This is a genomic window from Martelella alba (assembly GCF_006516955.1).
Taxonomy (GTDB): Bacteria; Pseudomonadota; Alphaproteobacteria; order Rhizobiales; family Rhizobiaceae; genus Martelella; species Martelella alba.
This window is the reverse complement of the sequence record NZ_VHLG01000007.1, coordinates 57135-222717: the sequence shown is the minus strand read 5'-3', so window position 1 is coordinate 222717 and position 165583 is coordinate 57135. Positions and strand designations below refer to the sequence as shown.

Annotated in this window: 151 protein-coding genes, 4 tRNA genes and 1 other RNA gene (1 of these 156 running past the window's edge); 66 read left to right on the top strand and 90 right to left on the bottom strand. The window is 58.6% G+C overall.

Annotated elements, in window-relative coordinates:
- Positions 1-646 (bottom strand): GTP-binding protein (locus FJU08_RS12680; RefSeq protein WP_141149371.1); only part of this gene is annotated, 646 nt, incomplete at its 3' end.
- Between the two features lie 324 nt (positions 647-970).
- Between FJU08_RS12680 and FJU08_RS12675 the strand changes: the two genes are divergently transcribed.
- Positions 971-1483, top strand: coding sequence for a hypothetical protein (locus FJU08_RS12675; RefSeq protein ID WP_141149370.1), 513 nt, complete (start codon positions 971-973; stop codon positions 1481-1483).
- 5 nt (positions 1484-1488) lie between these two features.
- Here FJU08_RS12675 and FJU08_RS12670 read toward each other — a convergent pair whose 3' ends face one another.
- From FJU08_RS12670 to FJU08_RS12660, 3 genes are all read right to left on the bottom strand, one after another.
- Positions 1489-2667: a GGDEF domain-containing protein gene (locus tag FJU08_RS12670; RefSeq protein ID WP_235890680.1), complete on the bottom strand. Its 1179-nt coding sequence runs from the start codon at positions 2665-2667 to the stop codon at positions 1489-1491.
- A gap of 184 nt (positions 2668-2851) precedes the next feature.
- Positions 2852-2925, bottom strand: a tRNA-Gly gene (locus tag FJU08_RS12665).
- Positions 2926-2946: 21 nt separating this feature from the next.
- A tRNA-Tyr gene (locus FJU08_RS12660) sits at positions 2947-3031 on the bottom strand.
- A 249-nt stretch (positions 3032-3280) separates the two neighbouring features.
- Here FJU08_RS12660 and FJU08_RS12655 point away from each other — a divergent pair.
- From FJU08_RS12655 to FJU08_RS12640, 4 genes are all read left to right on the top strand, one after another.
- Complete coding sequence (locus FJU08_RS12655; RefSeq protein ID WP_141149368.1) at positions 3281-4165, top strand: TrmH family RNA methyltransferase; 885 nt, start codon at positions 3281-3283, stop codon at positions 4163-4165.
- Between the two features lie 108 nt (positions 4166-4273).
- The gene (locus tag FJU08_RS12650; protein WP_141149367.1) at positions 4274-5035 is read left to right on the top strand and encodes an HAD-IIB family hydrolase; all 762 of its coding nucleotides are present in this window, start codon (positions 4274-4276) and stop codon (positions 5033-5035) included.
- 89 nt (positions 5036-5124) lie between these two features.
- The gene (locus tag FJU08_RS12645) at positions 5125-6345 is read left to right on the top strand and encodes a glycosyltransferase family protein (protein WP_141149366.1); all 1221 of its coding nucleotides are present in this window, start codon (positions 5125-5127) and stop codon (positions 6343-6345) included.
- 598 nt (positions 6346-6943) lie between these two features.
- Positions 6944-7411 (top strand): Ros/MucR family transcriptional regulator, encoded by a 468-nt coding sequence (locus FJU08_RS12640; protein WP_141149365.1) that lies wholly within the window; start codon positions 6944-6946, stop codon positions 7409-7411.
- 207 nt (positions 7412-7618) lie between these two features.
- Here the strand turns inward: FJU08_RS12640 and FJU08_RS12635 are convergent, their stop codons facing one another.
- Positions 7619-8233 (bottom strand): TetR/AcrR family transcriptional regulator, encoded by a 615-nt coding sequence (locus FJU08_RS12635; RefSeq protein WP_141149364.1) that lies wholly within the window; start codon positions 8231-8233, stop codon positions 7619-7621.
- 140 nt (positions 8234-8373) lie between these two features.
- Here FJU08_RS12635 and FJU08_RS12630 point away from each other — a divergent pair, with 140 nt between their 5' ends.
- A complete protein-coding gene (locus tag FJU08_RS12630; protein ID WP_210245225.1) occupies positions 8374-9618 on the top strand; it encodes a multidrug effflux MFS transporter in 1245 nt (414 codons plus the stop codon).
- A gap of 87 nt (positions 9619-9705) precedes the next feature.
- Here the strand turns inward: FJU08_RS12630 and FJU08_RS12625 are convergent, their stop codons facing one another.
- The 3 genes from FJU08_RS12625 to FJU08_RS12615 all read right to left on the bottom strand — a co-directional run bounded on the left by FJU08_RS12625 (position 9706) and on the right by FJU08_RS12615 (position 13846).
- Positions 9706-11514: a B12-binding domain-containing radical SAM protein gene (locus tag FJU08_RS12625; RefSeq protein ID WP_235890675.1), complete on the bottom strand. Its 1809-nt coding sequence runs from the start codon at positions 11512-11514 to the stop codon at positions 9706-9708.
- 523 nt (positions 11515-12037) lie between these two features.
- Positions 12038-12114: transfer RNA gene (locus tag FJU08_RS12620), tRNA-Arg, on the bottom strand.
- Between the two features lie 226 nt (positions 12115-12340).
- Positions 12341-13846 carry a sensor histidine kinase gene (locus tag FJU08_RS12615; RefSeq protein WP_407943708.1) on the bottom strand — a complete coding sequence of 502 codons (1506 nt, stop codon included), beginning with the start codon at positions 13844-13846 and terminating at the stop codon, positions 12341-12343.
- Between the two features lie 296 nt (positions 13847-14142).
- Between FJU08_RS12615 and rpmH the strand changes: the two genes are divergently transcribed.
- The 4 genes from rpmH (at position 14143) to yihA (ending at position 17329) form a co-directional block, all read left to right on the top strand.
- Positions 14143-14283, top strand: a complete 141-nt coding sequence (rpmH, locus tag FJU08_RS12610; protein WP_141149362.1) for a 50S ribosomal protein L34 — start codon at positions 14143-14145, stop codon at positions 14281-14283.
- A gap of 16 nt (positions 14284-14299) precedes the next feature.
- Positions 14300-14713, top strand: coding sequence for a ribonuclease P protein component (rnpA, locus tag FJU08_RS12605; protein WP_141149361.1), 414 nt, complete (start codon positions 14300-14302; stop codon positions 14711-14713).
- Positions 14703-16502: a membrane protein insertase YidC gene (yidC, locus tag FJU08_RS12600; protein WP_141149360.1), complete on the top strand. Its 1800-nt coding sequence runs from the start codon at positions 14703-14705 to the stop codon at positions 16500-16502. The genes rnpA and yidC overlap by 11 nt, the downstream gene beginning before the upstream one ends.
- A gap of 167 nt (positions 16503-16669) precedes the next feature.
- Complete coding sequence (gene yihA, locus FJU08_RS12595) at positions 16670-17329, top strand: ribosome biogenesis GTP-binding protein YihA/YsxC (RefSeq protein WP_141149359.1); 660 nt, start codon at positions 16670-16672, stop codon at positions 17327-17329.
- Between the two features lie 306 nt (positions 17330-17635).
- Here the strand turns inward: yihA and FJU08_RS12590 are convergent, their stop codons facing one another.
- Positions 17636-18193 carry a fasciclin domain-containing protein gene (locus tag FJU08_RS12590; protein WP_141149358.1) on the bottom strand — a complete coding sequence of 186 codons (558 nt, stop codon included), beginning with the start codon at positions 18191-18193 and terminating at the stop codon, positions 17636-17638.
- Positions 18194-18488: 295 nt separating this feature from the next.
- Here FJU08_RS12590 and argB point away from each other — a divergent pair, with 295 nt between their 5' ends.
- Positions 18489-19376, top strand: a complete 888-nt coding sequence (gene argB / locus FJU08_RS12585; protein ID WP_141149357.1) for an acetylglutamate kinase — start codon at positions 18489-18491, stop codon at positions 19374-19376.
- A gap of 33 nt (positions 19377-19409) precedes the next feature.
- Here the strand turns inward: argB and FJU08_RS12580 are convergent, their stop codons facing one another.
- From FJU08_RS12580 to FJU08_RS23205, 5 genes are all read right to left on the bottom strand, one after another.
- Positions 19410-20921 (bottom strand): MFS transporter, encoded by a 1512-nt coding sequence (locus tag FJU08_RS12580; protein WP_141149356.1) that lies wholly within the window; start codon positions 20919-20921, stop codon positions 19410-19412.
- Positions 20902-21537: a TetR/AcrR family transcriptional regulator gene (locus FJU08_RS12575; RefSeq protein WP_141149355.1), complete on the bottom strand. Its 636-nt coding sequence runs from the start codon at positions 21535-21537 to the stop codon at positions 20902-20904. Before FJU08_RS12575 ends, FJU08_RS12580 begins: the two co-directional genes overlap by 20 nt.
- A gap of 70 nt (positions 21538-21607) precedes the next feature.
- Positions 21608-23095 carry an MFS transporter gene (locus FJU08_RS12570; protein ID WP_141149354.1) on the bottom strand — a complete coding sequence of 496 codons (1488 nt, stop codon included), beginning with the start codon at positions 23093-23095 and terminating at the stop codon, positions 21608-21610.
- A gap of 116 nt (positions 23096-23211) precedes the next feature.
- A complete protein-coding gene (locus tag FJU08_RS12565; protein WP_141149353.1) occupies positions 23212-24126 on the bottom strand; it encodes a DMT family transporter in 915 nt (304 codons plus the stop codon).
- Positions 24127-24231: 105 nt separating this feature from the next.
- On the bottom strand, positions 24232-24354 hold the full coding sequence (locus FJU08_RS23205) for a hypothetical protein (protein ID WP_268932136.1): 123 nt from the start codon (positions 24352-24354) through the stop codon (positions 24232-24234).
- A 125-nt stretch (positions 24355-24479) separates the two neighbouring features.
- Between FJU08_RS23205 and FJU08_RS12560 the strand changes: the two genes are divergently transcribed.
- From FJU08_RS12560 to FJU08_RS12535, 6 genes are all read left to right on the top strand, one after another.
- The gene (locus tag FJU08_RS12560) at positions 24480-25202 is read left to right on the top strand and encodes a pyrimidine 5'-nucleotidase (RefSeq protein ID WP_141149352.1); all 723 of its coding nucleotides are present in this window, start codon (positions 24480-24482) and stop codon (positions 25200-25202) included.
- Between the two features lie 112 nt (positions 25203-25314).
- Positions 25315-26115, top strand: a complete 801-nt coding sequence (locus FJU08_RS12555) for a hypothetical protein (RefSeq protein ID WP_141149351.1) — start codon at positions 25315-25317, stop codon at positions 26113-26115.
- Between the two features lie 230 nt (positions 26116-26345).
- Complete coding sequence (dapD, locus tag FJU08_RS12550) at positions 26346-27197, top strand: 2,3,4,5-tetrahydropyridine-2,6-dicarboxylate N-succinyltransferase (protein WP_181409839.1); 852 nt, start codon at positions 26346-26348, stop codon at positions 27195-27197.
- 103 nt (positions 27198-27300) lie between these two features.
- On the top strand, positions 27301-28497 hold the full coding sequence (dapE, locus tag FJU08_RS12545) for a succinyl-diaminopimelate desuccinylase (RefSeq protein WP_141149349.1): 1197 nt from the start codon (positions 27301-27303) through the stop codon (positions 28495-28497).
- The gene (locus FJU08_RS12540; protein ID WP_141149348.1) at positions 28481-29065 is read left to right on the top strand and encodes a hypothetical protein; all 585 of its coding nucleotides are present in this window, start codon (positions 28481-28483) and stop codon (positions 29063-29065) included. The genes dapE and FJU08_RS12540 overlap by 17 nt, the downstream gene beginning before the upstream one ends.
- 75 nt (positions 29066-29140) lie before the next feature.
- On the top strand, positions 29141-29608 hold the full coding sequence (locus FJU08_RS12535; RefSeq protein ID WP_141149347.1) for a hypothetical protein: 468 nt from the start codon (positions 29141-29143) through the stop codon (positions 29606-29608).
- Between the two features lie 8 nt (positions 29609-29616).
- Here FJU08_RS12535 and truA read toward each other — a convergent pair whose 3' ends face one another.
- The 3 genes from truA to def all read right to left on the bottom strand — a co-directional run bounded on the left by truA (position 29617) and on the right by def (position 31884).
- A complete protein-coding gene (truA, locus tag FJU08_RS12530) occupies positions 29617-30369 on the bottom strand; it encodes a tRNA pseudouridine(38-40) synthase TruA (protein WP_141149346.1) in 753 nt (250 codons plus the stop codon).
- On the bottom strand, positions 30369-31304 hold the full coding sequence (gene fmt, locus FJU08_RS12525) for a methionyl-tRNA formyltransferase (protein ID WP_235890674.1): 936 nt from the start codon (positions 31302-31304) through the stop codon (positions 30369-30371). Before fmt ends, truA begins: the two co-directional genes overlap by 1 nt.
- 64 nt (positions 31305-31368) lie before the next feature.
- On the bottom strand, positions 31369-31884 hold the full coding sequence (gene def / locus FJU08_RS12520; protein ID WP_141149345.1) for a peptide deformylase: 516 nt from the start codon (positions 31882-31884) through the stop codon (positions 31369-31371).
- Between the two features lie 142 nt (positions 31885-32026).
- Between def and FJU08_RS12515 the strand changes: the two genes are divergently transcribed.
- Positions 32027-33223 carry a DNA recombination protein RmuC gene (locus tag FJU08_RS12515; RefSeq protein WP_141149344.1) on the top strand — a complete coding sequence of 399 codons (1197 nt, stop codon included), beginning with the start codon at positions 32027-32029 and terminating at the stop codon, positions 33221-33223.
- 128 nt (positions 33224-33351) lie between these two features.
- A complete protein-coding gene (locus FJU08_RS12510; RefSeq protein ID WP_141149343.1) occupies positions 33352-34251 on the top strand; it encodes a ribokinase in 900 nt (299 codons plus the stop codon).
- Positions 34252-34639: 388 nt separating this feature from the next.
- On the opposite strand, the gene FJU08_RS12505 is transcribed toward FJU08_RS12510, so the two are convergent.
- Positions 34640-35584 carry a nucleoside hydrolase gene (locus FJU08_RS12505; RefSeq protein WP_141149342.1) on the bottom strand — a complete coding sequence of 315 codons (945 nt, stop codon included), beginning with the start codon at positions 35582-35584 and terminating at the stop codon, positions 34640-34642.
- 169 nt (positions 35585-35753) lie between these two features.
- On the opposite strand from FJU08_RS12505, the gene FJU08_RS12500 reads away from it, so the two are divergent.
- Both FJU08_RS12500 and FJU08_RS12495 read left to right on the top strand, forming a co-directional pair.
- Positions 35754-36158: an Hsp20 family protein gene (locus FJU08_RS12500; RefSeq protein WP_141149390.1), complete on the top strand. Its 405-nt coding sequence runs from the start codon at positions 35754-35756 to the stop codon at positions 36156-36158.
- 39 nt (positions 36159-36197) lie between these two features.
- Positions 36198-36479: a BQ00720 family protein gene (locus FJU08_RS12495; RefSeq protein ID WP_407943710.1), complete on the top strand. Its 282-nt coding sequence runs from the start codon at positions 36198-36200 to the stop codon at positions 36477-36479.
- A 15-nt stretch (positions 36480-36494) separates the two neighbouring features.
- Here FJU08_RS12495 and trmB read toward each other — a convergent pair whose 3' ends face one another.
- The 18 genes from trmB to aspS form a co-directional block, all read right to left on the bottom strand.
- Positions 36495-37199 carry a tRNA (guanine(46)-N(7))-methyltransferase TrmB gene (gene trmB, locus FJU08_RS12490; RefSeq protein ID WP_141149341.1) on the bottom strand — a complete coding sequence of 235 codons (705 nt, stop codon included), beginning with the start codon at positions 37197-37199 and terminating at the stop codon, positions 36495-36497.
- Positions 37200-37211: 12 nt separating this feature from the next.
- The gene (gene metK / locus FJU08_RS12485; protein WP_141149340.1) at positions 37212-38450 is read right to left on the bottom strand and encodes a methionine adenosyltransferase; all 1239 of its coding nucleotides are present in this window, start codon (positions 38448-38450) and stop codon (positions 37212-37214) included.
- 197 nt (positions 38451-38647) lie between these two features.
- A complete protein-coding gene (locus FJU08_RS12480; RefSeq protein ID WP_141149339.1) occupies positions 38648-39061 on the bottom strand; it encodes a helix-turn-helix domain-containing protein in 414 nt (137 codons plus the stop codon).
- A 250-nt stretch (positions 39062-39311) separates the two neighbouring features.
- Positions 39312-40751: an apolipoprotein N-acyltransferase gene (lnt, locus tag FJU08_RS12475; RefSeq protein WP_181409838.1), complete on the bottom strand. Its 1440-nt coding sequence runs from the start codon at positions 40749-40751 to the stop codon at positions 39312-39314.
- 354 nt (positions 40752-41105) lie between these two features.
- Positions 41106-42344, bottom strand: a complete 1239-nt coding sequence (locus tag FJU08_RS12470; protein WP_141149337.1) for a hemolysin family protein — start codon at positions 42342-42344, stop codon at positions 41106-41108.
- A 13-nt stretch (positions 42345-42357) separates the two neighbouring features.
- Positions 42358-42864 (bottom strand): rRNA maturation RNase YbeY, encoded by a 507-nt coding sequence (gene ybeY, locus FJU08_RS12465; protein WP_141149388.1) that lies wholly within the window; start codon positions 42862-42864, stop codon positions 42358-42360.
- Positions 42865-42866: 2 nt separating this feature from the next.
- Complete coding sequence (locus FJU08_RS12460; RefSeq protein WP_141149387.1) at positions 42867-43928, bottom strand: PhoH family protein; 1062 nt, start codon at positions 43926-43928, stop codon at positions 42867-42869.
- A 339-nt stretch (positions 43929-44267) separates the two neighbouring features.
- Positions 44268-45656 (bottom strand): tRNA (N6-isopentenyl adenosine(37)-C2)-methylthiotransferase MiaB, encoded by a 1389-nt coding sequence (gene miaB, locus FJU08_RS12455; protein WP_141149336.1) that lies wholly within the window; start codon positions 45654-45656, stop codon positions 44268-44270.
- A gap of 84 nt (positions 45657-45740) precedes the next feature.
- On the bottom strand, positions 45741-46526 hold the full coding sequence (olsA, locus tag FJU08_RS12450) for a lyso-ornithine lipid O-acyltransferase (RefSeq protein WP_141149386.1): 786 nt from the start codon (positions 46524-46526) through the stop codon (positions 45741-45743).
- Between the two features lie 94 nt (positions 46527-46620).
- Positions 46621-47112: a GNAT family N-acetyltransferase gene (locus FJU08_RS12445; protein ID WP_141149335.1), complete on the bottom strand. Its 492-nt coding sequence runs from the start codon at positions 47110-47112 to the stop codon at positions 46621-46623.
- Positions 47113-47117: 5 nt separating this feature from the next.
- Positions 47118-47771, bottom strand: a complete 654-nt coding sequence (tsaB, locus tag FJU08_RS12440) for a tRNA (adenosine(37)-N6)-threonylcarbamoyltransferase complex dimerization subunit type 1 TsaB (RefSeq protein ID WP_141149334.1) — start codon at positions 47769-47771, stop codon at positions 47118-47120.
- Positions 47772-47792: 21 nt separating this feature from the next.
- Entirely contained in the window at positions 47793-48356 is a 564-nt protein-coding gene (locus FJU08_RS12435; protein WP_141149333.1) for a NifU family protein, read from the bottom strand.
- 142 nt (positions 48357-48498) lie between these two features.
- A complete protein-coding gene (locus tag FJU08_RS12430; protein WP_141149332.1) occupies positions 48499-48990 on the bottom strand; it encodes a universal stress protein in 492 nt (163 codons plus the stop codon).
- 359 nt (positions 48991-49349) lie between these two features.
- On the bottom strand, positions 49350-50411 hold the full coding sequence (gene trpS, locus FJU08_RS12425; RefSeq protein ID WP_141149331.1) for a tryptophan--tRNA ligase: 1062 nt from the start codon (positions 50409-50411) through the stop codon (positions 49350-49352).
- Between the two features lie 98 nt (positions 50412-50509).
- The gene (gene murJ, locus FJU08_RS12420) at positions 50510-52087 is read right to left on the bottom strand and encodes a murein biosynthesis integral membrane protein MurJ (protein WP_141149330.1); all 1578 of its coding nucleotides are present in this window, start codon (positions 52085-52087) and stop codon (positions 50510-50512) included.
- A complete protein-coding gene (locus tag FJU08_RS12415; protein WP_141149329.1) occupies positions 52084-54981 on the bottom strand; it encodes a [protein-PII] uridylyltransferase in 2898 nt (965 codons plus the stop codon). Before FJU08_RS12415 ends, murJ begins: the two co-directional genes overlap by 4 nt.
- Before the next feature lie 55 nt (positions 54982-55036).
- On the bottom strand, positions 55037-57766 hold the full coding sequence (gene mutS / locus FJU08_RS12410) for a DNA mismatch repair protein MutS (protein ID WP_141149328.1): 2730 nt from the start codon (positions 57764-57766) through the stop codon (positions 55037-55039).
- Between the two features lie 273 nt (positions 57767-58039).
- Entirely contained in the window at positions 58040-59827 is a 1788-nt protein-coding gene (gene aspS, locus FJU08_RS12405; RefSeq protein ID WP_141149327.1) for an aspartate--tRNA ligase, read from the bottom strand.
- Between the two features lie 310 nt (positions 59828-60137).
- On the opposite strand from aspS, the gene rnd reads away from it, so the two are divergent.
- Positions 60138-61283 carry a ribonuclease D gene (gene rnd / locus FJU08_RS12400; RefSeq protein WP_141149385.1) on the top strand — a complete coding sequence of 382 codons (1146 nt, stop codon included), beginning with the start codon at positions 60138-60140 and terminating at the stop codon, positions 61281-61283.
- 56 nt (positions 61284-61339) lie between these two features.
- On the opposite strand, the gene FJU08_RS12395 is transcribed toward rnd, so the two are convergent.
- The 4 genes from FJU08_RS12395 to ruvC all read right to left on the bottom strand — a co-directional run bounded on the left by FJU08_RS12395 (position 61340) and on the right by ruvC (position 68260).
- Positions 61340-65302 (bottom strand): hypothetical protein, encoded by a 3963-nt coding sequence (locus FJU08_RS12395; protein ID WP_141149326.1) that lies wholly within the window; start codon positions 65300-65302, stop codon positions 61340-61342.
- A gap of 651 nt (positions 65303-65953) precedes the next feature.
- Positions 65954-66994 carry a Holliday junction branch migration DNA helicase RuvB gene (gene ruvB / locus FJU08_RS12390; RefSeq protein ID WP_141149325.1) on the bottom strand — a complete coding sequence of 347 codons (1041 nt, stop codon included), beginning with the start codon at positions 66992-66994 and terminating at the stop codon, positions 65954-65956.
- A 56-nt stretch (positions 66995-67050) separates the two neighbouring features.
- Positions 67051-67674, bottom strand: a complete 624-nt coding sequence (gene ruvA / locus FJU08_RS12385) for a Holliday junction branch migration protein RuvA (RefSeq protein ID WP_141149324.1) — start codon at positions 67672-67674, stop codon at positions 67051-67053.
- 73 nt (positions 67675-67747) lie between these two features.
- Positions 67748-68260, bottom strand: a complete 513-nt coding sequence (ruvC, locus tag FJU08_RS12380; RefSeq protein ID WP_141149323.1) for a crossover junction endodeoxyribonuclease RuvC — start codon at positions 68258-68260, stop codon at positions 67748-67750.
- Positions 68261-68497: 237 nt separating this feature from the next.
- Between ruvC and FJU08_RS12375 the strand changes: the two genes are divergently transcribed.
- Entirely contained in the window at positions 68498-68809 is a 312-nt protein-coding gene (locus tag FJU08_RS12375; protein ID WP_141149322.1) for a hypothetical protein, read from the top strand.
- Positions 68810-68891: 82 nt separating this feature from the next.
- Here the strand turns inward: FJU08_RS12375 and FJU08_RS12370 are convergent, their stop codons facing one another.
- Entirely contained in the window at positions 68892-69779 is an 888-nt protein-coding gene (locus FJU08_RS12370; RefSeq protein ID WP_141149321.1) for an oxidoreductase, read from the bottom strand.
- Positions 69780-69863: 84 nt separating this feature from the next.
- On the opposite strand from FJU08_RS12370, the gene FJU08_RS12365 reads away from it, so the two are divergent.
- Positions 69864-70787: a LysR family transcriptional regulator gene (locus tag FJU08_RS12365; protein WP_141149320.1), complete on the top strand. Its 924-nt coding sequence runs from the start codon at positions 69864-69866 to the stop codon at positions 70785-70787.
- Positions 70788-70877: 90 nt separating this feature from the next.
- Positions 70878-71879, top strand: a complete 1002-nt coding sequence (locus tag FJU08_RS12360) for an LLM class flavin-dependent oxidoreductase (protein ID WP_141149319.1) — start codon at positions 70878-70880, stop codon at positions 71877-71879.
- Between the two features lie 10 nt (positions 71880-71889).
- Here FJU08_RS12360 and FJU08_RS12355 read toward each other — a convergent pair whose 3' ends face one another.
- From FJU08_RS12355 to FJU08_RS12320, 8 genes are all read right to left on the bottom strand, one after another.
- On the bottom strand, positions 71890-72444 hold the full coding sequence (locus tag FJU08_RS12355; RefSeq protein WP_141149318.1) for an alpha/beta hydrolase: 555 nt from the start codon (positions 72442-72444) through the stop codon (positions 71890-71892).
- A gap of 79 nt (positions 72445-72523) precedes the next feature.
- On the bottom strand, positions 72524-73270 hold the full coding sequence (locus tag FJU08_RS12350; RefSeq protein ID WP_141149317.1) for a YebC/PmpR family DNA-binding transcriptional regulator: 747 nt from the start codon (positions 73268-73270) through the stop codon (positions 72524-72526).
- A gap of 204 nt (positions 73271-73474) precedes the next feature.
- Complete coding sequence (locus FJU08_RS12345; protein ID WP_141149316.1) at positions 73475-74278, bottom strand: MBL fold metallo-hydrolase; 804 nt, start codon at positions 74276-74278, stop codon at positions 73475-73477.
- 117 nt (positions 74279-74395) lie between these two features.
- Entirely contained in the window at positions 74396-75220 is an 825-nt protein-coding gene (locus FJU08_RS12340; protein ID WP_141149315.1) for a TIGR00282 family metallophosphoesterase, read from the bottom strand.
- Positions 75221-75298: 78 nt separating this feature from the next.
- Positions 75299-75883, bottom strand: a complete 585-nt coding sequence (locus tag FJU08_RS12335; protein WP_407943707.1) for a 5-formyltetrahydrofolate cyclo-ligase — start codon at positions 75881-75883, stop codon at positions 75299-75301.
- A gap of 46 nt (positions 75884-75929) precedes the next feature.
- Positions 75930-76090, bottom strand: a non-coding RNA gene (ssrS, locus tag FJU08_RS12330) — 6S RNA.
- A 100-nt stretch (positions 76091-76190) separates the two neighbouring features.
- Positions 76191-76550, bottom strand: coding sequence for a cell division protein ZapA (locus tag FJU08_RS12325; protein ID WP_141149314.1), 360 nt, complete (start codon positions 76548-76550; stop codon positions 76191-76193).
- Positions 76551-76580: 30 nt separating this feature from the next.
- Positions 76581-76862: a DUF4164 domain-containing protein gene (locus FJU08_RS12320; RefSeq protein WP_141149313.1), complete on the bottom strand. Its 282-nt coding sequence runs from the start codon at positions 76860-76862 to the stop codon at positions 76581-76583.
- A gap of 573 nt (positions 76863-77435) precedes the next feature.
- On the opposite strand from FJU08_RS12320, the gene tkt (FJU08_RS12315) reads away from it, so the two are divergent.
- The 4 genes from tkt (FJU08_RS12315) (at position 77436) to FJU08_RS12300 (ending at position 82836) form a co-directional block, all read left to right on the top strand.
- Positions 77436-79418 carry a transketolase gene (tkt, locus tag FJU08_RS12315; protein ID WP_141149312.1) on the top strand — a complete coding sequence of 661 codons (1983 nt, stop codon included), beginning with the start codon at positions 77436-77438 and terminating at the stop codon, positions 79416-79418.
- 249 nt (positions 79419-79667) lie between these two features.
- Positions 79668-80669, top strand: coding sequence for a type I glyceraldehyde-3-phosphate dehydrogenase (gene gap / locus FJU08_RS12310; RefSeq protein WP_141149311.1), 1002 nt, complete (start codon positions 79668-79670; stop codon positions 80667-80669).
- 527 nt (positions 80670-81196) lie between these two features.
- On the top strand, positions 81197-82255 hold the full coding sequence (locus FJU08_RS12305) for a lipase (RefSeq protein ID WP_141149310.1): 1059 nt from the start codon (positions 81197-81199) through the stop codon (positions 82253-82255).
- A complete protein-coding gene (locus tag FJU08_RS12300; protein ID WP_141149309.1) occupies positions 82252-82836 on the top strand; it encodes a protein-S-isoprenylcysteine O-methyltransferase in 585 nt (194 codons plus the stop codon). The genes FJU08_RS12305 and FJU08_RS12300 overlap by 4 nt, the downstream gene beginning before the upstream one ends.
- 66 nt (positions 82837-82902) lie before the next feature.
- On the opposite strand, the gene FJU08_RS12295 is transcribed toward FJU08_RS12300, so the two are convergent.
- Complete coding sequence (locus FJU08_RS12295) at positions 82903-83445, bottom strand: alpha/beta hydrolase family protein (RefSeq protein WP_181409837.1); 543 nt, start codon at positions 83443-83445, stop codon at positions 82903-82905.
- Positions 83446-83863: 418 nt separating this feature from the next.
- Between FJU08_RS12295 and FJU08_RS12290 the strand changes: the two genes are divergently transcribed.
- A complete protein-coding gene (locus tag FJU08_RS12290) occupies positions 83864-84247 on the top strand; it encodes a YybH family protein (protein WP_235890671.1) in 384 nt (127 codons plus the stop codon).
- A gap of 34 nt (positions 84248-84281) precedes the next feature.
- Here the strand turns inward: FJU08_RS12290 and FJU08_RS12285 are convergent, their stop codons facing one another.
- Positions 84282-85103, bottom strand: coding sequence for an AAC(3) family N-acetyltransferase (locus FJU08_RS12285; RefSeq protein WP_141149307.1), 822 nt, complete (start codon positions 85101-85103; stop codon positions 84282-84284).
- A 125-nt stretch (positions 85104-85228) separates the two neighbouring features.
- Between FJU08_RS12285 and FJU08_RS12280 the strand changes: the two genes are divergently transcribed.
- Both FJU08_RS12280 and FJU08_RS12275 read left to right on the top strand, forming a co-directional pair.
- Positions 85229-87043, top strand: a complete 1815-nt coding sequence (locus FJU08_RS12280) for a potassium/proton antiporter (protein WP_141149306.1) — start codon at positions 85229-85231, stop codon at positions 87041-87043.
- A gap of 288 nt (positions 87044-87331) precedes the next feature.
- Positions 87332-88528, top strand: coding sequence for a phosphoglycerate kinase (locus FJU08_RS12275; protein WP_141149305.1), 1197 nt, complete (start codon positions 87332-87334; stop codon positions 88526-88528).
- Between the two features lie 61 nt (positions 88529-88589).
- Here FJU08_RS12275 and FJU08_RS22765 read toward each other — a convergent pair whose 3' ends face one another.
- A complete protein-coding gene (locus FJU08_RS22765; protein WP_181409836.1) occupies positions 88590-88745 on the bottom strand; it encodes a hypothetical protein in 156 nt (51 codons plus the stop codon).
- 392 nt (positions 88746-89137) lie between these two features.
- On the opposite strand from FJU08_RS22765, the gene FJU08_RS12270 reads away from it, so the two are divergent.
- From FJU08_RS12270 to rcdA, 3 genes are all read left to right on the top strand, one after another.
- On the top strand, positions 89138-90436 hold the full coding sequence (locus FJU08_RS12270; protein WP_141149304.1) for an MFS transporter: 1299 nt from the start codon (positions 89138-89140) through the stop codon (positions 90434-90436).
- Complete coding sequence (locus FJU08_RS12265; RefSeq protein WP_141149303.1) at positions 90429-90623, top strand: DUF1192 domain-containing protein; 195 nt, start codon at positions 90429-90431, stop codon at positions 90621-90623. The genes FJU08_RS12270 and FJU08_RS12265 overlap by 8 nt, the downstream gene beginning before the upstream one ends.
- Positions 90624-90882: 259 nt before the next feature.
- Positions 90883-91398 (top strand): protease adaptor protein RcdA, encoded by a 516-nt coding sequence (gene rcdA / locus FJU08_RS12260; RefSeq protein WP_141149302.1) that lies wholly within the window; start codon positions 90883-90885, stop codon positions 91396-91398.
- Between the two features lie 159 nt (positions 91399-91557).
- Here rcdA and rpmE read toward each other — a convergent pair whose 3' ends face one another.
- On the bottom strand, positions 91558-91779 hold the full coding sequence (gene rpmE, locus FJU08_RS12255) for a 50S ribosomal protein L31 (protein ID WP_141149301.1): 222 nt from the start codon (positions 91777-91779) through the stop codon (positions 91558-91560).
- Between the two features lie 175 nt (positions 91780-91954).
- On the opposite strand from rpmE, the gene FJU08_RS12250 reads away from it, so the two are divergent.
- Positions 91955-93772 carry an ABC transporter transmembrane domain-containing protein gene (locus FJU08_RS12250; protein ID WP_407943706.1) on the top strand — a complete coding sequence of 606 codons (1818 nt, stop codon included), beginning with the start codon at positions 91955-91957 and terminating at the stop codon, positions 93770-93772.
- Here the strand turns inward: FJU08_RS12250 and FJU08_RS12245 are convergent.
- From FJU08_RS12245 to FJU08_RS12215, 7 genes are all read right to left on the bottom strand, one after another.
- Positions 93769-94656, bottom strand: a complete 888-nt coding sequence (locus FJU08_RS12245; protein ID WP_181409835.1) for a DMT family transporter — start codon at positions 94654-94656, stop codon at positions 93769-93771. The two genes, FJU08_RS12250 and FJU08_RS12245, sit on opposite strands and share 4 nt — an antisense overlap.
- 201 nt (positions 94657-94857) lie before the next feature.
- On the bottom strand, positions 94858-95889 hold the full coding sequence (locus tag FJU08_RS12240; RefSeq protein ID WP_141149299.1) for a peptidoglycan -binding protein: 1032 nt from the start codon (positions 95887-95889) through the stop codon (positions 94858-94860).
- Positions 95890-95891: 2 nt separating this feature from the next.
- Entirely contained in the window at positions 95892-96920 is a 1029-nt protein-coding gene (locus FJU08_RS12235) for a flagellar motor protein MotA (protein WP_141149298.1), read from the bottom strand.
- A 191-nt stretch (positions 96921-97111) separates the two neighbouring features.
- Positions 97112-97909 carry an inositol monophosphatase family protein gene (locus tag FJU08_RS12230; protein ID WP_141149297.1) on the bottom strand — a complete coding sequence of 266 codons (798 nt, stop codon included), beginning with the start codon at positions 97907-97909 and terminating at the stop codon, positions 97112-97114.
- Positions 97910-98025: 116 nt separating this feature from the next.
- On the bottom strand, positions 98026-99120 hold the full coding sequence (locus FJU08_RS12225) for a GGDEF domain-containing protein (protein ID WP_181409834.1): 1095 nt from the start codon (positions 99118-99120) through the stop codon (positions 98026-98028).
- 118 nt (positions 99121-99238) lie between these two features.
- Entirely contained in the window at positions 99239-100339 is a 1101-nt protein-coding gene (locus FJU08_RS12220; protein ID WP_210245224.1) for a tetratricopeptide repeat protein, read from the bottom strand.
- Positions 100340-100346: 7 nt separating this feature from the next.
- Entirely contained in the window at positions 100347-101000 is a 654-nt protein-coding gene (locus FJU08_RS12215; protein ID WP_141149294.1) for a thiamine phosphate synthase, read from the bottom strand.
- A gap of 154 nt (positions 101001-101154) precedes the next feature.
- Here FJU08_RS12215 and FJU08_RS12210 point away from each other — a divergent pair, with 154 nt between their 5' ends.
- Positions 101155-101913 (top strand): sulfite exporter TauE/SafE family protein, encoded by a 759-nt coding sequence (locus FJU08_RS12210; protein ID WP_141149293.1) that lies wholly within the window; start codon positions 101155-101157, stop codon positions 101911-101913.
- 35 nt (positions 101914-101948) lie between these two features.
- Here the strand turns inward: FJU08_RS12210 and FJU08_RS12205 are convergent, their stop codons facing one another.
- From FJU08_RS12205 to FJU08_RS12195, 3 genes are all read right to left on the bottom strand, one after another.
- Positions 101949-102212: a DUF2312 domain-containing protein gene (locus FJU08_RS12205; protein WP_141149292.1), complete on the bottom strand. Its 264-nt coding sequence runs from the start codon at positions 102210-102212 to the stop codon at positions 101949-101951.
- Between the two features lie 136 nt (positions 102213-102348).
- Positions 102349-102654 (bottom strand): DUF1244 domain-containing protein, encoded by a 306-nt coding sequence (locus FJU08_RS12200; RefSeq protein WP_141149291.1) that lies wholly within the window; start codon positions 102652-102654, stop codon positions 102349-102351.
- A gap of 30 nt (positions 102655-102684) precedes the next feature.
- Positions 102685-103467 carry an N-formylglutamate amidohydrolase gene (locus FJU08_RS12195; protein ID WP_141149290.1) on the bottom strand — a complete coding sequence of 261 codons (783 nt, stop codon included), beginning with the start codon at positions 103465-103467 and terminating at the stop codon, positions 102685-102687.
- Between the two features lie 257 nt (positions 103468-103724).
- Here FJU08_RS12195 and FJU08_RS12190 point away from each other — a divergent pair, with 257 nt between their 5' ends.
- Both FJU08_RS12190 and pyk read left to right on the top strand, forming a co-directional pair.
- Complete coding sequence (locus FJU08_RS12190) at positions 103725-104159, top strand: DUF1036 domain-containing protein (RefSeq protein ID WP_141149381.1); 435 nt, start codon at positions 103725-103727, stop codon at positions 104157-104159.
- On the top strand, positions 104159-105598 hold the full coding sequence (pyk, locus tag FJU08_RS12185; RefSeq protein WP_141149289.1) for a pyruvate kinase: 1440 nt from the start codon (positions 104159-104161) through the stop codon (positions 105596-105598). The genes FJU08_RS12190 and pyk overlap by 1 nt, the downstream gene beginning before the upstream one ends.
- 66 nt (positions 105599-105664) lie before the next feature.
- On the opposite strand, the gene FJU08_RS12180 is transcribed toward pyk, so the two are convergent.
- From FJU08_RS12180 to FJU08_RS12150, 7 genes are all read right to left on the bottom strand, one after another.
- The gene (locus tag FJU08_RS12180; RefSeq protein ID WP_141149288.1) at positions 105665-106321 is read right to left on the bottom strand and encodes a hypothetical protein; all 657 of its coding nucleotides are present in this window, start codon (positions 106319-106321) and stop codon (positions 105665-105667) included.
- A 116-nt stretch (positions 106322-106437) separates the two neighbouring features.
- Positions 106438-107460, bottom strand: a complete 1023-nt coding sequence (locus FJU08_RS12175) for a LacI family DNA-binding transcriptional regulator (protein ID WP_181409832.1) — start codon at positions 107458-107460, stop codon at positions 106438-106440.
- Positions 107461-107502: 42 nt separating this feature from the next.
- Positions 107503-108717, bottom strand: coding sequence for an MFS transporter (locus FJU08_RS12170; protein WP_181409831.1), 1215 nt, complete (start codon positions 108715-108717; stop codon positions 107503-107505).
- Between the two features lie 11 nt (positions 108718-108728).
- Positions 108729-109781 (bottom strand): alanine racemase, encoded by a 1053-nt coding sequence (locus FJU08_RS12165; protein ID WP_141149285.1) that lies wholly within the window; start codon positions 109779-109781, stop codon positions 108729-108731.
- A 13-nt stretch (positions 109782-109794) separates the two neighbouring features.
- Complete coding sequence (locus FJU08_RS12160) at positions 109795-110865, bottom strand: ABC transporter ATP-binding protein (protein ID WP_141149284.1); 1071 nt, start codon at positions 110863-110865, stop codon at positions 109795-109797.
- On the bottom strand, positions 110865-111659 hold the full coding sequence (locus FJU08_RS12155) for an SDR family oxidoreductase (protein ID WP_141149283.1): 795 nt from the start codon (positions 111657-111659) through the stop codon (positions 110865-110867). Before FJU08_RS12155 ends, FJU08_RS12160 begins: the two co-directional genes overlap by 1 nt.
- Before the next feature lie 31 nt (positions 111660-111690).
- Complete coding sequence (locus tag FJU08_RS12150) at positions 111691-112887, bottom strand: hypothetical protein (protein WP_141149282.1); 1197 nt, start codon at positions 112885-112887, stop codon at positions 111691-111693.
- Positions 112888-113063: 176 nt separating this feature from the next.
- On the opposite strand from FJU08_RS12150, the gene FJU08_RS12145 reads away from it, so the two are divergent.
- From FJU08_RS12145 to FJU08_RS12120, 6 genes are all read left to right on the top strand, one after another.
- Entirely contained in the window at positions 113064-114320 is a 1257-nt protein-coding gene (locus tag FJU08_RS12145; RefSeq protein WP_407943705.1) for an ABC transporter substrate-binding protein, read from the top strand.
- 43 nt (positions 114321-114363) lie between these two features.
- Positions 114364-115278: a carbohydrate ABC transporter permease gene (locus FJU08_RS12140; RefSeq protein ID WP_141149379.1), complete on the top strand. Its 915-nt coding sequence runs from the start codon at positions 114364-114366 to the stop codon at positions 115276-115278.
- On the top strand, positions 115271-116101 hold the full coding sequence (locus FJU08_RS12135) for a carbohydrate ABC transporter permease (RefSeq protein ID WP_141149281.1): 831 nt from the start codon (positions 115271-115273) through the stop codon (positions 116099-116101). Before FJU08_RS12140 ends, FJU08_RS12135 begins: the two co-directional genes overlap by 8 nt.
- Before the next feature lie 32 nt (positions 116102-116133).
- Entirely contained in the window at positions 116134-116520 is a 387-nt protein-coding gene (locus FJU08_RS12130) for a RidA family protein (protein ID WP_141149280.1), read from the top strand.
- Between the two features lie 82 nt (positions 116521-116602).
- Entirely contained in the window at positions 116603-117808 is a 1206-nt protein-coding gene (locus FJU08_RS12125; RefSeq protein WP_141149279.1) for an amidohydrolase/deacetylase family metallohydrolase, read from the top strand.
- 8 nt (positions 117809-117816) lie between these two features.
- Entirely contained in the window at positions 117817-118572 is a 756-nt protein-coding gene (locus FJU08_RS12120) for a copper homeostasis protein CutC (protein WP_141149278.1), read from the top strand.
- 8 nt (positions 118573-118580) lie between these two features.
- Here the strand turns inward: FJU08_RS12120 and FJU08_RS12115 are convergent, their stop codons facing one another.
- Positions 118581-119474 carry an AraC family transcriptional regulator gene (locus tag FJU08_RS12115; protein ID WP_141149277.1) on the bottom strand — a complete coding sequence of 298 codons (894 nt, stop codon included), beginning with the start codon at positions 119472-119474 and terminating at the stop codon, positions 118581-118583.
- Positions 119475-119574: 100 nt separating this feature from the next.
- On the opposite strand from FJU08_RS12115, the gene FJU08_RS12110 reads away from it, so the two are divergent.
- On the top strand, positions 119575-120312 hold the full coding sequence (locus tag FJU08_RS12110) for an SDR family oxidoreductase (RefSeq protein ID WP_141149276.1): 738 nt from the start codon (positions 119575-119577) through the stop codon (positions 120310-120312).
- Positions 120313-120508: 196 nt separating this feature from the next.
- Positions 120509-122182, top strand: a complete 1674-nt coding sequence (locus FJU08_RS12105) for an alpha-glucosidase (protein WP_181409830.1) — start codon at positions 120509-120511, stop codon at positions 122180-122182.
- Between the two features lie 73 nt (positions 122183-122255).
- Here FJU08_RS12105 and secA read toward each other — a convergent pair whose 3' ends face one another.
- Complete coding sequence (gene secA, locus FJU08_RS12100) at positions 122256-125066, bottom strand: preprotein translocase subunit SecA (RefSeq protein ID WP_141149274.1); 2811 nt, start codon at positions 125064-125066, stop codon at positions 122256-122258.
- 243 nt (positions 125067-125309) lie between these two features.
- Here secA and FJU08_RS12095 point away from each other — a divergent pair, with 243 nt between their 5' ends.
- The 6 genes from FJU08_RS12095 to FJU08_RS12070 all read left to right on the top strand — a co-directional run bounded on the left by FJU08_RS12095 (position 125310) and on the right by FJU08_RS12070 (position 132791).
- A complete protein-coding gene (locus FJU08_RS12095) occupies positions 125310-126242 on the top strand; it encodes a peptidylprolyl isomerase (protein WP_141149273.1) in 933 nt (310 codons plus the stop codon).
- A 61-nt stretch (positions 126243-126303) separates the two neighbouring features.
- Complete coding sequence (gene argJ, locus FJU08_RS12090; protein WP_141149272.1) at positions 126304-127545, top strand: bifunctional glutamate N-acetyltransferase/amino-acid acetyltransferase ArgJ; 1242 nt, start codon at positions 126304-126306, stop codon at positions 127543-127545.
- A 396-nt stretch (positions 127546-127941) separates the two neighbouring features.
- Positions 127942-130860, top strand: a complete 2919-nt coding sequence (locus tag FJU08_RS12085; RefSeq protein ID WP_141149271.1) for an HD domain-containing phosphohydrolase — start codon at positions 127942-127944, stop codon at positions 130858-130860.
- A gap of 247 nt (positions 130861-131107) precedes the next feature.
- Entirely contained in the window at positions 131108-131869 is a 762-nt protein-coding gene (locus FJU08_RS12080) for a GNAT family N-acetyltransferase (protein ID WP_235890668.1), read from the top strand.
- The gene (gene mutT, locus FJU08_RS12075) at positions 131869-132276 is read left to right on the top strand and encodes an 8-oxo-dGTP diphosphatase MutT (protein ID WP_141149270.1); all 408 of its coding nucleotides are present in this window, start codon (positions 131869-131871) and stop codon (positions 132274-132276) included. Before FJU08_RS12080 ends, mutT begins: the two co-directional genes overlap by 1 nt.
- 11 nt (positions 132277-132287) lie before the next feature.
- A complete protein-coding gene (locus tag FJU08_RS12070; RefSeq protein ID WP_141149269.1) occupies positions 132288-132791 on the top strand; it encodes a GNAT family N-acetyltransferase in 504 nt (167 codons plus the stop codon).
- Between the two features lie 11 nt (positions 132792-132802).
- On the opposite strand, the gene FJU08_RS12065 is transcribed toward FJU08_RS12070, so the two are convergent.
- The gene (locus FJU08_RS12065; protein ID WP_141149268.1) at positions 132803-133687 is read right to left on the bottom strand and encodes a methyltransferase domain-containing protein; all 885 of its coding nucleotides are present in this window, start codon (positions 133685-133687) and stop codon (positions 132803-132805) included.
- Positions 133688-133761: 74 nt separating this feature from the next.
- On the opposite strand from FJU08_RS12065, the gene FJU08_RS12060 reads away from it, so the two are divergent.
- Genes FJU08_RS12060 through FJU08_RS12045 form a run of 4 tightly spaced genes read left to right on the top strand, consistent with a single transcriptional unit; the run spans position 133762 to position 136122 of the window.
- The gene (locus FJU08_RS12060) at positions 133762-134532 is read left to right on the top strand and encodes a ComF family protein (protein ID WP_141149267.1); all 771 of its coding nucleotides are present in this window, start codon (positions 133762-133764) and stop codon (positions 134530-134532) included.
- A 43-nt stretch (positions 134533-134575) separates the two neighbouring features.
- Positions 134576-134848 carry a glutaredoxin 3 gene (grxC, locus tag FJU08_RS12055; protein ID WP_141149266.1) on the top strand — a complete coding sequence of 91 codons (273 nt, stop codon included), beginning with the start codon at positions 134576-134578 and terminating at the stop codon, positions 134846-134848.
- The gene (locus FJU08_RS12050; protein WP_141149265.1) at positions 134845-135678 is read left to right on the top strand and encodes a carbon-nitrogen hydrolase family protein; all 834 of its coding nucleotides are present in this window, start codon (positions 134845-134847) and stop codon (positions 135676-135678) included. The genes grxC and FJU08_RS12050 overlap by 4 nt, the downstream gene beginning before the upstream one ends.
- Positions 135679-135693: 15 nt before the next feature.
- Positions 135694-136122, top strand: a complete 429-nt coding sequence (locus tag FJU08_RS12045; protein WP_141149264.1) for a DUF1178 family protein — start codon at positions 135694-135696, stop codon at positions 136120-136122.
- A 227-nt stretch (positions 136123-136349) separates the two neighbouring features.
- On the opposite strand, the gene FJU08_RS12040 is transcribed toward FJU08_RS12045, so the two are convergent.
- Positions 136350-136425 (bottom strand) — tRNA-Ala (locus tag FJU08_RS12040).
- 362 nt (positions 136426-136787) lie between these two features.
- On the opposite strand from FJU08_RS12040, the gene FJU08_RS12035 reads away from it, so the two are divergent.
- Complete coding sequence (locus tag FJU08_RS12035) at positions 136788-137852, top strand: porin (protein ID WP_181409829.1); 1065 nt, start codon at positions 136788-136790, stop codon at positions 137850-137852.
- Between the two features lie 196 nt (positions 137853-138048).
- Here FJU08_RS12035 and FJU08_RS12030 read toward each other — a convergent pair whose 3' ends face one another.
- The 7 genes from FJU08_RS12030 to FJU08_RS12000 all read right to left on the bottom strand — a co-directional run bounded on the left by FJU08_RS12030 (position 138049) and on the right by FJU08_RS12000 (position 144913).
- Complete coding sequence (locus FJU08_RS12030; RefSeq protein WP_141149262.1) at positions 138049-138936, bottom strand: ABC transporter ATP-binding protein; 888 nt, start codon at positions 138934-138936, stop codon at positions 138049-138051.
- Complete coding sequence (locus FJU08_RS12025; RefSeq protein WP_141149261.1) at positions 138936-139748, bottom strand: ABC transporter ATP-binding protein; 813 nt, start codon at positions 139746-139748, stop codon at positions 138936-138938. Before FJU08_RS12025 ends, FJU08_RS12030 begins: the two co-directional genes overlap by 1 nt.
- Complete coding sequence (locus FJU08_RS12020) at positions 139745-140635, bottom strand: ABC transporter permease (RefSeq protein ID WP_141149260.1); 891 nt, start codon at positions 140633-140635, stop codon at positions 139745-139747. Before FJU08_RS12020 ends, FJU08_RS12025 begins: the two co-directional genes overlap by 4 nt.
- Positions 140636-141616: an ABC transporter permease gene (locus FJU08_RS12015; protein ID WP_141149259.1), complete on the bottom strand. Its 981-nt coding sequence runs from the start codon at positions 141614-141616 to the stop codon at positions 140636-140638.
- Between the two features lie 83 nt (positions 141617-141699).
- On the bottom strand, positions 141700-143358 hold the full coding sequence (locus tag FJU08_RS12010) for an ABC transporter substrate-binding protein (RefSeq protein WP_141149258.1): 1659 nt from the start codon (positions 143356-143358) through the stop codon (positions 141700-141702).
- A 28-nt stretch (positions 143359-143386) separates the two neighbouring features.
- A complete protein-coding gene (locus FJU08_RS12005) occupies positions 143387-144418 on the bottom strand; it encodes a glycoside hydrolase family 3 N-terminal domain-containing protein (protein WP_141149257.1) in 1032 nt (343 codons plus the stop codon).
- A 12-nt stretch (positions 144419-144430) separates the two neighbouring features.
- On the bottom strand, positions 144431-144913 hold the full coding sequence (locus tag FJU08_RS12000) for a GNAT family N-acetyltransferase (RefSeq protein WP_141149377.1): 483 nt from the start codon (positions 144911-144913) through the stop codon (positions 144431-144433).
- A 548-nt stretch (positions 144914-145461) separates the two neighbouring features.
- On the opposite strand from FJU08_RS12000, the gene FJU08_RS11995 reads away from it, so the two are divergent.
- The 8 genes from FJU08_RS11995 (at position 145462) to FJU08_RS11960 (ending at position 156484) form a co-directional block, all read left to right on the top strand.
- A complete protein-coding gene (locus tag FJU08_RS11995) occupies positions 145462-146886 on the top strand; it encodes a sensor domain-containing diguanylate cyclase (protein WP_141149376.1) in 1425 nt (474 codons plus the stop codon).
- Between the two features lie 157 nt (positions 146887-147043).
- Positions 147044-149653, top strand: a complete 2610-nt coding sequence (locus tag FJU08_RS11990; protein WP_141149256.1) for a PAS domain-containing hybrid sensor histidine kinase/response regulator — start codon at positions 147044-147046, stop codon at positions 149651-149653.
- A gap of 245 nt (positions 149654-149898) precedes the next feature.
- Positions 149899-150885: a glycosyltransferase gene (locus FJU08_RS11985; protein WP_141149255.1), complete on the top strand. Its 987-nt coding sequence runs from the start codon at positions 149899-149901 to the stop codon at positions 150883-150885.
- 44 nt (positions 150886-150929) lie between these two features.
- On the top strand, positions 150930-151682 hold the full coding sequence (locus tag FJU08_RS11980; protein ID WP_141149254.1) for a GntR family transcriptional regulator: 753 nt from the start codon (positions 150930-150932) through the stop codon (positions 151680-151682).
- A 58-nt stretch (positions 151683-151740) separates the two neighbouring features.
- Positions 151741-153264, top strand: a complete 1524-nt coding sequence (locus FJU08_RS11975; RefSeq protein WP_141149253.1) for a putative N-acetylmannosamine-6-phosphate 2-epimerase — start codon at positions 151741-151743, stop codon at positions 153262-153264.
- A 66-nt stretch (positions 153265-153330) separates the two neighbouring features.
- Complete coding sequence (locus tag FJU08_RS11970) at positions 153331-154653, top strand: extracellular solute-binding protein (protein WP_141149252.1); 1323 nt, start codon at positions 153331-153333, stop codon at positions 154651-154653.
- 140 nt (positions 154654-154793) lie between these two features.
- The gene (locus FJU08_RS11965; protein WP_141149251.1) at positions 154794-155663 is read left to right on the top strand and encodes a carbohydrate ABC transporter permease; all 870 of its coding nucleotides are present in this window, start codon (positions 154794-154796) and stop codon (positions 155661-155663) included.
- Positions 155663-156484, top strand: a complete 822-nt coding sequence (locus FJU08_RS11960; protein WP_141149250.1) for a carbohydrate ABC transporter permease — start codon at positions 155663-155665, stop codon at positions 156482-156484. The genes FJU08_RS11965 and FJU08_RS11960 overlap by 1 nt, the downstream gene beginning before the upstream one ends.
- Before the next feature lie 9 nt (positions 156485-156493).
- Here FJU08_RS11960 and FJU08_RS11955 read toward each other — a convergent pair whose 3' ends face one another.
- The 9 genes from FJU08_RS11955 to FJU08_RS11915 form a co-directional block, all read right to left on the bottom strand.
- Positions 156494-157168, bottom strand: coding sequence for a YoaK family protein (locus FJU08_RS11955; RefSeq protein WP_141149249.1), 675 nt, complete (start codon positions 157166-157168; stop codon positions 156494-156496).
- Positions 157169-157237: 69 nt separating this feature from the next.
- Positions 157238-158533, bottom strand: a complete 1296-nt coding sequence (locus FJU08_RS11950; RefSeq protein ID WP_181409828.1) for an MFS transporter — start codon at positions 158531-158533, stop codon at positions 157238-157240.
- A gap of 195 nt (positions 158534-158728) precedes the next feature.
- On the bottom strand, positions 158729-159781 hold the full coding sequence (locus FJU08_RS11945; RefSeq protein WP_235890667.1) for an aldose epimerase family protein: 1053 nt from the start codon (positions 159779-159781) through the stop codon (positions 158729-158731).
- A gap of 152 nt (positions 159782-159933) precedes the next feature.
- A complete protein-coding gene (tkt, locus tag FJU08_RS11940; protein WP_141149246.1) occupies positions 159934-161952 on the bottom strand; it encodes a transketolase in 2019 nt (672 codons plus the stop codon).
- 107 nt (positions 161953-162059) lie between these two features.
- Entirely contained in the window at positions 162060-162404 is a 345-nt protein-coding gene (locus FJU08_RS11935; RefSeq protein WP_141149245.1) for a RidA family protein, read from the bottom strand.
- A gap of 82 nt (positions 162405-162486) precedes the next feature.
- Entirely contained in the window at positions 162487-163506 is a 1020-nt protein-coding gene (locus FJU08_RS11930; protein WP_141149244.1) for a Gfo/Idh/MocA family protein, read from the bottom strand.
- The gene (locus tag FJU08_RS11925) at positions 163503-164390 is read right to left on the bottom strand and encodes a sugar phosphate isomerase/epimerase family protein (RefSeq protein ID WP_141149243.1); all 888 of its coding nucleotides are present in this window, start codon (positions 164388-164390) and stop codon (positions 163503-163505) included. The genes FJU08_RS11930 and FJU08_RS11925 overlap by 4 nt, the downstream gene beginning before the upstream one ends.
- A gap of 18 nt (positions 164391-164408) precedes the next feature.
- Entirely contained in the window at positions 164409-165242 is an 834-nt protein-coding gene (locus tag FJU08_RS11920; protein WP_141149242.1) for a carbohydrate ABC transporter permease, read from the bottom strand.
- Positions 165239-165583: the 3' portion of a carbohydrate ABC transporter permease gene (locus FJU08_RS11915; RefSeq protein WP_141149241.1), read on the bottom strand. The gene runs 567 nt beyond the window's last position; 345 of the gene's 912 nt are visible here — the last part of the coding sequence; its start codon lies beyond the right edge, outside the window — the gene reads right to left on this strand; it ends in the stop codon at positions 165239-165241. The genes FJU08_RS11920 and FJU08_RS11915 overlap by 4 nt, the downstream gene beginning before the upstream one ends.

Sequence of the window (165583 nt, the reverse complement as noted above, 5' to 3'; positions counted from 1 at the left end):
AAACGTCTTCGATCGGCATCAGGAAGGGCTGGTCAACCGGACGCTCAGGCGTCGGGATGTAGGCATCAACAGCAGCCATCAGTTCACGAACAGCATCTTCGCCGATCTTCTTGTCGCTGTCTTCAAGAGCGGCAAGAGCCGAACCCTTGATGATCGGGATATCGTCACCCGGGAATTCGTAGGAGGACAGAAGTTCGCGAACTTCCATCTCAACCAGCTCCAGAAGCTCTTCGTCGTCAACCTGGTCAACCTTGTTCAGGAACACGACCAGAGCCGGAACACCAACCTGACGGGCAAGCAGGATGTGCTCGCGGGTCTGCGGCATCGGGCCGTCAGCGGCAGACACAACCAGGATCGCGCCGTCCATCTGGGCAGCACCGGTGATCATGTTCTTGACGTAGTCGGCGTGGCCGGGGCAGTCGACGTGGGCGTAGTGACGGCTTTCCGTCTCATACTCAACGTGAGCCGTCGAAATGGTAATACCACGGGCCTTTTCTTCAGGCGCTGCGTCGATCTGGTCATAGGCGCGGAAATCGCCGAAGAACTTCGTAATCGCAGCTGTCAGCGAAGTCTTGCCGTGGTCAACGTGACCGATCGTACCGATGTTGACGTGCGGCTTCGTGCGCTCAAATTTACTCTTTGCCATTTGAATGCTTCCTGTAACTGGTAACACGGATGACCCGGCGAACCGGTTTAGTGCCGCCGTTTAAGGCTTTCGCGCTGAATAAGCAAGACCAAATCCAAGACTTTTGCCCCTGCCATCGGTCAAACCAACTTCAGTTGCCGCTTCAGATGCATTTCCTTGCACCGTGACAGCGAATTTGCCTCACAAGCCATTGACTTGCCGCTGTCACCCGCGATCGAAAGAATATGCTTATGAGACAGATATTTTCACAGGAATGACGTTGCCCGCCCTAATTTCGGCCCAAGCGCCGATCAGGACAGCCGAGACGAAGAGGGAGAACACCGAATGGAACGTCAGCCGTACGGAGCCGGAAAGGCACCGGCAATGATCCTCGCCGCCGTGGCGGCCATCGCCACCCTTTGCCTGTTTGTTGCAGGCATCTACGCCGACAACTGGTTCCTCGCCTATAATCGCGACGTGCTGCACAATGACACATTTACCTCGCAAAGCGCCGTCACCCATTCGCTGACGTCACACAGCCTGGTGATTGCCGGCTGCCTCATCGCGCTTTTCATCGTCATGACGATCGTCAATATGGCCTGGCAACAGACAAAACTCATGATGCTGTCGACATTTGTTTTCGCCACGACATTTGCAGCGATCCTGTTCCAGAATCGCTATTTCTTCGCCCGCAACGTATTTCGCACCATGACACCAGACCATCAGCTGGAGCTGAACCCGATCGCGATCATGCTCTATCCGATGTTGATTTCCGTCGGCGTCGCGATTGGCCTCACGGGTGCGATCTTCCTGCTGCGCATGGTCAAGCAGTCACTCTCCCCCGACAGAAAGCACTGAAGCGCTCACACAGATTCGCGGGCGCCCTGAAGTCCGAAAACGAATGAGGGCTCCCCCTCGCCCGCCTGCGGCAGCTGTGCGCTGACAACCCTGTCGCGTCCGATACGTTTGGCCTCGTAAAGCGCCTGGTCGGCAAGCCGGTAGAGCGCATCAAAACCAGCATCCGCCTCAAGATCGCCAACGCCGATCGAACAGGAAAGCCTGACACCCGAATCAATGCCGGGCACCACACTTGCGGCAAATTGCCGTCGGATCCGTTCAGCCATGGCCACGGCAGCGCGCGCGTCAAGACCGGGCGCCACAATCGCGAATTCATCACCGCCAAGGCGACCGACAATATCCATGCTCCGCGATTGGCTGGACAGGATGCGCCCGAACAGCCTGAGCACAGCATCGCCCGCCGGGTGTCCACGCGTGTCGTTGATCGCCTTGAAATCATCAAGATCGAGCAGGATCAGCGCTGTCGTCGCCGTATCCGGCTGAGCGAAAAACCGGTGAACGGCCCGCTCAAATCCCGCCCGGTTCAAGACACCTGTCAGGTGATCGCGATCACGCTGGCTGTTTAGGCTGTCGAGCGATTCGACGAAATGCGAGGCCAGCACTTCGAGCGCCAGCACCATGGCGAACAGCAGGATATAGACCTGCATGAACTGCCAGAAGATCGACTGCGGATCGGCAATATCCGGTGTTGCCATCACGCCAAGTGTCCTGACCGAATGCATGACGCCAAGCGCCACCAGCGTCCAGAAGATCAGCTTGTCGTGGATACTGTCATCACGCCTGATCCAGAAACGGAACACCGTCAGCGTCATAAAGGCAAAGAGCCCGGCATTGATGGCAACCGTTCGCGACGTAATAGTTCCGAACAGATAGAAGCCATAATAGAGCGTGCACAGGGCGACGAAGGCTGACAGGTTCAGCAGGATGCCGAATGTCTTGCCGCGACGCTGAAGCAGCGCTTCGCCCAGCAGGATCTGCGTGGCGATGAACATGAAATTGGCCGCTGGCAGAACGACATCATGGGATACGTAATCCCGGAGCAGCATCGTACAAAAGGCGCTGGCGAGAACGATATAGCTGGCGGCCAGGATCAGAAGATAGTTCCGCCTTGCACCGGTGAACCAGGCAACAACAAAACTGCCAGCGAGGATAAGCAACCCACCTGGCACCATAAGCGCTTGCATGTCTATCAATTGTCGCGCGCCTCCGACACCGGCGCTCCCTTTATTGCCCGCCCACCATCGGACACGCGATCATACGCTGCTGCGGTGAAACATCAGTTTACGTTAAGCCCATATGAAGCGTAGCAAATCTATCGGAAAGGGGGAAACGAAAAGATCGTCATGCCGCAAGTTTCCCGAGAGCGACTGGAGCGGGTAGCGGGAATCGAACCCGCGTATTCAGCTTGGAAGGCTGCTGCTCTACCATTGAGCTATACCCGCGGATCAGTCAGTTGCTGGTGGTGGTGGAGGAGGTTGGATTCGAACCAACGTAGACTAAGTCAACGGATTTACAGTCCGTCCGTTTTAACCACTCACGCACTCCTCCAGTACCAGCCTGGATGGCGCTTGCCATCTCTCGACGCTCACTTGGCTTTAACCTTCAGGGGCTTGCCCTGGGGCGACTGCTTCGGTCGCGTCGATCTGCGCCGCGTATATGACCGTCTGATCACGCTCTGTCAACACGCCTTCGCAGAAAAAAATGACGAAAACATAACATTGAAACTGTCCCCTTCATTTGTCGCCCCATAAAGGCCGGGGGACTAGGCGGACGCGAAGCCGCGACGTATAAGGCATTATGAGCAAAAGAGATGACGATACCGGCAGCGCCAAGGATGCGCACTACGCCAAGCTGCGCAGAAACCACCGTGACGCAAAACGTTCGCGTGGCGAATTGCCGTCGCAACCGGCCGCACACCGCAAGGCTGCGAATGCATCGCGCGGCATCACGCCGCCAGCCGACGAGGTCTATCTTTACGGCCTTCATACGGTGCGCGCAGCGATAGACAATCCTGAACGCACGCTTCTTGGCCTGAAAGTGACCCAGAATGCACTCGCGCGCCTGACAGCGGACAAGCCACTGCCGGAGACGCTTGCCGTCGAGACGGTCCGTCCACAGGAAATCGACGCCATTCTTGGCTCGGACGCTATTCATCAGGGCGTTATGCTTGTGACACGCCCCTTGCCAGTGCGCCGGCTCGAAGCGCTCAAGGACAGCCCGCTTCTTCTCGTTCTCGATCAGGTGACAGATCCGCACAATGTCGGCGCGATTCTGCGCTCCGCGGTCGCCTTTTCCGCCGGTGCCGTCATCACCACCATGCGCCATAGCCCAACCGAATCAGGCGTCATGGCAAAATCGGCATCAGGTGCGCTGGAAATGATTCCCTATATCCAGATCACCAATCTGGCGAATGCACTGGAAGAACTGCACGGGCTGGGCTTTTTCAGCGTCGGGCTTGATTCGGAAGGCCCCGCCCCGCTGGAACAGACCATGCGCGGCGGCAAGATCGCACTGGTTCTCGGGGCTGAAGGCAAGGGTCTCAGGCAGAAGACCCGCGAAACGGCAAGCGCGCTTGCGCGGCTCGACATGCCAGGTGAAATCAAATCCCTGAACGTCTCCAATGCGGCGGCCATTTCGCTCTACGCCGCCCGGCAGTTTATCTTCAAAGCATCAGGCGATTGATCAGAATCACCCAAAGCCCTCACGAATTCCCCGGCACCGGCCGGAACCAAAATACCACCGAAGCGTTTTCAAAGCGGTTCCTGATCCTCGCCAGAAAGAGCCTCGACCATGCAACTTGTCTTTTCCGACCTCGACGGAACACTGCTCGACCACGAAACCTATGATTTTGCTCCAGCATTGCCGGCCCTTCAGCGTCTGAAAGAACTGAACATTCCGCTGATCCTCGCCTCCAGCAAGACCGAGGCGGAAATGCGCCCTATCGCCGCAGAACTCGGCCTGGACGAACCGATGATCGTTGAAAACGGCGCCGGCATTGCCGGATCCGATCCGGCGCATGGCACCAGCACCTATGCGCAGCTGCGCCAATGCCTGAACGAGATGCCACCGGAACTGCGCGGCAGGTTTCAGGGTTTTGGAGACTGGAGTGTCGAAGAGGTTGCCAAGCGCACGGGCATGACGCCGGCAAAGGCAGAACTGGCCCGCCGCCGCGCTTTTTCCGAACCCGGATTATGGTCCGGCTCGAACGCGCAAAGGGCTGAATTCGAGGCCTATCTGGCCGAAAGCGGGTTTCAGGCCGTCAGGGGCGGACGTTTCTACACATTGATGCCAAAGACCTCGAAGGCCGAACGCATGGCCGAGATCACGGCTACCTATCAGCGCATGAGTCCGGACCCCGTGAGCACTATCGCACTTGGCGACGCGCCGAATGATCTCGCCATGATCGAAGCGGCCAATCATGGTTTCATCATCGCCAATCCGGCGCATGATCCGCTCCCGGTAACCGAGCGTGAGCGTCAAGGCTTCATCCGCCGCTCCCAAAAGGCCGGGCCGGCTGGCTGGAGCGACATGATATTGCAATTGCTTGGATAGTATAGTTTTCCTGAAGGAGGGCATGGCCCCTTCCGTGCAGCGCCCCTGGCACGCGCTGACACCAAATATAACAACAAGGAGCGCTTGAAATGGCTGATTTTCACCAGAATGGTGTCGTTGCAACACTGCATAATCTGCGAGAGCGTTCGCTGCACCGTGTCGAACGCGAACTGACCAGTTTCAGCGCCACGCGACCGATTACCCTGATCCTGCCATCGCTGTTCTCCGAACTGGAAGCCGATGCGCTGGACAACATCGTCAATCATCTGACGGAAGTGCCCTATATTTCCAACATCGTCATCGGCCTCGATCGTGCCAATGAGGAACAATATCGTTATGCGCTGAATTATTTCAGCCGCCTGCCGCAAAACCATGCGGTTTTGTGGAATGACGGGCCGCGTATGCAGGCGATCCACAATCGCCTTGATGACGCCAATCTGGCCCCGGAAGAGCCCGGCAAGGGCCGCAATGTCTGGTATTGCATCGGCTACGTGCTCGGCGCACGCAATTCATCAGTCGTAGCGCTGCATGACTGCGACATCGTCACCTATTCGCGCGAGATGCTGGCCAGGCTCGTCTACCCCGTGACCAACCCCGCCTTCCCTTATGTTTTCGCAAAGGGCTACTATCCCCGCATTGCTGGCGGTTCGCTGAATGGTCGCGTTACGCGGCTTCTCGTCACGCCACTGTTGCTGGCACTTGAAAAAACCATCGGGCACCAGCCCTATATCGACTATCTGAAAGCTTTCCGCTATCCGCTTGCCGGCGAATTTGCCATGCGCACCCATATCCTGCCCGACATCCGCATCCCCTTCGACTGGGGATTGGAGATCGGCGTGTTGTCAGAGCTGTGGCGCAATTATTCCAACAGCGCCATCTGCCAGGTCGATATTTCCGACGGCTACGACCACAAGCACCAGCCCCTTTCGGCAGAAGATGCCGCCAAGGGCCTGTCGCGAATGTCGACCGATATCTGCAAGGCAGTGTTTCGCAAACTCGCCACAGATGGTGTGACCTTCTCGCAGGAGACACTCAGAACGGTAAAGGCATCCTATTTCCGCACAGCTCTCGACCTTGTGGAGATCTACCACAACGACGCGCGGATGAATGGCCTTTCCACGGACCGACACAAGGAGGAGCAGGCCGTCGAACTGTTCGCCAAAAATCTGATCGAGGCGGGAAACAGCTTTCTCGATGACCCCGATGCCACCACATTGATGCCGCGCTGGAACCGGGTCCTGAGCGCACTGCCGGATATTCTTGATGAAATGCAGGCCGCCGTCGCCGCAGATATGGCGGAAAATCGTTAATCCGACTGCGTCCGCGCCCGTTAAGCGTAAGCATTCACTTTCTGTTTTTGTCCGCCTTCAAATCGTGATGAAGGCGGACAATATAGTTTATTGACCGCTTTATTTTCTGCGACCACAAGCAAATACGCCTTTGTAACCAGACGGAATCCCTTGGAATAAAAAATATATATTTCCAAAATCGTCAAACGTAGTCCACTGGTCAGCATTGCAAAATTTCGCTCACGACTTACTTCACAAGCTATGAATATTTTAGCTTAATTTAGAAAACGTAAGCAAATATTCTTTATTTAAATATGAATAAATTTCATACTACTTATTTTCCTGTAGATTCTCATTTCGAAACCTGATAAATGCAGAAAAACAAGAAAACCGGGGAGAGTGTCTTGAAGCCGAATCTGGGTTAATAAGAAGTAACGATATTTTCTTTTTACAAAACGGCAGTTTTGATGAGCAACATATCGAGAAAATGGCTCTGAAAACTGCAAAAAACTGATTAAACTTATGATACGGACCGTGAGAAACGGTAACCGCGCTCAGGCCGAGTTGCGAATAATTTGTCGCGTCATCAGGTCCATATCGAGCATAGGTAGGCAAATTCATGTATTCCAAAATCCAAGATCCAATGCCGGAGAACATCTCATCACTCACAGCCAACATCGTTACGGCCTATATCAGCAGAAATGACGTCTCGGCAGATGAACTGCCGGCACTTATTGCAAGTGTCCAGCGCGCACTTGGACAGCCCGACCAAGCCGGTCAGAGCTCCCACGGTGAAACCTGGTCGCAGCCCAACAGCGGTCAGACGCCAGCGGTACCCGTCGCGCAGTCGCTTGAGAACGACTACATCATATGCCTGGAAGACGGCCGCCGCTTCCGTTCGCTGAAGCGACATCTCAAGTCACAGTATAATATGACGCCCGATGAATATCGGATCAAATGGGGACTACCGCCTGAATATCCCATGGTGGCGCCATCTTATGCAGCAAGGCGCTCACACATCGCCAAGGATATCGGCCTCGGCGTCACCGTTTCCAAGCGCACGCCAAAATTGGAAGACAAGTCCTAAAGGCAAACGAGGCGGGGATTTTCCCCGCCTCAAGACTGTTGAAAAGTCATTTGCCTGGGCTGGCACAGCCGCCCCCCGCCATCGTCATCCCCGTGCTCGTCGCGGGGATCCAGGCTATTCAAGGCATTGGATTAAAACAGTCTTTCGCCGATCAGAGCACCCTTGCCTCAACGGTGCAAAAACTGGACCACATCTCAGGCGTCGGGTTCACGACACCTGATCCGCCCGCTGCGGCAGGTCGCCGGTTTCGCGAAAGATCTCCGCCGCAATTGTACCGGCAAGTCCGGCCTCAATGCCCCTTCCATTGAGCAGGTTATACCAGAACACGCCATGGATCATCGCTGACAGGAGTGCCGGATCGCGAGCTGGCGATAGCTCGCCTCTTTGCTGCGCATGCCGCAGAAATTCCGTCACGATCGCCTCTCGCGGCTTGACGAAGCGTTCACGGAAAGCCGTTTGGAATCCGTGCGTTTCCTGCGCTGCTGCAATCAGTGCCCGTAATGTGTCACCATCAGCGCGCAGATGCATGAAAACGTCATTCAGATAATGTTCCAATTGCTGCCGCATTGGCAGATCGACCGCTACATCAGGTGAGGAAACCTGACGATTGGCTTCATCGAAGACGGCATCAAGCACGAGATCCGCCTTGGTCTTCCAGCGGTTATAAAGGGTCTGGCGCGCCACACCCGCCTTTTCGGCAATCATGGCAATTGAAACACGGCCATAACCGTGCCCGCGCACCAAAGCCAGCGCAGCATCCTTCAGGGCCTGCCCCGCCTCAAGATCGCGTGGCCGGCCGCTTCGCTTGCCATCGTCATCCATTGATCCCCCTCCCGATAATCCATTCACGGCGCATGCGCCATACCGGATTGATTTTTAGACTATCATCCATTAAATAAATAGACTGCAGTCTAAAAATAATCTCAGCACCATTTGCGATGCCCGCCCAGCAGGACCCATTCATGTCACCGCATCAGGAAATGCGCCGGATTACGCCCGGCCGTGCCAGAGCCATTACCGGCGTTCTTGCGCTTTTGTCGATCTTTCCGCCGCTCGCAACGGATATGTATCTATCCGCGCTTGGTCATCTCGCCCGCGCCCTGAATGCAAGCCCCGAGGAAACCGGCCTTTCATTGTCGCTGTTTTTCTTCGGCCTGTGTATCGGCCAGCTCATCATGGGGCCGCTCATTGACGCTTACGGGCGCAGGGCACCGCTGCTTCTGGGAACATTACTGTTCACGCTAACCTCTGCTGCCCTGTTGATGGTTGATCATATTGCCACGTTCAATCTTCTCCGCCTGTTCCAGGCCATTGGCGCGTGCGCCGGTATGGTGGTCTCGCGCGCCGTGATCAACGATCTTTACGAAGACCGGCAGGCGGCAAAGGCTCTTGGTGTCCTCGTCATGCTTATGACCATCGGCCCGATTATCTCGCCAACGCTCGGCAGCCTGCTTCTGGAAGCCTTTGGCTGGCGCTCGATCTTCGTCGCCATGATACTGGTGGGGATTGTCGCGCTTGTGCTTTCCTATCTGATCATTCCGGAGACATTGCCGCACGCCAAACGCGCTGATGCACCGTTCCGCACGGCCGGACGCAATGCGCGTCACCTCATCACTTTGCCAGGCTTTATCGCACCTGCGCTCGTTGCAGGCCTTGTCCAGGGCGGCATGTTTGCCTTTATTACCGGCTCTTCCGGCGTCTTTCAGGGCGTGTTTGGTTTGAGCAGCCTTGCCTATGGCCTGGTCTTCGCGGCCATCGCCATGGCTCTGGTTCTGTTTACCCAGCTCAACAACAAACTTCTCGATCACTTTACGCCGCAAAGGATCATGGCGGTCGGCCTGCCGGTCTATGTCGCGGTGACCGCCGTCACGGTGATCGTTTCAGCAAGCCCGTCAATCTGGCTCTTCACCGCCCCTTTGTGGGTTGCCATCGGCATGGTCGGCCTGCTGTCAGCCAACGCCATGGCCGTTACCATGGCTGCGGCAAAACAGGGCGCCGGCATCGGCTCGGCCCTTCTCGGCGGTATCCAGTTTGCGCTCGCCTTTGGCGTGTCATCATGCGTTGCACTTGGCGGCAGCGACACACCGCTTCCGATGAGCCTAGGCCTGCTTCTGCCAGCCACCTTCGCCTGCCTGCTCTGGTTCACCAGCCGCCGCAATATTGAAGGCTCCAGCCCAATCCGATCGGAGCAAAGCCAGGGCCGATAAGCGCAGCAGCCAAAAACAACAGGCTAGAGCAGCAAACACAACCTGACAGTTGAATTCTGCTCCGGTGATTTCCGCTTGGCCACCGTCTCAATGGGCAACGGCACTGGTGGCCTCGCGGATGACATCGCCACGCTTCTTGCGGGCCAGAGCAGCCTCGCCACCGCTCGTCGCATGATAGAGTGAAAGCTGTTCGAACTCATCCTCACCCGGTGGCGCAATGGCGATATCGTTGTAGTTGTAGCGCTCTGGATCCGCCATCACTTCATCGTATGTTTTTTTGGCACCGGCATAAAACCGCCAGTATTTCCAAAGTTTCACAGCCGTGCTGCCCCAATATTTCGGATAGAATACAAAGGGTGATTCCAGCCTCATTCCGTGACGGCGATCGCGCCGTGATTTCAGCCGCAGCGCTCCGCCTTCCAACGGATGCACGCCCTCATGATCGATCATCAGCTTGAACCAGAGCATGGTCTTGAAGACCTTTTTGGGTCTGCCATTAGGAATTTGCGCGGCGCGCTTCATCACGGTTCGCATATGATCGGGGCTGTAGAACGTGTCCCAGGCCAGCTTGTAGGCTTCCTCCCATTCCGTGTCGGACATTTTCGAATGGTGCGTCACACGGTGATTGAGGTCATATTTATTGATGTCGCCATCCATCCACTCACCGCGCGCCACCATATTCTTGTGATCTTCCGAGCCGGGGAGTGGCGTCAGGATGAAGAATTCGAGCAGGTCGACAGGCAGTTCGCGTTTGATGATCTCGATGTCTCGAACAATGGTTTCCTTGGTGTCGGCCGGAAATCCAAGGATATAGCCGGCATAGGTGACAGCACCATGAGCGCGCCATTTCTGCAGCATGGCGCGATATTCGGTAATCTTGTTCTGTCGCTTCTTGGCTGCAATCAGGTTGTCGGGATTGACGTTTTCCAGCCCGATAAACACGGTTCTGGCTCCGGCCCGCGTCGTCTTTTCGATGAAATTCGGGATTTTGTGACAGAGCGTGTCGACCTGAATGGTAAAGCCAACCTTGATCCCCTCCTCTTCGCGCAGCTTGATCACGCGATCCATCAGGATTTCCCAATCGCTGTTGCGCGCGAAATTGTCATCGGTGATGAAGAAGCGCTTGATCCCCTGCGCGACATTGACGCGGATGATGTTCTCCAGATCATCCGGCGTGCGGAAACGGCTCTTGCGCCCCTGAACATTGATGATGGTGCAGAAAGAACACTGATAGGGGCAGCCGCGACCAAGGTCGATGCTGGAATAGGTGCCCGATGTGCGCTCCACATGCTTGCGCGGCAGGATGGGTGCCGGCTCTCCATTGAGTGCAGGCAGCTGATTCATGAAATTGTAGAGCGGCTCCAGACGGTCGTGATAGGCATCACGCAGAACCTCATCCAGCCGCCCCTCCTCCGCCTCGCCGGCAAAAAGCGAAATACCAAGCGACTGTGCCTCTTTCAGCTCCGGCGGCATTTCGGGCAGCATGGCGATACAACCGGAAACATGGAAACCACCAATGGCAACCGTCAACCCGGCTTCGCGGAACCGCCGCGCCATATCAAGCGCTCGCGGATATTGATTGGACTGGACGCCGACAATACCGATCAGCGCCTTTCCGCCGCGCCGCTTGAGATCCCGGATGATCCGGGCCGGATAGACGCGGCGGTTGGTCTCGTCATAAGTCTCGATACAGATGTCGACAGCATCACCGAGCACACGCCGTTCGCGTGCATCTTCTGCAAGACCGTTCATGCAGGCCAGCGTATTCGATGGCAGGGCCGAGCGAAACCACTGGATGGGATAGCCATCATCGTCGTAATGCGTCGGTTTCACGAGAACCAGCGTGAACACCTCTCCGCCAGCACCTGATGGAATAGGCCTCTCGGTCACACTCACATTCATAGTTCCTCGCAAGAAAGGCACATCGTGAAAAAGAAGAAAAGCAGCCCCTGGCCAAAGCGCTACGCAGCATTGATTTAACAATGATCATGCCCGGTTAATGGGGCAAGAACAAGCCACGGCAGTGTGAAGTGTTCGTTTCACTAAAAGATTTGCGAAAAAACAGCCTGGGCGCCGTCATCATGGTAAGGCATTACTATTCGTCGCCGCTGACGGCTGCATATCTGCAACGTGCACGTTCAAAGCCACACTCAGTCAGATTGCCTGAGCGGCATTGAGGCCTTGTTTCTCAACGTCATCAGACTTTCAGAGCTTGCCACCCCATTCTGCGATCTGGATACCGCTCCAGACGGCAAGCCGAAGAACAACCAGAGCGGCCAGACTGAAGCGATTTTCAGTCAGGATTGACTGACTAAGAGCGCCAGTCTCGAAGCGACAAACAACCCAGTGCGACGCCAAAAACCGAACAAGCAAGTATCGGCTTCACCCTTCAGAAGATATTGATTTTCATTGGAAATAATGGCGCACCCGAAGAGATTCGAACTCCTGACCCCCAGATTCGTAGTCTGGTGCTCTATCCAGCTGAGCTACGGGTGCTTGCCTTTTTTTGCGACCGCCGCGTCGTCTGCGGGGTGCGAGAGGGCTTCTACGGGTTTCGCATTTGGAATGCAAGAGACTTTGCGAAGTTTTTTGTCATTTTCCCGCAACAAAAGTGAAAATCGACACCAAAGACAGAACTAACCATTTGAATTAAAAGACTTAAAAAAGATAACCTATCATGTAAAGAGCGACAAAGCCCACCGCTGCGCCCCGTGGACGGTGTTCAGCGGAAGCTGCCAGCCGAGGAACTGCGATAGCGCTCCAGCGAAACCGGGCGGTCGGGTATCTCAACCCTAAAAAGCGTCCCCTGCCCGGCCTTTTCGACAAGTGCGATCGTTCCGCCATGAGCCAGCACGATTTCGCGGGCAATGGCCAGTCCAAGCCCCGTTCCGCCTGAACGGGCAGACCCGCGGAAGGCGGCGAAGAGATTCTCTCTGGCCTTTGCCGGCATGCCGGGCCCGGTATCATCCACCGTCAGCGCCACGACAGTTCCGTTGCGCTGCGCCGCGACGACAAGGCAGCAAAGCGCCTCCGGTTCGTCCGCCACCTGCTGGCGAAGCGCCTCGATGGCATTGCGACACAGGTTGAAGATGACGCGGAACAGCTGGTCGGGATCAGCATCAACCTCCAGCTCATCCGGCACCTGATTGATCCAGTCGATTCCCGCATCGCTGCCAATGTCCAGATAGCCATACACATCCTCGACCAGCAGACGAAGACGCAGAGCACTGCGCTTCGGTTCGGCTTCCGAGGCCTGGCCATAAGCCAGCACCGCCCGCGAATAGCCAGCTGCCCGGTCAATGGCGCGCAGCAGCTTCGGCGCGATACGCTTGACCACCGGATCATCTGCATCTGCAAGACGGTCTGACATCAGCTGTGCCGAGGAAAGAATATTGCGCATGTCATGATTGATTTTGGAAACGGCGAGCCCGAGTTCGGCGAGCCGCTTCTGCTGCTTCAGCGTCTTTTGCAGATCGGACTGCATCTCGGCCAGATGCTGTCCGGCAACACCAAGCTCATCCTGCGTCTCCTGCGGACGGAAGACCGATTCGGAAGCCTCGGGCTGTTCGGAAAAAGTCTGCATATTGGCGACAAGCTGTCTCAAGGGACGCACCAGAAGCACATTCAGCCGGAAATAGATCAGCATCGCCGTAACCGAGGCGAGCAGCACTGAAAGCAGGAAAACATTTCGGGCATAATGCAGGAGGGCGGTCCTCAGGCCCGCATCCGACGTCACCAGTTCGATAATCGCATCGCTGTCGCCGACAGGCCCGAAGAAACGGATAGTCCGGTCGCCGCCAAAGAGCAGTTCATCAAAGGCATCCAGCACCGCCTCGAACGGACCGACATCGGCAAGATCATACTGGCGGTCGACGCTGGGGGGCATATCTGCCATGGCAAGAAGCTGCGACATACCGTCCTTGCGCAGCACGATTGCCTTGGTGCCGGTTGCCATCAGCGTCTCGTCCTGCAAGGCGCGCGGCAGGGTCAGCGGCTGAAGACCGTCGATCACCGTCACGGCACCAGCGGCGGAGGCAAGGCGGTCTTCGAGATAGCGAAGCCGCATGCCGGCGACGGAGGGGACAAAGACAATCACGGCCGCCAGCATGATGATGGCGACCGTCAGAACAAGAATCTTGCCCGATAGCCCGGCAAGCAGTCCCGGCATGGCCGGACGACCTGCCTGATGCTTGTCATCTGCTTTCCGATCATCCTGTCGCCAATGCATCGCGCACGCATTCCCGTTCAAAATCACGGCTATTCTAGCCCAAGCGCTTCAAATAGCGAAACAAGGGCAGTTTTTTATCACAGAAATGACGAAAAAGCGGCGACACAGGCGATAGATCAGTGCCGAAGAGATATCGAAGATTGACACTTCGCCACCCCTTCCCTTATAAGCCGCGCAGTTTCAGCGCCCGCTATCAAGCGTTTTCGCATGTGGATGCTGCAAGCCAATCACCAAGTCGCTGACTGCTCCCTTGAAGGAGCACATCAAGAAGGGCCGCACACCGCGGTATTAAACAAATGTCGACGAAGCGTACATACCAACCTTCCAAGCTGGTCCGCAAGCGCCGCCACGGCTTCCGTGCGCGCATGGCAACCAAGGGCGGCCGTGCCGTTCTCGCAGCGCGCCGCACCCGCGGTCGCAAGCGTCTTTCGGCCTGAGGCCTTCTAGGCCGTTATGGCCGGGTCAGACCCGAAAAAGCTGAAGAAACATGCTGTCGGACGGCTGAAAAGCCGTCCGCAGTTTTTGGCTGTTCAAAAGGGCGAGCGCCGCAAAGGGCGTTACTTTCTTGTGGAAGTCCTTGATCGCCATGAACCGGACGGAGAAGCCCGGGTCGGCTTCACCGTCACGAAACGCCAGGGGAATGCCGTCGAGCGCAACCGCATGCGCCGACGCCTGAAAGAAGCCGTGCGTCTGGACGCCGGATTTGCAATGCGCCCCGGTTGCGATTATGTCGTAGTGGCCCGGCGGGACAGCCTCAATGCGCCTTTTGAAAAGCTTTCGGCAGCATTGCGGGAACGTGTCCGTCAGGCGCCGAAAACCGGACAAAGTTCCACGGTGTCTGCACCAGGAAGAGAAGATGGAAAATAACCGCAATTACATCATTGCGATCGCGCTTTCGGTGGTGATCGTGCTGGGCTGGCAGGTCTTCTTCATGGGCCCGCGCGTCGAAGCCCAGAGGCAAGCACAGGAGCAGGCCGCCGCCGAACAGGCCGCCCAGCAGCCGGCGACAACCGACACGACTTCGGGCGACAGCAATTCCGCATCTTCCGGCACCGCAACCGGCGGCGCTACGGGGATCACCAGCACGGCTACCCAGACGGCCAATGCGCCGCGTATCCCGCTGGAAACGCCTTCACTTGAAGGCTCGATCAATCTGGCCGGCGCGCGCGTCGACGACGTCAAGCTCAAGGATTACCACGTCACCGTGGACAAGACGAGCCCGATCGTCACGCTGTTCAGCCCCGCCAACACGCAGGATGGCTATTTCGCCGAACTCGGTTTCGTCCAGGGCGACAATTCCGGCAAGGTCCCGGGTCCCGACACCGTCTGGACGCTGGAAAAGGGCGATAAGCTGACACCGGACACACCGGTCACCATCAGCTACACCAATGATGCCGGCCTTACCTTCCACCGCGAAATCGCCATTGACGACAAGTATATGCTGACCTTCAAGGACAGCATCACCAATGACAGCGGCAAGGATGTCACCATCTCGCCCTATGGCCGCATAACCCGGTTCAACAAGCCGAATGAGCCGAGCGCATGGGTGCTGCATGAAGGCTTTCTCGGCGTCTTCGGCCAGGATGCAGGCGTCACCGAGGACACCTATAAATCCGTCGACAAGAGCAATGAGAGCTATTCCGACGCCACCGGCGGCTGGTTTGGCGTGACCGACAAATATTGGGGCACTGCGATCATTCCGCAGCCCGATGTTGCCTTCGACACGCGTTTCTCGCATTTCAATGATGGCCGCGCACGCTATCAGGCCGATTACAGCGGCGTGAAGCCGATCACGATCGCAGCAGGCAAGACCGGTGAACTGACCACGCGCGTCTTTGCCGGCGCCAAGGAAGTGCCGGTTCTGGACCGCTACCAGAAGAGCTACAACATTCCTCATTTCGACCGCATGATCGACTGGGGCTGGTTCTTCTTCATTACCAAGCCGCTGTTCCAGCTGATGGATTTCATCTATCGCCATGTCGGCAATTTCGGCGTCGCGATCCTGATCACCACGGTCATCATCAAGCTGATCTTCTTCCCGCTGGCCTCGAAGCAGTATGCCTCCATGGCCAATATGAAGCGCGTTCAGCCGAAAATGACCGAGCTGAAGGAACAGTATGGCGATGACCGCATGGGCCTGCAGAAGGCCATGATGGAGCTGTACAAGAAGGAAAAGATCAATCCGGTCGCTGGCTGCTGGCCGGTGCTGTTGCAGATCCCGATCTTCTTCTCGCTCTACAAGGTTCTCTACGTCACCATCGAAATGCGCCATGCGCCGTTCTTCGGCTGGATCCAGGACCTGTCTGCGCCTGACCCGACCACGGTGTTCAACCTGTTCGGCCTCCTGCCCTACAATGTCCCCGCAGCGCTGCATATCGGCGCCTGGCCGCTGATCATGGGCTTCACCATGTTCGTCCAGATGCGCATGAACCCGACGCCGCCGGACAAGACCCAAGCGATGATCTTCAACTGGATGCCGGTCGTGTTCACCTACATGCTGGCCAGCTTCCCGGCTGGTCTGGTGATCTACTATTCGTGGAACAACTCGCTGTCGATCCTGCAGCAGAGCATCATCATGAAGCGCCACGGCGCCAAGATCGAACTGTTCGACAATCTGAAGGGCATCATCAAACGGAAGAAACCAGCTTCCGAATAAGCCTCTGATCCAAGTAAAGCCCCGGCCCCTTGATCAGGACCGGGGCTTTCTTCAATCTGGCGCCCGGAGCATGTCTGTCAAAACGTCATGCTCCGGCGTGTTCTTTTCAGTCATTGCCAATGCAAGGGTGATTGCCACTTGCCGGACTTGCCCGAGGATGAAGCCCGATGACATCACAGACCTCAAACGCAACGGACGCCAAAGGCATGTTCGAACGGCCGTGGATCTTCATCCGGGGCGTGCCCTCGATGAAGTTCCTGCCGCCGGAAGGCCCGCCGGAGATCGCCTTTGCCGGACGTTCCAATGTCGGCAAGTCATCGTTGATCAACGCATTGGTGCGCCAGAAGGGCCTTGCCCGCACCTCCAACACGCCCGGACGAACGCAGGAACTGAACTATTTCGTCCCCGACGGCTATTCCGGCGCAGGCGACGATCTGCCACCCATGGCGCTGGTAGACATGCCGGGCTATGGTTATGCCCAGGCGCCGAAGGAACAGGTCGATGCCTGGACGCGGCTGGTCTTCGATTATCTGCGTGGCCGCGCGACGCTGAAGCGGGTCTATGTGCTGATCGACAGCCGCCATGGCATCAAGTCCAATGACGAGGACGTCCTGTCCCTGCTCGACAAGGCCGCCGTCTCCTATCAGATCGTTCTGACAAAGACCGACAAGATCAAGCCACCGGCCGTCACCAAGCTTCTGGCGGCAACGGCTGAAAAGATCCGCAAGCGTCCAGCCGCCTATCCGGAAATCCTGGCAACTTCATCGGAAAAGAACGACGGGCTCGACACGTTGCGCGAAGCGATTGCGCTCACCATCAGCCTCTGAAAAACCGCACCGACACAGGAAAGGGCCGCTCCGGGGAGCGCCTCAAACTTCTGACAAAGCCATTCATATTGCATGTTTGAGGTGGAATATCCCCTCCCTCCGTGGTCATCCCCGTGCTTGGTCCACGGGGATCCAGGCTCTTCTGGGCATTGGACTATAAGAGTCTTTCGCCGCGCGGACGCGCGTCGGCTGGATGCCTGTGACAAGCACAGGCATGACGTTAGAGAAGTGGCTAGTGTTTGTCAGCAATCTGAGGGCCGCTCCGGGGAGCGGCCCTTTCCGTACCGGCCAATCAGAAGGGGGGGCTTAGCTCGCCGGCAAGAGAACCTTGTCGATGACGTGAATGACGCCGTTGGACTGCTCGACATCGGCAATCGTCACATGCGCCATGCCACCGGCTTCATCCGTCAGCGTGATCGTTCCGTCCATCTCGCTCGCTTTGAGAACGCAACCGCCAACAGTCGGGACATCATGTTCGCCGCCGTCATCGGCGATCATTTTCTCGATCGCGGATGACATCGCATCGGCGGCGACCACATGGCAGGTGAGGATCTTGACCAGCTGATCCTTGTTTTCCGGCTTCAGCAGCGTTTCCACGGTCCCGTCCGGCAGTGCGGCGAACGCCTCATCGGTCGGCGCAAACACCGTGAAAGGACCTGGCCCTTCCAGCGTATCCACCAGACCGGCAGCCTTGACGGCAGCGACAAGCGTGGTGTGGTCGTTCGAATTGACGGCATTTTCGATGATGTTCTTGTCAGGATACATCGCCGCGCCGCCAACCATCGGATTGTCGGCAAATGCTGCTGTCGCACTCATGGCGATGATTGCGGATGCGGCCAGGCTCTTCAGGGTCATCGATCTCATTTCTGCGTCCTCCTTCGACGTCTCTCACTTCCTTCGTCACCCTTGAAAGGCCGTCCGGCCAGATCAAGGACTTGCAAGTGACTACGGCGCTCGGGCCCATGAGGATTGACCAAGGTGCGAACTTTCTTTCCAAGTCGCTGAATTAGCTTGATGATATATTTTATCCTTAGGCCTCGCTGCCCGCATAATCATCCGATTGGGCGGTGCACAGCCACCTGCTGCTGCCTTCGCTATTCACAGAGCGGCTGCTATGGGCTAAGAAACCGCGACCTCCTTAGACAGACAGGGACCACTGATGGAATTGTCGGAAAGCGAAGTTCAGGCGCGGCTTCTGGTGCAGGCCCTGCCCTATATGCAGAAATACGAAAACAAGACGATCGTCGTGAAATATGGCGGCCATGCCATGGGCGACGTCGAGCTTGGCCAGGCCTTTGCCAGCGACATAGCCCTCTTGAAGCAATCGGGCGTCAATCCGATCGTCGTGCATGGCGGCGGCCCGCAGATCGGCAACATGCTGAAGCGTCTTGGCATCGAATCGAAATTCGAGGGCGGTCTGCGCGTCACAGATCAGGCAACCGTCGAGATCGTCGAAATGGTGCTTGCCGGGTCGATCAACAAGGAAATCGTCGCGCTGATCAATCAGACCGGCGAATGGGCGATCGGTCTTTGCGGCAAGGACGGCAACATGGTTTTTGCCGAAAAAGCAAAGAAAACCATGATCGACCCCGATTCCAACATCGAGAAGGTCCTTGATCTCGGCTTTGTCGGCGAGGTCGTCAGTGTCGACACCACGCTGCTCGATCTTCTGGCCAAATCGGAAATGGTTCCGGTTATCGCTCCGGTCGCCCCCGGCAAGGATGGCCATACCTATAACATCAACGCCGACACTTTTGCCGGTGCCGTTGCCGGTGCGTTACGCGCCACGCGCCTGCTGTTTTTGACCGACGTTCCCGGCGTGCTCGACAAGAATGGCGAGCTGATCAAGGAACTGACCGTTGACCAGGCCCGCAAGCTGATTGCTGACGGCACGATTTCCGGTGGCATGATTCCGAAGGTCGAGACCTGTATCGACGCCATCGATGCCGGTGTCGAGGGGGTTGTCATCCTCAACGGCAAGGTCAAGCATTCCGTGCTTCTCGAAATCCTCACCAAGGGCGGCGCGGGCACTTTGATGACCCGCTGACGCCATCGGATCTGGACGAATGTGGGCCGCGTCTCAGTGTAGCTGGGGCGCGGCCTTTTCTGTGTCGGTGACGCGGGTCCTTGCACCATTTCCCGGTGTCCCCTTAAGCAGCAATGCGAGAAGCACAACGGCACAATAGGCGCAAAGGCTGTAGATGATCGCCTGCGCGAAGGCATCGCTATAAGCCAGATGCTGCCCACTGCCCCCAGCCGTCATGGCACCGATCCGCATGAAGAAGATCCCGCTGGAAATGGTGATGCCGAAAGCCCCGCCAAGCTGCTGCACGGCCTGTAGCGCGCCCGAAGCAGCACCCGCATCCTGATGCGGAACACCGGCCAGAATGGTCTGAAAGATCGAGGCGATCGCAACGCCGAGGCCAAATCCGGACACGAAAAGCGGTGCTGCAAGCTGAAGGGCGGGAACGACGTCACCAATCGTCAGCACTTCGCTGCGAACCCAGAATAGCCCGACCGCAAGCACAATGGTTCCGCCGATGACGCGAAGCTTTGAGGGAATGCGCCCGAGCCGGTCCCCCATAAAGGAGGCGATGAAAACGCCGATCGAAAACGGCACCGTGGTCAGGCCGGAATGCAGGGGTGTGAACTCAAAGCCGACCTGGAGGAACAGCGCCATGCAGAAAAAGAAACCCGGAATGGTCGAGAAGAAAAACACAGACATCGCCGCGCCGGCAACGAATTCGCGGCTTTTCATCAACGAAAAGGACAAAAGCTGCGGCCCGTCGGCCCGCGCCTGACGGCGCTGCCAGAGAATGAAGATCACCAGCAGCGGCAGAGCGGCAAACATCATGGCGAAGCACCAGAGCGGCCAGCCGAAGCTGCGGCCTTCCACCAGCGGGAAGATCAGGCAGAACATGGCCAGCGCCACCATAACAATCCCCGGATAGTCATTGCGCATGCCGGGGCGTCTTGGTGCATGCGGGATGAGTCTGCGGCCTGCAATCACCGCGAAAACGCCGATCGGCAGATTGATCAGAAAAATAGAACGCCAGCCGAGCCCAAAGACATCATAGTCAATCAGCAAACCGCCGATCACCGGCCCCAGCACAGTGGCAAGTCCTGCCGTCATGCCAAACATGCCGAAGGCGCGCGGACGCTCATGCGGGGCAAACATGACCGTCGCCAGCGCCAGCACCTGCGGCGTCATGACGGCGGCGGAAAGCCCCTGAAAGAAACGGGCGGCGACCAGAAGATAGGTTGTATGCGAAAGCCCGCAAAGACCGGATGCGATGGTGAAAAGCGACACGCCAACCAGAAAGATCTGGCGACGGCCGATAATGTCACCCAGCCTGCCGAAGGGCAGAAGACCCAGCGCGAAGACCAGCACATATCCGGCAACAATCCATTCAATCGCGCTGTCCGATGCCTTCAGGCCATTCTGGATCGATGGCAGGGCGACATTGACGATTGTCACGTCCAGCAGATTCATGAAGCTTGCACATAAAAGCACGGCCAGCGCTGCCCAGCGCCCCTTCAGCGCGTCCGGCTGAATTTCGTGCTCGGCCCCATCATTCGAAGCAGAGTTCATCGATGTTCTCCCCAGATGACGGTGCCAGAGCCGAGCGAACAAGTTCGGCAAATATGGCCGTCATATTGATTGCGCCGCCAGTCGCGGCGATGTCGGAATCCATGGAAATCAGAACGGAGACTATGATTGCGGCAAAGGCCGGCGCATCGAGATCAGCCCGAAACGTCCCCTCCTCTCGCCCCGCCTCAAGGATCGCCTCGATGCGCGCGCGCCAGCGTATCCGCATCGGCTGCAGAAAGGCCGCCACCTTCTCGTCACGCGCAGCATGGCGGGTCAGTTCCTGAAGCGCTGCAAGCTGTTCCTGACGACCCTGCCGGAGCTGACGATAGGACACAAATTCGCATCTCAACCGTTCCAGAGGTGTCATATCCGTCTTCAGCGTTTGCAGATGGGCCTCGGTGAATTCATCGCGAAGCTGCTCGGTCACAAGCTGCACCAGCCCGTCCTTGGAACTGACATGATAATGCAGCGTCGCGATATTGATGCCAACCCTGTCGGCAACCGCACGGGTTCTCAGTCCCTCAAGGCCCCGTTCGGCAATCAGCGAGCGGGCAGCAAGCGCAATCTCGCGCCGCCGGTCGCTGCCCGTTTCATATCTGGTCGTTTGCTTTTCCATCAATCAATCACTTGATTGGGAATCTCTTACTTGTCAAGACGCAAATCCGGGACACCGATCGCCGCAGATTTCACAGCAGTATGACCTCGGTTTCGCCATCCTCACTGCCCGCATGTTGACCGGGGCGGACCGCCGGAAGGAACCAGGCGGCGAAAAACACCGCTGCCGTGATGACCACCATATAGCTGAGGCAGGCAATAAAACCGGCGACATAGGCAGCCTCGGTTGCGGCACCGGCTGCCTGGCGAGCGGCGATCGTCGCGAAGAAAAGCTGGCTGGCAATGGCAATGCCGAGCGCGCTTCCCGCCTGCTGGATTGCCTGCAATGCCCCCGAGGCGGACCCGGCATCAGGCCCCGGCACCTCGGCCAGCATGGACTGAAACAGCGGCGAGACGGTGAAGCCGAGCGAAAAGCCGCCGATCAGCAAGCCGGGCGCGAAGGAAAAGACACCCGGCGTGCCGGAATGGCGCCAGACCATGAAAAGGATAAGCGCCAGCCCCGATGTCATCAGCGCTGCACCAACCAGGATGCGACCTTTCAGAAAATTGTCCGACAGCCTGCGATTGGTAAAGGCTGCCATGAAAGCACCAATCGGAAAGGGAATGGTCGCCAGCCCCGCCTGAAGCGGCGTGAAGCCGAAACCCTGCTGCAAGAAGATCGCGAAGGTCATAAACAGGCCCGCGGGCGTGGAATAAAACAGAAAGGAGATAATCCCGCCCAGCACATAGGCATGCGTATGCATCAGCGAAACCGGCAGCAGCTGCTCGCGCCCTGCATCGGCCCGCCGCTTTTCCCAAAAGTAGAATCCGGCGAAGAAAGGCAGCGAAGCCAGAAGCATCGCGAAAGTCCAGAGCGGCCAGCCGAAACGGCGCCCTTCGACCAGCGGAAAGATCAGCAACAGGAAGGCGAGCGCAACAATCATGACGCCCGGCTTGTCGAGTTTCAGTCCGCGTTGCGCCGGAAAACGCGGAATCAGCACGCTACCGGCAATGACGGCAATAATGCCCACTGGCACGTTGATGTAGAAGATCGAACGCCAGCCCATGTCGAACAGGTTGACCGCAATCAGCCAGCCGCCGATCAGCGGTCCACTGACAATGGCGATACCGCTGGTGATGCCGAACATCGAAAAGGCGGCCGAACGCTCCTTGGAGACAAACATATCCTGCACCAGTGAGAGAACCTGGGGCGCCATGATGGCAGCACCGAGCCCCTGCATCAGCCGGGCAGCGATCAGAAATCCGATATTGGGTGCGGCACCGGAGAGGGCCGAAGACAGCGTGAAAAAGGCAACGCCACCGAGAAACAGCTGCTTCTTGCCGTAGATGTCGCCGAGCCGTCCGCAGGGCATCAGCGCCAGCGCAAAGACCAGCACGTAGCCCGCGACAATCCATTCAATCGAGCTTGAATGCGCATTCAGGTCCTTCTGGATCACCGGCAGCGCCACATTGACGATCGTCGCATCGAGCAGGTTCATGAAGGTGGCGGCGATCAACACACCCATGGCCACCCATCGCCCCGGATACCCTTGCGTCGATTGGGCTTCAGCTGTCGGCATCTGGCGTTCCCCTCACGCTTTTGCAGCAAACGGCAAGCCAGATTTCGCTTGCCGCTCGTGTTCTTCCCCTTTCTATCCTTTGGAGAGAGTTTTGTCTGAAGTCAACCTTAAGGATATTAGGTGAGAAGCAGGGCCAGGACGCCGGAAACGATCAGCAGGCAACCAAGAAGCTCCGCCCGGGTGATCTTCTCCTTGAAGATGAAGACTGACGTCGCGAAGGTGAACAGCATCTCCACCTGTGCCACCGCCTTGACAATCGCCGCCTGCTGCATTGTCATTGCAGAAAACCAGCCGAAGGAGGCTGTTGCCCCGACAAAACCGACAGCCAGTGCCGGTTTCCATGCCGCAAGAACCCGGACAAGCTCGCCGCGATCAAAGGCCAGCATCCAGGCCAGCATAGCGACCGTCTGAACCACGATGACAATGGCGAGCGTAAAAGAGGCCTGCATGATACTGTCAGGCGCGGGCAGGCTTGGCGCGAGCGATAGCGAGGCGGCGCGATAGGCAACCGCGGAAAGCCCGAACAGCGTGCCCGAAAAGATGCCGATCGCCGCAGTTCTCGAAAAGACCGCCCCGGCAATCGATTTCAGGCTGAGTGCGCTGCGCGAAAGCGAGATCAGTACCACACCGGCGATCGATATCAGGATAGCGATAATCGCCCCGCCGGAAATCCGGTCGCCGAGAAACAGAAAGCCGATCACCGCCGCCTGCGCCGGCTCTGTGCGGGAATAGGCCGTGCCCACCGCGAAATTACGGAATGAGAACATGTAGACAAGCAGAAAGGTCGCGGCGATCTGTGCAAAGGCACCGACAAGCGCCCAGACGGCAAAACTGGCGTTCGGCGATGGTATCGGCCGGGCAAGCGGTCCGGCCAGAACAAAGAGGTAGAGCAGTGCGAAGGGCAGGCCGAAACCGAAACGGGTGAAAGTGGCCCCCAAAGTGGCCATCCGGCCCTTCAGATATTTCTGCAGGGTCGAGCGCATATTCTGCAGAAAGGCGCTGACCAGCGTGATGATAACCCATAATTCCATGGGAGAAGTCCTTGCTATTCCAGCCATCCGGCCCGCAGACAGAGCGGCCGGATCGTGATCGTTGTCGAAGAAAGGATGCCGCGCAACACACGCAGCCATCAACGATCAGAAAAGACGGCCCTGGCTGGAGCCGGTGAAAAAAGCTGAAAAGCGCTGCGGCATGCGTCTGCGGTCGTGCAGGACGACGCAGGTAATTCCGCATTCTGCTGTGCGCGTGAGCTTGGACATGACATCTTTCCTATCAGCTTTTGCCGATCCACAAAAGACTCAAGATGCGGCGCCGTGCCGCAAGGCTGCCCACCGCTGAAAATTGGCATTTTCCAATTCACCGGCCTCTGCCATAACTGACAACCATGACAGATCTTGCAAAAATGCCGGCCAAAGCCGATTTCACCCATATTGAGGACTGGGTCTTCGATCTCGACAACACGCTCTATCCGCACGAGATCAACCTGTTTTCTCAGATTGACCGCAACATGACCGCCTATGTGGCGGCACTGTTGCAACTCGATCCTGTGGCCGCACGCCGGCTGCAGAAGGACTATTACCGCGATCACGGAACGACGCTTCAGGGCCTGATGATCCATCACGGTATTGATCCGGATGATTTCCTCGAAAAGGCCCATGCCATCGACTACTCGGTCGTACCCGCCAATCCGGCGCTGGGTAACGCGATCAAGGCCCTGCCGGGCCGCAAGCACATCTTCACCAATGGTTCCGTTGCCCATGCCGAAAAGACTGCGGCCGCGCTCGGTATTCTCGATCATTTCGACCGTGTTTTCGATATCGCCGCCAGCAATTTCGTTCCGAAACCTGCCGAAGCCGCCTATGCCGCTTTCCTCAGCGATAGCGGCATCGATACGCGCCGCGCCGCCATGTTTGAAGATCTGCCGCGCAATCTCGCTCAGCCCAAGGCACTTGGCATGACCACGGTTCTCGTCGTGCCACAGAACCTCGAATACGGCTCATCCCAGGCCTTTGAGCGAGCGACCGGCGATACAAACCATATCGACTATTTGACCGACAACCTCGCAGGCTTCGTCGGCGCAGTGGCGCAGCTTTTCAGTCATGGTTAAGAATTCGTGAATGAATGAAGCGTAAGCCTACCTTTCCAAAGCTTAATTGGCAGGCCCCGTCTCGCGGTCATAATATCATGATGCCGAGAGGACCCCGAAGAGGAAACAGTCGATGAATGCGAAACGTTTCACCCTCACTGCCTTTCTTGCTACCGCCGCCCTTGGGGCGCTGACCCTGCCGGGCTTTGCCGACCAGGGACCAGAGCACACCATCGGCCCGCAAAGGCAGGGTGAGGCCTTTATCTTTCTCCTGAAAAACGCCGATACCGACAAGAATGGCCAGATCACCAAGGATGAAATGGATGCCTGGCGCGCCGCAACCTTCGCCGCGATCGATGCCAATGGCGATGGCGTGATCACGCCCGGCGAGTTTTCCGACTATCGCAAAGCCAAAAGACAGGCCTTCCGCGATGCCCATCCACAACCGGGGCCGAGCATATCAGATGGCACAGACAAGGCGACAGCAGACGCAGCGCCCTCCGCTGAGGGCACGCCGCCGCCGCCCGCAGCGAACCAGCAGGCTGTGCCACCACCGCCGCCTTCCGGGATGATGGCCAGGCGCAGCGCCGGCCCGGATGGCATGCCGCCGCCCGGCGCCCATATGCCGCACCGCATGATGATGGCCGATGGCGACGAACGCGGATATCCGCAGCGCGGCTGGCATCATGGCGACATGGGCGGCTTCGGTCCGGGCAGCATGCACCCGATGGCACCGGATGATCCGGGCATGATGAGGGACCATCACGGCGCGATGATGGGCCATATCTTCTTTGCCCGTGCCGATGTTGACCGCTCCGGCCAGGTCAGCAAGGATGAGTTCATGGCGCTTGGCGATGCCATGTTCGCCCGTCTCGACACCAATGGCGATCTTGTCATCACCGTTGATGATCTGCCCGACAGGCCCTGGCACTGAACAAGCGCTCTCGGTGCATCTGAAATCAAGAAACCGCGCCTTTCCTGCGAAAGCGCGGTTTTTCCGTGACGCCAGTCAAAAGGATGGGCTTTTTGCAGCCGTCATTTGCGGGCGAAGATTGACGCATCGCCGAGCCTCGCTTAGACCGATTTCAACGGCCGAAGCAGCGACACCGCGCGCTCGGAGCAAATTGTGCTCCAGCCTGCCTGCATGACAACAAAGGAATTGAGATGACCGACCTGACCGCACTTGAACACACGATCGAGGCCGCTTTCGAAAACCGCGCCGACGTGACTATCAGCACCAAGGGCGAAATTCGTGAAGCAGTCGAGGTTTCGCTGAACCTGCTCGATAGCGGCAAGGCCCGTGTGGCCGAAAAGCTTGAAGGCGGCGAATGGAAGGTCAATCAGTGGCTCAAGAAGGCGGTGCTGCTTTCCTTCCGCCTGAACGATATGGACGTCGTCAAGGGCGGACCGGACAATGCCACCTGGTGGGACAAGGTTCCCTCCAAGTTCGAGGGTTGGGGCGAAAACCAGTTTCGCGCCGCCGGCTTCCGCGCCGTGCCGAACGCGGTCGTGCGCCGCTCGGCCTATATCGCGCCCGGCGTCGTGCTGATGCCCTCTTTCGTCAATCTCGGCGCCTATGTCGATGAAGGAACCATGGTCGACACCTGGGCAACCGTCGGCTCCTGCGCCCAGATCGGCAAGCATGTTCACCTTTCCGGCGGCGTCGGCATTGGCGGCGTGCTGGAACCCATGCAGGCCGGCCCGACCATCATTGAAGACAATTGCTTTATCGGCGCCCGTTCCGAAGTGGTTGAAGGCTGCATCGTGCGCGAGGGTTCGGTTCTCGGCATGGGCGTTTTCATCGGCAAGTCGACCAAGATCGTTGACCGCGCCACCGGCGAGATCACCTATGGCGAAGTCCCGCCCTATTCGGTCGTCGTCGCCGGCACCCTGCCGGCCGCCAAGCCGATGGGCAATGGCCAGCCCGGCCCCGGCCTCTATTGCGCCGTGATCGTCAAGCGCGTCGATGAGCGCACCCGCTCCAAGACCGGCATCAACGAATTGCTGCGCGACTAAACCGCAGCCTTTCCGACTTTAGCCCTTTCAGTCCCGGCCAATTCAGGCAGACTGAAAGGGCCATTCAGAACCGCTTCCGCAAGTCAGCTACCAGATTGAACGCATGACCGAGACAAATCCCGTCAAGAATCTCGCCGCTCTGATCCGCTGCCCGTCGGTAACACCGGCCGAAGGCGGCGCACTGACCGCCCTTGAGACAATGCTGAGCCCGCTCGGCTTTGCCGTGACGCGCATGATCGAGACCACACCTGGCACACCGGATGTGGAAAATCTCTATGCCCGGCTTGGTTCTGAGGGCCCGCATCTGATGTTTGCCGGCCACACCGATGTTGTCCCGCCAGGCGCGGAGGCATCCTGGACCCACCCGCCCTTTGCCGCCGAGATTGCCGACGGCAAGCTATATGGCCGTGGTGCGGTCGACATGAAGGGCGGCATTGCCTGTTTCGTCGCAGCGATTGCCCGCGTCATCGACCGTCATGGCCCCCTGCCCGGCTCGGTATCACTGCTGATCACCGGTGATGAGGAAGGTCCCTCGATCAACGGCACCGACAAGCTTTTGCAATGGGCAGCCGCGCGCGGCGAAAAGTGGGATGGCGCCCTTGTCGGCGAGCCGACCAATCCCGATACGCTCGGAGACATGATCAAGATCGGCCGTCGTGGCTCGCTCTCCGGCCGGGTCACCGTCATCGGACAGCAGGGCCATGTCGCCTATCCGCATCTTGCCGACAATCCCCTGCGCGGCATGGCAGCGGTGATGACCGCACTCATGGGCAAGCCCTTTGACGCCGGTAGCGACAATTTCCCGCCCTCCAACCTTGAGATCACCTCGGTCGATACCGGCAACCCGGCAACCAATGTGATTCCGCAGTCCGCAAGCGCGGTCTTCAACATCCGCTTCAACGATCACTGGAGCGAGGACACGCTGAAGGCCGAGATTATCGCCCGTCTCGACGAGGCGCTCGCCAATGCGCCGCTCCGGCCTGAAGCAGGCCGGGCGGCCTATACGATCGAATGGCTTGGCCGCACCAGCCATGTCTTTCTGACCCGCGACAACCGGCTTGCAGGCAGCCTGGCAACCGCCATTGAGGATGTAACCGGCAATGTGCCGAAGCTGTCCACAACCGGCGGCACCTCCGATGCCCGTTTCATCAAGGACTATTGCCCTGTGGTGGAATTCGGCCTTGTCGGCCAGACCATGCACAAGATCGACGAGCATGTCGCTTTGTCTGACCTCGAAACACTGACGCAAATCTACGAGACCTTCATCGACAGGTGGTTTGAGCTTGCCGACAATCGCTGAAATCCGGTTCTATCTGAAAGGCCTGTGGCTGCTCTTCAAGGGCAGTGCCACGGCCTATCACTATCTTGATTTCACGGAACGGGGCTTCAAGCGCTCATTCTGGGCCTTTGTCATCTGCCTGCCCTTCATGGTTCTGTCGAGCCTGTTGAGCCTGACCGACAGCGCCGGAAACGGCGTCGCCTTTACCGGACTTCTCGTCTTCCGCACCATTGTGATCCAGACAGTCAGCTGGATCGTTCCACTGGTCGCCATCGCACTTGTCTGCCACTTTTCCGGTCAGGCGAAATCCTTCTTCCGCATCGTCATCGCCTCCAACTGGCTGAGTGTGCCGGTCAATGTCGTCGCGGCCATGCTCATCATCGCCATCGCGCTGCTGGGCCAGGCTTTCCTCGTTCCGCTGATCATCCTACTCCAGGTGGTTATTTTTGGCGCTTTTCTTTTTGAAATCAGACTGTTCTACGTTTTGCTTGAAGACCGTCCCCTGCCGACCGCCGCGGCAATCCTGGCCTCAGTGGTCACCACACTGGTGATCAGCGATTTCGGCACGCGTTACATGCTTGGCGGCTGAACCGGGCAGTCCGCACCCTTGACACGCAAACCCAAGGCGCTAAACCTCAGCATACCTGTCCTGAGGGGGATCACCATGTCAAAGCCTGTTCTGACGCTTTCTGTCTGCCTGTTGCTTGTTGCCTGTCAGGCTGGCCCGATCAATGTTCTCTACAAGGAAGGCAGCACCCGCGACCAGCGACAGGAAGCCTATGATCAGTGCATGATCGAAGCGCTGAAACAAGTGCCGCAGAACATGGTCACCGAGGTGTCAGGCGGCTATTCCGTACCGGGCTTCATTAGCTGCGAGGACAAGGACGACAAAAGGACCTATTGCACAGAAGTCGGCGGCTATGTCACGCCGGTGACCAGTGAAAGCCATGACACCAATGCGGCCCTTCGCGCCCGCGTGGTTGACCGCTGTCTGGCCGAAAAAGGCTATACGTCCATCGTCCGTCCGATTTGCCCTTCACAGCAGGAACGCAGCATGGCGGCAAGCCAGATAGCCCAGCCGCCGCAAGCAGCCATCAGCTGCGTTGCCGGTCCCTCGGTTTCAACACTCTGACCGAATGGTCAATCCGAAGGATAGTCGACCTTCATGAAATAGAGCCCCTCGGGCGGGGCGACAGGCCCACAGGCCTTGCGATCACGCGCTTCAAGCGCTGCACGCACATCGGCGGCGCTCATCTTGCCGTCGCCGGCCAGTTTCAGCGTGCCGGCAAAGGAGCGGATCTGGTTGTGCAGAAAGCTCTGCGCCGAAGCACGGATCTCGATCACCTCGCCATTGCGCGTGACATCGAGGCGGTCGAGCGTGCGCATGGGTGACTTGGCCTGGCAGTGAACGGAGCGGAAGGTGGTGAAATCGTGGTGGCCGATCAGTTGCTGGGCAGCTTCATGCATCGCCTCGTGATCCAGTGGCTTCGGCACCCACCAGGCCCGCTTTGCCTCGATGGCGGGATGCGCCCGGCGATTGAGGATACGATAGAGATAGTGCCGTTTGATGGCGGAGAAACGCGCATTGAACTCGGGATCGGCTATAAGGACCTCCGTCACCGACACCGTCTCTGCCGCAAGGCGCAGATGGGCATTGAGCGCGTTGAGCAGCTGGAACGGGCTCCAGTCGCGCGATAGATCGAGATGAACGACCTGACCGAGCGCATGAACGCCTGAATCAGTTCGCCCGGCCCCGCGAATGCTGACGGTTTCCCCGGTCAGCGAGAAGACCGCAGCCTCAAGCGCGCCCTGCACCGAACGTCCATTGTCCTGGCGCTGCCAGCCGACATAGGGTGTGCCGTCATATTCGACGGTCATGCGATAGCGTGGCATCAGCCGAGCACCGTGCCCTTTTGCAACGAATGACCGCGCAGAAACGCTTCTGCATCGAGTGCCTTGCCGCCAGCCTTCTGCAACCGGGTCAGCGCAACCGCCCCAGTGCCGCAGGCAACGACGCCGGCATCGGCATCAATCACCGTTCCGGCGGGGCCGCTCCCTTCGGCAAGCCGGGTCTCGATCAGTTTGACACGTTCCGGCTTTCCCTCCGCAAATGACGCTTCGAACCAGGCGCCGGGAAAGGGCGAAAGGCCACGCACATGATTATGCACCATCTGGGCGGAAAGCGAGAAATCGACGCGGGTCTCCCCCTTGTCGATCTTGCGGGCATAGGTCGCTCCCTCTTCCGCCTGCTCGTTCAGCTGAAGCGTGCCGGCCTCAAGCGCGGCCAAGGCTTCGACCATCAGCCGGGCACCGACCTGCATCATCCGGTCGTGCAGTTCTCCCGCCGTCATATCAGGCGTTATCGCCACTTTCTCGGTCAGCGCGACCGGGCCGGTATCAAGCCCCTTGTCCATCTTCATCACCATCATGCCGGTCTCGGCGTCACCAGCCATGATCGCGCGCTGCAGCGGGGCAGCCCCGCGCCAGCGCGGCAGAAGCGAGGCATGGCCATTGAAACAGCCATGTTGCGTGCCGGAAAGAATAGCCTGAGGCAGGAGAAGGCCATAGGCTACCACTACCGCCACATCAGCCTTGAGCGCCGCAAAGGCGATGCGGTCCTCTTCCGCCTTGAAATTGACAGGCGTGCGGACCGGAAGACCGAGCAGTTCGGCTGCCTGATGAACCGGCGTCTTGACTTCGGATAGACCGCGCCTGCCGGCTGCACGCGGCGGCTGGGCATAGACACAGACGATCTCATGTCCTGCATCGACAAGCGCGCGCAATGTCGGCACGGAAAAATCCGGCGACCCCATGAAGATTACTCTCATCGCCTTCAGCTCCTTCTCGCTGAGACCGTCATCAACGGACCGGAAGCCAGCCTCGCCTGCTGGCTCAAAGCTTTTGCTGACGCGCCGACTTGGTAAACTTGCGGATCACCCGGTCACGTTTCAACCGAGACAGATAGTCGATGAACAGGACGCCATCGAGGTGATCCATCTCATGCTGCAGGCAGGTTGCAAGCAGGCCGTCGGCCTCCAGCTGCTGCTCCTTGCCATCAAGATCCGTGTAGCGAACAGCAACTTCAGCCGGCCGCTCGACCTCGGCAAAGAAATCCGGAATCGAAAGGCAGCCTTCCTCGTAGATGGAGCGTTCGTCCGACGCTGAAAGGATCGACGGGTTGATGAAGACCATCGGCTCTTTCTTGTTCTCGTCCTTGCTGACATCGAGAACCAGCATACGCCGCGGCACACCGACCTGTATAGCAGCCAGGCCAATGCCCGGCGCTTCATACATCGTCTCCAGCATATCGCCTGCAAGCTTTTTCAGTTCGTCATCGACCCGCTCCACAGGTGCGGAAACCTTGCGCAATATCGGGTCCGGAAGAATAATCATGGGCTTTGTCGTCATGGCTCCCCCCATAGCGCAAGTTTCGCCCATGTGAAACGAAAAGATGCTGAAGGGTCACAACTGGACCGGCGAAATTGACCTTCCCGTCAATTTGTTCATGATTTGATCTTCACCTTCCGGCAAAATCTGTTAGGCTGACAAAATGGAACAAAGCACAAACACTCTCCTGACCGCACTCACCGGCGCATTTGGCGGCGTCTTGCCGTTTGCCGTCGCGGTCATCGGCGTGCTGACGCTTGCTCTCAGCGTTTTCCTGTTTCTGGCCAGCCGGCGAAACCGGCACGGCCAGGACGACGCGCTTGCCGAGCAGATGAACGGCCTGATGCGCAGCCAGATCGAGATGCAGGGACGCATGGCAACCATGGCCGAGCTCTTCGGCACCCGTCAGGCTGAGCTGAATCAGTCGCTTGGGAACCGGCTCGACGGCCTTTCCCAGAGGCTCGGCACTTCGCTGAACGAGCAGACGCGCGCCACCCATGCCAATCTCGCCCGGCTGCAGGAACGTCTGGCCGTAATCGATGCGGCGCAGAACAATATCCAGTCGCTCGCAAAAGACGTCGTCGGCCTTCAGGCCATTCTTTCCAACAAACAGACGCGGGGCGCCTTCGGCCAATCGCGGATGGAAACCATCATTGCCGATGCCCTGCCTGCCGGCAGCTACCGTTTTCAGGCCGGTCTTTCCAATGGCACCCGTCCCGATTGCCTGATTTCCATGCCCAATGCCATGCCACCGCTGGTGATTGACGCAAAGTTTCCGCTTGAGGCGTGGAACGCCATGAATGGCGCCGAAGACGACATGGTGGCGCGACAGGAAGCGCAACGTTTCCGCCGCGATTTCGAGACCCATATCCGCGACATTGCGCAAAAATACCTGATCCCGGGCGAAACGCAGGACACCGCCTTTTTGTTCATCCCTTCCGAATCGATTTTCGCCGACGTGCATGAACGCTTCGAAAGCCTGGTGCAAAAGGCACATCACGCCCGCATCGTCATCGTCTCGCCGACCCTTCTGCTGCTGTCGATCCAGGTGATCCAGGCTATGCTGAAGGACCAGCGCATGCGCGAACAGGCGCATCTGATTCAGAGCGAGGTTGCACATCTGCTCGGCGATCTCGGACGGCTCAACGACCGCGTCACCAAACTGCAGAGCCACTTTGGTCAGGCGCGGCAGGATATCGAGCAGATCCAGATTTCATCAGCGAAGATCCTGCGCCGCGGCGAGCGAATCGGCGGTCTTGAATTCGAACAGCAACCGGCCGCCGGCGACGAGGCGGCGTCCCCGTCGAACCCGTTGCCGGAACAGGGTAAACTGAAGTTACGCATCGTCGAAGAGGATTGAGCGGACGCAGCAGCATCGCAATCTGGACAGATGTCGACCAATCAGCCATTGATGACCGCATTCCTGCTGCGGCCCGTACCTTGTCAATCAGGCGCCGCGCACAACGACCTTCGATGAAAGGACGCGCGATGATCACCGTCTTCGGCTCCATCAATATGGACCTGATCGCCACGACCGAGAGACTGCCCGAGCCGGGAGAAACAGTGACCGGCAACAATTTCTACACCGCCCAGGGCGGCAAGGGCGCCAATCAGGCTCTGGCCGCAGCCAGGGCCGGTGCAAAGGTCAGGATGGCCGGCGCTGTTGGAACGGATGAATTCGCCGAGGCGGCCACTGCGCTTCTCGCCGAAGCCGGGGTTGATCTTTCGGCAACCAGGCATGTCACCGGCCCCACCGGAACCGCGATGATCCTGGTCGGCGGCGACGGCGAAAATGTCATCGTCATCAACGCGGCCGCCAATGGCACGCTCACGCAAGAGGACGCACGGGCAGCGGTCGACGCCATGGCTCCGGGCGACACGCTTGTCCTGCAGCTGGAAATCCCTGCTGATGCAATCCGCACGGCACTTGCCGCAGCACATGAAAAGGGGATCCGGACGGTACTCAATACCGCGCCGCTGACGGCAGAAGCCGCAGAACTCGGCCGCCTCGCAGATATCGTGATTGCCAATGAAACGGAATTCGAGCTTTTGACCGGCGCAGACGCACTGGGCAGCGAAGGCCGGATCAATGTGCTGAAATCCTATCACGACGAAACCGGGCAGACGGTGGTCATCACCCTCGGTGCCGAAGGCGTCATCGCCATGGAAAACGGTGTGTTTCACCGCATTGACAGCATGAAGATCGACGCAGTCGATACCGTCGGCGCTGGCGATACTTTCTGCGGCTATCTCGCTGCCGGTCTTGATGCCGAGCTCGACTTTGACGCAGCCGCCCACCGCGCCGCCATCGCCGGTGCTCTGGCCTGCCTCAAGCCCGGCGCCCAGCCCTCCATACCGGTCGCGGGCGACGTCGACGCACAGTTCTGAGGCCGCGAGTGCGGTTCGGCGCTCTTGATCAGATCGGCCCCCTGCCCATCTGTCCTGACCGCATGGACTTCTTGAGCCTCGCCTCGCTCCGCCGGACCATGCCCTGGCGCCAATAAAATCGGCGACTTTCGCCGGTTCAGATTGCCTGCTTGGGGTGCCCCTCCGTTGTCATCCCCGTGCTTGTCACGGGGATCCAAATTTGTAAGACATTGAATAGACGGGCTCTTTCGCCGCGCAGACGCGCATTTCCGTCATGCCTGTAACAAATACAGGCATGACGGCAGAAAAAGAGGCGAGCTTTGCCAGCAGTCTGACCGGCGATCTTTCGCCGGTTTCGTTGTCTCGCTCCGCAGCGCATCCGCGCGACTGCGCCACATAAGCGAATGCCCTAGAGCCGCGCCAGACGTTCGGTCAGAAGCGCGAAGAAACCATCGGCATCCGCCTTTCCAATGACCGTGGCATTGGGTTTCCGATCGGTCACTTTCCACCAGTCGACAACCGTTGCCCCAAGCGTGAGCTCGGATTGGGTCTCGATCTCGACATTGCAAAGCCGCCCGGAAAAGAGTTCGGGTTTGATCAGATATGCGATCACCGAAGGATCATGCAGCGGCCCGCCGTCAGAGCCGTATTTCTCGATGTCGAAACGCTCATAGAACAGCAGCATCTCCGCCATTGCCGTTGCTGCCGGTCGGCCGATGGCTGCAATCTTGTCAACGCGCGACTTGAGGCAAAGCAGCTGATGCGTCACGTCAAGCGGCATCATCACCAGCGGAATGCCGGCCGAAAAGACGATATCGGCGGCTTCCGGATCGACATAGATGTTGAACTCGGCGGCCGGCGTGATGTTGCCGCCCTCAAAATAGCCGCCGCCCATCAGGACGATTTCCTGAACACGCTCGACAATGTCAGGCGCCTTCTGAAAGGCAGTCGCGATATTGGTCAGCGGACCAAGCGGGCATAGCGTGACCGTGCCAGACGGTTCATTTCGCAACGTCTCAATGATGAAATCGACCGCATGCTGCGCCTGAAGCGGCATGGTCGGCTCAGCCAGTTCCGGCCCGTCAAGCCCGGTCTTGCCGTGAACATGTTCCGCCGTCACCAGCGGACGGGCGATCGGCCGGTCGCAGCCGGCAAACACGGGCACATCGGCGCGGCCAGCGAGTTCAGCGATGATACGGGCATTGCGCTCGGTCAGACTGAGCGGAACGTTGCCGGCGACGGCGGTAATGCCGAGCACGCAGATTTCCTCGGGGCTGGCCAGCGCCAGAAGAATGGCCGCTGCGTCGTCCTGTCCGGGATCGGTATCGATAATGATATTACGGGCCTTGCTCATGGGTTCCTTCTTTTTCTTGAGGAGCTGCGGCGGATTGCCATTGATCGGAAAACAAGGCTTGGAGCCTGCCACAATTCTTGTCAAGCTGCCTTGGGGCTGCATCCCGTTGGTCAGGGCTTGCGATCAGCGCTCGAAAAAACCATATGGTCGACAGTCAAAGGAAATGAAGATGGCGCGTATAGACCTCAGACTCGACCCGCTGGATATGACCACCGAAATGCTTGCCACGCTATCGCGCGGCAGCGGTGGCTACCCTCCTTTCGATATCGAATATCTGCACGACCGCGACCCCGGCGCCTTCCTGCGCATCACGGTTGCCGTCGCGGGCTTTGAAGCGGAAGAGCTGGATGTCACGACAGAAGGTCATCAGTTGGTGATCCGCGGCAGCCAGGACGAAAAGCAGAATGGCGAGTTTCTTTATCGCGGCATCGCCGGCCGGCAGTTCCGACGGATCTTTCTTTTGACCGACGCCATGGAAGTCACCCGTGCAAACCTGCAAAACGGGCTTCTGGCCATAGAAATCGCGCGCCGCCCCGCAAACGTACGGAAAATTAACATTTCCGTTTCAGATTAAGGTTAATCGCGGCTGCAGCTGGAACCTGCCGTGAAAGACATGACCGAAGCGCCGGAGAATGACATGAGCCTGAAGATTGCCGACTGGTCCCACGATCCCGAGATTTTCGCAGCGCTCGGCAATGGCGAATTATGCTACTTCCGCCAGTTGGGGCGTAGCGAGGCTCTGGCAAGCTTTCCAGAAGCGGTGAACCTGCGCGCCGACGCCACGCTTTGGGGCCTGTTCGCCGCCGATGGCACACCACTGCTTCTTACGGAAAACCGTGCCAGCATTTTCTTCAAGGCGATGGAAGACGACATCCGCACGGTCACACTGCACTGAGCAGTCTTTCGATCCTCAAACCTTCAAAAAGGTCAGATAGGCGCTTTTGCGTCCTTCGCGACGTGCCTTAGCCTCGTAACGCGTCGATGGCCAGTTCTCATAAGGCGCGGTCCAGTCGCTCGCCTCACGCGCCTGCCAGGCAAAACCGCCATGCCGACGGCAATGAAGAAGCGTCCAGTTCACGTAACTATCGATATCTGACGCAAAGCAGAATCGCCCACCGGGCTTCAACACGCGATGGAACCGGTCAAGATTGGCCTGAGAGACAAAGCGGCGCTTCCAGTGCTTTTTCTTCGGCCAGGGATCGGGATAGAGCAGATCGATGTGATCGACGCTTTCAGCCGGCATCCAGTCCAGCACCTCAACCGCATCGTCGTCATGCAGGCGGATATTGGACAGCCCCTTTTCCTCGATCGTGCCAAGCAGCTTGGCCATCGAATTGATGAAGGGTTCGACACCGATAAAGCCGGTCTGCGGGAATTCACCCGCGCGATGGGCAAGATGCTCACCACCACCAAAACCGATCTCAAGCCGGATGGCATCAATGCCTGCCGGAAACAGATCCTCCAGGTCATCCGGCGCATCTGCGGCAAGATCCAGTGCGAAACGCGGCAGCATCTCCTCCAGATTATGCGCCTGCCGGGCGCGCAGGGCTTTCCCCTTGCGCCGCCCGAAAAAGGCTTTGCCCTGGCGGTCACCAAAATCGGCATCGTCGGTCATGATCAGCGTCCGTCAGCTTTTCAGCGCTAGCTTCAGCGGCTTCACCAGATCAAGCTTTTCCCAGGAGAAGGAGCCGTCACGGCCAGCCTTGCGGCCAAAATGGCCATAGGCCGAGGTCTTCGCATAGATCGGCTTGTTCAGCGCCAGATGGCGGCGAATGCCGGAAGGCGACAGATCCATGACCTGGCGGATCGCCTTTTCGACCGCGTCCTCATCCACCTTGCCAGTGCCATGAAGGTCGACATAGACCGACAGCGGCTGTGCCACGCCGATGGCATAGGAAAGCTGAATGGTGCACTTGTCGGCAAGGCCCGCGGCGACGACATTCTTGGCAAGGTAACGCGCCGCATAGGCGGCAGAGCGGTCAACCTTGGTCGTGTCCTTGCCCGAAAAGGCACCGCCGCCATGGGGTGCTGCACCGCCATAAGTGTCAACGATGATCTTGCGGCCGGTCAGACCAGCATCCCCATCAGGGCCGCCGATAACGAATTTGCCGGTCGGATTGACATACCAGGCACAATCATCCGAGATCGGCAGATCGCCGAGCGCTTCGCGGATATAGGGCTCCACAACACTGCGGACCTTGGCTGAATCCCAGCTTTCATCAAGATGCTGGGTGGACAGGACGATGGAAACAACTTCACTCGGCTTGCCATCGACATAGCGAACGGTCACCTGGCTCTTCGCATCAGGACCAAGCTTGGCAACTTCGCCCTCGCCTGCCTTGCGCGCATCGGCAAGCGTCTGCAGAATACGGTGCGAATAATAGATCGGCGCCGGCATCAGTTCCGGCGTTTCGCGGCAGGCAAAGCCAAACATGATGCCCTGGTCGCCAGCGCCTTCATCGCCCTGACGGTCAGACGCATTGTCCACACCCTGCGCGATGTGCGCCGACTGGGCATGCAGCAGCACGTCAATGCGCACATTCTTCCAGTGAAAACCATCCTGCTCATAACCGATATTGCGGATTGCACGCCGCGCCGCCGATTTGAAGCGGGAAGGATTGACAATCTCGTTGCCGTTCTTGTCCTTCTTCATCAGGCTTTCGGGCAGACGAACCTCTCCGGCAATCACAACACGGTTTGTCGTGGCCAGCGTCTCACAGGCAATGCGCACTTTCCAGGGATCGACACCTGTCTTGGTGGCCTCGCGATATACGAGATCGACAATCTCGTCCGAGATACGGTCACAGACCTTGTCAGGATGCCCTTCGGAAACGGATTCACTGGTAAAGAGATAATTGCTGCGCATCGGGATTCCCCACATAGAAATTAGCCTGATTTTGTTAGACACTTCGTCGACAAATGACAAGGACACAACAATATAAATATGTCTTTATGCGGCTAGGCAGCCTTGCTTCGAACGCATGGCTCGCGGCGGGACGAAGAAACCCCGAAACGCAAAAAGGCAGCCGTGAGGCTGCCTTTCCGCGATGATATCCGATTAACTCACTCTGCCTCTGCAGCCAGAGATTTCACGAGGTCGACCAGTCTGCGGCGCACTTTCGGATCATTGATCTTGACGAAGGCGCGGTTCAGCTGAAGCCCCTCGGAGGACGACAGGAAGTCGACCACATAGCTGGAGCTCGATGCTTCCGCCATACCGGTGGCAGAGCCTGCGCGCTCGCCGGGGGCATCTTCGAAGAAGAAGGATACCGGTACGTTGAGGATCGTCGAGATGTTCTGAAGACGGCTGGCGCCAACGCGGTTGGTGCCCTTTTCGTACTTCTGAATCTGCTGAAAGGTAATTCCCAGGCTTTCACCAAGTTTTTCTTGGCTCATGCCCAGCATGGTACGGCGCAACCTGATCCGACTCCCGACATGAATGTCGATCGGGTTCGGCTTCTTTTTGTTTTCTGTCATTTTTGTTCCTATTCTCACTAACCCATCGCCACACCGAACCCGCCGCGTCGTAAAGTGATTATGCAACCACCGGATTTTGGCACTGCAGGCCCGACGAGAATGCCAAGGCAGCCCACTATGCAATTTTAGGGTATAACGGTCAATTGTAGAGGATTTCCAAAACCATTACGTGAATGTAATGTTCACCCTCATGGCGCTTTAGTTCGACCTTTTGCGGGTTATAGAACAGTAATTTCGCCAAAAAAGCAACCTATGGTAACGAAATCGCAACGTCAAGGTAGCCCTTTTCACCGAAGGACAACCGGCCGATGACTCTACCATAGGCATCAACGACCGCCGAAACGCCGTTTTCACCGACGCGAATCAGCGGTTTTCCTACAGCTACAGCCTGTAATCGAGCCTCGGCGAAGTGCTGATAGGGGCCTGGTGTCCCTGAAAACCAGCTGTCAAAACTCACATTGAGAAGCGCATCGGACAATCCCGACTGCGCCCCAACTATGCCGGGAAAAACGGCTTCATAGCAAATAAGCGGGAAAAGCGTCATCCCGTCGGGAAGCAACAGGAGGTTGCGCTCAACCCCGGGCACGTAATTACCCGCAATCGTTGAAATAAAACCAAGCCCAAATGCCTTCAATGTCTTCGCAAACGGCAGATATTCTCCGAAGGGGACGAGGTGGACTTTATCAGCTGCCGAGACAATCTGACCATCATCATTGAGAACAACAATGGAATTGTGAAACTGCGGCATGCCATCATCATCACGGCCGGCAAAGCGAGTTGCCCCGGTGATCAGGGTCTGGCCCGGCTTCAGCATCTCACCGATGGCCGTGCGTGCGTCGGCGCGATCATCGATCAGAAATGGCAGCGCCGTTTCAGGCCAGACGATAATGTCAGGAACCCGGGTCCCCCCATTGGGCGGGGCCGATGACAGGGCCATCAGCGACGCAAAGGCGGCCTCCCGTCCCTCTATGCTGCCCCAGCTCGCAATATCGCTGGCGGGCTGAACCATCCGCACGACGGTTTCATGCGCCGACTGTGCTGCCGGCGCCGTCCCCAGGCGGAAACCGCCATAGCCCAGATCCGCCACAAAAAGCCCAAGCGCCAGGCAGAAAACAAGCAAGCGCCGTTCAAGCCACATCAACGGCGCAGCAAAGACAACAACGCAAAGGCCGCTGAGACCGAAAAGCCCGACCAGCCGCACCGACTGCATGAAGAGCGGCGTGGGTACGGCCGTATAGCCAAGCGCATTCCATGGAAACCCCGTGAAAATATAGCCCCTGAGCCATTCACCAAGCCCGATCGCCAGAGCCACAGCCAGGAAACGCAACCCGCGCCAACGAAAAAACGGGACCGCCAGCGCCAGTGCGAAACCGTAATAGAGCGCAAGATAGGCAGGAAAGCCAAGAACGGCGAAAGGGATGGCCCAGGCGAAATGTACCGCATCCTGTAAAAGCGCGGCGGCCAGCCACCATAGGCCAAAGACAAAATAGCCGAAGCCGAAACACCAGCCCGCGATAAAGCCGCGCCTGACAGCGGCAATGCCGGCACGCTGTCCGACAAAGCCATCGGTCAGCAGAAACAGCGCCGGTACCGTGAGAAACATCACCGGCATCAGGCCGAAAGGCGCAAGCGCAAATGTCGACAACGCCCCGCATGCCATCAACGCAACAGCCTGAGCGCGGCCGCTCATCTGCCGGACCCGTTGCTGAAGCCTCATAAGGAAGGCCGGACCACCGGTGATGGGCTTGTCTTGTATCGGCATCGGCGCGCACTCATTCCATCATGTTTACCGGCAGGCAATCGCCGCCGCCGGTCTTTCCGCCTGGAGCAGGATCCGACCGAAACAAGGGAGGATCGGTAGGGTCATTCTGTCAAAACAACATGTCAAAGCGCCGATTCCGATGCTTCAGACCGGAATAGCTCTAACATATCAGGCAAAAACCGATATCCTCGTTTTCGCCCGATGCGCCAGTGACAACAAAGCCAGCGCCCGACAGATTTGTCCTGCGCTGGCTTCATTCCTGTTGAAAGACGCGGCAGAGACCTACCGCGGCGAACCGTCACCTTCGGCGCCGACGCGCTCGGGACCATCAGCTGCCACACCCGCAATCGCCACGGGCGGCTCCGGCGGAAGTGCTGGCCGGGTCGCATCTTGAGGCTCTGCCTCGTGGCGCAGGGCAGCTGCACGGCGACGCACCGGCGCACGGCGCCTGAGAATGCGGACACGGCGAATGCGACGCGGATCGGCATCGAGAATATGGACTTCGAAGCCTGGCAGAGACTGGATCACCTCACCACGGGCGGGAATACGGCCGATAGCGGAGAAGATCAGACCGCCCAGCGTATCCACGTCCTCGGCATGGTCGGAAATATCAAAATCCGGACCAATCGCCTCGGCGATATCCTCAAGCTCGACACGGGCATCGGCGACGAAAACATCATCGGAAACGCGCGTAAACATCGCCTCTTCGGAATCATGCTCGTCATCAATGTCGCCGATGACCATCTCGACGATATCCTCATGCGAGACAAGTCCGTCCGTGCCGCCATATTCGTCAATCACCAGCGCCATCTGCGTCCGGCTCGCCTGCATGCGCTGCAGCAGATCTGATGCCAGCATGGAGGGCGGCACGAACAGAACAGGGCGGATGATGCCCGCATCGGCGACGCTCTTGTCGAGATTGACACGAGCGAGATCAAGACCGCTGCGATGCGCCCGGCTGGATTTCTCCGCAACCGGGGCCTTGGCCGTGGTCTCGACCCGCCCACCGGCCTGGGCGGCGGTGCGCGTGGGATTGCGACGGCGGCCGCGGGCCTGCTTGGACAGGTAAGCCAGAAGATCGCGAATATGCACCATGCCGCGCGGATCATCGAGCGTTTCAGAAAAGACCGGCATACGCGAATGGCCGCAATTCTCGAAGATCAGCAGAAGCTCGCCAAGCGAAATGCTCTGGTCCACGGCGTCAATATCGGCGCGTGGCACCATAACGTCTTCGACACGAACTTCGCGGAAACGCAAAATATTGTTGAGCATCGCCCGTTCTTCGGGCGAGAAATCACTGCCCCCGGCACCGTCTGCCGACAGTGCATCTTCGAGGTCCTCACGCAGTCTTGAGCCTGCGTGCCCATTGCGCTTCAAGCGCATGAAAAAACCCCTGATGGGAGAACCGTTTTTTTCAGTGTGGCCGTTATGCGGCCCCGTACTGTTGGGTTCGTCGAGTGCAGAGCCGTCTTCGGCATCCTGCCCGCTTTCTCGCAGCGGTACGATCTGTTGCTGGTTCATCTTTCCTTAGGTGTTAAACCGGGTCACTACCCTGATAAGGATCAGATAGGTTAAGTGTGGCCAAAATGCGAGTCTCAAGTCCTTCCATGAGCTCCGCATCGGTGTTTTCTATATGATCATAGCCCAAAAGATGCAGAAATCCATGCACCAGAAGATGGGTCAGGTGTTCCTCGAAGGGCTTTTCCAGCGCCTCCGCCTCGCGTTTGACCGTTTCATAGGCCACCACGATATCGCCGAGCATCGGCCCCGGCATGTCGCCGGGCGCAATCGGAAAGGCCGGAAAGGACAGGACATTCGTTGCCTTGTCCATATCGCGCCATTCCGCGTTGATCGTGCGTATCGTCTTATCATCCGTAAAGACAAGCGACAGCTCCGCCTCCGGCTCGAAGAAGGGCTGCCCCTCCTCTTTCGCGAGCAGATCCGCCGCCGCTCCCACCGCCCTGTAAACCAGGGTTTCGAGGTCAGCGATATTGTCCCACGCGTCGTCCTCGACAGTGATCTGATAATCGAATTCTGCCATCATCAGGCGTCGCTGGCCTCGCTGGCTTCACCGGCGGTGCGGCTCTCGCCGTCATAGGCGGCGACGATGCGCGCCACCAGCGGATGACGCACCACATCCGTATCGGTAAAGCGGATGATCGAAATGCTTTCCACGCCCTTGAGGATCCCGAGCGCCTCGACCAGACCGGATTTGACGCCGCGCGGCAGGTCGATCTGGCTCGGATCGCCCGTAATGATCATCCGCGAATTCTCGCCGAGACGGGTCAGGAACATCTTCATCTGCATCGATGTCGTGTTCTGCGCCTCATCGAGAATGACGGCCGCATTGGCCAGCGTGCGCCCGCGCATGAAGGCGAGCGGTGCAATCTCGATGACACCGGCGGTAATAGCGCGCTCGACCTTGTCGCCCGGCATCATATCATAAAGCGCATCATAAAGCGGACGGAGATAGGGATCGACCTTCTCCTTCATATCACCGGGCAGAAAGCCGAGACGCTCGCCCGCCTCAACCGCCGGACGCGACAGGATGATCTTGTTGACCACGCCGCGCTCCAGCAGCTGCGCCGCATAGGCAACCGCCAGATAGGTTTTACCTGTGCCGGCGGGACCGACGCCAAAGACAAGCTCATTGCGCTCCAGCGCACGAATATAGGCATCCTGTGCCGGCGTGCGGGCCGCAATTGATTTCTTGCGCGTCGAAATCTGCGACATGGACAGCTTCGCCTTGCGCTCCAGCGTCGGCAGGCTCAGCTGATCATCGGCGGCAACAGCCATTCGGATCGCGCCTTCAACATCGGATTTTTCCACATGACCGCCATTCAGAAGCTGGCTGTAAAGAAAATCAAGCGCCCGGCGGGCCTGATAGGTTGCGGCCGTGTCCCCGCTCAGCGCCACGGAATTACCGCGTGGCATGGCTTTGACCTTCAGCCTGTCTTCCAGCATTTTCAGATGTTCATCGAACTGACCGAACAACTCGCTGGCATAGCGGTTGTTCTCAAAAGTAAGGACGAAATGACTCGCCTCTTCCTTGGTGTTGGGACGCGCGCCCTGCGCGGTTTCGGCAACCAGTTCTGTTACGTTCAAGCGGTCAAGCTCCTGAGAAAAGACGACGACACCTTTGATCGACACCGAAGCGTTCATATGCCTCTGCTGGCGAACGAACAGACTTCGCGCTGTTAGGGCGGCACATCACAAGACGGTGCGCAGCAAAATGCCCGTCCGGTCGACATGCATACCGATCCGTTGAAACAACCATATCTGCATGGAACATGCGAAGCCGGTCGGCCCTTGAACATCTTTGCCGCTGAACTGACTGAGTCTCTTTGAGGTCGCCAAGCTTCATGAATAAAGGCTAAACGCGATCCGTCGATTTGTGAAGCGATTTGTCTTTCGCCACACGCTTTTCATCGTGGTGTCACAAAATCAAAGCCGATCAGCGGCAAGGCTGTTCGGGCCGGCAGACGTAATGCGCACCCGCACCATATCGCCGATCGCAGCATCGCCGCCCGCGATCACGACCGATTGCAGCCAGGGCGAGCGGCCGATCAGCTGACCTGCTTCCCGGCCCGGCTTTTCCAGAAGGATATCCATTTCACGGCCGACGCAGGAGGCTGCAAATTCACGCTGATGACGGGTCAGAAGCGCCTGAAGCCGGGCCAGCCGCTCGGTCTTGACGTCTTCGGGCACCTGATCTTCAAGCTCGGCACCCGGCGTTCCCGGGCGCGTGGAATATTTGAACGAGAAGGCCTGCGCATAGCGGAGTTTTTCGACCAGATCGAGCGTTGCCTGGAAATCCTCTTCGGTTTCGCCGGGAAACCCGACGATGAAATCACCCGACATAGCGATATCAGGCCGGACCGCGCGAATGCGGCCGATCAGGGCCAGATATTCCTCCGCCGTATGCTTGCGGTTCATCGCTTTCAGGATGCGGTCGGAGCCGGCCTGAACGGGAAGATGCAGATAGGGCATCAGCTTGGGCAGATCGCGATGAGCAGCCATCAGCCGGTCATCCATGTCGCGCGGATGGCTGGTTGTATAACGCAGCCTCTTGATACCCTCGATATCAGCCAGATGGAACAGGAGATCACCAAGCCCCCAATCGGCGCCATCGGGTCCGCTGCCATGCCATGCATTGACGTTCTGGCCCAGTAGCGTGATTTCGCTGACGCCATTTTCGACCAGCCGGTGCGCTTCATCGACGATCTGGTTGCGCGAACGTGAAACTTCCGCACCCCGCGTATAAGGCACGACGCAGAAGGTGCAGAACTTGTCGCAGCCCTCCTGCACGGTGAGAAAGGCCGAAACATTTTTTGGCCGGTAGCCGCGTTCCTTCTTCGGCAGATAGTCGAACTTGTCCTCGACCGCATAGTCGGTATCAACCACGCGCTCACCGGCCTTGGCCCGCTTCAGCGCCTCGGGAAGCCGGTGATAGGTCTGCGGGCCGATGACCACATTGACATCCGGCACCCGGCGCAGGATCTCCTCGCCTTCCGCCTGGGCAACGCAACCGGCAACGCCGATCAGCATTTCACGGCCTTCTCTGGCACGCTCACGCTTCATGTCACGCAGACGGCCCAAAGCGGAATAGACCTTTTCGGCGGCCTTTTCACGGATATGGCAGGTGTTCAGCAGCACCAGATCGGCATCGTCCATGTTTTCGGTCGGCTGATATCCATCGCTGGCCAGCGCCTCGCCCATCCGCTCGGAATCATAGACATTCATCTGGCAGCCATAGGTCTTGATGAAAACCTTGCGCTGATTGTCCGTTGCCGATGCCGTCATATCTGTCGTTCCAATGGTCTCTTGCCTCATGGCGGGCCTTTTAACCTGCTTTGAAGCGCATGAAAAACGGAAAATGCGCCCATTTGAACGCTTTTATGAGCAAAAATATCCGGTTCAACGCCCGCGAAGCTGCTCAGAAAGCAAAGCGCGCATACGTGCCTCGACCTCGGCAGCGGCCTGCTTGCGCTTTGTCTCTGCGCTAAACTCCACGCTTTCTCCGAAACAGACATCAATGTCGAAATTACCGGCCCGGATGACACCGGCAAGCGAAGGCAGCATCTCGACATCGCCTGGCCAGGCAATCACCGGCCTGAGAGCGCGGCCCATGGGCAGACCGCCTATGCCGGTATAGGCAACAGCGACCGGCTGCACATAGACGCTGCCCGAAGGCGAAAAGGGTACCGCGGACGAAGCCGCGCCGAACAGCGAATATTTCAGCGGCAACAGCCGGTTGCCATCCGAGGTCGTGCCTTCGGGAAACAGTACGATGATCTCACCGCCGACAAGCCGTTCTGCAATGGTGTTGACCTGATCGCCCGTTCCGCGCCGGTCGGCACGTTCGATAAAAACCGAATTCTGCAGCCGGGCAAACAGGCCGAAGACCGGCCAGTCGCGCACTTCCGACTTGGCGATGAAGGCAAGATCGGCGACCCGGCCCAGCACGACGATATCAAGCCAGGAGGTGTGGTTGGACGATAGCAGCAGCGGGCGGCGCTTATCCGGCGCACCATGCACATGAATGCGGATACCAAGCACGAAACAGGCGACCATGTGCCAGTAGCGCGGCAGCTTGCGCGCCAGAGGCCAGCCACGCCAGAGACAGAGGAGCTGCACGGGAGCCAACAGGATGGTGGCGAGAAACAGCGCAAGCGTGACATAGCTGTAGCGAAGATATTTCATCGGCTTTACATTTCCAAAGCCCTGCACCGGCAGTGGAGCCGCCCGGCGCATCGCGCTTTCGCGAAATCCGGTGTCCACGTTTTCGCCCGATGCTCTAGCCCAGTTCCCGCCGCATAACAAGCGCACTCGACCGGCTGCCATCCTCATGGGCATAATAGGCCTTGCGCCGCCCGACCTCAACAAAACCAAGCTTGCGGTAAAGGCCGATCGCCGGCTGGTTGATCGCGTCCACTTCCAGCAGCATGAATTCAGCGCCTCTCACCCCCGCTTCCTGCAGGGCCGCAACCATCAGCCGCCAGCCGATCCCCGCGCGCGAAAACCCCTCGGCCACACAAATTGTCAGGATTTCGGCCTCATCCGCCACGGCACGCGCCAGCACGAAGCCTGCCAGCGGCGAACCGATCCAGGCATTGGTCTGGTGCATGACAAAGCCGAAGACGGGAGCCTGGCTCAAAAGATTGTGGATCTCGTCAGCGCTCCAGGGATGGAAGAAGCGAGCGTGATGCAGATCGGCTGCCGCTTCCAGTTCGTCACCCGTCAGCGCAGACACCTCGAATTCAGGGTTACGCCGGAAAAACCCTGCCATGCCAGTCACGCCCGCGCCACCTTGAAACCACCCTGCGGCTTGGCATCAGGCGCGCGCAGATAAAGCGGCGACACCGCGTTACCGGCAGCCATTTCCGCAGCCAGCGCAGCAATGGTTTCGACCCGGACGCCAGCAAGCGGCACAATATGATCAAGCCCCGCTGCTATCCCGCCGGACCCGGCAATCACCGCGTCATGCTCACCGGCAAGCCCCGCCAGCGCGTCATAGGCATAAGCGGCAGGTGCAAGACGCAAATGCCCCTTGCCATCATAAAGCGCACAATAGGCTTCACCGCGTTTGGCATCCATCGTGATCAAAACATTGCGGCCCGCCGTCTGGCTGTGAGACTGCCGCGCGAAAACATCAAGCGTCGTCACACCGACGCATTCAACGTCAAGCGCCAGCGCCAGCGCCCGCGCGGTCGCCACGCCGACACGGATGCCGGTAAAGGAACCGGGACCAATATTAACAGCAATTCTGTTAACCGCCGACAAAGGCAGGCCGCTGGCTTGCACCACCTCGTCGATCATCGTCATCAGCCTTTCGGCGTGACCCTTGCCGATGGTTTCGCTCACGGCTGCCAGAAGGCGCTCGCCATTGCTGTCAAAAAGGCAGGCGGCACAATCAGCGCCCGCCGTTTCGATGGCCAGAATGATCATATGCGGCGCCCTGTCATCAGGTCATACGGCCTCGACATGCTCAACCTCGGGCACAAAATGATGCAGCAGGTTCTGCACGCCATGCTTCAGCGTCGCGGTGGAGGACGGGCAGCCGGAGCATGCGCCCTTCATGTTGAGAAACACCGTGCCCTCGCGATAGCCGCGGAAGGTGATATCGCCGCCATCCTGCGCCACGGCCGGGCGAACGCGGGTTTCCAGCAGTTCCTTGATGGTGGCGACAATGGTCTCGTCGCCGGCATCGAAAAATTCCTCGCCGGTATCGAGATCCTCATGCGAGGCTTCGCCTGCCATGGTTGGCGCACCGGACATGAAATGCTCCATGATCGCGCCGAGAATGGCGGGCTTCAGATGCTGCCATTCCTGATCACCGCGGGTTACGGAAACGAAATCATAGCCGAACATCACCCCTTCAACACCGGGAACGGCAAAAAGCCTAGTCGCCAGCGGCGAGATAATCGCATCATCTGCCGAGCGGAATTCGGCATTGCCGCGTTCCAGCACGATTTTGCCCGGAAGAAATTTCAGGGTCGCGGGATTTGGCGTGGTTTCGGTCTGGATGAACATGTTCGTCTCCATCGTCGCCCCGGTCGGGCGCAAGGCCACGGGATAAGGGCTGTTTCGCTGAGGCACGGTTCAAGGTCGTGCCGCGGTGAATCATTCTATTGCGAGAAGCTAGGCGTCAGCGCTTTGGCTTTCAAGAGAGCGCTTAACAAAGCGCATCAATATCGGCCACGCTCAACCCGTCCGGCAGCACTGTGACCGGGATCGAGAAAGCCTTGCCGCGACCGGCAAGAAGCGAAACCAGCGGTCCCGGCCCTTCCTTGGCTGAACCGGCAGCCAGAACGAGAATGGCAATGTCGCGGTCATCTTCGATCACGGCATTGATTTCCTCGGCAACACTGCCCTCACGCACCACGATTTCTGCTTCAATGCCGATACTCGCCCGCACATCTTCTGCCGCCTTGGAGACGGTGAGTTCAGCCTCCTCACGGGCCTCGGCGCGCATATATTCCTGCACACCGATCCATTGCTGCATCTCATGTTGCGGAATAACGAACAGCAGCACCAGGCCGCCATTGGAATTCTTCGCCCGCCTGGCAGCATAGCGAACAGCCAGATTGCATTCGGGCGTGCCATCGACGATCGCAACGAATTTTCGTCGGTGACCGGCCTCGCCGGAAAGACGCTTGGAAACCATTCTCAAAATCTCCATCTGCCGGAAATGAAATGAACCCAACCGGCCAACCACGCGCAACATAGCACGGCTTGGCAGACCAGAACCATTCCACGCCCGCAGCAATAAAGAAGGGCGGCGGACACCGTCTCAGATTGCTGACAAACCCTATCCCCTTCTCTAGCGTCAAGCCTGTGCTTGGTCCACAGGCATCCAGCCGACGCGTGTCCGCACGGCGAAGGACTTAACTTAATAAAATCCTTAAGAATATGGATCCCCGTGACAAGCACGGGGATGACGATGGAGAGGTGGTTACCCCCAAAACAGACAAGCTGAATGACCTTGCCAACAGTCTGAGGCGGCTGACACCGCCTTTCCCCGTCCTAAAGAAGGCCGACGATCTCGTGAACGTCCTTCATGGTACGCTCGGCAATCGCGCGGGCACGGCCTGCTCCGTCCTTCAGGACGGCATCAATATGGGCCGGATCGTCAAGCAGGCGGCGCATCTCTGCATTGATCGGCGACAGGACCTCCACGGCGAGCTCGGCCAGAGCTGGCTTGAAGACCGAGAACTGCTGACCGCCGAATTCCGCCAGAACATCCGCTTTGGTGCGATCAGCAAGGGCTGCATAGATACCGACGAGATTATCGGCTTCCGGCCGACCCTTCAGACCATCAGTTTCGCTCGGCAACGCATCAGGGTCGGTCTTGGCCTTGCGGATCTTGCGAGCCACCGTCTCGGCATCATCGGTCAGGTTGATGCGCGACAGATCGGACGGGTCCGATTTCGACATCTTCTTCGAACCATCTTTCAGGCTCATCACACGCGGCGCCGGGCCATCAATGATCGGCTCGACCATCGGGAAATAGGCATGCACCGGCTCATCACCGACGGTGGTATCGATGCCCTTTCCGGCGTCACGGATTTTTTCGGCGAAGTCCATGTTGAACTTCATCGCGATATCGCGGGTCAGTTCCAAATGCTGACGCTGATCATCCCCGACCGGCACATGGGTGGCGCGGTAGACCAGAATATCGGCAGCCATCAGCGAGGGATAGGCATAGAGCCCGAGCGAAGCCGCCTCACGATCCTTGCCGGCCTTGTCCTTGAACTGGGTCATCCGGTTCATCCAGCCGATGCGCGCGACGCAGTTGAAGATCCAGGCAAGCTCGGCATGCTGCGGCACGGCCGACTGGTTGAACACGATATGTTTCTCAGGATCGATGCCAGAGGCAAGATAGGCCGCCGTGATGGAGCGCGTCTGGGCCTTCAGGTCCTCATGTACGAGTTGAGCGGTAATCGCGTGCATATCGACCACGCAGTAGATGCAGTCCATCTGGTCCTGCAGTGCAACAAATTTGCGCAATGCGCCGAGATAGTTGCCAAGGTGAAGATTTCCGGTGGGCTGAACACCGGAAAAAATAAGCGGCTTGAATTCGCTCATGTTTTTTCTCTTTCGGACGGGTGGAAGGCCCGGCATTGACGGTTAAAACAAACGAGAGCGCTTATGCACGGAACATGCACGCTCGTCAAACCGAACTGTTAGTTCTGTGGTTTCTTCGTCTTGCGCTCGACCACACGCATCAGCAGCGCCCGGTTGACGCCGCCAGTTGCCAGAACCAAGCCGAAATAGACGATACTTGCCGCAAGAAGGAGAAGCATCAGCCCGCCAAGCTGGGTGAGGAAGGGCGTCTGCGGCTGGAACCAGTCAGCGAAATAATCGGCCAGAAACCAGATCGTGCCCGCCATGGCAAGCGCACTGACAATGATCAGCGGCCCGCGCCGCATCAGCGTTGCGTCAACGCGCAGATGGCCGCTGATGATGAGCGTCCCTGAAAGCAGCACGACATTGGTCCAGCCGGAGACCACCTCGGCAAGGGCGATGCCGCGTTCGGCAAGGATCGGAAACAGCGAGATGGCGAGCGCGGAATTGATCACCACGGCAATCAGCGTGAAGCGCATCGGCAATTTGGTGTTCTCGCGCGCATAAAAGGCCGGTTGCAGCGCCTTGGTCAGCGCGAAAGCCGGCAGACCGAAGGCATAGACCGTCATGATCGAAGCGACCAGCGCCGTGGTCTGAGGTCCGAAAGCGCCGCGCTCGTAAAGCACGCGTGTGATTTCCGGCGCAATCACCATCAGCCCAAGGGCAGCCGGAAGCGTCAGGAACAGCACGAATTCGATCGTGCGGTTCTGCACATAGGAGGCTTCCTTGTCATTGCCGGCCTTCAGCGCGCGGGACAGTTCCGGCAGCAGCACGACACCGCCAGCCACACCGACCACGCCCAGCGGCAACTGATAGAGCCGGTCGGAATATTGCAGCGCTGCAATCGCCCCACCCTTGCCGGAAGCGACAGCCTGACCGATGATCTGATTGATCTGGATGACGCCGCCGGTCACCGCTGCGGGCACGGCAAGCGCCAGCAGGCGTTTGATCTTCGGCGTCATCTTCGGCAGCATGAAGCCGAAACGGATACCGGCGCGCCGTACATCAACATAGACGACGAGAAGCTGGAGCAGCCCGGCGACAAGCACGCCCCAGGCGAGAAGACTGGCCATTTCTGCCGGCATCGAGCCGCGCCACAGCCCGATAGCGAGAACGCCGATCAACACGACATTGAGGAAGATCGGCGCAATCGCTGCGGCAAAATAGCGATGCATGGAGTTCAGCATGCCGCTCATCATCGCCAGCAGCGACATGCAGATCAGATAGGGGAACATGATCGCCGACAGGCGAACCGCCATGTCAAACTTCATGTCGTCGCCGACGAAGCCCGGTGCAATGATGAAGCGCACCAGAAGCGGCATGGCCAGTTCCATCACCAGCGTGATCAGAAACAGCGCCGAAAACAGCACGCCGAACACCTGTTCGGCAAAGCGCTTGGCGCCCTCCATGCCGTTTTCCTCAATCTCCTTGGAAAACAGCGGTACGAAGGCTGCGTTGAACGCACCTTCGGCAAACAGGCGGCGGAACAGGTTGGGGAAGCGGAAGGCGGCGTAGAACACATCCGCCATCGGCCCGGCGCCAAGCGCGGCGGCCATCAGCGTTTCGCGGGCAAAGCCGAAAAGCCGACTGGCGAAGGTGGCGCCGCCGACTGTTGCAAACTTCCCGACAAGGCTCATTGCGCGGCACCGCCGGCATTGCGGTCAGGGCCAGCAGAGGATGGCTTGAGCATGCCCTGCGGCATGCCCTCGCGGATCGCCTCGCCCTTTTCCTCAAGCACCGCCTTCAACCGTTTGACGATGGTTGCCAGCCGGTTGTCGCTGGTGATCTTGGTTCCGAGAAGATCGGTGACATAGAAACTGTCGATAACCTTCTCACCAAAGGTGGTGATGCGCGCGGTCTGGATATCAAGCGACAATTCCGACAGTGTCTGGGTGATATCGGCCAGAAGTCCGGTGCGATCGAGGCATTCCACCTCAATGACCGTGAAGACATTGGAAAGCTTGTTGGTGACCGAGACATGCGGCTCGATGGCGAAGGCCTTGTTCTTGCGCCGCTCGCGCGAGCGCGTTGCAATCACCTCGGGCAGCGTTTTCACGCCGGACAGCACATCCTCGATCAGCCGGCCGATGGTCTTTGCCCGGCGCAATTCATCCTCATCGCCATCAAAGGCGCGGTTGAGCAGGATCGTATCGAGCGCCCGGCCATCCGTGGTGGTGAAGATCTGCGCGTCGGCGATATTGGCACCGGTGGCAGCGCAGGCACCGGCAATGATCGACAGGAGACGCGGATGGTCCGGCGCCAGAAGCGTGATTTCGGTGATTTCGTGGAACCCGTTGGTGCGCACCATGGTGGAGAACAGTTTGCCGGAACGGTCAGCCTGCCGGATGAAGCGCGCATGGCGGATCTGATCTTCCAGCGGCACGGTGAGCAGATAGTTCTGATATTGCAGCCCGACATATTTGTCGCGCTCCTTGTCACTCCAGTCGTCAAGGGCCTCGGTCAGCGCCTGCACGGCGCGCGCGGCGCGCTCCTTGCGCGATACGGCAGAAAAGCCGCCGGACAGCAACAGCTCGGTTTCATAATAGAGCGTACGCAGCAGCTGGCCTTTCCAGCCGTTCCAGACATCCGGGCCGACAGCGCGAATATCGCAGACCGTCAGAATCAGAAGCAGATTCAGATATTCCAGTGACTGCACCCGGTCGGCAAAGTCCAGAACCGTCTTGCGGTCATTGAGATCGCGGGTCTGCGACACCATCGACATCAAGAGGTGGTTTTCGATCAGCCAGGACACGGTCTCCGTCTGCTTCGGCGTCAGGCCGAAACGCGGGCAGAGCTTGCGGGCCACCCGTGCACCGGCAATCGAGTGATCTTCCTGCCGCCCCTTGGCGATATCGTGGATCAGAACGGCCACATAGAGTGCCGTGCGGTCCTCGACATTCTTGACCAATTCGCTCGCCAACGGGTGGACGCTTTCCGCACCGCCCTTCTCAATCTCGGACAAAACCGCGACAGCCCGGATCAAATGCTCATCAACGGTGAAGTGGTGATACATGTTGAACTGCATCAGCGCGACGATGCGGCCAAATTCCGGAATGAAACGCCCAAGCACGCCGGCCTCATTCATCCGCCGGAGATAGAGTGCCGGATCCTTGCGCGACGTCAGGATCGAGAGAAACAGCCGGTTGGCCTCTTCATTTTCACGGATTTCGCGATTGATCAGTGACAGCGACCGCGTCACCAGTTTCAGCGCATCGGGATGAAATTCGAGATCGTTGATCTCTGCCACATAGAAGAAGCGGATCAGCGCCACCGGATCCTTCTTGAACACGTCTGGAGCGGCAAGGGCGATGCGGCCGCGATCGGCGACGAATTCCAACGAACCGGGAATTTTGCGGCGGCGCTTCGAAAACTTGTTCAAGACCCGGCCAATCACCGGTGCAGCCTTGGCCTGCTGTTCTTCCAGATCGGCGCAGAAAATGCGGGTCAGATCGCCGACATCCTTGGCGACCAGGAAATAATGCTTCATGAAGCGTTCAACGGCGGAAAGGCCGGGGCGATCCTGATAGCCAAGCGCCTCGGCAATCTCGCGTTGGATCTCGAAGGAAAGCCGCTCTTCGGCCTTGCCGGTCAGGAAATGCAGGTGGCAGCGCACCGCCCAGAGGAAATCCTCGGCGCGCGAAAAAAGCGTCAGTTCCTGGCGTGACAGCACGCCGAGCCGCACCAGCTCAGAGGTCTCCCGCACGCGGTAGAAATATTTGGCAATCCAGAACAGCGTATTGAGATCGCGAAGGCCACCCTTGCCCTCCTTGACATTGGGAACCACCAGATAGCGCGTATCGAAGGATTTGCGATGACGCTCATCGCGCTCGGCAAGTTTGGCGGCGATGAATTCCGGCCCGCTATTGGCGACGACTTCCTCGTCAAAACGATGCTGCAGCGTTTCGCACAGCTGCTCCACACCGGCGATATAGCGCAGTTCGAGGATCGAGGTGCGGATCGTCATATCGGCCTTGGAAAGCCTGATGCAATCGGCGATCGAACGTGTGGCGTGACCGACCTTCTGGCCCAGATCCCAAAGCATGTAGAGAATATATTCAATCGCCTTATGGGTCTCTTCCGTCTCCGATCCCTTGATCAGGAACAGAAGATCGATATCGGAACCCGGCGCCAGCGTTCCGCGCCCGTAACCGCCGACAGATGCGATCGCGAATTTCTGCCGTGCGGAAGGAAAGAGAACCGTCGTAACCAGATCGTGAAGCGCGATCAGCATCTGGTCCTCAAGCCAGCATATCCGCCGCGCGCATGTCAGTCCGCCGCCATCCTCCTGCAACAGCCGATGCGCCTCTTCGCGCCCCGCCCTGTTGATCTCTTTCAGCCGCGCCAGCAGCTCGGAACGCAATTTTTCCGGCTTGCCGGCATGTTTTTTCGCCAGCACCGTCAGCTCGTCCGTCAGCCCTGCCGGCTTCAGCAGGTCCGGCATTGCCAGCGGCGTTGTCGCTTCGCCAGCGTTTGACTGCTGTTTTTTTTGCCGTGTCTTTGCTGTGGCGTTATCGGGCCTGATCTGCTGCATTCTATCGCCTTTTCGTCGGGACCCTGAAGCGGTACTGACGTTGTTTTAATCCATTTCACTCACCGACGGAAATGGTCTCCTGCAATTTCGCTTTCAATGCGTAAAGCGCATCAAGCGCTTCACGCGGGCTCATCTCGTCGGGATTGATCGTCTCCAGCAGTGCCTCCACCTGAGATGGTTCCGGCTCGGCCGGTGCAGCCCGCATGGCCACCTGAAACAGCGGCAGATCATCGATCAGCGAGGCAGCCGGGTTCTTGCGGTCTGCATCTTCCAGCCGGGTCAGCACATCCTTTGCCCGCTTGACCACCTTGGCCGGCAGGCCTGCAAGCCGCGCAACCTGAATGCCGTAGGAACGATCTGCGGCACCGGGACCCACCTCATGCAGGAAGACGACATCGCCTTTCCATTCTTTCACCCGCATGGTGGCATTGGCAAGCCGCGGCAGCTTTTCGGGTAGAACGGTCAATTCATGAAAATGCGTGGCAAACAGCGCCCGGCAGCGATTGACGTCATGCAGATGCTCGACCGTCGCCCAGGCGATCGACAGGCCATCAAAGGTTGCCGTTCCGCGACCGATCTCGTCAAGAATCACCAGTGCATGCGGTCCGGCCTGATTGAGGATTGCGGCGGTTTCGATCATCTCCACCATGAAGGTTGAGCGACCGCGGGCCAGGTCATCCGACGCTCCGACGCGGGAGAACAGTCGGTCGACAATACCGATATGAGCGCTTTCAGCCGGGACATGGCTGCCGATCTGCGCCATGACGGCAATCAGCGCATTCTGGCGCAGGAAGGTCGATTTACCGCCCATATTCGGTCCGGTCAGCAGCCAAAGCTGTCCATGCTCGCCGCCCTTTGGCGACAGCACGCAATCATTGGCGACAAAGGGCCCGGCCGATTGTTTCCTCAGCGCCTGTTCGACGACAGGATGACGCCCGCCGGCAATGTCGAAGGCGGTCGTTTCGTCGACCTGCGGCCGGCAATAGGCCTCGGCTTCCGACAAAACGGCAAGTCCGGCAGAAACATCGAGAACGGCCAGCGCATGGGCGCCCTTCTTCAGCGCCTCGGCCGCGCCGGTGACGGCAGAGCGCATGTCTTCAAATGCGGATAGTTCCAGCGCCAGCGCTTCGCCCGCGGCATTGGCGATCCGGCTTTCCAGATCGGCAAGCTCGGCCGTGGTGAAGCGCATGGCATTCGCCATGGTCTGGCGATGGATAAAGCGCGCCTTCAGTTCATCCGTACCGGTCAGCGCCGCCTGGTTGAGGTTGGTCACTTCAATGAAATAGCCAAGCACATTATTGTGCTTGATCTTCAAACCCTTGACGCCAGTTTCTTCAGCATATTGCGCCTGCAGGCCGGCAATCACCCGCCGCGAGGTGTCACGTAGGCCACGGGCCTCATCAAGTGCTGCAATCGCGCCTTCGCGGATAAAGCCGCCATCGCGCTTCAACAGCGGCAGCTCATCATCCAGCATCTGCGCCAGCGCCACCTCAACGCTTTCCGGCAGGTCCTGCAGCGCTTCAAGCGCGCCTGTCAGTTCCTCCGGCATTTCGTTCATCGCCAGCATGGCGACAATTTCACGCGCAGCGGCAAGGCCGGACAGGATGGCCCCGAGATCACGCGGGCCACCGCGATCAAGCGAAAGCCGCGACAGCGCGCGCGGCATGTCCGGCACCTGTTTCAGGCAGTCGCGGATGCCGAACGACAGTGCCGGTGCTTCAAGAAAGAAATCGACCGAATCAAGACGCGTGCGGATCGGCTCGGGATGGGTCAGCGGCGACATCAGCCGCTCGGCCAGAAGCCGCGCCCCACCGCCCGTCACCGTACGGTCGATGGCCTTCAAAAGCGTGCCATTGCGCTCACCGGTCAGCGTGCGCACCAGTTCCAGATTGGCCCGTGTCGCCGGATCGATGAACATGGCGCCAGCCTCGCCGTCATGTTCGGGGATGCCAAGCGGCGGACGATTGTTGATCTGGGTCTTTTCGACATAGGCAATCGCTGCCGCTGCCGCTGACATTTCCGCCCGCGAAAAACGCCCGAAGCCGTCCAGTGTCGAAACATCGAAATAGCGGGCGATCCGGTCTTTTGCCGTCGCACTGTCAAACATCACCGCAGGCTGAGGCGAAACGACACGCCCGAGAAAATCAAAGACCGGCTTCAGCTTTTCCTCGGCAAACAGCGTGTCGGCGACGATCAGCTCACGCGGTTCGATACGAGCAATATCAGCGGCAAGCCGTGTTTCGTCCGTCGAATAAAGCCGGAACACACCGGTGGAAATATCGATCCAGGCAAGGCCGTAACTGCCTTCGCCCTCGCTCTTCACCCGTGACAAGGCCATCAGGAAGCTGCTTTCGCCCGGCTGCAGCAACTTGTCCTCGGTCACCGTGCCGGCCGTCACCAGCCGGATCACATCGCGTTTGACCACCGACTTGGTGCCGCGTTTCTTGGCCTCGGCCGGGTCCTCGACCTGCTCACAGACGGCAACCCGGTAGCCAAGCGCAATCAGGCGCTGCAGATAATCGTCGGAGGCATGAACCGGAACGCCACACATGGGAATGTCGCGGCCCAGATGCTGACCGCGCTTCGTCAGCGTGATCGATAGCGCCCGCGAAGCTTCAACCGCATCATCGAAGAACAATTCGTAGAAATCGCCCATGCGGTAGAAGAGCAGAAGATCCGGGTTATTGGCCTTGATCTCGATATATTGCTCCATCATCGGCGTGGCCGTCGCGCGGCTTTCCTCGGAGATGAGTTCTTCGGTTGTAAAGGCTTTATCCTGGGTCACGGGCGTCCGTCACGATGATTGAGGAGCGGTGGCGAGCCCTTTAAGGACGCCAGCCCGATCCAGTGTTTTCAACGCTTGTACGGGACCAAAACATACAGCCCCGGGAAAGCAGATCGTCCAATCATGTGTCACACATCCGGGGCAACCGAAAGGGCGAAGCGTGATAAAGCTGGGCAAAAACAAAACCGGCCTTCAGGCAAGGGAAGCTGTCAGCAACCTCAGTCCGGCGGAACGGTCCGCCGGGCTTTTCTTTTGAATGAATGGAAGGACCGATCAGTCCTTCTTCTGCGGAATAATCCTCAGCGCCAGTTCGCGCAGCTGCGTCGGGCTGGCCTCGGCAGGCGCGCCCATCAGCAGGTCTTGCGCCTGCTGGTTCATCGGGAACAGCGTGATTTCGCGCAGGTTCTTTGCGCCGACCAGCAGCATGACGATACGGTCGATACCGAACGCGCAGCCACCATGCGGCGGCGCGCCATACTGGAAGGCGCGATACATGCCGCCGAAACGTTCCTCGACATCAGCCTTGGACAGACCGACCAGCTCGAACGCCTTGACCATGGTGTCCGGCGACTGGTTACGGATCGAGCCCGAGGCGATTTCGAAGCCGTTGCAGACAGCATCATACTGGAAGGCCTTGATCGTCAGAGGATCCTGGTTTTCCAGCGCATCGAGACCACCCTGCGGCATGGAGAAGGGGTTATGCGAGAAGTCAATCTTCTTCTCGTCCTCGTTCCATTCGTAGAAGGGGAAATCGACGATCCAGCACAATTCGTAACGATCGCGGTCAACGAGGTTCAGCTCCTCACCGGCACGGGTGCGGGCTTCACCGGCAAACTTGACGAATTTCTCCGGCAGGCCGGCAACGAAGAAGCAGGCATCGCCGTCTTCAAGGCCAAGCTGGGTGCGGATCGCATCGGTGCGCTCCGGGCCGATATTCTTGGCCAGCGGACCGGCGCCGACGATTTCTTCGCCTTCTTTGCGCCAGAAGATATAGCCAAGGCCGGGCTGGCCGGAGGACTGCGCCCAGGAGTTCATCCGGTCGCAGAAGGCGCGGCTGCCGCCGGTCTTGGCCGGGATCGCCCAGACTTCGACCTTCGGATCCTTTTCGATCATGCCGGCAAAGACCTTGAAGCCGGAACCGGCGAAATGCTCGGTGACCGCTTCCATCTCGATCGGGTTTCTGAGATCCGGCTTGTCGGTGCCGTACTTGCGCATCGCCGTGTCGTAGGGAATACGCGGCCATTCCTTGGTCACCGGCTTGCCTTCGGCGAACTTTTCGAACACCGAGGTCATGACGGGCTCCATCGTTTCCCAGACATCTTCCTGGGTCACGAAGCTCATCTCGACGTCAAGCTGGTAGAACTCGCCCGGCAGACGGTCAGCGCGCGGGTCTTCATCGCGGAAGCAGGGCGCGATCTGGAAGTAGCGGTCGAAACCGGCCACCATCAAAAGCTGCTTGTACTGCTGCGGTGCCTGGGGCAGTGCGAAGAACTTGCCCTGATGGATACGGCTCGGCACGAGAAAGTCGCGCGCGCCTTCCGGCGACGAGGCCGTCAGGATCGGCGTGGTATATTCGCCAAAACCGGCATCGGTCATCAGGCCGCGCATTTCCGTGATGATCTTGGTGCGCTTGACAATATTGGCATGCAGCGTCTCGCGACGCAGATCAAGAAAGCGATATTTCAGGCGAACATCTTCAGGATAATCCGGCTCGCCGAAGACCGGCAGCGGCAGTTCCTTGGCAGTGGAGAGGATCTCGATCTCTTCGGCATAGAGTTCGATCTCGCCCGTGGCCATATTTGCGTTCACAGTATCCTCTGTGCGGGCGCGCACCTTGCCGTCAACGCGAATCACCCATTCGCCGCGCACTTTCTCGGCGGTGGCGAAAGCTTTCGAATCCGGATCAACCACGACCTGCGTCATGCCGTAATGGTCGCGCAAATCGATAAAGAGGAGGCCACCATGGTCGCGGACACGATGCACCCAGCCGGACAGGCGGGCGATGGTACCGACATCGGACTTCTTAAGGGCGGCACAGCTGTGACTGCGATAGCGATGCATAATGTAATCCTGAGTGCGTTCATGAGGCGGTCTGCCGCTTCGATCAAGCGGACGCCCCGAAAGAAAATCTGGCGGAAAAACGCATGGTGGGACCGGTTTGTCAAGGTAATCCGGCCAGTTTGGGGCAATGGGACGAAATTCCCTGCGGGAAGACGGCCGGGCACCACCCGTTGAAGTGTCACCGGAACGCACCAGCGGCAAGGCGTCCACACGCCAAAAGCGCCGTAGCGCGCTCCATTTGAGCGCAGCGCTTGACATAAGCCGCTCAAAGGCAAAGGAAAGAATGAACACACGAAACCAATTGATGATGATGATCGAAACAACCGCTGCGCTTACCGAGGCCTGCCAGACGCTGGCCCAATCCGACTTTGTCACCGTAGATACGGAGTTTCTCCGTGAAAGCACGTTCTGGCCGGAACTCTGCCTGATACAGATGGCAAGCCCGGAGCTGGAAGTTCTGGTTGATCCCCTGGCCAAGGGCATCGATCTTGCGCCTTTTTTCGAACTGATGGCCAATCCGAACGTAACCAAGGTGTTTCATGCCGCGCGCCAGGATCTCGAGATCGTCTATCACCTTGGAAACATGCTGCCCGCCCCCCTGTTCGACACGCAGGTCGCCGCCATGGTCTGCGGATATGGCGACAGCATCTCCTATGATCAGCTCGTTGCCCGCACTACCGGCGTCACGCTGGACAAGTCATCGCGCTTTACCGACTGGCGCCACCGGCCGCTCAATGAAAAGCAGCTGACCTATGCGCTGGCCGATGTGACGCATCTGCGCGACGTCTACAAAAAGCTGATCCAGCAGCTGGAGCGCGAAGGCCGCACCGCCTGGCTGACCGAGGAAATGGCAGTGCTGGAATCGCCAGCTACCTATGACCTGCCGCCGGGCGAAGCCTGGACGCGGCTGAAAATGCGGGTCAAAAAACCGATCGAATTTGCCGTCATGAAAGCCGTCGCCGAATGGCGCGAAAACGAGGCGCGCAACCGCAATGTTCCACGCGGCCGAGTCTTGAAGGATGATGCGATCTACGAGATTGCCCAGCAACAGCCGCAGGCGCCGGAAGCGCTCGCGCGCCTGCGCATGATCCCGAAGGGCTGGGAACGCTCATCTTCGGCCCATGGACTGATAGAAGCCGTCAAATCCGCCTTCATGATCCCCAAGGCCGACCTGCCGCGGGTTCCCCGTCCCGCCCAGCTGCCGGAAGGCGCGGCAGCGGCAGCCGAACTGCTCAAGGTTCTTCTGAAGATCGTCGCCGACCAGCAGCAGGTCGCCGCCCGCGTTATCGCCTCTTCCGACGATCTCGACCAGATCGCCGCCCATGGCGAGGCAGCAGAGGTTGCGGCCATGTCCGGTTGGCGCCGGGAACTATTCGGCACGCCGGCGCTGAAGCTGATCAATGGCGAGATGGCGCTGCGCTTCGTTGACAAGAAGGTGCAGATCGTAACACTTTGAGGCAGATTGGCTTTCGGGGCGGCAGATGCCGCCCCTTGCCTGGCCCGGATCGCTGATCACTCTTGAATGGCTTTTCTGTCTGGCATGCCACCAAACCTGTTGACTTGCAGCGCCCCTTTCGTGTGATCGTAAATGGCCGAGGGAATGTGGCTCTGGTCATCGGGATATTCAAAACGCAGACTTCCAAGCGGCTGTCTCTGAACGAGACTTCTATTTTTTTTCGCACCGCCCAACGACAGGGTGCTAAACAGACCAGCTTGCCGGCCACTCAGCACTGAATTGCCACTAAAACGAACTTCGACCAATTGATAGCGGTCGCGGTCTTTCCCCTGTTGACCGCTTAATATCTTCCGGCTCTTTTTCAGAATGCCAGACATCCCCTTTTCCTTGGGGTCTGAAACCGAGCCATCGGCGTTCGAAGCGCCTTCGCTATTGGCAATCGTCAATGCCGCGTTCAACGTTTCGGCAAGCTCCAGCACCTGCGACAGTGGCAGCCTGTAAACCGCTTCGGTCGCTACTACGGATTGCTTGTTGAAGCGTTCGCCCCGGGTCATGCCATCAGATGAATCCGCAATTCTTTTGAGTGTTGGCTTCAATTGCTTGTCACCGGCTTTGGGCCATTCTGCAAGCCGTTGGGCCGCATCGCGAAGCGTAAAGTTATACGTCTTGTCTTTGGCGTAATCTCTAAACTGCCCCAGCTTGCCCGTCAGCGCCTCCATGCTGGTTGAAGGGTTGCCCTGCGGTGGTGGCCCCAGGCGATCCTTCAGCTCTCGTTCAATCTTTGTGTAATTCTGACTGGCCAGAACGATACTGCCAACCTCCTTGCCGAGGCCGGCAACCCCGATCTCGTGTTTCCCCTTATCCAGGGCTTCAACGACCATCATGGCCTGCTGCTTTACCTCTTCCAACGTCGCTCCGCGCATGATTGCTTTGCCGTCGGCTTGCTGCGCACGCGTTTCAAGCTTCTCAACCTGTGACAATATGCCTGCCATCAAGTCCTTGCGCTGCTTCAGCGTTGCAAGCTCGCCGGCACCCTCAGCAGAATTCTGTTTGGCCTGCCTGGCTTCCATCGCCTCGATCTTGCTGTCCAGCGTATTGGCATTGTCGAGAGTTTGGCCCGTACGCAGCATCGCTTTGGCCCCTATCTCACAACCGACAGCCATCGTCGTTGGCACGGGTAACGTTTCTTCATCATGGGCAAGAGTTATCGGAAGAACGAGTTTGATATCTTCGCCGACTTCCAGAGAATTGCTCCATATGAACTTCTTTTCATCGTAAACCTTGCCTTCGATGAACCCCCCGCGTTCTTTAGTAGCCGTATTGCTTTTCTCCGGTCCGTAGTTGAAATTGCGTTCACCCCGCCAACGATATCCTGCTTCGGCTTCGACCCCGATGGCGCGCCTGCCAGCAACAAATGCTCCATAACGACTATCGTCGCCAGAGATCTCCTCCCCAACCGTCGTGCGAATATCTGCGTTAACCTTGACGCCCACCTTGTGTTCATGTTTCTCTTTGTGAGAATACTGAACTTCAGGCGCTAGCTTGGCATTATCCGAATGGGCACCGACGCCGGATTCCTCGGAGTTGTCCTTTCCTCGCCCAGTGAATAATTCCATAAACTGTTGCAGTTTATCACCGAGTTCTTCCGCCTTGACGTTGAAGGCGAGACCGCGCGCAAGCGTTTTTGAATAATTGTAACTGACCGAGATGTCTGCCGGCAACACGCTGCCAGACAAAGGCCCTACCCCGATACTGGGTCCGAATTCCTCTAACGTTTCGCCAGTTCCGGCGAACAACTTGGCAGACAGACCATCCTTGTTGACCAAAGAGATCTCGATCATGTCGTCCGCTTTTCTGGTGAGGCAGAGCTCGTTATTCTTGGAAGCCCCGACGGCGCAGCCGCCTACGCCACCGGGGAAATTGCCTTTCCCAAATGTCACGGAAAATCCAGCGGTACTTCCTATTCCGAGCGACAGGGATGTGCCCTTGCTGACACCCTGCATATGATTTGCGATTTGATCAAGTACGGGCATCGCCTTGATATGTGAAGTCTTTTCGATAACGCCCGTGGCTTCGCTTGCTTCGCTGGCCTCCGATCGCTCGGAAGCAGATGCCCCCGAAAGGCTGCTGCCTGTTCCGATCGCCTCCGACGACTTGTCATCATTTGCCACCTGCGGGGCGCTGGCAGATCGTGGCCCAATCACAGACGAAATGTCCTTGGTGAATCGACTGTTCTGGTCAGACAGTTGCTCAACCAGCGTTTCAACCGCTTTCGTTTGGGCTTGCAGCGCGTTTCGGCCCAGGATCGAATTATCATGTGCGGCGGACAAATCAGGAAAAGCAGCTCTTTGCTCTTTCTGTGCCGGCAGGTCGTCCCAGGTATTTTCATTGCCGTATAGCCGGTCGCAGAGCCGGTTCGCATTTGCAGCCCCGAGCGCGAGGCGGGGAAGCACGAGAGAAATAGCCGGATCATTGATATTGCCCTTCTTTATCCCGGCACCCAGGGCTTCGCTGGATTTTTTCAACCCATCAACGAGGCTTTGCAAATGCCCCTCATCCACGGTGCTGGCCGCTGACTGCCCCTGTTTACCGCCCGTGTGAAGCTGTCCTAGAAGGACATCCAGCCTGCTGGCTGTCTGGTCACAGACATTTTTGACCCTTTGAGCCCATCCTGCCTGCCCGCCAACAAACTTTTTGAATTTGGCGCCATCCAAATAGGCTGTTTTGGCCATGTCAGCACATTGCCCGATCTCACCGTCGAGCGCTGAAAGCTCCTGATCCAGCGCATGATCCGCAAGTTTTGCTTTGATGTTATCCGCCTCCGGAGGCCGAAGCGCTGTCACGGCCGACGCTGAATTGCCGAACTGGCTGCGAATATTGGGACGATTGTAGAAATCCTTGATCGTCTTGATTTCATCATCAACGGGAATCGAAGCCGACGATCTGGTTTTAACGGTGTGCTGCCAGCCCTTGGCGATGCCTCGAACCCCAAGCACATCCGCACCAATCCGTGCAGTACGAACGACCGCCTTTGCATGATCTCCTTGACGATACTTCTCAGCGACCGAAGCACCGCCGTGCCGTGCCGTGTCCGCAACCGCTATAGCGCTGCCGAAGCGACCCCACGACAGCCCCTTGTCCAGTTTTCTGCTCTGTAGACGCGCCTTTGATCTGAAATGGTTGATATTCGCCTGAGCTGAATATAGAGGCTTCCGGTCATTCTTATCCGTAAACAATTTTGAAAGCTCAGTCGCTTCCGGGTTGAAATAGCGAATATGCGTATTGTTCTTACTATCGGTGGAAACCACACGGAGCAATCCACCACAAGTGGTGAGCGTGTTGGGCACCTCGTTCTTCAAGAATGGCACCGTTTCCGTCTGTACTTGCCCTTTATCCTTTGTCAGAGTGAATTTTATCTGCCCGTTTCCATCGCATTTTAGCGATCCGAGCGAACCGCCAATCCTGACCTGCGGCTCGAGGGGATCTTCCGGCGCATGACATGGCTCCAGCCACATCGTACCGATCAGTTCACTCTTGTCCGATGCCGGTGCCGCTGGGTTTGACGAGGTCTGGGCAGCATCTTGCCCATTCGCGCCGCCACTGCTGGATTGCGGGGTCGACGCAGGAACAGGCAATGACAAAGCCACCCGACCGCTCACCTCCACATCAAGCGAGACTGCTACGGTCTGGCCATTTGTAAGCCGGCCGCGAATTTCGCCATTCTCGGCTGTCCAGAGCCGATCAAAGTCAGGCCCGTCATGTCCGAAAGCGGCCATGCGAACCGTTCGGTCATTTGTTTTTGCGTCGTTTCCGGCTCCGACCAGCCAGCTGTGTTGTGCCAGATGCACTTGAAGCTTACCGTCTTTGTCGAGCGACAAGGCACAGCGCTGGTCATTCACCGTTGAAACCGTCTGCAGGTCGATGGTGTTTCCGTCTTCACGAAAATCCCTTGGCGATACGGTAACCAGAGGCGCTTTTATTTCGATCGGCGTTCTTGCCGTCACAGGAACGGGCGCCATCGGTTTCCCGGCAGAGGACATGCATGATGACAGCGACACGCCAGAGGAAGCCGAGCCTGAGCTGCTGGCATGCGAACGCGTGCTTTCTGAACTGCCCCGCTCATTGACAGGGGGTTCTGGCGCTTTCGCTTTCCGCCCTGTCCGGCTTGTCCGTCCGCGGGCTGATGGCGCAGTAACGCCAGGGGTGGGGGCAGCATTAACAGTACGAAATTTGTGATCAGTCTCTATGGGCATATCAAGCACCTCCGATCACAAATACAAAATACTATTTTAAGTTATAAAGAATTCAAAAATAAACTATATTACCAGTAACATTAAGTTAGCAATTTGTGTCATATCTTAAATTTTATCATTTAAATTCAATGATTTAAATTATTGCACGCTTACAAAACCGCGAACACTTACAATATTTTAATACTTAAAGAGTGGTAGATTACCTATTATTAATGAAATTTTTCGACATGAAACATTACAAAATAACAGTAATTATTTAAATTTCGGAAGAAGAAAATAGATCCAGAATTGGCGTTACCCAAAGGCAAGCCCGCCAGGAACGCTGCGATACAGCGCTGTTCAACCACTGAAGTGCTGGCCGATGGGCACAGATCCTGTTCGGCCTATTGCCGGATTGCCCATATGGCCGCCGGAGTTTTACGCATCGTCGTCGAAGAGACGAAATTGCGTCAGATCTGCATCCTTGGGCGGATTGAGACCGAGATGTTTCCAGGCCGTGGCCGTCAGCACCCGACCGCGCGGCGTGCGCTGGATGAAGCCCTGCTGGATCATATAGGGTTCGATAATGTCCTCGATCGCATCGCGCGGCTCTGACAGACCCGCTGCAATCGTCTCGATGCCGACAGGACCACCGCCAAAATGGCGGGCGATCATGTTGAGGTAGCGCCGGTCAAGCTGATCGAGCCCCATATTATCAACCTCGAGCCGGGTCAGCGCCTCGTCAGCAATCACGCGCGACACCTCGCTGGCGCCGGCAACATCGGCAAAATCGCGCACGCGGCGCAGCAGCCGACCGGCAATACGCGGCGTACCTCTCGCTCGCCTGGCAATTTCGCGCGCACCCTCCTCGGCCATGCCCAGCCCCATCAGCCGCGCACCGCGACGGATGATCAGCTCCAGCTCCTCGACGGTATAGAAGTTCAGCCGCACCGGAATGCCGAAACGGTCCCTGAGCGGCGTGGTCAAAAGCCCGAGCCGGGTGGTGGCCGCGACAAGGGTGAACTTTGCCAGATCGATCTTGACTGATCGGGCAGCCGGCCCCTCGCCAATGATGAGGTCGAGCTGAAAATCCTCCATCGCCGGATAGAGTATCTCCTCAACCGCAGGATTGAGCCGATGGATTTCGTCAATGAAAAGAACATCACGTTCTTCGAGATTGGTCAAAAGCGCGGCCAGGTCCCCCGCCTTGGCAATCACCGGACCGGAGGTGGCGCGAAAATTGACGCCCAGCTCCTTGGCCATGATCTGCGCCAGCGTGGTCTTGCCAAGCCCCGGCGGCCCGACAAACAGCACATGATCCAGCGCCTCGCCGCGCTTTTTCGCCGCCTCGATGAAGATCTTCAGATTGGCACGTGCTTCCGCCTGGCCGGTGAAATCATCCAGCGTTTGCGGGCGCATCGCGGCATCAAGATCTTCGCCGCGCTTTTCTGGCGTTATCAGCCGGGCTTCATCACTCATGGTTCAGTCGATATCCATTGATTGCAGGGACGCAGCACCGTGACCATAAAGAAAGATCAGTGCTGCGCCAATTCCTTCAGGCCGAGACGGATGAGGGTCGCGCTTTCGGCCCCCTCGCCCGCATTTTTCAACGCCGCAGCCACGGCACCAGCCGCCTGATCGCGCGAATAGCCGAGATTGGCAAGCGCTGATATTGCATCAGCCACAGGTGCTGCAACCGCTCCCTCACCGACATCCTTGCGGAAGGAGATGGCCTCGCTGTCGCCAGCCGAAAGCCCGGCAGGCACCTTGTTCTTCAGCTCGGTGACGATGCGGGTTGCCACTTTCGGCCCCACCCCTTGCGCCCGGGAGATCACCGTCTTGTCGCCAAGGGCGATCGCATTGGCGATCTCACCGGTGGCAAGTGTCGATAAAATGGCGAGCGCCACGCGTGCCCCAACGCCTTGAACACTTTGCAGAAGATTGAACCAGCCCCGCTCTTCGCTGCTGCGGAAACCATAAAGGCGGATCATGTCTTCGCGCACAAAGGTCTCGATCACCAGGGTTACCGCCTCGCCGACCGAGCCGATCCGCGACAAGGTCCGGGCCGAACAATAGGCAACATAGCACACGCCATGCACGTCGATGAGCACATGGTCATCACCGATTTCGTCAATCACGCCCTTGAGTTTGCCGATCATATCATCCCCTCGAGCATCAAGGCGAAAAACTGGAAACCGGTTCTTCGATAATCCGATGCATCAAAACAAAGCATTAGCCGGCCAGCGCGGCCTTGAGCAGGCGGTTTCCGCCACGATTATGCGCATGACAGACGGCAATCGCCAGCGCATCCGCCGCATCACTGCCCTTGAACTGAACCCGCGGCATCAGAACCTTGATCATCATGTGGATCTGTTCCTTTTCACCATGGCCAACGCCGATAACCGCCTTTTTCACCGCATTGGGGGCATATTCAGCCACCCGAAGCCCGGCAAGAGACGGCACCAGCAGCGCAATACCGCGGGCCTGGCCGAGCTTCAGCGTTGCAACAGCATCCTTGTTGACGAAGGTCTGTTCAACCGCCGCCTCATCCGGGCGATAGCTGTGCACGACCTCCGACAATCCATCATGTAATTGCCGTAACCTGGAGGGCAGATCCAGCTGAGCGTCACTCGTCACCGTGCCGGAGGCGACGAAACGCAGCGAATTGCCAAGCGTTTCGATGACACCCCAGCCTGTCCGCCTCAACCCAGGGTCTATCCCCAAAATCCGAATCGTCTTTTCCATATGCAAACCTTACCGATCACGGACGCAGGCTTCCACAGAAAAGTGAACAAAACAAAAACATTACAGCATCTCATTGCTTTCGCACAATAAAGAGGCAGACCTCAGCGATTGAAGAATAAAGCAATTATGCTCGCAAGACCGATCCCCTCACGTGCATGTTCCGCATTGCGGGACCAAATCCGGGGACCAGGGTTTCGGAAACAGGATCTCGCACCGACCCCAACCAAGGAAACATCGATGACGAAACTCTTGATGACCACCGTTGCTCTCGGCCTGCTCGCAGGAGCGCCTGCCTTTGCCGAAGAGGCTGCCGATGCGACAGCCGATTCCGCGATCAGTGCTGCAGCGCAGCCGCAGGGCGTGGAATTTTCGGCGGACACGATCCAGAAGGTCGATGACACGACCGTCGCCCTGAAGGGCAATGTGGTTATTGGTGCAAACGGCGCGCTGATCACCACGGATACGGCGATCCTGACGATTACAGATGAGACGCATTTCCGCATCGAAGGCGGATCCTTCGACATCGAGCTGCCAGAGGACGCCAAGTAGCACACGGAGCCGGGACTCCAGACAGCAAAGGGAGCGGCGATGCATCGCCGCTCCCTCCCTGAATGAAACGTGGATGCCCAGCCTATTTCATCGTAACAATGGCGTTCAAACGCGCCAGATGTGCCGCATCAAGCTTGAGCGCGGCAGCGGCAATATTGTCCTTCAGATGCGCCCGCTTCGACGTCCCCGGAATGACCAGCATGTTCGGGCTGCGCTGCAACAGCCAGGCCAGCGCCACCTGCTGCGCCGATGCGTTCAGCTCGGCGGCGACACTGTCGAGCTCTTCTGACTGATACGGCATGAAGCCGCCAAGCGGGAAATAGGGCACATAGGCGATCCCCTGCTCGGCGAGGCTGTCAATCATTGCATCATCATCGCGATGAACCAGATTATAGTGGTTCTGAATGCAGACGATCGGGGCGATATCCTGTGCGATGCGTATCTGTGTCTCCGTTACGGTCGAAAGCCCTATATGGCCGATCAGCCCCTCCTCCTGAAGCTGGCGCATGGTCTGCATCGGTACGGCCAGTTCGGCATCATCACTGAAACCGGCAACACTGCCCATTCGCAGATTGACGATCGGAACCTGATCGATCTTCAGCCGCTCCAGATTATCCTCGACGGATTTGCGCAGGAAATCAGGGGAATGGTTCATGTTCCAGCCGCCCTGATCATCTCGCCAGCCGCCGATCTTGGAAACCAGAACCAGATTGTCCGCATAGGGATGGAGTGTTTCGGCGATCAGCCGGTTGGTGACATAGGGGCCGTAAAAATCACTGGTATCGATATGGTCAATGCCGAGCGCAAGCGCCTCTTTCAGAACGGCACGGCATTCCTCCGGATCTTTCGGCTCGCCGAAGACATGCGGCCCGGCCAGCTGCATGGCGCCGAAACCCATGCGGTTGACGGAAAGATCACTTCCGGGAAAGGTGAAGCGACCGGCAGCAGATGCGAGCGTTGAATGGGTCATGATACTCTCCTTCATTGGCTGTCAGGGATATAGGCCTCACCCTGCCGATTGATAATCCGCACAAATTCGAATAGACTGATCGCCATGCCGAACAATCGAATTCTGCCCCCGCTTGATGGCCTATTCACCTTCCTGGCCGTATCCCGTGCCGGTGGCTTTCGCGCTGCCGCCAACCGGCTCGGCGTCTCTCCCTCCACCGTCAGTGAGACCATTGCAAGACTGGAGACGGAGCTTGGCGTGCCGCTGATTATCCGCACCACCCGCAGCATCAATCTGACGGAAGCGGGCCGCGTCCTTGCTGCACGGCTGGAACCGGTCATCGCAGAAACGCGCTCGGCCATTGCCGAAGCCACCAGTATGGATGGCGTTGTGCGCGGCCGGCTGAAATTGCAGGTTCCCGGCGCCGTGATGAAGGATATATTGCCACCGCTGATCGACGGTTTCCTGAAGAAAAATCCTGAAGTTCAGATCGAGATCATCGTCGACGACCAGCTCACCGACATGGTGACAAAAGGCTGCGATGCCGGGATCCGCTATGGCGAGCATCTGGCGCAGGACATGATCGCCATTCCCATCGGCCCGCGCCGACAATGGGGTGCGCTTGCCGCCTCCCCCGCCTATCTGGAACGGCAAGGCACGCCTGCCAACCCGCGTGCCGTCCTCGACCATGACTGTATCCGCCTGCGCTTTGCCAGCGGCGCCTTAACGGAATGGGAATTCGAAAAGGATGGCGAGACGATCGCCATCGATCCGCCGGGACGTATGATCATCGGAACAACCGGCTGGCTCGGTGCCCTTCACCTTGCCATTGCCGGTCACGGACTGATCATGACCTTCAGAAACTGGCTTGAACCCCATTTCGAAAGCGGCCAACTGGTTCCCGTGCTGGAAGATTGGTGGGTGCCGTTCGAGGGACCTTTTCTCTATTATTCCAGCCGGTTGACGCCACGCCCCTTACGCGCCTTCATCGATCACATCACCGCCGAACGCAAAGCCGTACCGGAATGACGCCCGGCATCCTCGCTTAAATTTTTTGCAAATCATCTGATTAATTCCTAAGTGACAGGTAAACCGTTCCGAACGAGACAGGATTTTCCGATGACTGCATTTTCGATACTCGACCTCTGCCCCGTTGTTGAGGGCGGCACGGTCGGTGAGGCACTGGATGCGACCCGGCAAATGGCGAAAGCGGCCGAGGCTGCGGGTTACACCCGCTTCTGGCTCGCAGAGCATCACGGCATGATCGGTATTGCCAGCGCGGCAACCTCGATCGTGATCTCGGAGGCGGCACGCGCCACCGAAACCCTGCGCGTCGGCGCCGGTGGCGTGATGCTTCCGAACCATTCACCGCTGGTGATCGCCGAACAGTTCGGCACGCTGGCAGCACTCTATCCGGGCCGCATCGATCTCGGCCTTGGCCGCGCGCCGGGCACCGACATGCTGACCGCGCGTGCGCTGCGGCGTAATCTCGAAGCGGGCGCAGAAAGCTTCCCCAAAGACATCCTCGAATTGCAGGCCTATCTCGGTGACGCCAGCGAAGGACAGAAGCCGATAGCCACGCCGGGTGCCGGCACCCATGTGCCGCTTTATCTGCTCGGCTCCAGCCTCTACAGCGCCCATCTGGCCGCAGCCCTTGGCCTGCCTTACGCCTTTGCCTCGCATTTCGCGCCCGAGATGCTGTTTCAGGCACTTGATATCTACCGCCGCAACTTCAAACCCTCGCCAGAACTTGAAAAGCCTTATGTGATTGCCGGCGTTCAGGGGGCGATGGCCGAAACCGATGAAGAGGCAGACTACCTCTTCACCTCAGGACTGCAGAGTTTCGTGGCACTCAGACGCAATGCCCGTGGCAAGATGCCGCCGCCGGTCAAATCCATGGACGGGATCTGGAGCGAAATGGAGAAGCTATCGCTGGAACATACCTTCCAGTTCGCCGTTGTCGGCGGACCGGACAAGGCCAGGACCAAAATGGCGAAATTCGTCGCCGATACCGGCGCCGATGAGGTGATCATCTCCATGCCGATCCACTCGGTGGAAGCACGGCTGAAATCAGTAGCCTTGTTCGGGGATATGCGCCACGCCCTGAAGCAGGCGGCCTGAACGTCGTCCCTTAACCGAAATGGCGCCTGAGCCATTCCCGGGCGAGGCTGGTATCCTCGCCCGCCGGCGCCCAGCCATGGCCGCTGTCGAGCCACATCAGATCAACACCGGCACCGGCATTGCCAAGCGCTGCTGCAAGCCGTTCGGCATCTTCAAGCCTGCGCCGGGTGTCCTCCCGCCCCGCCAGAAGCAGAACCGGCATCATCTCAAGGCGGGGGAAGCGATCCGTCAGCGGCTCCGGCCGTAGCAGGATTGCACCGGAAAACCGTTCCGGTGCCACAGACAGAAGCGCTTGCGCCATCACCGCACCACGCGAATAACCAACAAGAATCGAAGGCCCTGTGCCTTGCGCCGGCAATTCCGTGAGAAGGTCTCTTGCACGGCTCGCGGCCAGATCCGGGTCAAAGCCGCGTCCGCCTTCCCGCTTTTCCAGAAAGGTGAACCCTGCGCCGTCGACCAGCGCACCAACCGGCAGAATATGCCGGGCATCCGGTGCAATCGCTTCGGCAAAACGGCCCCAATCCGCCGGGCCACCAGCGCTCCCATGCAGCAGGATCAGTTCCATCACGCGCCTCCCCGCAAATGAAAACCGCCCGACCATGACAGGTCAGGCGGCTCCATAAAGTCACGAATTCAGCGAAATGTCAGGCCGAAAGCTTGGCCATTGTCTCGTCATCAACTTCGAAATTGGAATAGACATTCTGCACGTCGTCATCATCTTCCAGATTTTCGATCAGCCGCATCAGCGAAGTCGCCTTTTCCTCGTCCACCGGAATGGTGTTCTGCGGCTTCCAGATCGCCTTGACGCTTTCGGCTTCACCAAGCGCGTCTTCCAGCGCCTTGGAAACCTCGTTGATGGCTTCGAAAGCGCAATAGATGGTGTGGCCGTCTTCGTCGCTTTCAACATCGTCAGCGCCAGCTTCGATGGCAGCTTCCATCACGGCATCGGCATCGCCAGCCTCAACCTTGTAGACGACTTCTCCGACATGATCGAAAGAGAAAGAGACCGAGCCGGTTTCGCCCAGCGCTCCACCGGCTTTGGTGAAGATCGAACGGACGTTCGAAGCAGTGCGGTTGCGGTTGTCAGTCAGTGCCTCGACGATGATCGCGACGCCGCCAGTGCCGTAACCCTCGTAGCGAACTTCGTCATAATTCTCGGCGTCGCCACCAGCGGCCTTCTTGATCGCGCGCTCGATATTATCCTTCGGCATGGACTGTGCCTTGGCGTTCTGGATGGCCAGACGCAGGCGCGGGTTCATGTCCGGATCAGGCATGCCCGTCTTGGCGGCGACGGTGATTTCGCGCGCCAGCTTGGAAAACATTTTCGAGCGCACCGCGTCCTGACGGCCCTTGCGGTGCATGATATTCTTAAACTGTGAATGGCCAGCCATGTGCTCCGCCCCTTGAATGCTTTTGAACGCGAGCACCCGGCATCCCGAAGGGCGACGAAATAGTGCTCTACCTGTTAAGAACCGCGCATCACATCCGCCAGGACCTGTCTCCGGCCCTGAGCCCGGATGCGCTGGATTGGGCGCCTTATACGGGTGCGGGCGCTCGCGTTCAAGAGCTTCAAGTGTTTTCCGCGGTGCGAATGGCTACCAGACGCCCTTCAAAAGCAGGATTTCCGGTGTCTTCGGCAGGGTTTTGAGCGAAACCCTCAGCGTCGGCTGCTCGGAGTAGACGACTTCATATTGCCCCTGAAACAACCCGGCAAAGGCACGAACCTGCGCGCCGGTGCGATGCATGGGCAGCACGATGGAGGAATGCAGCCGCTCAATCACGTTGGACATGCTTTGCGGGCCGAGCGTCAATCCGCCATCGACCGGCACCATGACCACGTCGAGTCGGCCAATCCGGGCGATATGCCCATCGGTCAGTTCGTGATGCAGATGGCCGAGATGGCCAATGCAAAGCCCAGCCACCTCGAAGATGAAGATGGAATTGCCATCCGCTTCGAAACTGCCGAAGGCACGGATATCGGTCGTGACATTGCGGATCAGCACGTCATCGACGAAGAGATTATGCTCCGCCGGAAGGCCGGGCGCATCGCCCCAGCCATGCAGAACATAATCGATCGCCGGATCCGGCAGCATGGTAAAATGGCTCTCATGCGCCTTGTTCATGGTGGCGACATAGGGCGGCCCGCCGGGGATCACCGCACCGGCATAATCGGTTGCGATCCGCACACCGCCCGGTGTTTCGATCAAAAAGGTCGAATGGCCGACAAAGGTGATGGCAACCTCCGGCGCCTGATAGGCAACCGGAGCAAAACTGGCAAAGGTGACATGCGGCAGCGCCTCGGCAATCGCCTGGCACTGGCTGACCGGCGCACGCTCCTGCGCCTGCCCTACAAGTGGCACAAACACAACAACGATGAGAGCAGCAATGCGCAGCAAGATCGTGATCCGGTGACGGTTTGGCTGATCCGCACATCGTGACCAAAAGGTGAGAGATCGTCCAGTCGCATGACTGCGTCAGGGATCACGCTTTCGTGTTGATGCGGACACCCCGCACGATCAGTTCCAGAATGGCGGCACCGTTTCCTCAAGCCTTGGGCCAAGGCGCAAGGGGGCGATCTTTTCGGCAAGGCCGGTGGCATCGGAAATCTCGACGCCGACGCCGCAGATCGTCGCCGGGCCACTGGCTGCCTCGAAGCGGTTCTTGTTCATCTTCGAGACGAAACGGTTGAGCGGCTCTTCCTTGTCCATGCCAAGCGAGGAATCATAATCGCCGCACATGCCGGCATCCGACATATAGGCCGTGCCGCCGTTGAGAATCTGGCAATCGGCGGTCGGCACATGGGTATGGGTGCCGACGACAAAACTGGCACGGCCATCGACGAAATGGCCGAAGGACTGCTTTTCGCTGGTCGCTTCAGCATGAAAATCGAAGATGATCGCATCGACCTGCTCCTTCAAAGGGCAGGCTTCGAGTATGGTCTCGCCCGCCTTGAAGGGATCGTCGAGCTCGGGATGCATGAAGACGCGCCCCATGATGTTGGCGACGAGCACGCGCGCGCCATTGCGGGCATAAAATATGCCCGAGCCGCGGCCCGGCGTTCCGGCGGGATAATTCGCCGGGCGCAAAAACTGCTCATGCCGGTCGGCAAAGATCACCGCATCGCGCTGGTCCCAGACATGGTTTCCGGTCGTTACCACATCGGCGCCGGCGTTGACGGTTTCCTGAAAAATCGCCTCGGTAATGCCGAAACCGCCCGCCGCATTCTCGCCATTGACGACGACGAAATCGAGTTGCAGATCGCTGATCAGACCCGGAAGCCGGTCCCAGACGGCCTTGCGCCCGGTGCGCCCGACCATATCCCCCAAAAACAGAAGCCGCATAATTCCCTTTCCAAGCCCCGCCGGACGGCTATCCGCGGAACCGAACATCTATAGTCGTGACCGGCATCGGGCCGGCCTTCACGCGCCGCAGCGGCGGAAACCGCTTTCCGTCAGCACCGCATCAAGCGGCACATCATGCGCCTCGGCAGCCACAAATGGCACTTCTTGGAGATCAAAGGCAATACCGATCATCATCGGACGGTGATTGGCGGCGATCAAACGTGCAATCGCGCGGTCATAATGTCCCGCGCCATAACCGATCCTGTTACCCGAAAGATCAAAGCCCGCAAGTGGCATCAACAGGATATCCGGATCAACGGTTTCAGCATCGCCGCCCGGCGCCATGGTGCCGAAACCACCGGCAACCAGCATATTGCCCGTCCTATGATGACGGAAAATGATGGTCTCGCGATCCAGAACGACCGGCAGCGCGATTTTTGCGCCGACATCCTCCAGCGTCTCCAGCAGCGGCCGGACATCAACCTCGGAACGGATCGGGAAGTAGCCGGCAACAATCCTGCCCGCGACATCACCGGCAAGGGCTGCGGTGCCGGATGCGGCGATAGCAAGGCTCTTTTGTGCACGTTCTTCAGGGGAAAGGCTGTCGCGCCGGGCAAGGCAATCCTTGCGCATCGCGTCTTTTCTGGCGCGTTGTTCTTCCACCGACACTCTCCGGGAAAAGCGGCCTGACGCCGATAGCAAAGAAAATGTGCGATCCACAACAACCGGTGGAGTTTTTAGATCCTGGGCGCCTACATAAGTAGGTGGGTGCCATATATCCCAGCCCACGGGCCAGGTCAGGGACAGCTCCCTTAGGATCGAGTAAGGCCCCGAGGATTCAGTGTTTCCTGCCGAGAGGCGCAGACCGCAACACGTATATAAAGCGGAAAGGCCGCACCTTAAAGAGCCGTCAGCGACGTTGCAGTACGATTTTTCAAATTGCCGGTGAAAGCGCAGTGGATAACCCGGCTCAACCAGCCGTGATTTTTGCCGAAATTGCTGAAATTCTGGAAGAAAGTGCATCCAGCGCCGCAGCGATCTCTGCCTCGCGCTGACCGGTCGCAGCACCTGCCGTTTCCTTCTCGCCGCGCAGCGCCTGCAGCTCGGCAAGATTGCTCTCCAGCTGGGCACGCGTATCGCTCAGTTCGTCGGTGATCATAATTCCGGCCATGACCGTCAAGCGAAGGTCGCCAATCTCACCAAACTGACCGCGCAGATTCGAGACATAGCCGTCAAAACGGGCGGCGAGTTCATGCAGATGATCCTCCTGCCCCGCCTCGCAGGCCATGCGATAGGCCTTGCCGTCAATGGTAACCGTTACCTGCGCCATATCAGGCCTCCTGCGGCAGCGATTTTCAGCTCACTTTTCATGGTCAAGCACTGCACGAATGGTCTCCATCGCCGTGACGAGCCTGCGCGAAACCTCGCGATTGACCTCCTCAAGACGATTGGCCTTGAACTGAACCTGGTCGAGTTCGCGCGCAAGTCCTGCCCGGTCAGCATGAACGATGCGAACCTCATTCTCCAGATTCTCACGGTCCTTGAGCGCCTCAAGCCGGGCATCAACCGCTTCTTCAAGGCCGGAAAGCGCCTTGTCGATTGCCTGAAGGGCCTGATTGAGATTGCCCGCTGCTGCCGCCATCATCACCTCTTGCCGTGACTGCCGCCCGCCGAAACCTGGACGCCCGCATGACTTGTATAGAACAGCCACGCCACCGGAACGCGTCGAGAATCGACAAACTCGCCATTGTTTTCAAAGCGATCTTATGGAAGCTTTAGAGCCCGCGTCAACAAAACCCTGTGGATGCAGCGACTTCAAGCCCTACACATCTGTGGACGATGTGAACCCGGCAGGTCGGCCATGGTTCCATTTCAAAACGGAACCATCAAATATTAATCGTTTGAATTGTCTTATCGCAAGGCAAGTGACATAAAGAGGGTCTAGAAGGCTTTGAACCGCAGGGGCCTCCGAAGCGTTTTGAATGCCGGGTTGGCGATGCCTGAATATGCGGTAGATGACTGTCAGGAAATGGTGTAGGGTCCGTGCGTCTTCAGGTTTGCAGTGGGAAAAAGTCATTTTTTTCTGCCCCGCACGACCGGCCAACACCGGACCTGGGCCCATGCAAACGGCATTTTAGCCTGCTGGCGGGATCTCCCATCCTGGCAGCAGAATCTGAGATTTATTGTTTCCCGAATCAAGAAAAGCGAAAGACCCATGACTTCTCGTGACAAACACAATCGGATGGCAAATGCGATCCGTTTCCTGTCGATGGATGCCGTGCAGAAGGCCAACTCGGGGCACCCCGGGCTGCCGATGGGTGCCGCCGACGTTGCGACGGTTCTGTTCACCCAGTTTCTGACCTTCGATCCGAAGAACCCGCGCTGGCCGAACCGTGACCGGTTTGTGCTGTCGGCGGGCCATGGCTCCATGCTGCTCTACTCCCTCTTCTATCTTCTCGGTTATGAAGATGTGACGCTTGAGGATCTGAAGCAGTTCCGCCAGCTTGGTTCGAAGACCGCCGGCCACCCTGAATATGGCCATGTCGCCGGCGTCGAAACCACCACCGGCCCGCTTGGCCAGGGCGTTGCCAATGCCGTTGGCATGGCGATTGCCGAGCGCAAGCTTGCCGATGAATTCGGCGCCGAGCTGATGGACCACTACACCTATGCATTGTGCGGCGATGGCTGCCTGATGGAAGGCATCAGCCAGGAAGCCATTGCGCTGGCTGGCCATCTGAAGCTGAACAAGCTGATCCTGCTCTGGGACAATAACAGCATCACCATTGACGGCGCCGTTTCGCTGGCCGACTCGACTGACCAGCATGCCCGCTTCCGCGCCTGCAACTGGAACACCATCGCCGTTGACGGCCACAATCCGGATGAGATCGCCGCCGCCATTGCCGAGGCCAAAACATCCGACAAGCCGACCATGATCGCCTGCAAGACGACCATCGGTTACGGTGCGCCGAAGAAGGCTGGCACCAACAAGGCCCATGGTTCGCCGCTCGGCGACGAGGAAATTGCAGCCACGCGCGCAGCGCTCGGCTGGGAATACCCGCCCTTCGACGTGCCGGAAGACATTCTTGATGCCTGGCGCGTTGCTGGCCTGCGGGCAACCAAGATCCGCGTCGAATGGGAAGAACGTCTGGATGCCGCCAAGGCGGAAACCAAGGCCGAATTCAACCGCCGCTTCGCCGGTGACCTGCCCGGCGCTTTTGAGCCGGCCATGCAGGCCTACAAGAAGAAGCTGGCTGATGAAAAGCCGAAGCTTGCCTCACGCAAATCCTCGCAAAATGCACTGGAAGTCATCAATGGCGTTGTTCCGGAAACCATCGGCGGCTCCGCCGACCTGACCGGTTCCAACAACACCGATACCAGCCAGACCGCCGGCATCACACCCGATGATTTCTCCGGTCGCTTCCTGCACTGGGGCATCCGCGAGCATGCCATGGCTGCGGCCATGAACGGTATCGCGCTGCATGGCGGCCTGATCCCCTATTCCGGCGGCTTCCTGATCTTCTCCGATTATTGCCGCACCTCGGTGCGTCTGGCAGCCCTGATGGGCATCCGTGTGATCCATGTCTGGACGCATGATTCCATCGGCGTCGGTGAAGACGGCCCAACCCATGAGCCGGTCGAGCAGATGGCATCGCTGCGCGCGATCCCGAATCTTCTGATGTTCCGCCCGGCCGACGCCACGGAAACGGCAGAATGCTGGCAGCTGGCGCTTGAAAATAAGGATCGTCCCTCCGGCCTGGCGCTGACCCGCCAGAACCTGCCGCCCGTGCGCACCGAATATACCGAAAAGAACCTCTGCGGCGCCGGTGCCTATGATCTGGTCCCCGCCGATGCGGCCGAAGTCACCATCTTCGCCAGCGGCTCGGAAATCGGCGTTGCCGTCGATGCCCAGAAGGCGCTTGATGCCAAGGGCATTTCGACCCGCGTCGTCTCGGTTCCCTGCATGGAACTGTTCTTCGAGCAGTCGGAAGACTACCAGAAGGCCGTGATTGGCAATTCGCCGATCAAGGTCGGCATTGAAGCAGCCATCCGCATGAGCTGGGATGCCTTCATCGGCTCGGACGGCATCTTCATCGGCATGACCGGTTACGGCGCCTCGGGCAAGGGCGAAGAGCTGTTCAAGCATTTCGGCATCACGCCGGAGGCCGTTGTCGCCGCCGTTGAAGCCAAGCGCGGCTGATTCGTCGCTTTGTACAAGAAATGCGCCTGGCCTTTTCTATAATGGCCAGGCGTGCCCGCCCCCTCTGGCCGCGTTTCGGTTTGACCCGGATCACGGCATGCGCATTTCAACCGGTTAAGCTGCCGCTCGCGCCGCAGGCTTGCCACATTTCCGCGATGGCTTCTTTTCCGGCGATTGCGAAGCGTATAAGAGAGATACCGGTTGCTCTGCGATGATTGATCAATACTCGCTGAAATGGGAGTTCATAAAATGACTGTAAAAGTTGCCATCAACGGCTTTGGTCGTATCGGCCGCAATGTTCTGCGTGCCATTCTTGAAAGCGGTCGCAAGGACATTGAAGTCGTTGCGATCAACGACCTGGGTCCGGTTGAGACCAATGCTCACCTGCTGCGCTATGATTCCGTTCATGGCCGTTTCCCGCACGACGTCAAGGTTGACGGGGACACCATCGACGCCGGTCTCGGCCCGATGCGCGTGACCGCGATCCGCGATCCGAAGGAACTGCCCTGGAGCGATGTTGATATCGCGCTGGAATGCACCGGCATCTTCACCGCCCGCGAAAAGGCCGCCATGCTGCTGGAAAGCGGCGCAAAGCGCGTTCTGGTTTCCGCCCCGTCCAAGGGTGCCGACAAGACCATCGTCTACGGCGTCAACCACAACACGCTGACCAAGGACGACCTGATCGTCTCCAACGGTTCGTGCACCACCAACTGCCTGGCACCGGTTGCCTATGTCCTGAACAAGGCTTTCGGCATTGAACGTGGCTACATGACCACGATCCACTCCTATACGGGTGACCAGCCGACGCTCGACACCATGCACAAGGACCTCTACCGCGCCCGTGCAGCTGCCCTGTCGATCATCCCGACCTCGACGGGTGCCGCCAAGGCTGTCGGTCTCGTTCTGCCGGAACTGAACGGCAAGCTCGACGGTTCCTCGATCCGTGTGCCGACCCCGAATGTCTCGGTTGTTGACCTGAAGTTCGTTCCGAGCAAGGAATGCACGGCCGAAGAAGTCAATGCCGCCGTCAAGGCTGCGGCCGAAGGCGAACTCAAGGGCGTTCTCGGCTATACCGACGAGCCGCTCGTATCGCGTGACTTCAACCACGACCCGCATTCCTCGATCTTCGCTGACGCCCAGACCAAGGTACTGGAAGGCAAGCTCGTGCGCGTGCTGTCCTGGTACGACAATGAATGGGGCTTCTCCAACCGCATGGCCGACGTTGCTGTCGCCATGGGCAAGCTGCTCTGATTTTGAAAAACCAAATTTGACCCGCTTTCGGGTCCCCAGGACAGGCCGGTTTTCCGGCCTGTTTTTTTATGCCCGCATCGTCGCCACCTGCTCGCAACCCGGCATGATGTGCCGGTGACATCGTTTTTTAAAATCAAATTGATGTATTTTACAGCTAGGTTCCAGTTTTCCCGAGCCCATGCAGCGCTTGCAATTGTAGTCGCACAAAAACAATAGGTTAGACAGGATCTCTGCTGCAAAGATTTTGGCAGTTCAAATGTATATGGGGATGAACATACACCCATATTGCCGCTCAAATTTCTGCATGCTAATTTTATTTCACCATAGGCAATACATTCTGCATTCGTCCACGACATAAGCTTTAGATTCGTGCGGTCATGACTTTGCAGACTCCAGAAGTAGAATTCATGCACCGGCGTATCGTGTTTCACATCGGAGGATATGAGCGGAATAATCCGGAACGTTTCTTCCGACGATTCGCACGCGGACTTTCGCGCTTTGAAACCTGCTGGTCGCTGAAAGCCGAGATGGGTACACCCTGCCGGGAAGACGAATACCATGTTGCGGCAGCAAGGATCTGTTGTCAGGACGGTGATCGGGAAAGCCTGACAGATTTTTGTTTTCTCGACTTCGACGACATTGTCGCGAGAGATGTCAAAAAACCGTTCCCGCTTCGTCTAGCGAAATATGGTGCGGCGATTGCCGATTATGTTTTCAGTGGCACCTTATGGCGCTTCTTCCGGGCCAACTGGCGCTTTGCGCTTTATTTTCTCTTTCCGATCGGGGCCATGGCGCTTTTTCTTCTGGCCGGTCTCGTGGTGTTCCTCGCCATCGGCACGCTCGAACCGTTTCCAGGACAATTCGTCATCGCCCTTGGCGCCGGCGCCGCCACGACGCTTGTGCTGGGCAATTTTCCTGGACGGCGTTATCTCGTCTACCATTTGATGGATCTATGGTCCTTCAGCAGCCGGCACCTGCGCGCCATGCGCCCAGATATGGATCAACGCTTTTTACTGTGGTCGGATTTCGCCATGGCAAAGCTTGCCGCGGGCAACTACGACGAGGTGCTTCTTGTCGGTCATTCCACCGGCGGCGCCCTCGTTCTGGACTTCGCCCACATCCTGTCGCAACAGCTCCGGCAAAAGGGTGCGGATGCGGCTTTCACCATCGTGACCGTCGGTTCGACCGCCCTGAAAATTTCCCTTCATCCGGCGGCAAAACGTGCGCGCGACCGGCTTGAAGCGCTGGCCGGGCAGCACGGCATCACCTGGTATGATTTCCAGTCGCTGACCGACATCATCAATTTCTACAAGTGCGATCCCTATGCGCTGGCCGGGCTGCGCCATACCCGCAATGACAGCTTTCCGCTTCTCTATCGCGTCCGCTTCCGTCACACGCTGGACAAGGCGAGATATAGCCGCCTCAAACGCAACTTCTTTCGGGTCCATTATCAGTTCATATCGGCAAACACGCGCCGCTATTTCTACGACTATTTCATGATGACATGCGGCACGCGCTCGCTCAGTGATCAGCTTGAGGCCATGGCCGCCAAGCCTGCACCGTCAGCAGGCAAGGAGGTCGCATGATGGCTTCGCTTTCCTTCTGGTGCTGGCTTGTCATCACCCTTGCCTGGTGCGGGCTGCGCTATCCGGCCGTGCGTCGCGCATTGCGGACCCGTATCCGCGAAAGGCGCGCAGACCCGCTGGATATCGGCCTGCTGGCGTTGTGCGGCATGACCCTCTTTGCCGGGCCGATTGCCTGGTTTGCCGCCGATCTCCTGCCGCATTTCAACCGCCCGCAGACAGTCGTTCCGCTCATCCTCGGCCTTGTCACGGGGATTGCCTTCCTCTGGCTTTTCCGGCGCAGCCACAAGGATCTCGGCAAGAACTGGTCGGTTACCCTGACACTGCGCGAGGAGCACAGGCTCATCACCCAGGGCGTCTATGCCCATATCCGCCACCCGATGTATGCCTCTTTCATGTTGTGGGGGATCTCCCAGGCGCTGCTGATCTCCAACTGGATTATTGGCCTTGCCGGTCTTGTGGCTGTCATCCTGCTCTATGCCATCCGCCTCAAACGCGAAGAAGCGATGATGAATGCCGCCTTTGGTGCACAATATGCCGAATATTCAGCGCGGACAAAGCGCCTGATCCCCGGCATATTCTGAAACGCGGCCTCCCTTTCGCGCAAGCGTGGCCGGGGCTCGGCGTTTTCCAGGCCCCGCGTCAGCCGGTCACCGCGGATAGTCAGCCAGTGTCTTGCTGATCAGCGCGATGATAGCATCGTGGATCACGGGTTTATCTTCCATATCGATATGGTTCATGCTGCGCTGACCGCCGTATTCGGGCGTGCGAACGTCAATATTCTCCAGCGTTCCGGTAAAGCCCGGGCCAGGGGAGATTTTCCGCCACAGCACTTTGCCATCGGTGAAGAAGTTCACTGCCCTGGTGACATTGGCCGGGATCAGGGGATTTCGATCGGTGGTATCAAGTGTGATCGTCAGTGCAACGGGAATGCCGAGCGCATCAAGATCCTCGGCAACGCTGATCACCGCATTGGCACCAAGAGAATGCCCCACGAGAATGATCGGACGGTTATCGGGAGATGCCCGATAATTGCGCGCAATTTCGCGCGCCAGCCACTTGTCATCGGCCACGGTAAAAACTGTAGCATCAATGCCTTGCGCAGCGAGCTTCTTGTTGAGCGGGAAAAAACCGCGCGAGAAGAATTCCAGACCGCGAAACAGATAAATCTGGCCACTGACTGTTTTTGCCATACTGGCTGCGGGCAAAGTTCCGGCCACGGTGAGCGTTCCAAGTGCAAGCATAAACTGGCGGCGTTCGATCAATGTTGCATACCCCATATCAACAAAATCAAACTCGGTTGGGCGAGCGTGATAATTTCAGAAACAAAAAATATAGTACCAAAACCATGCTGATCTTCACCAGATCGCTGCGACACTAAAGCATCGGCAGGCCGTATCTTTCAAGCGCATATCTTCATCCTCAAATTGTGGAATACAGCAGGCAAAACCGCGGCCCCGCCAATGATGGAGCGTGAGACGATGCACAGGTAAGATACATTCCCGCTGCGATAGCGCAGATCTTTTCGCGGTGATCGCAATTTGCCATGATTTTCGACTTATCATCTGCCAATCATACGTGCAGCAACGTTCCGGTTGAAAGGACGGCAACTTGAAACATGAACAGCACGACCCGGAGGAAGTGATGGTCGCCTATGGTCGCGACATCAATCTTCATGATTTCGACCGGATCGCCGGTCTGATTTCAGCCGATGCGACCTTCTGGTTTACCGACGGCACGCATCATGGTCTCCACGATATCCGTGCCGCCTTTGAAACCAACTGGCGCCAGCTTGAAAAGGAAATCTACGGCCTGCAGGACCTTGCCTGGGTTGCCCGAGGGCGATTTTCGGCCTGCTGCACCTATCGGTTTTTCTGGACTGCCGAAATCAACGGCAACAAAATCGCCGGTGGCGGGCTTGGCACCACCGTCTTGCGCCGGGAGGATGATGGTCTCTGGCGCATTATCCATGAACATCTGAGCAAAGCCCCCTGAGGCGCAGGCCTAGCGGCCCGGACCGGCAGGCCGTTCAGCCCTGCGCCCAGTCGGTAGCACGCCAGGCAGCGGCTGCCCGATCAACGGCAGCGCGCGCGGGAACAATGATCCCGTACCCGGCTCCGATGGCAAAGCGGCGTGCCGTGCCGTCGGCAACAAGATCCGCACCGACAGCGACAAACCGCTCTGAATTCATGTTTTCGCTGATGCTGTAGCGCTTCCAGACCCGTTGCCCATTCTCCGTCACGGCCGAGGCCTGGCGCATTTTCGGGCGCCGAGGAAAGGCATGATCCTCGGCAAGATGCATCATGGTGCAGCGATCAAAGCCAACACCGAGCAGAAGCACCACAGCGCCTTCGTGGTAAAGTTCGGCAAGCGGAGAGCCTTCACCGAGCGGGCTTTCAAGATCATGCCGGCGCATCAGGGCAGCGGCCCTTTCCCCTCTGGCGGCAAAAGAGGTCATCGGGTGATTGCTGCGCAGCGTTCCCGGCCATGTGCGAAACAGTTCCGCCGTCTGCCCCATGCCCCGGCTCGGCGTTGTCGCCGGATCGAAAGCAGGCATTTCCGCCTCGATCACTGCATGCCATGCTTGCGGTACGGCCGGGTGCTGCCAATTGGCGGGATCGGTCATTTGCGGAGAATGGGCCGGCATGATGATCGTGCCATTGTCACCAACGACATCAATCAGCGCTTCGATCAGCGCCACCGGACCACCCGCAATCCAGCCCAGCGCCTTCAGCGATGTATGGACGATGACCGTGCTGGCCGCCTCAAGCCCGGCACGTTGAAGCTCCCGCCCCAGACTGCCGCGTGTGGCTGGCACCGCTGTTCGCGTCACAAGCGCCGCTTCGCTCATTGAGCCTTATCCTTTCCTTGATATTGCCCCAAGGGACCTGGGGACTCCCCAATTCCGGCCTATATCCCCCCTATAATTGCGAAATATAGACAATGCGACGACTACAGGGCCGAAGGATGATCTGATTGACGATATTTTATGTAGCCGTTCTGGTCTGTGCCTGCATGATCCTGCTGGCGGCCCTTTCAAGCACACTCGCCTATCGCTTCGGTGCGCCCCTTCTGGTTCTCTTTCTCGGCGTCGGGCTGCTTGCCGGCACAGATGGGCTGGGCATCGAATTCGATAACACGGCGCTGACCTATTATGTCGGCTCGCTGGCGCTTGCCATCATTCTGTTTGATTCCGGTTTCGGCACGGCGGCAAAGACCCTGCGCAAGGCGGCAGCGCCAGCTCTGCTTCTGGCAACCGTCGGTGTTGCGCTGACGGCGTTTCTGGTGGCTGTGGCTGCGCATTTCATTTTTGATTTCAGCCTAGCCCAGGGCTTGCTGCTTGGCTCCATCGTCGCCTCGACGGATGCGGCGGCCGTGTTTTTCCTGATGCGCATCGGCGGCATCCATGTGGTCGAGCGCGTCTCCGCAACGCTGGAGCTGGAATCGGGCATCAATGACCCGATGGCGATTTTTCTGACGCTCACCATCGTCACCCTGCTTGCACCGCAGGGGCAAGAAGGCTTTGCCGTCGTCCCTCTTGTCTTGAGCTTTCTCCAGCAACTCGGCTTCGGCCTTGTGCTCGGCCTCATCGGCGGCGCCATAATCGTGTTCATTGTCAACCGCTTCGGGCTCAACCGCGGGCTTACGCCGATCCTTGTTCTGGCGCTGGCGCTGATCGTTTTCTCGCTTACGGGGGCTCTCGACGGGAGCGGCTATCTCGCTGTCTATGTTGCCGGTCTTTATGCCGGCAACAAAAATATCCGCTATTCCGGCTCCATCCGCCATTTCCAGGAAGGCATGACCTGGCTTGCGCAGATCATCATGTTCGTGCTGCTCGGGCTTCTCGCCACACCGCGCCATTTCGATGCGATCATCATTCCGGCCCTGGCCATGAGCCTGTTCCTGGTTTTCATCGCCCGACCGCTTGCCGTCTGGCTCTGCCTTCTGCCCTTCGACTATCGCCCGCGCGAGACGAAATTCATCTCCCTGATAGGATTGAGAGGGGCTGTCTCGATCCTGCTGGCGTTGCTGCCGATCCTCTACGGCCTGCCGATGGCGAACGATTATTTCAACATCGTCTTCGTTATGGTGCTGACCTCGCTTGTGCTGCAGGGCTGGTCGCTGGCGCCGCTTGCAAAACGCTGGAAGCTCGTGACCCCGGTGCCCGCCGGGCCGATCGAGCATGTCGAAATCGACCTGCCGGGCAATGCCAATCACGAGCTCGTCGTTTACGCCCTGCGCGAAGACTGTCCCATTTTGACGGGCACCCCGATCCCGCGCTGGGCCGTCCCCTCGCTGGTGATCCGAAACGGTGAGTCGACACGCTTCTTTTATGCCGGCGAATTGCAGGCCGGTGACTATCTCTATCTCTTCATCGAACCGGGCCGCTCCCCCCTGCTCGACCGTCTGTTTTCAGTCTCAAAGCCGCTCGCGCCTGAAAGTGATCCGGAGATGTTCGGTTCACACTCGATGCTGCCGACCCGGCCGGCATCCGATCTTGAAGCGCTTGATAGCCGGGTAACGATCAGCGAAGCCGATCGCGCGCTGCCGATTGCCGCCTTCATGAGCCGCAAGCTGGGTGCCAGGCCCGCCATTGCAGACCGGGTGGAAATCGGCCCGCTTACGCTGATCGTGCGGGAAATCAATGCCGAAAGTGAGATTGCAGCCATTGGCGTCTGGCTTGAAAGCGAAGCGCCGCCTGCCCTGCCGATCTTCATGAACTTTCGCGAAATCATGCGGCTTTTGACCCGCCGCCGCGCAAAAGCACGCAACGGAAGGAACGCGCACTGACTGCCCCTCTGGCATCTGTCAAAGCATGGCTGACAATTGCAAATTCGGCGACGTGACGTGGCACGGATTGTTGCATCAAGGCGCGGAAATTTGATCTGAGATCATTGCCGAGGGCGTTGGTTTTGACTAGGAATCGAACGGCTTGAAAGAGATTTCGCCGGTTGGGGTACGTGATTGAGGTTCAGGGTCGAGACGGCCCGGCGGTCGCGGCGGCCCTGATCCGGTTTGATGGACCCTCGGCGCCGGCTGATCCCGCCGGCCCGCCAACATAGTCAGAGGAAGACCACCATGCCCGCCTTCAAAACCCTCGATGACCTTACCGATATCGCCGGAAAGCGCGTCCTCCTGCGCGTGGATCTCAATGTCCCGGTCTCAGACGGCAAGGTCACCGACACGACGCGTATCGAACGCGTTGCACCAACCATTCTCGAACTCTCGGAAAAGGGGGCCAAGGTCATCCTGATGGCCCATTTCGGCCGTCCCAAGGGCGCAGTCGTGCCCGACATGTCGCTGAAGCTGATCATCCCTTCCGTTGAGGAAGTGCTGGATCATTCCGTTTCATTTGCCGAGGACTGCATTGGCGCGCCGGCACAAAAGGCCATCGCAGCCATGGAAAATGGCGACATTCTGCTCTTGGAAAACACCCGTTTCCACAAGGGTGAAGAAAAGAACGAGCCGGACTTCGTTGCAGCACTTGCCGAAAACGGCGACATCTACGTCAACGATGCTTTTTCTGCAGCCCACCGCGCGCACGCATCCACGGAAGGCCTCGGCCACCATATGCCGGCCTATGCCGGCCGCACCATGCAGGCAGAGCTTGAAGCCCTGGAAAAGGGCCTCGGCGTTCCGGTCCGCCCGGTTGTTGCCATCGTCGGCGGCGCCAAGGTTTCCACCAAGATCGACCTTTTGCAGAACCTGATCGAAAAGGTCGACGCACTGGTGATCGGCGGCGGCATGGCCAATACCTTCATCGCCGCCAAGGGCATCGATGTCGGCAAGTCGCTTTGCGAGCATGATCTGGCTGATACCGCCCGCGCCATCATGGCCAAGGCCGAAACCACCAATTGCGCCATCGTGCTGCCGGTCGACGGCGTTGTCGCGCGTGAATTCAAGGCCAATGCCGAAAACGAAACCGTCGCCATTGATGCCATCCCGGCCGATGCGATGATGCTTGATGTCGGCCCGGCCTCGGTTACGCTCGTCAATGAGTGGATCGCCAAGGCCGCAACGCTGGTCTGGAATGGTCCGCTCGGTGCTTTCGAGATCGAGCCCTTCGATGCTGCGACCGTTTCAGCCGCGAAATTTGCCGCAGAACAGACCAAGGCCGGCAAGCTGATTTCGGTCGCCGGTGGCGGTGACACGGTTTCGGCACTGAACCATGCCGGTGTGGCCGGGGACTTCTCCTATGTTTCCACCGCTGGCGGCGCATTCCTGGAATGGATGGAAGGCAAGGCCCTGCCGGGCGTTGAAATCCTGAAAAAGTAAAGCTCTCAAGAGCCGTTCCAACACAAGACACCGGTGCGGCGACGCATCGGTGTTTTCATATTTACGGCCGGATCAGCAGAACAATGCTGAACAGGACAAAGGCGAAGACAGCAATCTTCCAGAAGTCCATCCGCTTTCTCAAACCCGGAACGCCGAATGGCCTGATGATATGCGCCACCATGGCGGCAATCAGAAGCAGGGCGATCAGCTTGGTCATCGGGTTCCTTTCTCGGCGGCCTGAAAGCGGGCAGCGGCGAAGTGGCCACTCTTGCCGCCGGGATCTGCGAAAATCTTTTGCAGAGCCCCTTTTTGACCGGAATTCGTCTGGATTTCAGTCTATTGAGCGATAATTATTAAGATTGAACGCTATAATTGGACGTGACAACGCCGCCGGATGCGTTTTTCATAGCAAATTATGGCTGAGTGACGTCAATCATTCTGCTGGCCTCAAAGGGGGACAGGGTCTGGCGGAATTTGTGCCGGCAGAAAATGCAAAGTGTGCATTTATCGGCCGTCCAAGCTGCCAATCCCCTGGAACTGCCGGACAAGCTGGGCGTTAGCTCTTTGACGTCCTTCTTTTCTAAACCCAACCGATCAGAGCCTACTCGCATGAAACGCAACCTACTTCCGGTTTTTGCCCTTCTTCTCGGTACTCTCTTCCTGTTCCTCGGCAATGGCTTGCACGGGCTGCTATTGCCGCTTCGCGGTGCAGCGGAAGGCTATAGCGACACCTCGCTCGGCTTTCTCGGCACCTCCTGGGCGTCGGGCTATGTGATTGGCTGTATTCTGGCGCCGAAACTGATCATGCGGATCGGCCATGTCCGCGCCTTTTCCGGTTTCATCGCCATCATCTGTATCGTTGCCCTTTCCACCGGCATCCTGATCAATGACATCGCCTGGATTGCGCTCAGGGCAGCAACTGGCTTTGCCACCGCCGGAACGCAGATGATCATCGAGAGCTGGCTGAATGAGCGTGTCGACAACAAAAGCCGTGGCGTCGTGTTCACATTCTACACTGGCATCACCCTGTTCGGCGTCGTCGGCGGCCAGATGATTGTCGGCTTCGGCAATCCGCAAACGCCGATCCTGTTCATGGTTGCCGGCATTTTGTACTGCATCGCCATGTTGCCAACCACGGTCTCCAACGCCGCCTCGCCGAAACCGCTCAGGGCAGTGAGGATCGATCTCAAACTGCTCTACCGCAATTCGCCCGTCGCCTTTTTCGGCGTTTTGCTGATCGGGATCGCCAATGGCGCCTTTGGTACACTCGGGGCTGTTTTCGGTGCCCGCGCCGGACTTCACGACAGCCATATCGCCTTTTTCATGATCATCGCCATCCTCGCCGGGGCGCTGGCTCAGGTTCCGATCGGACGGATATCAGACCTGATGGACCGGCGCTATGTGATTGCCGGGCTTGCCGGCGTCGGCGCGACGGCCGCCCTGCTGATCGTGCTGTTCAAGCCGGAGAGCACCTTCCTCTTCGTGCTGATTGCTTTTTATGGCGCAACCGCCAACGTGCTCTATCCGATCACAGCGTCACATGCCAATGACTTTGCCAGCGCCGAGGATTTCGTCAAGATCGCCAGCGGCCTGCTGTTCCTGTTCGGCATCGGCACCATTATCGGCCCGACCGTCGGCGGACCGATAATGTCTGCATTCGGGCCCTATGCGCTGTTTTTGATCACGGCAACGGCGCATATTCTAATTATGGCCTATGCCATCATCCGCTCGCGCATCCGTGCGGCGATCCCCGTCGAGGATCGAGACTTCCCGTTCAGTCCGATGCCAGACGCTGCCGTTCCGGTTTCGACCCCGGAAGGCATTCACCTGCAGACGCGCCCGCCCCTGGAAGAAGCCCCTGCAGAAGAACAGCCAGCAGAAAAAGAAAAGGAAGCCGCCAATGCGTGAAGACGAGGACGCAGAAAAAAAACCACCGAAAGGCCAATATATCATTGGTGCCGATCTGGAGGTTCACTCCGTCGAAGCGCTTGAAGCGCTGGTCAACGAACTGAAGGGCGAAATCGAGCGGATCGAAAAGGCAATTGTCAAGAAATCAGCCGGGCGACAGGCAGCGGAAAGCCTGTTTCGCAAGTAGCCCCGGCCGTTTACCATTTATTAACCTTTCCAGATGATTATCGTCATCATCGGGAGATCTGTCTTTCATTCCGATATCACCTAAAACTCCGAGCCGTCATGACGGCTCTTTTTTTGTGCGCAACATCATCGCAGATGTGGGTATTAACCCTTCGTTAAGATACTGCTTGCGGAATTCCGCTACAGGATTAATGGTGCAGTCATTCAAAGAAAGGCCGCTTTCCTGCGGTTTTAGTGTGTGGCGTAACCAGGGAATACCAATGACAAAGCGGGAAGCGACAACGATCAGCTTCGCGGGCCGTGCGGCCTCATCGCCGCAGTTCGATATGCTCTATCGTGAAGGAATGGCGCTCGTGGAAACCACAGCTGCCTATCTCGACGGTGTCGGTCGCGCTGCATCGAAAATGCTGCCCCGGCAGGCTGCAACACTTTATTCCGCCGAATCGATGCGTCTGACGACCAGGCTGATGCAGCTTGCCTCCTGGCTGCTGCTGCAGCGCTCTCTCAACAGTGGCGAAATGACGCGGGATCAGGTGCTGAGCGAAAGGCGCAAGCTGCGCCTCGGCAAGGACCACATTGACCGCACGGCGCCAGGCTGGATCGACCTGCCCCCCGGCTTCCGCGATCTCATCGAGCAATCGCTCAGGCTGGAATCCCGCATCAGCCTTCTGGATGACAACCTGCTCAGCACCGAGACCGCGCTGCCCGAAAGCGGCAACGAAAACAATGTCATTGCCCAGATAGACCTGCTCAGGACGGCATTTGGCTCACGCTGAGACCATTTTCACGACATGCGAAGATATCCAAGGCCCGTTCATCCGGGCCTTTTGTCATTGATGCCGCCCCGTTAAGGCCGCAATTCCCACCCAGAAATCAGACAACAAAAAACCCGGCCAAAGCCGGGTTTTTCGGAAATTTCGCGTTCAAGACTGCGATCAGAGGCCGAGGCCACCGAAACGCTTGTTGAACTTCGAAACGCGGCCGCCACGGTCGAGCAGGTTCTGCTGACCACCGGTCCAGGCCGGGTGAGAGGTCGGATCGATGTCGAGATTCATGACATCGCCTTCCTTGCCCCAAGTCGAGCGGGTTTCGAATTCAGTACCGTTGGTCATGACAACCTTGATGGTGTGATAATCGGGATGAATATCAGCCTTCATAACATTCTTCCTGCAAGCTGGATCCATGCAAGGCAGTCATTGCACCAGCTGGACCGATTGAATAAACAAAGCCGTGAGACCGTCCTAGACGCCACGGCTTTCCGATTAGGTTGCGCTGGCTATACAGGAACGCAAAGCGAATAACAAGGGCCGCCGCGGTCAATATGACGGCTTGTTGACATCAAAGGAAGTGAATTTGACCCGCAAAGACAACGGCTCCCGGCGCCGCACTGATCTGAAGCCCCTCACCCGCCTGTTCCCCTATCTGATGCGCTATCGCGGCCTCGTCACCGGCGCGCTGGTCTTTTTGATGATGGCAGCCGTCGTCACGCTGATTCTGCCCGTCGCCGTCCGGCGGGTGATTGACCACGGCTTCACCGCCGCCAATCCCGGCGTGATCAACACCTATTTTCTTGGCCTTGGCGTGATGGCGCTATTGCTCGGCCTATCCTCGGCGCTGCGCTATTTCTTCGTCATGTCACTGGGAGAACGAATTGTCGCTGATCTCAGGCGGGATGTCTTTTCCAATGTCATCCGCCTGTCGCCTGCCTTTTTCGACACCAACCAGTCCGGCGAGATCGTCTCGCGGCTGACCGCCGATACGGTTCAGGTGAAATCCGCCTTCGGCTCCTCCGCCTCGATTGCGCTGCGCAACGTTATTATGGGCATTGGCGGCCTCGGCATGATGATCTGGACCTCGCCACGGCTCTCGATTCTCGTCATCATCGTCATCCCGCTGATTGTCATCCCGTTGATCGCTTTCGGACGCAGTGTGCGCGGTCGCTCACGCACCGCTCAGGATGAGCTGGCTGCCGCCGCCGCATTTGCCGGTGAAACCATCGCCGCCACGCGCACCGTGCAGTCCTTCAACGGCGAAGACATGGCCGCACGCCAATATGCCGGCGCAGTTGAAACGGCCTTCAATGCCGCAAGAACCGCACTCAGGGCCCGTGCCGTCCTGACCGCAATTGCCATCAGCATCGTCTTCTGTTCCATCACCGCCATTTTATGGTATGGCGCTCACAGTGTTCTTTCCGGCACCATGAGCGGTGGCACGCTCGGCCAGTTCCTGCTTTACGCGGTGCTTTCCGGCAGTGCGCTCGGCCAGCTCTCGGAAGTCTGGGGCGAGGTCTCGCTTGCAGCAGGCGCCGCCGACCGCCTCAGCGAGCTCCTGTCGGAACCCTCCGCCATTTCTGCGCCAGCCAACCCCATCGCCCTGCCGGAGCCTGCCTCGGGCGCAATCAGCATCGCCAATGTCGCATTCCACTATCCGACCAGCAATGCCGAACATGGCGCTCTTAAGGGCATGTCACTCGCTGTCAGCCCAAGTGAAACCGTTGCCATTGTCGGCCCGTCAGGTGCCGGCAAAAGCACATTGTTCTCACTGCTCTTGCGCTATTACGACCCGGTCGCCGGTTCGATCCGCCTTGATGGCGTCGATCTGCGCGAGGCACGCCCGGAAGATGTGCGCGCCCGCTTCGCCCTCGTGCCGCAGGATGTGGCAATCTTCGCTGCCAGCATTTTCGACAATATCGCCCTTGGCCGTCCAGGAGCCAGCGCCGAGGATGTCTATGCCGCCGCCCGGGCCGCACAGGCCCATGGTTTCATCGAAAAGCTCGAACACGGCTATGACACCATGGCAGGCGAACGCGGTGTGATGCTTTCCGGCGGTCAACGCCAGCGCATCGCCATTGCCCGCGCCATCCTGCGTGATGCGCCGGTGCTGCTTCTGGACGAGGCAACCTCGGCGCTCGATGCCGAAAGCGAAACACTGGTGCAGCAGGCGCTTGCCGGATTGATGAAGGGCCGCACCACGCTGGTGATTGCCCACAGGCTGGCAACCGTGCTCAATGCCGACCGCATCATCGTCATGGATGGCGGCCAAATCGTCGAGCAGGGCACGCATGATACGCTTGTCGCCAAGGGCGGGCTCTATGCCCGCCTGGCAAGGCTGCAATTCGATGTTGAAACGCGAACAGGAACCGAGGGTTAACCCTCGGTCCTCTTGCCGCTGGGCATGAAGGTCGCCATGGCGATCAGCACGATGCCGACCCAGACCAGCGGCGACGGCCATTCACCGAAGACCACGACACCAACCATGACCGCCATGGGAAGGGCCGAATGGATCACCGGCGCCAGCACCACGGCATCGGCCATGGAATAGGCCTTCAGCATACCGAAATTGCAGCCATTCATCAAAATCGCCGCCACGATGATAAAGCCCCAATCCGCAAGGCTAACCGAAGACCAGTGCGTGATTGCCGGCCCGGCCATGATGATGGCGGTAACCACATACATCCAGAACAATGCCGGCACGATCTGCTCATTCATCGCCAGGAATTTCAGCACGATATCCTTGGCAGCCAGCGCAAGCGCTGCGGCAATGGCGATCAGTCCCGCCATCTGAAACGTGCCGCCGCCCGGCTGCAGAATGAACAGCGCGCCGGAAATGCCAAGCCCAACCGCCAGAAAACGCCGCCAGTCCGGCCGCTCCTTCAAGAAGATCATCGCCAGCGGAATGATGAAGAACGTCTCCAGCTGCAGAAGCGAAGTCGCTACGGTGAAGGGCAGAAGCTTCAGCGATGTATAGATCAGGAAGGAGACGAGCGCGCCCAGGACGCCACGCAGCAGAAGCAGGCGCGGTGACTGGATACGGAAGCCGGATGCCCCCTTGCGCAGCGCCAGCGGCAGAATGACCAGCGCTGCAGCCACATTTTGCACAAAGATCAGCACCGACGGGTCATGCCGCGCCGTCAGCGTCTTGGTCAGTGTATCGATCGTAGTAAAGGCGGCCACCGAACCGATCATCAGCATGATCGCGATGGTTTTCTTGTCGAAACGCATTCGACCCGAAACCGCCATGGTTTCGTCCGTCATGTAAAGCTTCTCCCGCAGGAAGTCCGATTGTCGTTGATGCTTCCTGGAGAAACCTCGTCCGCTTGTCAGGAAGAACAGCGCAGGAAAAGCGCGGCACTGGCACTTCATGGCCATGCCCTTGCGGAGCCCACAAACTAGAAAAAAAACTTGAGATTTTCAAGCCCTGAGAAAAACCCCGGCCAGAAGGCCGGGGCTTGGAACTTACTTCTCTGTCAGCTTGAACTCGATGCGCCGGTTCTGCGCCCGCGCCTCAGGCGTTTCGCCTTCGGCAATCGGTTCGAATTCGGCAAAGCCTGCCGCCACCAGACGATCGGGCGACACGCCCTGCGAGATCAGGTAACGCACCACGGACGCCGCACGGGCGCTCGACAGTTCCCAGTTATCGGTGAACTTGCCGCCCGGCTTGATCGGCACATCATCCGTATGGCCGTCAACGCGCAGAACCCAGTCAATATCGTCCGGAATTTCCTTGGAAATCTCCAGAAGCGCCGAGGCAAGTTTGGCAAGCTCCTGACGGCCGGCATCATTCAGCTCATCGGAACCGGAGGGAAACAGCACTTCCGACTGGAATACGAAACGGTCGCCGACAACCCGGATATTGTCGCGATCCGAGAGGATTTCCCTGAGGCGTCCGAAGAAATCGGAGCGATAGCGGTTCAGCTCCTGCACCTTCTGCGCCAGTGCCACATTCAGGCGGCGGCCAAGATCGGCGATGCGCGCCTGCGAGTCCTTGTCCTTGGCCTCGGAGACCTGCAGCGCCTCTTCGACGGCGGCAAGCTGCGCACGAAGGGCAGCAATCTGCTGGTTCAAGAGCGCCAGCTGATTCTGCGCCTTGGCCGAAATCTGCTTCTCCGCTTCAAGATCAGAGGACAGGCCTGCAATCCTCGCATTGGCAGCATCAGACACGCCGGAGCCCTGATCGAGCAGCGCCTGCAGGCGAGACTTGTCGCTTTCAGCAGCGGCAAGCGAAGCCTGCAGCGTGGCGATCATGTCATTGGCATCCTGATTATTGCTTTTCTCCAGCGCCAAAAGCTGGGTCAGTTCGGCGATCTGGCTGTTGAGCCGGTTCAGCACCTCATCCTTGCCGGAAATTTCGCGCGTCAGGATAAACTGACCAATCACGAAAACCGTCAGCATGAACATGATGGCCAGAAGCAGCGTCGACAGGGCATCGACAAAGCCCGGCCAGTAATCGACACTGCGGCCGGAACGTCGGTTTCGGGCGAGCGCCATGATCACCGCCCCTCGAGCTTGTCGGCAAGTCGCTGCAGCGTGTGCCTGAGTTCGCGCGATTCTTCCTGCTGCGCCTCAATCCAGTCGCGCAGCATCTGCTGCTCGTTGCGCATGTTCTTGACCACACCCTGAATGCCCTCGGCAAGCTGCGCCATGGCGGGAACCGCGCTCTGCCCAAGACCGCCGCTTTCGGCAATCCGGTGCAGTTCGGCAGCCAAAACCTCGAACTGTTCGCTGGAGCCGGAGGCAACGCCTTCCAGTGCCGGAGCCAGATCGGAAGTCACGTCGGTCATGGTCGACAGCCAGTTTTCCAGTTCCATATAGAAGCGGTTCTGCGCACGGCCGGCCTGCAGATCGAGAAAGCCAAGCACCAGCGAACCGGAAAGACCGAGCAGCGACGACGAGAATGCCGTGCCCATGCCGGACAACGGACCGGACAGTCCTTCCTTCAGCGCGTTCAGCACATCGGCGCTGTCGCCGGAATTGGGATCAAGGCCCTGAATGATCGAACCGATCGAACCGATCGTGTTCAACAGGCCCCAGAAGGTGCCGAGCAGGCCAAGAAACACCAAAAGTCCGACGAGATAGCGCGTGGTATCGCGCTGTTCGTCCAACCGGGTGGCGATGGAATCGAGAATGGAGCGCAGCGAGGACGTCGACAATGCCATGGTTTGGCGCGAGCCGATCAAAGCGCGCATCGGCGCCAGAAGCTTGGGATCGCGGCCGACGCGATCCGCACTGCCAGCAGCGCGGAAGGAATTGAGCCAGCCGACCTCGCGGCGGAGCGCCAGAACCTGGCTGAAGACCATCAGCACGCCGATAATGGCAACGCCGAGGATCAACCCGTTCAGACCCGGATTGGTCATAAAGGCGTTGTGGGCCTGACGATAGAGGATCGCGATGCAAAATCCGACCAGAATCAGAAAGATGACCATGGTCCAGAAGAAGGTCATCGGGCTCGACATCTTCTGAGCGAACCCGCGTCGCGAGGTTTCGCGCACATCATACTGCTCGAGTTCGACATCCGACATAGGGCCTCACCTCCGGCAAACCTGATTTCGAAACACCCCCGGGACCATTCAGGCTTTGAAATGAGGGGCGCGCATGAAATGACCGGAACATTGCCTGTTCCGGCCCTCATCAAGCTCTATTCGAAAATGGTGACGAATTGAAGGGCGAAGCCCAGAAATTGCCGTCCTGAACACAATTGTCCAATGGCGGATTATTTTTCCAGACGGCGCTGTATCTGATCCATCAGCGCGATGCGGATCATCTCATTGCCGGCGATCACGCCGCCGCTTTCGAGAATATTCTGTCCGCCCTTCATATCCGAGATGAAACCGCCGGCTTCACGCACAAGAATCAGGCCGGCAGCCATGTCCCAGGCCGAGAGATACTCTTCCCAATAGCCATCAAGACGGCCAGCAGCAACATAGGCCAGATCAAGCGAGGCAGCGCCCATGCGGCGAATACCGGCAACCTCACCCATGACGTGACGAAGCTCCACCAGAAACTTGCCGTGGTGACCGCGGCCCAGATGCGGTACGCCGCAGCCGATGACACAATCGGCAAGCTTGCGGCGGGCGGAAACGCGGATACGGCGATCGTTGCAGAAGGCGCCACCACCCTTTTCGGCAACGAACAATTCGTCCTGCGCCGGATTGTAGATAACACCGGCAACCACTTCACCGGAGCGCTCCAGCGCGACCGAGACGGCGAATTGCGGAATGCCGTGAAGAAAATTGGTGGTGCCGTCAAGCGGATCGACAATCCAGCGATGCTGACCATCGGTCCCCTCTTCCTCGCCACCCTCCTCACCGAGGAAGCCATAGGTCGGGCGGGCCCGCAAAAGTTCGGTCCGCAGGATTTTTTCCGCCTTGAGGTCTGCCTGCGAAACGAAATCGGCCGGTCCCTTGACGGAAACCTGCAGGTTCTGCACTTCGCCGAAATCACGCGTCAGCGAGCGGCCCGCCTTGAGGGCGGCCTGAACCATCACGTTAAGGAGGGCGGAACGGGCCATGAAAGAATATCCTTGTTATTGCGCCATCAGCAAGAGACAGCGAGGAAATGCGGTGTTTTACGGTTCATGAACACAGAATAGGGGCAAATTCAAGTGTGCAAAACCGCCGACATGCCTCAGGCGGCCGCCTGCATGAGCGATTCGACACGATTCCGGCCGGCATTCTTGGCTCGATAGAGCGCCTGATCGGCCTGATCGAGAGCATTGCGCAGCGCGCCATCACCAGCCATGAATGCGGCCACACCGGCGCTGACGGTCACTGAAAAGCGCTCGTCGCCGTGTTCAAATGTCAGTCTTTCGACCATCTTCCGTGCATGTTCAGCCACCTGAACGGCATTCTCAATCAGCGTATCTTCAAGAATGACGGCGATCTCCTCACCGCCATAACGCACCACTGTATCGCTACGGCGCACGCGGCTGGTAATGGTGCCAGCCACCTTGAGCAGCACATCATCACCCCGGGCATGCCCGAATTGGTCATTAATGGCCTTGAAGTGGTCGATATCGAAGAGAATGACACAGATCTGACGGGCATCCCTGGTGATCGAACGTTCCAGCTTCAGCTCGACATCATCCAGGATACGCCGGTTGAACAGATGGGTCAGCGGATCGCGCTCGGCCTCGAAGGCCATGATCCGCATATATTCATTATTCGATCGCGCCGCTTCCAGACACAGTCCCAGCAGCACCACGCCAAGGAAATTGATCGTGATCAGCGGGATCAGCGCCGCGGCGATGATCGCGAAACCAGCGGCAACCCCCATTGCGAAGGCAGAAAAGACCATCATTGAAGCCATGGCCGCCAGAATGAGGAAATGCTTCAGCCGATAGCGCCTCGGACCAAAATACCACAGAAGCATGCCGGCGGCACAGGCGATCACAAGACCGATTGAACCGGCAAAAGCGCCACTGCCGCCAAAGGAGAAACGCGCGGTAACGGCCATGGCAAGCGCGATCAGGCCTGAAATCGGCCCGGCAAAGGGCGAGGCCAGCGCCAGAAAAACGCTGCGCGCATCAAAAAAGACACCGGGCGAGACCTGGATCGGATTGAGCATGGCCAGAACGGCGCCACAGCCAAACAGCACGCCGCTGATCACCACGCCCGAAAACCGTTCCCGGTAATATCGCAGCAAAGCGAAATAACCGAGAACGACCAGAGCGCCGAGCCCGAGGCTCGAAACAAGCTGGGCAATTGAAGTCAGTTGCTGCAAATATGCCAACCTCTATCATGCATCGCCAAAAACCAGAGGCAGGACAGGCTCCCCCAAAAGCTGTCTTTAGAAATACACAATTTACACCCGGCTGAACAGCGTCGAAAATCGCTTAATACTAGAATTTTCCTGCAGCGGTATTGGCCCGCGCTTCGGCCTGTTTCAATTGATCTGCCGGCAATTGCTTCAGAAAGGCCTCAACCTTTGGTTCAGAAAGGCCGGACCGTTTGGCAAGCAGATAGAAGGTTGCAGCCGAAACCGGGTCCTTCTTCGTACCAACACCGTCACGGAACATATCGCCGAGCTTGTTCTGCGCTGCGGGATTGCCGGAAATGGCCGCGCGATGCATCCATTCGAAGGCCTGATCGGGATCCGCCCCCTGCCCGCCGCGTCCATTGACGAGCCGCAGGGCCAGATCGATCTGGGCCGTATCAAGCCCGCCCTTGGCGGCACTGTAAAGCCAGAAGCCGTTGGTGATCCGCTTTTCTTCCGGCAGGCTGGCATCGGCAAGATAGATCTGCGAGAGCGCATATTCCGCCTCGGGAATCCCCGCATTGGCAGCACGTTCATACCACGGCAAAGCGTCATTGGTGCCGTCTGCGCTTCCCTTGCCCTTGGAAATGATAAGCGTGGCCAGATTATAGGCCGCTTCGGCATTGCCCGCCTCGGCCGCCGCGCGCACAAGCGCTTCCCCCTTGACCGGATCCTTGGCGACATCCTGACCGGAAAGCAGCATCATGCCGTAGCGGTTTTTCGCCGCCGGATCATCGCTTTCCGCCGCCATGCGATACCAGTCGGCAGAACGCCCCGCCCGCGCTTTTGAAATGAGATCCTTGTCCAGCATGACCGCAATCAGCGTCTCGGCATCCGCATCGCCGCGATGCGCCCGCTTCAGCGCTTCGGAATAGGCGGTCTGGAACATGCCACGCTGATAGGCGCCATAGGCTTCATCGACGGGACCGTCATAGGTTTTTTCCGGCGGAAGCTCGGGAAGCGGGCTGCCCATGCGATCATAAAGTTCCAGCCCGGATGGCGTGCGTGCAATATTGAGATCATCCGGAGAGACAAGCCGGCTGCCGCGCTCCGGCACGGGGGCTGCCAGCGCTGCCGGGGTATCAACGGTGGATGTCGTTGCATCGGCCTGCGCCAGAGCTGGCGCGGCGATGGCAATTCCGCTCATCAGGAGGGCGGCCGCAAGACCGTTGTTCCGATTCATCATACTGCCATCAATATTCAAATCGTGGCGCTTTTTCGTCAAGCACGGCATTGATCTGGGCAACCATGGCCGCCGGCCCGCCGGGTGCGGAGAAGATGGCGCGGCCGAGCCCGACAAATTCCGCCCATGTAGCGGCAACATCCATGGCGCTTGCGGGATCGCCTCCACCCATCACAATACAGGGAATTTCGACCAGTGAGGCCCACCATTCACCCAGTTCGAGATTTTTCGGATGGGCCTGTGGCCGGCTGTCACCGTCCAGCTTGCCGAAAAGAATATAGTCCGGCGATTTTTCACCGATCTCCAGGGCCTCGTGGCGATCGCCCGAATGCCCGGCGCCAACGATGAATTTCGGTGAGAATTTCTCCACCGCCTCCGCCACGGCTTCCGCGCCACCATCAATATGAATGCCATCGGCCCGGGCGCGCCCGGCAACCCGGCTGTCACCGGCAATGATTGCCGCGGCATCGTAGTTTTGCACCAGAGCCACCAGCTTTTCCGCCCGCATCTGGAATTCATCCAGGCCAAGCGCATATTGCGGAATGATGACAGAGGCGACATCACCGCCACGCAGCGCATCCCCCAGAAGCTTTTCCTGTTCTGCAGCATCTGCGATATCAGGCACGATCAGAACCAGTCGGCAGCGTGTTTCGGCACTTTCCATGTCAGCCTCCCCTGTCCTTTCATTCTCGACCGGCTGCGGCGGGACAGGAGCCGCAGGACCGTGACCAGTGCCGCCTGCCTACCGGGACAGGCGCGACACTCGCAAAACTCCGATAAATCCGTTAGACGTCAGTTTCAACCGAGTCTTTGTCCATATGCTACCCGATCCTTTATTTTATGCAGCCGCCATTCCGGCGGTGATGCTTGTCGGCCTGACGAAAGGCGGCATGGGCGGCGCGCTTGCCCTGCTCGGCGTTCCGATCCTGACCCTTGTTGTCGATCCGGTGACAGCAGCCGCGATCATGCTGCCAATCCTGATCGTTATGGATGGCGTAGCGCTCTGGTCCTGGCGCCATGACAATCACTGGCCGACAATGAAGATCATGCTGCCCGGCGCCATGATCGGTATTGTGCTCGGCTGGATGACCTTTTCCATGGTCCCCTATTCACTGACCAAGCTTCTTGTCGGACTGGCAACCGTGAGCTTCGCCGGCAAATACTTCTTCGATCGCCTCCGGCCGGGGCCGAAGGAAGAGGCCCCGCCTGCTCCGCAGCGCCCTGTCAAGGCGACGGTTTGGAGCCTTGTTTCCGGCTATACCAGCTTCATTTCCCATTCGGGCGGCCCGCCATTTCAGATCTATACGCTGCCGCTGAAACTGGACGTCAGATCCTATACCGGCATGAGCGTACGCTTCTTCGCCATTGTCAATGTCGTGAAACTTCTGCCCTATTACGCGCTCGGCGAGTTACAGGTCTCGAACCTCATCGCATCGGCCAGCCTGCTGCCCGTCGCCATCATCGCCACCTTTCTCGGAGCCCTGGTGGTCAAGCACATGAAGATGGAGGTTTTCTACCCCTTCATGTATATCATGGCCTTCCTGGCGGGGCTGAAACTGGTGGTGGACGGCCTGTAGCAAAAGGGCCGGATCGCTCCGGCCCTGACGGAAAATTATTCCTGTTCGCCAGCGGCGAGCATGCCGAGCGCGATCAGATAGGTATCGAGGATCGCCTCCTCTTCCATGCGTTCCTGCTCGTCCTTCTTGCGCAGAGCGATGATCTTGCGCAGCGCCTTGGTGTCAAAGCCGGTTCCCTTGGCCTCGCCATAGACATCCTTGATGTCATCGGCAATCGTCTTCTTTTCCTCTTCCAGGCGCTCGATGCGTTCGACAAACGAGCGCAGCTGGTCGCGCGCAACACCCTGTGCGTCAGACATGTCTTTCTCCTGTTGGACTGTCATCCTGTCGCTGCCGGCAGTTTTGCGCCGAAAGCGACATATTCAAAAATTCAGAAACGGGCCCTTGCCTGCCGCGAAGTGCCGTCAAGGTCAAGCACTCAAATGGGGCGAAGCCTCATTCGGCGGGTTTGTTCACTTCAAAAGCAGCCTTCTGCTCAGGACTGGCCTCACGCTGGTGAAGCGCCTTCCAGTCATCATAGGGCATGCCATAGACGATTTTTCGGCTTTCTTCCTTCGAAAGGGCAATCCCCTTTTCCTCCGCCGCCTCACGATACCAGTTGGAGAGGCAGTTGCGGCAAAAGCCGGCCAGGTTCATCAGATCGATATTCTGGACATCGCTTCTGTCACGCAAATGTGCGACCAGGCGGCGAAAGGCTGCCGCTTCCAGCGCCTCACGCTCTACTCCATTCAGCTCAGCCATGCTTATCATCCTCTCGTTTGACCCAGCGTTTCAATCCGCCCGGGACCGATAATGACGGATCTCATGTAAGTCATCCTGACCATTGAGTGCGGCAAAAACAGGTGCGAGCCGGTCAATCCACAGATCAATACCGGCCTCATCCGAAATCAGATCCTGCCTTACTTCGAGAAGCGCATGGGGCAGGCCTTTCTGCGAGCAGTGACGATACATGGTGTCGCCCTTGAGCGCGCCATCATAGGGCTCGTTATCGCCGATGATGAGGCCGCCAACCCCTTCAAGCGCGGCAATCAGCGCTCCGGCAGCGCGCGGATCGCTGTCCCATAAAACACCGGCATGCCATGGACGCATGACGCCCTTCCAGGCATGGGTGAAGGAATGGATGGACAGCACCAGCGGCGGCCGACCCAGCGCCGCCTCCGCCTTGCGGAGCGTTTCATCGATCGCGGCATGATAGGGACGATGATAAAGATCGAGCCGCCTTTGCCGCTCCGCCTCGCTCAAGGGGTGATTCGCAGGAATGATCGCACCGTCGGAGATCTTCATGATCAATGTCGGATCATCTTCACCGCGATTTGGATCGATTAAAAGGCGCGAGAAACAGGATATGACAGCCGGGCAACCGAGCCGCATTGCGAGCCCGCGCACCAGTTTTTCAACGCCGATATCATAGGCGATGTGGCGGGCAAAAACGGCAGGATCAAGCCCGAGATTGCCATATTCCATTGGAACCGTGGCCATGGCATGATCGCCGAGCAAAACAATGCCATTGTCATAATTTCCGTCTATTCTCTCAAATGCGTTGACGTTCGGCATGGATATCCGTTGCAGAATTGATGATAATAGCAGTTGATGGCATGGAGTCGGCGCTTTCGGCAAGACGGCTTGACGCCATAGATTCGCCCCGAGGGGCGGCAAAACTGAAAGGGCCATTACAATCGATTGAAGCCGCGTTGACTTTCTCCTACGGTCAACGCAAAAACAAGATAACGACACAAATGCTCAACTCAATGACCCAACACGCTCCCGATACCGGCCGCCGTACCAAGGCCCTTACCCTTCTTCTGAACGTCATGCCGCTCGGAAGTGCGGTCGTGCTCGGCGGTATTCTTGCCGGCTTCGCCGCACCGGGCATCGCCCATGCGGAATTCCGCGTCTGCAACGATACAGCCAAGATCGTTGGCGTTGCGGTCGGCTATCGCGAAGAAAAGGGTTGGGTCTCGGAAGGATGGTGGCAACTCCCGGCCTCCACCTGCGCGACCGTTGTGCCGGGCCCACTAAAAGCACGCTACTACTATCTCTATGCCGAAGACGCGACCGGAGGCGGACGCTGGACGGGCTATACCAATATGTGCGTCGCAGAAGACGAGTTTACAATCGTCGGCGTTCAGGACTGCTTTGCCCGCGGTTACCAGAGAATGGGTTTTAGCGAATATGACACAGGGCGGGAGGAAAGCTGGACTGTGCAGCTTTCCGACAAGCCCAGCACTCAAGAGAGTCAGAACTGATGAGACGTAACAGAAAAGTCAAAATTCTCGCCACACTTGGTCCCGCCTCGTCCGAAGAAGAAGTCATCGAAAAGCTGCACAAGGCTGGCGCTGACGTATTCCGCATCAATATGAGCCATGCAAGCCATGATCTGATGCGTACGCTGATCAAGCGCATTCGGAATGTAGAAGCCCGCTGTGGCCGCCCGATCGGCATTCTCGCCGACCTTCAGGGCCCCAAACTTCGTGTTGGCAAGTTTCTCGACTCCAAGGTCGAACTTGAAATCGGCCAGACCTTCACCCTCGACGATATTGACGAGCCCGGCAACGAAAAGCGCGTCTACCTCCCCCATCCCGAAATCCTGCAATCGGTTCAGCCGGGCCACCGCCTGCTGATCGACGACGGCAAGCTGCAGCTGCGCGCTGAAAAGTGTGATGGCAAGAGCATCGTCTGCACCGTTGTCGCCGGCAACAAGATCTCCGACCGCAAGGGCGTATCGCTGCCCGATACGCTGCTCGGCGTTGGCGCCCTCACCGAAAAGGACCGGCTCGACCTTGATGCCGTTCTCGAAACAGGTGATGTCGACTGGGTTGCGCTTTCCTTCATCCAGCGCCCCGACGATCTGGCCGAAGTCCGCAAGATCGCCCGTGGCCAGGTCGGCCTTCTGTCGAAGATCGAAAAGCCGCAGGCTATCGAACGCATCGATGAGATCATCGAAATGTCCGACGCGCTGATGGTTGCCCGTGGTGACCTTGGTGTTGAAATGCCGCTGGAGGCCGTTCCCGGCCTGCAGAAGAAGCTGATCCGCGCCTGCCGCGCCGCCGGCAAGCCGGTCGTCGTTGCCACCCAGATGCTGGAATCGATGATCACTTCGCCGGTTCCGACCCGCGCCGAAGTGTCCGACGTCGCGACCGCTGTCTTCGAAGGTGCCGATGCGATCATGCTTTCGGCTGAATCGGCTGCCGGTGACTATCCGGTTGAAGCGGTCACCACCATGGCCTCGATCGCCCGCACGATCGAGAAGGAAGCGCTTTACCCGAACATCATCCACGCCCAGCGTCCGCAGCCGGAAGCAACCGGCGCCGACGCCATTTCGCTGGCGGCCCGCGAAATTGCCGAAACGCTGAAGCTGACGGCGATCGTCACCTACACCGCCTCCGGCACCACCGGTCTTCGCGCTGCCCGTGAACGGCCGAATGTTCCGATCATCGCCCTGTCGCCGGTCGTCAAGACCGCACGTCGCCTCGCCATTGTCTGGGGTCTGCACTGTGTCGTCGCCGCCGAGCCGACCGGTCTCGATACCATGGTTGACGAGGCCTGCCGCATCGTCGTTGACGAAGGCTTCGGCAAGCCGGGTGACCGTCTGATCGTCTCAGCCGGTGTACCGCTTGGTACGCCGGGCGCGACCAATATGCTGCGCATCGCCTATATTGGCATGGACGGCCAGTCCGGCGTCTGACCGGATATTCAAAATGCAATGCAGACAGGGCCGCGAGTTTCGCGGCCCTTTTTCATGCTTTTCAGGTCATGGTGAGAATGTGTTCCGCTCCGGGACGATGGACAACGCCTCTTCCAGAAGATCCGGATGCCTCAGTACTTCCCGGCCCTGCTCATCGAAGGGTGTGTCAGGGCACGGCGGCTGACGGTGCTGCGACATGTTCGAAGATGCAACCAAATCGTCAGCACGGGAATGCCGGCGCCTGGAGAACGGCGCGGGAAGCGACATCATCAGCGAGGGCATACTGCTCAGTGGCGAGACGGAAGGCTCTGTATCCTCATCCGGCGCCACATTGAAACCCGCCGCATCTTCATCCAACGGTAAACGCTGCGTCCCTGTCGATGAGACGGGTTCCTGATCCGCCTGAGCCATCAGGGCGCCCAGATTATTTTCAGCATGGGCGCCTTCACTCAACATCGAAATGCGGCCCCTCACAAAATCCATAACCCATTCGTCGGACACCTTGATACGCGGGCGCGCATCGCCTTCCGTACGTCGGGCGTAGAAGACACTCCATCTTGCCGGAGCGGGCCTTTTAGCGACGCCAGCTTCCAGACATCTTTCTGTATCTTCAATGCTGCCACGGCGTTTACGCGACTGGGGCTTGATATCTTCAGGGGTCCCCTCACTGCGCTCCGCTGCACGCGTTTCAACATGCGGCTGAACGAATGGTTTCAATGCCATGGCAATCTCCTGCGCTATGTCTTCTCTGTCGCTTTTCAAGAAAGCGCAGGCTAGCCAGAAAGTCACATAAGCCAAAATCGCTTCCGCCTATATTGCGGCGAAACCCGGCCCGTCTGCTAAAATCCCCCGACCGTGCCGCCATCGACAAAGGTTACGCCGACGGAGGCCTTGATGACCGGCGCGTCTGGATATTCGATCCGGCGCTTCATCAGGCGGATGGCCTCCTCGCCGAGCCCGGCCCGCTCATAGCGGACAGTCGCGAGCCTCGGCGTGGTCATCGCCGACCAGCTGATGTCGTCAAAACCGATAATGGAGAAATCGTCCGGCACGGTAAGCCCGCATTCGCGCGCAGCCTGCAGAATGCCGATCGCCATCAGATCATTGCCGCAAACGATCGCGGTCCAGTCCCAGCTTTCACGGCTTTCGAAATAGCGCTTGAAATAGTCCATCGCTGTCTCATGGCGATCATAGCCAATGACCACCTGCTGACCACTGGCATCGGGGCATTCAGCAATCGCATCGTAGAAACCACGCAACCGTTCGCGCGGGGAATACCGCAAATTGCCTGCGACAAAGAGGATATTGCGATGACCAGCGGCCAGCATTTTTCGTGTCGCAAGCTTGGAACCTGCATAATTGTCAACGATCACACTATCAAAACGCATATCAGCATCGATATTGTTGACCAGAACAAGACTGCCGCTTTCCTGAAAGAAGCGTGCAACCTCCGGAACAGGGTCGACATAGAACATGAAGGCGGTCGCCGTTCCGTGATAGTCGGCAGTCTCCCGGATCAGCGCCAGATCAATATCTTCCTCCGGCAGAAGCTTGGGAAACAGTTCGAACGCGTTTTCTGCTGCCGCAGCTACAATACCGTCATAGGTTTCCTGAAAGATCGGATGCAGGCCACCGGTGACCGGGTGCATCGGCAGATAGACCACCGCCTTGATCGCAGGCGCGGTAAGCTGCACGGGCGGACGCTCGGAATAGCCAAGTTCATCGGCGATCCGCCGGATCCGCTCGCGCACCTCCGGCGAGATGCCATGTGCGCCGCCAAGGGCACGCGAGACGGTGCTGATGGAGACATCGGCAAGCTCGGCAATATCGGCCTGATTGATGCGCCTGGCCCGTTCCTTCATCCTGCCTCCACCTTCCTGTCGCATGTTCTGACAGCAATCACCTTATCGCAGGCCATGACGCACTCCCTTGCGCTTGACCAGCCAGAACCAGATTACAAGCATCGCCGCAATACCGCCAAGTAGTGCGCGCTGCAAGCTCAGCGCATCCCCCACGCCGCCGAGAATGACAGCGCCTAGCGCCGGGCCGACGCGGAAAATGATACCGTGGATGGACATGACCCGGCCACGCAGATGGGCTGGTGAACCGAGCTGCAGCACCGTCTGCGAGGCGACGCCGCCCGCGGCAAGCGCCCCGCCGAACACGGCAGCACCGAAAAGCGCGACAGACGGCGAGGATGTCAGCGCCAGAACCAGCGCCCCCATAACGGCCAGCAGCGTGCCCCAGACGGCAAGCGGTACCTGGCCGCGTTCTCCGCCGACCATGTTTATGACACCGGCAATGATCGCGCCGAACCCCATGGCGGAAGACAGCCAGGCCAGCGTTTCCGCTCCGCCGCCAAGAACCGCATCCGCCAGTTCCGGCAGAAGTTCACTGATCGGCCGAATCAGGAAGGCGGCCGTGGCATAGAGCAGAAAAACGAAATAGACCGTCGGCTCCGTCACAATATGGCGCGCACCCTCGCCAATCTGGCTGAAGATCGAGCCGGTAGGCGCCAGACGCGGCACAGCGTTGAAATGCACCACCAGAAGCGACAGAAAGAACAGCCCGGCGAAGAAGGCCGTCACCGTCAGCGCCACGGACGAACCGAAGCCCGCAATCAGCCCACCGGCAATGGCCGGGCCTGCAAAACGGGCAAGATTGAACAGGATCGAGTTCAAAGAGATCGCCGTTCCGAGCTCCTCCCGGTCGACAAGCCCGGTAATCGCCGCCTGGCTTGCCGGCTGGGCAAAGCCGACAATCACACCATTACAGGCGAGTAGCGCCAGCATGATCGGGATCGACAGCAGGCCCTGAAGATCCATCACCGCCAGGGCGGAATAGATGCAGACCGTGGAAAACTGGATCCGCATAAGGAGGCGGCGCAGATCGGCCCGGTCTGCAATGACACCGGCATAGAGACCGACCAGAACAGTCGGCACCATTTCAGCCGTCACCGCCAGGCCGACCCACAGGCTCTTGCCGGTCATTTCCCAGGCGAGCCAGGCGATCGTGGTTTTCAGCATCCACTGGGCAAGCAAGCCCGCGCAATTGCCAAGCGTATAGAGCCCGAAGTCGCGCCGGCCAAACAGCGAGCGAAGATTTGTGGATGCAGACATTTTCAGAAAACCTACCGGGTCAGACCACGTGCATCGACTCGCCACGTGAGACATTCATCGCCCGCCTTGACGAAGATGGTATCGTGGAGATTGGAAACCGGACAGACGTGATTTGGCACAACATGCAAGATCTCACCGATTTCCGGCTTTTTCTGACAGGCGGAAAGGTCGACCATGCCATGTTCCTCCGTCAGCCGGACGATAACCGCATCGGGATATTCACGAATCAGGCCATGTCCCGGACCGCCTTTGCCCGAAGGATCGCTGGTGAGAGACTTCGTGCCGGCATCAATGATCGCACGATCGGGCTCGGGCCGTGAGACGACGGTGACGATGACATCAAAGGCGCAATCTTCCAGCGTCGCATGACCGGCCCCCATCATCATCCGGTCGTTGTAGATATAGGTGCCGACGCGCAGCTCATCGATGACGCCGAGTTCGTGAATATGCAGCGACGCAGGCGTACCACCGCCCGACACCATCGGGATTGGCAGACCGGCGGCCTCAAAGACGGGGCGCGCCGCCTTGACGAAGGTGGCAGACGCCTCATTGGCCGGATAGGTCATCAGCCCGGAAAAATGCAGCCCCGGCTCTGCGTCAACCCTTTGCGCCAGCCGCAGCGCTTCAGCGACCGACATGACGCCGGTGCGCCCCATGCCGCTGTCGAATTCGACCAGAACAGCAATCTTGGCAGCGGCCATCCGGGCAGCGGATGCGACGGTTTCAAAGGCAACATCATTGTCGATCGCCACCGTCATCTTCACCCGCTTGGCAAGCGCGGCAAGCCGCTTTGCCTTGATCGGGCCGATGATCGGATAGGAGATCAGAATGTCATCAATCCCGGCATCGGCCATCACCTCGGCCTCGCCGAGTTTCTGGCAGGTGATACCGCAGGCGCCGAGCGCCATCTGGCGTCTGGCCAGTTCGGCAATCTTGTGGGTCTTGATGTGGGGACGCAATTTGATGCCATGGGCATCACAATAATCCTGCATCCGCTTCAGATTGGCTTCAACGATTGCCAGATCGACGAGCGGCGCCGGGGTATCGATGTCTTCAATATGCACTGCGATCACCCTTTCAGATGCGCTTTCCCGTCTGGGGATTGAACAGATGCTCCATGCCGAGCTGCGGGCGGACCGAAAGGACCGCATCGCTGTCGACAACGAGGCGATGGCGGAACAGCGCCACCACGCTCTGCCCGCCGATCTTGCCGTAGACATAGGTATCGGCGCCGGTCTGCTCGACCAGATCGACCGCGAGCGGCAGGCCCTCGCCGTCGGGAGCGAGTTCGAAATGTTCAGGCCGGATACCGAGCGTCAGCGTGTCACCCGGCTGCAGCCCCGTGGCGCCGGGTAGTGCAATGGAAATGCTGTCGCCGATCAGCGCGCGCGTCTGACCATCAGACGAGGCAATATTGGCATCCAGCAGATTCATCGCCGGTGAACCTATGAATTTCGCCACGAACAGCGTTTTCGGCGTGTCGTAAAGTTCCAGTGGCGTGCCGATCTGCTCGATATGGCCGGCATTCATCACCACGATCCGGTCGGCAAGCGTCATCGCCTCGATCTGGTCATGGGTGACATAGATGGAGGTGCGACCAACCTTCTTGTGCAGCGCCTTGATTTCAGTGCGCATCTGTACTCGCAGCTGCGCATCGAGATTGGACAACGGCTCATCAAAGAGAAAAAGGCTCGGCTCGCGCACAATGGCACGGCCCATGGCGACGCGCTGGCGCTGGCCACCGGAAAGCTGGCGCGGATAGCGCTCCAGATAGGGCGTCAGGTTGAGAATTTCGGCGGCATGGGCGATCTTGACGTCGATCTCGCCTGCCTTTTCGCCTCTGAGCTTCGGGCCATAGGCGATATTGTCACGCACCGTCATATGCGGAAACAGCGCGTAGGACTGGAACACCATGGCGATATTGCGCCGCTGCGGCGTCACATGGTTGGAGCGATGCCCGCCAATGATCAGATCACCATAGGTCACCTCTTCCAGACCGGCAATCATGCGCAGCAGCGTTGACTTGCCGCAGCCGGACGGACCGACCAGAACGACGAATTCGCCATCCGGGATCATCAGGTCGATATCGTGCAGGACCTGATGATCGCCGTAATGCTTGTTGATCTGCGAAAGAACCAGATCCGCCATCAGATATCCTCCAGCGTCAGCTCGCGTGACATTGCCAGATTGCCAGCCATCAACCCGCCATCAACCGGAAGGGTAACGCCCGAAATGAAGCCGGCATCATCAGAGGCAAGGAAGGTGATTGCCTTGGCAATATCGACCGGCATGGCGACGCGCTTCAGCGGATACCATTTCTTCAACCCGTCCATCACGTCAGGCTTGCGGGCAATGCGATGATCCCAGGCCGGTGTCTGCACTGTGCCGGGGCAAACGATATTGGCGCGGATATTGTGCTCGCCATATTCCGTCGCCATAGTGCGCGTCAGGCTGACAAGCCCGGCCTTGGCAGCGCTATAGGCGGGCTGACCGAAGGTGGCGAGGCCATTGACCGAGCCAACCACAACGATCGCGCCATGTTTTTTAGCCTTCATGCCATCAATGGCAACGCGGATGGTGTTGTATTGCCCGGCCAAATTGTCGGCAACATCCTGACGGAAGCGTTCCGGCGAGGTCTTGTCCATGGTGGTTGTCGCACCGCCGGTATTGGCATTGGCAACAACGATATCGATCGGTCCGAGTTCGGCAACGGCGGCATCGACCGCGGCCTGCAGCGCGTCAAGGTCGATGATGCTGGCAGCAGCGCCGGCAACCGGATAGCCTTCCGCCTTATAGCCAGCAACAGCCGCATCCACGGCTTCGGCCTTGATATCGCTAATGATGACCTTGGCGCCTTCGGCGAGGAAATCCTTGACCACCGCCGTTCCGATGCCACCAACGCCACCGGTCACCAGCGCCACGCGCCCTTCAAGTCTCTTCATGTCAGTTCCCCGTTCTTATTTTATACGGTTTTCATTTGAGGCCATGCATGGCGCGGCCGACCCATTCGAGCCCGCTCGCGCGCACATGACCGTAATTGTAGAAGCCGAAGCCGGAAACCCCGGCATTTTCAAGCGCCGCCACCGTCGCGGCAAAACCGCCCTCGCTGGCGTAATCTGGAACGCCCGGTCGCAGAACGGCGCGGATAGACACATCGTCTCCAGTGCGCGCCCGGATCTCGGAAAGCTCCGTCAGCGCCGTTTCAGCTGGCGGCGTGTAAAAACACACTTCCAGCCCATCGGCGACCTTTGACAGTGCCGCAAGGTCAGACCCTTCCAGATAGCAAAGACCGACCGGCTGATTGACCGAGGGAATGATGTGGATGCTCGCATCCTTGCGCACGGCTTCACGAATTTCGCCGACCAGGCTCGTTACCGCCTCGCAGCGCATGCGGTGATAGGCAGCAAGATCGGCATCCAGCACAAGATCCGCTTCAACCCAGGCGCGGTTGGTGGCAGGATGCGGCTCGTAAGCCGCGTCCATGGCCCCTGCCACATGCTTTTTCACCCGGCCGCGCAGCCCGGCAACGTCAATGCCTGCAAATTTTGCACGGTTTTCGCAATGTTCGCAAAAACAAAGACCAAGCAGCATTTCCGTTCCCGGCATGGAGCCAAGCAGTGCAAATTCATGATGATAGCCGTGACGGAAGGGCAGAAAGCCAGGCGTCTCCAGCGTCAGTCCTTCAACATCATGGGAATTGGCAACATCGCAGCACAGATTACGCGCATAGGCCCGAACGGCAGGATTGGAAGGGCAAAGTGAGTAGACATAGCGATCGCCGAAAGCATTTTCGACCACGCAATCTGGATGCTTTGCGCCAAGGAAACTATTGTGCAGCAGCACGGTCCAGGCGCTGACGGCAACGTCGCTACGGGCACAGAGCCGCTCGAAAAGGTCATTCCCGGCAGCAAAACCACTGGTTTCCGGCTTGATCGCCTCATAACGCGAAGCATCAGAGCGGAAATGCGTTCGCCCATCCTCGGGAAAGAAGATCTTGCCGTGGACGCCTTTGGGTCTGGTAAACTTTCCGGCGTGATAGGCTGCCGCATAAGTGATCGTATTCAGGCCAAGCCGATGCGCTTCATCGACAAAACGGTCATCATCCATCTCCGCAATGTCCCAGCCATAGGCAAAAAGACCGCGGTATTTGTCATCTGCTGTTCCATTCATCGTGGCTTCTTGCCCTCTTTCTGTCCGGCGAATGCTGGCACGGTAACGCAAATTGCGCAATATTTGTTTTTTGCATAATTTTGCATTTCCTGCATTGACGGCAAGGAAATCTTCAGCCTAGGCTAAAGTCGTAGGGGAACGCCGGCACAAGACCGGCTCCAATCTGGAGAAAAATCATGCATCAGCTTTCCACGCGCAAGCTCAAGGGCGCAATGCGCCTCGCACTTGCCGCTTCCACATTCGCCATCCTTGCCGCAGGCGCCGCCGAGGCAGGCACCGTGCGGGTGACGATCCCGGAATATTCATCCAACACCATGCCGTATTTCCAGCAGGCCGCTGACGCCTTCATGGCGGCAAATCCCGACACCAAGATCGAACTTGAAATGGTGCCGTGGGCCTCGCTGCAGCAGAAGCTCGTCACCGATATTTCGGGTGGCGTCAACGCCGACCTCGCCGTCATTGGCACCCGCTGGATCCTCGATTACGCCGATCAGGGCGTTGTCGAACCGCTCGACAGCTATATGGACGATGCGTTCAAGGATCGCTTCTTCCAGACCTTCCTGACGCCTTCAGTCGTCGACGGCACCACCTATGGCCTGCCGATCGCCGCTTCGGCCCGCGCCATGTTCTACAACAAGGACCTGCTGAAGGAAGCCGGTTTTGATGCCCCGCCGGCCACCTGGGACGACATGCTGACCGTATCGCGCGCCATCAAGGATCTCGGCAAGGACGGCACTCACGCCTATGGCATTCAGGGCAAGAGCACCGAGACGGACGTCTACTGGTACTACCCGATGTGGAGCTATGGCGGCACGATCCTCAATGCCGATGGCAAGTCGGCCGTCAATTCGGATGCCGGCAAGAAGGCCATGGACATCTACACGACGATGATCAAGGAAGGCCTGACAGAGCCGGGCGTAACCGACTATCAGCGCGCTGACATCGAGAACCTGTTCAAGCAGGGCAAGCTTGGCATGGTCATCACCGGCCCGTTCCTGTCCAAGCAGATCAAAGAACAGGCGCCTGACCTGAACTACGGCCTCGCCGCCGTTCCGAAGGGCACCACCTCCGCGACCTACGGTGTGACTGACTCGATCGTGATGTTCCAGAATTCCAAGGTCAAGGATGAGGCTTGGGCCTTCCTCGACTTCCTCTTCACCACGGATCAGCGCGTCAAGTTCGATCAGGCCGAAGGCTTCCTGCCAGTCAACAAGGAAGAAGCAGCCAACCCGATGTTTGCTGACAATGCAGACCTGAAGGTGTTCACCGACCTTCTGGCAGGCGCGCATTTCGCTCCGCTGGTCGCCGGCTGGGAAGAAATCGCCGACGCCACGATCACCGATCTACAGTCGACCTATCTCGGTCAGATGGAGCCCGATGCGGCGCTTTCCGACATTGAGACCAAGGTCAACGACGTTATTTCGCAGAACTGAGGACAAGGCCGCAATGCCCGCTCATTCCGTATCCGACCCGGAGATGGCGCGTGACGGGGGCATTGCGGCCCCCACTCCCCTCTCACTCTGGTCAAAAAAGCTGGTGCCGCTTCTGTTTATCGGCCCCGGCCTCATTCTCTCTGCCTTCATCATCATCTATCCGGTCTATGCGCTGATCCAGACCTCACTGCGCAAGGTCACGCGCTTTGGCCAGGTGAAGGGTTTGAATGATTTTGCCAATTTTCACGCAGTCTTCTCCGATCCGCTGTTTCAGCAGGCTGCCATCCGCTCGGTCTGGTGGACGCTGCTGGTGGTCGGCGGCACGCTGATCTGCTCGGTCGGCCTGGCGCTGATCCTCAATGACAAGTTCCACGGCCGCGGCTTTGCCCGGGTGATCGTCATGCTGCCCTGGTCGGTATCCCTGTCGCTGCTGACGGTTGTCTGGCGCTGGGCGCTGAACGGTGAGACCGGCTATCTCAACCATCTTCTGGAACAGCTTGGTATCCTGCGCGATCCGGTGGTTTGGCTTTCAAGCGGGACGACAGCCTTCACCGTGATGGTCCTGATCGGTATCATCGTTTCCATCCCCTTCACGGTAACGATCTTCCTCGGCGGACTGTCATCGCTGCCCTCGGATCTCTACGAGGCGGCGAGGATGGAAGGGGCATCGAACTGGCATTGTTTCAAGACCATCACCTTGCCGATGATGAAGCCCTATCTCAACATCGCCATCGTCCTGAACGTGATCTACGTCTTCAATTCCTTCCCGATCATCTGGATCCTGACGGAAGGCGGCCCAGCCAATTCAACCGATATTCTGGTGACCTATCTTTACAAGATCGCCTTCAAATATGGAAAGCTCGGCGAAGCGTCTGTCGTATCGCTCTTGATGTTCGTCTTTCTGACCATCTTTGCCATCATCTATCTGCGCCTCGTTCGGGAGGAAAAAAATGGCTGATGCCCGTCGCTCCCTGATCTACTGGATCATTCTGTCTCCGCTGGTCGTCATCAACCTGTTCCCCTTTGCGGTGATGATTTCGACGTCACTGACACCGGGCGACGAGGTCCTGTCCGGCGATCCGCGCTGGATCCCGAGCCATTTTGCTTGGGTCAACTTCAAGGACATGTGGCAGACCGTCGGTTTCGGCGAGGCGCTTACCAATTCGCTCGTTGTCGGCGTACTGACGACGGTTCTGACCATCCTCGTCTCGGTGCCTGCCGCCTATGCCATGGTGCGGCTTACCTTCAAGGGCAAGTCCACCTTCCAGACCTTCCTTCTGGTGACGCAGATGTTTTCGCCGGTGGTGCTGGTGATCGGCCTGTTCCGGCTCGTGGTCGGCATTGGCGCGCTCGATTCGCTGATCGCCCTTTCGGTACTCTATTGCTGCTTCCACATCGCCTTCGCCGTCTGGATGCTGCGTTCCTATTTCGCCTCCATTCCCGTCGAGCTGGAACATGCCGCCTGGCTTGAAGGCGCCTCGCCCTTCCATGCGATCCGCACCGTGTTCGTTCCCATGGCCGCCCCCGCTGTGGCGGTAACGGCGCTTTTCACCTTCATCGGTGCCTGGAACGAATATGCGCTGGCACTCGCCATCTTGCGCTCGTCCGAACATTACACCCTGCCGCTGAAGATCGCCGCCCTGTCGTCCGGCCGCTACCAGATCGAATGGCACCATGTGATGGCCGCGACCTTTGTCGCCACCATTCCCGTCGCCATCCTGTTCATGTGGCTGCAGCGGCACATGATCACCGGGCTCTCCGGCGGCGCGGTAAAGGGATGATCCTTTTCATTTCAAGACTGTGAGTTAAGACAATGTCCGAACTGAAACACTTCCACGCCCCCGAAACCTCGCCCAGCGCGGCACCGCTGAGCCCCGCCGTTCGCGCCGGTGACTTCGTCTATGTCTCCGGCCAGGTGCCGGTCTGCGCGGATGGCTCGATCGCCCCGCACGATATCGAAGCCCAGACGACCCAGGTGATGAAGAACATCGAAAAGGCGCTGAAGCTTGCTGGCTGCGAGATGAAGGATGTCTGCAAGACGACTGCCTGGCTTCAGGATGCCCGCGATTTCGGCCGCTTCAACAAGGCCTATGCTGCCTTCTTCGAGCCCGGAAAATTCCCGGCCCGCACCACCAGCGAGGCACGTCTGATGATCAACATTCTCGTCGAGATCGAGGCGATCGCCTACAAGCCGCTCTGAGCGGCCGGGCTTCCTCGAACCAAAGAAACGACACAGATCTGCCACCGCCTCTGCGTGGCAGAGCTCTAACGGAGTCACTTCAATGACCACCAAAACTGCGTCCGCACCCTATGATCTGATCCTCAAGGGCGGTCGTGTGCTCGATGAACGAAACGGCATGGATGGCATTTTCGACGTCGCGGTCACGCATGGAAAGATTGCTGCGGTCGCGGCCGATATCAGCACCGAGGGCGCAAAGCGGGTTGAGGATGTGACGGGCAAGCTGGTTGTGCCGGGCCTGATCGACCTGCATACCCATGTCTATCACAAGGCGACCTCGCTCAGCGTCGATCCCAACATGATTGCCCGCCGCTCGGCCATGACCACGCTCGTCGATGCTGGCAGTGCGGGTGCCGGAAACTATGACGGTTTCCGGGACTATGTCATGGCCAATTCGCCCTATCGCATTCTCGCCTTCCTCAACATTTCGTTTCCCGGCATCTTCGGCTTCGACAAGGGGCTGTTCATCGGTGAAGCCACCTTGCGCGAAATGCTGCCGGTTGATCGCTGCGTTGCCAAGATCGAGGAAAACCGCGACAAGATCATCGGCGTCAAGGTCCGTATCGGCGGTCCTGCGACCGGCGAACTGGCGCTCGGTGCGCTCGAACTGGCGCTGGAAGCGGCCGACAAGGTCGGCCTGCCGCTGATGACCCATATTGGCGGCCCGCCGCCATCCTATGCCGACGTCGTCTCGATGCTGCGCCCCGGCGATATTCTCACCCATTGCTATCGTCCCTCGCCCAATTCGGCGCTGACCGAGGATGGCGAGATCCTGCCCGAGATCATCGCGGCGCGCAAACGCGGCGTGCTGTTCGATATCGCCCATGGCATGGGTGCCTTTTCCTATGAGACCGCCGAACCGGCAATCCGTCAGGATTTCCTGCCCGATATCATATCCTCCGACGTCCATGTCGTTGCCGTCGAAGGACCCGGCTACGACCTCCTGCATGTGATGAGCAAGCTCTATAATTGCGGGCTGTCACTCCCCGACGTCATCGGCATGTCGACCAGCCGCCCGGCGCTTTCGATCCGCCGCCCCGATCTCGGCCATATCGGCGTCGGAGCCAATGCCGATATCACCGTACTGGATGACTGCGAGGCCGACTTCATTTTCTCCGATGTGCGCGGAACGGAACGTCCCGGAAAGCGTATGCTGCAGCCCGTCGCCTGCTATCTCGGCGGCAAGGAGATGGAAGTGGGCCGCAGGCCTTTCGAAGAGCGTTTCCTGACACGCTGCGCCTGCTGCTGAGGACGACCATGACAAGACCGATGATCGAGATCTGCGTCGAGGGTCTGGAACAGGCGCTTGCAGCAGAAGAGGCAGGTGCCGAACGCATCGAGCTTTGCGCAGCACTTGCCAGCGAAGGCGGGATCACGCCTTCGATGGGCGAAATCCGGCTGGCGGTCGCGCGCCTTTCCATACCCGTCTTCCCGATCATCCGTCCGCGCGGCGGCGATTTCTGCTACAGCGACGCGGAGTTCGACGTGATCCTGGCTGATATCGCTGCGGCCAAAGAGGCGGGCGCGGCGGGCGTGGTGACCGGTATTCTCACCGAAGACGGCCGCATTGATGTCGATCGCATGAAAAAGGCCGTCGCCGCTGCCCGGCCGATGGGCGTGACCTGCCACCGTGCCTTCGACATGGCCCGCGATCCGCTAGAAGCGCTTGATGACCTGATCGAAGCCGGGGTGGACCGCCTATTGTCCTCCGGTCAGCGCATCACGGCGGAGGCAGGAAAAGACATTCTGAAGACCATGATCGCCCATGCCAATGGCGGGATCATCATCATGGTTTGCGGCGATCCCGATCCGCAATCGCTCTTTGCCGAGGGCAGTCCCGTCACCGGCATTGATTTCCATTTCGGCGCCACTGCCTTTTTCGACAGTCCAATGCGTTACCGCAACCCGCATGTCTCCATGGGCAAAGGCACCGAGGACCGGGAATATCGCCGCGTCAGGCTGGACGGCGAGGCCGTTCGCGCAAAGGCTAAGGAACTCAGGGACCGGTTCTGAGCCTTTTCCTATCTGCGGCTGAACCGCCCCGGCGGCATGCCGACATGACGGCTGAAAGCGGTTGAAAAGGTGCTGGCGGAGCCGTAGCCGATCCGCTCGGCCACCTGATCAAGCGCCAGACGCCCCTCCCGCAGCAGGTCTTTGGCAATGGTCATGCGCCAGGTCAGCAGATACTCCATCGGCCTGACACCGACGACAGCAGCGAAACGGCGGAAAAAGCTTGTGCGCGACATGCCCGCCACCTCCGCCAGAGCGTGTACGGTCCAGGCCCGTTCGACCTCGGCATGGATCTGACGCAGCGCGAGCGCGATGCGCGGATCGGCAAGCCCGCGCAACAGGCCCGGCCGGCTCTTTTCTGCCGGGATCGACCGCAAGGCCTCGACCAGCAGAATTTCGACCAGCCGCTCTAAAATGAGGTCACGGCCGATATCATCGCGGGCGGCCTCCTCCCCGACATATCGTACCAGCTCCGCCAGTCGCGGAACCCCACGGATATGGATCATCACCGGCAGCAGCGAGACAAGCAGACCGGCATCTGGCGAGGCAAAGGAGAAATAGCCGCCGAACTGCCGGAGATCCGGCGGACCATCCTTGCGCCCGTAGCGCACGTCACCAGTTGCCGTTAATGCCATATGCGGATCGCGGTGAACCGGCTGGGCCGGCTCCAGCCCTGCCATGGTAAAGGCCGGCGTTGCTGGCAGCAGCACGAAATCACCGGTTTCGAGAAGAACCGGCACCTCACCATCCACCATCAGCCGGCAGCAGCCTTCCGTGACTGCGCAAAAGCCGGGCGCACCAAATGCCGCATAGCGAACCGCCCAGCGCCCTGCCCCGCTGATCCCTTTAGAGAAGACCGCGCTCGGCCGCAGCAGCCTGACAATTTCCGTGAGCGGATCGGACAATTGGAACCTTTGCAAATAATATTGGCACTATTCATTGATGATCGTTCCAGTGTTATCGCTAAATTCGTTCCCGTCAACACGAGAACGAAAGGAAACCGACATGAAAACCGTCCTCATCACCGGCACCTCATCCGGCTATGGCCACGAAACCGCACTGCATTTTCTGGCTCGGGGCTGGAACGTCATCGCCACCATGCGCAATCCCGATGCCACGCTTTTCCCGGCCTCAGACCGGTTGCGCCTTCTGTCACTCGACGTGACCCGTCCTGACAGTATCACCGGGGCAATTGATGCCGCTGGCGCAATCGACGTGCTCGTCAACAATGCCGGTATCGGTGTCGTCGGCGCGTTTGAAGCGACACCGATGGCGCATATCCGCAAAGTGTTCGAGACCAACACATTCGGCATGATGGCGATGACCCAGGCAATCATCCCGGCAATGCGCAGGCGCGGCTCAGGGATCATCATCAATGTCACCTCCAGCGTCACGCTCGCCCCTATGCCGCTTGCCGCCGCCTATACCGCCAGCAAGCAGGCCATAGAGGGCTTTACCGGCTCGCTGGCGCATGAACTGGCGGGTTTCGGGATCGCCGCCAAGCTGGTGGAGCCCGGCTATGCGCCAACAACCCGCTTCGCCGCCAACACCGATATTCCGGTGATGGATCTGATTCCGGAAGCCTATGCGGGTTTTGCCGGACCGATCTTTGCCGGATATGCCAGCCCGGCGTTAACGACGAAGGAAAGCGATGTCGCAGATGCCATCTGGCAGGCAGCAACCGATGGCTCACCACGCCTGCGTTATCCGGCTGGCGCCGATGCCATGGCACTGGCAGGATAAATGGCGCGGTCTTGTGGCGGTTGGCAAAGCAATGCCGCCGCCATATGCGTCAGGCAAGCATTCCGTTGACCCGCCCCTTCCCTTCAAAAATGAAATATACCTTTCATTTTCATGCGATTGCGTCGCACGCGCGCGCGAACGAAAAAGGCATAAACGAACCAATCGCAGACAAATTCAAAGTCATAGGGAGACTGAGATGATTGAAGCCGAAGGTCAGACGCGCCGCTGGTGGAAAGAGGCCGTTGCATACCAAATCTATCCGCGCTCCTTTGCCGACAGCAATGGCGACGGCATAGGTGACATTCCCGGTATCATCGAAAAGCTTGACCACATCGCCGGTCTCGGTATCGACGTGATCTGGCTTTCCCCGCATTTTGACAGCCCCAATGCCGACAACGGCTATGACATCCGCGACTATCGCAAGGTGATGACCGAATTCGGCACAATGGCCGACTTCGACCGGTTGCTCGCCGCGATCAAGGCGCGCGGCATGCGCCTGATCATCGATCTGGTCGTCAATCATTCGAGTGATGAACACGAATGGTTCGTCGAAAGCCGTTCCTCGCGCGACAATCCCAAGCGCGACTATTACATCTGGCGCGACGGATCAAAGGGCGTGCCGAATAATTTCATCTCCTATTTTGGTGGATCGGCCTGGGAGAAGGATGCCGCAACAGGCGATTATTACCTGCATTACTTTGCGAAGAAGCAGCCGGATCTCAACTGGGACAATGACGCCGTGCGGGCCGAGGTCTATGACCTGATGCGTTTCTGGCTCGACAAGGGTGTCTCCGGTTTCCGCATGGATGTCATTCCCTTCATCTCGAAAAACTTCGATTTCCCGGATATGACACCGGACGAGATGAAGGATTTTGCCCATGTCTATGCCGCTGGCCCGCGCCTGCATGAATATCTGAAAGAGATGAACCGCGAGGTGCTCTCACATTACGATGTCATGACGGTGGGCGAGGCCGCAGGCGTTCACGATGTCGAAACCCCGCTTTTCGTCGATGAAGCGCGCGGCGAACTCAACATGATTTTCAACTTTGCCGTGGTCACGCTTGATCGCGATGGCTGGCGCTGGAAAGAGCGTAAGCTCACCGACATGAAGGCAACCTTTGCCCGGCTCGACCGTGCCGTTGGTGCTACGGGGTGGAACACGGTCTTTCTCGGCAATCACGACCAGCCGCGCGCCGTCAATCATTTTGGTGATCCCTCGCCTGAATATCGCGTACTCTCCGCCAAGGCGATTGCCACCATGATGCTGACCATGCGTGGCACGCCCTTCATCTATCAGGGCGAGGAAATCGGCATGGTGAATTATCCCTTCACCGACCTCGACCAGTTCGACGACATCGAGGTGAAGGGCTTCCGCCAGGATTTTATCGACACTGGCAAGGCAACGCCCGAAGAGCTGCTCGAAAACCTCAACAAGGTCTGCCGCGATCACGCCCGCACGCCAATGCAGTGGGATGACAGCGCCCATGCCGGTTTCACCACGGGTGACAAAACATGGCTGCCAGTCAATCCCTGTTACCCGGATGTAAACGCCGCTGCTGCGCGGGCTGACGACAACTCGATCTACCATCACTATCGCCGGCTGATCACGCTGCGCCACAAGACGCCCGCCCTCATCTATGGCCACTATGCCGATCTCGCACCGGCAGATGAGCGCCTTTATGTCTTCGAACGCAGGCTTGGCGATACCCGGCTCGTGACCGCGATCAACTTCACCACAGAGCCTGCCGAAATCACCATTGACGGGCTCGCTGGCGCAGAAGTGGTAAGCGCCAACACGGAAAACCGGACCATTGGCGGCAACAGGCTGACTTTGGGTCCATGGGAGGCGCTGGTACTGCGCTGCCTCTGACGCAAACGCAAAAGCCGAAACGAAAACACCGCCCCGAAAGGGCGGTGTTTTGCATTTCAGCGAGCGCTTGGCTTCAGACCAGACGGCCGTGGCAGTGCTTGAATTTCTTACCCGAGCCGCAGGGGCATGGATCATTGCGCCCGACATGCTTCCACTCCTCGGGGATCTCCTCCACAAGGCCGGCGGCGACAGCTGCGGCAGCGCCGGGTGCTGGGGCCTGTGCAACCTCGTCCTCTCCAGTATCCGGATTGGTGTGGTGAGCCTGAAGCTCAGAGGGCTGCGGCGGCGCAACCGGGGCCTGCGGCGGCTGCGGCGGGGTCGCCTCACGCACCAGCTGCACGCGGGAGAGCTGCGAAACGGCCACTTCGCGCATATTCCCCAGCAGCGCCTGGAACAGTTCAAAAGCCTCACGCTTATATTCCTGCAGCGGATCACGCTGGGCATAACCGCGAAAGCCGATCACCGAACGCAAATGGTCGAGATTGACGATATGCTCACGCCACAGGTGATCCAGCGCCTGCATGACGACCTGACGCTCGACATATTTCAGCACATCCGGGCCGAACTGGGCAGCCTGCTCAATCTGCGCCTGACGTGACGCATCTGCCGCGGCGGTCACGCGCTCAAGAATCTCCTGCTCGGCGATGCCTTCTTCCTTGGCCCATTCCTCAACCGGCAGATTGAGGTTCAGCAGACGCAGGCAGTCTTCCTTCAGACCGGCAACATCCCACTGTTCCGCATAGGCACGCTCGGGAATGCGATGGGTGACGGCATTTTCGATCACCTCTGAGCGCATATCGGCGACAATGTCGGAAATATCATCCGAATCCATCAGTTCCTTGCGCTGATCGAAGACCACCTTGCGCTGATCATTCAGCACGTCATCATATTTCAGCAGGTTCTTGCGGATATCGAAGTTGCGCGCCTCGACCTTCTTCTGCGCCCGTTCCAGTGCCTTGTTGATCCAGGGATGAACAATGGCCTCACCTTCCTTCAGACCGAGCTTCTGGAGCATGCCCTCCATACGGTCGGAACCGAAGATGCGCATCAGATCATCCTGAAGCGACAGGTAGAATTTCGAACGGCCAGGATCACCCTGACGGCCGGAACGGCCACGCAGCTGGTTGTCGATACGGCGGCTTTCATGGCGCTCGGTGGCAATGACGTAGAGACCGCCACCTTCCAGCGCCAGTTGCTTCAGCCTGGCAACATCTTCCCTGATCGCCTGTTCCTGGGCATCGCGCTCAGGACCTGCCGGGGTCACCTTCCAGGGGGTCTCGATTCGCTCGCCCTTGTCATTTGTGGTGACGTCGAAACCAGGCTCAAGATGGCCAAGCTCGGCCAAGATGCGCATATCGACATTGCCGCCGAGCTGAATATCGGTACCGCGGCCAGCCATATTGGTCGCGATCGTCAGCGCACCGGGCACACCGGCCTGAGCAATGATGAAGGCTTCCTGCTCGTGATAACGGGCGTTCAGCACGTTGAAATCGGTGATGCCGTCGCGCTTCAGCGCCTCGGCGAGATGTTCCGACTTCTCAATCGAAGTCGTACCCACCAGCACCGGCTGGCCCTTGGCCTTGGCGATCTTGATCTCTTCGACAATCGCCAGATATTTCTCGTGGACGGTCATATAGACCTCGTCGTCCTCATCGAGACGGGCGATCGGCAGATTGGTCGGTACTTCGACAACATCGAGATTGTAGATATTGCCGAATTCTTCCGCTTCCGTTGCCGCCGTACCGGTCATGCCGGCCAGCTTGTCATACATGCGGAAATAGTTCTGGAACGTGATCGAGGCCAGAGTCTGGTTTTCCGGCTGGATCTTGACGCGTTCCTTGGCTTCCAGCGCCTGATGCTGGCCTTCCGAATAACGCCGTCCCGGCATCATGCGGCCGGTAAATTCGTCAATGATCACGACTTCGCCGTTGCGAACGATGTAATCCTTGTCACGCGAGAACAGCTTATGGGCCTTCAGCGCGTTATTGAGATGGTGAACGATGGCGACGTTTTCGACGTCATAGAGCGAATCGCCCTTCAAAACGCCCTGTGCCTTCAAAAGCTGCTCAAGCTTTTCCATCCCCTCTTCGGAGAAATTCGCCGAGCGCTGCTTCTCGTCGATCTCGTAATCCGCTTCCGCGAGCGTGGGAATAACGGCGTCCATCGCCACGTAAAGATCCGAACGGTCGTCAAGCGGACCGGAGATGATCAGCGGCGTGCGAGCCTCGTCAACCAGGATCGAGTCGACTTCGTCGACGATCGCATAATTGTGCCCGCGCTGAACCATCTCGTTGCGCTGCATCTTCATATTGTCGCGCAGATAGTCGAAGCCAAGCTCGTTATTGGTGGCATAGGTGATATCGCAGTTATAGGCCTCGCGGCGCTGCTCATCCGACAGTCCGTGATGGATAACGCCGGTTTTCATGCCAAGAAAACTGTAAAGGCGGGCCATGGTCTCGCTGTCGCGACGGGCGAGATAATCATTGACGGTGACGACATGGACGCCCTTGCCGGACAGGGCATTCAGATAGACGGGAAGCGTTGCCACAAGGGTCTTGCCTTCACCGGTCTTCATTTCCGCAATTGCATTTTCATGCAGGATCATTCCGCCGATCAGCTGAACATCGAAGGGGCGAAGCCCCAGGACGCGCTTGGATGCTTCGCGCGCCACGGCGAAGGCTTCAACAAGCAGATCGTCCAGCGACTTGCCATCGGCGAGCTGCTTTTTGAATTCCTCAGTCTTGGCTTTCAGCTGTTCGTCGGAGAGAGCCGAAATTTCTGCTTCTCGAGCGTTGATTGCGGCAACGCGCGGTCGGTAGGAACGGACCCGGCGTTCATTGGCCGATCCGAACAATTTGCGGGCTACGCCTCCGAGTGAGACCATTTCAATCGCTCTTTCTGAAAGTTGTCATATTCGCTGCGTACGTAACGCCATACGTTGTTTTTCCTGGCATGCGGACCTGCTTGCCGCCCCTAGTCACTGGACGCAGGCTAGGCAGACAGATAAGAGGGGGGTTAAGGGATGTCAACGACAAACGCCGTTCCATATTGGCCACATTCTTATGAACACGGTCGGGGGGAAGTGAACGGTGCAATGTTTTTCCACCAGTCAGATAAAGGTGTTTTCATGCAAAAACGATATTTGGTAGCCGCTGCGCTGCTGGCGACGACCGTCGGTTTCGGCCTCCCCACTTTCGCACAGGACGCAGCGCAGCCGGCCACCGACGCCACGCCTGCACCCGCAGCCGATGCTAGCGCTGCCGCCCCCGCCCCTGCTCCTGAAACCGTGATCGCAACCGTCAACGGCCAGGACGTTCACCAGTCCGAGCTTGACGCAGCAATTGCTGAATTCAAGGGCCAGGTCGGCAACATGCCCGCCGAGCAGTTGAAGGCGCTGGCGCTTTCGAGCCTGATCAACATGAAACTGATGGCAAAGGCTGCCGAAGAAGAAGGCCTCGACAAGACTGACGCTTTCAAGGCGCGCATGGCCGAGCTGCGTGACCAGGAACTCTACAACGAGTATTTCCAGGCCCATGTCGACGCGGAAGTGACCGACGCCATGGTCAAGGCCCGCTACGAAAAGGAAATCGCAGCTGCGCCCAAGCAGGAAGAAGTCAAGGCCGCGCACATTCTCGTCCAGAGCGAGGATGAGGCCAAGGACATCATCAAGCAGCTTGATGACGGCGCAGACTTCGCCGAACTAGCCAAGGAACATTCGAAGGATTCCAACGCCTCCGACGGCGGTGATCTCGGCTATTTCTCCAAGGGCCAGATGGTTCCGGAATTCGAAAAGGCTGCCTTCGCGCTGAAGCCGGGACAGTATACCGAAACCCCGGTCAAGACCCAGTTCGGCTACCACATCATCAAGGTTGAGGACATTCGCGACAAGCAGCCCGTGCCTTACGAGCAGGTTGCCCCGCAGGTGCGCCAGATGGTGGTGCGCGATAAGTACATGGAAGCCATGGACGCACTGAAGCAGGGAGATACGGTCGTTATCGAAGATAAGGACTTGCAGAAAGCCTACGACGACGTCAATAAACAGCAGCAGGCACAGCAGTAAGAGCCTGACCGCGGCCCGCTCTGATCAAGCGGGCCGTTTCTCCATCCAGAACGGAGCCATCATGTCGTCCGCCATTTCGCCCCTTGCACCCAAATCCTATCCGCCCATGCCGCCCGTCAACGGTGTTCGCCTCGCAACGGCCGCCGCTGGAATCAAATATAAGGGCCGCACCGATGTCATGATGATGGTCTTCGATGCACCGGCAAGCGTCGCTGGCGTCTTCACCCGTTCGAAATGCCCCTCTGCCCCGGTTGATTACTGCCGGCAGAACCTCGTCCATGGCACCGCCCGCGCCGTCGTCGTCAATTCCGGTAATGCCAATGCCTTCACCGGCAAAAAGGGCGCCGAGGCCACCCGGTTGACCGGTGAGGCCGCCGCTGCCGCTGTCGGCTGCGCCACAAGCGAGGTCTTCCTCGCCTCCACCGGCGTTATCGGCGAACCGCTGGATGCCTCGAAATTCCTGGGCGTGCTTGACAATATGGCTGGCGCGGCCGTTGAGGATTTCTGGTTTGATGCCGCCAAGGCCATCATGACCACCGACACCTATCCCAAGCTTGCCACGCGTGGTGCAACAATTGACGGGGTTTCCGTCACCATCAACGGTATGGCCAAGGGCGCGGGCATGATCGCACCCGACATGGCGACGATGCTGTCCTTTATCGTCACCGATGCCGCGATTGATTCATCGGTACTGCAGGCACTGCTGTCGGAAGGCGTCGGACCTAGCTACAATTCCGTAACCGTCGACAGCGACACCTCGACCTCGGATACCGTGCTGGCCTTCGCCACGGGGGCCGCAGCCAAGGTCGGCCAGACGCCCGTGACCGATGTCGCCGATCCCGCGCTTGACGATTTCCGCGCTGCCCTTCATGCCCTGATGATGGATCTGGCCCTTCAGGTCGTGCGCGACGGCGAAGGTGCGCGCAAGCTGGTCAAGGTTCTGGTGACCGGCGCTGAAGATGATCAGGCCGCAGGCGTGATCGCCCGCTCCATCGCCAATTCGCCGCTGGTCAAGACTGCCGTTGCCGGCGAGGACGCCAATTGGGGCCGTGTTGTCATGGCCGTTGGCAAGGCTGGCGAGAAGGCTGAACGCGACCGGCTGGCCATCTGGTTCGGCGATATCCGCGTCGCTGTCGAAGGCGAACGCGATCCGGATTATTCCGAAGAAGCCGCCTCCGACGTCATGAAACAGGACGAAATCACCATTCGTGCCGATATTGGCCTCGGCAGTGGGACAGCGACCGTCTACACCTGTGACCTGACCAAGGAATATGTCGCCATCAATGGCGATTATCGCAGCTAAGCTGCAATCCGGCTTAAGCATGTAAACGCGGACAAGACAGATCCCGGCAGCCCTCGCAGAGCGCCGGGATTTTGGGGATTTTATGCGGTAGTTGTTGCCTCGGACCGAGCATAAATCGATTACAAATTATCTAATATTACGAAAATCAAATATTAACCCGGCAACCCGTTCCCGCCATCAACTTTTTTATTATTCTCATAAGTCAGAAAATGACTATGACTCTTTCTCGTAAAGGATTAACTTAACTTCTCAGTTACGAATATGGGCGAAACGGGAATGACAGCGATATCAACGGCGGGACAGACAGCCAATCGGGCTGCTCCCGGCAGCCGAAACTGTCGCCATCACGATCAAAGGCATGAGCGGGCCCGGCAAAACTGCCATTGAGGACAACAGGTGACGCACAGGATCTCACTGCGTATCTACGTTCTGGCGCTCTTGCTGGCGCTGTTGCTGACGTCACTCGCCGTCATTGTTATCGTCCAGTACAATGCCACGCGAAACATGCTGATTGTCTCTGCCGAGCAGCTTTTCGCCAGGGCCAGCAGCAATACAAGCCAATCTCTGAATGCGATCGGGGAAAAGGCCGCCATGGCTGCCACGCTTGTTTCCAGATCATCGCTGGCTGATGAAACAGATCTTGAGGGCAGAGAGAAATACGCGGCCATGCTGGCTGAAATCCTGCGTCAGGATGAGGCCATCTCTGCGGTTTATATGGGATACCGTGACGGTGACTTCTTCTTGATGCGAAAAGTCACGCCTGGACAAAAAGGCGCCGATCGTCTGGCGGCACCGCCCGACAGCCATTTCCTGCTGCAGACAATCATGCGCGACGGCCCATCCTCACCATTACAGGGACGCTATACCTTCTACGACGCCTCGCTTCACATTCTTCAGAACCGCGTCGAACCGGACTATAGTTTCGATCCGCGACTGCGCGACTGGTACAAGGCCGCGATCAATACGGTCGGCATTCACCAGTCAATGCCCTATGTCTTCTACACAACCGGCGAGCTCGGTCTGACCTTCAGCCGGCAGGATCCGACGGGCTCTGCCGTTGCAGGTGCGGATGTCACACTCGCACAGCTCAACACTATCCTTGAAGATGATCGCCCGACCACATCCTCCGTCGCCGTCATTCTCGGCACGGGAAATCTGGTCGTCGCGAGCAGCGAAGCCGGCAAGCGATCAGAGCAGGCCCTCTCGCCCACAGATGGCTATGCCATGCCGCCTGCCCTTGCCAATGCGGGGAAGCAGACGCTTGATGACATTTTGCAGGCCACGGATAAAGATAACATGGTCTCGCGTGCGCTGATGGAAGGGCAGCAGCGCTGGCGCATTTTCGCCCAGACCTTTTCCGGCTCGGGCTCCTATCGCCTCGTCATTGCCAGCCCGGAAAGCGAATTGACGGCCGAGGCCGAGCGCATTCGCCGCAATCTCCTCTACTGGTGCATCGGGGTCATCGCCGTCTCGATCGCGCTGGCGCTGGTGATTGCCCATATCATTGCCGGTTCCTTGCGCCGTCTGGAAAGCAAGGCGCATGAGATTGGCCTGCTGCGCTTCAACACCCGACACAAGAACCGGTCCTTCATCGTTGAGGTTGACCGGCTCGGCATGGCAATCGACAAGCTGGAAACCACGGTCCAGCGGTTGCTGTCTGTCAGCAAGGCGCTGACTTCGGAAGAGGATTATACCGCCCTTCTCGATCAGATCATGTCCAGCACCGTCGAGGCGACCGAGGCGCGGGGCGCAATCCTCTATCTCACAGGCGCCGATGGCAGACTTGAGCCGGCCTGCGCCATGATGGACGGCAATCATCTCGACCCCGACCAGATCCCCGCTCTGGACCGGCAGCAACGAAATCACCCGGCAATGACAACAGACGGCGCCAGCGGACGGGTTTTCGCAGTCAGCGAAGCAGAGATATCCCGATGGTATACCGGAACGATCCCGGCAGAAGATTTTACACTGATGAGTGTTGGCCTGTCGGACCGCAAAGATCTGCGGCTTGGTGCGCTGCTTCTGTTTCTTGCTCCGAGCAGTGACCCCGGCCACGACCGTGCGGATATCCTCGCTTTCACGACGGCCATTTCCGGTCTCGCCTCCTCGGTCATCGAGACGGCACGGCTGATACACGACCAGCGCAAGACCATTTTCGGCATGGTGGAACTGGTCGCCAGCGCCATCGACCAGAAAAGCCCCTATACCGGTGCCCATTGTCAGCGCGTCCCGGTCTTGACCGAGATGATTGCCAAAGCCGCGATCGCAACGAAGGAAGGGCCGCTCAAAGATTTCAGCATGACCGCCGACGAGCAGCAGTCGCTCAACCTGGCTGCATGGCTGCATGATTGCGGCAAGGTGACGACACCGGAATATGTCATCGACAAATCGACCAAGCTCGAAACCATTCACAATCGTATTCACGAAATCCGCACACGTTTTGAGGTCGCCAAGCGCGAGGCAGAGGTGCATTGCTGGCGAGATATTGCCGAACAGGGGCTGACAGGCGAGGACAGGCAGGCGCGGCTTGACGCGCTTGAGCAGCAATGGGCTGAACTGGACGCGGATTTTACATTTGTCGCCAGCTGCAACACCGGCGCGGAAAGCATCCATCCCGAAACGATTGCACGGCTGAACGCCATTGCCGCCAAATCGTGGACCCGCACATTAAGCGACCGGCTTGGCCTGTCATGGGAGGAAGAGGCGCGCATGGCCAGGACCGATGCACCCGACCTGCCTGTGGCTGAACCGCTTCTGGCCGACAGCCCGAACCATATCATCGAGCGGCAGGAGCGCGACAAGATCGACCCGGACAATCCGTGGGGCTTCACCATCAACGTTCCGACGGTGCTCTATAACCGGGGTGAGATCTACAACCTTTCCATCGGCCGCGGCACGCTGACCGACGAGGAATTCTACAAGATCAAGGAACATGCGGTCTCCACCATACGCATGCTCGACAAGATCCCCTTCCCGGCTCATCTCAACGGCATTCGCTATCTCGCCGGTGCCCATCATGAACGCATGGACGGGAAAGGATACCCCTGCAGCCTCGACGCGGCCGAACTCAGCATCCCGGCGCGGATGATCGCCGTTGCCGATGTTTTCGAAGCGCTGACCGCGGCAGACCGGCCCTATCGCAGGGCCATGCCGTTGTCACGTGCGCTTTCCATCATGTCATCGATGCGGGCAGAGGGGCATATTGATGGCGATATTTTCGCCCTCTTCCTTACCTCCGGGGCCTGCCTCAGCTATGCCAGAGCCAATATGAAGCCCGAGCAGGTCGATACGGTTCGTATCGAAGATTATCTCTAGCGGCTGACCCGGCCGGAGCGACGCACGGATCGACGGGATCATTTGGCAAAACAACCGGATAGATCAGCGATCTCATTCGTTGAGATCGAAAAACGCGCCAGATCGGAAATGCCGCGAATGACATGTTCAGTTGCCGCGCGGCAACACTGCTACGGCCACGGTCATCGCGGTGTTTACAGAGACCGTACCAGGCCTATTATTGCGGTCACAACAATGACTTGGGTTCCGGCACGGAAGCGAAAGACACGTGAATACAGACCTGCCGCTGGTGCGGCGCCTAGAAGCCATGGGCCTCAGAGCATGGCCGGCAAAGACCGTCGTCTACGATGGCGCCTGGCAATACCGGCTGACAGCCGGTCACCCGTCCAAAAGGCTCAACAGCATAACCGTGCTTGATCAGTCGGATATCGCAGATATCGAAATCAGATTGGAGAAAGCCCGCCGCCACTATGCCTCGTTCGGTCGCCAGATGCTCTTGCGCGAAACACCGCTGACGCCGTCAATGCTGATCGAATATCTTTCAGACGAAGGGGCTGTGGCCTTTGACGAGACAATCGTCATGACCCGCGACCTGACACGGTTCAGCAGCGAAGAGACACTGGACCTGCTGCCGAGCCAGGATATCGGGCGTTTTGCCGATGCCGTTCTGGCGGTAAAACCCGAGGACGGGCTGACCAAGCCCGGCCTGGCCGAAGTGGTAACCGGGATTCGTCCGGCCCACGGCTTTTTCATCCGCGAGGAAAGCGATCGAACGCCGCTGGCGGTCGGCCTGTGTGTTCAGGACTTCGAGATGGCTGGCATCGAGCTTCTCGCCGTGTCAGAAGACCATCGTCGGCAGGGCCTGGGACGCAGCATCACGACCGCCATGCTGCACTGGGCGAAAGCCCGTGCTGCACGTCTTGCCTGGCTGCAGGTGACCGGCACGAATACGCCTGCCATCACGCTTTACCGCAATATGGGCTTCACCGAGGCCTATCGTTACCGCTACTGGCGAGAAACAGAGATCTGATGACTGACTTCAAAATCCTGCTGGTTGCCGCCTGCGCCCTCATCGACACCGATGGCCGCATTCTTCTGGCCCAGCGCCCGGAAGGCAAGACGCTGGCTGGCCTTTGGGAATTTCCCGGCGGCAAGGTCGAGCCCGGAGAGACACCGGAGGACTGCCTGATCCGCGAGCTTGAAGAAGAGCTTGGCGTAACCACCAAACCCGCCTGTCTGGCGCCCCTCACCTTCGCCAGCCACACCTATGAGACGTTTCATTTGCTGATGCCGCTTTATGTCTGCCGCCGGTTTGAGGGCATTCCCGAAGGTCGCGAAGGCCAGGCGATCAAATGGGTGCGCGCAGCAAACCTGCGCGATTACCCCATGCCACCCGCAGATGAGCCGTTGATCCCGATGCTTCAGGATCTCCTTTAGGGCCCGATCTCATGCTCGATATTCCGCGCCTTCACACGAAACGCCTGATATTGCGAGAAATGGTGATGGCCGACTTCAGCGCCTATGCCGCGCTGATGGCCTCGCCACGCGCGAAAGGCATGGGCGGCCCCCATGATGCAGCCGCGGCCTGGCACATGTTCTGCCACGACATGGCGCAATGGCCTTTGCTGGGACATGGCGCTTTGATGGTTGATCTTGCCGAAACGGGTGAATGCATCGGTCAGGTCGGCATCAGTCATGGACCGCTTTACCCCGAGCCGGAGCTGGGGTGGTTTCTCTATGATGGCAGCGAAGGCAAGGGCTATGCAACGGAAGCAGCCGGTGCATTGCGCGACTGGGCCTTTTCAACGCTGAAGCTTGAAACGCTGGTGAGCTATACAGACGCCGACAATGCCGGGTCCATCGCCGTTGCCAGACGGCTTGGCGCCGTGCTGGACAGGCAGGCCCCGCGCCCGCGTCCTGACGATCTCGTCTGGCGCCATTTTCGCCGGTAAACACGGGCTCCTCAGCGCTTCAACGGGATTTCCGCTGTGTTGAGCGCATCGGCAAGACGGGCCTTGGCAGATCCCGGCTTCAGCGGCTTCTGCTGGCTTTCATGCGGTGCCCAGCCAGATACATAGATGAAGGAGAAGGTCGCCCGGATCCTGCCGTCAGGATCAGCATAACGCTCGGCATAAAGTTCAGCCGCACGGAGGAAAAATCGGCGTCCGACCGGCTTTTTCGACCGCCCGGCAAGCGGATTGGTCATGCCCATGGCCTTCAGATCCGCCATCAGCGCGAACAGATTGTCATAGCGCACCGTATAGCTTTCCTGATCCACAACCGGCAGGGTAAACCCGGCACGCTGCAACAGACCGCCAATATCACGCACATCGGCAAAGGGGATAACCCGCGGGCTCGCGCCGCCATAAAGCTCGGCCTCTGCCGCCAGAAGACAGTCGCGCAATTCGCCAAGCGTTCCGGCACCGGGAATAGCGGCCAGGAACAGGCCATCCGGCTTCAGCGCCCGGCGGATCTGGATAAACATGCCCGGCGTGTCATTGGTAAGATGCAGCGCCAGCGGCGAAAGCAGCAGATTGACGGATTGGGGCGGCAGTTCCGGCCATTCCAGTGCGGCCACCCGTATGGTTTCTCCTGTCTGGGAGAAGGCCTTGTCGGCCTCGACCCGCTCGATTGCGTCAACCTTTCCGCTTTCAAGAGCGGTGCGGGCAGCCAGCCCGGTCACGCCATGCAGTTCCACGCCCCGCTCGAAATGCCGTTCAACCACGGCAAGCCGCTCCGCCAGTTCATCGGCAGCAATCTTCAGCAGGAAATCAGCACCGGGCACGGCCGATTGAACAGCCTTCCGCCGCCGCTCAGCCACGAGCGCGGTGTCGAAAATTTCGTCCATGATCCTGCCTCCTTCACGCCGGGCGTGGTAAAATCCTGCTCGCAAAGAACGCCTGACAACGCTAATGTCAAGCGATGGACAGGTTGCAGCGGCTGCAAAACCCACTCTCGGCGGCTGGCCGGGCGCTTGGCTCTTTCGGGACCTCGCTCGGCACTCTGGTGCTGCCCGCCATCTGTCCAGGCTGCGGCCGGCGCACAGGCACGCCCCATGCACTCTGCCCTGAATGCTGGTCGGATATCCGCTTTATCGAGCGACCCTATTGCGAGCGTCTCGGCCTGCCCTTTTCCCACGATCTCGGCACCGGCATTCTCTCGCCGGAAGCCATCGCACACCCTCCGCCCTTTGATAAACTGCGCGCCGCTGTTGCCTATGACGGCAAGGCACGGGCGCTGGTCCATGCGCTGAAATATCGTGACAGCCCCGACCTTGCCCCCATGATGGCGCGCTTCATGGCACGCGCGGCCGATGGCATTTTTGCCGAGGCCGACGCCATTCTCTCAATCCCGCTTCACCGCCGCCGTCTTGTCGCCCGCCGTTTCAACCAATCTGCCGAACTCGCCCGTCAGCTGGCAAAGCTTTCCGGAACGCCCTTCCTTGCCGGGCTGATCGAGCGGCGGCGCCACACCGATCACCAGGTTGGCCTCACACGGCCCGCCCGCGAAGACAATGTGCGCGGCGCCTTCGCAATAGCGAAAGGACGGGACGGCGAGATCTTCAGCAAGACGCTGATTCTGATCGATGACGTGTTCACCACAGGCGCCACCGTCTCTGCGGCAACGCGAGTGTTGAAAAAGGCCGGGGCAAGGCGCGTCTTTGTCTTGACCTTTGCGCGCGTCCTCTATTGACCCTATATGACAGAGCAACTGAACATATGAGAGTGACGAGGCAATGGCCAAGATTGAGATCTATACGCGCGATTTTTGTGGCTTCTGCATGCGCGCCAAGCAGCTCCTGACAGAAAAAGGCGTCGACTTCACCGAGTTCAATGCCACCGAAACGCCGACTGCACGGGCTGAAATGATTGGCCGTTCCGGTGGACGGGCGACCTTCCCGCAGATTTTCATCAACGGTCATCATGTTGGCGGATGCGACGACCTCTTCGCCCTTGACGCCCAGGGCCGGCTCGACCCGATGCTCGCGCAGGAGGGAAGCGCACAATGACATTCGTCGCAGCAGCCATCCAGCTTTGCTCAACCGTCAGCCCGGAGAAAAATGCCGAGACGCTGGAAACTCTGGTGCGCGAGGCTTCAAGCCGCGGCGCGACCTATATCCAGACGCCGGAAATGACGGGTGCAGTGCAAAAGGACCGTGCCGGGTTGCGCGCTGTATTGCGCGGTGAAGCCGATGACCTGATCGTTGCAAAGGCCTGCGCTCTTGCGCGCGACCTTGGCATTCATCTCCACATCGGCTCGACAGCAATTGCTCTGGACGACGGCATGATCGCCAATCGCGGTTTTCTGTTCTCGCCTGCAGGCTCCATTCTGGCGCGCTATGACAAGATCCACATGTTCGATGTCGACCTCGATAATGGCGAGAGCTGGCGCGAAAGCGCTGTCTACAGGCCCGGCGAGACAGCAGCCGTGACAGACACATCACTGGCAAAGATTGCCATGGGGATCTGCTACGATGTCCGCTTCCCCGACCTGTTTACCGCCCAGGCGCTTGCCGGTGCGGAAATCCTTTCCGCCCCTGCCGCCTTTACCCGCCAGACAGGCGAGGCCCACTGGCATGTGTTGCAGCGCGCCCGTGCCATTGAAAACGGCGCCTTCATGATCTCCGCCGCCCAGGCCGGCCAGCACGAGGACGGACGCGAGACCTATGGTCACTCCATCATTATCGATCCCTGGGGACGCATTCTGGCGGAAGCCGATGGTGAGGGCGAAGCGATCGTGATGGCCGAGATCGATACCGGCGCAGTGAAGGCTGCCCGCGCCAAGATCCCCAACCTGAAAAATATCCGCCCCTTCAAGCTTGAACCTTCGGCGCCCTGACAAGGAGATATCGGCGTGATCCATTACGCGCTTACCTGCGACAACGGACATGGTTTTGACGGCTGGTTTGCCGGGAGCGATGACTTTGACCGGCAGGTTCAGAGCGGCTTTCTCACCTGCCCCGTCTGCGGCTCGGCCAAGGTGGAGAAATCGCTGATGGCACCGTCCGTCTCCACGGCGCGCAAGCAGGAGGAAAAGCAGCAACTGCAGATGAAAACGGCTGAGCGCGAAGCTGCCGGAAAGCTGCGCGAAGCCGTTGCCGCCATCCGGGCCAACAGCGAAGATGTCGGTACACGGTTTCCCGAAGAAGCCCGCAAAATCCATTATGGCGAGGCCAGGGAACGCGGCATTATCGGCGAAGCCAAGTCAGACGAAGTGCGCGCCTTGCTGGAGGAAGGCATTGAGATCATGCCATTGCCGCAGCTCCCCGAAGACGCCAATTGAGGCCCCGGCCCCGTTCCGTATACTGTCTTGCGTGAGGAACCTTGAGCACTTTTCGATCTGAATGGATCAGAACGGCGCTATATCCAGCTGTTTTTGCTGCATGATCTTGTCGATCATGGCTGCACGCCACCGCCTGGGGTCTTCGAAGATATATGCCACCGTATTCACGGGCGAGGCAAATTCCCTGACCCAAAAGGCAGACTTATGCGTTGATATGCGGGCAAAAATGGTGGAGCCGAGCGGGATCGAACCGCCGACCTCTGCAGTGCGATTGCAGCGCTCTCCCAGCTGAGCTACGGCCCCATTGCGCAATGCTCATACTCCAATCAATTATCACAGGCAAGAACTGCAAACGGCTTTTTGCAAACGGCGTTTTTGCAACCGGCCACCCTCGCCAAGAGAGCCCGACCCTGCGCAGGGTAGCTAGAAAAACAGCAAGAAAAAAGTCAATAAAACAGACAAATCAAAGAACTATCGTTGCAGACAAACAACATCTACAGAAAGAATCGCTGAACGCTCGGAATTTCTTCTTACAATCGATTGTAGGTCACATCACGAAATGTATAATCCCGGCTGCAGTCCATCAATTTTACACGTTATTCGCTGCACCCGGGGGGCATGGTGGCTGCGCACAACAAGAACAAACTAAGTTCGGAGATCAGGGTATGAACTTCAAAAGTCTTTTATGGGGATCCGCTGCTGCGCTTACGACGGTGACGTCGGGCTATGCAGCCGACTCGGTCGACAATACGACGATCATGGTGGAGCCGGTATCGCACCAGAGTGTTGAGGTATGTGATGCCTTCGGAGCAGGTTATTTCTACATCCCGGGTTCGGAGACCTGCCTGCAGATCGGCGGCTATATGCGTTTTGAAGTCGGCATCGGGGGAATCGACACCGGTTCAAAGGTTGATGGCGACTGGTCGCCCTACGCCAAGGGCCTGCTGTCGATAACCGCCAAGACCGATACGGAACTCGGGGTTCTGACCTCGGTCTTCCAGCCGATGATCTACGCCTATGCCAATGGCGACGGCACAAAGGTCGAGCTGGACAATGCCTACATCGACTTGGGCAGCGCCGTTCAGCTGCGCGCTGGTTACTTCAAGTCCTATTGGGATGACGACCTCTATGGTGAACTCGATAACATCGACAACATCACCAAGAACAACTCGATTCGCGTTGCCTATGTCGCTGATGGCTTCACCGCAGGCCTCTCACTGGACGCGCTGAGCGCAAGCGACACTGGCGCAAACTCGGCCAAACTTGGCCTGTCTGGCCGTCTCGCCTATGCGCTTTCCAGCTCCCAGTATATCAAGCTGGATGGCGCTTATGATGATTATGACGATGCCACGGCTGTCCGCCTGATGACCGGCTTTGGACTTGGCCCGGGTACTTTCGAACTGGCTGGCCTTTATGCCAGCGGCAAGACGCCCTACGCACCGGATTTCACAGCTCGCAACTGGAATGATTCGCCGATTGCAGGCACCTATATGAAATATGCCGTCGCTGCGGATTACTACTTCAACATCACCGACAACATCGTACTCGTTCCCCAGGTCCAGTATAACGTCGCGAGCAATAACAGGACGTTCTGGGAAGCCGGTTCGGTGGTTGACTGGGAAGTGGTCAAGGATCTCCACGCCAAGGCGAACATCAACTACGCCTTCCTCGACAACGACTGGAACCAGCAAAACGTTTTCGGGTGGTTCCGTCTCGAGCGGGATTTCTGATTTCCTGCTGCGCGCCAGCCACAAAAAAATCAAGCTGAGAAGGCCCTTTTGGGCCTTTTCGCCTGTTTTCGGCAGGCATCACCATCCGGGTCAAAGGCTGATGCTTTCCGCTCGATCTGTCACATGCCATGTTTCTGATCGACAGTGAACCGGGCCTCGCATTTCTACTGGCGACAAAATTCGATGTGACGGCTCGTCAACTGCGGATGAAATGCCCATCGCCGACGGCCACGGCCTTACCCTGGAGGTTTGCGGCATCGGAGCGGATTTCGGCCACCTCGCCCGGAGCGAAAGCTCTGCTATCCGATAACCGGATTTCGGGATCGGGGACAGCGGACAGCAAAAGGCGCGTATAGGCATGGGCGGGGTTCATCAGCACCGCGTCAACCGGGCCCCATTCCACCACCTGCCCGGCAAACATCACCATGATATCGTCGGCGACATAGCGTGCCGTGGCAATGTCATGCGTGATGTAGAAGAGCGCCAGCCTGTGCTCCCGCTTCATCCGGTTCAAAAGATCGAGAATCCCGAGTCGGACTGAGACATCGAGCATTGATGTCGGCTCGTCGGCGACGATGACCTCCGGACGGACAGCAAGCGCACGGGCAATGGCAATGCGCTGGCGCTGACCGCCTGAAAGCTCATGCGGAAATTTGCCAAGCATCTGATCGGGATCGAGACGAACCTCGGCCAGCAGGTGCCGCATCTCTGCCAGCCGCGTCTTGCGGTCCAGGCCAGGCCGATGCAGCTTCAGAGGCCGCTCGAGGTGGTAAGCGATCGAATGGGCCGGGTTCAGCGATGCGAAGGGGTCCTGAAACACCATCTGCACCGCGCGGCGATACTGAGCCATGCTCTGCCTGGAAAGCGGCGCACCGCGAAAGGAGATCGTACCGCTATCGGCTGCATATTCACGCATCAGCAGGCGGGCGCAGGTGGTCTTGCCGCTGCCGGATTCGCCGACCAGCGCCAGCGTGCGCCCGGCCCTGAGCGCAAAGGACACCGAACGCGCAGCATAGACCGGCGGCGTTCCGGGAAAGATCTTGGAGACATTATCGAGCTGCAGGATTGCATCATCAGCGTCCATCAGTCTTCCTCTCCGCGAATTTGCGTCCCGTGCAGACGCGGCATGGAGGCCCATAGCTTGCGCGTATAGGCATGCTGGGGATCACTATGGATCTGCCTGGCCGTTCCGATCTCAACCAGCCTGCCTTCAAGCATCACGCCAATCCTGTCTGAGACCTGTGCCATCAGGCCGAGATCATGGGTGATGAACAGGACCGAAAAACCGCGTTCACGGCGCAGTTGATCGATCCGCTGCATGATCTCGCGCTGGACAACCACATCCAGCGCTGTCGTCGGCTCATCCATGATCAAAAGCTTCGGATCAAGCGCCAGGCAGATGGCGATGACAATCCGCTGGCGCATGCCGCCGGAACATTGATGCGCATAGGATTTCAGCCGGTCGGCGGGAATATCCACCAGCGCCAGCAGTTCCGCCGCCCGTTCGCGCGCCTGCGACCGGTTCATGCCGCGATGGGTCCTGAGCACATCGTAGAACTGGGTTTCGATGGTCAAAACAGGATTGAGCGCATTCATCGCGCTTTGAAACACCATCGCCACCTCGGCCCAGCGAAATTTTGCCAGCGCCTTTTTGTCGAGATCGAGCACATTGCGGCCATCGACGATGATCTCACCCTGCCGGATCAGCGCCGGCGGCTTGTGCAGCCGGCTGACGGCAAAGGCGATGGTGGATTTGCCACAGCCACTTTCGCCCGCCAGACCGAAGAACTCGCCCCTGGCGATATCAAAACTGACATCTGACACGGCATGGAAATCGTCAGTCTCGCCGACATAATCGATGGAAAGATTGCGAACCGAAACTATGGGATCCGTCACAGCCGTCCCTCCCCGGCCCGTACAAGGCCAAACCAGCGCCCGAGCCTGCTCGCGGTGCGCAGCCGCGGATTGGCGACCTCATCAATGGCGAAATTGACGAGCGCCAGAGCAATACCGAGAAGCGCAAGCCCGAAACAGGGCGCCAGCATATCCCACCAGGCACCGACGGTGAGCGCGGAGGAATTTTGTGCGTTATAGAGCATGACACCCCAGGACACGGCATTCGGATCACCGAGCCCGAGAAATTCCAGTGTCGCCTCGGTGATCACCGCGAAGATGACGCTACCAAGGAAATTGATGCCGACAATCGAGATCAGGTTCGGAAAAATCTCAAACGCCATGATCCGCCATTGCGGCTCACCCAGCATTTCCGCCGATTTGACGAAATCCTTCTCGCGCACCGAAAGCGTCTCGGCGCGTGTGACCCGGACACCCCAGGCCCAGGAGGTGAAGCCGAGGATCAGCGCAATGACGAGCGGGCTTGCCTGACCGATAAAGGCCGCCAGAACCAGAAGCAGTGGCAGATTGGGGATGACCAGCACCATATTGGTGAAGAAGTTGATGATCTCATCCGTGAGGCCGCGCCGGTAACCGGCAATAATGCCGAGAATGGTGCCGATGGCGGTGATCAGAAAGCCCGCGCCAAATCCGACGGCAAGCGAGGTGCGGGCGCCATAAAGCAATTGCGTGAAGACATCGCGGCCCACACGGGTGGTGCCAAGCAGATGATCCCATGATGGCGCCTGATGCGGACGGCCAACACGGGCCGTCGGCCCGTAGGGCGTCAGAAGTGGCGCAAGAATCGCGGCCAGCACAATGACAAGGATGATCGAAAGGCCGATCGCAGCCTTGCGGTTCCTGAGAAGCCCAGAGAGAAGCGCGCTCATCTATTGCCCCCTCTTCAGACGTGGATCAAGCAGGACATAGCACAGATCGACAATGAAATTTGCGGCCAGCATGGCCCCGGTCATGATCAGCAATTGCCCCTGGATCACCGGATAGTCACGCGCCAGGATCGCCTGATAGAGCGTATTGCCAAGACCTGGATAGTTGAACACTACCTCGGTGACCAGCGATCCGCCTAGCACCGTGCCAAGCGCAATCGCCAGGTTGGAAACCGTCGGCAGCAACGCATTGCGCGCCGCATACCAGAACATGACGCGGCTGTCGGACAGGCCCTTGGCACGCGCCATGGTGATGTAATCCTCGCCAAGAAGATTGATCATATTGTTGCGCATGGTCACGGCAAAACCACCTGTCAGCACAATCAGCATTGTCATCAAGGGCAGGAAGCCATGATAGACGACGCTGCCGATAAAGGCCTGGCTAAAGCCGGGATCCAGCATCGGATCAAAGGCATAACCGTTGGGAAACCAGTCAAGCGTGAAGGAAAACACGAACAGCAGCACCAGCGCCACGACCACAGCGGGAATGGCGGTGGTAAAGATCGACAGCATGGAAACGGAAGTGTCGGTGCGCGAACCGCGCCGCCAGGCGGCGACAACGCCAAGCGTGGTGCCAAGCGCGAAGGCCAGAATGGTCGCAAGTCCCATCAGACCGATGGTCCACACCGCAGCCCGCGCCAGAAGTGCTGTCACCGGCAGCGGGAAATATTTGATCGACATGCCAAGATCGCCGGTAAAGACGCTTTGCAGATAGGCAATATATTGCTGCCACAACGGCGCATCAATGAAGCCAAAAGTCAGCTTCAGTGCGGCAATATTCTCGACGGAGAGCTGCGAACCGGCGCTGGCGAACATCATCAGGATGGGATCGCCCGGCATCATGCGCGGCAAAAAGAAATTGATCGTTGCCGCCGCAAGAAAGGCTGCCAGATAGAAGCCAAGTCGACGCATCAGAAAGGCCATGCGCCTCTCATCCTTTCACTTGGAGATGGAAGGAGAAGGCAAGCGCGCCAGTAAAAGGCGCGCCTGCGAAACTCGCGGCATTGTTATTCGGCAACCGGCTTCAGTGCCAGAAGCTGCAGCAGGCGAGCGGGGTTGTAATTGGAGACAACCGGAATGACAAAGGGGTTGTCCGCATTGGCCCAGCCGGTGAAGCGTTTGGTCGAATATTCATAGAAGGCCGGGCTGTTATAGACCGGGATCACCGGGAACCCCTCAGCGACAATCAACTGCGCCTTGTCGAGCAGTTCCTTTTGCTTCGCCGGATCCTTGGTCTGCTTGTACTCATCAAGCACCGCCATCAGTTCCGGGCTCTCCCAGCGCTGGGCGGCAAAGCGGCTCTTGCCGATATCATCCGGGTTGAAGGCGCGCATGTAAGGGAAATAGGGCGATGCCGCTGCGGCAAGCGCATTCAGCGTCATGTCATATTTCCCGTCAATCAGATCGGAGGTCCAGACAGCCGCTTCCGGCGTTGCCATATTCACATCAAGCCCGGCGTCCTGCATGGTTTCGATGGCGATCTGCACCGCATCAATCCAGTCGGTCCAACCATTGGGGATTTCCAGCGAGAAGGAAATCTTCGAGCCATCCGGATTGTCGCGGAACCCGTCGCCATCGGCATCGACAAATCCTGCCTTGTCGAGCAGCGCTTCGGCGCCGGCCTGATCGAAGGTCGTGTACTGGCCATATTTGGCCTTCACCTCCGGATTGAGGAAAGACTTGTAGACCTCTCCGAGATCGGCCGGATCGTCGTTGACGATCGGGTAGCCATAACCGGCAATATCGACGATCGCCTCACGGTCGATCATCATCGACACCGCACGGCGGAAATCGACATTGTCGAAGGCCTTGCGATTATTCTCATCCGGCGCCTGGAGGTTGAAGGAGAAGGAGACAAGGCTCGCCGGTGTCAGCCAGTAGTGATTATGCTCCGGATCCTTCTTGACGAAAGTATTGTCGATGTCGGGAATGAAGCTTGTCGCCCAGTCCAGCGTGCCATCGGCAAGAGCAGCAAGCGTCTGCGGGTTGTCGGCCAGCTGCGGGAAGCGCAGGCAATCAACTTTGAGCGTGGCATTGTCCCAGTAATTCGGGTTGCGGCACTGCTCATAGACCTGCGGCGTGAAACGGGTGATTTCCGTCATCGGTCCGCTGCCGACCGGATTTTCATTGGCGAAAGTCACCGGGTCATCAATCTTCGACCAGACATGCTCGGGCACGATTGGTACGGCGACGATCAGATTGGCGATCAGCGAATTCGGCGCATTGAGGTTGAACGTCACCGTGCGATCATCGACCTTTTCGACGCTTGCAAGCTGCCCCCAGATGCTGGTGGCATCGAGAGCGGGAAATTTTTTCAGATAATCATAGGTGAACACGATATCGTCGGCCGTCAGCGGTGTGCCATCGGACCATTTCAGATCGGGGCGCAGCGTGAATGTGATGCTCGTAAGATCATCCGCCAGCTCATAGCTTTCCGCCAGGCGGAAAACCGGCTTGTTGCCGTCGATGCGGTTGAAGATCACCAGCGGCTCATAGATGAAATCGGGCGTCGAATAACGCGCCGAGGTCTGGTTGAACGGGTTGAAATTGCGCACCCAGGTGGTGGTGTTTTCCGAGTTGACGGTCAGGACCGTCTCGGCGGAGGCAATCGATGCCGAAGCCATAAGAGCCAGGGCAAGCGGGAAAACGATACGGTATTTCGGCATGATGGAACCCCTCATTATGAATTATTTTTCAGGCCTTGCGGGCCATATTGAATGTATTGAAGATCGCCTCGGCTTCCGCGTGGGCCTTCACCACATCAACGCGCTTTTCGCCGAGCATCGCATCGGCGCGTCTAAGCCGTACAAGCGTATCGACACTCAGTGGACGCGCCGCTTTTGCAGCTGCTTCGCTGTCTGCAAGTGTTCCCTGGCTGTGCAGCGCAATGTCATAGCCGGCATCGAGCACACCGGCGACACGCGAGGCCCATGAGCCACTGAGCGCCTCCATGGTCACGCAGTCGGAAATCAGCACGCCGTCATAATTCATGCGCTTGCGGATAAAATCGCAGACCGGAGCAGAGACGGAGGCCACCGTCGTCGGATCGATCTCGGAATAGATCACATGGGCAACCATGGCCCAGGGCGCATGTTTCAACGCCAGAAACGGCTTGAAATCGGAGGCAAACAGGGTCTCAAGCGGCGTCGAGATCGTCGGCAGCTCCAGATGCGGATCGACGGTGACGCGGCCATAACCCGGAATATGCTTGATGATCGGCATGGCTCCGACTTCAAGCATGGTTTCAACCACAATGCGGCCAAGCATGGTGACCATCTCCGGATCATCGGAAAAGGCACGGCCACCGATAACCTCATGCATGCCCTTCAGCTGCAGATCGATCACCGGCGTTGTGCCGGAACCGAGTTTCAGCTCGGACAGCATTGAGCCCATGGCCTGTGTTGAGAGCTTCAGCGCGCGTTTCGCCGCCTCGATATCCTTCATCGCCAGGGCGCCGAAATCCCCCAACGCCCGAAACAGCGGCCAGTTGCCATTGTTCAACCGCTGAACGCGCCCGCCCTCCTGGTCGATATAGACCGGCGCATCGGCGCGGCCGACAGCATCGCGAAACTGATCAACCATGGCGCGGATCTGATCCGGCTCCTCAAGGTTGCGGCGGAACAGGAACAGGCCATAAGGATTGGCCTCACGGAAAAAGGCGATTTCATCCGCGCTGAGGGACAGGCCCGGCATCCCGACGAAAAGCGCAAGCGGTGTTGAAGACATGGCAGACGACTTTCAGCTTAGGTGTTTGTCGCGGAGAAGACCGCAATAGATATCCTCACCATCGGAAGGAATGATAATCGCGCCCACAGCCTTTTGGTAAAATTCGGTTGGTCCGGCAGCGCCGATGATGGCATAGGCGTAGCCATCATCTTTCAACGCCAGAAGCGCCCGGTAAAGCAGCGCCTTGCCAACACCCTTGCCGCGCGAGGTTTCATCCACCCCGGTCGGCCCGAAAAAACCGCGTGCCGTGGCATTATAGCAGGCAAAACCAATGAGCCTGCCCGCTTCGGTCGCAATAAAGCAGCCCGGCGGTTTCTGCGCCATGGCGACCTGAACTTCACTCGCCCAATAACGGCTGAAATCTTTCTCAACCCATTCAATAATGAAATGGCTTTCCGGTGGCAGTGCTCTGCGGACGGTCACCGCCTCGGCAATGCAAGCTGAAGAAAGCGCCTCAAACCGTTGTGAATATAAATTCACCAGAAGATCCGCCATCGCCTCCCTCCCGATCGCACAGAACAATACCAATCTAAAACAAATAAGAACCAGAAATGTGCTATTGGCAAGTGGTGAATAACATATCTCTTCATGTCGTTGGTCGGCGCCTGTGGATTCCACTATGAAACACGTGTGCAAACACACCCCACCCCAGCGCCTCAATGGCCCTGACCAGGAGGTAATGATCTGTTTTCATGTATCAAACGTCACTCACATGTCATCGATATAGACAGGCGGTCGCGCTTTCCCCGCGAAGATGTTCAGCACAGGCATGCGCGATGACGCTCTTCACGATTGGTCTTAAATGGGTTTTATCTGATCTGGCAGCGATGAAAAACACGGATGAAACATCGTCCTCAACCCTTGAAGCGAAATGTCAGCGCTTTCACTTGTACGTAAAGCGTATTAGTGTCGCCCTTCTGAACGGCTGAACAGATCCTTTCGTTCAGCCTCTGGAACGTCCGAACCGAAATTCGCTGATCCTGAACCGGATATATCAGTCAAACGAGAGAAAAGCTGTGAACGATACGTCGTCTGAAACACAGATGTTCGAACTGGCTCCGATCGCCATGTGGCTCGAGGATTTTTCGGGCGTCAAAGCCCTTTTCGACGGATGGCGCCGCGAGGGCGTGAGCGATATTCGTGCCTTTCTCACGCAAAATCCGGCTCTGGTCACCGAATGCGCGCGCGCCATCAAGGTGCTGCGGATCAATGCCAGGACGCTGGAACTTTTCGAAGCACGGGATTTCGACCATCTGGTTACAAATCTCGAAACCATGTTCGCCGGTGACATGATGGAGACCCACCTCAACGAGCTTGTGCAGCTTTTCGAGGGAAAAACCAGTTTCTCAAGCGATACCGTCAATTACACGCTGACCGGCAGACGCCTGGACATTCGTCTTCACGGCACGGTCCTGCCCGGCTCAAAAGACAATCTCGAACGGATACTGGTGACGACGGAAGATGTGACAGAACGCGAGAATGCCCGCCGCGCCGAGCAAAACCAGGTGTTCTATTCCAAGGGATTATTCGAACATTCGCCGGTATCGCTCTGGGTCGAGGATTTTTCTCGCATTCGCCAGATGATGGAAGATCTGCGCCGGCGCGGCATTTCCGATCTGAGGGTTTTCACCGATGTCCATCCCGAATTCGTGCGGCAATGCATGAGCGAAATCCGGGTCATCGATGTCAATCAGGCCACGCTGGAATTGTTCAACGCCCCTGACCGGCAATCCCTCTTGCAAAACCAGCATATCATTTTCCGCGACGACATGCATGAACCCTTCCGCGAGCAGCTGATTGATCTCTGGGAGGGGCGGTTGATGCATGTGCGCGAAGTGATGAACTACGCGCTGGACGGTACGGAGCGCTATGTCCTGTTGCAGTTTTCCGTTTTTCCCGGACGCGAACACGACTGGTCTCTCGTGCTCGTATCACTGACAGACATCACCGCCCGCAAGAAAGCGGAGGCCTATCTCGAATATCTCGGCAAGCATGATGTCCTGACCAAGCTCTATAACCGCGCCTTCTACACAGATGAAATCAACCGTCTGAACCGTAAGGCCTTCCGCCCGGTCGCAATCCTGATTATCGACCTGAACGGGTTGAAGGACACCAATGATACGCTGGGCCATGACGTCGGCGACAACCTGCTCAGACGGCTCGGAGAAGTTCTGAATGAAGCCGTGTCGCTACCCAATTATGCCGCCCGCATCGGCGGGGATGAATTCGCCGTGCTGATGCCAGGCGCACAGCTGGAGGAGGCCAGCCTCATGGCCGAGGATATCGGCAGACTTCTGCACGTCAACAACCAGTATTATTCGCAACACCCGTTGAGCATTTCCCTTGGCATTGCCGTCTGTGTCGAGGGTGAGCCCATGGAAGTGGCGATCCGCCGGGCCGACAGGGAAATGTACCGTGAAAAACGTGCATTTTACGCCGCGGCCACCAACACCCTTTCACAACGCTGAGGGCAGATGGCCCCACGCGCGGCAAAAGACAGAGCCTTTGTCAGGCGTGATCTGTAGAGCCGCGATTTCACGCCTGCCCCTGCCGGCGCCCCGAGACACGCGCGCGGAATTCGCGTAGGATCAGGCGGACACCGTCCAGGGGAGGAGCACAACTGACATGAGCCGGAGCATGGCCGCATCGCGCCCAACCTCTGCAAGGCGCGACTGGAAACGCCTTTCCGTCGCTTCGGGCATGGCCCTGTTGGCTGTCACCATTCTGCTTGGCGTGCTGGTTTCCCAGCTTATGCGTGAGCTTAACGAGCTGCGCGAAACCTCGAAGGACAATATCCAGTGGTCGCTCGCCCAGCTACAGGTCGAGCTTTTGACCCTGCGAGAAGCAGCCGATGAGGCCGGGCACACACCCAGCGCCGAAGCGCTTGCCGAATTGCGCCAGCGCTTCGACATTTTCTACAGCCGCATCGAAACACTGCAGACCGGCTCTGTCTTTGCCGATGTGACAGCGAATGAGAAAACCAGCGCTTCCCTGAAAGAAATCAGGTCGCTTCTGGATGGCGCACTGCCGATGATTGATGGCAGCGATACCGTGCTGCGTGAAGGGATCTCCTGGCTGGAGCGCAATTTTGCCGCCATGCAGCCAAACACCCGTGAGATCGCACTGGCTGGCGTCGAGATCCTTGCGCGCAATGCCGATTACGAGCGGGAGACTTTTTCGCATCTTCTGACACAGACGGTCCTGCTTGCATGCGGCGTGATACTGGCCATGCTGCTGGCGCTCTTCATGCTGATATGGCAATTCCGCATTGCCAGACAGCGAAGCGATGACTTGCAGGCCCGCAACCGACTCTACGAGAGTGCAATCAATGCATCCCTTGATGCCATTGTCGTCTCCAACGAAGCCGGGATCATTCTCGATTTCAATCCGGCAGCCGAGCGGCTGTTCGGCTACACACGTGACAGCGTGATCGGCAAGCCTGCGGAAAACCTGATCATCCCGCCCGGTGACAGACAGCTTCATCGCAGGCGACGGGGACAGCTTCTGCAGCAGGCACCGGATGATATCCTGCTGTCCGGGCGGCATGAAATCGATGCCATGCGCGCCGATGGCGAAATCATTCCGGTTGAGCTTTCACTCGGCCTGACCCGTCATGGCGACGGACAGATCCTGACCACCTATTTACGCGACATATCCGAGCGCCGTTCAGCGCAGCAGGCCATGGCCAAGGCGCGCGACGACGCGCTCGCCATGGCCAAGGCGAAATCCGATTTTCTCGCCGTCATGAGCCACGAAATGCGCACGCCACTGAACGGTGTCATGGGCCTCCTGGATATGCTGAGCGAAACCCGACTGACCGCAAGGCAGCGCGACTATGTGAAGACGGCGATTACATCCGGCGAGATCCTGCAACGCCATATCGACGATGTCTTGAACATCAACCGGGTCGAGGCTGGCGTGACCCGGCTGCAACCGACCCGGTTTTCAGTGGCGCCACTTCTCACCGAACTTCGGAAAATCAACGAGCCAGCGGCGAAAGCGCGCGGCAACCGGATCGAGACAGAGATATCCAGCGGGGCTGACAGCTTTGTTCAGGACCGTCAGGCTCTGCGGCAGGTGATGATCAACCTTGTCGGCAATGCCGTCAAATTCACCAAGAACGGCACAATCCTGCTGAAGGCAACACGGATTGAAGAGGATGGCAGTTTCGAATTTTCAGTCAGCGATACCGGTATCGGCATCTCGAAAGAGGACGTGGCACGGATCTTCGATGATTTCGTGATGCTGGACCCTTCCTACAAGCGCACGGCACCGGGCTCCGGCCTCGGCCTTGGCATTTCGCGACGGATCACCGAGCTGATGGGGGGCACGCTTGGCGTGACCAGTGAACCAGGCCATGGAAGCCGCTTCTTCCTTCGGCTGCCACCGCTCGCTTTGCCTGAGGCCAAGGATGAAACCACACCGGCCGCACCGGTAGCCAATGCCGCTCCTGGCAAGGCCGTCTCCCTTTCCGTACTTTTGGTCGAGGATAATGAGACAAACCGTTTTGTCGCACGGGAGATGCTGAAGCGTCACGGCTGCCGGATCATGGAAGCAACAGATGGCGAAGAAGGCGTCGCACTGGCGGAAAGCACGCGTTTCGATCTCATTTTCATGGATGTCAGCATGCCCCGTCTCGACGGCGTTGCGGCGACCGGCATGATCCGCAATGGCAATGGCCCCAACCGGCAGACCCCCATTATCGGACTTACCGCCCATGCGCTGCCCGAAGACGGTGATAAGTTTCGCGAAGCTGGCATGCAGGAATTCATTCTCAAACCACTGCGCGCAGCAACCGTTTCAGCGATTGTCGCGCGCTTTGCCAACGCATCAGCGGGAACAGGCGAAGGCCAGCCGGCGGCTGAAATCGCCCCGACAGACCTGCTTGACCTGCAAACGCTTGGAGAACTGGCGGAGGCTCTGCCCCGTCAGATCTTCGATCATCAGCTTTCCCGATTCGTCGATGAGTTAACCAACTCGCGCCATCGCTTCTGCGATGCCCCCACAGCCGAAAGCGATCTCGAAGAGCTGGCGGCTTGCGCGCATAAAATGGCGGGTTCGGCCGCCGTCTTTGGCGCGACCATGCTCCGGATCAAGCTCATAGAGGTGGAGTCGGCGGCCAAGCACGGCGATATGCAGCAGATCCCCCCTCTTTGCGCAAGCGCGCATATGACGGCAGAGCACACACTTGCCGCAATCGAAACCTTCACCCGCGAACACCGCCCCACCGCGTGACCGTTCTCAGTCATCTATACGAAAGTGTAGACGGGTCCACCGAATAGGCCCGTAGATGACCTTCGGCACCTGCCCGCGCTCCGCTTGACGGCGCTAGAACAGAGCTCACGACATATAACCGCCCGGAGAGGCACGGCGCATGCAATGCTTGTTTACACGGTCATTGCAACGGCACTAGCGGCATGCCCGCAAATGCCTAACCTTGCGCCCGCTTCGCCAAGCAACCCGGTTCTTGGAGACTGGTCATGCCAACATTTTCGGTCATCATAACGTGTTTCAACGCCCAATCGACGCTGGCCCGGACACTCACCACCGTACTGGATCAGAGCTTCTGGGATCTGGAGATCATTCTGGTGGATTGCGGCTCGACGGACGGTACACTGGAAATTGCCCACGCCTATGCCAGCCGCAGCAGCCGCATCAAGCTCATCACCGAAATACAGGACAGCCCGAGTGCTGCGCAAAACCGCGCGGCCTTCAATCATGCCAGCGGGCGCTTTCTCGCCTTTTTACAGGCCGGAGACCTCTGGTCGCTGGACAAGCTCGATCTGGTAGCAAGACGGATGGAAAAGACAGATGCACCTGATCTCCTCTACGGCAAGGTCGCCTTCTTCCGTGACAGACCGGAACAGGCTGAGACCCACTCGAGCGTCGCGACCAATGCACTCTCTGTCAGCGACCTCATCGCTGGCAATATCACCTGCACGCTGTCCAACGTCGTCGTTACCCGCGATGCATTTGTTGCCTCGGGCGGGTTTGACCCGGCAGCGCGTGATGGTGCCGCTACAGAATGGCTGATCCGCCTTGCCGCTTCAGGCAAAAGACTTGTCGGCATGGATGCCATTCTGGTCTTCAGCATGATGCGGAAGGATCAGTTTTCGAACAACCTCGCCGATCTGCGTGAAGGCTGGAAAGCGGTCCTCGACACTGCGGCACGGGTTGAAAGAAAGCTTTCTCCTGCAACCTTGAAAACAGCGGAGGCCATGCATCTGGGCAGGCTTGCCCGACATGCTCTTTGCACAGGTGCCGGACGTGGCCTTGCCTTTCAAATGGTGGCCGCAGCGCTGCAGCTCAGCCCGGCCCTGTTCTTCCGCCAGCCGCAGCTGGGATTGCTCGTCCTTGCCGCATTGGTGGATAAGGTCAACCCATTCCCGTCCAGATCCCTTGGTGCGCGACGGGCGTGCTCCGGCCCGGAGAAGTATATGCATGGTGGATTTGCCAAACCGGATTAATACCAGTATGGATCCAATAAAGATTTTTCATCCGGATCCTCGCCATGCCCGTTTCACCCCAGCTTCTCGATATCCTGAAACAGGATCTCGGCCAGTCATCACCCGATATCCCGCTCTACAAGAGATTGAAATCAGCGCTTGAGGGCGTCATCCTTTCAAATGCACTCAAGGCGGGTGAAACGCTGCCTGGTGAGCGCGCGCTGGCGGATGCGCTTTCGCTGTCCAGGGTCACGGTACGCAAAAGTTTTTCCCTGCTGGAAGACGAAGGGTTTCTGCTGAGGCGCCATGGTGCGCGCACGGAAATTGGCTCGCGGGTGGAAAAATCGCTATCCACGCTGACAAGCTTTTCCGAAGATATCCGCGCGCGCGGCATGGAGCCCGGATGTATATGGATTTCAAAGATAATCACACGGCCTTCACCGACAGAGATGATGGCATTGGGCCTCGGCAGCCATGAAATGGTGATGCGTATGCGCCGGGTCAGAACCGCTGACGACAAGCCGATCGCAGTGGAAACGGCAACCATCCCCCAGCGGTTCTTGCCCGCAGCGGATATGGTTAAGAATTCGCTCTACGAGGCACTTGCCGCACGCGGTTTTCTGCCAGATCGCGCCGTGCAACGCATGCGCGCACGCCCGGCAACCGCGGAAGATGCCCGCTATCTTTCCTGCATGCCCGCCTCACCGCTTCTGGTGACGGAGCGGCGCTGTTTCCTCATGACCGGTGAGGTGGTTGAATATTGCGAAACCAACTATCGCGGTGATGTTTATGATTTCGTCTTCGAGCTGCAACGATAATACCAGTTATTAACTGGTTGCCATCTGGTCTTTTTTGCGATCCAATCCTTGCAAAAGAATGACAAGAGGGTACGCCGTGGAGAGCGCATTTCGTCCAGACAGTCTCATCGTATCATGCCAGCCCGTACCGGACGGGCCGATGGATGACGGCATCTTCGTGGCCGCCTTCGCTGGCGCGGCAGAAGCGGCCGGTGCCGTGGCGCTGCGGGTGGAATCGGCAGCCTATGTCAGGGCAACCCGCCCTGCGGTCAAAATTCCGATCATCGGCATCGTCAAGCGTGATCTCGATGACAGTCCCGTTCGCATCACGCCATTTCTGTCCGACGTCGAGGATCTGGTTGCCGCTGGCGCCGATGTGATTGCCTTTGACGCGACCGATCGCCCCCGCCCCGTGAGCGTGGCGGATCTGGTGAAGGCAGCCAAGGCCCATGGCAAAATGACCATGGCCGATTGCGCATGCCTGGATGATGCCAGACGCGCCCTGGCACTGGGCGTCGACTTCGTCGGCACCACGCTTTCCGGCTATACCGGTCCCGGGCCAGAGCCTGTCGACCCCGATCTCGCACTCATCTCCACGATGCGCGCCCTGACGCCGAATGTGATTGCCGAAGGGCGCATCCGCACCCCGGATCAGGCCGCCGCGGCCATTGCCGCCGGCGCCCGCAATGTCGTGGTCGGTTCGGCGATCACCCGCACCGAGCACGCGACCACCTGGTTCCGCGAAGCCGTGGAAAAGGCGGGGAGCAGGCGCAGCAGCTCAGTTCTAGCGCTCGATATCGGCGGCACGAAATCCATGGCGGCGCTGGTCACCGCCGGAGAGGTCGCCGAGACCGTCACCATCGCCACGGCGCGCGCGGATGGCCCGGATGCCTGGCTTGCCGCGATCGCCGAGAAAACAGCAGCCTGGCGCGGCCGCTACGAATATGTCGGCATCGCCGCAACCGGGCTGATCCGGCAGGGCATGTGGCAGGCGCTCAACCCCAAAACACTTGCCATTCCCGGCAATTACCCGCTGGAAGAACGCGCCAGCACGATTTTTGCCGCCCCTGCCCGCGCCTTCAATGATGCCCAGGCTGCCGCCTGGGGCGAATATCTCGTCTCAGGTCGCCCGGGCTCCTCTCTGGTCTTCCTCACGATCTCGACCGGGATCGGCGGCGGTGTCGTGATCAACGGCCGGCTTCTCACCGGCCTTGCCGGTCATTTTGGATTGACCGGCGGCATGGCGCCGCTCGAAGACCGTGTCTCCGGCCGTTTCATCGCCAGCGAAGCCGAACGTGCAGGCCATGCCGGTGATGCGATCTCCGTTTTTGCCGCCGAGGCGCGCGGCGAAGACTGGGCCGAGGCCATTGTCGCGAAGACCGCCCAGAAAGTCGCGGCCCTGACGGCTGATATCCAGCTGATGTTCGACCCCGATGAAATCGTGATTGGCGGTGGGATCGGCCTTGCGCCCGGTTTTCTCGCCCGCATCAAGGCTGAACATCAGCGCCTTGACGAAAGACTGAAGCCGAGGCTTGCCGCCGCCCGTTCAGGAACGGCAGCAGGCATTCTCGGTGCAGCCGATCTGGCCCTGATGGACGCCTGAAGCGGCGTCTCAGCAGTGCCCCGCATGACGACAACTGAACAATAATGCATGAAAAGGGAACAATCGATGATCAGAAGAACAGCTTTCGCGGCTTTTGCCGCCCTTCTTGCCGGCACGGCGCTGCCGGGTCTTGCCAATGCCAATGTCACCGTGCTCGGCTGGCCCGGCGGCTCGGAAGAGACCGCATTGCGCGCCGTGGTCGACACCTATAACCAGACAGCCAGCGACGACGATCATGTCGACCTGATTTTCTTCAGCCGTGATGGCTTTTACGACAAGCTCCAGGCCGACCTTGCCGCCGGTTCCGATGCCTTCGACATCAACCTGATCGCCACCTATTCAATCGGCCGCTACGCGCCCTATATGGAACCGATCGAGCTCGGACCCGAGGCAGAAACGGTCTTTGGCGATGCCGTCTTGAAGACCATGCAGTATGACGGCAAGCAATATGGTGTGCCAACCGACCTGTCGCTGCATTTCATGTATTACCGCACGGACCTGATGGACGAGCTTTTGGCCAATGACGACGAAAAGGCCGAATATTCCAAGATTGCGGAACAATATCTCGGCAAGCCGATGCAGCCCAAGCCTGCCGATGAGTGGACCTGGGACGACTGGGCGGCCACCGCGCTCTATTTCTCCAAGTCGGTCAACAAGGCCAGCCCCGTGCGCTACGGTACCGTGCTGCAGATGAAGAACCTGCTGTTCAACATGATGGTGTTCCAGTCGCTGCCGCGTTCCTATGGTGCGGACTGGGAAGATGCCAGCGGCAATGTAACCATCGACTCGGAGGGCTATCGCAAGGGTCTTGAACTCTACAAGATGCTCTATGATGCCGGTGCGACGCCGAAGGATTCGTTGTCTTACGAATATCCTGAAACCAATGCCGCCTTCACCTCTGGCCAGGTCGCAACCGCGCTGCAATGGAACGCCGCCGCCGCTGATTTGATGGATCCGGAAAAGTCGCCTGCGGTTGCCGATGCCACCGGCATTGTCGCACCGCCTGCCGGTCCCGACGGCCGTGCCGACCATATTCACGGCCTCGGTCTTGGCCTCAACAAGAATGCCAAGAACAAGGATGGGGCAATCAAGTTCCTGAAATGGCTCTCCACCGAGGATGCTGCACTTCTTTACGCCACCAATGGCGGTTCGCCGGCGCTGATGCCTGATGTCGTTGCCAAAATTGCCGATCAGCGCCCCGATCTCGTCGATCTCGGCCAGTTTGCAAGCAAGTACGGCTATGTCATGAATGGCGGAACCTCCGCCAATGCGCTGTCGATCTACGAGCTTCAGGCCCGCGAATTCACCGGTTACTGGTCAGGTCAGGAAACGCTGGATGAAGCGTTGGCCAACACGAAATCCGGTATGGAAGAGCTTCTGAAGCAGTAGCATCTTCAATTCGGGCGGCGCCCCCTCCGCCGCTCAATCTCCGGGTGCGCCGGAACCGGACCACGCCTCGGCCAAAACGAGGCGTGGTCCGAAAACGCATCACCCCGGCGTTATTGTCACGATTGACCAGGCGAGATGAAATGCACCTTATAAAACCCGGCGAAGGACGCCTGTTTCTGTCACCGCTTGTCATTTTCCTGCTGCTGTTCCTCGGATTTCCGGCAATCGTGAACCTTGTTTACTCGGTCTCGAATGTGTCGTTTGAAACCCTGCGCGCGCCGCATATCAGCGGTTTCGGCAATTATGCCGACGTCCTGAGCGACCGTCATTTCTGGCGCGCCTCATGGTTCTCTCTACGCTTCGGCATCGTCACCGCCGTGCTGGAATGTGTGATCGGCCTGTTTCTGGCGATCTTCCTGTCGCCGCTTCTTGCCAAGCGCTCCTGGCTGATGGCGCCGCTGATGCTGCCTTTGATGGTCGCGCCCGCCATGGTCGGTCTGATGTACCGGCTCGTTCTGCATGAATTTGCCGGACCCGTCCCCTATTATCTTTATCTCTGGTTCGGTGACAGCCCCGCCTTTCTCGACGCAGAAAATGCCTTCCGCACGCTGGTGGTAATCGAAACGCTGCAATGGACGCCCTTCGCCTTCCTGCTGTTCCATACCGCCTATTCCGCCATTCCGCTTGATGTGCGCGAGGCAGCAGCCCTTGATGGCGCGACAGGCTGGACGCTTCTGACCAAGGTGGAGTTGCCGCTGATCAAGCCGACGCTTGTGGTCGCCTTCTTCATCCGCTTTATCGACGGCTTCCGGGTTTTCGACAATATCTATGCGCTGACGGGCGCTGGCGCCGGTGGTTCGACCACGTCGCTGTCGATCTACATCTATCAGGCCTTTTTCAAGGAAGGCGCCATCGGCAAGGCGGTTGCCGCCTCCGTCATCCTGTTCATCGTTTCACTGATCGTGCTTTACAGCCTGACGGCGCTCGGCCGCCGCAAGGGAGATCGCTGATGCTGAAATCACTGCGCTGGATCGTCTTCGTGGTCGCCGCCGTGGCGATGAATTTCCCCGTCATCGTCACGCTGATCACCTCCTTCAAGAGTGCCCGCGAGATCGCCACCAATGCCGGACTGTGGATCAATCACCCGACGCTTTCCAACTATCTCTCGGTGCTGACCGATACGTCACGCTTCAACATCTGGCTCTACCTCTGGAACTCCACGGTCGCCTCGCTGATCGCCACCGTGCTGGCAATGATCCTGACCTTCCCGGCAGCCTATGTGATTGCCCGCAGCGAAACGGGCCGCAAGGTGCTGTTCCCCGTCGTCGTCAACCTGCGCGCCGTGCCGCTGATCATCTTCGCCATTCCGCTTTACATGATGTATCAGTGGGCCGGTCTTCTCGACACCCGTATCGGCCTCGGCCTGATCCTCACCATTGTCAACATTCCGCTGGCCCTGGTCATTCTGGTCAACGCCATCTCCGATGTGCCGATCGAACTGGACGAAGCCGCCAAGGTGGATGGCGCCAGCACATTGCACACATTGCGCCGGGTGATCTGGCCGGTGGTGCGCCCTGCCCTTCTGACCACCTTCATCTTCGGTTTCATCACCGCCTGGAACGAGTTTCTCTTCGGGCTGATGCTGACGACCAACCATGCCGTGCCGATGACGGTCGGCGCCTCCTTCTTCTTCGCCGCAAGCGGCGGTGGTGTGAACTGGGGCACGGCGTCGGCGGTGATGATCATCGGCGCATTGCCGCCCTCAGTGATCGGGCTTTTGATGTACAAGCAGATCTTCGGCTCTATGACGGCCGGCGCGGTGAAAGGCTGAAGCGAGGTCTTAAAAATTCTCGCCGGAGCGCCAGTGGAGAATGAAACTTACAGCGATCAGCGCTGGCGGCACAAAAAAGCAGAGCTTGCCCGCGACCAGATAGATGAGCGCCGCTGTTGCGCAGCCAATGCCAAAGGCGACCAGAGCGGGAACGAGCATCTTCAGCCGCCCGCTCACCTTGTCCCGATCAATATCGTGGCCGAACAGGATATCGGCGAGATCCAGCATGATCTGCGTCGTCGTACCGGTCATCAATGTTGAAGGCGGCCGCTCCGGCAAGTGAACGCGGTGCAGTGCGTTCTGCATGGCCATTGCGACGACCAGAACCATGCCGAGTGCAATCTCGGCGGTGCTTGCGGTCTTGCCCAAGGTGATCGAAAACGCCATGCCAGCGGCGATCGAAAACAGGATGAACTTGGTCACCAGCAGGATCGTCACCACCGGATAGTCCTTCTCCTTCAGCCACTGCCCGAAGATACGGGCAGCGAAGATGGAAAGACAGAAGACCGGAATGGCCAGAAGCTTGGAAAATTCCCCGCCCGTACCGTTGACAATGGAGGCCCCCAGCGTGACGAAATTGCCGGTGACATGGGCCACGAACAGCCCGTTCAGCGTGACAAAGCCCATCGTATCGACATAGCCGCCATTAAAGCTCAGAAGCGAGGCAAGGACCGGTTTGGACATAGAAAGTCTCCACGCTGATTTGAAGGCGAAGACTTTGCCGTCACGGCCGCGGCGAGGCAAGTGCTGCTTTCAGGCGAGCGCTTTCGATATGGCGGAAGCCGCATGACGCGGGCCGGGTACGATACCGCGGCGATTGAGATTGGCGATCACGCCGGCACCGAAGACGAGGGCTGCGAGCGCCAGTCCCGCAAGCGTCCACAGGAACAGGGTGGCGCTGGCGGCGAGAATGCTGGGCGTGACAAAGGCAAATCCGGCACAGACGAAACGGCTAACGGCATAGGAAAGACCGAGCGCGCTTGCTCTGGCACGGGCCGGAAAGCTCTCCTGGGTCCAGACCTTGTAGGTGGCCTCACCGGCAAAGCAGCAGCCGAACTGGTAGAGGCAAAGGCCAATGATCACGAGGCTGAGCTGGCTGCCCCCGGAAACCGCCAGCATGACCATCGCAACAACGATGGCAGCGGCGCCGACGTAGAAAACCGGATTTCTGAAACGCGTATCGACGAGACGGACATAAGTGACCGCAAGCGCCAGAACGACGATCTCGATTGCCACACTGAGACCGGTGGCAAAGGTCTGCGAAGCGCCGGACACCATAACAAGGAAATAGTTCTGAAACTGGCCGAAGGTGTTGGCGAGCAAGCCCCAGCAGATATAAAAAAGAATGATCAGCACCGTGGTGCGCCGCAGCACCGGATCACGAAACAGGCGAGCAAGCGCAAAGCCCGACGGCGCACTATCCATGCCCTCATCCGGCACCGATGACACCGGGGCGGCGCCAAACACGCCGCCAAAGGCGCTCGCTACGAAGGTGACAAGCCCGGTCAGTGCAAGCATGGTAAAGATGATGCGCGCACCTGTGAGGCCGACGCCGGAAAACACAAAGCCAAACCCCATGGACCCGGCAATACCGACGGTCCACATGACCTGCGTGAAAGAGACCAACCGCGCCTGCGCATCCTGCGGGGCCCGCTCAGACAGAAGCGCAACCGAGGCCGGAAGTGCTGCACCGGAGGACAAACCGCCGATCACCGCCGCCAGAACAAGCATATCCGCGTTGCTGGCCAGCGCCATCAGTGCAGCACCCAGGGCAAAAACGATGATCGCGATGTTGAAGATGCGGTGGTGGCCGAAGCGATCGGCCAGCGGCCCGCCGACAAGCGCACCGGCAGCAATGGCAAGCGTCAACCCGCCGCTGACAATACCGACGGACCAGGCGCTCATGGCGAAGGAAATCTGCCAGATGGCAATCGCAATGCCGACGGACACGATGAGGGAAGAGCCAAGATAGGACGCCATGCCCGCAGCAAGCGCCATCTTGATGAGGTGCTTGTTTACACTGGCTGAAGACACCGAACTGACCGTCATGAAATGCCCCGGACGCCGCCCATACCCGGCAGGTCGCGCGGCTTTGCGATCCCCTGACGGCATATCATGCGCGTAAGGCTACCGCAGCGCAATATCAAGGATCAGGATCAAAGGACCGCACGGCCAAATTGCCGCAGTCACAATTTTCGCCTTCGGCCGGTCGCAACCAGGCACCGGCCGGGGCAGATACAAAGCTCAGGCGGGCAGCGTGGAGAAGACGAAGCGCATGCGATGCGCATAGTGTTCGCCAGCCTTCAGCACAACCGAAGGGAAATTCGGGTGATGCGGACTGTCAGGATATTTCTGCGTCTCCAGCGCGAAACCGGCATAAGCGTGGTAGGTCACGCCGTCCTTGCCGGTGGTGGGAGCTGCCTGGTAATGCGCTGCCGTATAAAGCTGGACGCCGGGCTGATTGGTATAAAGCGCCATGGCGCGGCCGGTCGCCGGATCATGCGCTTCGGCCGCCAGATGCATCTCGCCATCATAGGCTGACAGGCAGAGATTATGATCATAGCCGATGCCCGGCCAGGTCTCGGCAATATGATCGCCGATCCGGTGCGCGGTGGTAAAATCGTAAGGCGTGCCCGTGACCGAAACGATCTCGCCGGTCGGGATCTTCTCCTCCGTCACCTTGGTGTAGTGATCAGCTCCGATCCATAGGATCTGATCCTCAACACTGCCACTGCCGTGCCCACCGAGGTTCCAATAACCGTGATAGATGATGTTGGCGATAGTGGCCCGGTCGCTGACGGCTTCCATGGTCAGTTCCAGCGCCCCGTCATCATCAAGCCTATAGGTCGTGGTCGCTTCAAGCGCGCCCGGATAGCCCTGATCGCCATCAGGGGAATGGAGCCGGAAGATCACGGCATTGCGCGCTTCATCGATCTCGGCGCGCCAGAACCTCTTGCCAAAACCCGGAAGGCCGCCATGCAGATGATGCGGGCCGGAATTGGTCGGCAGCTGATAATCGACGCCGTCCAGGCTGAACTTGCCATAGGCAAGCCGGTTCGACAGCCGGCCACAGATGGCGCTGGCATTGCCGGGATTACCGACATAGCTTGCCGGATCATCATAACCGATGACGATATCCTCAACCTTGCCCGCGCTGTCCGGGCGGGTCAGCCGGGTCATGATCGCGCCATAGGTCATGACCTCGATCTCGGTATCCCCACCCTTGAGCCGATAGGCATCAACATCCTGACCATCGATCGTTCCGATGATGGCGTGCTTGATCTCGTGATGTGCCAAGGCACTTTGCTCCTGTAGTCTAAAGATTGAAGCGCTGCGGCCGCCGGACATGCCGTTGCCAGAACATGTCCGGCGGCAGCCTGCGGTCCGGGGCTCTGCGTTGCCCGGACCACAGCAATATCAGCCGGTGGCTGATTCCTGAAGGATCAGGATCAAACGCGGCCGATAGTGGCCTTGACCGTCTCGGCAACGCCCTTGGCGGTGATGCCGAACAGTTCGAACAGGACCGGCGGCGGCGCGGATTCACCGAAGCGATCAATGCCGACACATCCACCTTCAAGACCGACATATTTACGCCAGTAATCGGTACCCGCAGCCTCGACGGAAATGCGCGGCACGCCGGCCGGCAGAACGCCGGCCTTATAGGCGGCATCCTGACGGTCGAAGATGAAGGTCGATGGCATCGAGACCACCCGGACATTCACGCCCTCGCCGGCGAGTGCCACCTGCGCGTCCAGTGCCTGGCGCACTTCCGCACCGGTGGCGATGATGACGGCATCAAGCTTGCCCTTGGCCTCGCTCAGGACATAGCCACCCTTGTGGATGAGGGCGGCCTGCGAGGTTTCGCGCTTGATCGGCGGCAGAACCTGACGGCTGAGCGACATCAGCGTCGGCGTATCGCGATGCTTGATTGCCACATCCCAGGCCACCGCTGCTTCCGCTGCATCACCCGGACGCCAGACATCGAGGTTCGGGATCAGCCGCAGCGAGCCCAGATGTTCGATCGGCTGGTGGGTCGGGCCATCTTCGCCGACGGCAATCGAATCATGCGAGAGCGCATAGATGACACCGAGCTTCATCAGCGCGGCCATGCGGATGGCATTGCGCTGATAATCGGAGAAGACGACATAGCCGCCGCCGAAGGGCCGGAAACCGCCATGCAGGAACAACCCGTTCATGATCGCGCCCATGCCGAATTCGCGCACACCGCAATAGATGAAATTGCCGCCATCCTCATCCGTTACCGGCTTGGCCTTATCCCAGATCGAAAGGCACGAACCGGCGAGGTCTGCCGAAGCGCCGATCAGCTCGGGCAGTTCATCGCCCAGCATCTGCAACACATTCTGGCTGGCTTTGCGCATCGGAATGGTTTCCGTCAGCCCTTCGGCTGAGGCGGTGAAAGCGGCCATTTCAGCATCAAAATCAGCCGGAAGATCGCCCTTCATGCGGCGCAGATATTCTGCGGCCTCAGCCGGATAGGCCTTTTCATAGGCTGCAAAAGCTGCATCCCAGGCGCTTTCGGCAGCCTTGCCCTCAGCTTCGGCGTTGAAGCCATCATAGATCGCCTGCGGGATTTCAAACGGCGGCAGAGCCCAGCCGAGTGCCTCGCGGACGCGCGCGATTTCAGCATCGCCCAGAACATTGCCGTGGCAATGGGCCTCACCTGCATAGGTGGGCGAGCCCTTGCCGATCGTGGTCTTGCAGCAGATCAGCGTCGGCTGCTCGGTATTGGCCTTGGCCTTGGCAATCGCCGCATCGATCGCATCGACATCGTGACCGTCGACGGCGCGAATGACCTGCCAGCCATAGGCCTCGAACCGCTTCGGCGTATCATCGGTGAACCAGCCGCTGACATGGCCATCAATGGAAATGCCGTTATCGTCGTAGAGCGCAATCAGCTTGCCGAGCTTCAGCGTGCCGGCGAGCGAGCAGGCCTCATGTGAAACGCCTTCCATCATGCAGCCATCACCAAGGAAGGCGAAGGTGTGGTGATCGACGATTTCGTGGCCGGGCTTGTTGAAGCTTTTCGCCAGCATTTTTTCGGCAAGCGCCATGCCGACAGCATTGGCAATGCCCTGGCCGAGCGGGCCGGTGGTGGTCTCGACACCCGGCGTGTAGCCATGTTCGGGATGGCCCGGCGTCTTGGAATGCAGCTGGCGGAAATTGCGGATATCATCCATCGACAGATCATAGCCGGTCAGGTGCAGCAGGCTGTAAAGCAGCATCGAGCCATGGCCGTTGGAGAGCACGAAGCGGTCGCGGTCCAGCCAGGCGGGATTTTTCGGATTGTGCTTCAAATGGCGCGTCCACAGCGCGACGCCGATTTCCGCCATGCCCATCGGCATGCCCGGATGACCGGAGACGGCTTTCTGAACGGCATCCATGGACAGAACCCGGATGGCATTGGCAAGGTCGGTTGAGGAGGCCTTGGTGGTGTTGCGGTCAAGCATTTTAGAACCTCGTTTCTGGCCGAGGGGAGACGGACCGGTCCGCCTTCTGTGCGGTATCCCGGCATTTCTGATCCCGAAACGACCCGATATTACTTTGCTGGATGTTGTTACTTGTAAGCCGTGACGATGAGTTCGATCAGCATTCCCGGACCGAGCGTGCCGGGGCAGATGGTCGCGCGGGCGGGCATATCTTCCGGCGCAAGCCATTCCTTCATGACGTCATTCATCGCTTCCTTGTCGCCGAGGTCCTTCAGATAGACCCAGATGAACAGAAGTTTGGTCTTGTCCGATCCGGCGGCGGCAAGATAGGTATCAAGCTTGGCAACAGCCTCGCGGGTTTGTCCCTTGATATCCAGGCTCGTGTCGTCGCATGCCGTGCCGCCGACAAAGACGAAACCGTCTTTCTCCGTGACCCGGTGCAGGACAGGGGTAGGCAGATATCTGTTGACCATAGGTGTCTCCTTTCCTTGTGGGCGGGGCCTGCCGCAATGCTTGTGGAAGGGCGCGGCAGGTCCCGGCTATTTCTCAGTGCCGTCAGAGACGGCGCCTTCTGAGTTGTTCATTGACGCGCTCGGCCATGCGTTCCAGAGACGCCATGGCGGATACGCCGTCAAAAATGGTGGGTGCAGCCGATGGCTCACCGGCAAAGGCAAGCGCTGCATCATGCATCAGCGCGGCATAGCCCTTGTGATCCTCATTGGCGGCTGCGGTGAAATTCGGGGTCCAGGAGAGCGTGTCAGCGCCATCAGCAAGGCTTGCCGCCGGATCATCGGCCTTGAAGGCCGGATCGCGGAAATAGCGGATATTGATCACATTCTCGATTTCGATCCGACGGTGATCGCCCATGATGGTGATCGCCTCGGTGGGCGTGCCACGCGACTGGATCGTCCCCATGATGATATTGCCGATCGCCCCGTTCTCGCAGGCAAAATTCATATGCATCAACATATGGCCTGGCTGGTGCTCGCTGGCACGAACCTCGAAATCGGCAAAGGGCGCACCGGCAAGCCAGGGCATCAGGTCCATGTAGTGGACGCAGTGATGCAGGAAGAAGCTGGTATAGTCCGGCGTCTTGCCGAAATAGGCAGGCCCCGACATATACGAGCCGGACAGCCCCAGAACCGGACCGAAATCACCATTTCTGATGATATTCTCCGCGATCTTGTTGCCGGTCGAATAGCGCTTCATGAAGCCGACAATGACCGGCTTGTTCGCTTTTTCAGATGCGCGCGCGATGTCTTCCGCACCCTTTTTGTCACGTGCCGGCGGCTTTTCCAGAAAGACCGGCAGCCCGTGCTGAAGCGCTGCAATCGAGGCCTCGTGATGGAGATCGGGACCGACCGCCATGCCGATGGCATCCAGCCCCTGATGGGCGATGAGATCGCGCCAGTCGGAATAGACCGCCTCGGCACCATAACGCCAGCGCGCGGCCTCGGCAGCCGAAGCGTTCAGATCACAAACAGCGGCAATGCGCATGTCGTTGCGCCCGAGCTGGGGCATGAGCATTTGCGATGCGTGGAGGCCGCAGCCGATCCAGCCGATATTCAGGGTCATCGCCGATACTCCGCCATATATGCCATGGCCCGGATCAGGGCGACGGCATGTTTCAGTTTCTCGCTTTCATCTTCATGCGGTGCCCGCCATTGCGCGATCGGCAGACCGATCCGGTCGTCATTGCGGCGGAAGGGCTCCAGCGTCAGCGGTCCGTCATAGCCGACGGCAGAAAGCGCCCGCATGGTCTCGGCCCAGTCGATATGACCGGTTCCGGGAAAGCCGCGATGATTTTCATTGGCCTGGAAATAGACAATACGATTGCCCGCCATGCGGATCGCATCGGGTATCGAACCTTCCTCGATATTGGCGTGGAAGGTATCAAACAGCAGGCCAAAAGCTGGATGATCGACGGCATCGATCACGGAAAGCGCCTGCGAAACTGTTGAAATAACATCGGTTTCGTAGCGATTAAGCGGTTCAAGTGCCAGCTTGCAGCCGATATTCTGCGCCAGCGGTGCAAGCGCCGCCATCGCCTCGATTGTGCGTTCGCCACGGGCGCGCATTTCATCTTCGGCCACGGGTGCCGGCGCGCGGCCGGCAAAGACCATCGGCGCACCGTAAAGCGGGCCACCGAGGAAGCGGGCGCCGAGTGCATCGGCGACCGCAAGAGCATATTTCAGATAGTCCAGCCCCGCCTTTCGGATGGCCGGATCGGCATCACAGACCGAACGGGAGGGGTTTACCCGGGCGGCAAGCGCCACGGTCAGACCGGCGGTCTCGATTGCCGCGCGTGTTGCGGCGAGATCGAGATCGTCCTCCGGCTCGGGGACAAGCAGCTCGACAAGATCGAAGCCGAGCGACTTCATGTGGGCAAAAAGCGGCAGGTGCTGGCGTGTAAACGGCCGCGCAAATTGCATCGATATGATACCGACTGAATTATTCACGTAAGATCTCCCTGCCCGTCAGCCCTTGACCGCACCCTGGGTCATGCCGCTGATCAGGCGTTTTTGAACAATGAGGAAGAGGATGGTTGCCGGCATGGCGCCGACAATGCCGCCTGCGGTGAGCAGGCCCCACTGCACCTCATACTCACCAATCAGGGTCTGGATCGCGACCGTGATCGGACGGACATGCGATCCGCCGAGCGTGAGGGCATAGAGATATTCATTCCAGGCCGTGATGAAGATGTAGATGCCGGTGGCAATGATGCCGGGCATGCACAGCGGCAGAACCACGCGCCTGAGCGCACCGAGCCTCGTGCAGCCATCCGTCATCGCCGCTTCGTCAAGCGACTTCGGAATGCCGTTGATATAGCTGGTCATCATCCAGACCGAGAATGGAATGGCCACCGTCGAATTGGCGATGATCAGTGCCAGATGCGTATCGATCAGGCCGAGAACGCGCATCAGCACGAAGAGCGGCAGGATCAGCAGCACAATCGGGAACATGTTGATGATCAGGAACTGGATCAGAAGATAGCGTTTTCCCTTGAAGGAAAAGCGCGAGAAAGAATAGGCCGCCGTCACGCTCAGCGTCAGGCCGACAATCACCGTGCCACCGGCAATGATGAAGGAGGTGAGCATGTTGCCCAGGAAGCCGACCGTCTTGAACAGGCGGACATAGTTGTCGAATGTCGCGCCGATCAGGCTCGGTCCCTGCGTGAACAATTTGTCTTCCGCCGTCAGCGAGGTCAGAAGCATCCAAAGATAGGGCCCAAGGGTGAAGAGCAGAATCAGCACCATCGGCAGTTCGACAAACAGCACGCGTCTGAGCGTGGATTTTTTCCCGACGATCATTGCGAAACCCTCCCGACCTTGCGGAGATAGACAATGACAAGACCAAGCAGCATCAGGGTGAAGAGGACGGCAAGCGCCGAACCGTAACCGAAATCGAGATTGGTGCGGGCCTTGATGAAGGCGTAAAGCGGCAGCGTGTAGGTGGAATAACCGGGACCACCGCCGGTCATGACGTAGATGACGTCAATCGAGTTCGCGACCCAGATGGTCCTGAGCAGAACCGCGGTGACCAGGACACCTGAGATGCCGGGCAGCGTAATGTGCCAGAACTGGCGGAACTTGCTGGCGCCATCGATGGATGCCGCCTCGTAATAGCTCCGTGGGATCGATTGCAGACCGGC

Coding starts and splice junctions, on each gene's coding strand:
- FJU08_RS12675 (WP_141149370.1), top strand. CDS start 971: ATGGAACGTCAGCCGTACGGAGCCGGAAAGGCACCGGCAATGATCCTC.
- FJU08_RS12670 (WP_235890680.1), bottom strand. CDS start 2,667: ATGCAAGCGCTTATGGTGCCAGGTGGGTTGCTTATCCTCGCTGGCAGT.
- FJU08_RS12655 (WP_141149368.1), top strand. CDS start 3,281: ATGAGCAAAAGAGATGACGATACCGGCAGCGCCAAGGATGCGCACTAC.
- FJU08_RS12650 (WP_141149367.1), top strand. CDS start 4,274: ATGCAACTTGTCTTTTCCGACCTCGACGGAACACTGCTCGACCACGAA.
- FJU08_RS12645 (WP_141149366.1), top strand. CDS start 5,125: ATGGCTGATTTTCACCAGAATGGTGTCGTTGCAACACTGCATAATCTG.
- FJU08_RS12640 (WP_141149365.1), top strand. CDS start 6,944: ATGTATTCCAAAATCCAAGATCCAATGCCGGAGAACATCTCATCACTC.
- FJU08_RS12635 (WP_141149364.1), bottom strand. CDS start 8,233: ATGGATGACGATGGCAAGCGAAGCGGCCGGCCACGCGATCTTGAGGCG.
- FJU08_RS12630 (WP_210245225.1), top strand. CDS start 8,374: ATGTCACCGCATCAGGAAATGCGCCGGATTACGCCCGGCCGTGCCAGA.
- FJU08_RS12615 (WP_407943708.1), bottom strand. CDS start 13,846: ATGCATTGGCGACAGGATGATCGGAAAGCAGATGACAAGCATCAGGCA.
- rpmH (WP_141149362.1), top strand. CDS start 14,143: ATGTCGACGAAGCGTACATACCAACCTTCCAAGCTGGTCCGCAAGCGC.
- rnpA (WP_141149361.1), top strand. CDS start 14,300: ATGGCCGGGTCAGACCCGAAAAAGCTGAAGAAACATGCTGTCGGACGG.
- yidC (WP_141149360.1), top strand. CDS start 14,703: ATGGAAAATAACCGCAATTACATCATTGCGATCGCGCTTTCGGTGGTG.
- yihA (WP_141149359.1), top strand. CDS start 16,670: ATGACATCACAGACCTCAAACGCAACGGACGCCAAAGGCATGTTCGAA.
- FJU08_RS12590 (WP_141149358.1), bottom strand. CDS start 18,193: ATGAGATCGATGACCCTGAAGAGCCTGGCCGCATCCGCAATCATCGCC.
- argB (WP_141149357.1), top strand. CDS start 18,489: ATGGAATTGTCGGAAAGCGAAGTTCAGGCGCGGCTTCTGGTGCAGGCC.
- FJU08_RS12580 (WP_141149356.1), bottom strand. CDS start 20,921: ATGAACTCTGCTTCGAATGATGGGGCCGAGCACGAAATTCAGCCGGAC.
- FJU08_RS12575 (WP_141149355.1), bottom strand. CDS start 21,537: ATGGAAAAGCAAACGACCAGATATGAAACGGGCAGCGACCGGCGGCGC.
- FJU08_RS12570 (WP_141149354.1), bottom strand. CDS start 23,095: ATGCCGACAGCTGAAGCCCAATCGACGCAAGGGTATCCGGGGCGATGG.
- FJU08_RS12565 (WP_141149353.1), bottom strand. CDS start 24,126: ATGGAATTATGGGTTATCATCACGCTGGTCAGCGCCTTTCTGCAGAAT.
- FJU08_RS23205 (WP_268932136.1), bottom strand. CDS start 24,354: ATGTCCAAGCTCACGCGCACAGCAGAATGCGGAATTACCTGCGTCGTC.
- FJU08_RS12560 (WP_141149352.1), top strand. CDS start 24,480: ATGACAGATCTTGCAAAAATGCCGGCCAAAGCCGATTTCACCCATATT.
- FJU08_RS12555 (WP_141149351.1), top strand. CDS start 25,315: ATGAATGCGAAACGTTTCACCCTCACTGCCTTTCTTGCTACCGCCGCC.
- dapD (WP_181409839.1), top strand. CDS start 26,346: ATGACCGACCTGACCGCACTTGAACACACGATCGAGGCCGCTTTCGAA.
- dapE (WP_141149349.1), top strand. CDS start 27,301: ATGACCGAGACAAATCCCGTCAAGAATCTCGCCGCTCTGATCCGCTGC.
- FJU08_RS12535 (WP_141149347.1), top strand. CDS start 29,141: ATGTCAAAGCCTGTTCTGACGCTTTCTGTCTGCCTGTTGCTTGTTGCC.
- truA (WP_141149346.1), bottom strand. CDS start 30,369: ATGCCACGCTATCGCATGACCGTCGAATATGACGGCACACCCTATGTC.
- fmt (WP_235890674.1), bottom strand. CDS start 31,304: ATGAGAGTAATCTTCATGGGGTCGCCGGATTTTTCCGTGCCGACATTG.
- def (WP_141149345.1), bottom strand. CDS start 31,884: ATGACGACAAAGCCCATGATTATTCTTCCGGACCCGATATTGCGCAAG.
- FJU08_RS12515 (WP_141149344.1), top strand. CDS start 32,027: ATGGAACAAAGCACAAACACTCTCCTGACCGCACTCACCGGCGCATTT.
- FJU08_RS12510 (WP_141149343.1), top strand. CDS start 33,352: ATGATCACCGTCTTCGGCTCCATCAATATGGACCTGATCGCCACGACC.
- FJU08_RS12505 (WP_141149342.1), bottom strand. CDS start 35,584: ATGAGCAAGGCCCGTAATATCATTATCGATACCGATCCCGGACAGGAC.
- FJU08_RS12500 (WP_141149390.1), top strand. CDS start 35,754: ATGGCGCGTATAGACCTCAGACTCGACCCGCTGGATATGACCACCGAA.
- FJU08_RS12495 (WP_407943710.1), top strand. CDS start 36,198: ATGACCGAAGCGCCGGAGAATGACATGAGCCTGAAGATTGCCGACTGG.
- trmB (WP_141149341.1), bottom strand. CDS start 37,199: ATGACCGACGATGCCGATTTTGGTGACCGCCAGGGCAAAGCCTTTTTC.
- metK (WP_141149340.1), bottom strand. CDS start 38,450: ATGCGCAGCAATTATCTCTTTACCAGTGAATCCGTTTCCGAAGGGCAT.
- FJU08_RS12480 (WP_141149339.1), bottom strand. CDS start 39,061: ATGACAGAAAACAAAAAGAAGCCGAACCCGATCGACATTCATGTCGGG.
- lnt (WP_181409838.1), bottom strand. CDS start 40,751: ATGAGCGGCCGCGCTCAGGCTGTTGCGTTGATGGCATGCGGGGCGTTG.
- FJU08_RS12470 (WP_141149337.1), bottom strand. CDS start 42,344: ATGAACCAGCAACAGATCGTACCGCTGCGAGAAAGCGGGCAGGATGCC.
- ybeY (WP_141149388.1), bottom strand. CDS start 42,864: ATGGCAGAATTCGATTATCAGATCACTGTCGAGGACGACGCGTGGGAC.
- miaB (WP_141149336.1), bottom strand. CDS start 45,656: ATGAGGCAAGAGACCATTGGAACGACAGATATGACGGCATCGGCAACG.
- olsA (WP_141149386.1), bottom strand. CDS start 46,526: ATGAAATATCTTCGCTACAGCTATGTCACGCTTGCGCTGTTTCTCGCC.
- FJU08_RS12445 (WP_141149335.1), bottom strand. CDS start 47,112: ATGGCAGGGTTTTTCCGGCGTAACCCTGAATTCGAGGTGTCTGCGCTG.
- tsaB (WP_141149334.1), bottom strand. CDS start 47,771: ATGATCATTCTGGCCATCGAAACGGCGGGCGCTGATTGTGCCGCCTGC.
- FJU08_RS12435 (WP_141149333.1), bottom strand. CDS start 48,356: ATGTTCATCCAGACCGAAACCACGCCAAATCCCGCGACCCTGAAATTT.
- FJU08_RS12430 (WP_141149332.1), bottom strand. CDS start 48,990: ATGGTTTCCAAGCGTCTTTCCGGCGAGGCCGGTCACCGACGAAAATTC.
- trpS (WP_141149331.1), bottom strand. CDS start 50,411: ATGAGCGAATTCAAGCCGCTTATTTTTTCCGGTGTTCAGCCCACCGGA.
- murJ (WP_141149330.1), bottom strand. CDS start 52,087: ATGAGCCTTGTCGGGAAGTTTGCAACAGTCGGCGGCGCCACCTTCGCC.
- FJU08_RS12415 (WP_141149329.1), bottom strand. CDS start 54,981: ATGCAGCAGATCAGGCCCGATAACGCCACAGCAAAGACACGGCAAAAA.
- aspS (WP_141149327.1), bottom strand. CDS start 59,827: ATGCATCGCTATCGCAGTCACAGCTGTGCCGCCCTTAAGAAGTCCGAT.
- rnd (WP_141149385.1), top strand. CDS start 60,138: ATGATCGAAACAACCGCTGCGCTTACCGAGGCCTGCCAGACGCTGGCC.
- FJU08_RS12395 (WP_141149326.1), bottom strand. CDS start 65,302: ATGGCGCCCGTTCCTGTGACGGCAAGAACGCCGATCGAAATAAAAGCG.
- ruvB (WP_141149325.1), bottom strand. CDS start 66,994: ATGAGTGATGAAGCCCGGCTGATAACGCCAGAAAAGCGCGGCGAAGAT.
- ruvA (WP_141149324.1), bottom strand. CDS start 67,674: ATGATCGGCAAACTCAAGGGCGTGATTGACGAAATCGGTGATGACCAT.
- ruvC (WP_141149323.1), bottom strand. CDS start 68,260: ATGGAAAAGACGATTCGGATTTTGGGGATAGACCCTGGGTTGAGGCGG.
- FJU08_RS12375 (WP_141149322.1), top strand. CDS start 68,498: ATGACGAAACTCTTGATGACCACCGTTGCTCTCGGCCTGCTCGCAGGA.
- FJU08_RS12370 (WP_141149321.1), bottom strand. CDS start 69,779: ATGACCCATTCAACGCTCGCATCTGCTGCCGGTCGCTTCACCTTTCCC.
- FJU08_RS12365 (WP_141149320.1), top strand. CDS start 69,864: ATGCCGAACAATCGAATTCTGCCCCCGCTTGATGGCCTATTCACCTTC.
- FJU08_RS12360 (WP_141149319.1), top strand. CDS start 70,878: ATGACTGCATTTTCGATACTCGACCTCTGCCCCGTTGTTGAGGGCGGC.
- FJU08_RS12355 (WP_141149318.1), bottom strand. CDS start 72,444: ATGGAACTGATCCTGCTGCATGGGAGCGCTGGTGGCCCGGCGGATTGG.
- FJU08_RS12350 (WP_141149317.1), bottom strand. CDS start 73,270: ATGGCTGGCCATTCACAGTTTAAGAATATCATGCACCGCAAGGGCCGT.
- FJU08_RS12340 (WP_141149315.1), bottom strand. CDS start 75,220: ATGCGGCTTCTGTTTTTGGGGGATATGGTCGGGCGCACCGGGCGCAAG.
- FJU08_RS12325 (WP_141149314.1), bottom strand. CDS start 76,550: ATGGCGCAGGTAACGGTTACCATTGACGGCAAGGCCTATCGCATGGCC.
- FJU08_RS12320 (WP_141149313.1), bottom strand. CDS start 76,862: ATGGCGGCAGCAGCGGGCAATCTCAATCAGGCCCTTCAGGCAATCGAC.
- tkt (WP_141149312.1), top strand. CDS start 77,436: ATGACTTCTCGTGACAAACACAATCGGATGGCAAATGCGATCCGTTTC.
- gap (WP_141149311.1), top strand. CDS start 79,668: ATGACTGTAAAAGTTGCCATCAACGGCTTTGGTCGTATCGGCCGCAAT.
- FJU08_RS12305 (WP_141149310.1), top strand. CDS start 81,197: ATGGGTACACCCTGCCGGGAAGACGAATACCATGTTGCGGCAGCAAGG.
- FJU08_RS12300 (WP_141149309.1), top strand. CDS start 82,252: ATGATGGCTTCGCTTTCCTTCTGGTGCTGGCTTGTCATCACCCTTGCC.
- FJU08_RS12295 (WP_181409837.1), bottom strand. CDS start 83,445: ATGGCAAAAACAGTCAGTGGCCAGATTTATCTGTTTCGCGGTCTGGAA.
- FJU08_RS12285 (WP_141149307.1), bottom strand. CDS start 85,103: ATGAGCGAAGCGGCGCTTGTGACGCGAACAGCGGTGCCAGCCACACGC.
- FJU08_RS12275 (WP_141149305.1), top strand. CDS start 87,332: ATGCCCGCCTTCAAAACCCTCGATGACCTTACCGATATCGCCGGAAAG.
- FJU08_RS22765 (WP_181409836.1), bottom strand. CDS start 88,745: ATGACCAAGCTGATCGCCCTGCTTCTGATTGCCGCCATGGTGGCGCAT.
- FJU08_RS12270 (WP_141149304.1), top strand. CDS start 89,138: ATGAAACGCAACCTACTTCCGGTTTTTGCCCTTCTTCTCGGTACTCTC.
- FJU08_RS12265 (WP_141149303.1), top strand. CDS start 90,429: ATGCGTGAAGACGAGGACGCAGAAAAAAAACCACCGAAAGGCCAATAT.
- rcdA (WP_141149302.1), top strand. CDS start 90,883: ATGACAAAGCGGGAAGCGACAACGATCAGCTTCGCGGGCCGTGCGGCC.
- rpmE (WP_141149301.1), bottom strand. CDS start 91,779: ATGAAGGCTGATATTCATCCCGATTATCACACCATCAAGGTTGTCATG.
- FJU08_RS12245 (WP_181409835.1), bottom strand. CDS start 94,656: ATGACGGACGAAACCATGGCGGTTTCGGGTCGAATGCGTTTCGACAAG.
- FJU08_RS12240 (WP_141149299.1), bottom strand. CDS start 95,889: ATGGCGCTCGCCCGAAACCGACGTTCCGGCCGCAGTGTCGATTACTGG.
- FJU08_RS12235 (WP_141149298.1), bottom strand. CDS start 96,920: ATGTCGGATGTCGAACTCGAGCAGTATGATGTGCGCGAAACCTCGCGA.
- FJU08_RS12230 (WP_141149297.1), bottom strand. CDS start 97,909: ATGGCCCGTTCCGCCCTCCTTAACGTGATGGTTCAGGCCGCCCTCAAG.
- FJU08_RS12220 (WP_210245224.1), bottom strand. CDS start 100,339: ATGATGAATCGGAACAACGGTCTTGCGGCCGCCCTCCTGATGAGCGGA.
- FJU08_RS12215 (WP_141149294.1), bottom strand. CDS start 101,000: ATGGAAAGTGCCGAAACACGCTGCCGACTGGTTCTGATCGTGCCTGAT.
- FJU08_RS12210 (WP_141149293.1), top strand. CDS start 101,155: ATGCTACCCGATCCTTTATTTTATGCAGCCGCCATTCCGGCGGTGATG.
- FJU08_RS12205 (WP_141149292.1), bottom strand. CDS start 102,212: ATGTCTGACGCACAGGGTGTTGCGCGCGACCAGCTGCGCTCGTTTGTC.
- FJU08_RS12200 (WP_141149291.1), bottom strand. CDS start 102,654: ATGGCTGAGCTGAATGGAGTAGAGCGTGAGGCGCTGGAAGCGGCAGCC.
- FJU08_RS12195 (WP_141149290.1), bottom strand. CDS start 103,467: ATGCCGAACGTCAACGCATTTGAGAGAATAGACGGAAATTATGACAAT.
- FJU08_RS12190 (WP_141149381.1), top strand. CDS start 103,725: ATGCCGCTCGGAAGTGCGGTCGTGCTCGGCGGTATTCTTGCCGGCTTC.
- pyk (WP_141149289.1), top strand. CDS start 104,159: ATGAGACGTAACAGAAAAGTCAAAATTCTCGCCACACTTGGTCCCGCC.
- FJU08_RS12180 (WP_141149288.1), bottom strand. CDS start 106,321: ATGGCATTGAAACCATTCGTTCAGCCGCATGTTGAAACGCGTGCAGCG.
- FJU08_RS12175 (WP_181409832.1), bottom strand. CDS start 107,460: ATGAAGGAACGGGCCAGGCGCATCAATCAGGCCGATATTGCCGAGCTT.
- FJU08_RS12170 (WP_181409831.1), bottom strand. CDS start 108,717: ATGTCTGCATCCACAAATCTTCGCTCGCTGTTTGGCCGGCGCGACTTC.
- FJU08_RS12160 (WP_141149284.1), bottom strand. CDS start 110,865: ATGGCGGATCTGGTTCTTTCGCAGATCAACAAGCATTACGGCGATCAT.
- FJU08_RS12155 (WP_141149283.1), bottom strand. CDS start 111,659: ATGAAGAGACTTGAAGGGCGCGTGGCGCTGGTGACCGGTGGCGTTGGT.
- FJU08_RS12150 (WP_141149282.1), bottom strand. CDS start 112,887: ATGAATGGAACAGCAGATGACAAATACCGCGGTCTTTTTGCCTATGGC.
- FJU08_RS12145 (WP_407943705.1), top strand. CDS start 113,064: ATGCATCAGCTTTCCACGCGCAAGCTCAAGGGCGCAATGCGCCTCGCA.
- FJU08_RS12140 (WP_141149379.1), top strand. CDS start 114,364: ATGGCGCGTGACGGGGGCATTGCGGCCCCCACTCCCCTCTCACTCTGG.
- FJU08_RS12135 (WP_141149281.1), top strand. CDS start 115,271: ATGGCTGATGCCCGTCGCTCCCTGATCTACTGGATCATTCTGTCTCCG.
- FJU08_RS12130 (WP_141149280.1), top strand. CDS start 116,134: ATGTCCGAACTGAAACACTTCCACGCCCCCGAAACCTCGCCCAGCGCG.
- FJU08_RS12125 (WP_141149279.1), top strand. CDS start 116,603: ATGACCACCAAAACTGCGTCCGCACCCTATGATCTGATCCTCAAGGGC.
- FJU08_RS12120 (WP_141149278.1), top strand. CDS start 117,817: ATGACAAGACCGATGATCGAGATCTGCGTCGAGGGTCTGGAACAGGCG.
- FJU08_RS12110 (WP_141149276.1), top strand. CDS start 119,575: ATGAAAACCGTCCTCATCACCGGCACCTCATCCGGCTATGGCCACGAA.
- FJU08_RS12105 (WP_181409830.1), top strand. CDS start 120,509: ATGATTGAAGCCGAAGGTCAGACGCGCCGCTGGTGGAAAGAGGCCGTT.
- secA (WP_141149274.1), bottom strand. CDS start 125,066: ATGGTCTCACTCGGAGGCGTAGCCCGCAAATTGTTCGGATCGGCCAAT.
- FJU08_RS12095 (WP_141149273.1), top strand. CDS start 125,310: ATGCAAAAACGATATTTGGTAGCCGCTGCGCTGCTGGCGACGACCGTC.
- argJ (WP_141149272.1), top strand. CDS start 126,304: ATGTCGTCCGCCATTTCGCCCCTTGCACCCAAATCCTATCCGCCCATG.
- mutT (WP_141149270.1), top strand. CDS start 131,869: ATGACTGACTTCAAAATCCTGCTGGTTGCCGCCTGCGCCCTCATCGAC.
- FJU08_RS12070 (WP_141149269.1), top strand. CDS start 132,288: ATGCTCGATATTCCGCGCCTTCACACGAAACGCCTGATATTGCGAGAA.
- FJU08_RS12065 (WP_141149268.1), bottom strand. CDS start 133,687: ATGGACGAAATTTTCGACACCGCGCTCGTGGCTGAGCGGCGGCGGAAG.
- FJU08_RS12060 (WP_141149267.1), top strand. CDS start 133,762: ATGGACAGGTTGCAGCGGCTGCAAAACCCACTCTCGGCGGCTGGCCGG.
- grxC (WP_141149266.1), top strand. CDS start 134,576: ATGGCCAAGATTGAGATCTATACGCGCGATTTTTGTGGCTTCTGCATG.
- FJU08_RS12050 (WP_141149265.1), top strand. CDS start 134,845: ATGACATTCGTCGCAGCAGCCATCCAGCTTTGCTCAACCGTCAGCCCG.
- FJU08_RS12035 (WP_181409829.1), top strand. CDS start 136,788: ATGAACTTCAAAAGTCTTTTATGGGGATCCGCTGCTGCGCTTACGACG.
- FJU08_RS12030 (WP_141149262.1), bottom strand. CDS start 138,936: ATGGACGCTGATGATGCAATCCTGCAGCTCGATAATGTCTCCAAGATC.
- FJU08_RS12020 (WP_141149260.1), bottom strand. CDS start 140,635: ATGAGCGCGCTTCTCTCTGGGCTTCTCAGGAACCGCAAGGCTGCGATC.
- FJU08_RS12015 (WP_141149259.1), bottom strand. CDS start 141,616: ATGGCCTTTCTGATGCGTCGACTTGGCTTCTATCTGGCAGCCTTTCTT.
- FJU08_RS12010 (WP_141149258.1), bottom strand. CDS start 143,358: ATGCCGAAATACCGTATCGTTTTCCCGCTTGCCCTGGCTCTTATGGCT.
- FJU08_RS12005 (WP_141149257.1), bottom strand. CDS start 144,418: ATGTCTTCAACACCGCTTGCGCTTTTCGTCGGGATGCCGGGCCTGTCC.
- FJU08_RS12000 (WP_141149377.1), bottom strand. CDS start 144,913: ATGGCGGATCTTCTGGTGAATTTATATTCACAACGGTTTGAGGCGCTT.
- FJU08_RS11995 (WP_141149376.1), top strand. CDS start 145,462: ATGTTCGAACTGGCTCCGATCGCCATGTGGCTCGAGGATTTTTCGGGC.
- FJU08_RS11990 (WP_141149256.1), top strand. CDS start 147,044: ATGAGCCGGAGCATGGCCGCATCGCGCCCAACCTCTGCAAGGCGCGAC.
- FJU08_RS11985 (WP_141149255.1), top strand. CDS start 149,899: ATGCCAACATTTTCGGTCATCATAACGTGTTTCAACGCCCAATCGACG.
- FJU08_RS11980 (WP_141149254.1), top strand. CDS start 150,930: ATGCCCGTTTCACCCCAGCTTCTCGATATCCTGAAACAGGATCTCGGC.
- FJU08_RS11975 (WP_141149253.1), top strand. CDS start 151,741: ATGACAAGAGGGTACGCCGTGGAGAGCGCATTTCGTCCAGACAGTCTC.
- FJU08_RS11970 (WP_141149252.1), top strand. CDS start 153,331: ATGATCAGAAGAACAGCTTTCGCGGCTTTTGCCGCCCTTCTTGCCGGC.
- FJU08_RS11965 (WP_141149251.1), top strand. CDS start 154,794: ATGCACCTTATAAAACCCGGCGAAGGACGCCTGTTTCTGTCACCGCTT.
- FJU08_RS11960 (WP_141149250.1), top strand. CDS start 155,663: ATGCTGAAATCACTGCGCTGGATCGTCTTCGTGGTCGCCGCCGTGGCG.
- FJU08_RS11955 (WP_141149249.1), bottom strand. CDS start 157,168: ATGTCCAAACCGGTCCTTGCCTCGCTTCTGAGCTTTAATGGCGGCTAT.
- FJU08_RS11950 (WP_181409828.1), bottom strand. CDS start 158,533: ATGACGGTCAGTTCGGTGTCTTCAGCCAGTGTAAACAAGCACCTCATC.
- tkt (WP_141149246.1), bottom strand. CDS start 161,952: ATGCTTGACCGCAACACCACCAAGGCCTCCTCAACCGACCTTGCCAAT.
- FJU08_RS11935 (WP_141149245.1), bottom strand. CDS start 162,404: ATGGTCAACAGATATCTGCCTACCCCTGTCCTGCACCGGGTCACGGAG.
- FJU08_RS11930 (WP_141149244.1), bottom strand. CDS start 163,506: ATGACCCTGAATATCGGCTGGATCGGCTGCGGCCTCCACGCATCGCAA.
- FJU08_RS11920 (WP_141149242.1), bottom strand. CDS start 165,242: ATGATCGTCGGGAAAAAATCCACGCTCAGACGCGTGCTGTTTGTCGAA.